This is a genomic window from Chitinophaga eiseniae, from assembly GCF_900167135.1.
GTDB lineage: Bacteria > Bacteroidota > Bacteroidia > Chitinophagales > Chitinophagaceae > Chitinophaga > Chitinophaga eiseniae.
The window spans coordinates 749,730-980,415 of record NZ_FUWZ01000003.1; the positions used below are offsets into that span (position 1 = coordinate 749,730).

At 48.5% G+C, this 230,686-nt stretch carries 203 protein-coding genes, 1 tRNA gene and 3 pseudogenes (2 of these 207 only partly in view); 88 read left to right on the forward strand and 119 right to left on the reverse strand.

Going from position 1 to position 230,686, the window contains the following annotated elements; all coding sequences use genetic code 11:
* Positions 1-722: the 5' portion of a DUF6528 family protein gene (locus B5D63_RS22035; RefSeq protein ID WP_078670994.1), read on the reverse strand. It extends 190 nt beyond the left edge of the window; only the first 722 of its 912 coding nucleotides appear in the window; the start codon lies at positions 720-722; its stop codon lies beyond the left edge, outside the window.
* A gap of 34 nt (positions 723-756) precedes the next feature.
* Between B5D63_RS22035 and B5D63_RS22040 the strand changes: the two genes are divergently transcribed.
* Positions 757-1,218: a hypothetical protein gene (locus B5D63_RS22040; RefSeq protein WP_078670995.1), complete on the forward strand. Its 462-nt coding sequence runs from the start codon at positions 757-759 to the stop codon at positions 1,216-1,218.
* Between the two features lie 54 nt (positions 1,219-1,272).
* Complete coding sequence (locus B5D63_RS22045; protein WP_078670996.1) at positions 1,273-2,247, forward strand: DUF6268 family outer membrane beta-barrel protein; 975 nt, start codon at positions 1,273-1,275, stop codon at positions 2,245-2,247.
* 66 nt (positions 2,248-2,313) lie between these two features.
* Here the strand turns inward: B5D63_RS22045 and B5D63_RS22050 are convergent, their stop codons facing one another.
* From B5D63_RS22050 to B5D63_RS22095, 9 genes are all read right to left on the reverse strand, one after another.
* On the reverse strand, positions 2,314-4,719 hold the full coding sequence (locus B5D63_RS22050) for a TonB-dependent receptor (protein ID WP_235021613.1): 2,406 nt from the start codon (positions 4,717-4,719) through the stop codon (positions 2,314-2,316).
* A 184-nt stretch (positions 4,720-4,903) separates the two neighbouring features.
* Entirely contained in the window at positions 4,904-5,731 is an 828-nt protein-coding gene (locus tag B5D63_RS22055) for an NAD(P)H-binding protein (protein ID WP_078670998.1), read from the reverse strand.
* Between the two features lie 265 nt (positions 5,732-5,996).
* Positions 5,997-7,535, reverse strand: coding sequence for a sulfatase-like hydrolase/transferase (locus tag B5D63_RS22065; RefSeq protein WP_078671000.1), 1,539 nt, complete (start codon positions 7,533-7,535; stop codon positions 5,997-5,999).
* A gap of 12 nt (positions 7,536-7,547) precedes the next feature.
* Complete coding sequence (locus B5D63_RS22070; RefSeq protein ID WP_078671001.1) at positions 7,548-9,080, reverse strand: sulfatase family protein; 1,533 nt, start codon at positions 9,078-9,080, stop codon at positions 7,548-7,550.
* Between the two features lies 1 nt (position 9,081).
* A complete protein-coding gene (locus B5D63_RS22075) occupies positions 9,082-10,716 on the reverse strand; it encodes a RagB/SusD family nutrient uptake outer membrane protein (RefSeq protein ID WP_078671002.1) in 1,635 nt (544 codons plus the stop codon).
* Positions 10,717-10,734: 18 nt separating this feature from the next.
* Positions 10,735-14,058: a TonB-dependent receptor gene (locus B5D63_RS22080; RefSeq protein ID WP_159456113.1), complete on the reverse strand. Its 3,324-nt coding sequence runs from the start codon at positions 14,056-14,058 to the stop codon at positions 10,735-10,737.
* Between the two features lie 248 nt (positions 14,059-14,306).
* Positions 14,307-15,512 carry a FecR family protein gene (locus tag B5D63_RS22085; protein WP_078671004.1) on the reverse strand — a complete coding sequence of 402 codons (1,206 nt, stop codon included), beginning with the start codon at positions 15,510-15,512 and terminating at the stop codon, positions 14,307-14,309.
* Positions 15,513-15,644: 132 nt separating this feature from the next.
* Positions 15,645-16,232: an RNA polymerase sigma factor gene (locus tag B5D63_RS22090; RefSeq protein WP_159456114.1), complete on the reverse strand. Its 588-nt coding sequence runs from the start codon at positions 16,230-16,232 to the stop codon at positions 15,645-15,647.
* A 221-nt stretch (positions 16,233-16,453) separates the two neighbouring features.
* Positions 16,454-17,662, reverse strand: a complete 1,209-nt coding sequence (locus tag B5D63_RS22095; protein ID WP_078671006.1) for an erythromycin esterase family protein — start codon at positions 17,660-17,662, stop codon at positions 16,454-16,456.
* A 175-nt stretch (positions 17,663-17,837) separates the two neighbouring features.
* On the opposite strand from B5D63_RS22095, the gene B5D63_RS22100 reads away from it, so the two are divergent.
* Together B5D63_RS22100 and B5D63_RS22105 are read left to right on the forward strand one after the other, a co-directional pair.
* Positions 17,838-18,929: a sensor histidine kinase gene (locus B5D63_RS22100; RefSeq protein ID WP_078671007.1), complete on the forward strand. Its 1,092-nt coding sequence runs from the start codon at positions 17,838-17,840 to the stop codon at positions 18,927-18,929.
* A complete protein-coding gene (locus tag B5D63_RS22105) occupies positions 18,926-19,603 on the forward strand; it encodes a LytR/AlgR family response regulator transcription factor (RefSeq protein ID WP_078671008.1) in 678 nt (225 codons plus the stop codon). The genes B5D63_RS22100 and B5D63_RS22105 overlap by 4 nt, the downstream gene beginning before the upstream one ends.
* Positions 19,604-19,702: 99 nt before the next feature.
* Here the strand turns inward: B5D63_RS22105 and B5D63_RS22110 are convergent, their stop codons facing one another.
* The 4 genes from B5D63_RS22110 to B5D63_RS22125 all read right to left on the reverse strand — a co-directional run bounded on the left by B5D63_RS22110 (position 19,703) and on the right by B5D63_RS22125 (position 26,050).
* Complete coding sequence (locus tag B5D63_RS22110) at positions 19,703-20,758, reverse strand: SO2930 family diheme c-type cytochrome (protein WP_078671009.1); 1,056 nt, start codon at positions 20,756-20,758, stop codon at positions 19,703-19,705.
* 25 nt (positions 20,759-20,783) lie between these two features.
* Positions 20,784-22,064 carry a parallel beta-helix domain-containing protein gene (locus B5D63_RS22115; protein WP_078671010.1) on the reverse strand — a complete coding sequence of 427 codons (1,281 nt, stop codon included), beginning with the start codon at positions 22,062-22,064 and terminating at the stop codon, positions 20,784-20,786.
* 23 nt (positions 22,065-22,087) lie between these two features.
* Complete coding sequence (locus B5D63_RS22120) at positions 22,088-24,838, reverse strand: TonB-dependent receptor (RefSeq protein WP_078671011.1); 2,751 nt, start codon at positions 24,836-24,838, stop codon at positions 22,088-22,090.
* Positions 24,839-25,144: 306 nt separating this feature from the next.
* Positions 25,145-26,050, reverse strand: a complete 906-nt coding sequence (locus B5D63_RS22125; RefSeq protein WP_159456115.1) for a LytTR family DNA-binding domain-containing protein — start codon at positions 26,048-26,050, stop codon at positions 25,145-25,147.
* 82 nt (positions 26,051-26,132) lie between these two features.
* Here B5D63_RS22125 and B5D63_RS22130 point away from each other — a divergent pair, with 82 nt between their 5' ends.
* Positions 26,133-26,594: a PH domain-containing protein gene (locus B5D63_RS22130; RefSeq protein WP_078671013.1), complete on the forward strand. Its 462-nt coding sequence runs from the start codon at positions 26,133-26,135 to the stop codon at positions 26,592-26,594.
* On the opposite strand, the gene B5D63_RS22135 is transcribed toward B5D63_RS22130, so the two are convergent.
* Positions 26,591-27,088: a hypothetical protein gene (locus B5D63_RS22135; protein ID WP_078671014.1), complete on the reverse strand. Its 498-nt coding sequence runs from the start codon at positions 27,086-27,088 to the stop codon at positions 26,591-26,593. The two genes, B5D63_RS22130 and B5D63_RS22135, sit on opposite strands and share 4 nt — an antisense overlap.
* 16 nt (positions 27,089-27,104) lie before the next feature.
* Positions 27,105-27,485: a peptide deformylase gene (locus B5D63_RS22140; protein WP_078671358.1), complete on the reverse strand. Its 381-nt coding sequence runs from the start codon at positions 27,483-27,485 to the stop codon at positions 27,105-27,107.
* A gap of 100 nt (positions 27,486-27,585) precedes the next feature.
* Between B5D63_RS22140 and B5D63_RS22145 the strand changes: the two genes are divergently transcribed.
* The 3 genes from B5D63_RS22145 to B5D63_RS22155 all read left to right on the forward strand — a co-directional run bounded on the left by B5D63_RS22145 (position 27,586) and on the right by B5D63_RS22155 (position 30,090).
* Entirely contained in the window at positions 27,586-28,422 is an 837-nt protein-coding gene (locus B5D63_RS22145; protein ID WP_078671015.1) for a helix-turn-helix domain-containing protein, read from the forward strand.
* A gap of 68 nt (positions 28,423-28,490) precedes the next feature.
* Positions 28,491-28,564: transfer RNA gene (locus B5D63_RS22150), tRNA-Pro, on the forward strand.
* A 302-nt stretch (positions 28,565-28,866) separates the two neighbouring features.
* Positions 28,867-30,090: a site-specific integrase gene (locus tag B5D63_RS22155; protein ID WP_143313033.1), complete on the forward strand. Its 1,224-nt coding sequence runs from the start codon at positions 28,867-28,869 to the stop codon at positions 30,088-30,090.
* Between the two features lie 480 nt (positions 30,091-30,570).
* On the opposite strand, the gene B5D63_RS22165 is transcribed toward B5D63_RS22155, so the two are convergent.
* On the reverse strand, positions 30,571-31,632 hold the full coding sequence (locus B5D63_RS22165) for a serine hydrolase domain-containing protein (RefSeq protein WP_078671359.1): 1,062 nt from the start codon (positions 31,630-31,632) through the stop codon (positions 30,571-30,573).
* Positions 31,633-32,544: 912 nt separating this feature from the next.
* On the opposite strand from B5D63_RS22165, the gene B5D63_RS22170 reads away from it, so the two are divergent.
* From B5D63_RS22170 to B5D63_RS22190, 5 genes are all read left to right on the forward strand, one after another.
* On the forward strand, positions 32,545-33,672 hold the full coding sequence (locus B5D63_RS22170; protein WP_078671018.1) for a serine hydrolase domain-containing protein: 1,128 nt from the start codon (positions 32,545-32,547) through the stop codon (positions 33,670-33,672).
* Positions 33,673-34,657: 985 nt separating this feature from the next.
* Positions 34,658-36,904, forward strand: coding sequence for a bifunctional alpha,alpha-trehalose-phosphate synthase (UDP-forming)/trehalose-phosphatase (locus B5D63_RS22175; RefSeq protein ID WP_078671019.1), 2,247 nt, complete (start codon positions 34,658-34,660; stop codon positions 36,902-36,904).
* A gap of 93 nt (positions 36,905-36,997) precedes the next feature.
* A complete protein-coding gene (locus tag B5D63_RS22180) occupies positions 36,998-37,231 on the forward strand; it encodes a hypothetical protein (RefSeq protein WP_078671020.1) in 234 nt (77 codons plus the stop codon).
* 8 nt (positions 37,232-37,239) lie between these two features.
* Positions 37,240-38,490, forward strand: a complete 1,251-nt coding sequence (locus B5D63_RS22185) for a cation:proton antiporter (RefSeq protein ID WP_078671021.1) — start codon at positions 37,240-37,242, stop codon at positions 38,488-38,490.
* Between the two features lie 26 nt (positions 38,491-38,516).
* A complete protein-coding gene (locus tag B5D63_RS22190) occupies positions 38,517-40,364 on the forward strand; it encodes a chloride channel protein (RefSeq protein WP_078671022.1) in 1,848 nt (615 codons plus the stop codon).
* Positions 40,365-40,395: 31 nt separating this feature from the next.
* Here the strand turns inward: B5D63_RS22190 and B5D63_RS22195 are convergent, their stop codons facing one another.
* Positions 40,396-41,736: a TIGR00341 family protein gene (locus tag B5D63_RS22195; RefSeq protein ID WP_078671023.1), complete on the reverse strand. Its 1,341-nt coding sequence runs from the start codon at positions 41,734-41,736 to the stop codon at positions 40,396-40,398.
* Positions 41,737-41,759: 23 nt separating this feature from the next.
* On the reverse strand, positions 41,760-43,073 hold the full coding sequence (gene nhaA / locus B5D63_RS22200; protein WP_078671024.1) for a Na+/H+ antiporter NhaA: 1,314 nt from the start codon (positions 43,071-43,073) through the stop codon (positions 41,760-41,762).
* A 108-nt stretch (positions 43,074-43,181) separates the two neighbouring features.
* Between nhaA and B5D63_RS22205 the strand changes: the two genes are divergently transcribed.
* Positions 43,182-44,981, forward strand: a complete 1,800-nt coding sequence (locus tag B5D63_RS22205) for an APC family permease (RefSeq protein WP_200817071.1) — start codon at positions 43,182-43,184, stop codon at positions 44,979-44,981.
* A 12-nt stretch (positions 44,982-44,993) separates the two neighbouring features.
* Here B5D63_RS22205 and B5D63_RS22210 read toward each other — a convergent pair whose 3' ends face one another.
* From B5D63_RS22210 to B5D63_RS22225, 4 genes are read right to left on the reverse strand one after another with little or no spacing between them, the layout of a single operon-like run.
* Positions 44,994-46,472, reverse strand: a complete 1,479-nt coding sequence (locus tag B5D63_RS22210) for a sodium:solute symporter family protein (protein ID WP_078671026.1) — start codon at positions 46,470-46,472, stop codon at positions 44,994-44,996.
* Between the two features lie 48 nt (positions 46,473-46,520).
* Positions 46,521-47,597 (reverse strand): mechanosensitive ion channel family protein, encoded by a 1,077-nt coding sequence (locus B5D63_RS22215; protein WP_078671027.1) that lies wholly within the window; start codon positions 47,595-47,597, stop codon positions 46,521-46,523.
* Between the two features lie 26 nt (positions 47,598-47,623).
* Positions 47,624-48,754 (reverse strand): alanine racemase, encoded by a 1,131-nt coding sequence (locus B5D63_RS22220; protein WP_078671028.1) that lies wholly within the window; start codon positions 48,752-48,754, stop codon positions 47,624-47,626.
* A gap of 7 nt (positions 48,755-48,761) precedes the next feature.
* Positions 48,762-49,205, reverse strand: a complete 444-nt coding sequence (locus B5D63_RS22225) for a GNAT family N-acetyltransferase (RefSeq protein WP_078671029.1) — start codon at positions 49,203-49,205, stop codon at positions 48,762-48,764.
* A 690-nt stretch (positions 49,206-49,895) separates the two neighbouring features.
* Here B5D63_RS22225 and B5D63_RS22230 point away from each other — a divergent pair.
* Positions 49,896-50,252: a S24 family peptidase gene (locus B5D63_RS22230; RefSeq protein WP_078671030.1), complete on the forward strand. Its 357-nt coding sequence runs from the start codon at positions 49,896-49,898 to the stop codon at positions 50,250-50,252.
* A 101-nt stretch (positions 50,253-50,353) separates the two neighbouring features.
* Here the strand turns inward: B5D63_RS22230 and B5D63_RS22235 are convergent, their stop codons facing one another.
* Positions 50,354-51,475: an NUMOD4 domain-containing protein gene (locus tag B5D63_RS22235; protein ID WP_078671031.1), complete on the reverse strand. Its 1,122-nt coding sequence runs from the start codon at positions 51,473-51,475 to the stop codon at positions 50,354-50,356.
* Positions 51,476-52,079: 604 nt separating this feature from the next.
* Between B5D63_RS22235 and B5D63_RS22240 the strand changes: the two genes are divergently transcribed.
* From B5D63_RS22240 to B5D63_RS22255, 3 genes are all read left to right on the forward strand, one after another.
* Positions 52,080-55,427, forward strand: a complete 3,348-nt coding sequence (locus B5D63_RS22240; protein ID WP_143313035.1) for a hypothetical protein — start codon at positions 52,080-52,082, stop codon at positions 55,425-55,427.
* Between the two features lie 40 nt (positions 55,428-55,467).
* Positions 55,468-59,898 (forward strand): RHS repeat protein, encoded by a 4,431-nt coding sequence (locus tag B5D63_RS22245; RefSeq protein ID WP_078671033.1) that lies wholly within the window; start codon positions 55,468-55,470, stop codon positions 59,896-59,898.
* 665 nt (positions 59,899-60,563) lie between these two features.
* Entirely contained in the window at positions 60,564-61,007 is a 444-nt protein-coding gene (locus tag B5D63_RS22255) for a DUF4265 domain-containing protein (protein WP_159456116.1), read from the forward strand.
* 321 nt (positions 61,008-61,328) lie between these two features.
* Here B5D63_RS22255 and B5D63_RS22260 read toward each other — a convergent pair whose 3' ends face one another.
* From B5D63_RS22260 to B5D63_RS22290, 7 genes are all read right to left on the reverse strand, one after another.
* On the reverse strand, positions 61,329-61,883 hold the full coding sequence (locus B5D63_RS22260; protein ID WP_078671036.1) for a hypothetical protein: 555 nt from the start codon (positions 61,881-61,883) through the stop codon (positions 61,329-61,331).
* Between the two features lie 328 nt (positions 61,884-62,211).
* Positions 62,212-63,288, reverse strand: coding sequence for an AAA family ATPase (locus tag B5D63_RS22265; RefSeq protein WP_078671037.1), 1,077 nt, complete (start codon positions 63,286-63,288; stop codon positions 62,212-62,214).
* Between the two features lie 87 nt (positions 63,289-63,375).
* The gene (locus B5D63_RS22270) at positions 63,376-63,714 is read right to left on the reverse strand and encodes a hypothetical protein (protein WP_078671038.1); all 339 of its coding nucleotides are present in this window, start codon (positions 63,712-63,714) and stop codon (positions 63,376-63,378) included.
* An 11-nt stretch (positions 63,715-63,725) separates the two neighbouring features.
* Positions 63,726-64,043 carry a helix-turn-helix domain-containing protein gene (locus B5D63_RS22275; protein ID WP_078671039.1) on the reverse strand — a complete coding sequence of 106 codons (318 nt, stop codon included), beginning with the start codon at positions 64,041-64,043 and terminating at the stop codon, positions 63,726-63,728.
* A 174-nt stretch (positions 64,044-64,217) separates the two neighbouring features.
* Positions 64,218-64,625, reverse strand: a complete 408-nt coding sequence (locus B5D63_RS22280; RefSeq protein WP_078671040.1) for a hypothetical protein — start codon at positions 64,623-64,625, stop codon at positions 64,218-64,220.
* 5 nt (positions 64,626-64,630) lie between these two features.
* A complete protein-coding gene (locus B5D63_RS22285; RefSeq protein ID WP_078671041.1) occupies positions 64,631-65,761 on the reverse strand; it encodes an adenine nucleotide alpha hydrolase family protein in 1,131 nt (376 codons plus the stop codon).
* A gap of 309 nt (positions 65,762-66,070) precedes the next feature.
* Positions 66,071-66,535, reverse strand: coding sequence for a JAB domain-containing protein (locus B5D63_RS22290; protein WP_078671042.1), 465 nt, complete (start codon positions 66,533-66,535; stop codon positions 66,071-66,073).
* A gap of 248 nt (positions 66,536-66,783) precedes the next feature.
* Between B5D63_RS22290 and B5D63_RS22295 the strand changes: the two genes are divergently transcribed.
* Positions 66,784-67,560 carry a hypothetical protein gene (locus tag B5D63_RS22295; protein ID WP_143313036.1) on the forward strand — a complete coding sequence of 259 codons (777 nt, stop codon included), beginning with the start codon at positions 66,784-66,786 and terminating at the stop codon, positions 67,558-67,560.
* A gap of 778 nt (positions 67,561-68,338) precedes the next feature.
* Complete coding sequence (locus tag B5D63_RS22305; protein WP_078671045.1) at positions 68,339-69,787, forward strand: hypothetical protein; 1,449 nt, start codon at positions 68,339-68,341, stop codon at positions 69,785-69,787.
* Between the two features lie 78 nt (positions 69,788-69,865).
* On the opposite strand, the gene B5D63_RS22310 is transcribed toward B5D63_RS22305, so the two are convergent.
* Positions 69,866-72,193 carry a T9SS type B sorting domain-containing protein gene (locus B5D63_RS22310; RefSeq protein ID WP_078671046.1) on the reverse strand — a complete coding sequence of 776 codons (2,328 nt, stop codon included), beginning with the start codon at positions 72,191-72,193 and terminating at the stop codon, positions 69,866-69,868.
* Positions 72,190-75,021: a DUF7948 domain-containing protein gene (locus tag B5D63_RS22315; protein ID WP_159456117.1), complete on the reverse strand. Its 2,832-nt coding sequence runs from the start codon at positions 75,019-75,021 to the stop codon at positions 72,190-72,192. Before B5D63_RS22315 ends, B5D63_RS22310 begins: the two co-directional genes overlap by 4 nt.
* A 171-nt stretch (positions 75,022-75,192) precedes the next feature.
* On the opposite strand from B5D63_RS22315, the gene B5D63_RS22320 reads away from it, so the two are divergent.
* From B5D63_RS22320 to B5D63_RS22330, 3 genes are all read left to right on the forward strand, one after another.
* Positions 75,193-77,151: an ATP-binding protein gene (locus B5D63_RS22320; RefSeq protein WP_143313037.1), complete on the forward strand. Its 1,959-nt coding sequence runs from the start codon at positions 75,193-75,195 to the stop codon at positions 77,149-77,151.
* 18 nt (positions 77,152-77,169) lie between these two features.
* Positions 77,170-77,802 (forward strand): response regulator, encoded by a 633-nt coding sequence (locus tag B5D63_RS22325; protein WP_078671049.1) that lies wholly within the window; start codon positions 77,170-77,172, stop codon positions 77,800-77,802.
* A gap of 163 nt (positions 77,803-77,965) precedes the next feature.
* A complete protein-coding gene (locus B5D63_RS22330; RefSeq protein ID WP_078671050.1) occupies positions 77,966-78,358 on the forward strand; it encodes a hypothetical protein in 393 nt (130 codons plus the stop codon).
* A gap of 8 nt (positions 78,359-78,366) precedes the next feature.
* Here B5D63_RS22330 and B5D63_RS22335 read toward each other — a convergent pair whose 3' ends face one another.
* Positions 78,367-78,639: a hypothetical protein gene (locus B5D63_RS22335; protein WP_078671051.1), complete on the reverse strand. Its 273-nt coding sequence runs from the start codon at positions 78,637-78,639 to the stop codon at positions 78,367-78,369.
* A gap of 340 nt (positions 78,640-78,979) precedes the next feature.
* Between B5D63_RS22335 and B5D63_RS22340 the strand changes: the two genes are divergently transcribed.
* Positions 78,980-80,932 carry a hybrid sensor histidine kinase/response regulator gene (locus B5D63_RS22340; protein WP_078671052.1) on the forward strand — a complete coding sequence of 651 codons (1,953 nt, stop codon included), beginning with the start codon at positions 78,980-78,982 and terminating at the stop codon, positions 80,930-80,932.
* On the opposite strand, the gene B5D63_RS22345 is transcribed toward B5D63_RS22340, so the two are convergent.
* The 6 genes from B5D63_RS22345 to B5D63_RS22370 form a co-directional block, all read right to left on the reverse strand.
* On the reverse strand, positions 80,904-81,866 hold the full coding sequence (locus B5D63_RS22345) for a terpene synthase family protein (protein ID WP_078671053.1): 963 nt from the start codon (positions 81,864-81,866) through the stop codon (positions 80,904-80,906). The two genes, B5D63_RS22340 and B5D63_RS22345, sit on opposite strands and share 29 nt — an antisense overlap.
* Before the next feature lie 11 nt (positions 81,867-81,877).
* Positions 81,878-82,993, reverse strand: a complete 1,116-nt coding sequence (locus tag B5D63_RS22350; protein WP_078671054.1) for a cytochrome P450 — start codon at positions 82,991-82,993, stop codon at positions 81,878-81,880.
* Between the two features lie 337 nt (positions 82,994-83,330).
* The gene (locus tag B5D63_RS35805; protein ID WP_078671055.1) at positions 83,331-83,621 is read right to left on the reverse strand and encodes a helix-turn-helix domain-containing protein; all 291 of its coding nucleotides are present in this window, start codon (positions 83,619-83,621) and stop codon (positions 83,331-83,333) included.
* Positions 83,599-83,943, reverse strand: a complete 345-nt coding sequence (locus B5D63_RS35335) for a hypothetical protein (RefSeq protein WP_078671056.1) — start codon at positions 83,941-83,943, stop codon at positions 83,599-83,601. Before B5D63_RS35335 ends, B5D63_RS35805 begins: the two co-directional genes overlap by 23 nt.
* Before the next feature lie 13 nt (positions 83,944-83,956).
* Positions 83,957-84,445, reverse strand: coding sequence for a hypothetical protein (locus B5D63_RS22365; protein WP_078671057.1), 489 nt, complete (start codon positions 84,443-84,445; stop codon positions 83,957-83,959).
* A gap of 132 nt (positions 84,446-84,577) precedes the next feature.
* Positions 84,578-84,970, reverse strand: coding sequence for a hypothetical protein (locus tag B5D63_RS22370; RefSeq protein ID WP_078671058.1), 393 nt, complete (start codon positions 84,968-84,970; stop codon positions 84,578-84,580).
* A gap of 147 nt (positions 84,971-85,117) precedes the next feature.
* On the opposite strand from B5D63_RS22370, the gene B5D63_RS22375 reads away from it, so the two are divergent.
* From B5D63_RS22375 to B5D63_RS22385, 3 genes are all read left to right on the forward strand, one after another.
* Complete coding sequence (locus tag B5D63_RS22375; protein WP_078671059.1) at positions 85,118-85,999, forward strand: LytTR family DNA-binding domain-containing protein; 882 nt, start codon at positions 85,118-85,120, stop codon at positions 85,997-85,999.
* A 382-nt stretch (positions 86,000-86,381) separates the two neighbouring features.
* A complete protein-coding gene (locus tag B5D63_RS22380) occupies positions 86,382-87,215 on the forward strand; it encodes an RteC domain-containing protein (protein ID WP_078671060.1) in 834 nt (277 codons plus the stop codon).
* Positions 87,216-87,238: 23 nt separating this feature from the next.
* Positions 87,239-88,000, forward strand: coding sequence for an RteC domain-containing protein (locus B5D63_RS22385; RefSeq protein WP_078671061.1), 762 nt, complete (start codon positions 87,239-87,241; stop codon positions 87,998-88,000).
* A gap of 17 nt (positions 88,001-88,017) precedes the next feature.
* On the opposite strand, the gene B5D63_RS22390 is transcribed toward B5D63_RS22385, so the two are convergent.
* A complete protein-coding gene (locus tag B5D63_RS22390) occupies positions 88,018-88,455 on the reverse strand; it encodes a hypothetical protein (protein WP_143313038.1) in 438 nt (145 codons plus the stop codon).
* Positions 88,456-88,655: 200 nt separating this feature from the next.
* On the opposite strand from B5D63_RS22390, the gene B5D63_RS22395 reads away from it, so the two are divergent.
* The 7 genes from B5D63_RS22395 to B5D63_RS22425 all read left to right on the forward strand — a co-directional run bounded on the left by B5D63_RS22395 (position 88,656) and on the right by B5D63_RS22425 (position 100,190).
* On the forward strand, positions 88,656-89,483 hold the full coding sequence (locus B5D63_RS22395) for an RteC domain-containing protein (protein ID WP_078671063.1): 828 nt from the start codon (positions 88,656-88,658) through the stop codon (positions 89,481-89,483).
* Positions 89,484-89,629: 146 nt separating this feature from the next.
* Positions 89,630-89,953, forward strand: a complete 324-nt coding sequence (locus B5D63_RS22400) for a helix-turn-helix domain-containing protein (protein WP_078671064.1) — start codon at positions 89,630-89,632, stop codon at positions 89,951-89,953.
* A gap of 76 nt (positions 89,954-90,029) precedes the next feature.
* Positions 90,030-91,430, forward strand: coding sequence for a DUF3945 domain-containing protein (locus B5D63_RS22405; RefSeq protein ID WP_078671065.1), 1,401 nt, complete (start codon positions 90,030-90,032; stop codon positions 91,428-91,430).
* 21 nt (positions 91,431-91,451) lie between these two features.
* Positions 91,452-93,533, forward strand: a complete 2,082-nt coding sequence (locus B5D63_RS22410; RefSeq protein WP_078671066.1) for a type IA DNA topoisomerase — start codon at positions 91,452-91,454, stop codon at positions 93,531-93,533.
* On the forward strand, positions 93,530-94,330 hold the full coding sequence (locus B5D63_RS22415; protein ID WP_078671067.1) for a DNA adenine methylase: 801 nt from the start codon (positions 93,530-93,532) through the stop codon (positions 94,328-94,330). Before B5D63_RS22410 ends, B5D63_RS22415 begins: the two co-directional genes overlap by 4 nt.
* 9 nt (positions 94,331-94,339) lie before the next feature.
* Positions 94,340-94,777 carry a DUF1896 domain-containing protein gene (locus tag B5D63_RS22420; RefSeq protein WP_078671068.1) on the forward strand — a complete coding sequence of 146 codons (438 nt, stop codon included), beginning with the start codon at positions 94,340-94,342 and terminating at the stop codon, positions 94,775-94,777.
* Positions 94,764-100,190 (forward strand): helicase-related protein, encoded by a 5,427-nt coding sequence (locus B5D63_RS22425; protein ID WP_078671069.1) that lies wholly within the window; start codon positions 94,764-94,766, stop codon positions 100,188-100,190. Before B5D63_RS22420 ends, B5D63_RS22425 begins: the two co-directional genes overlap by 14 nt.
* Before the next feature lie 23 nt (positions 100,191-100,213).
* Here B5D63_RS22425 and B5D63_RS22430 read toward each other — a convergent pair whose 3' ends face one another.
* From B5D63_RS22430 to mobA, 11 genes are all read right to left on the reverse strand, one after another.
* Entirely contained in the window at positions 100,214-100,855 is a 642-nt protein-coding gene (locus tag B5D63_RS22430) for a hypothetical protein (protein WP_143313039.1), read from the reverse strand.
* A complete protein-coding gene (locus tag B5D63_RS22435) occupies positions 100,815-101,999 on the reverse strand; it encodes a hypothetical protein (protein WP_078671071.1) in 1,185 nt (394 codons plus the stop codon). The genes B5D63_RS22430 and B5D63_RS22435 overlap by 41 nt, the downstream gene beginning before the upstream one ends.
* 217 nt (positions 102,000-102,216) lie before the next feature.
* On the reverse strand, positions 102,217-102,696 hold the full coding sequence (locus tag B5D63_RS22440) for a hypothetical protein (protein WP_078671072.1): 480 nt from the start codon (positions 102,694-102,696) through the stop codon (positions 102,217-102,219).
* Positions 102,697-102,969: 273 nt separating this feature from the next.
* Positions 102,970-104,970 (reverse strand): conjugal transfer protein MobC, encoded by a 2,001-nt coding sequence (gene mobC, locus B5D63_RS22445; protein ID WP_078671073.1) that lies wholly within the window; start codon positions 104,968-104,970, stop codon positions 102,970-102,972.
* A gap of 318 nt (positions 104,971-105,288) precedes the next feature.
* Entirely contained in the window at positions 105,289-106,140 is an 852-nt protein-coding gene (locus B5D63_RS22450; protein ID WP_078671074.1) for a hypothetical protein, read from the reverse strand.
* Between the two features lie 388 nt (positions 106,141-106,528).
* A complete protein-coding gene (locus B5D63_RS22460) occupies positions 106,529-107,455 on the reverse strand; it encodes a hypothetical protein (protein WP_078671076.1) in 927 nt (308 codons plus the stop codon).
* Between the two features lie 50 nt (positions 107,456-107,505).
* Positions 107,506-109,194, reverse strand: a complete 1,689-nt coding sequence (locus tag B5D63_RS22465; RefSeq protein WP_078671077.1) for an SEFIR domain-containing protein — start codon at positions 109,192-109,194, stop codon at positions 107,506-107,508.
* Positions 109,195-109,555: 361 nt separating this feature from the next.
* On the reverse strand, positions 109,556-109,828 hold the full coding sequence (locus B5D63_RS22470; protein WP_078671078.1) for a DUF6965 family protein: 273 nt from the start codon (positions 109,826-109,828) through the stop codon (positions 109,556-109,558).
* A gap of 202 nt (positions 109,829-110,030) precedes the next feature.
* Positions 110,031-110,996, reverse strand: coding sequence for a hypothetical protein (locus B5D63_RS22475; RefSeq protein WP_078671079.1), 966 nt, complete (start codon positions 110,994-110,996; stop codon positions 110,031-110,033).
* 1,030 nt (positions 110,997-112,026) lie between these two features.
* Entirely contained in the window at positions 112,027-113,325 is a 1,299-nt protein-coding gene (gene mobB, locus B5D63_RS22490; protein ID WP_078671082.1) for a conjugal transfer protein MobB, read from the reverse strand.
* Entirely contained in the window at positions 113,322-113,762 is a 441-nt protein-coding gene (gene mobA / locus B5D63_RS22495; RefSeq protein ID WP_143313040.1) for a conjugal transfer protein MobA, read from the reverse strand. The genes mobB and mobA overlap by 4 nt, the downstream gene beginning before the upstream one ends.
* Before the next feature lie 711 nt (positions 113,763-114,473).
* Here mobA and B5D63_RS22500 point away from each other — a divergent pair.
* From B5D63_RS22500 to B5D63_RS22515, 4 genes are read left to right on the forward strand one after another with little or no spacing between them, the layout of a single operon-like run.
* A complete protein-coding gene (locus B5D63_RS22500) occupies positions 114,474-115,241 on the forward strand; it encodes a ParA family protein (protein WP_078671084.1) in 768 nt (255 codons plus the stop codon).
* A gap of 5 nt (positions 115,242-115,246) precedes the next feature.
* Positions 115,247-115,654, forward strand: a complete 408-nt coding sequence (locus B5D63_RS22505; protein ID WP_078671085.1) for a DUF3408 domain-containing protein — start codon at positions 115,247-115,249, stop codon at positions 115,652-115,654.
* Between the two features lie 10 nt (positions 115,655-115,664).
* A complete protein-coding gene (locus B5D63_RS22510; protein WP_078671086.1) occupies positions 115,665-116,303 on the forward strand; it encodes a hypothetical protein in 639 nt (212 codons plus the stop codon).
* Positions 116,304-116,342: 39 nt separating this feature from the next.
* Positions 116,343-117,182 carry a hypothetical protein gene (locus B5D63_RS22515; RefSeq protein WP_078671087.1) on the forward strand — a complete coding sequence of 280 codons (840 nt, stop codon included), beginning with the start codon at positions 116,343-116,345 and terminating at the stop codon, positions 117,180-117,182.
* A gap of 83 nt (positions 117,183-117,265) precedes the next feature.
* Here the strand turns inward: B5D63_RS22515 and B5D63_RS22520 are convergent, their stop codons facing one another.
* Positions 117,266-118,480 carry a PIN domain-containing protein gene (locus tag B5D63_RS22520; protein ID WP_078671088.1) on the reverse strand — a complete coding sequence of 405 codons (1,215 nt, stop codon included), beginning with the start codon at positions 118,478-118,480 and terminating at the stop codon, positions 117,266-117,268.
* 199 nt (positions 118,481-118,679) lie between these two features.
* Between B5D63_RS22520 and B5D63_RS22525 the strand changes: the two genes are divergently transcribed.
* The 12 genes and pseudogenes from B5D63_RS22525 (at position 118,680) to B5D63_RS22580 (ending at position 128,462) form a co-directional block, all read left to right on the forward strand.
* A complete protein-coding gene (locus tag B5D63_RS22525; protein WP_078671089.1) occupies positions 118,680-118,985 on the forward strand; it encodes a DUF4134 domain-containing protein in 306 nt (101 codons plus the stop codon).
* Between the two features lie 8 nt (positions 118,986-118,993).
* The gene (locus B5D63_RS22530) at positions 118,994-119,335 is read left to right on the forward strand and encodes a DUF4133 domain-containing protein (RefSeq protein ID WP_078671090.1); all 342 of its coding nucleotides are present in this window, start codon (positions 118,994-118,996) and stop codon (positions 119,333-119,335) included.
* Positions 119,332-119,958 (forward strand): hypothetical protein, encoded by a 627-nt coding sequence (locus tag B5D63_RS22535; protein ID WP_078671091.1) that lies wholly within the window; start codon positions 119,332-119,334, stop codon positions 119,956-119,958. Before B5D63_RS22530 ends, B5D63_RS22535 begins: the two co-directional genes overlap by 4 nt.
* 44 nt (positions 119,959-120,002) lie before the next feature.
* A pseudogene (locus tag B5D63_RS22540) lies at positions 120,003-122,549 on the forward strand (TraG family conjugative transposon ATPase).
* A gap of 44 nt (positions 122,550-122,593) precedes the next feature.
* Positions 122,594-123,220, forward strand: coding sequence for a DUF4141 domain-containing protein (locus tag B5D63_RS22545; RefSeq protein WP_078671092.1), 627 nt, complete (start codon positions 122,594-122,596; stop codon positions 123,218-123,220).
* Positions 123,221-123,222: 2 nt separating this feature from the next.
* On the forward strand, positions 123,223-124,239 hold the full coding sequence (gene traJ / locus B5D63_RS22550) for a conjugative transposon protein TraJ (RefSeq protein WP_078671093.1): 1,017 nt from the start codon (positions 123,223-123,225) through the stop codon (positions 124,237-124,239).
* 14 nt (positions 124,240-124,253) lie between these two features.
* Positions 124,254-124,877 carry a conjugative transposon protein TraK gene (traK, locus tag B5D63_RS22555; RefSeq protein WP_078671094.1) on the forward strand — a complete coding sequence of 208 codons (624 nt, stop codon included), beginning with the start codon at positions 124,254-124,256 and terminating at the stop codon, positions 124,875-124,877.
* 12 nt (positions 124,878-124,889) lie between these two features.
* Positions 124,890-125,165 (forward strand): hypothetical protein, encoded by a 276-nt coding sequence (locus B5D63_RS22560; RefSeq protein ID WP_078671095.1) that lies wholly within the window; start codon positions 124,890-124,892, stop codon positions 125,163-125,165.
* A gap of 3 nt (positions 125,166-125,168) precedes the next feature.
* Complete coding sequence (gene traM / locus B5D63_RS22565; RefSeq protein WP_078671096.1) at positions 125,169-126,479, forward strand: conjugative transposon protein TraM; 1,311 nt, start codon at positions 125,169-125,171, stop codon at positions 126,477-126,479.
* Between the two features lie 39 nt (positions 126,480-126,518).
* Complete coding sequence (gene traN, locus B5D63_RS22570; RefSeq protein WP_078671097.1) at positions 126,519-127,418, forward strand: conjugative transposon protein TraN; 900 nt, start codon at positions 126,519-126,521, stop codon at positions 127,416-127,418.
* Positions 127,419-127,436: 18 nt separating this feature from the next.
* Positions 127,437-127,997 carry a conjugal transfer protein TraO gene (locus B5D63_RS22575; RefSeq protein WP_078671098.1) on the forward strand — a complete coding sequence of 187 codons (561 nt, stop codon included), beginning with the start codon at positions 127,437-127,439 and terminating at the stop codon, positions 127,995-127,997.
* Positions 127,998-128,015: 18 nt separating this feature from the next.
* A complete protein-coding gene (locus tag B5D63_RS22580; RefSeq protein WP_078671099.1) occupies positions 128,016-128,462 on the forward strand; it encodes a DUF3872 domain-containing protein in 447 nt (148 codons plus the stop codon).
* A gap of 125 nt (positions 128,463-128,587) precedes the next feature.
* On the opposite strand, the gene B5D63_RS22585 is transcribed toward B5D63_RS22580, so the two are convergent.
* The 5 genes and pseudogenes from B5D63_RS22585 to B5D63_RS35810 all read right to left on the reverse strand — a co-directional run bounded on the left by B5D63_RS22585 (position 128,588) and on the right by B5D63_RS35810 (position 132,372).
* Positions 128,588-129,340: a class II glutamine amidotransferase gene (locus B5D63_RS22585; RefSeq protein ID WP_078671100.1), complete on the reverse strand. Its 753-nt coding sequence runs from the start codon at positions 129,338-129,340 to the stop codon at positions 128,588-128,590.
* Positions 129,322-130,557, reverse strand: coding sequence for a hypothetical protein (locus B5D63_RS22590; protein ID WP_078671101.1), 1,236 nt, complete (start codon positions 130,555-130,557; stop codon positions 129,322-129,324). Before B5D63_RS22590 ends, B5D63_RS22585 begins: the two co-directional genes overlap by 19 nt.
* A 704-nt stretch (positions 130,558-131,261) precedes the next feature.
* Positions 131,262-131,696: pseudogene (locus B5D63_RS22600) on the reverse strand (N-6 DNA methylase); the annotation flags it as partial.
* Between the two features lie 15 nt (positions 131,697-131,711).
* Positions 131,712-131,975: a hypothetical protein gene (locus B5D63_RS22605; protein ID WP_078671104.1), complete on the reverse strand. Its 264-nt coding sequence runs from the start codon at positions 131,973-131,975 to the stop codon at positions 131,712-131,714.
* 37 nt (positions 131,976-132,012) lie between these two features.
* Positions 132,013-132,372, reverse strand: a complete 360-nt coding sequence (locus B5D63_RS35810; protein WP_078671105.1) for a DUF6876 family protein — start codon at positions 132,370-132,372, stop codon at positions 132,013-132,015.
* A 382-nt stretch (positions 132,373-132,754) separates the two neighbouring features.
* Here B5D63_RS35810 and B5D63_RS22615 point away from each other — a divergent pair, with 382 nt between their 5' ends.
* Positions 132,755-133,072: a molybdenum ABC transporter permease gene (locus tag B5D63_RS22615; RefSeq protein WP_078671106.1), complete on the forward strand. Its 318-nt coding sequence runs from the start codon at positions 132,755-132,757 to the stop codon at positions 133,070-133,072.
* On the opposite strand, the gene B5D63_RS22620 is transcribed toward B5D63_RS22615, so the two are convergent.
* The 9 genes from B5D63_RS22620 to B5D63_RS22660 all read right to left on the reverse strand — a co-directional run bounded on the left by B5D63_RS22620 (position 133,069) and on the right by B5D63_RS22660 (position 138,263).
* Positions 133,069-133,320 (reverse strand): hypothetical protein, encoded by a 252-nt coding sequence (locus B5D63_RS22620; RefSeq protein WP_078671107.1) that lies wholly within the window; start codon positions 133,318-133,320, stop codon positions 133,069-133,071. The two genes, B5D63_RS22615 and B5D63_RS22620, sit on opposite strands and share 4 nt — an antisense overlap.
* Positions 133,321-133,658: 338 nt before the next feature.
* Positions 133,659-134,450: a PRTRC system ThiF family protein gene (locus tag B5D63_RS22625; RefSeq protein WP_078671108.1), complete on the reverse strand. Its 792-nt coding sequence runs from the start codon at positions 134,448-134,450 to the stop codon at positions 133,659-133,661.
* Complete coding sequence (locus tag B5D63_RS22630; RefSeq protein WP_078671109.1) at positions 134,447-135,169, reverse strand: PRTRC system protein B; 723 nt, start codon at positions 135,167-135,169, stop codon at positions 134,447-134,449. The genes B5D63_RS22625 and B5D63_RS22630 overlap by 4 nt, the downstream gene beginning before the upstream one ends.
* Positions 135,170-135,178: 9 nt before the next feature.
* On the reverse strand, positions 135,179-136,336 hold the full coding sequence (locus B5D63_RS22635) for a hypothetical protein (protein ID WP_143313041.1): 1,158 nt from the start codon (positions 136,334-136,336) through the stop codon (positions 135,179-135,181).
* 17 nt (positions 136,337-136,353) lie between these two features.
* Entirely contained in the window at positions 136,354-136,572 is a 219-nt protein-coding gene (locus B5D63_RS22640) for a PRTRC system protein C (RefSeq protein ID WP_078671111.1), read from the reverse strand.
* A 30-nt stretch (positions 136,573-136,602) separates the two neighbouring features.
* Positions 136,603-137,241 carry a PRTRC system protein E gene (locus tag B5D63_RS22645; protein WP_078671112.1) on the reverse strand — a complete coding sequence of 213 codons (639 nt, stop codon included), beginning with the start codon at positions 137,239-137,241 and terminating at the stop codon, positions 136,603-136,605.
* A gap of 30 nt (positions 137,242-137,271) precedes the next feature.
* Positions 137,272-137,484: a hypothetical protein gene (locus tag B5D63_RS22650; protein WP_078671113.1), complete on the reverse strand. Its 213-nt coding sequence runs from the start codon at positions 137,482-137,484 to the stop codon at positions 137,272-137,274.
* 25 nt (positions 137,485-137,509) lie between these two features.
* On the reverse strand, positions 137,510-137,797 hold the full coding sequence (locus tag B5D63_RS22655) for a hypothetical protein (protein ID WP_078671114.1): 288 nt from the start codon (positions 137,795-137,797) through the stop codon (positions 137,510-137,512).
* Positions 137,798-137,882: 85 nt separating this feature from the next.
* On the reverse strand, positions 137,883-138,263 hold the full coding sequence (locus B5D63_RS22660; protein WP_078671115.1) for a single-stranded DNA-binding protein: 381 nt from the start codon (positions 138,261-138,263) through the stop codon (positions 137,883-137,885).
* Between the two features lie 1,764 nt (positions 138,264-140,027).
* Between B5D63_RS22660 and B5D63_RS22670 the strand changes: the two genes are divergently transcribed.
* The gene (locus tag B5D63_RS22670; RefSeq protein ID WP_078671117.1) at positions 140,028-142,730 is read left to right on the forward strand and encodes a leucine-rich repeat domain-containing protein; all 2,703 of its coding nucleotides are present in this window, start codon (positions 140,028-140,030) and stop codon (positions 142,728-142,730) included.
* 408 nt (positions 142,731-143,138) lie between these two features.
* Here the strand turns inward: B5D63_RS22670 and B5D63_RS22675 are convergent, their stop codons facing one another.
* From B5D63_RS22675 to B5D63_RS22690, 4 genes are all read right to left on the reverse strand, one after another.
* Positions 143,139-145,652: an HD domain-containing protein gene (locus tag B5D63_RS22675; protein WP_078671118.1), complete on the reverse strand. Its 2,514-nt coding sequence runs from the start codon at positions 145,650-145,652 to the stop codon at positions 143,139-143,141.
* 195 nt (positions 145,653-145,847) lie between these two features.
* Positions 145,848-147,623: an ATP-dependent nuclease gene (locus B5D63_RS22680; RefSeq protein WP_078671119.1), complete on the reverse strand. Its 1,776-nt coding sequence runs from the start codon at positions 147,621-147,623 to the stop codon at positions 145,848-145,850.
* Positions 147,624-147,871: 248 nt separating this feature from the next.
* Positions 147,872-149,323, reverse strand: coding sequence for a DUF2130 domain-containing protein (locus B5D63_RS22685; RefSeq protein WP_078671120.1), 1,452 nt, complete (start codon positions 149,321-149,323; stop codon positions 147,872-147,874).
* Between the two features lie 152 nt (positions 149,324-149,475).
* Positions 149,476-150,444 carry a DUF4365 domain-containing protein gene (locus tag B5D63_RS22690; protein ID WP_078671121.1) on the reverse strand — a complete coding sequence of 323 codons (969 nt, stop codon included), beginning with the start codon at positions 150,442-150,444 and terminating at the stop codon, positions 149,476-149,478.
* Positions 150,445-151,488: 1,044 nt separating this feature from the next.
* Between B5D63_RS22690 and B5D63_RS35815 the strand changes: the two genes are divergently transcribed.
* Positions 151,489-151,620: a serine hydrolase gene (locus B5D63_RS35815; protein WP_200817087.1), complete on the forward strand. Its 132-nt coding sequence runs from the start codon at positions 151,489-151,491 to the stop codon at positions 151,618-151,620.
* Between the two features lie 65 nt (positions 151,621-151,685).
* On the opposite strand, the gene B5D63_RS22700 is transcribed toward B5D63_RS35815, so the two are convergent.
* Both B5D63_RS22700 and B5D63_RS22710 read right to left on the reverse strand, forming a co-directional pair.
* Positions 151,686-152,087, reverse strand: a complete 402-nt coding sequence (locus B5D63_RS22700) for a hypothetical protein (RefSeq protein WP_078671123.1) — start codon at positions 152,085-152,087, stop codon at positions 151,686-151,688.
* 849 nt (positions 152,088-152,936) lie between these two features.
* On the reverse strand, positions 152,937-153,323 hold the full coding sequence (locus tag B5D63_RS22710) for a DUF302 domain-containing protein (RefSeq protein WP_078671360.1): 387 nt from the start codon (positions 153,321-153,323) through the stop codon (positions 152,937-152,939).
* Between the two features lie 171 nt (positions 153,324-153,494).
* On the opposite strand from B5D63_RS22710, the gene B5D63_RS22715 reads away from it, so the two are divergent.
* Genes B5D63_RS22715 through B5D63_RS22725 form a run of 3 tightly spaced genes read left to right on the forward strand, consistent with a single transcriptional unit; the run spans position 153,495 to position 155,542 of the window.
* A complete protein-coding gene (locus tag B5D63_RS22715) occupies positions 153,495-154,184 on the forward strand; it encodes an MBL fold metallo-hydrolase (RefSeq protein WP_078671124.1) in 690 nt (229 codons plus the stop codon).
* A 60-nt stretch (positions 154,185-154,244) separates the two neighbouring features.
* Positions 154,245-154,892: a dienelactone hydrolase family protein gene (locus tag B5D63_RS22720; protein WP_078671125.1), complete on the forward strand. Its 648-nt coding sequence runs from the start codon at positions 154,245-154,247 to the stop codon at positions 154,890-154,892.
* Positions 154,893-154,921: 29 nt separating this feature from the next.
* Positions 154,922-155,542: a phosphoribosyltransferase gene (locus B5D63_RS22725; protein ID WP_078671126.1), complete on the forward strand. Its 621-nt coding sequence runs from the start codon at positions 154,922-154,924 to the stop codon at positions 155,540-155,542.
* A 12-nt stretch (positions 155,543-155,554) separates the two neighbouring features.
* On the opposite strand, the gene B5D63_RS22730 is transcribed toward B5D63_RS22725, so the two are convergent.
* The 5 genes from B5D63_RS22730 to B5D63_RS22750 form a co-directional block, all read right to left on the reverse strand.
* The gene (locus B5D63_RS22730; protein WP_143313042.1) at positions 155,555-156,889 is read right to left on the reverse strand and encodes an erythromycin esterase family protein; all 1,335 of its coding nucleotides are present in this window, start codon (positions 156,887-156,889) and stop codon (positions 155,555-155,557) included.
* 123 nt (positions 156,890-157,012) lie between these two features.
* A complete protein-coding gene (locus B5D63_RS22735; protein WP_078671127.1) occupies positions 157,013-157,858 on the reverse strand; it encodes a DUF4397 domain-containing protein in 846 nt (281 codons plus the stop codon).
* A 31-nt stretch (positions 157,859-157,889) separates the two neighbouring features.
* Positions 157,890-161,255, reverse strand: a complete 3,366-nt coding sequence (locus tag B5D63_RS22740; RefSeq protein ID WP_078671128.1) for a TonB-dependent receptor — start codon at positions 161,253-161,255, stop codon at positions 157,890-157,892.
* A 134-nt stretch (positions 161,256-161,389) separates the two neighbouring features.
* Positions 161,390-162,553 carry a FecR family protein gene (locus B5D63_RS22745; RefSeq protein ID WP_078671129.1) on the reverse strand — a complete coding sequence of 388 codons (1,164 nt, stop codon included), beginning with the start codon at positions 162,551-162,553 and terminating at the stop codon, positions 161,390-161,392.
* Positions 162,554-162,711: 158 nt separating this feature from the next.
* Positions 162,712-163,278: an RNA polymerase sigma-70 factor gene (locus tag B5D63_RS22750; protein WP_078671130.1), complete on the reverse strand. Its 567-nt coding sequence runs from the start codon at positions 163,276-163,278 to the stop codon at positions 162,712-162,714.
* A gap of 190 nt (positions 163,279-163,468) precedes the next feature.
* Between B5D63_RS22750 and B5D63_RS22755 the strand changes: the two genes are divergently transcribed.
* The 5 genes from B5D63_RS22755 (at position 163,469) to B5D63_RS22775 (ending at position 167,060) form a co-directional block, all read left to right on the forward strand.
* Positions 163,469-164,410 (forward strand): heme-binding domain-containing protein, encoded by a 942-nt coding sequence (locus B5D63_RS22755; protein WP_078671131.1) that lies wholly within the window; start codon positions 163,469-163,471, stop codon positions 164,408-164,410.
* A 1-nt stretch (position 164,411) separates the two neighbouring features.
* Positions 164,412-164,885 (forward strand): hypothetical protein, encoded by a 474-nt coding sequence (locus tag B5D63_RS22760; RefSeq protein WP_078671132.1) that lies wholly within the window; start codon positions 164,412-164,414, stop codon positions 164,883-164,885.
* Between the two features lie 52 nt (positions 164,886-164,937).
* The gene (locus tag B5D63_RS22765; protein ID WP_078671133.1) at positions 164,938-165,966 is read left to right on the forward strand and encodes a sensor histidine kinase; all 1,029 of its coding nucleotides are present in this window, start codon (positions 164,938-164,940) and stop codon (positions 165,964-165,966) included.
* Positions 165,941-166,711, forward strand: coding sequence for a LytR/AlgR family response regulator transcription factor (locus B5D63_RS22770; protein ID WP_078671134.1), 771 nt, complete (start codon positions 165,941-165,943; stop codon positions 166,709-166,711). Before B5D63_RS22765 ends, B5D63_RS22770 begins: the two co-directional genes overlap by 26 nt.
* 115 nt (positions 166,712-166,826) lie before the next feature.
* On the forward strand, positions 166,827-167,060 hold the full coding sequence (locus B5D63_RS22775; RefSeq protein WP_078671135.1) for a thioredoxin family protein: 234 nt from the start codon (positions 166,827-166,829) through the stop codon (positions 167,058-167,060).
* Positions 167,061-167,126: 66 nt separating this feature from the next.
* Here the strand turns inward: B5D63_RS22775 and pdxR are convergent, their stop codons facing one another.
* A complete protein-coding gene (gene pdxR / locus B5D63_RS22780) occupies positions 167,127-168,536 on the reverse strand; it encodes a MocR-like pyridoxine biosynthesis transcription factor PdxR (protein WP_078671136.1) in 1,410 nt (469 codons plus the stop codon).
* A gap of 159 nt (positions 168,537-168,695) precedes the next feature.
* Here pdxR and pxpB point away from each other — a divergent pair, with 159 nt between their 5' ends.
* Genes pxpB through B5D63_RS22800 form a run of 4 tightly spaced genes read left to right on the forward strand, consistent with a single transcriptional unit; the run spans position 168,696 to position 172,294 of the window.
* A complete protein-coding gene (gene pxpB / locus B5D63_RS22785; RefSeq protein ID WP_078671137.1) occupies positions 168,696-169,406 on the forward strand; it encodes a 5-oxoprolinase subunit PxpB in 711 nt (236 codons plus the stop codon).
* A complete protein-coding gene (locus B5D63_RS22790; RefSeq protein ID WP_078671138.1) occupies positions 169,403-170,395 on the forward strand; it encodes a 5-oxoprolinase subunit C family protein in 993 nt (330 codons plus the stop codon). Before pxpB ends, B5D63_RS22790 begins: the two co-directional genes overlap by 4 nt.
* A complete protein-coding gene (pxpA, locus tag B5D63_RS22795) occupies positions 170,382-171,122 on the forward strand; it encodes a 5-oxoprolinase subunit PxpA (RefSeq protein WP_078671139.1) in 741 nt (246 codons plus the stop codon). Before B5D63_RS22790 ends, pxpA begins: the two co-directional genes overlap by 14 nt.
* The gene (locus B5D63_RS22800) at positions 171,119-172,294 is read left to right on the forward strand and encodes an NRAMP family divalent metal transporter (RefSeq protein ID WP_159456119.1); all 1,176 of its coding nucleotides are present in this window, start codon (positions 171,119-171,121) and stop codon (positions 172,292-172,294) included. The genes pxpA and B5D63_RS22800 overlap by 4 nt, the downstream gene beginning before the upstream one ends.
* A gap of 20 nt (positions 172,295-172,314) precedes the next feature.
* Here the strand turns inward: B5D63_RS22800 and B5D63_RS22805 are convergent, their stop codons facing one another.
* The 7 genes from B5D63_RS22805 to B5D63_RS22835 form a co-directional block, all read right to left on the reverse strand.
* Positions 172,315-173,592: an HlyD family secretion protein gene (locus tag B5D63_RS22805; protein ID WP_078671140.1), complete on the reverse strand. Its 1,278-nt coding sequence runs from the start codon at positions 173,590-173,592 to the stop codon at positions 172,315-172,317.
* A gap of 4 nt (positions 173,593-173,596) precedes the next feature.
* Positions 173,597-175,783 (reverse strand): peptidase domain-containing ABC transporter, encoded by a 2,187-nt coding sequence (locus tag B5D63_RS22810; protein WP_078671141.1) that lies wholly within the window; start codon positions 175,781-175,783, stop codon positions 173,597-173,599.
* A gap of 13 nt (positions 175,784-175,796) precedes the next feature.
* Complete coding sequence (locus B5D63_RS22815; protein ID WP_078671142.1) at positions 175,797-176,924, reverse strand: TlpA family protein disulfide reductase; 1,128 nt, start codon at positions 176,922-176,924, stop codon at positions 175,797-175,799.
* Positions 176,925-176,927: 3 nt separating this feature from the next.
* Complete coding sequence (locus B5D63_RS22820) at positions 176,928-177,632, reverse strand: DUF4369 domain-containing protein (RefSeq protein ID WP_078671143.1); 705 nt, start codon at positions 177,630-177,632, stop codon at positions 176,928-176,930.
* Positions 177,633-177,714: 82 nt separating this feature from the next.
* Entirely contained in the window at positions 177,715-178,068 is a 354-nt protein-coding gene (locus B5D63_RS22825; protein ID WP_078671144.1) for a low-density lipoprotein receptor class A repeat-containing protein, read from the reverse strand.
* Positions 178,069-178,149: 81 nt separating this feature from the next.
* Positions 178,150-178,506 carry a bacteriocin-like protein gene (locus tag B5D63_RS22830; RefSeq protein WP_078671145.1) on the reverse strand — a complete coding sequence of 119 codons (357 nt, stop codon included), beginning with the start codon at positions 178,504-178,506 and terminating at the stop codon, positions 178,150-178,152.
* 118 nt (positions 178,507-178,624) lie between these two features.
* Entirely contained in the window at positions 178,625-180,265 is a 1,641-nt protein-coding gene (locus B5D63_RS22835) for a vitamin K epoxide reductase family protein (RefSeq protein ID WP_078671146.1), read from the reverse strand.
* Positions 180,266-180,481: 216 nt separating this feature from the next.
* On the opposite strand from B5D63_RS22835, the gene B5D63_RS22840 reads away from it, so the two are divergent.
* Together B5D63_RS22840 and B5D63_RS22845 are read left to right on the forward strand one after the other, a co-directional pair.
* Positions 180,482-181,798, forward strand: coding sequence for a TolC family protein (locus B5D63_RS22840; RefSeq protein WP_078671147.1), 1,317 nt, complete (start codon positions 180,482-180,484; stop codon positions 181,796-181,798).
* A 114-nt stretch (positions 181,799-181,912) separates the two neighbouring features.
* The gene (locus tag B5D63_RS22845; RefSeq protein ID WP_078671148.1) at positions 181,913-182,872 is read left to right on the forward strand and encodes a glycosyltransferase family 10 domain-containing protein; all 960 of its coding nucleotides are present in this window, start codon (positions 181,913-181,915) and stop codon (positions 182,870-182,872) included.
* A 75-nt stretch (positions 182,873-182,947) separates the two neighbouring features.
* On the opposite strand, the gene B5D63_RS22850 is transcribed toward B5D63_RS22845, so the two are convergent.
* Both B5D63_RS22850 and B5D63_RS35110 read right to left on the reverse strand, forming a co-directional pair.
* Entirely contained in the window at positions 182,948-183,622 is a 675-nt protein-coding gene (locus tag B5D63_RS22850) for a YceI family protein (RefSeq protein WP_078671149.1), read from the reverse strand.
* A gap of 97 nt (positions 183,623-183,719) precedes the next feature.
* Complete coding sequence (locus tag B5D63_RS35110; protein WP_159456120.1) at positions 183,720-183,860, reverse strand: hypothetical protein; 141 nt, start codon at positions 183,858-183,860, stop codon at positions 183,720-183,722.
* 81 nt (positions 183,861-183,941) lie between these two features.
* On the opposite strand from B5D63_RS35110, the gene B5D63_RS22860 reads away from it, so the two are divergent.
* The 4 genes from B5D63_RS22860 (at position 183,942) to B5D63_RS22875 (ending at position 187,102) form a co-directional block, all read left to right on the forward strand.
* Positions 183,942-184,529, forward strand: coding sequence for a Crp/Fnr family transcriptional regulator (locus B5D63_RS22860; RefSeq protein ID WP_078671151.1), 588 nt, complete (start codon positions 183,942-183,944; stop codon positions 184,527-184,529).
* Positions 184,530-184,607: 78 nt separating this feature from the next.
* A complete protein-coding gene (locus B5D63_RS22865) occupies positions 184,608-185,309 on the forward strand; it encodes a DAPG hydrolase family protein (protein WP_078671152.1) in 702 nt (233 codons plus the stop codon).
* 27 nt (positions 185,310-185,336) lie between these two features.
* Complete coding sequence (locus B5D63_RS22870; protein WP_078671153.1) at positions 185,337-186,458, forward strand: MFS transporter; 1,122 nt, start codon at positions 185,337-185,339, stop codon at positions 186,456-186,458.
* An 11-nt stretch (positions 186,459-186,469) separates the two neighbouring features.
* On the forward strand, positions 186,470-187,102 hold the full coding sequence (locus B5D63_RS22875; protein ID WP_078671154.1) for a DAPG hydrolase family protein: 633 nt from the start codon (positions 186,470-186,472) through the stop codon (positions 187,100-187,102).
* A gap of 118 nt (positions 187,103-187,220) precedes the next feature.
* Here B5D63_RS22875 and B5D63_RS22880 read toward each other — a convergent pair whose 3' ends face one another.
* Positions 187,221-187,814, reverse strand: a complete 594-nt coding sequence (locus B5D63_RS22880; RefSeq protein WP_078671155.1) for a hypothetical protein — start codon at positions 187,812-187,814, stop codon at positions 187,221-187,223.
* A 271-nt stretch (positions 187,815-188,085) separates the two neighbouring features.
* Positions 188,086-188,655: a DUF4256 domain-containing protein gene (locus B5D63_RS22885; protein ID WP_078671156.1), complete on the reverse strand. Its 570-nt coding sequence runs from the start codon at positions 188,653-188,655 to the stop codon at positions 188,086-188,088.
* A 243-nt stretch (positions 188,656-188,898) separates the two neighbouring features.
* Here B5D63_RS22885 and B5D63_RS35115 point away from each other — a divergent pair, with 243 nt between their 5' ends.
* Together B5D63_RS35115 and B5D63_RS22895 are read left to right on the forward strand one after the other, a co-directional pair.
* Positions 188,899-189,069: a hypothetical protein gene (locus B5D63_RS35115; RefSeq protein WP_159456121.1), complete on the forward strand. Its 171-nt coding sequence runs from the start codon at positions 188,899-188,901 to the stop codon at positions 189,067-189,069.
* A gap of 135 nt (positions 189,070-189,204) precedes the next feature.
* Positions 189,205-190,155 carry a HEAT repeat domain-containing protein gene (locus B5D63_RS22895; RefSeq protein ID WP_078671158.1) on the forward strand — a complete coding sequence of 317 codons (951 nt, stop codon included), beginning with the start codon at positions 189,205-189,207 and terminating at the stop codon, positions 190,153-190,155.
* Between the two features lie 10 nt (positions 190,156-190,165).
* On the opposite strand, the gene B5D63_RS22900 is transcribed toward B5D63_RS22895, so the two are convergent.
* The 5 genes from B5D63_RS22900 to B5D63_RS22925 all read right to left on the reverse strand — a co-directional run bounded on the left by B5D63_RS22900 (position 190,166) and on the right by B5D63_RS22925 (position 194,358).
* A complete protein-coding gene (locus B5D63_RS22900; protein WP_078671363.1) occupies positions 190,166-190,810 on the reverse strand; it encodes a dihydrofolate reductase family protein in 645 nt (214 codons plus the stop codon).
* Positions 190,811-191,068: 258 nt separating this feature from the next.
* Positions 191,069-192,013: a polysaccharide deacetylase family protein gene (locus B5D63_RS22905; RefSeq protein WP_078671159.1), complete on the reverse strand. Its 945-nt coding sequence runs from the start codon at positions 192,011-192,013 to the stop codon at positions 191,069-191,071.
* Between the two features lie 452 nt (positions 192,014-192,465).
* Positions 192,466-192,927, reverse strand: a complete 462-nt coding sequence (locus tag B5D63_RS22915; RefSeq protein WP_078671161.1) for a carboxymuconolactone decarboxylase family protein — start codon at positions 192,925-192,927, stop codon at positions 192,466-192,468.
* A gap of 64 nt (positions 192,928-192,991) precedes the next feature.
* Positions 192,992-193,567 (reverse strand): Crp/Fnr family transcriptional regulator, encoded by a 576-nt coding sequence (locus B5D63_RS22920; RefSeq protein WP_078671162.1) that lies wholly within the window; start codon positions 193,565-193,567, stop codon positions 192,992-192,994.
* Between the two features lie 38 nt (positions 193,568-193,605).
* Positions 193,606-194,358: an SDR family NAD(P)-dependent oxidoreductase gene (locus tag B5D63_RS22925; RefSeq protein ID WP_078671163.1), complete on the reverse strand. Its 753-nt coding sequence runs from the start codon at positions 194,356-194,358 to the stop codon at positions 193,606-193,608.
* A 95-nt stretch (positions 194,359-194,453) separates the two neighbouring features.
* Here B5D63_RS22925 and B5D63_RS22930 point away from each other — a divergent pair, with 95 nt between their 5' ends.
* Positions 194,454-194,825 (forward strand): winged helix-turn-helix transcriptional regulator, encoded by a 372-nt coding sequence (locus tag B5D63_RS22930; protein ID WP_078671164.1) that lies wholly within the window; start codon positions 194,454-194,456, stop codon positions 194,823-194,825.
* On the opposite strand, the gene B5D63_RS22935 is transcribed toward B5D63_RS22930, so the two are convergent.
* The 3 genes from B5D63_RS22935 to B5D63_RS22945 all read right to left on the reverse strand — a co-directional run bounded on the left by B5D63_RS22935 (position 194,822) and on the right by B5D63_RS22945 (position 196,596).
* Entirely contained in the window at positions 194,822-195,322 is a 501-nt protein-coding gene (locus tag B5D63_RS22935; RefSeq protein ID WP_159456122.1) for a DUF2004 domain-containing protein, read from the reverse strand. The two genes, B5D63_RS22930 and B5D63_RS22935, sit on opposite strands and share 4 nt — an antisense overlap.
* 1 nt (position 195,323) lies before the next feature.
* A complete protein-coding gene (locus B5D63_RS22940; RefSeq protein ID WP_078671166.1) occupies positions 195,324-196,109 on the reverse strand; it encodes a hypothetical protein in 786 nt (261 codons plus the stop codon).
* A gap of 61 nt (positions 196,110-196,170) precedes the next feature.
* Complete coding sequence (locus B5D63_RS22945; protein WP_078671167.1) at positions 196,171-196,596, reverse strand: c-type cytochrome; 426 nt, start codon at positions 196,594-196,596, stop codon at positions 196,171-196,173.
* Between the two features lie 79 nt (positions 196,597-196,675).
* Between B5D63_RS22945 and B5D63_RS22950 the strand changes: the two genes are divergently transcribed.
* Both B5D63_RS22950 and B5D63_RS22955 read left to right on the forward strand, forming a co-directional pair.
* Positions 196,676-197,587 carry a serine hydrolase gene (locus B5D63_RS22950; protein ID WP_078671168.1) on the forward strand — a complete coding sequence of 304 codons (912 nt, stop codon included), beginning with the start codon at positions 196,676-196,678 and terminating at the stop codon, positions 197,585-197,587.
* A gap of 120 nt (positions 197,588-197,707) precedes the next feature.
* Positions 197,708-198,511, forward strand: a complete 804-nt coding sequence (locus B5D63_RS22955) for a class I SAM-dependent methyltransferase (RefSeq protein ID WP_078671169.1) — start codon at positions 197,708-197,710, stop codon at positions 198,509-198,511.
* A gap of 66 nt (positions 198,512-198,577) precedes the next feature.
* Here B5D63_RS22955 and B5D63_RS22960 read toward each other — a convergent pair whose 3' ends face one another.
* Positions 198,578-199,282 carry a LytR/AlgR family response regulator transcription factor gene (locus B5D63_RS22960; protein ID WP_078671170.1) on the reverse strand — a complete coding sequence of 235 codons (705 nt, stop codon included), beginning with the start codon at positions 199,280-199,282 and terminating at the stop codon, positions 198,578-198,580.
* A complete protein-coding gene (locus B5D63_RS22965) occupies positions 199,279-200,310 on the reverse strand; it encodes a sensor histidine kinase (RefSeq protein ID WP_078671171.1) in 1,032 nt (343 codons plus the stop codon). The genes B5D63_RS22960 and B5D63_RS22965 overlap by 4 nt, the downstream gene beginning before the upstream one ends.
* Before the next feature lie 226 nt (positions 200,311-200,536).
* Here B5D63_RS22965 and B5D63_RS22970 point away from each other — a divergent pair, with 226 nt between their 5' ends.
* Positions 200,537-201,430, forward strand: coding sequence for an alpha/beta fold hydrolase (locus B5D63_RS22970; RefSeq protein ID WP_078671172.1), 894 nt, complete (start codon positions 200,537-200,539; stop codon positions 201,428-201,430).
* A 116-nt stretch (positions 201,431-201,546) separates the two neighbouring features.
* On the opposite strand, the gene B5D63_RS22975 is transcribed toward B5D63_RS22970, so the two are convergent.
* The 8 genes from B5D63_RS22975 to nirB all read right to left on the reverse strand — a co-directional run bounded on the left by B5D63_RS22975 (position 201,547) and on the right by nirB (position 213,705).
* Positions 201,547-201,888, reverse strand: coding sequence for a GIY-YIG nuclease family protein (locus B5D63_RS22975; RefSeq protein ID WP_078671173.1), 342 nt, complete (start codon positions 201,886-201,888; stop codon positions 201,547-201,549).
* A complete protein-coding gene (locus tag B5D63_RS22980) occupies positions 201,885-203,060 on the reverse strand; it encodes a DGQHR domain-containing protein (RefSeq protein WP_078671174.1) in 1,176 nt (391 codons plus the stop codon). Before B5D63_RS22980 ends, B5D63_RS22975 begins: the two co-directional genes overlap by 4 nt.
* A gap of 75 nt (positions 203,061-203,135) precedes the next feature.
* Positions 203,136-204,581 carry a rubredoxin gene (locus B5D63_RS22985; protein ID WP_078671175.1) on the reverse strand — a complete coding sequence of 482 codons (1,446 nt, stop codon included), beginning with the start codon at positions 204,579-204,581 and terminating at the stop codon, positions 203,136-203,138.
* A gap of 2 nt (positions 204,582-204,583) precedes the next feature.
* On the reverse strand, positions 204,584-208,081 hold the full coding sequence (locus B5D63_RS22990; RefSeq protein ID WP_078671176.1) for a nitrate reductase: 3,498 nt from the start codon (positions 208,079-208,081) through the stop codon (positions 204,584-204,586).
* Between the two features lie 22 nt (positions 208,082-208,103).
* A complete protein-coding gene (locus tag B5D63_RS22995) occupies positions 208,104-209,393 on the reverse strand; it encodes an MFS transporter (protein WP_200817072.1) in 1,290 nt (429 codons plus the stop codon).
* 19 nt (positions 209,394-209,412) lie between these two features.
* Positions 209,413-210,729 (reverse strand): alginate export family protein, encoded by a 1,317-nt coding sequence (locus B5D63_RS23000; protein ID WP_078671177.1) that lies wholly within the window; start codon positions 210,727-210,729, stop codon positions 209,413-209,415.
* Positions 210,730-210,808: 79 nt separating this feature from the next.
* Positions 210,809-211,183, reverse strand: a complete 375-nt coding sequence (nirD, locus tag B5D63_RS23005) for a nitrite reductase small subunit NirD (RefSeq protein ID WP_078671178.1) — start codon at positions 211,181-211,183, stop codon at positions 210,809-210,811.
* 23 nt (positions 211,184-211,206) lie between these two features.
* Complete coding sequence (nirB, locus tag B5D63_RS23010; RefSeq protein WP_078671179.1) at positions 211,207-213,705, reverse strand: nitrite reductase large subunit NirB; 2,499 nt, start codon at positions 213,703-213,705, stop codon at positions 211,207-211,209.
* A 177-nt stretch (positions 213,706-213,882) separates the two neighbouring features.
* Here nirB and cobA point away from each other — a divergent pair, with 177 nt between their 5' ends.
* On the forward strand, positions 213,883-214,614 hold the full coding sequence (cobA, locus tag B5D63_RS23015; RefSeq protein ID WP_078671180.1) for a uroporphyrinogen-III C-methyltransferase: 732 nt from the start codon (positions 213,883-213,885) through the stop codon (positions 214,612-214,614).
* A gap of 57 nt (positions 214,615-214,671) precedes the next feature.
* On the opposite strand, the gene asnA is transcribed toward cobA, so the two are convergent.
* The 4 genes from asnA to B5D63_RS23035 form a co-directional block, all read right to left on the reverse strand.
* On the reverse strand, positions 214,672-215,655 hold the full coding sequence (gene asnA / locus B5D63_RS23020) for an aspartate--ammonia ligase (RefSeq protein WP_078671181.1): 984 nt from the start codon (positions 215,653-215,655) through the stop codon (positions 214,672-214,674).
* A 428-nt stretch (positions 215,656-216,083) separates the two neighbouring features.
* The gene (locus B5D63_RS23025) at positions 216,084-216,374 is read right to left on the reverse strand and encodes a hypothetical protein (RefSeq protein WP_078671182.1); all 291 of its coding nucleotides are present in this window, start codon (positions 216,372-216,374) and stop codon (positions 216,084-216,086) included.
* Between the two features lie 64 nt (positions 216,375-216,438).
* A complete protein-coding gene (locus tag B5D63_RS23030) occupies positions 216,439-216,669 on the reverse strand; it encodes a putative quinol monooxygenase (RefSeq protein WP_078671183.1) in 231 nt (76 codons plus the stop codon).
* Positions 216,670-216,701: 32 nt separating this feature from the next.
* Positions 216,702-217,637 carry an SRPBCC domain-containing protein gene (locus tag B5D63_RS23035; protein WP_078671184.1) on the reverse strand — a complete coding sequence of 312 codons (936 nt, stop codon included), beginning with the start codon at positions 217,635-217,637 and terminating at the stop codon, positions 216,702-216,704.
* Positions 217,638-217,775: 138 nt separating this feature from the next.
* Here B5D63_RS23035 and B5D63_RS23040 point away from each other — a divergent pair, with 138 nt between their 5' ends.
* Together B5D63_RS23040 and B5D63_RS23045 are read left to right on the forward strand one after the other, a co-directional pair.
* Positions 217,776-218,381, forward strand: coding sequence for a 5'-methylthioadenosine/S-adenosylhomocysteine nucleosidase family protein (locus tag B5D63_RS23040; RefSeq protein ID WP_078671185.1), 606 nt, complete (start codon positions 217,776-217,778; stop codon positions 218,379-218,381).
* An 11-nt stretch (positions 218,382-218,392) separates the two neighbouring features.
* The gene (locus B5D63_RS23045) at positions 218,393-218,968 is read left to right on the forward strand and encodes a thioredoxin family protein (protein WP_078671186.1); all 576 of its coding nucleotides are present in this window, start codon (positions 218,393-218,395) and stop codon (positions 218,966-218,968) included.
* Here the strand turns inward: B5D63_RS23045 and xth are convergent, their stop codons facing one another.
* Positions 218,969-219,745 carry an exodeoxyribonuclease III gene (xth, locus tag B5D63_RS23050; protein WP_078671187.1) on the reverse strand — a complete coding sequence of 259 codons (777 nt, stop codon included), beginning with the start codon at positions 219,743-219,745 and terminating at the stop codon, positions 218,969-218,971.
* Between the two features lie 156 nt (positions 219,746-219,901).
* On the opposite strand from xth, the pseudogene B5D63_RS34735 reads away from it, so the two are divergent.
* Both B5D63_RS34735 and B5D63_RS23055 read left to right on the forward strand, forming a co-directional pair.
* Positions 219,902-220,014 (forward strand): annotated as a pseudogene (locus tag B5D63_RS34735) (SMR family transporter); the annotation flags it as partial.
* A 75-nt stretch (positions 220,015-220,089) separates the two neighbouring features.
* Positions 220,090-220,560 carry a copper resistance protein NlpE N-terminal domain-containing protein gene (locus B5D63_RS23055; RefSeq protein WP_159456123.1) on the forward strand — a complete coding sequence of 157 codons (471 nt, stop codon included), beginning with the start codon at positions 220,090-220,092 and terminating at the stop codon, positions 220,558-220,560.
* A gap of 96 nt (positions 220,561-220,656) precedes the next feature.
* On the opposite strand, the gene B5D63_RS23060 is transcribed toward B5D63_RS23055, so the two are convergent.
* Positions 220,657-221,307 (reverse strand): hypothetical protein, encoded by a 651-nt coding sequence (locus B5D63_RS23060; protein ID WP_078671189.1) that lies wholly within the window; start codon positions 221,305-221,307, stop codon positions 220,657-220,659.
* 5 nt (positions 221,308-221,312) lie between these two features.
* Entirely contained in the window at positions 221,313-221,825 is a 513-nt protein-coding gene (locus B5D63_RS23065) for an RNA polymerase sigma factor (protein ID WP_078671190.1), read from the reverse strand.
* Between the two features lie 255 nt (positions 221,826-222,080).
* On the opposite strand from B5D63_RS23065, the gene B5D63_RS23070 reads away from it, so the two are divergent.
* The 3 genes from B5D63_RS23070 (at position 222,081) to B5D63_RS23080 (ending at position 225,345) form a co-directional block, all read left to right on the forward strand.
* Positions 222,081-223,412: a hypothetical protein gene (locus tag B5D63_RS23070; protein ID WP_078671191.1), complete on the forward strand. Its 1,332-nt coding sequence runs from the start codon at positions 222,081-222,083 to the stop codon at positions 223,410-223,412.
* A 77-nt stretch (positions 223,413-223,489) separates the two neighbouring features.
* On the forward strand, positions 223,490-224,467 hold the full coding sequence (locus B5D63_RS23075) for a 3-keto-disaccharide hydrolase (RefSeq protein ID WP_078671192.1): 978 nt from the start codon (positions 223,490-223,492) through the stop codon (positions 224,465-224,467).
* A gap of 128 nt (positions 224,468-224,595) precedes the next feature.
* Positions 224,596-225,345: a metallophosphoesterase family protein gene (locus B5D63_RS23080; RefSeq protein ID WP_078671193.1), complete on the forward strand. Its 750-nt coding sequence runs from the start codon at positions 224,596-224,598 to the stop codon at positions 225,343-225,345.
* Here the strand turns inward: B5D63_RS23080 and B5D63_RS23085 are convergent.
* A complete protein-coding gene (locus B5D63_RS23085; RefSeq protein ID WP_078671194.1) occupies positions 225,328-226,173 on the reverse strand; it encodes a helix-turn-helix transcriptional regulator in 846 nt (281 codons plus the stop codon). The genes B5D63_RS23080 and B5D63_RS23085 overlap by 18 nt on opposite strands.
* A gap of 65 nt (positions 226,174-226,238) precedes the next feature.
* Between B5D63_RS23085 and B5D63_RS23090 the strand changes: the two genes are divergently transcribed.
* Entirely contained in the window at positions 226,239-227,426 is a 1,188-nt protein-coding gene (locus tag B5D63_RS23090) for an MFS transporter (RefSeq protein ID WP_078671195.1), read from the forward strand.
* A 1-nt stretch (position 227,427) separates the two neighbouring features.
* Here B5D63_RS23090 and B5D63_RS23095 read toward each other — a convergent pair whose 3' ends face one another.
* From B5D63_RS23095 to B5D63_RS23105, 3 genes are read right to left on the reverse strand one after another with little or no spacing between them, the layout of a single operon-like run.
* A complete protein-coding gene (locus B5D63_RS23095) occupies positions 227,428-228,120 on the reverse strand; it encodes a class I SAM-dependent methyltransferase (protein ID WP_078671196.1) in 693 nt (230 codons plus the stop codon).
* A 57-nt stretch (positions 228,121-228,177) separates the two neighbouring features.
* Positions 228,178-228,747, reverse strand: a complete 570-nt coding sequence (locus tag B5D63_RS23100; RefSeq protein ID WP_078671197.1) for a Crp/Fnr family transcriptional regulator — start codon at positions 228,745-228,747, stop codon at positions 228,178-228,180.
* A gap of 21 nt (positions 228,748-228,768) precedes the next feature.
* Positions 228,769-229,173 carry an NUDIX hydrolase gene (locus tag B5D63_RS23105; protein WP_078671198.1) on the reverse strand — a complete coding sequence of 135 codons (405 nt, stop codon included), beginning with the start codon at positions 229,171-229,173 and terminating at the stop codon, positions 228,769-228,771.
* 51 nt (positions 229,174-229,224) lie between these two features.
* Here B5D63_RS23105 and B5D63_RS23110 point away from each other — a divergent pair, with 51 nt between their 5' ends.
* The gene (locus B5D63_RS23110; protein ID WP_078671199.1) at positions 229,225-229,884 is read left to right on the forward strand and encodes a GNAT family N-acetyltransferase; all 660 of its coding nucleotides are present in this window, start codon (positions 229,225-229,227) and stop codon (positions 229,882-229,884) included.
* A 70-nt stretch (positions 229,885-229,954) separates the two neighbouring features.
* A protein-coding gene (locus tag B5D63_RS23115; RefSeq protein WP_078671200.1) for an oleate hydratase crosses the window boundary here: on the forward strand, positions 229,955-230,686 show its 5' end (the start). 852 nt of this gene lie beyond the right edge of the window; only the first 732 of its 1,584 coding nucleotides appear in the window; the start codon lies at positions 229,955-229,957; its stop codon lies beyond the right edge, outside the window.

The following is a 230,686-nucleotide window of genomic DNA, read 5'->3' on the forward strand; positions in this document are numbered from 1 at the left end:
GCGGGCGACAATTGCCGGGTATTGACGTCAAAACGGAACACGTGGGTAGTATTGGTCAGCCATAAGCGATGGGTGCCATATTCCGGGTACAGGTCATGCGCCTCCGTGCCCGGCAATCCCAAAACGGTATCGCGCACCAGGTCAGGGGCGGCCTGGTCGTTATTGTAACGATATACGATCATGCTGTCCATGGCCGCCGTCCAGAGCCGCTTAAGCACAGCATCCCATACCACATTATGCCCGAATGCCACCGGTATCTTTTTCGTATAGCCATTGGCATTATATCCCGTGGTATCTGTCTTAAACAGCATCAGGTAATTGCCCGTGCTGGAAGCGCTGACGATATTGCCATCCGGCAGAATGGCCGCAGAATGGGTATTGCCGCCTGCGTAGCCATAGAACACTGTCTTTTTATCGGCGATACGGACCAGCGCCACACCACCGCCCGAAGCAGTCATCAGGATATATTTTCCTTTATAAACAGCCTTGGCTTCGCTGGGATTATTGAACCATTTCACATGCTCCGGCAACACGCCGCACAGTGCAGGCTTCCACTCCCAGATGATTTTCCCCGAAGTGACATCTGCAATGGCTATACGATGCTCCGCCTGTTCAGCCAGCACAAGGCAACGCTGACAACTGTTAACAGCCTTATCGGACGCGGCGGCACACATCCCCCGTAAAAAAAATAACAGGCATAAAATCCTCAGAAATTTGGTCATTTGGTTATTTTTAATTTTTCAAACGTTAAATTTTATGAAAACACTTCCTCTCTTTTTGTTACTGGCCGCCGTGGTGACCTCCTGCAGCCAATCGGGCAGCCAAGCTAATAAAAATACTGACAGTTTAAAAACAGACGTGACCAGCGGCAGCAGCGACGGCTGTTTTCTGAAGACCAACGGTAAAGACAGCGTGTTACTGCAGCTGCACATCCAGGACACCAGCATCAGCGGCGATCTTAGCTACCGTTATTTTGAAAAAGACAAAAATACCGGTACCATCAGCGGCAGCATCCGCAATAATATTATCCATGCGCAGTATGCTTTTATGAGCGAAGGCATACAAAGCACGCGCCCGGTAGTATTCAAACTGCAGGATGACAAAGCCTATGAAGCCGTGCCTGACAGCATCAACCCGGAAGGCATCCCTGTTTTCACCGATAATGACGCCGCACTCAAATTTGATGTGGAGCCGCTTTCAAAAATTTCCTGCAAGTAATAGGGGTAGAAGATAAGTAAGGTGTCGATATCGAAACTGAATATTTTTTTCGATATGGCACACCTACTTTCCTGCTTACAATCACGGCTTACTAAAAAACCGGCTTATCATAAACCTGCATACTGGCTGCTGCCGGGCCTTCTACTGTTGTCCGGCGCAGTCAAAGCGCAGCTGGGCGCCAGCAGCCTCACCGGCCCCGGCATTGCGATCAATGCCGATTATCAGCCTTCCAGTCATTATATCCGTCCGGAAGATTCTCTTAAAATGCCCGCCACCAGCGCACAACGCCGCTTCTCCATGGGCGCCGGCTTTCTGCTGTCGCAGAAAATTGATACCGTTACCGGCAAAACACGCATCTGGAACCTCGGCGTCATGGGCAGCTACACCCGCTTTTCCAATAAAGATTATGAAGAGGATATTTTCCCCAAAGAGCTGTTTGGCGGGGAAATAGCGCTGCAACATATGCGTTCGCTCAATCCCAAATGGAGCCTCATGGGGATACTGTCTGTAGGACTATACACCGATATGGAGAAAATCACCTACGAAGATGTTTTTATTACCGGCGGCGTGATCTTCGTCCGAAAAATCAACCGCAAACTCAATCTCGGTGTGGGCGCCGCCCTTACCAACAGTTTCGGCGCGCCCATGGTGCTGCCAGCCCTGCTGGTACAGTGGCGCACAGGCAACCGCTTCCGCGTAGATATCAACTTCCCCGAAAAACTCAGCGTGAGCAGCTCCCTCAGCAAATACGACGACCTGGCGCTCGCTTTCCGCTTCAACGGTGGCGCCTATGACGTGGAAAACAGAAAAGACGGTAAACGCCTGATGGGCTACCAGGAAATGAGCCTCGGACTGGAGAACACGCTGCACCTCAGCAAAAAAATCGACTTCAATCTCGCAGGTGGTACGGTATTATTACGTTCCGTGACATTCAGGGATAAAAAGATATCGGACATCTTCTCTACCCGCCCCGAACACCGGCTGGCGACCAACCTCTATATCAGCGCAGGCATCAGATGCCGGTTTTAATCTGCAAGGATAAAAAAAGAGGCTGCCCCCCGGGACAGCCTCTTTGCAAGCTATAAAAAGTATCCATTAGAATTTATAGGAAACAGTGCCCACAAACTGGGTAGGCGGAATCGGATTGATACTGTAGTTCTCGTGAACGTAGTAGCTATAAGTGTTGGTAACGTTAGACACTTTACCCATTACTGCAAAACGTTTGAAGGAATAACCAGCGCTGAGGTCCAGGGTGCTGTAACCCGGTACGGAAATCATACGGTTAAACGTCTGTGTCTGCCCCACAGTATTGTTCCAGCCGGCATAACGCTGACCAATATAGTAGAAACCAGCGCCCACTTTCAGGCCTTTTACGGCTGACTGCTGAAAGGTATAGAATACGCTGGCATTGGCAGTATGATTAGGATTACCAACCAAACGCTGTCCGGGAATCACAGAACCTTTGGTGTTAGGTGTATTTTCCACCGTCATACTGTTGTAGCTGTAGCCACCAATAACATCCAGTCCTGGTAACGGATGACCGGCAATATCCACTTCCACGCCCTGGCTGAGTGTTTCGCCTATCAGGGCTTTGATGCTCGTAACATTATTTTCTTTACCATCTGCCAGGAATGGAGCAGTTTGTGCGTAGTTATTATTGCGGATGCGGTAAGCTGTTACGTTCACAGATAACAACCCTTTAAAGAAATCATTTTTCACACCTACTTCATATTGATTAATGACAGAAGGCTTCAGCGGCTGCCCGTAAATATCCTGGCCGGTATTGGGTGTAAAGGAAGTAGAGTAGCTGGCAAACAAAGCAGTGGTGGCAATGGGTTTATACACAATGCCAAAACGCGGAGATACAGCGTTGTCATATTTACCTTTTGTAGCAGTGAATGTTTTACTTCCATTTGCAAAATTATAGGCCACCGGCATTTCGCTCTGAAGGTAGGACACACGGACACCTGCCAGCACCTTCAGCTTTTCAGAGATACTTACCAGATCCTGGATATAGGCACCCACCCTGTTAATAGGTACATTATTGACAGTCAGCAGGGTGTCGTCTGGACGATCCGTACGCAAAGTATATTTGTTCGGCTCCAGCACATTCAATTTGTCGTAAATATAGTTGCTACCTACTTTAGGTAATGCAAGTCCATAACCATAAGTCCCGGTCAAATAACGGTCAGCGTCTACGCCCGCCAGTACCGTATGTTCCACGGAACCTGTTTTGAATTTTCCGGTCAGGTCAACTTGTGCAGCATAATAATCCTCGTTGGTGGCATTTCTACCTGCCGGTCTATCCCAGTCTCCGGATGATTTAGCCTGGATTCTTTCAATGGAATAGTAATCGCGGTCATACTTTGAATAAGATATCAGACCATTGATGGACCAGTTTTCGTTGAATTTATGTTTGATGTTGGCGGAAGCAGTTGCCTGTTGTGTGTGGGCATACTGCCAGGGCGCGCCATAGAAAGTATTACGAGGTGCTTTGTTGATCAGCGTATCGCCGATGGAACCCAGACCAAAATCCGGTGTAAAGTCGTGCTTCAGGTAATCGCCCTGTACCAGCAACTCGGTACGGTCGCTCAGCTTGAACAACAGGGACGGATTCACATAATATCTTTTGGAATGTACCTGGTCGCGATAGCTGTCTGCCGTTTCGAAGGTACCATTCACACGGTAAGCGATTTTGGAGGAGATGGGGCCATATACGTCGAACGCTGGTTTCAGCAGTCCATAGCTGCCGGCTCTCACGCTTACCTCACCACCAAAATTAAATTTAGGTTGTTTGGTGACCATGTTCATCACGGCGCCGGGAGCTACGTTACCATACAGGATGGCTGCGCTGCCTTTGAGAATTTCCACTCTTTCGAGGGAGCTCATTTCGGGCATAGCGCCGGAATTGACGCGGGTGCCGTTTTTAAACATATTGGTGCTGGAGAAGCCGTAACCGCGGGCGTTGAAAGTTTCCTGTGTACCGGCGCGCTGGGAAGCCATATAAACGCCGTTCACGTTTTTCACCACATCGCTGAGGCGTTGCGCCTGCTGGTCAGCCAACACTTCCTGGCCAATAATGGCCACGCTCTGGGGCAGGTCCATCACCGGTACCGGCAGTTTGCCGATGGATACCGGTTTGCGGTTGATAGTCCGGGTGCGGGTACCATCTACCACTACTTCATTCAGCTGACTGGCGGTATTGGCAAGGTCCAGGTGGATCTCCACAGACTGGTCCGGTGCTACGGTAACTGTTTTTTGGATAGGTTCGCAACCAGTGCAGGATATCACGAGCGTATATACGCCCGGCTTCACGTTTTTAACGGTGAAAGTACCGTCTTCATTAGATATAGTGCCTCTTTTGGTGTCTTTCAGTCCAATGGTCACGAAAGCAGCCGGTTCGCCGTCGGCCGTATTGATTTTACCTTTGATAACCCCGTTTTGTGCCATGGCAGCGAGGCTCATCAAAACAAAACCAACAGAGAAGTATAATTTTTTCAACGCTCAATAAATTTTGCGCAAAGAAACGCCGGGGCCGGTTCATATACCCGGCGAATCGGGAAAAGGATTTACGCAAAGCGGAAAATCTACGGCTGGATAAGTTAATAATATTGATAACCAATCATATATACATAATAAAAACACCAGGAATCCCGACAAATCCCTGGCATTTTTCCGGGTTTGATTATTGCCGGGCCCAAATTCCCGATGCGGCAGTCGCCTGGGCATAGGCTTTAAAATCGCGGGGAGTTCTTTTAAGTGCGCGTTGTACCCCGTCCGCCAGGCTTTCATTACGCCCGTCGAGCACTTCGGAGAAAAGGTAGTTCACCAGCCAGATATGATCATCGGGAAGACCGTACTCTTTCAGCATACCGGCATATTCATCGGCGCTCACTTCCTGATACTGTATCGGTTGCCCGGTGGCATCAGCCACTTCCGCCACCGCTTCTGCGAAAGTCATCAGCCGGGGACCGGTAAGCTCGTACAGCTCTCCGTTGTGTCCCTCTTCTGTCAGTGCTGCTACCGCCACCTCTGCGATGTCGTCGGTATCAATAAAGGGCTCGCGCACGTGACCGGCAGGAAGGGCTACAAATCCCGCCTGTAAAGGTTCCAGCAGATAACCCTCGCTGAAGTTCTGGCTGAACCAGGCGCAGCGCAGGACCGTCCATTCCATACCGGCGTTGCTCACGATCTCTTCACAGGCTTCGGCTTCTTTTTCGCCGCGGCCGGACAACAGTACCAGTCGCTTCACCCCACTGTCCTTTGCCAGCTGTGTGAGCGTGCGGATAGCGTCTGTGGCTCCCGGTACGGCGAGGTCAGGGTAATAGCTGATGTACACTGCGGCAACACCTTCCAGCGCAGCACGCCAGGTGGCGGGATCTTCCCAGTCAAAAGCCGGAGAACCGGAACGGGAGCCTATCCGGAAAGGCCAGTTTTTTTCGGCTAACAATTGGGCAACTCTTTTGCCGGTTTTACCGGTACCTCCTAATATTAAAACGGGTGCTGTTTTCATGGTTTGTTTGTTTTTATATGTCAAAACTAGCACGCCGCCAGTGGGGAAAATAGAACAAAACCGACACGGGGATCTTTTTCACGCAAAGGCGCTAAGCAGCAAAGAGCGCAAAGATCATATAAGCGAGCAGAGAAAGCAAAGGAGCGGAGATCAAAATTTGATCTCCGCTCCTTTGCTTTCTTATAATTCTTATTAATGCTTTGCGCTCTTTGCTGCTTAGCGCCTTTGCGTGAAAATAAATGTTGATCTTCGCTCCTTTGCGATCTTACTTATTTTGTAAAACCTCTGCGCGCTCTGCGTGAAAGAACTCCGTAGCCGGCAGCCGGGAGAAATAAAATATACCGTTCTGTAATTGCCCGTCGCACGCCTTTGTCAGCTCCCGTTTGAGCGAGTCCACCTTTTGGGGATACTGAGCGGACAGATCTTTCATCTCCCTATAATCTGTGGGCAGATGGTATAGCTGAAAAATATTTTTATTATCCAGCAGGTAGGTGCGTAACTTCCAGCCGTCGCGGGTCACCAGCGCCGGCCCCATGAACGAAGAGAACACTACTTTATCACGCGTGGCGGACTTCTTTCCCAACAGCGACGGCAGGTAAGAACGGCCATCCTTCCGGTCGGGCACCTGCACCTGCAGCAGGTCCGCCATGGTGCTCAACAGGTCGTAATTGGCCACGAGGTCACGGTTGACCACACCTGCCGGCACTTTTCCCGGCCAGTAACAAATAAACGGTACCCTTACACCGCCTTCCCAGTTGGTTTCCTTAATGCCAGCCAGTCCGTTGTTACCATTGAAAATATCCACCCCGTCATCGCTATAGAGCCGGGTGGTGATATTGTCATACCGCGCTTGTCTGCCTTCATAGTACAACCAGTGACCGTTATCTGACCCGAAGATGATCAGCGTATTTTTGCTCAGGCCCAGCGAATCCACCAGGCGCACGAAGGTCCCTACGTTGTCATCCACCATTTTCACCATAGTAGCATACATCTTCTGCCGTTCGGTCAGTTGCGGATTACCGGCAAACACCGGATCGATGGCCGGTACGGACACTGGTCCGTGCGGCAGGTTGGTAGGATAATACAGGAAAAAAGGTTTGTCTTTGTTGCTGACGATAAAGCGGCGTGCTTTGTCCATGAACAGGTGCTCTGCATATTGCGGTTTGTCTTTTCCGTTCCGCAAAGCGGCGCTGTCAGGATATGAGTCCGGCCGTGTGTTGCCGGCGATGTGCACCGGTTCGCCGTTTTCAAACATTACCATTGGATAGAAACCGTGGCACATGCGGTGATCGAGATAACCGTAGTAGTAGTCCCACCCGTGGGCTGCCATCTGCCGGCGCGACGTGGCGAAGCCCCATTCCAGTTTACCGATTTCACCGGTCACATAACCGGCTTTCTTAAATACCTGCGGCAGCACCATGCCCGGATGTTCCGACTGCTCAAAGGGTGCGAGGCGTTCATCCACTTCCGGCAGCGTGAGTTTACCCTGCAGGTAATTAATGTAGATCCCTGCGCGGTTGAGTGTGAATTTCCCTTTCCGCACATCACTGTAACCGGTGAGCATACTGGCCCTGGCGGGCGCGCAGTACATGCTGCCGTAGATATTGTCAAAGCGCATGCCCCCACGCGCCAGCCGATCGATGTTGGGTGTTTGTACGATCTGTTGTCCGTAGTCGGACAGCATACCACGTCCCATATCGTCGGTGTAGATGAAGATAACATTGGGCCGGGGTGCTTTCCCCTGCTGTGCTTTTACGGCGGCAGCAATGAGGAAAGCGCTCAGGCATAACAAATACTTTTTCATGGCCGGTATATTTTAGCGGCTGCGGCCACTGGTCTTAATAGTTTCCAGCATGGTGGCCATTTCTTTCACCATTTCAGGATGGGCGGCCGCTACGTTGTTCTTTTCTCCCAGGTCGGCCTTCAGGTTGTATAGCTGCGGGATGGTGTCCAGCCCGGATTCGATGTTCACGTCTTTCAGCAGTTTGGGGCCACGCTGTGGCACGATATACTTCCAGTCGCCTTTCACCAGCGCCAGCGTGCCGGCCTGTTCCACCATGCTGCTGCGGCCCGCTTGTGATTTTCCAAGCAATGTGCCCAGTATGTTCCAGCTGTCGGGCGCTTCATTTTCCTTCAGCGGCTGACGGAGCATGGCGGCAAAAGATGCCAGGAGATCGACCTGGTTTACCAGAGCGCCGGAAACGCCGGGTTTCACGGTACCGGGCCAGCTAAGGATAAAAGGCACGCGGGTACCGCCTTCGAGGATGCTGTATTTACCACCGCGCATGGCGCCGGCGGGCTGGTGGCCGCTCTGTTGGGCCACGGCGCCGTCGATGTAGCCGTCATCCAGCACAGGGCCGTTGTCGCTGCTGAAAATAACGATGGTGCTTTTAGCGATGCCGAGGTAGTTGAGCGTTTTCATGATCTCTCCTACAGACCAGTCCAGCTGCATGATCACATCGCCGCGATAGCCCATTTCACTCTTTCCTTTGAAGCGGGTGCCCGGCATACGGGGCACGTGGATATCGCTGAGCGAGAGATAGAGGAAGAACGGTTTGCGGTGGTGTTCTTCGATAAAGAGCTGCGCCTGGTTGACAAAATCGCCTGCCAGCGACTCGTCTGTCCAGCGGGCGCGTTGTCCGCCGGTCATCCAGCCGATGCGGCCGATGCCGTTGACGATCGTCTGATTGTGGCCTTGCCCCGGCGTGGAGTGCATTTTCAGCAGTTCCGGATTTTCTTTGCCGGTAGGTTCATTTCCTATTTTCTGATGGTAGTTGACCTGTATGGTATCTTTCGGATCGAGGGCCACCACGCGGTGGTTTTCCACATATACGGTAGGCACCCTGTCGGCCGTGGCGGGGAAGAAAAAGGCGTAATCGAAGCCTGTCTCCAGCGGGCCGGGCTTCAGTTCCCCGTTCCAGTCGGGTTCTCCCTGCGCGCCGATGCCGAGGTGCCATTTGCCGATGCAGGCCGTGCTGTAGCCGGCGCGCTGGAACACGTTGCCCAGCGTGGTGCGGTCGGTGGGTACGATCAGCGACGCATTGCCGGGAAGTATGTTCGTCCCTTTTTTACGCCAGGCGTATTCACCGGTGAGGATGGAATAACGGGAAGGTGTACACGTAGCTGCGGTAGCATGACCGTTCGTGAAGCGGATACCTTCCGACGCCAGCCGGTCGATATGCGGCGTTTTCACGCGGGTAGCGCCATTACAGCTGATATCCCCGTAACCCAGATCATCTGCATAGATGATGATCACATTGGGCTGTTGTCCTTTCTGCTGACCTATTACCGCCGCATGGGCCACGCCCGTGAGGACGGCGGTAAACAATAATTTTTTCACGTAATGCATGTTATCTCAGATTAGGGTTTATGTCCTGTTCACTTTGCGGCACGGGCCACTTTTCATCGGTACCGGCGCGGAAAGCCTTGGTCGTTACAAACCAGCGGCTATAGCGGTCCACGGAGGAACCTTTCTTGCGCAAATTTACGGCACCAGGAAATGGCGCGCCATAAAAATCTCCGTTCAGCACCTGTGCGATAGTGCCCCAGCGCAGCAGGTCCCAGTAGCGTATGCCTTCACAGGCCAGCTCGTTTCTGCGTTCGCGGTGCAGGATGGTCCGCAGCGCTACCGGGTCAACGGTGGTCACTTTCGGCATTGCCACGGAGGCGCGGCCTCTTACCTGGTTGATGGTAGCGTCCAGCAATGCCTGATCGACAGGGCCGCCGGCTTCCAGCTTCGCTTCGAGGTAGCTGAGCAGTATTTCCGCATAACGGACCACCGGCATATCGATGCCGGAGTTCTGTAAGTCGCCTGAGAAATTGTCGGGCAGGTACTTACGGATACAGTAGCCCGTACGGGTAGCCTGGCGGGTGAGCGTCAGCTGATCGACAGACTTGGTGGAATCCGGATGAGAAACATATGTACGGCCGTTAAATACCTGCATGTTATAGAGTACGGTGTACATCAGCCGCGGGTCCCTGTTTTCACCGACGTCATTCGGGTTATAACGGGGATCAGTAAACGAAAAAGGTGTTCCATCTTTAAACTCATAGCTCTCCACGAGGCTGCCCAATGGGTTCATCAGGTGCCACCCGCTGTTGATAGCCGGGAAGAAATGCTGCAGCATCCCGTTGGGCACCAGGTTAGGCACATACTGGATGGCGAAGATCAGTTCTTTGCTGGTTTCGTTGGTACCATCGAAAAGGCTTTTGTAGTTAGCGTCGATGATATTGTCATTGTAGTCAATGATGGTTTTGTAGGTGGTAGCGGCGTCACTGTATTTTTTCTCTGCCAGTTGCAGTCGGCCCAAAAAAGCGAGTGCAGCCTGTTTGCTGGCGCGGCCTCTCTCGGACGCAGAAAGGTCTTTATACCTGGGCAGGTCTGCGGCGGCGGCCGTCAGTTCTGTCATCACAAAATCAACCACCTGCTGTTTCGTCGCTTTTTTGATGGTATTGGCTTCATCTACCGTCATGGTTTTGGTGGCGAGGGGCACGCCGCCGAAATACTGGGAGAGATAAAAATAGGTAGCAGCCCTGATAAAGCGGACTTCCGCCGTCATCCTTTTGATTTTATCGGGAGATGCCGGCACCCTGTTTACATTCTCCAGGAAGTAGTTACAACGGGCGATGCGGGTATAGCCGCCGCTCCAGTAGTTGGTGATCTGGGAGTTGGTGGCTGTGAGCCCGCCACTCGTCAGTTTGTTCACGTCGGAGTTATCGCCTCTCCTGTCGTAGAGATTATCTGTAGACATATCGAGGAAGACGATGCCTACATAAGACCACCAGTCGGACAGTGTGAATTCTGTGCCACCGGCGATATTGCCACGGTAAACTGCCGCCAGCGCCAGCATGGCGTCGCCCTCGGATTTCCAGAAGTTCTCGTTGGAGAACTGCGACAGGGGCGCTTTATCCAGCTTTTTGCTGCACCCGCTGCCCAGTAGCAACAAGAGGCAGGCGGCTATTATATATCTGTAAGGTACTCGCATTTTTCAGTCGTTTGAAGATTAGAAACTAACGTTTACGCCCAGGGTGTAGTTACGCAGAATGGGATAGTAGGCGCCACCGGTATTGACTTCCGGGTCCCATCCTTTACGGTAACGGCTGAACGTAAATAAATTTTCTGCCGCCAGGCTTACCCGCAGCCCGTCGATACCAATACGGCGGGTAGCGGCGGGTGGCAGGCTGTAGCCCAACTGGATGTTTTTAATACGGACATAGGAACCGTTCAGCATCCAGTAGGAAGACTGTACCGTATTACCTGTACCGGTGTTAGGCACCAGTTCCATGCGTGGGTATTTGGCGTTGCGGTCAGGGTTTTCCGGCGTCCAGCGTTCGTCGAACTGCCAGCGTTGTACGGTAGCGGTATTGTTCAGCGCAATACCGGCGTAGCCTTCCAGATAACCTTTCACATCTGCCACGCCCTGCATCAACACATTGAGATCAAAATTGCGGTACTTGCCGCCGAGATTAAGCCCGAAAGTATAACGCGGGATACGGCTGCCCAGCACCACACGGTCATAAGCCGGGGTGATCTTACCATCCGGTTTTCCATTGGGGCCGCTGATATCTTTGTAGCGGATATCACCCGGTTTTTTCTGGGAGCCCAGTGCGGACTGGTCGGCCCAGGAAGCGCCTTCATTGGCATCTACAAACAGTCCGTCGGCTACATACCCATAATAGGCATTCACCGGATAACCAATAAACAAGGCACTATTCGCATTCCCCACCAGTCCGTTCGGCTGCAGCACATTTCCTACGCCCACATCCAGTATTTTGTTATTGATAATGCTGAAATTACCGTCTATGTTATAGCTGAACTTGCCCACAGTGTTACGGTGGCCCAGCGTAAACTCCCAACCAGTATTTTTTAGTTTACCTGAATTTTTAAGCCCCACGTTAAAGCCCAGCACCCTGGACACGCTGCCGCCGGGGCTAACGAGAATGTCATATGTATATTTATCGAAGTAGGTAGCGCTGCCGGTGAGCAATCCACGCCACAGTGTGAAGTCTAAGCCCAAATCAGTGGAGCGGGTAGACTCCCAGCGGAGCGTAGGATCTGCGAGGTCTACCAGCGTTACGCCGGTAGCCACCTGGTCACCGAAGCTATAGTTGTATTTTGTGCCGGTGTTCATGATATTCTGCCAGCCGTAGTTAGCGATGTTCTGGTTGCCCAGCGTACCACGGGAGGCTTTTATTTTCAGCTCGTCCACCCACTTTACATTGTCCTTCATAAAGGGTTCTTCGGAGATCCGCCAGCCGAGCGCCATAGCGGGGAAGAACGCGTATTTTTTTGTGGCAGGGAAACGGGAAGAGCCATCATAGCGCAGCACGCCTTCTGCAAAATATTTACTGTTGAAGTTGTATTGCAAGCGGCCAAAGAAAGACGACAATGCCCAGGAAGCGGCGCCGCCGTCGTTGGTCTGCCCCTCGGCTGACCCGAGATTAATAGACGTCAGCGTGTTGCCCGGGAAGTTTCTGCGGAAAGCGCTCACGGAGTCGATCACAAACTCTTCAAAAGAGTAACCACCCAGCACGGTAAAGCTGTGTTTATCGAACCGTTTATTGTATTCCGCCAGCGCCTGCATGGTTTTATAGTTGGAATTGCGGTTGCCCTGCGTTAAGGTAGACGGTCCCAATGTGGTAATATTATTGAGATATTGTGTGGCGAGGAAACGTTTGTTATCGCCGTAGTTGATATACCCGCCGCCAACCGCAGAGAGCTTCAGTCCTTCCACCACGTTCCAGTCCAGCCGCAGGTTACCGTTCAGGTCTATTCCTTTTTCCTTGTAGAAAGATTCACTTTCCAGGTTGGACACGGGGGTGCCTTTGCCGTTGATGCCCACGCCCCAGTCGCCATTGCTCATGCGGATAGGATATATCGGGGAATAGCGTACTACCTGGCCGATCATGTCGAGCATGTTGCTAAAGTCCAGCGTTGCCGGTGGCGCCGGTTCGTTGGTGGTGGACAACGAAGAGGCGATACGGGTGGTGAGCTTCAGCTTACGGGTAATATTGGTGAGCAGGTTCAGGCGCACATTATAGCGGTCGTAGCTATTACGTGCCACGATGCCGTTCTGCCGGATATAGCCGAAAGACAGCTGGTACTGGCTGATCTGGTTGCCATTGGCCAGGGAGATGTTGTGCCCTGTCTGGATACCGTATGGTTTAAAGAAGTCTTTATAGAAATTGGAGTTGGGATAGTTATCCGGATTGCTGCCGTCTTTAAACTGCTGTATCTCTGCTTCTGAGTAGGACCCGGGCACCGCTTCGTTCATGGCCTGTGCAAACTCCCATGAGTTCACCGATTGCGGCAGCGCCGTCGGCTTCTGCGTACCTACGTAACCGTTATAGTTCACTTTCAGTTTACCGGTAGCGCTGCCGGATTTGGTGGTGATGAGTATGACGCCGTTGGCCGCGCGGGCGCCATAGATGGCGGCGGAAGACGCATCTTTCAGCACAGACACCGCCTCCACGTCGTTGGGATTTACATCGTTGAAAGAGTTGACGGGCATACCGTCCACCAGGATGAGGGCGCCGGGCCCTGCGCCGAAGGAGCCTACGCCGCGCACCTGTATTTCGCCGCCGGCGGCGCCGGGCCTGCCGGAGCGTTGTATCACGGTTACGCCGGGCATCTGGCCGGTGAGGGCGTTGGACAGCTGCGGCACGGTCCGGTTGTTGACTTTCTCCGCGTTGATCTGCGATACCGATCCGATGAGTTGTGATTTTTTCTGGGTGCCGTAACCTACCACCACCACTTCGCTGATAGCGCTGGCTTCGGGATGCAGCACCACGTTGAGCGTGTTGTCTGTCCCTACCTGGACAGTATAGGGTTTGTAGCCGAGGATGCTGAATTTCAGCGTTTCACCGGCGGTGGCCCTGAGCACAAAAGCGCCTTTAGCGTCGGTGATGGTGCCGCGGGCGGTGCCCACTACGCCCACGGATACGCCGGGGATGGGATTGCCCTGTTCATCCTTCACCGTACCGTGGATATCGGCGGGCACTACTGCCGTCAGTACAGGAGCGGCCGGAGGTTCCGGTTTCCGGGAGACGACGATCATTTTATCTTCGATCGTGAAGGTAAAGGGCTGGCCTTTCAGGACAGCCGCCAGCACTTCCTGCAGTGTGGCTTTGCGGAAATCGGCGTCAATGGGCGATGATGTTTTCAGCTCCCGGTAATCGTAAAAGAACCGGTAATTGCTTTGGTGTTCGATGGCCCTGAAGACTTTGTCCAGCGGCATCTTCTTTCCCGAGAGGCTGATGGACTGGGAATAGCCGGTGGCATTTACCTGTAAAAAGGCCACCAGCAGTAACAGTGCGGTCAATTTCATAATAAGCAGACTTTTACTGACTAAAAGCCCCTTTGGTGGCGAAGCTTTTGCATAACGAAGGGAATGCATACATTTGTTGTGTTAGGGAATTAAATAATCAATTGATCTTAGCGGAAACATTGGTTGATAATCTCCCGGCAATAATCCACCAGGGGCGGGTCCAAGCGCTCCTGGTTTTTTATTTTTCCGGGCAGTTCATTGTTCACGGACTTTTGTTCATAACTGCCGGTTTGGTTGATGTTTTTTATTTAAGAGACTACAATAATTTTCCTTCCTTCCACTTTAAAGTGCACATGACTTAACTCCAGCAGGCGCAATACTTTCGACAAAGGCTCCTGCCGGCTGATGGTACCTACGAACTCCCGGGCGGTGGGCGTGCCTTCGTAGGCCACCTCCACATCGTACCAGCGGGCTACCTGCCGCATAACGGTTTGTATATCTGCCTTATCAAAAAGAAAATACCCGTTTTTCCAGGCCAGCACTTCTTCTACGTTGGCAGGCACCACTTTAAAGGCGGCCGCGTTGTTGTCCAGGATGCCCTGATCGCCGGGGCGGATCACGGTATTGATGCTACCTTTTACCAGTTTCACCGAACCTTCCGTGAGGGTGGTCCGGATAGCGTGTTCATCGCTATAACCAGCAATATTGAAGTGCGTGCCCAGCACCTCCACGGCCATATCCCCTGTTTTCACACGGAAAGGGCGTTTATGCATGCCCCCGTTTTTTGAGGGTGCAGTGATGCCGGTAATTTCAAAATACGCTTCTCCGCTGAGCTCCACTTCGCGGCTGTCTTCCCGGAAGCTGACCGGGAAGCGCAGGGAGGACGCGGCATTGAGCCACACTTTACTACCGTCGGGCAGTACCACCTGGTACTGGCCGCCGCGGGGCGTGGCGATGGTGTTATATAATACCTTTCCGTCGGCTGCCGTTCCGGCGCCGGCGTAGGCCAACTGACCGTTATTGAGTTTGATGACTTTTACAGCGCCCTGCTGACCGATGGTGCCGTTGGCCGCATCGTCCAGCACCACGGTGCGGCCGTTGGCCAGCGTGAGCACCGCTTTGTTGCCGCCCGGGGCAATATCCTGCCGGGCCAGCTGGTCCGCCTGTTCAACGGCATCCGTCGATTTGTGGCGGTTATTCAGAAAATACCATCCGGTGGAGAACACGCCCACCAGCACGGCAGCTGCCGCGGCGTAGCGCAACCAGCGCACCACCGGCCGGGGTTCCGTTTCCAGTGCGGCTATTTTCTCCCGCACCTGTGCCAGCAACTGCTGGTCCGGCTCCGGGACAGACGGCGCCAGCAGCACCATCTGTTCGTAACGGTCCATCAGCGCGCGGTACTGCTCCTCCCGCAAGGAGGTGATATATGTTGTCCAGGCCTGTTGCTCCTGTTCCGTCAGCGCACTGCCGGCGGCAAATTTCTCCAGTAAGGCTGTTATTTGTTCCTGTTCCATAATGCTATTACTAATAAGACTGCCCGGAATCCGGAAAGGACACCTGTAAAAAAATATATTTTTTTGGGGGGATTTCAGGAGGTAAAAATGAGGGCTAATAGTTGCCTCTATGACTTCCTGTTGCTGAAGGGGCTATTTCAGGGAGGTGAAAATGAGGGCCAGCAGTGCTGCATCGAGGCCGGCATGTTTTTTCAGGTAGGTCTTTACATCCCTTACCGCTTCATACAATTGTTTTTTTACGGCGAATTTGGAGATATGGAGCTCCGTGGCGATGTCATCGAGCGAAAGGCCGCTTTCGTTGCGGAGCAGGAAGATACGGCGCCGCTGCGGCGTAAGCCTGGCGATAGCCTTACGGGCTATTTCGTGGTATTCGTTGAACTGCACTTTTTCCTGTACGTCCGTATGGGCGTCCTCCTGTTGCTGCGCCAGCACGTCCCGGGCTTTCAACTGCCGGGCGGCGGCCATGCGGAGGTCGTACAGCCGGTTTTTGGCCATCATAAAAAGATAGGCCTGCAGCGACTGCACTGTTACCAGTGTTTCTTTTCTTAACCACAGTTTTACAAAAATATCCTGGACCACCTCGTCGGTGTCCTGCCTGGAAAAACCCGTCAGCGGAAAGACAAAAAGGAACAGTTTTGGTTGATAATGTTCGTACAGCCAGGTAAATGCATCCCCGTCTCCCGCCGCCAAGCGCTCACATATGACAGTTTCTGATGGCATGCTGCTCATGTAGCTTCGATCATTGTTCCCCGTAAAACTAAGGAGTTGACAGCAAAGAATCATAAGGAGTCCGCAGAAACAACGATTTTTTTGTTGCCAGGGAAAAAACGCTGTCTCATACTGGTCCCGGGGCGGTGGCCCGCCGGTCGCAAAAAAACGATCCGTCCCGGAGAAAACCTCTCCGGAACGGACCACACATCAAACTAGATTTTTTTTAAATTTCAGGGCAGATAAGCGGGGGCACTGGTATGTTTCAGAAAAATATACCCGTCGAACAAATCCGTCAACCGAACAGGATCGCTGTAAGAGATGGACTCCGGCGGCCCATAGCCAATGAGCCGTAAAGGCCGTAGCGCAGTATCGGCGGGTATCCTGTGCAGATCGATATAAAGCGCCGGGAGCGCCTGCTGATGGAACAGACTGTCCCAGCTGGGGGTGGTAACAGCGGGCAAAGCATAGGCTTTCATCACATTCCGTTTGGTATCGAAGCGGTCCGCTGTTCCGCCGTAGGTGCCGGCAGACATTCCGGAGCCCAGCACATAATAAGCCGGCACTTTCTTTTTGATATATCCTCCGCAGCCGCCTACCGCATGATCGTTGAACGGCGATTGGAGCGCCAGGTGAACGGCGTGCGCCCATACGATCATTTTACCGTCGTGGGCTATATCAACCGCCATATTCGCCATGCCGCTGTCCCGGTTGGCTTCCCCGGTAGTCCAGCAAAAGCCGTTCAGCAGCGCACGCTGAAAGGTTTCCGTGGCCGGTAGCCGGTCTGCTTTTACCAGGCTGTCTATCTGGTGTATTTGCGTACGGCCGCTGGTAATGACCGCCATAAAGTCCTTCTGGCTGACGTCTTTCATTTGGCAGTTCCAGATGGAGTCAAACGTCTGTGCCGTCCTGTAAAGGTTCTCCGTCCATTGTACCAGCAACGGGTGTTGCAGCGGTTTTGCCTCCGCTCGTAGCATGGCTGCCGTGCCGGCGAGGTAGTTAAAATCCATCCCGGCGAACGTTATTTTGTCGGCGTGTTGCTGGTTAAACTTCCGTACCCATTCGAAAAGTGCTTCCAGCTCCCGGGTTTGCCAGAGCGCTATCAGGTATTGTTTCATGCCTTCCCTCACCGGCTTGCCGGTATTCAGCCACTGATTGAAATAATAGCTGTCGCCGAAAGCGTTCTCAAAACAAAGGATGCGGAATCCTTTCTTCTCTACCAGTTCTTTGATGATAGCGATCCTGGTGTCGTTCCATTCTTTGGTGCCGTGGGTGCCCTCTCCCAACCCTACGATGTTGTACTTCGCCATTTCCTGCACCAGGGGGTGCAGCTGCGCTACCGGGAGACGACCGTCTTTTATTTTCAATGGCCGGATATCAGGCTGTGCCCACAGCCGGGCGGAGAGTAGCAGGAAGATAAATAAGCTGATCAATCGGTTCATATTTTTGTATTTAGCGTGGATACAAAACTATTTCCCGCCGCTGCCGTCGGCAACTTTATGCTTTCAATGGCCTGTTTTTTCCGATCAAAAAGGTGGCCTTCCATTTCATCGCAAAAGGAGGGCATTTCATCGCAAAATGTATTACATGCCTCTATTTTGAATAGATTTACAGCATATGAAACCGCAGGAGGCTACCAACAGACGTAAACTTTCACTGATCTACGAGCTGACCATCTGGCTGTTATATGCCGGCGCCTATAAATACGCCTGGTATCTTAACATGCCGGAAACGGGCCAGGCGACCGGCTTATTTCCGCATCCGGCTATTGTGCTGTACGCCATCGCTTCCTCTTTATACTGGTTGTTATACTACCGGCTGGCAGTTCCCTGGCTGCTGCAGCATAAAAAATACTGGCTGCTGTTTCCGGTTATCATCTTTTTTGTTTTTATACTCTCTATCCCCAATAACTACCTCGTCAGCCGGATTTTCATGCAAATAGCCGGCAACGGCGGACTGCAACAATTCTATACAGCAGAGTTCACCGTAAACGCCCGGCGGATGGCCTATTGGAAGGGGTGGTCTTTTGATATCCTGGTCCCCGACCTGGTGGCGTTCAGTTCTATTGCTTTCTGGCGTTATGCCATAGAAAGCGAATACCGGCGCTGGCAGATGGAGCGTCAGAACTACCAATTGAAAATAGACTCGCTGCGGGCGACCATCAACCCGCATTTCCTGTTTAACACCCTCAACAGTGTTTATGGCATGACGTTACTGGGGAAAAAAGAAGCGCCGGACTTCATTCTGCAGATGTCCGACGCTATGCGTTATATCCTATACGAAAGCAATGCAGAGAAGGTGTTGCTCGAAAAAGAAGTAGCCTTTATAGAAAGTTACTTCGCTATAGAAGACCGGCGCCTGGGAAATGTGCAAATACAGTTTTCCGCCGAAGGCGTGGACGATACGACGATGGTAGCCCCCCTCCTGCTGCTGCCTTTCATCGAGAACTCCATCAAACACGGCGCGCATCATTTCCGGGAAAGCGCCCGGATAAATACTACCATCGTTTTAAAGGATAAAAAGCTATATTTTGAAATTGCCAATGACGTACATGTCCACCCCACTCCCCTTCCGCACAGCGGCGGTGTGGGTATCGAAAACGTGAAAGCGAGGCTGGCGCTGTATTATCCCGGCAAACACATTTTAAAGATTGATGTAGGGAATGGTACGCACAAAGTATATTTATCAATTGACCTGACTGCCTCATGATACACTGCCTGATTGTAGATGACGAGCCTATTGCTCACGAAATCCTGGAAGAATATGTAATGCGGTGCGGCCGTATCGCTATTTTAGGTCATTGCCGCAATGCCATGGAAGCTATCGCCATGCTGGAAACGTATTCCGTAGACCTGCTTTTTTTAGATATACAAATGCCTTTGGTGAGTGGCCTTACTTTCCTGAAAAACCTGGAACATCCGCCACAGGTGATCTTCACGACAGCTTACCAGGAGTATGCGCTGGATGGTTTTGAACTGAATGCGGTAGATTACCTGCTGAAGCCTTATTCCTACGAGCGGTTTCTAAAGGCTATCTCCAAAATAAAAACAACAAAGGAAAGTGGTCCTGTCCGCAGTTATTTCTTCATAGACAATAACCGCAGTACGGAAAAAATCTACCATGACGACATCCGGTATATAGAAGCGGTAGGCGATTATATGAAAATCTACCTGGAAGACAGGTATATCCTTCAGCGCTGTACACTCAAGGCGCTGGAAGAGCAGCTACCGGCCGGGGACTTTGTACGGGTACATAAGTCGTATATTGTTCCGGTGAAGAAGATCATTGCTATAAAAAAAGACACGGTGTATCTTTCCAAAACGCAGACGGTGCCGGTCAGCCAGTCTTACAGGGAGCAGCTGCTCCGAAAATTCAAAGTATAAAAAGGTAGCCGTACGTTGTAATGCCCCGAGAAAGTTGGATACTTTGGTGGGGGGAATTACAATGTACAGCTGCCTTTTATTTTATGGCGAATTCTTTTTTTAATCGATCAGCGGCATCTGCGCCACCCATTGCCTGATGAGGGCTACGCCTTCCTTATGGATCACGGTGCGGGCCAGCTCCGGCATGGCGGTACCTGGTTCGGCGCTGTTCATGCGGTGCACCAGGATGGAGTGCAGCGGGTCGCCGGGGATGACGTCGTAGTTGAGTCCTCCTGCGCCGCCGCCGGCGGATACGGGTTGTTTCATGATACCGAGGTGGTCACTGCCGTTCTGTTCGTATTCCAGGAACAGGCCCGTATTAAATGCATCGCCGCCTTTGGTGTGGCAGTGGGCGCAGTTGACATCGAGGTAGGCCCGTGCGCGTTCGTTGACCGTATAATGCACGCTGTCTTTCCAATCCGGCAGTTGCGGAACGTCTGCTGCGGGCAGGCCTTGCAACATGCCGGCGGAGGCCCATTGCTGCAGCTGGCCGGAGGTTTGTCCTGCCAGTGTGAAATTGAGGTTGCGCGCTTTGGGACCGATGGGCGTCAGTACGCTGTTGTTGATATGGCAACGTTTACAATCGTTGGTATTGGGCATCTGGTATACGGTGGAGATTTTTTCTCCGCTGTCGTCCAGCAGGGTGATGGGTATCTTTTTGCCCAGTATCCATTTTACGGCTTCGGTCTGCTGATCGTTCCAGAGGTAGTTCATCACCTTCCAGTTTTTATCTGCCGGATCTTTGAACAACAGGCGGGTTTCTATCATCACCTTTTTGTGTTCCGGGCTGGTGTAGGCGAAGTTTTTAATGATGAACGTGGAGTCCGGGAAGTCCAGCGGCCCCTGGGCCGTGTATTGTGCCGCTTTGCCTTCCGGCAGTACCACAAAGCGGTCTTTCACCGCGTAGTCGGTAAACAGCGGCGTTGACAGGTCATAACGCACTACGCCTTTGCGGGGCGTCAGTGTTTTCAGATCGCCGGCAAAAAATCCGTAGTCAGACAGTTTTTCTCTAAACTGAAAGCCGGCGTTGTCCTGCCGGGCAGGTTGCTGCTGGCAGCTGTTGAACCACGCCAGCAAAAAAACAAACATCAGTAACAGCAAACAAGGCTTCCTCATCTCGCTAAAAATTAAACAAAAAAAATTACTTGCACAAGAACGGTGTCACCACGGTATCGGGGCGCCATTCTTTGGTGCCCATCTGTAAGGCATGCACATTCACAAACAGGTTGGACTGTTTCTGATTGATGCAGAGGGAATCGGGGTTGGCGGCGGTACCTTTTGTCAGCACGTTGCTGGTGATACCGTCGTAGGTAATGAAAGGCAGGCGGGCGTTTTTACGGGCAGGGTCCTGCGCGTTGAGCTGTTGCTCGAGCGCTACCAGTATTTTACCGGTATGATGCTCATAGACAGCTGGTGGAAAGCTGTCACCCACCTGCATTTCATTGTCATGGATGCGAATGTTCTTAGGTATAGGGTCGTAGTGATCATTTATTTTAGCGCCTGCATTGGTGTCAATAAAAAAGCCGGACACCACCGAGATGGCGCTGGAGTTGTTATTGATGATGCGGTTGTTGTACAGTTCAATATCAGAAGCCGCCAGTATCACCACTCCACTGCCGGGAGCAGCGTTACCGACGCCCCAGGTGGAGCCGAAACTGCCTGCTTTGGCAAAGTTACGTTCGTTGTTATCGTGCAGGTGGTTGTTATAGGCTTTCACATGGCCGCCGCGCTGTGACAGGTCGGGCAGGTCAAAAATGAGGAAGCCGGCGGTGTTGCCGTAAAAATCGTTGTCGTATACCTGTGCGTTGGAGGTATTTTCTATTTCGCAGCCGGCCACGTTCTTGTAGGCCTTACAGTTACGGACGATGGCGCTGTCGGTCTGCCCAACGTAGATACCGGCGTCGGAAGCGCCTTCCGCGTAGCAGTGTTCTATCAGCACGTTTTTACACATCACGGGGTAGATAGCGTAGCCGCCGCTGGTGGAATCGGCTTTCGACCATACCGCATTCAGGTGGGTGATGACCACCTTTTCACTTTTATTTATTTTGATGAGATCTCCTTTGGAGTCTTTCAGCGTCATGTTGTGGATAGCGAAGCCTTTCACGTCCGTTACGCGGATACCTTCACCGCCCTGGCTCTGGGAGGAGAAGTCCAGCACTGTTTTATCGGGACCGGCGCCTTCTATGCGGATATGGTTTACCTGTGCGATGCTCAGGTTATCGAATTTATAGGTGCCTTCTTTCAGGAAGATGCTGCTGCTGTCTTTAATGGTGAGGAAGGCTTCGGCTATTTTGGTTTCTTCACCGGGGCCGAAGGTGAGTTTGGTCTTGTATCCGTCCCTGTCTTCCTGCGACGAGTGGCATGCCGCCAGCAGGCCTGCGAGGGCGAGGGCCAGGATAGAATAACTGTTGTGTCGTTTCATATGATTTCCATTTTTAAAAATGATTAAAATACGTTGTAGGCAAAGCTGACATAGTACATAGCGCCTATGGCCGGGCTGCCGAATCCGTTGCGGTAATACACATTGGTGATATTGGTGCCGCCCAGTTTGATCCTGCAATGTGCCTGCAGCAACCGGTAACTGATCTGCGCATCTATCACGGAAGAGGCTGGTACGTTACCACTGCCGAATCCTATCTGATAGAAATAACCCGGGCGGTAGCGGAAAGTTGTGCTGAAAGCAAAACGTTCTTTATTGCCAAAGCCGGTATTGCCGAAGTCTATATTGAATTTGTAGTTAGGCGTATTAAAATTGTTGACCTGGCTGTTGTTCCTGTTTTTGAGGAAGTCGGATGAGAAGTTCACTTTCGCCATGAAGTTGCGTGACATCTCTACCGCCACGCTGGCGGCATAGCCGTAGGTATTTACCTTCTCTGCGCCGTTGTACGCGATATTATAGGCCATATAGGTACTGTGGTCTTTAAAGGCGGTGGGATCGTCGGTACCGGGCGTATTGGCCACGTTGACGTAGCCGATGAAATTTTTCCAGGTGGCGTAGTAGCCCAGCACGTCTATCAGCACCCGTTTGGCTATCAGGGAGGAGTATCCTAACTCGAAGGCGTCTACGGACTGTGGTTTGATATCGCTGAGGGTGAATTGCTGCAGGTCAGCGGGGTTGTTGCTTTGCTGGTATTTGGCGACGCTTTCCAGGGTATAGGCCGGATAGCGGTCGAACTGGTAAACACCGTTGAGCAGCCGGGAAGAGCCTCCGGAGGCGAAGCTGTTATAATCTACGGGGGTGCTTTGCAGCGCCTGGATATTGGAGGGGAAGCTATAGGCGTTCTGGTAGGAGAAGCGGATAAAACTTTCCCTGTTCACCTCTGCTACCGCTGATGCCCTGGTGGTGATGCGGGGTTTTTCGAAGAGGGTATTTTTATCGTAGCGGAAGGCGGCGCTGAGGCTCAGTTTTTCTTTCAGCACTTTTTTGGTAGCGTGGACGTAGGCGCTGTATTCCGCCACATCGATGGGGCCGTCGTTGTCGGGGAACAGCGTGCCTTTGGAATCGAGGCGGTACAGGCGGTAGTTGAGGCCGGCGATCAGCTCCGCAAATTTTACGAGGTGGGTGAAATTGTATTGTCCTTCTACGTTATACAGTTTGCTTTTATCGAGGAAAAGCGTACCTCCTTTGGAGGTAGGCAGGGAAGAGATGCTGTCTTTCAGGTGTTGGAACAGGGGGCTGGAGGCGTCGGGGCGGCCCTGGTCTGCAAAGGCGCGGGCGATGTTACCGGCGTCGGTATAGCTTTTACCGCCTGCCATGGCTTCCAGCAGGGCGCCGGTGTACTGGGGGTACCAGCCGTCGCCGGTGGCGGGGTTGAAGCTGGGCTTCCAGGCTTCGTTGATCAATTGGGCCGTAGGACTGGCGATAATGGTGTTACCGGAGTTTTCGCGGGTGGTGTAGCCTCTCAGGAACCAGTGTTCCGCTTTCAGTTCCGCACGGTACTGTCCCAGCTGGAAATTGGTGAGGGCGTAGCGGGTATCGTTGCTGTATACCGCATTGCCTTTTCCGAAGGTACCGGAAATAATGGCTTCCAGCTGTGGCCGGATCTTATACCGCAGCTCTACGTTGGCCTTCAGTAATTTGGCGTCGTTGCTCAGGTAGCCGTATTCGGGGTAGCCGGTGCGGGCCACATAGTTGCTGCCTTTTTCCAGCAGCGGGTCGATGATGGGCGCCAGCTCCGGTGTTTGGGCCAGGGCTGCCTGCAGGAACGGGTTGATGTCTACGGATGTTTTGCTGCCATACCTATTCACCCCGTTATAGTTGGGGTCGGTGAGCGGGCCGCCGGGACCATTGGTATTGGTGGTGTCGGTGGCCATCCATTCTTTGGCCTGTATATATTGCATGTTGATTTTAAAAGCGAATTTGTCGTTCACTTTTTTGGCCCAGCGGATGGTCCAGTCGTAGTAAGGCGATGGCCCGAAGGGGTCGTTGGATCTGCCTTTACTGACATGGTTCACTCCCTGGGTGATCTGGGCGCTGAGGCCCTGGTATTTGAACGGGTCTTTGCCGGTCATGACGAGGGTGCCGTTAAGGCCGCGGGAGCCGTAGAGGGCGGAGGAGGCGCCGGACAGCACTTCAAGGTTGTCCACATCCAGTTCGGTGAGGCCGATGGCGGTGCCGAGGGGAAAGTTGAGCCCGGGGGCCTGATTGTCCATCCCGTCTACGATCTGGGTGAAGTTGGTGTTACCGCTGGTATTGAAGCCGCGGGTGGTGATGGTGGTAAAGGTGAGGCTGGAGGTGGTCACATCCACCCCCTTGAGGCCCTGTATCATATTAAAATAACTGGGCTGGGGGGAGTTGATGATTTCTTTGGTGCTGATCCGTTCGATGGTGACCGGGGATTCGATTTTTTTCTGGGTGAAGCGGCTGGCGGAGACCACCACCTCGCGGCCGAGCACAGATACCGGGGTGAGTTCTACTTTCAGGGCGCCGGCGCCGGTGACGGTGACTTCTTTGGTTTCAAAGCCAAGGGATGAAAAAATCAGGGTGACGGGGTATTGTTTTTTGGCAGAAAAGCGGAAGTTGCCCTGATCATTGGTATAGTCGCCGTTAGGCGCTTCTTTCATGGTAACGGATACGGCGGGAACCACCTCTTTGGTGTCCGCATTGCGCACATTGCCCGAGACCGTGATCTGGGCATGCGCCAGATGGATAAAACCCATCAGACAAATAATGGTTGATAATAAGACTTTGAACATCAGGGTGGAATTTAGACAGGTTGACAAAGGCGATATTACCAAAAACACCCGTGGCAACGTGCCTGCGGCGGCGGGTTTGGGGTGAAATCAGGTACATACGGGGCGAAATAGGATTGTTATTTTGAAATTTTGGGATTTTGGGATTTGGGGATTTGATGGCTAGTGAGTAGCAGGCTGTTGGTAAAGGTTGGTGGCTATTGAATATCGGTTATTGGCTATTGGCTATTGAGTTCGGCTATTGGGTGTCGGCTATTGGGTATTATCTACGGAATATTTTTGAGGGGGTCATCTTATCGCAGGTGATCATCAGCCGAAGGCTGACTGGAATACCGGCAGGTAAGTTCCGGATACGGGAACGGGGGTGTCTTCCATTCCTTCCACCTGTAAAAAGTACCCTTTTGAATTTTTCTTAAAAAGTACCACTTTCGACAGGTTGACCAGGTAGGAACGATGTGCGCGGGCGAAGCCGTTGGCCGTAAGCTGTGTTTCCATTTTTTTGAGAGATACCCGTACCAGTTCTTTACTGACGGCGGTACCGTTGCGGTAGAACACCTGCACGTAGTTATCTTCCGCTTTGATCATGAGTAGTTTGGCCGGATGTACCGAAAGGGCGGTTTTTCCCTGTTCGTCTTTGATTTGCAGGCAATTGTCCGGTAAAATGACGGGCAGCACCGGTGTGCTGGCTACCGGGGCGGGAGGGACCGGTATTTGTGACACCCTGTTTTCCAGTGATTTCAGCTGCCGGTATTTTTCGCGGGAGAAAAACCAGAGCAGGGAGATCATATACGGGAGGGGCATGATCAGCGCGGTATACCGCAGGGTACTGACAAACTCGCTCCAGGTAAAGAAAAAGGTATCGGTGAGCAGTACGTCCACAAGGGTAACGATGGAGGCCACCAGTACAATTTCGCCCAGCAGCCAAAAGAGGTAGGTAGCGTTGGTGAGTCGGCGGCGTATTTTCCAGCCTGCCAGCAGGAACTGGGAGATAGTGAGGCCCAGTATGCCGCAACCCGTGAAAATGCCGAAGAACGTCACCAGCGGCAGGTGCTGTCCTTCATACCACATATTGATATTAAAGGGCAGGAAAATATACATGAAGCAAAAACTGAAAACACTGCAGAAAACGATCAGTTCAATCCTGTTCCGCACCGGGTCCAGTAGACTGAAGCGGGGCTGGTCTGCGATCAGCGGGAGTGTTGGCAAGCTTTTCATACCATGATGGATTTCGAAAATTAAGATACGTTTTTTCAGGGAAAGCGACAAGGCAGTGGACTGAAAGTAATACATTCGCTGTATGCAGGAAATATTTACCCTTCCAAAGTGGTTCCGGATCTTTTGTTATGCGGGCGCTATCGTGATGTTAGGTACGGGGGCTGAAATGGTTTACCTGGAGTTTACGGAGATCAAGGGGCAGAACATCATTTTCATGGGATTAGCGTTCTTTTTTCTGGCCTGGTCCATGTATGCCTATACGCGGCTGAAGCTGGTCCTCGATCCGAAAACGGTCCGTTTTACCGGTGGGTTGCGGCCGCATCATTTTAGCTGGACCGACATCACCACTATCGACATGGCGCGTGTAGGACGTTACAGTGAAGCGCAGTTAAGCATCCGTTACAGTGACCGTACGTTACGGCTCGGCCGCAGTTTTTTCCGGAAGAAGCCTTTCGCTGACATCCTCGACAGGGTGGAGCGTTATGCGCCGGAAGGTGTTTTCACGGCGGGCTACAGGCAGGTAAAAGCAGAGCTGCCGGCTTAGAAGACGGGTTCCTCTCCTGCTTTCAGCTCCTTCCCTTTTTGTTGGACTGCTTTGCTAAATACCGCTTCCGGCAGTGCTTTAAAGCCTTTGGGTGCTTTATGTGCCGGTCCTTCATAGATGCCGACAAAACGTTTGTTGTAGGTACGGCGGCTCACGGGGTCGGTCATACGAAAATACTGCGGGAACCATCCTTTCACGGCCCGTGTATCCTTTATCGGTTGTTGCCTGCCGGCCAGCAGCTGTTCCAGTGTTATCTTTTCCACAGCTGCCGGCGAAAAGAAATAAATTCTTTTGCCTTTCAGGGTGTTGCCGGCTTTGAATACGCCGGCGTGATGCCATTCAGTAGCGAAAGGAGTGAGCTCTTTCGCCGAAATTTTCTCGTTGAATTTCTTCGTCAGCATACGGGCCACGTCGCCGGCTTTCAGCAACCCTTTCTCTTCTGCATCCTGGTAGTTTTCGGATTTCCCCTGCCGCAAATATTGGCTCATTTTCATGGCGGCAAGGTACGATTTATTTCATGGGATAAGCAGTCCTGTACCAGCCTTTGCGTACTTTTTCGAGTTTACCGGCCAGCAGTTTCCGCTGCAGGGGTGACAGGCGGGAGACAGGCGTTATCTTTGGATTGATGAATACCTCCCGGATACCGGCGCCGGCAGGGAAAAGCCGGGCGCGTTCTTCCGGACCGAGGTGATCGAAGGTGGACTGGCTTTCTACGATAAACAGCCGCAGCGGCTGATGGACCTGCGGCGCTGCCAGTCCCACCCCGCGGGCGGCTGCCAGTGTCTGCCACATGTTCTCCACCAGTTCACGCAGCCCGGGGAAATCCGCCGGCACGTCCGCACAGGGTGTACGCAGTATCGTGTGGCCATAAGCGATAATAGGAAGTATCATGTTTTTAATCCCAAAAATGCCATCGTATCGCGTAACCGTATAGTAAATATTAGACATTAATTTATTTCTCAACCCGACGTCCTGCCTGTACTTTTGCACTATGCCCGTAACGCTGTACCAATACATGCAAAGCCTGGAGATGATCCGCCCTGCCGCCGCCCGCTCGCGGCTGATCACCGGTTTTTATGTGCTGCCCGCTTCGCGGCTGCAGGGAGGATGCACCGCCGTCAGCGACGGTATGCCAGCCATCGCGTTCCTTCCTCATCCGGAAGACAGCATCACCTTCACCACCGGTAACCGCGCCGTTGCCCTCACCGGTGCCTGGATCAGCAGTCAATACCTGGAGAAGACAACGCTGCAGCTGCAGCAGCCGGCAGGAGAACTGCTCATCGTCCGCCTCAACCCGGTGCTTTTTTACCAGCGCTGGCCGCTGCTGCCCGCCCGCCTGCAACAGCGCGTCGCGTGGGGCCTGCCGGAACTGCTGGGGCCCGATGGCGCCACGCTGCTTCAACAGGTAGCCGCAGCTACTGCTACGACAGCTAAGATACACGCCATAGAAGCATGGATGGCCACGCAGCTGCAGGAGCAGCCGGGGCATAACGGCCTGCTGGAAAGCGTCTTTTCGTATATCTGTCAACGTAAGGGCCTTACGACCGTTAAAGAACTAACCGCCATTCTGGGCGTTAACTACAAATGGCTGGAACGGAACTTCCGTTACTATACCGGCCTGCCGCCCAAGCTGTTCCTGCGGCAGTACCGTTTCCTACAAGCCTCCCTGGCACTGATGTATTCCCATCCGGTAGATTTTATGGCTGTCGCGCTGGAGCATGGATATTATGATCAAAACCACCTTATCAAGGAGTTCAGGCAGTTTACCGGCCTGGCACCGGGGTGTTTCCGGGAGCGGCTTCGTGAGCAAGGCGACTGCTTGTTATAGGATTTGGGCAGCAAAAAAAACTTGGATTTTTAAAAAAATCGTGCTTACTTTGTGGCCCCGAACAAAAACGGGATGTAGCGCAGCCCGGTAGCGCGCTTCGTTCGGGACGAAGAGGCCGCTGGTTCGAATCCAGTCATCCCGACTACACACGTTTCAAAGAAGTATAAAAGCCTGTAAATCGTACGGTTTACAGGCTTTTTCTATTAATTGCATATCAAGTCATATCCATCCATTTCAAGGTATTCGTGGCCAATTCATGGTCCTCAAAAATGTCCGCAACTTTGAGGACATTTTTGAGGTTAACACTTTGAATTTCAAACCACAATAACTGAATATGGTTTGAAACAAAAGGATACCAATTAGTCCATTTTGTGTCATTTTAAAGTGCGCTTCTACCTCAAAAATCGACAACCGTGAACGCATTTGTTTACTAAACCGATTTTTATGGAACAGACACAAACAACCTACGGGGTTAGCTTCTTTCCGAAAACAGAAAGAACAAAAATTAAAACCGGTAATGCACTTCTCTATTGCCGCATTACAGTAAAGGGGAAGCCCACAGATTTCTCTCTGCAAAAAACAATTGATAAAACAGTTCTTAAGACTGCGAAGGGGAAGGGAAAAAGTAATGATCCTGATGTACTTAAACTTCGCCACTTTCTTGACCAAGTGAAAGGGAAGGTCACCCATCATTATGACGAATTAAAATTAAGGAATCAACCCATCACAGGAGAGATACTAAAAATAAAACTTCTGGGACTAGAACAGAACACCAATTCGCTTTGCGAATTATTCAGCTATCATAATAAAACTTGCGGACTCAAACGCGGAACAGTTAAGAACTACCTGACAACGTTTGCCTATATACAAAACTATTTGAAAGCCAAAAAGCGCACTGATATACTCTTATCAGAGCTTGATTATGCGTTCATGCTGGAATTCGGCAACTACATAGCCAATAACCCAATTGACCCACTAAACCCTTTGACAAACAACGGTACTATGAAGCACTTGGAACGGACACGTAAGGTTGGCGGGTTAGCTGTAAAGATGGGCTGGCTCAAACATCATCCATTCCGCCAATTTAGACTTAAATTTGACAAAGTACAAAGATCGTATCTCTCCGATACTGAGCTAGCTGCGGTAGAGGTCCTGGCATTTAACGACCCTATGCTGCAACTTGTCCACGATCTTTTCGTTTTCGCCTGCTACACCAGTCCGCACTATAGTGATACAATTAATCTGAAAAGAGAAGAAATAGTAGAAGGCGTAGATCATACCCCTTGGATTAGGCAGCAAAGAGAAAAGAACGCTGAACCGGTATTGATTCCACTACTTCCAATATCAATCTCAATCATAGAAAAATATAGAAATGATCCAAGGGCAATAGCACGTGGAACAGTATTTCCATACGTTTCAAACAAGACCGTAAATGATAAACTAAAAATCATTGGCTATATAGCAGGGCATCCCCGGCCTTTGCGATTCAAAGATGCTCGTCACACATTCGCGACAACTGTAATGCTTACAAACGGCATGCCTATTGAGTCAGTAAGCAAGATGATGGGTCATACGAAAATTTCAACAACCCAAATTTATGGCGAAATCGTTGCTGCTAAACTGAGCGAAGACATGAAAAATTTGAGACAGAAATTGGCTTCCAAATAATTGATTCAATATATGCCATACCCCAAAAAGATTCAATAGATGCAAAAACATAAAATGCAAGTTAAATCATATGTGTATTAATACCGGGCACGTCTTACTGATTTTGCGATAGCGAAATTGCTAGGCATTAGCCTAGAAGAGTATGGAAAACTGAGCCATTTACCGATTGATGTTACTAAGGACATACGCGGAACGATTCGAGAATTTCACATCCGGATAAGCACTAATAATCCCCCTGAGCTCCTCGCCAAGCTTGACTTGGATTCGGAGGGCTATGTAAGGCTGAAGCCGGAAAAAGTATACATAATGTATCAGTAACTATAATAGCTGCCCATACCAGGCAGCTATTATATTGAAAAACTAAGATAAATCTTATATTATACCCACCTTTTTGCTATAATGGCCTTGACTAACATCTCGGGGGTACATGGATGTTTTCAATAAGACTGGATAAAGATTCTGAAGTATCAAATGAAAAGCTTATTTTCCTAAAGAGGATAGTAGGTCCTCGCGAAAATTATAAAGCGGGATTGCATCCCCTTGATTGGTAAGTGTAATGATAGTTAAATCATTATCTAAATCTCTCCAGAACAAAGCCCGGAATCCATCGAGCCCTCCGGTATGTTGGGCTATTGTTGACCCGTTGTGCTTGTCAATAAACCATCCAAAACCATATTTGCTCATTTTGCCACTTAATAGTGTTGGTGGCTCATACATCAACTTTATATTTTCTACAGACAACAAGGAACCGTGTCTCAATGCTTGGTCTAAAACATAAAGATCTTCAACAGTCGCATATATACCACCATCGCCGGTGGTTAATAAAGAATAATCGTCCAATGCTTTCTGCTTGTTGAATCCGATGGCTCTATTTTCCATTAAGCTGTTTGTTTTGTCAAAGATTTTTGTGTGCAGCATACCTAAAGGGGTAAATAGATTCTCCTGTAAAAATTGGCTGTACGACAGTCCGGAGATACTTTCAATAACTAATGATAAAATGATATAGCCGCTATTACTATAAGCAAATTGGCTGCCAGGAATAAATTGCAACTTTCTCTCTTCGTTTAGCCATTTTATGACATCCTGATTTGTGAGTTGTTTTCTGTTGTCTAAAACGCCTTCATAATCTCTTATTCCTGAAGTGTGTGTCAATAATTGTCGTATTGTAATTCCCCCCGCATATCCAGGCAGCCCTTTAACATAGCTAGCTGCGAGGTCGTCATAATGCAAAAGTCCCTTTTGTTGCAGCAGCATGATACCTATTGCCGTAACTGGCTTACTCAATGAAGCTATATAAAAAACTGTATGCAGGTGTAACTTGGTTTTATGATCAAAATCACTATAGCCCAATAAAGTATCATAAATTCTTCGGCCGTCCTTCGCTATCAAAATCGCGCCATTAAACTTGCCTTCTGTATAATAGCTTACTACAACTTCGCGGGCACCTTTTCTTTTCTTACCACAAGAAATCAAAGACAAACAAAGCGAAATTATTAACAGAGATATTACCCTGGACATTTGGATGATGTTGGTTTCTGGCATATAAGGGATCGCCATTTTTTTTTGGAGACTAAGAATAAATAATAGATACGACTTTCAGATACCCGTTCGCCTACTCGTCGCAATAACTATAATAGCAATAAAAGCTAGGCCCCCCAATTATCTGTTGGAAGTACAGGCGATAGGTGCTATTCAATTTTACTGTGTTTTCTAATACATTTACCAATAACTTCCATACAAAACAAGGAGACGTTCTCTACTATACTACCTTCCATGTTTGTAATTGATGCGCCGGGATAAAAAACGTTGGCTTAAACTTCTAAAAATAAGTTGTGATAGATAGTAGGGTATTTCTTTACCATATACGGTAACTATAATCCCATCATTACACTTAGATAGAGATCGAGAAAACTCGATTCACATTGTCTGTAACAAAATATATTTTTCGTCGAAAACATTCTCAAATTTGCCCAGGCATGCTTTGATTTTCTATTGAGGTAATGAAAATAGGTCGAATTTAGTAGAATTAGTGCATGATTGAGAAACTAAGAAATGATTGAACCATGTTTCTTTCAAAAAATTTTGACTTCTTTTTTATATACATCGGCAACTCATAATTCCTGCTACCGACAACGGTAAATGGGAGTTCAAGATTATGCGGCAATAGTACATTAACATAAACACACAAAGTCCTGGTCAATTATAACCGGGTCTTTTTGGCAATAACCCACAGTTGACAGCCGTTAATCCCTATCCAAATCCATCTATGAAAATCCCCGTGTCATCACGAAGCCACCTGTATGCTGGCCCAGCTGGTGGGGAAAGCCCATGTACTGCTTTGTTAGTTGTAAATTGGTATTGGTAATGGCAATAGATCCGGAAAATGCAGAAGAGCGCCATCGCTGACTAGCCCGTTTGTAGACATTTTGTATTTTTAATACTTAATACATTCAAATGATCAGACTATCCGTCGTTTTTTTTGTTAACCTGCTGTTGCTTGCTTCACTCAGTAATGCCCTGCCGGCGGGAAAAGGTACGCCTGGAAATCCTGTTGGCGATAGTGTAGACGCTCTTGTTACACGCGTAATGAATGAACGTCACATCCCAGGTTTGCAACTCGCTGTGGTGAAACACGGAAAGATCCTGGATAACCGTTGTTATGGCATTGCGAACCTGAATGATAGTATCCCTGTTACGAAAAACACCATATTTTCTGTCAACTCTATTGCCAAAATCTTGTCAGGCGTAGCGATATTGCAATTAAAGGAAGCCGGTAAACTGAGTATCGATGCTCCTGTTTCCAACTACCTGGACAGTCTCCCCGATAGCTGGAAGAATGTCACTATCCGCCAACTCCTAGCAAATGTTTCCGGCATTCCGGATATAACAGATCCCATCACCGACCGCTTGATAAGTGATAACGAGGAATATGCTTCCTGGCAGAAGGTTCAGGCGCTCCCGATGGAGTTTCAGAGCGGTGAGCAATTTAGTTACAATACAACCAATTACCTGCTGATCGGTAAAATCATCGATAAACTCGGCGGCATACCTTTTGCCGAATTTTTTCATAAGCATCAGCTGGCAACTGCCGGAATGAAACATACTGTCTTTTCCAATTCCTATAATATCATACCCCATAAGGCACCTACTTATTCGTACTTTCATCAGTGTGCCAATGGCCGGTACCTTAAAACCGATAAACTGGAAGAGGCCTATGAAGAATTCCCCGGCATTTTGTGGACAGATGCAGGAATGTTTACTACTGCTACAGACCTGGCCCTGTGGGTAACGAAGCTGCAAACGAAGAAGTTGCTCCGCGATAAAAAAAACATAGCGGAAATGTGGATGCCTGTGAAATTGAATAATGGTACTTACGGCGGCTTTGGTGGGTTGTTGAACGGTTATGCCCTGGGTTGGCCGGTGATACTTCGGGAAAAACACAATGTGGCGACGGCCATTGGAGGTGGAAGGGCTGCACTCTTCTATTATACCGCTGATGACCTGGCTATAATTGTGTTAACCAATCTCGCAGGGGGAAACCCTGAGTTATTTATAGATGATCTAGCAACCTATTATCGCTGACCCGATGAATTTTAGCTTCTTAGCGGAATTAATAGAAAAAGTGGTGCTATCGCGTATCGGAATATTAAAAGCCACATCAGCAATTCCTTTTTGAAGCGGAGAAAACCACACTTGTTCCTATTATAACTACAATTTGCAAACCGGGAATCTGCCTCTGTTTCATCTGTGTTATCAGATAGCGGTCTGTCTTTTCATTTGGAGTCTGAGCAATGCTGGCTGCGCACAGCAGTGTTTTGGCAATGCAGAGAGCAAATAACTTTTTCATACATCAACAGTAATAAAGCTTCGGATGCGGTATTAATCATGAATCAGAAGGTCCGTTTACACCATCATTAAAATCTGATGAACCACTTTCCATCTTCTTTGTTAAGTGAAATTCAAGCAAAGTGTCCAAGTCTGCTACTTCTATCGGCCCAATTTTTCTATTAAGTTATTTTCTGTCAATTTCACTTTAGGCAAATAAATCCTTAGCTATCTCAGGCATCTTTGAAAACTTCTTTCAGACATAAATACTTTAGATAGAGGTTCTAAACTATAAAATGAAAGGGTTATTCTCCTAAGGAAGATACTAGGTCCTCACGGAAACTATAACGCGGGAATGCATCCCGTTGATTGGCAAGTGTAATAATAGTGTCTCTTTCGATAAGAAACCCTTTGATATTTTTTTACAAAGCCTGCAATAATATTATTGTGGGTTATTCCTAATCGCTCTTTTGATACAAGGCATTTACCACAGTCAGGCCGTATACATGTGTCATTGCAGTATCAATGATTATTCGCTTTACTTGCGAGAGATACACGCGTTATGTTTATGTAGATAGTAGTACGAATTTGTAGTGTAATAGTTCAAAATAATACACTATCTTTATCCATTCTGCTGTTCATCCACAGGTTTATTAATTCCCTGCAGACATTCTTCTGCCTCACATTCCAAAGCTTAATTATATAGCTGCTTAAGCTTAAATCAAAAAACCAAAGTAACGCTATGCCAAATCGCTTAATCATTGTTTCCAATCGTTTGCCCTTAGCCGTAGAAATAAACGGGAATACTGTGTCGAGCCGACAGGCGTCCGGAGGTCTGGTATCAGCAGTAAGCGCATTTCTGGGCAAAGGCGGCAAAGAACGCTTTGGAGAAGTCATTTGGGCAGGCATACCCGGATGCGACGCTTCCATCTGGCAAAAATTACCTGGCCGAACAGAGGAATACGTCTTTTTGCCAATATTCATTGAAGAGCAATTATATGACGAGTATTACAACGGATTCTCTAATTCGCTTATCTGGCCGCTATTCCACTACTTCCCTACTTTTGTCGATTATAACGCTACACACTTCGATGCTTATACCCGGGTCAATGATCACTTTGCTCAAGAGCTTTTGAATAACCTAAACGAACACGATATCGTCTGGATACATGATTACCATCTTTTGCCGCTGGCCGCGATATTGCGACAGAGATTTCCTTCAATTGCTATCGGCTTCTTTCTTCATATCCCCTTCCCATCTTACGAGCTATTCCGCGTTATACCCAAACGGTGGCAGCAAAATATCCTCGAGGGCCTGCTGGGCGCTGATTTAATCGGATTTCATACTATAGACTATCTTCAGCATTTCACTTCCTGCCTGGAAACGATCCTTAAGATAGAAACGAACGGCCAGCATATTTTTTGGAAGAATAGGACAATTAAGATAGATGCATTTCCTGTCAGCATTGATTTTGAGCGCTTTAACAACGCTTCCGACAGCCAGGCGGTCAGGGAGATTGCGGCGGAATACAGTAACATAAAAGGAGAGAGAAAAATGATATTCTCTGTAGACAGACTGGACTATACAAAGGGAATATCCAATCGGTTAAAAGGATATGAACGTTTCCTCGAAAACAACCCCGAATACATCGGAAATGTAATATTCGTACTGACCGTTATTCCATCCAGGGATTCCATTTCGAGATATATAGAAAGAAAGAAAATGATCGACGAGTTTATAGGGAGATTAAACAGCCGGTTTGGCAGTATTGTCTGGCAGCCTGTAATATATCAATACGATCATCTCAATTTTGAAGAGCTGATCGCCCTTTTCTTGACATGCGACGTTGCGTTGATCACCCCCTTAAGAGACGGGATGAACCTGGTAGCTAAGGAATTTATTGCGAGCAGAAAAGATGGAAAAGGCGTGTTGATTCTAAGTGAAATGGCCGGAGCCTCAAAGGAGCTGACCGAGGCACTGCTTATCAACCCCAACGACAGCGACGAAATTTCAGAAATGATTAAGAAGGCACTCGAAATGCCTTTCCAAGAGCAAAAGGAAAGGATATACGCGATGCAAAACCGAATACGCCGCTATGATGTAGTAGCCTGGGCAACTGACTTCCTGGAACAGTTACAGCAGATAAAAAGTGTTCAGTTAGAATTTGAGATCAAATTCTTGGATGCGCCGGCGAAGCTGCAACTTATACATCAATATACGATAGCGCAAAGCAGGTTAATACTGCTGGATTACGATGGCACACTGGCGCCTTTCTCAAAAGTTCCGATGGATGCAGCACCTGGACCCGAGGTAACCAATATTTTAAAAGTGCTTTCGGAGTCCGGAAATAACCAGGTCTACATAGTTAGCGGCCGGGACAGCAAAACGCTCGATTCCTGGTTGGGACACCTGCCGATAGGGCTTATCTCCGAACATGGCGCCAGGATCAGGAATATCGGCGGGCCGTGGCAGTCCCTGGCGGCCGTTCCCCTGAAAACGGATTGGCAAGAGAATGTGTTTACGCTTATGGACGCTTACGTATCCCGTTGTGCCAACAGCTTTATCGAACAAAAGGAGTATTCTATCGCCTGGCATTACAGGAATGCTAACATAGCAGAAAGTGCTGCTAGGTCAAAGGAGCTTCATGCAGACCTGCTTCGACACACGGCAAATATGCCCTTGCAGGTACTTCAGGGCAACAAGGTAATAGAAGTAAGGAACAAGGGAGTAAATAAGGGCGTGGCTACTGACTTGATACTAAAATCAGCAGCTTATGATTTTGTTTTGGCTATAGGTGATGATACGACCGACGAAGATATGTTTTATGAAGTAGGCCAGCTCCCTGACTCCTTTACGATAAAAGTAGGAAATGAGCCTTCGTTTGCGAAGTACAATCTTCACAACCCTGCGACCGTCCTTTCCCTCCTGCAAAACCTGGTGCAGGCTGCACCGGCTGGCAACAGATTACCCAGCAAAGACAGCAGATAGACCTAACCGTCGGTCAACTAAATTTAGTTTGCGGGATAAAGGGAACATTTATACTTTTGTAGACGGCGTTTTTTACATACTGAAATTTCTTCCATGATCTTTGCTATAATTCTACTTGTTATACTGGCACTGACCTTATACTGGCAGCAGGCAAAAAGCAGAAAGATACGGAAGTTTAGGTCGGAATACGATAATGCATTAAAGGGCAACGATAGAACAAAAGCCAGGGCTGCCGGATGTAGATACTATGCTGCGCTTCGCGGGTACAAAGATCTTACCGCCCTGGACGAGCTTCAGATCGACAAGGATGTTGCCAAAATGAAGTAATACTACGGATGGAACTTTTTATACTTTTTTCACTGCTGATTTCGCTGGCGGCCACGTTTTCGTATATTAACGTTCGCTACATCAAACTCCCTTCCGGTATTAGCCTGATGTTAATGAGCACCGTGGCGGCACTGGGTGTTATCTTGGTTGGACATTTCTCTACGGGGTTTGGCGACATGGTCAGGCAGAAACTGGCTCTGATCGATTTCTCTGAATTTTTGCTCGGTATTTTACTGAGCTTTTTGTTGTTCGCCGGATCACTGCATGTACAACTTCCCGACCTTCGAAAGGAAGCAAAAAGTATAACAGTATTTGCAGTTTTCGGTACACTGATCTCTACATTTTTAGTAGGATTTCTGGTCTTTCTCCTCCTGAGAATTTCCCAGCAGGAAATTCCTCTTATTTACTGCCTGCTTTTCGGCGCCCTGATCTCACCTACCGATCCGATAGCTGTAATGGGCATCTTAAAGAAGGCGAACCTCTCGAAGTCTGTCGAAACTAATATTGTCGGGGAATCTCTCTTCAACGACGGCATCGGCGTTGTTGTTTTTGCAACACTACTTCAAATTGCCACTGTTGGAATTGAGCATTTCGGGGCCGCCGATATTGCCCTCTTGTTTGTTGAAGAGGCCATTGGGGGGCTGCTTGTCGGTTTGATCATCGGTTTTCTCGGCTATCGGTTCATGAAGTCCATAGACCACTTCCAGACGGAGATTCTCATTTCTTTGGCAATGGTGATGGGTGGGTATAGCCTATGTCACTTTATCCATGTTTCAGGGCCACTAGCGATGGTTGTGGCAGGGATCATGACCGGTAACAGGGGAAAGGCGCTTGCCATGAGTGATGTAACCAGAGACTACCTGGGCAAATTTTGGGAGGTAACCGATGAGGTTTTGAACGCAATCCTCTTCTTGCTCATCGGTCTTGAGATTATCGTGGTAAAATTTGAGGTCAATTTTCTTTTTGTGGGCTTTGCTACAGCAATGCTGCTGGTTGTAGCACGCTTTATCTCTTTATTTTTGCCCGCATTTTCATTTGGTTTTAAAAAAGAGCTGAGCACAAAAACACTTACTATTATGACCTGGGGCGGGCTGAGGGGTGGAATTTCAATTGCCCTTGCGCTTTCCCTTCCTCCCAGCCCCTTTAAGGATGTGATCGTATCCATTACGTTTATTGTAGTGCTATTCTCGATCCTCGTCCAGGGATTGACTATCGACAAGTTAATTAAACGAATACTTCCTGGCCCCATTCGCGCTTAGAATCAATTGTCTTATCTGTTTATGCCGTGAAAACTAGCTCAAAAAGGAAATATCATAGCTTTTTGAAATTCAAGCGGGACTTTCAAAGATTTAGCATTCAGAAGGTGCGGAGCTATGAATTAATACTATTTTGGTTAAAGAGCCGGCTCAGCCGCAGTCAATTTCTGATACTCTCGGGTATACTTGTTGGTTTCACGGCAGGGCTGGCCGGTGTACTTCTTAAAACACTGGTCCATCAAATCCATTATTTCATAACGCACAAACTGCATTTTGAATACCAGGTGCTCTTCTACCTGATCTTTCCTTTTCTAGGCATCGTCCTTACTACCGCAATTGTGCTTTCTGTTTTCAGGGGCCAGGATCGAAAAGGCATCGGTGCGATCCTATATGAGATCGCGCAGAACTCCAGTATCGTCTCTTCGGTTAAAATGTACTCCCAGATGATACAGAGCGCAATCACAGTCGGCCTGGGAGGATCGGCAGGACTTGAGAGTCCCATAGCGGTAACCGGTGCAGCAATCGGTTCAAATTTTGCCAGGACCTACCGGCTTAACTACAGGGAACGGACTCTTTTGCTTGCTGCCGGCGCTACTGCTGGTATCGCTTCCGCCTTTAATGCGCCCATCGCTGGAATTATGTTTGCCTTCGAGATACTGCTTACCGGCGTCGTTTTTTCAGATTTCATTCCCCTGGTTGTTGCAGCGGTTTGTGGTAGCCTGGTATCGAGGATTATTTTGCAGGAGGACATTCTTTTCCGGTTCCATTCAAGAGAGCCATTTAACTATCACAACATACTCTATTATCTAATATTAGGAGTCCTAACCGGCCTGTTTGCCCGCTATTTTGTCGTTGTATCACAGCATGTGGAGCATTTCTTTCACAAATTGAAACTCTCCAGGATTCAAAAAGCAATGCTAGGGGGATTGATACTTTCTGTTTTATGCGTATTATCCCCACCCTTATTCGGGGAAGGATATGATGTCATCAAGTATTTCACAATGGGCAGAGCGCCAACCATCATCCACAATAGCTTCTTCCGGTATGTTGAACTGGAGCAATGGTCTATCACTGTTTTTCTGGCGCTTATCTGCTTGCTAAAAGCATTTGCTACTTCCATCACAATATATAGTGGCGGGAACGGCGGTAACTTTGCCCCTTCCCTGTTCGCCGGCGGCACCTTGGGATTTTTATTTGCTACGATTTGCCAGCAAGTCGGCCTGACGGAGGTGCCTGTTACCAACCTGATGTTAGTGGGTATGGCAGGTGTCATGAGTGGAGCATTATATGCCCCACTCACAGCCATATTCTTGATTGCAGAGTCGAGCTCCGGCTATGACTTGTTTATACCGCTAATGGTCGTTTCGGTAACAGCGTATCTTATCGGCAAATGGTATTCCCCGATCTCTCCCGACTTAAAGGCGCTTGCGGACCAGGGGAAAATTTTCACCCGGGAACACGACAAAAATTTGCTGTCAACTTTACGTACTGAGGCCTTTATAGACAGGCAACCCCAAGCCGTTACCGAAGACGCCACGATGGGAGAGCTCCTGGATCTCGTAAAACACGGCAAAAAGAATATTTTTGCCGTCCTCAACAATCATGGCGGCCTTGCCGGCGTACTTACCTTAGACGACATACGACCCATATTGTTCACTAAGGATGCAGCAATCAGCGGCAGCATTACCCAATTGGTAACAGCTCCTGCTGCCATTATCCATCCTGAAGATGAAATACCCCAAATTATAAAGGTCTTCGATGAAACAGGGCAATGGCATTTGCCGGTAGTTGGAGAAAGTGATGAATTTATAGGTTTCATCTCGAAATCAGCAATACTTACCCGCTATAGAGCATTGCTGAAAGAATACTCCGAATAAGAGCCGTTAAACTTTAAAGTCCTGACAACTATCATTGAACAACCAGCTTAATCGTGTCGGCCTCTAGCCTCGTTTTGAGCCAATTTTGGAGCTTTAGGCGATCAGATGTACGGATTGCACGAGAAAAGCTCGCAAACACCAGGGTGATGGTATCGGAGGCGGAAGTATCTGCCCTGTGTACTACTACGTTTGAAGCCGCATAGTAGTTCAGGGTGGGATAAAGAGCTTTCAACTCTGATCCGATGTCCGGAAAGGAATACTCCAGCAAAGGCGCTGAACGATTTGCCGGGTTTACCACGGTCGAATCTTTCTTAAAAACGTCCTCCAGTATGCTCGCCTTAATTTGTGAAAGGTCGATTTCCTGTTTGGCGTTCAGCCCTTGTCGAATGCTGAGCTTAGCGTGCTGAAGGTTATAAAGCTTCATTTTCTTTCGGATGGCCTCTATAGAGGTTTCTGGCAGCTCATATCCGATCAGCAACAGATCAATCTCTCCTCCTTTGCCGCTATACTTAAACGCTTTATTGACTACCTGGGTATTCTTGAATTGAAATTGCTCTTTAACGAACTTCTGTGCGTTTCCCTCAAAAATGCTTTTCTGCACGATGCCATAGGCCAGGTATATGCTTGGCGTTACAGTAATAACAATTATGATTAGAATATAGCGGGAAACTTTACGTTCATAGGTTTTGTCTTCAAAGCTCCTTTTGCGGAACTTAAGGAATCGAACGATTAAAAAGGTACTGATACAAATAAATACGCTGTTGATTGAATAAAGGTACAAGGCACCCAGGAAATAATAAATGTGACCACTTGCCAGGCCATAGCCTGCCGTACACAATGGAGGCATTAATGCAGTCGCTATAGCCACACCAGGAATGACGTTGCTCTTTTCCTTCCTGGTACCGGCCACAATGCCAGCCAAACCGCCAAAGAAAGCGATGAACACGTCCCAGACAGAAGGTGTAGTCCTTGCCAGTAGCTCGCTTTGTGCATCATGTAACGGTGTCACCCAAAAATAAAGCGTTGAGGTAGCAATGCTGATCAGCGTTGCGATCAGCAGGTTCCGGACTCCTTTCTTCACCAATTCGAAATCACTGATACCAATACCAAGGCCAACACCCATGATGGGGCCCATTAAGGGTGATATAAGCATTGCGCCAATGATAACGGCAGTAGAGTTGACATTTAGCCCGATCGAGGCTATAAAAATGGCAAAAATCAGTGTCCATAAATTGGCCCCCTTAAAGTCGGAGTTCTTCTTAATGGAGACGATAACGTCATCCTCATCTGCCTTGTCAAGATGGAGATTGAACCTCCGGGCAATAGTCAGCCGTATATATCGAAGGAATTTATGTTTCTTCTTTTTCACCATAGTGATTCGAGATTAATGATAAACTAGTTCCTTACGTATGTTACTCTTTTAAGAACAATTAAGCCCGCTGTGCCTGAAATCAAAGATGCCAGTAAGATACCATATTTGGCATTATCAACCATGGCCCCATCGTCAAACGCAAGCCCTGTAATAAATAGGGACATTGTAAATCCAACGCCTGCGAGGAGTGCCACGCCTACAATATGCTTCCAGGTTGCCAAATGGGGCATGTTAGCCCACTTGAGCTTCACCATTATCCAGGCAAAGAGCAGCACTCCGATAAACTTGCCCAATATCAGGCCCAAAGCCACACCGACGCTTACCGGGTTCGATAATGAATGCAGAAAATCGGCTTCTATATGAATGCCCGCATTCGCTAACGCGAATAGCGGCATAATGACGAACGCCACCCAAGGGTGAAGCGTATTCTCAATTTTCTGCAACGGAGTTTCCGCGTCGAGGCTGAGCTGTTTGATCTTTTCGATCATACGGTGCTGCTCATGGGTGGTCAGAGATCCCCTTTGGGGTATAGCCTTCTCGAACTGTTCGGCATATCCCCTAACGCTCTGGACATACTCCTGCTCGTCAATCTTAGTTCTTGCTGGAATCATAAAGGCTACCAAAACACCTGCAATTGTCGCATGTACACCAGAGAGCAGGAAGCAATACCAGACAATGATGCCCAAGATAAGATAGAAAATCGTGCCCCTGATGCCCATAGTATTCCCGATCCAAAGCACGGCTAGTAGCACTCCCCCCAATGCCAGGGGAAGAAAGGCTACTTCATTGGTATAGAATAGCGCGATGACCAATACGGCGCCAAGGTCATCCGCAACAGCAAGCGCTGAGAGAAAAACCTTTATCGAGGTTGGTATGTTTTTGCCGGCAAGGGATAAGAGCCCAAGAGCAAAAGCAATATCAGTTGCCATAGGGATTCCCCACCCGTGGGAGGAATTAAGATCATGGTTGAATGCGGTATATATTAAAGCCGGCACCAACATCCCGCCTAAGGCAGCGACCATAGGCAAGGAAGCCTTCTTAATGGTGGAAAGTTCCCCTGCGATGAACTCCCGCTTGAGCTCCAGGCCGATAACAAAGAAAAAAAGAGCCATCAGCCCATCGTTGATCCAGACATGCAAAGGCCTGGCGAATCCCTGACCATCAAAGCCTACGGCAAAGCCTGTATCCCAAAGTCGATGATAAGATTCGCTCCACGGAGAATTTGCCCAGAATATTGCTATTATTACGCTAATGAACAAAATAATTCCTCCGGTGAATTCCTGGTGAATAAATTTACTTACAGGTTTTAGTATCTGATCAATTGGAGATTTCGACATGATAAAACAAAGATATTGTTTACTTTTAAATTGCCGCTTGCTTTGTCGTGAACTTGTGAAATGACAGCTTGGCGCTGGTACGGCCAGTATCCTATATAATGTACGTTCATGAATGTTAGGACTTCAGGCCTTATTATTGTTGTCGTCTTAAAATCTGAACTACTTCCAATGTCGCAATCAAAAAAGCTCAACGAATTTTCTGCCACCGCCATTTGCGGAAACGATATAACTTCTTCTTGCCTATATGTCTCTGCGCTTACCATCATTTATGCAGGACAGTACGCGTGGCTTGCCCTGCTTGTCGTTGCAGCTGTTCTTTTCCTTTTTCGGAAAATATACGGCGAGGTTGTGGGTGCGCTCCCGCTAAACGGCGGGGCCTATAATGTATTGCTCAATACCACAAGCAAAAGCAACGCTTCAATAGCTGCCTGCCTGACGATACTTTCCTATATGACCACAGCTGTAATATCTGCAAGTGAAGCAATGCATTACCTGCATGGGATATTTGCTTCAATTCCCGTTATAATTGCCACAGTCGTTCTTCTGACAATTTTTCTGCTCCTGGTCATGTCAGGCATCAGTGAATCTTCGATAGTTGCCGTGGTTATATTTACGCTACATCTTGTAGCAATGTTGCTGCTCATTTTCAGCGGTGCATGGTATGTAATGAAACAGGGTCTTGATACCGCCGTTATGAATTTCAAAGCTCCTTTGAATGGTGGCTTCTTTTCAGCACTCTTCCTGGGTTTCTGTACGGCAATGCTCGGCATTTCAGGATTTGAGAGCTCCGCCAATTTTGTCGAGGAACAAAGGCAGGGCGTCTTTAAAAAGACCCTCCGTAATATGTGGGTAGCAGTGACGGTTATTAATCCCCTGATGGCGCTTACAGCCGTGATGGTGCTGCCACTGGGTGAAGTTGCCCAAAACCAGGAGGCCTTGCTCTCCCATCTTGGGAAAAATACCGGAGGAAAGTGGTTGGCTACCTTTATCTCAATCGACGCTGTCCTTGTCTTGAGCGGCGCTCTTTTAACCTCCTACGTGGGTGTAAATGGCCTCATAAAAAGAATGACGCTAGACCGCATCTTGCCACAGTTCTTGTTAAAAGAAAACAGGCGCGGCAGCTCGCCACGTATTCTTATTCTTTTCTACCTGCTTTGTCTCTCCGTATTGTTCATCACCCGTGGCCAGCTGGGACCATTAGCCGGTGTTTATACCATTAGTTTTCTGCTGGTCATGATCTATTTCGGTTTTGGTAATATTCTTTTAAAAATTAAAAGGAGCAGGCTGCCCCGGCCGGAAAATGCCACTGTTATTTCGGTGGTCATTGCCGTTTTCGCAGTCGCCGCCGCCCTCTATGGCAACATTGTAACTCATGCGGCCTACTTGATCGTCTTTCTTCAGTATTTCCTGCCCACAGTCGCTATCGTCTTTCTTTTGTTAAGCAGAAACGAGATTATGAAATATATGCTTGTCGTGATCAATAGTGCATCCAGTCATCTAAAGGGTTTTGCTGCGGTCAGCAAGCTGCATATCAGCCGCAACCTGAAAAGGCTCACCGAGCAGGAATTCGTCTATTTCACCAAGGGGGATGACATATCTATTCTCAATAAGGTGATGATGTACGTTGAAGAGAATGAGATCACCAAGAAGCTCAAGATCGTTACGGTATTAAAAGATCAAGGAAGTGTTTCCCAATCATTTCTGATCGATCTCGAAGTATTGGACAGGGCATACCCTGACATCAAGATCGAATACGTACAAGTCCACAACGCGACATTCGGCCCCGAGACCATTAAACGCCTGAGCGAAGAATGGAATATCCCCATAAATTTTATGTTCATCAGTTCACCCAGTGACCGGTTTTCCCATAGGGTTTCCGATCTTGGTGGTGTCAGGCTAATTATCTAACCTTCCACAGCTCTAAATTATGTCTTCGGCTACCTTTTTCCTCCTTGTGTTCCGGGATCGTATTTCTGATCTATTTTTTCCCTGTGAGTATTGATGCACTGCAATGTAAGCCAAAAGGGCGCCGGATAACCCAAATATATTTGCATCCAACCCAAAAGGGAGCACCACCTTAAATAGGATAAGGGCAATAGTAGTCCCCCCGCCAATGGTCATAGACGCAATGGCAGCGGCAGAATACAATTTTTTAAGGAATACAGCCGCTAATACCGGCACGAACAAGCCAGAAACCATAAATGCGTAAGCATACAGCATCAGGGAAAGCACATTCTCCATGGTTGATGCAACCAAAATGGCAACAACTCCAACAAAAAGCGTAACAACCTGAGACAACCTGACTACCATCTTATTGCTGCTTTTCCTGTGCCCGGGTATCAGGTCACCCACTACGCTTCCCGAGGCAGCCATGAGACAGCTGTCAGCAGTGGAAAGTACCGCCGAAAAATAGGCCGCGATAACGACACCTGTAAATCCAACCGGCAAAATGTTCTTGATCAGTAAAGGAAGGCCCATTTCATTATCCATCAACGGCCCTGTAGTAGGGATCACTCCTTTTTGTACCGCTACGTTGGCAAGCATTCCTAAAATTACACCGGTAAAGGCCATAAAGGGCCATTCCAGCACTCCTGCAAAATACCAGGCCCTTCGGGCCGCCTTTTCATTTTTACAGGCGAAGATCCTCTGATACAAGGTCATACCTACAAACCATATGGGGATGATGGTAACGCTCCAGTTTAGAATGTCCTGCCAGCTAATATTGGAAAGGGACAACATTTCTTCGGTCAGATAAGGGGCAATACCATCATAGCCGCCGAGTTTGTGCCACGCCAGAGGGATGGCCACTCCCATTAATCCAAGCAGCAGGACGATCCATTGGACTGTGTCTGTATAAATTACCGCCTTCATGCCACCCAGCATCGTGTAGATTACTGCAATAGCACCCATGATCCAAAGCATCGTCCCGGCACCCATTTCCGGGAAAGTGGCAGCCGTCAACTTCGCCCCGGCGAGTAATTGCGAGCTGGTAAAGCCGGTATATCCTATAATGCAGATGACCGCAGCTACAACAGCCACTTTTTTATTGTAGAGAAACCCGAAAACCTGGGGAAGCGTAAGAAAATGCCGGCCATTTGCTTTCTGCCATTTAAATACCCTGGGAATTAAAAGAGCTGCGCTTACCCAGGCCCCTATTAGACCGGTAAACAATAACCAGGAGCCGGAGAGTCCCATTGTAAAACCTATCCCGCCTAATCCTATGGAGAATCCTCCTCCCACATCAGTTGCCACAACAGACAAACCAACGTGGCCACTGCTCATGTTTCCACCACCGGTAAAGTAATCTCTTTCATCCTGGTGTTTGTTTGAAAAATAAAATCCGATACCCAGCATCAAAAAGAAGTATACGGCAAATATGATAATGTCGATTATAGTCATTCAATAGGTATAGTTTTAAATACGTGAGTCAGAAATTTCAGGAGCCCCTTATTTTGTGCCCGCAACTGCGGCAAGGGATGAGGGGTCTATAAAGACAGTCTGCGTGGGATAAGCAAATTCAATACCTGCCGTTGTGAACGCCTTGAAAATGTCAAGATAGATTTCCTGTTGCTTATCCATATAGACATTATAACTAGAATCCAATATGTAGTACACGAATTCAAAATTCAGGCTGCAATCTCCGTAGTTTGAAAAATGTCCCCTGTCAAATTGCACCTGGGTCTTCTGTTCGATCACCTGCCGGACAAGCTCTGGTATCCGCTTTAGCTGGTCGTGACGGGTTTGATAGATAACCCCAAGGGTAAACAATACCCGTCTCCGTTCCAAACGTTTGTAGTTATGAAGTCGGGCATTGGCAAGGTCAGTATTGGAGCAAACGAGCTGCTCTCCACCTAAAGTCCTTATCCTTGTCGTCTTGATCCCGATGTGTTCTATCGTACCTGATTTGTCATCCACAACAACGAAGTCCCCAATTTCAAACGGCCGGTCAAAAAAGATGACAAAATAGCTGAAGAGATCGCCCAATATAGCTTGTGCGGCCAATGCGATCGCAATTCCTCCAATACCCAATCCAGCAACCAGGGTCGTTACATTATAACCCAGGTTGTCGATTAAAAAAAGGATGCCCAAGGTCCATATCACAATATTGGCAACAATGATCAGTCCGCTGGCATGCTGCCCCTTTCCCTCGTGGCCCTCTCTGCTTTGGATATAGGAATGAATAAACTTTCGGAAAGCACTGCTGAAGGTTCGGAGCCCATAGTAGGTAAGTACCATTAAATAGGCCGTATGCAACACTTTGACGATGCCTCCCGGCAATACTAAGGTTGTTGAAGCAATGTAAACACTGCTTATATACAGTGCAGGCACAACGGCACTGCGGACAACTTCTACTAGGAAATTATCCCAGGTAGTTTTAGTGCGAAGCACCCACCCACTTATCCTTTTGAGGACGAAGTGTGCGAACACCCTAATGACGATCAAAGCGGCCACTATGATACTAGCCGCAACTAGCCAGGCAGAAATTGTGTTTCCCAGGTAAGATTGATGCAAATAATTGTTCATAGCAATAAATTCATCTTGTCCACAAATTAATTGACGGAAAGTAGTGTGGAAGCCTCAAATGCCTCTCCAGGATAGAAAAAAGTTCCTTCGTCTATGCGTTTATCAACGTATGCTGAGTTCATAATACGGAGTAATCCCATGTAGTCCATCTCAAATTCTATGAGACTACCGACCTTGAGTCCCGTAATATTTGGGCCAAGGTCAACGACGATCATATCGGAGCTGGCGCCGACAATCTGCATATCCCTGTTAACAGGCCTAATATGCCCATCTTCCACATCAAGCAGGCCTATATCCACAATCGCCCTGCAAGACAAGGTCCCTTGTAACGTATCCTGGAAAGACATAGTTTGCCCTGCCAGGTTTTGGCCCAGCTCCCCCGAAGGAATGGCAGGCTTCTCATTGAGTTCAATAATTTCCGCATACAACTTAAAAACATCATTATGCATGTGCTCAAAGGACCGGCTGTGATAAACATCCGTACCGAGAAAAAGTGTCTCTCCGATACGGAAATGATTGATCCCTGCCGGTAACAGGTCTTTATAAATTAGTGGAACGGTAACCGATGCCCCGCCGGATATATAAGGGATAACCTTATTGAATTTTGCCTCGATAAGCTGCTTATACAAGCAAAGCTGGATCAGTTTGTCGTGGTTAGGCAAAACGCCATACATGCAGGTTAGGTTCGTGCCAATGCCCACCACTTTTATGTTCGGTAGCCTAAAGACTTTTGCATAAAAATCAACGAACTGTTCTCGCATAACGCCCTCCCTCAGTTCCCCTAGCTCCAGCATGATAACAATTTTATGGATCTTATCCTGCTTCACTGCCTCTACAGAAAGCATTTTGATCGTTTCGTATTCCGTATTGAAGCTGATATCGGCAAACTTAACAATGCGGGCGACATTCCTTTTCGCAGGAGGCTTGATGAACACTGTTTCGATGTCGGGTTTTATTGATTTGATCGTCTCCAGGTTATCGATACGACTATCGCAAATTTGCCTGATGCCTAATTGTATCAATTCATTGAGGTATTTTTTATTGCCGCAAAATACTTTGGCAACAATGGACCACTCGATATTATAACTGGAGAAAAGATCGTTAAGATGGTTAAAATTCTCGCGAAGCTTATGTTGATTTAAGGTAATAAAGGCCATGTATAGTTTATTTTTTTAAACGCATTTCAAGATATTTGTTAATAAAGCCAAGGCTCTCATATAGTCGTAGCGCAGGGTTGCTTGGCTCAACATGAAGTGCCATATCGCCCTCTGAAAGCTGAATGGCTTTGATCATTAGTTGCCTCCCAATGCCCTGGCCTCTGTATTCTCTATGTGTTGCGATGTAAACAAGGATATTATCTGGGATATAACCATGCATGCCCGTTCTGTTAGTAACCGCAACTCCATTCAAGACTGAATCATTACTTGAAGTGATAATTAGGCCTCCTGGGGTCCTGCCGTTTAAGCACAGTGCATAGTTTAACGCGTTTTGAATATCGGCCAGAGGATCTCCAAATTCGCCCAGATGTGTAAACAGAAAAGAGGCTACTTCATCCATCTGTTCCTTTGTGGGTGGAGCGAAGTGGGAGTAGGTTCTAATAGAAGACATAATAAAAATTTAGGCTCCTGCAAGGAGCAGTTAAGAATAGGCATAAGATCAATATCAAGCCTTAGAATTCAGTAATGTAAACTGTCAGCGATTAGTGCTGCAATAAATAATGGGTACAGACCCGTGGTTAATGAAACATCATCGGCTGCTTAGGTTGAACTTTTGCGTTCGCAAGCCTCAAGCGATATTTCGGGAACTATTCATTGCAAAGATAAGAAGATCAAGGGGAAAGCCCAAATCAGATGCAGAATACCTCGCCAATTCGATGGTAATGCAGGTTCTTCCGACACCGGAAAGGTAGTCTACAACGGTCTATGCGCGAATGGACTGATTTAACCATTTCTTGAAAAAAAAATTATAACAATTGTTATTCACAAGGGCACTTTCAGATTTTAATTTAGAGATACCAAAAAACTGTGTTATAGAAAAAGAAGTAAATGTGCCAAATTACCGGATAAGGTTACCGGATACAGAGACTGCGAAACTATTGTGTATTACCCTTAAAGAATATTCGCAATTAAGCCACAGACCTATGGATGTCTTTACAGATGCAAGAGGGGTATAACAGAGTTTTACATCCATGTAAGTACCAATAATGATACCCGATTGTCGAGCAAGCTAAAACTGGATAAAAACAACTTTGTCCGGTTCAAGCCTGAAGACATTTATGCCAGGTATGTGTAACAATGTATGTTCCCGATTACAGGGGACTCCATGCTGCCTATACCTTCCGGCAGTGATGTGGTATGTTCCTATGTCCAGAACTGGGCGCAGATCAAACCTAAAACGCTATGCATCGTCATACTGAGAGCAGAGCAGAACATTGTGTTCAAGCAAGTCACCTTGCAGCCAGAAGGATTACTACTGGAATCCCTCAACAGCCAGTTCCTGCCCTATACAGTACCGGTGTCGGAAGTGCATGAGCTCTGGGAGTTTTATAGCTTTCACAGCAGGGATATTCCGGAAGCAGATACAGACCTTCAAAGCATCGCCAGCATCATGCGGCAGATGCAGATCGATATTAATGAGTTGAAGAAGAAAAAATGAGAATGTTGATATCCAAAGCAGAATACCTCTTTCCCGTATTTAAACGACAACGGGGAACCGATGGTGTAGAAAATGAAAGCGGGATGCCATGATAACAGGACTTAATCTTGTTTATTATGGCGGATGGCGATTTCTTTTAAATAGAGATTCCGGTACTCAAGGTTGTGGGCGTCCCCATCCTTATACCTGACCCGGAGGTTAGGATCGGACAAGTCGAATGCTTCTACGAAGAGGCAATATACGTAGCGGGCAACCAGATAGTTTTTTTTCTTGCCTCCTTTACATAGGGTAGTAATCAAGGCTGACGTTCGGTCTTCAGATTTACTTTTCCTTTTTTTGGAAGTGAGCATTTTGATTCGTTCAGGGTACCATTTCTTTAGGTTACCTTCCGAGACCTTGCCCAGTGCTTTCACCCTGCCCATATTTGATATCTGGTACAATCCTTCATACCCTGGGAAGTCCTTCCAACGTTCCCCTTTCCTGGTTGCTGGTGAAAGGTCAGCGGCAGGCGGCGCATGTTTAGGTTCAGTCGTAGCGCCCGAAGCAAAATTTGTGCTAAGACCTAAGTCGATATGCTTACGTAAAACACCTTTACGAAACTTCCCGGCCCTGCCCTGCTGCCAGAGAAAGCCTTTGCACATATTACCGTTATGAACAGCGGAAGAGATGGAAGAAACATCAAAGCCGTTCTTTGCCCCTGCTTCCGACAGGCTCGCATAGGTTGCGATCAAGTTGCCACGGGTATCGAACTGGCTTATCGGCTTGCGTGTTTCGCTAAAAGCCCTTCCTTTCTCATAAGATCGTTTTAATATCTTACTAATATTGGAAGCCTCCAAGTTCCTATAGTTCAGATTGCGGCCATCGCCATCTTTAAAGCAGATGAGTGTGCTTCTGTCCTTCAAGTCCAAAGGGGCTACGAAAGCGTTATACACCAACCGGGCCACGGAATGGCAATAAGCTATGCCTTCCAGGTAAAGCGGTGCAATAACACTATAGGAGTGATCCGCTGCTTGCTTATTATATCTTCTTACCACCCTTGGGCTCAGGATTTGTATCGGTTTGTTCCGGATACCACCATGGGGCAGCATCCATTTCCTGCTCAGGGACTTGATGCGACCATGAGAAGACACTTCGTAAAAATCCTCGAAACCGGCGATGGGTTTCCAAAGTTCCCGCTTGCGGTCCCTAAGGAACAGATCCTGGTAGGCGTATTGCTGCTGCATAGCTTATAGTAGGTTTGTCCATTTTTCAGTTAAGTCCAATGACAACAAGAGATACCTTGCTTATTGTTCGAATAAAAAATAAATATTTGAACAACGTAAGATAATCGTTTAACAACGAAATAATAATACCCAAATTAAGCATCTGGTTTTGATGTATAGCCGGATGCAATACGCAGATTAGCCGATGTTGACTTTGTAGCGCCATAACCGGATGGCAACTTTTTTACTGTTCGGATAACTCGTTTACTTGTGTGCCAGGTCTATCAGTGTATGTACCCAAAAATAGAATTTTTCCACCATGCACATATGCAGGTTTTTACCTGGTTTTAATCATGGTTTTTACCTGTAGGAAATTTCATGACAACTTTTCAATTTTGCCGACACAATTTTTGCATTTGCAGAATTGTCTTGTCCAAAGTAAATAAAAGATTATCGGTAGTACTGATAGTCTTTTTAAGTGTCCAGTAACTAACCAATCCGACCAACCTTCTGTAAATCAAGAGTGAAGCATGTTATTGCACTAACATGTTGCTGGGTTTTGTACGCCGCCTATTGGCGCACAACACTCCTATTTTAGAGTCCATTTTTAACCTATTCTAACCCTATGAGAAATCTCAGATCATTGATCATTTTGTTGATGACCCTGCATTGCTGTGCCCTAAATAGCCACGCCCAGGACAAGCTGGGGGGCGCCGGCGCTGACAGCAAGATGCTTCCCGGCGGCTCTGACGGCGGCGGAGGTGGCGGCCTTTATACCCCAAACCTCTACGACGGCAGCGCCACGGTCAACATTCCCATTTATCAATACAGCGCAGAAGACGGGAGCTTTGGCGTAGGCTTCAGTTTTAATACCCGGGGTATCAAGGTCGACGCCATAGCGTCTTCCGCAGGCCAGGGATGGGAATTTTCTTTGCCCAACATTACTCGCGTGGTCAAAGATCTGCCTGATGAAGTCAATTTCGGCGCTGATACCTTTCTTTACGCTCCTGTTTATGATTACAATCCTGGCGGTGAACAATATAAACTGAATAATTTCTACTGGATGAAAGGCCGGTATGCCGTGTACTCCGAGTCAGGCAGCACGGCCGATCCCAATATCTACCGCGACGGCGAAGCCGACGATTACGTAGTGAACCTGGGCAGCGGCTCCTTTACCTTCAACCTCGGTAAGAACAATTACATCTTCACTAACCCTGCCCGGAGTGTAAAGGTAGAACTGTTGCTCAACGGCGCGGTGATCACTTCCGTTAACGACTTCCAGGTGATTGGCATCGATGAGCAGCAAAAGCTCGAATTCCGCATTACCGACGAAGGCGGCACGCAGTACCGCTTTATCCGCGGCGACTTCGAGATGCGTACCATCGAAGATGAACATGGACAGGGTATGGAGCTGGTCTCGTACTGGCTTACCACCAAATGGGTGATCAAGGAAGTAACCCTTCCCGGTGGCGCTAAGATCACTTATAACTATGATCATATTATCCGGCCCGGCGGCAGTGTGGTCGGCTATCGCAGCTACTCCCTTAAAGAAGGTGGCGGTAGCATTGGCTCCCTAAGTATGAGCGACGAACGCACTTACAACCCCCGTTTCGCTATACCTACGGCTATCCAATACCCCAACGCAGTGGAGCTGCTCTTTAATTACGACAGCCAGAAACGGCCCGATTTCCCATACGGGGCCTTACGATCGCTGAAGACCCATACCACCTACAATTGTATCGAATACAAGCTGCACCAGTCGTTCTGGTACGATAGTACCGGGCAGCCGGTGGCAATACCATATGCCCAGGGCCTCGTAACATACGACGGCAAGGCCAGGCTGCGCCTCGACAGTGTGTCCATTGCCTCCTGCGACGGCACCGTGACAGAATCCTACTTCCGTTTTGAGTACAGCCCGTTGCGATTTCCAAGGCGCCTGAGTGTGAGCCAGGATTACTTTGGCTATTATAATGGCGCTGTATATAGCGGCAGCGACCCCAACACTATTCCCTATCACCAGAGGTGGTGGCCCGGCAACCCCAACCCCGGCTATTATGGTATATACCGTACTTACAATCCTGCCGGTATCGAGGCCGGTATACTGCGCAAGATCACCAATGCTTATGGTGGAACGACTTCCTTTTATTACGGAGGGCATGTATTGAGTACGGTTCTGCCGGGCTTGCCTACAGATGATAATTTTATGGGTGATGGAGAAAATGACGGCATACGGCTGGATTCCGTAGTAGAAAAGGAACAATATCATATAGAGAACAGCAGAGTAACCCGCTTTATCTATTCGGGAGGACAGCGCTTCCTGGACGGCGGCTATTTTTACTCGCCCCTGGCCTGGAAGACCGTAGGTGGCGTGCTGACCATGTTCAGCATGAACTATACCGGCAACTATGTCACTCCTCACCACCTGGTAGGCGGCTCCAATCACGGCTATTCCAACGTGACCGTGGAGAGCCGTATGGGCAATGGTACCCTGCTCTCAAAAAAGGCCTATGTTTTTACCAACCTGTACGATGCCTACTCCGGCATCCAAACCCGGTATACCATTGTGGGTGGCGGCAAACATTTTTATCAATATCCTTTTACGGACAAAAGTTATCTCCGCGACTGGGAAATGGGACTGCCGCTTAGCGTTACCGAGTACGACAACAACAACCGGATCGTGAAGCAGACCCTCAACACCTACGATTTCAGGGTCGACTCCATGAGTGCCGTGGGTAAGGTGGAGAACCGCAAGGCGGGTAAAATGTCGCTTTACGATACCCCGCTTCCCGGCGCACCTACCCAAATGAGCACCCGCGACAGCTTAGATTATTATCGCCCTTACCGGGGCTGGGCTTTGCCCCTGCGTACGGTGACGCGCAAATATTTCAGCGACGCACAATACGTTGCCGATACTACTTTATTTGCTTACGACGCCCGCAACAATCTTTCCGAGATCATCACCACCAACAGTAAGGGGCAAAAGATGCGTACCGTAACCGTCTACAATTACAGCGTCGCTACGCAGAGCGCCTCACAGACCATCTACCAGATGAACCAGGCAGGGCTGGAAAAGAAGCTGGGCATGGAGCGCTGGATAATGGGGACCACAAGAGCTGAAGATCAATTGCTGGATGCCAGCATCTCCACCTTCAGCTACCAGAACGGCATCCTCTTGCCCAAGGCGCTGTACGCCTTCGAATCGGCTACCTTACCGGATTACAATACCTATACCGGCGCAGGCAACGTTCCGGTGCCACCCCTGTACCAGCGCTTCCATACCGCTTTCCTGGGCAATGCCGTTACTTATTTCCAGAAAGTAAGCGAAGTGCAGGCTTCCGACAGCAAAGGCAACCCGCTGGAAACCCTCTTGCCTTTGAGCGGACAGTACAAATCGATGATCTGGGATACCCTTACCGGCCAAAAGCTCGCCGAGGCTTCCTGCCGCCTGGCCGATATGGGCTATACCGGCTTTGATGTGAGCCATAAGGGCAGCTTCAGCTACAATAGCGGTGGCATTACCTGGGTGGCCGACGCACCTGCAGGCCGCAATGCCTACTCCTTTGGCTCGGGAGCGGTTACCCGCAGCGGTTTTACACCCAATAAGCCTTACCGTATCGGGTTCTGGAGCAATGGCACGCCCACCTGTACCATTGGCAGTACGCCGGTAAGCCTGGTAGCAGCGCCTGCGCAGGGCAACTGGACCTATTACGAAGCCGGCTTTACCCCCGCCACCGGCAGCGATGTGCTCAGCATCAGCGGGCCTTCCCTCAAATATATCGACGAGCTGAGGCTGTACCCGGCTAATGCGGCCATACAATGCTACTCCTACGAGCAAATGTTTGGCAAGCGGGCCGATATTGACCATTCGGGCAGGATGACCTATTACGAATACGACAAGCTGGGCCGCAGGACCATCATCCGCAACCAGGAAGGCGCCATCCTCTCCAAAACAGAATTTTATATCGGCCAGTAAGGCTTTACCTATAACCTCATTATCCTCAAAAAAAGAGCTTATGTTCTCCAGATATTTCTTTTCACTCCTGCTGGTGTTGCTGGGTACGGTAGCCGCGCAGGCGCAAAGCAACACGCCGAAGACCACGGAGACCGACCCCGGCGGCGCCATCAATACGATACCCGTGCCACCTGTTTTCAACGTAGGCAGCGGGACCACTCCTTCTTATATCCGCACGTATGTGCCCCGAATACCCATTACCAATGCCGGCGATGTGAACAGCGCCTCCAACCCGGAACAAGTACAAACCGCCACGGCATACAAGGACGGCTTCAACCGCACCATACAGGCCGTGCAGCATTATGCCCTTACCGGCAGCAAGCGGCACCTGGTGCAGCCTTTCGACACCCGCTTCCAGGCCGAAGAGGCATCCTACCTGCCATTCCCGGCCGGTACTATTGCCTACGACGATAACGAGTTTGCCCGGCAGGCTTACTACTATGCCAACGAGGCCTATCCCGGCGAAGGGTATACCGCCATGAGCATTACCAGGAACATGTCCAACAGCGCGCAGCGGGCTACCAAGAGCCTGGCGCCCGGCCGCAGCCAGGTAGGCCAGAACCGGGGCGTGACGGTGAGGAAAGTAACCAACCCTGCAGGCGCTGTGAAGATATGGGAGCCTGATGGTACCAGCAATAAGCCCATCTACAAAGGCACTTACGCGGCAGGCCGGCTCTTTGGCGAGTATGTGTTCGACACCAGCGGCACCGAGACCCTGACCTATACCGATATGGATGGCCGGGTGATCAGCCGCACCGTAAAGCAGAAAGACCAGCCGGCAGGCGGCGGTGGCGTAGTTACTATTACCGGTACTACCGAATACATTTACGACGTTAAGGGCAACCTGGTGTGCGTAATGCCGCCCAAAGCCAGCGCTGCGGCAGGGACCGGCCCCAGTACTGCCGTGCTCAATAGTCTCTGTTTCCGCTATAACTACGACACCAAAGGAAGAAAGATAGAGCAAAAGTTCCCAGGCAAGGACTGGGAGCATTTTGTCTACGATAAAAGGAACCGCGTAGTAATGTACCAGGATGGTAATTTGCGCGCAAAAGACGATTGGACTTTTACCCTTTACGATGCGCTGGACCGCCCGCTTTGCTCGGGCCTCGTAGAACCTTCGGGTACTGAAACAAGGGGGCAATACCAGTACATAATTGACAACAATGTAAGCTACCCATCTACTTACCTGTTCTATTACATCAATAGTTATGATTTGCTGCACACCTATCCCTCTTACATGGAAGCCTGCACGATCCTAAGCTATCAGTATTACGACAATTACAACAATGCTGATCCCGCAGATAACACCTGGAACAATACCCTGGGCGCCCTGGTCTTTAATGGCGAGCTGATGAACACACCCGGCAATGAAACACCGCTACGATCGGTACACAGCCAGGGGAAACTGACCGGCACTAAGGTAAGGATATTGCCTGCCCCGGGAGCGGATGCCTCCAAGACCGGCGACTGGCGCGAGACCGTGAACTATTACGATAAGAAAGGCCGCGTGATCTATACGGCCAGTATCGACAAATACCAGGGCAGCGCCCTCCACGTGCACTACAGCGGTATGCAGTACGACTTTGCCGATCGCTCATTGAAGAGCAAGCACAAGATGTACAACCTGCTGGACCAGGCCCAACCGCATACCGAATGGGGCTTTAACGAATACGACGCTATAACCGGCAACCTGCTCAGGACCTGGCACCGCACCGATCCCGGCGCCTGGAACCTGCAGGCCAGCTACAGCTACAATGACCTGGCAAGGCTCAGCCGCAAGGTACAGGGCGACTGGGGCGAGGTGCAGGATTACGCCTACAACATACGCGGCCAGCTTAAGGGCATCAACGAGTACTACGCCCTTACCGGCGACCGCCAGGGCGAAAGCCGCAGCTTCGGCCAGAGCCTCTGTTATGATTACGGATTTAGCCAGCGCCGTTTCGACGGTAAGCTTGCAGGCATGATCTGGCGCGGTGCCGGCACCTCCGCAGCCAATGCTTACGGCTACGATTACGACTACAGCGGCCGCCTGATCCGGGCCGACTACCGCCGCTTCGAGTTGGGCAACTGGAGCAATGCCCTCACAGACTATTCGGTACTGAAGCTGGGTTACGACCGCGACGGCAATATCGAAGGCATGGATCAGTACGGCGTAACGCCGACTGGAAAAGTATTGATGGACCAGCTGAGCTATACTTACGAGAACGCAGGATTAAGCAACCGCCTGGAAAAAGTACAGGACGGCGCTACCTTCTATAACCTGGGCGACTTCAACAATACCAACGGCAGTGCTACCGATTATGGCTACGACCCCAATGGTAACCTGACCTCCGATGCCAACAAGAACATCGCCTCGGTTACTTATACCTATTTCAACAAGCCGGAGGTGGTCACCTTCGGCGATGGCAAGAAAATGCTGTACAGCTATGATGCGGGCGGCAATAAGGTGCAGGAGCTGATCACCCAGCCGGGCAAGCCCGACAAACGCACCGACTACGTAGGCAACTATGTGTACGAAAACGATGCATTGCGTTACCTGCAGACCGGTGAGGGCCGTACGGTGTACGATACCCTGAACAACCGCTTTAAAGAGGAGTACTTTGTAAAAGACAACCTGGGCAATGTACGCAGCGTGGTAGAAGTGTATGTGCCGCCGGTGGCCGAATACCTGGCCACCCACGAAGTGGCCAGCGCCAACCTGGAAGGCCTCTTCTTCGACCACCTCAACCATGACCCCAAGCCCGGTGGCAACCCCGGCGACCAGTACTCCACGCGCCTCAATGGCTCAGATCCCAGCCGCAGGATCGGCACTTCGATGCTGCTCAAAGTAATGGCCGGCGACAAGGTAGAAATGAATGTGAACAATTACTATGAGCTTTACGATAGCAAGAACGATGCGCCGGTCAGCGCCGGCGATATGCTGAACACCATCGTTACTACGCTGATGGCCGGTGGCGGCGGTATGCCCGGCGAAGCGCACGATATCCATAAAGTGACCGATGCCTTTAATACCACCAATTATTCTGTATTCGACAATATGGTAAACGCCGACTTTACCAGCCCCAACCAGCCCAGGGCTTACCTCAATTATGTGCTGTTCGACGAGAACATGCAGCTGGTATCGACCATGAGCGGCGCCTTCCAGGCCAATGGCTCCGGCACCTGGACGCAGATCGGTACTACGGTACCGTTAGAAATACCGCAGAATGGCTATATGGCCGTATATTTGAGCAATGCTTCCAGGAACCTGTCGGCAGATATGTACGGCAATGTGTACTTCGACCAGTTGGTGATCCGCTTCAGCAGGGGTAAATTGAAGGAAGAGGCGCATTATTACCCGCATGGCTTGCCCATAGCCGGTATGGGCAGCACCGCCAACGGTATGATCGAGAACCGGGACAAGTACCAGGCCAATGGCTATATAAAAGACCTGGGCCTTAACTGGATGGATTTTAACAACCGCCAGTATGACCCGCAGATCGGAAGGTTCTTAAGTGTGGACCCGTTAGCGCCGGAGACAGATGCCTTCTCGCCTTATGCCGCGATGAACAATAACCCTGCGAGTTTGATTGATCCGAATGGATTGCAGGTGGGACAACACAGAGAGTATGCATGGGGTAGTAAACTTAACAGACAAGTCTGGGGGGCTTGGCAAGCTGAGATTGACCAATGGTTGAAGACTAATCACATAGCAGAGTTCATAGCTTCCACCGGCTGGGGAGAAGGTGGAAGCGTAGGTGTCACTACTTACTATGGTGATGATGCCAGAAGTTTTGTCGCGGACTTCCTTGGAATTCCCTATGATCCATCAGGCTATGTTGAATCGGGCACAACTGAGGAAGAGCTAAAGAAAAATGGGTACTTTATTGACAAAAATGATGGAACAAGTATTGCTTATCATTGGTATACCCAAAGTAATCCCGGTGATATAACTAGTCTAAAACGACATGATGATATTACGCTAGTCCGTAAATCTAACATTAATAGCATGCTTTCATTACTAAAAAGCTTATTTCCCACTACCACAGCACTAAGCGGAGTAATAAGAGACCCCGCAAGCTATTATCCATATGACATGTTTTCTAAATGGAACACAAGCATAGCAGACGCAGCTTGGCTCGCATCAATGAGCAAAATTGTAAAATATGCAAGAATAGGGGAATCATTTAGTACAGGTACAGTTGTCACGGGGGTGATTTTGGATGCCAAAGCAGTATATTTAGGGCAAATAAGTTGGACGAAGTTTTGGGTAAATACGGGTTTCGGTGTCGGAGGTGCAGCCTCCCCATACTTAGCGCCAATATCAGTTTTCTATTTCAGCGTCGATGCATTTCATCCAGGAGGATGGGATGATTTAATATTTTCCCCTGCACCTTCCACTCCAACAGGATATGAAAATATCGATTTAGGTTTAGGTGCCGGATTTCATTAATAAATTTAAATATCAACATTAATGTTAGTAAAAGATTCGTATTACTATATTTTTTATAAATTCTATAGATTTCTCCAATTATCTCCTCTCACCAAGGGGAATACAAAATTTAAAGCCGTTTTATTTTTAATTATAGTGGAAAGCTGGATGGCTTTTTCACTAATAAACTACTATGATATACTTTTCTCAAAAAAGAGAGGGACAATTTCTAGCAGCTTAACAATCTCACTAATTGCAGCTATTTGGATCATTAAATGGTTTTTTTTTATTCGAAATGATAATTGGCGTAATTATGTTGAAAAGTTCGATAAATGGCCTAAAGCTAAAAACAGAAGAGGCACACTAATTGTTATTTTGATAGTTCTTCTTCTTCTGATTAATTTCATCGTTTCATTCTATTTAAATCCATTAAGCAATGACTGAGGGATCGATGTGCAGCTTGTATTTTTAAAATGCGTTAAAGATTAAAAGTACTTTAATGATAACTGCGAACAGCCTGGACTCATGAATAACAAAAAGCTGATATTTCAATACCGTCGTCGAACGGTGGTTTTGAAATATCAGCTTTATACGCCGTTACCTACTACCGATAACACGACAGTAACGCCACGAATAAACCAGGTAGAAATCCCTGAGACAGATTTTCCCCGATGTTAATGCAATCAATGGAAAACTACGTAAAAATTCAATTTCCCTTTTATCACGAAGGCGAAAAAAAGGAATGGAAAGAGCGGATGTGGGCCAGACCGATGGGACAGCACTATGAACTATCGAACACTCCGATTTATGTAAAGGAGTATTCGTTTGGTGATGTAATAAGTGTAAAAAATATAGATGGAGAACTCTTTGTAGATGAGCTTATCCAGGAATCTGGACACAGTACAATTCGTATTGTATTTCATGACATGAACATGCGCGATTTTACCGTTACTAAAATTGGAGATCTAGGCTGCGATATAGTTGTTACTGACAAACCGCAATTGATTGCAGTAGATATACCTCCTGCTGTCGACTATCGAAATTCGGTGCTACCCTTACTGGAGGATGGTTTAAGAGCTGATCAATTGGGATACGAAGAGGCTTGCATTTCTACTAAACATAGTGGGTAGTGTTCATTAGTTGAACATTCGACCATCTAACTCAAAAAAAGCATTTTTCATAGATGTTTAGACAATATGCTAACCAATATCGGGCATTGATGTTCGGTATTGGTTTCATCTTCCAACATAGCGCTTTTTGTCTCTTATTTACCACGCTATTCCGCTTCAATTGTATAAAGGCGTTCTATACTGCACGAAAGTGTCAACCACCTATAACTTCCATAAAAGTCTCTGAGCTTGGTTCGCTGTTGAATCTTGCAACGCCTGCGCTTATAAGCAGCTAATGATAAAAAACTTCCGAGGAAAAGCATCAACAAAAAATGGAGGTGGCTATTCCCCCGTATAATCCCTTATACTAACGGGCTTCAGCTGTTTACCTTTTTTAATAACGGTTTTTGTTGCATCTGCATCGAGCGCGTTTTCTGTTGTGATGACCACTTTGTTCAGCAGCCAGTCTTGTTTAGACGGAACATAACAGAAGGTCGTTTCGGTGCGAGTTCTTTCCCTACTGCCATAATATTGTTGAATGGTAAAGGAACAATTGTCGATGGTGGTACTTACGTAGGGATCACCTTGCGTGCCGCCAATGTCGGCAGGCAGGATTAGGTCCCTGTTGGTGACCGCCAATGACAGCTGATAGTGATTGTTGCGCAGCAGGATCATAAAGGGGCGCGACCCCGGTGTGTCCAATGAAGCTCCTGCTGCTTTAGATTGGAGTACTAGGACTACGTCCGGAATATGGTCCCCATTGAGGTCGCCGCTCACGGTATCCCTTACCTCATACCCGGTTGGGACGAACTTCTTAAACGCATCATGACCAATAGGCGGCTGTGCCCGTAATGCAATTGCGGAGAGAAGTGCCAGAGAAAGGAAAAATGTTTTCATACTGCTATTTTTAAGGTTTAGGCGTGAGTTTGCAGGGCGGTATCTGTCCGGGCCGAAACCGCAAGCAGTACCTTCAACCTTTGTTGTCTTAAATGCCATTCGCTCCAAATTCGTTCAGTATATCAACAAAAACAAGTTTTGTTCCGTTTGTTCCATTCCGTGTTTCAGTTTTTAAGTGTACTTCATTAATAAACAATCAATTACGACAGTGTTTTGTTCCATTTCTTGTTCCAGATGTTTTGCAAGTCACACAAATAAGTTGATAATCAATTGTTTATTGCGTTTAATTATCCCATTTCTGGCAAAATGGAACGAAACGGAACGAAATTCAATCCGGGTCGGCGCCATCAGGTTTTAACCAGCGATGGATCGTTGCCTTTCCCTTACCGAGGATAACGGCGATCTGGTCCAAAGTCTTTCCCTGGCTGCGCAGCGCCACGGCCATGTCCTTTTGCTCGCTCTTTTCCGTAAGAGACCGGATTCCCACATGTTCTGCCTCGTTCACGGCATCGGAAACCAGCTCGAACCAAAAAGTTTCTGGATTGAACCGAAGCAGCTTTGCTGTATCCCCCTCCTCAAAATGACGGGACTTCCCACGCTTCAGTATACGGTAGTGTTTATCCTGTGCACTTTTACGTAAAAAGAAATCTGCGTCCGCAAGGTCGGACTTGATTCCTGATCCAGCCTGAAGGTCACTATCGCTCAGCTGACCGGAAGTATGCTTCCTGAAATGGTCGGTGATGATGACTGTGGCCTTGGAGCTTTCACAAATGGCCAGCAAGATGAACATGAGCTTTGTGATTTCCTTATTGTTGTTGGTATCTGCCCCGGCAAAGGCCAGCCGCAAGTTGTCGATAACGATCAATACTGGCTTTAATTTTTCGATCATGGTAGCGATTTTGGGCAGATCGTCGATTAAATTGGTGCGGGAAGCATAGACCATCGGCTTATAGCTGGCCGATATGGGTAGCGGCGGCTGTACAAATAGCTTTTTCAATCTCCTTTGGATGACCTCTTTGCCCAGCTCTGTACTGATGTAAAGTGTATTACCGTGCAGCGTGATCGGCTCGCCCAGGAATGCGGGCCAGGCGGAGGCGATAGCCAGGCAAAGCTGCATACAGAACCAGCTTTTACCAACATCCCTGGGTGATGGAAAATGGACCAGGCAGTTTTCGGGAACGTATGGCCCGAAAAGCATACGCAGGTCTTCCAACTCCCCGGCTTCTTCGACAAGCCGGTGCATGGATTTGAAAGTTGACTTTGAAAAGAACGAAACGCTATCCGATAATTTGTGAGTACTGCCAACCATATGATCGATTAAGGCCTGCAGGTGGTCGCTGAAAAGCAGCTGCAGGCGCGGATTTAAAAATAGTGGTAGCAGGAAATTTCTATGCGCCTGACGCATTGCGCGCGTAAAGCAGGCCTGCGGCGCCGCAAGGAAAATGAGCTATGCTGTCGAATCAGAGAGCGCAAATCCTTATTCGGCCCATAGTTACTTGCTAGGCGCCTTTTTCCTGTTGGGTAAATGTTTCCCTGCCGTAGTAAATGGTGCAATCCGGATATCATTTGATGCAGGAACCTGGAGCCTAAGTTTCATTTCTATGGTCAAGGGCTTATGCTGCTGGTGCATCCATATCCAATTCGTAGCGGTGACCTTCCAGTTAAGGATAGGACAACCCTTATCCGTTTTCCACTTCCGGTCTTTGTAGTACTTATAAAAGCCCTCAGCGGCTTTAGCTGGCAGCCCTTTTTGATCGAAATAAATCTTTACATGTGCCAACAAGGGAGGCATATTTCCGCCACAGCCGTCTATTTTACTGTTTCTTGTCATAGCAGGTACCGTTAATATTTTTGAATAGGATGTAGCATTTTACTGATCTCGTCGGCATCATAGTAAACGATACCTCCGATCTTTTTAAAAGGAAGGGTGCCATTATTGCGCAGCCGTTGCAGCGTGCCAGGCGATGCGCCCAGTATCTTACGGACCTCATTGGTCTTTAGCCACTTTTTGGATATCTGGCCGGTGTTTTCCTTCAGAATCTTTTTAAATTCGGCGAGCAGCTCTTCGCGGAAGTCCCGCAGATCGGCTACGGTGACGATCTGGTTGGATAAAATTGGATGCCGCTCGGTGGAAATTGGCTGTTGATGTATTGCTTTCATATTCACCTGAGTTTTCTACAGGTGCAATTTGGCCCAATTGGAAAGCCATGATGAATAGGTGATCCTGAGTCGGGTTGAATAATTAAATATTGACATTAGAAAACCGGCCAATCTAATGTTGGCCGGTATCGATAACGCGCCTGATCCTATAGGACCGCGATCGGTCCAGGTAGCCTATTGCGCAGCGACGTTGTAGCGCTGCTTTAGCAGCTCAATACATTCTTTCAGCTTGTCCTCCTGCTCCAGGAGCAGGGTGTCGGCAAATAATGGGTATTTCACAAAGATATCCCCGACTGCTTGCCGATGCTTGTTTTCTGCCTTGCGGACGGCGGCGCGGTACTTTTGGAGCGCAGTTCTCGGCCGGTAAGGCTTTGTATGATACGGAGCCCAATGGTAACTGTAATCACTGATGCCAAATCGCTTTGTGAGCCTGGCTAGTAAGCGGCCGATCTTATCTTTAAAAACCTCATCGTTAGCATGGTCTCCGAGGAAAGAACCCAGGAAGTAATGCTCCCGCCCTCTTTCCTTTCTCGTCTGGTCTGCTACAGACAATGCATAAAACTGATGATATCCAAATGCCATAAAAACTATTCTTGGTAAGGTAATTGGGTGAAAGAAAAATTGGAAGTGCAGCCACAGTCGCCATCCATCAGATCTACGGTAAAGAACTCAATCAATTCCTGCCAGCTGACCGTTTCTGAGAATCGCTGCAGCTCAATGACAGCGGGCCGGTCAAGCATATTGGCAGCTTCCCGTAGTTTCTCAATTTCAGCGCCGGTAAGCAACCCGTTATTTTGGATAAAGTCCGTCATCATTGCCGGCCTGCTTTTTGTCGCGGTCCGCCACAGGCCCCGGCAGCCACTACCTAAAGCCTGCAGCCTCGGTTCCTGCTTCAGCAGCTTTTCCCGGCTGGCACCTCTGGCCGTTTCCAGCTTTTGCTCCCAGGCACTGTGCCTGGACTGATAATCGGCCACAAGCTGTTGTTCGTTCATATGACCTCTCAACCTCGGTACGGCCCTAGCCTCCATCAGGACAATACCGCGCAAATAGCTTTTGCGGAATTCCATAAGCTCCTCCGGTTTTGTGGCCGGACAGAACTTGCATGCTGATTTGGGAGGAACCGGCAGACCGGCCTTTTGTATGGCCGCTTTACACATCTCCCTGTCCATTCCCCATTCTACCAAAGGGTACCAATAATCGTACTTCGCATCCTTAATGCCCTTTGAATGGGCATAGCGTTTCATGTCTTTGGCGCCGGCATCATATCCGATGATCTTTTTAATTTTACCCCCAGCTTTCCAATAATCAAGGGCAGGCTGCCAGCGGTTCGTCCACTTGTTTTGGGGGGCAACCTTCCACTTGAGGGAACAGGACTTGCGTCCATAGGCAAGAGACGGGAGTATCCTGTTGGCAATGACTTCCTGCCCCAGGCTTTTGTAGGCAAATCCTTTCTTTAGATTCTTCGGCTTGTTCCGTACAACGGTTACCTGCGGAAACCCAACCAGGCTTAGCCAGCTACTGATGATCGGGAGGTAATCGTAGGTTTCCTGCTTTTCCTCTCCCGTATCGGCAAACAGTATAGCATCCGGGATAATCCCTCTTCTCTCCAGCTCCACCAGCACCGCGGTGCTGTCCACGCCCAAACCGTAAGCTACGATCAGTGGCTGTTTTAGCACTTCTTCTACAGGTCTGAATAAATTGATTTGAATTGCTTTCATACAGCTAATTTTTAATGATGAAAAAATTGAATGATGAAGCAATCAGCGGGCATGAGCGAGCAAGACCAAAAAGCAACGGAATAAATGTGGGCCGGCCGCGCCCGCGTTGTGTTTATGCCGGAATTTTTTGGTCGCCCCGAAGCTCACGCCCGAACTTTGATTCAGCACGAGGCTTTTTATATCCCACCTAAAGCATCTTCACAATGGAGGGGCAGGCCTGAAAGGGCGGGCAGCTTTGGCACAGGATGCGGCAGAACGGATATGTTATAAAACAGCAGCCGCAACGCCATAATAAAAGAAAAGAACGGGCTACATCAGCCCGTTTTCGCAAAATGAATAATGCCCATCCCAGGCAAGGATCAAATGGTCGATAACTTCGATTTCAAGCAGCCGTCCGCCATGAACCAGTTTTTCAGTAAGGCGCTTATCATCGGCACTGGGCAAAAGCGATCCGCTGGGGTGGTTATGGGCCAGTATGATCTTTTTGGCGCCGGCCTTTAGTGCCGCAGCAAAGATCAGCCGAGGGTCTGCTACCGTGCATGTAGTGCCACCTGATGAAATTTGAACGATACCTATTACCCTGCTTCCTGCATCGAGCAGTAAGATCTTGAATTGCTCCTGTAGGTTTATCGTATCCTCGTTCCAATTAGCTCTGAAGATATCGTTAGCTTCTTTAGATCCGTTAATCGCAACACGATCAGCGGCTTTGATTTTTGGACGATAGCGTAACTGGATCTGAGGCACCTTGGCGGTCAGCTTTACTTGTGTTTCCATATACCATTATTTTAAATGAATTATGGAGAAAGCACAGACCTGGGGCGACCAAAGCCCAGAGGAAACGGAATAAGTGTCGGAGACTAACATAGCAGAGCCGGCAGCGCTGCCATGTTATTATGCCGTAGTCTATGGGGTGCCCCGAGCCACCGGACTATCTTTCGGAAGGATTCGTTGATCTTTCTCCATGTTGGAATAGTACCTTATTGACGGCTCTGCGTTATAGGGAAGGAACATATATCTATATTGTGGTGACGAAAAATAAAAAAGGAACAAGGCCCGAGGTGAAAGCAGGGAGCCGAATTTGGGTAAAGCTGGATCTCGATACCGTAAGCGAAATAAGGAAGCTGCTATCGGCCGAACCCAGATTGCGTTACGCTAAAATTGCTACTAAATATGGTGTCTCGATGAGTACGATCAGCAACATCCGGCACAATAAGATTTATCCCGCTATGGAAAACGATCCGAATGATTTTAGAACAGAAGGAAAGAAGCTCAGTTATAAGCAGGTTAAAGAAATCCTTGATTTTTTAGAGAACCCGAACGGACCCTTGTCCGACCTGGCCGAGAAATATGGTGTAAGCATCTGTACCATCTCTAATATCAAGTATGGACGAACATATTCGGCTTTGGTATCTGAAAGAAATATCGACCGTGCCTACCGGCATAAGAGGGAATTCCCCAAAAGCCTTTCAGAAGGCACTTTACAAGAGATTGTCCATGTTCTTTCCAACGGTGAATTTACAATAGAGGAGGTTGCCGCAAAATTTGGTACCTATGCCGGTTTAGTCAGTAGGATCAAACGGAAATTCTGCCCGGAGGTTTCCGAACGCTTTAAATGCAAGCTCCTTACCGGTCCACAGGTGAAAGAAATGATCGCTCTTCTTAAACAGGGACACCTCCGGTCAAAAGAATTACAAGACCTGTTCAATTGCAGCTGGCAAGTGGTCAACCGTGTAAAAAAGCGTTTCTGTCCGGAGGCTGCCGGGCCGAAGCGGCTTCGTCCCACGTTGCAAAAGAAATGAAATTTCAATAATGCTTTGTCAAAAGCATCAGGGCTCATTAGGGTGTGGCCCCGCCCGTAAGAAATGACCCGGCGTGGTTAATTCCGCTTGCCTCATTTAGTAAAATCTCAGCTTACCAGCGACATTTGAAACCATAGCCAGCTTTCCCGCCGCTCTACCAGCGCAGTAGAACCCTCCATACACGCCCCCAACTTTCCAGATCCGGGGCGGAATAGTCTATTTCAGTGTCACCATTGGCGTGCTCAACATGACGGACTGCGATACAGGGGTCTCCGGCCCCATGTGCCATGGAAAGGTTTCTGTTATCCTGGCCTTGCCGTCCTCCCAAACCGCCCATAAATGAGATATGACAACTAAAGGCCTGTCAGCAGCGCTGCTCCTGAAATGTTCCATGCTAAAATTGTCTTGATTTAAAAGATTTATTGCTGTTTCCATTAATAGTAACGGCAGCACCCCCAAAAAGTACTACCGAATGTTTTACAGTGCGCCTTATAGGATTGTGCCATTAAACTTATCGAGCACGAGATAGACATCACTCCAAATCGTCAGATAGCCGTTTCATTTTAGAGGAATAACCCAGTGAGCTGCGCGCTCTTTTTACCGGTAGTCGTGGTTGAGTATTTGGGGGCCAAAGTTGAGTACTTCAGCATATTAAGCCGGCTAATGCTTTGCCGGGTATACCTTTGCTGGTAATTTCATTTCCGGAACTGAGCCTTCAGATCGACCAAAATTGATAGCATGGATATGCCCGATCCAATTTCACCTAAAACCTCGAACCATGAAAAAACTATTGTTTTCCACCGGACTAATCGTAACAGGCTGCCTGCTTTTTTATGCCTGCAAGAAAAACCTTCATGACCCTGCCGAGCAGCAGCGGTCATCTGGTGCTTCTTCGAAAGCCCTGGCCGCTGCCTGTACCTACGAGACGCTTTCAGGCAATATTTCCGCCAACAAGGTGTTGTCCGCCGCTATCGTCTATCGGCTGGACGGCTGCGTTACCGTAAAGCCGGGCGTGACGCTCAGTATCCCTGCCGGCACCTTGCTGCTCGGGATGAAGACGCCTACCGCCGGCGGCAAGAGCTTCCTTATTGTCGAGCGCGGCGGGGTGCTCAATATCAGCGGTACGGCTGCAAGCCCCGTCGTCTTTACTTCCGACCAGCCGGCAGCCTCCCGCAACCCCGGGGATTGGGGCGGGGTCCGACTATTCGGCAAAGCCAATAACAATAACAGTAATTCACTTAGCACCGACTTGGGCTGTGCGGTATATACCGGCGGCGGTACTATCAATACCGATAATTCGGGGACCATGCGTTACTTCCAGGTACACTTCGCCGGTGCTGCGGCCAACGGCAATGACAATTCCAAAGCAGCCATTATGCTCAATTCCGTCGGTAGCGGCACCACCTTCGATCATGTCCAAATCACTAGTCCCCAATTCGACGGCTTAAATGTGGCAGGCGGTACAGTAAAGATCGACAACGTAACCAGCTATAATACTGACAGGACCGACTTTGCTATTTCTTATGGCAATACCAGCAATATGCAGTTCCTTACTGCAATGCGGTTATCTGCGCCTCTGGTACCTACGTCTGGTGCATATGGCTTCGACATCAGTAACCAGCCGGTGACCATTTCTACAAGTACTCCTTTGACAAAACCGCTCATCAGCAACGCTACCGTGCTTGGCCCCAACTACTGCAGCGGCAGCCCTGTCAACGGTAATTACCTATATGCGGTCCGTTTTTTTAATAATGGTGCCGGGAAAATATACAATAGCCTGTTTTCGTCCTGGAATGGAAAAGGGTTGAGAATTGATGGTGGTAGTTCTCCTTCTTCAATCACACAGACCTTAAGCGGCAATTTGGAATTCTCCTACAATAGTTTCCACAACAGTGGGGCCATCCCCTATTCCAGTACCAGTTGGGCAGGAGGCTGCGACCTGTCCATGCAAAAATGGATCGACGGTACCGGGACTTCGGCCTGTGTAGAGGATGGTAACCAATTCTCCGTGACCACCCTGGGTTATAACGCCAGCTTCTGCAGCAATTTTTGTGGAGGGTTTACCCAGAATTTCGTACTTGGGTCTACCAGTATGGACAGCCCGGATTATAGTTGGGACGCCGGCGGAGCGTTCAGTCATGTCAACTACCGGGGCTCCATCGGGGCTGCGGATTGGATGCAGGGCTGGACCGCCTGGTGCGCCAAAGACCAGCAGTATTGTAACTGAATTTAACTGCAAGGATACATAGGGTTATTATAATGGATCGGGGCTTTCCTTTTGGAAAGCCCCTTGTTTTGAGCAACGCTACCGGAGCAAAGTAATGTCCCCCTTTACCTTCTTTATCCTGCCATCGGGATACAGGATGCCAACCTGGTAATAGTAGACCCCGACAGGGCACGGCCTACCGTCTTGGGTCCCATCCCATCCCCTTGCTGCATCCGAGGTACGGAACACCTCTTGTCCGTAGCGGTTGTATACCGCAAAGCTTTCCAGGCGCTGATAGGTAAAGCCCATCGGCTTAAATACGTCATTGAGCCCATCCCCATTGGGGCTAAAGGCGCTGGCCAGCAGATCGGGCATTTTGTAATCGATGGCAATTTTCACATAACCGGTATCGCGGCAACCGTATTGGTTCCAGCCGACAACGGAAAAGATAGTCGGTTTCAGCGGCCGCGTTACCGGATCGGCTTTGGTAGGAGTATCCAAAGGCCCGGAGGGCCACCAGGAATACAACAGGGCGCCTTCTGCATGCAACGTCAGGTTATCGCCATAGGGCAAGGTAGCCTCAGTCGGACGGACAGTGAGTTCCGTTGCAGGAAGCGCTGCTACTATCGCCATCATGGCTGTATCGCAGGACGCGCCGGTAATCCTTAACCGGTAACTACCTGGTTCCACAGCATATAGGGTATCCGAGCCACGGCGCTCGCGGTACTGGAGGACACTGCCATCTAAGCTGCTCCAGGTATAAGATAGCATACCCGTATCTGCAGCGGAACGGACCGCGATCAACATACCGTCCCGCTGGCCGGGACAGCTGCCCTTGCTGATCAGTCGCGGCACCCGGGAAAACTGGACCCTGAAAGTGTCGGTAACATAGCTGCAGTCCTTTCGATAATAACTTACCCAATAAGTACCTGAACCATAAACAAGCCGGTCTCGCTGGGATGACGCATCGTCCCAACGCTTGCATTTACCATTACTATCTGCTGCTATTACAACACTGTCCTTGAAGCATGACATTATCTGAAAAGTTTGGCCAGGCAAGGTATCTGGCGGCGAAGAGGCGCAAACCACTTCCTGCTGCAAATAGGAAAAGCCGCCCATGCCTCCCATTGAGAAAGATGTTCCAAGCGTACCGGTGTAGGCCGGAACAACAAGCGTGTTAAGCTCCGGCAAACAAGCCGGGCCTGCCAGGTCCGGCTGATGCAGCACATGAAAGCCCGGCCCCGGATTGTATCCTGCCGGGACGAGTGCCAGCGGCAAGCAAGTCTGGCTACCATTGTCGATGTAAACCTTTCGGTCGGGACCGGCCTTTATTTCCCCCAACGGGTTCTGGACGGTGAGGATGCAAAGCCCGCTGATATCCTGGAGCAACGATGGCTGGTTGGTAATGATGAGGTTCTTAGAAGCAATGATAGCGGGAAGGCCGGATTGATCGACATCGTACTGGAACAAACGCCCTGGCATCAGCAACCCGTTTATCCAATAGTTCTGGCTGGCATACAGCTTTGAGTTGTCAGGGGAAAAGCAAATGTCCTGGAACCGGGTATGGTTAAGGGCCGTGGCGGGAGCCAGCGGGTCTCCATTGCCGGTCGTTTCAAGTACTAATGTGTTGGTAATTTTCCCACTGCAGGGCTCAAAAGGAAACAGCTCTATGCCCTGCCAGCCGCAACAGGCTAGCATACTGCCATCCGGCGCCGCTTTCAGGAAACCGAAGTCATCATAGTTGTAATGAAAGGGCGCAGAAAAGGTGCCCGCTTCCGAGATCACCGGTTCAGGGTGCAGACCGGCGCCATCAATACCGAAGCTGTAGAACTGGTTGGCGGTCCGGGAACGCACCACCAGCCAGATGCCCCGGCAACCTTTAACGGCCGTCATTTTTTTGGCGACGATGGTACCATAGGCAGAGAGCACAACATCTTTTTGGCCGGCAACGATGCCGCCTGCGCCGCCATTAAGGCCCATGTCCAGCAGGCTGTATAGCAAGCCCTTGCCATAGGAATAGAAAATATAATACTGGTCGGCGTTACCTGGATGCGGTACCACTACCGGCTTGCAGCTTTCAGTCAGCGCCCCGGTGCGTAGCTCTGTGCCCACAATAGGCGTTCCATTGACCCTGAAAATACAAGGCTCCGGATATCCGGGTACATTAACCCGAAGCTGGACAATAAAGCGCAGCTGACCATTAGGCTTGCAGACTGCCGCCGACCACCAGGTACCATTGCCAGGCAAGGGATAGCTGGTGATCGTTGGCGAAGTACCGGAAAAATCGATGGCGGTGTTGGCAACTGTTTCTATCGTTGAAAAGAAGCAGATATTATTTTCGCCCTGTGCGAACAAGCCCGCAGGCTGCAAGATATAGAACATACAGAGACAGGCGATCAAAAAATCATACAGGCGTTTAGAGATCATAGGTTGCGGTTTAAAGAGATACGTGTAGAGCCGAGACGGCTGCCTTTATTATCCGTTAGGGTGAGCAGATAAATGCCACTGCTCAGACCATCGAGGCCCAGCACATTCAGCCCCTGCTGCAAAGTGCGCCGTAAAAGCCGTTTGCCGACGACGCTACAGATGTCAATGACTACCTTGGTAGGCGTTTGGATATAGAGCTTATCCGTGACAGGATTGGGGAAGATGCTGATCCCATAAGAGGCGAACAACGCTGCAATACCAGTACCATTGATGTTTATAGGTGCCGAAACTGTAGCACAACCTTCGGCGTTGCCGACGGAAACCGAGTAGACCCCATCGGTGCTGACCAGGTAGTCGGAGCTTGTAGCGCCGGCTATGGCCTGATCGTTACGCAGCCATTGGTAGCTGCCGTAAACGGAAGGAACCGAAAGCATGTTTCCGCTGCGGGTGATAACCGGCGTGTCCGGTGCCGGATTAACCGTGATCGCTAAAGCAATGGTATCACCTGTAGCGCAGCTGTTGACAGGTACCGCACGGAGCGTTCCGCTGCCGCTGCCGAAAGCAACCGAAACGGTATCTCCGCTGCCGGTTACGACCCATCCTGGGGCCGGTATCCAGATAACGGAGTCGCTTCCGCCAGGCGCTACGGAAAAAGAACTGTCGGAGCCTTTACATATGACAGCGGGCCCTATGATGGCGGCAAGGCTGCCTGGAGGCCGGCAATCCTTGACGCAGACCAGGAAACCATCCGCATCCCCTCCGGCAAAAGCAGGTTGAAGACTGCCGGGTGTGGCCACCTGCGTTGCGCTGGATGTGCTGCCTGCGATAAATATTTTTGAATCCCGGTCCCCGGTAATGGCTAGCGCAACATCGCCATCCACTCCCCCAAGATAGCTCCCCCATACCCTGGTTCCGTTATCGGCATCGAACTTAGCTACAAAGGCGTCTATGCTGCCACCGGATAAGGATTGCCAGCCGTCCTGTGTCGCGATGCTATCGGTACTCTGCGTAGGGCCGGTGATCAGCAAGGCGCTGTCACCGGGACAGTAGATGCCCCATATGCTCTCGGTGTTAACTCCTCCATAGTAGGTGGCCCATAACAGTTGACCTGAAGGATTAAAAGCAGCGATGATGCCATCTTCGCTACCGCCCCCGAAAACGGATTGATGCGCTCCGGTCGTGGCAACCGCAGCAGAAGAGTTTGTCGTTCCACCAAGGAAGACATTGCCGTTTTGGCCGACCTTGACGCAGTAGACCCTGTCCATCCCGCTTCCTCCATAGTAGGTGGCCCAGCTCAGCTGCCCGGCCGGGTTGAACTTAGCTAAAAAACCGTCCTGGCCGCCGCCTATTGCCGGTTGATGGGCGCCGGCCGTTGCAATTCCACCAGCGCTTTGCGTCCTGCCCGCCACCAGAAGGCTGCCGGCCGCATCGGTAGCCAGATCGTAAATGTAATCTGCCGTGCTGCCGCCATAATAGGTTGCCCAGTCCAGCAGACCGCCGCTGCTAAACCTCGCGATAAACCCATCCTGCCCCCCGGCAGATGCTGGCTGGTGGCATCCGGGTGTGGCCGCAATGTCGGTGCTTTGGGTATTACCGCCCAGGTACACATGGCCGTTGCCATCTGCTGCCAGTCCGATGGAAGTATTGCCCTCATGATTGCTGCCGCCAAAGTAGGTGGCCCATAACCGGAAGCCGGAAGTGTCGAATTTGACCAGGAAAGCATCCTTTTTTTCCGCCAGGCTGTCCCCGCCTTTGGCAGGCTGGTAGCTGCCTGAAGTCGCGATCCCATTAAGGCTGGCCGTAACCCCGGCTATGTAAACGCCAGAACTGTCCAGCGCTACCTTTTTACCTTGGTCCATATCCGGGCCACCGTAATAGGTAGACCAAACGAGCGACCCGTCCGGCCTCATCTTCGAGATGAAGGCATCGGAGCCGGAAAGATCGAAGCCACCTGCAAGCGTATCCTGGTAGCTACCGGAGGTGGCTATGTTACTCAGGCTGTTGGTTGCCCCCGTGAGATAAAGGCAGGAATCGAATTTGCTGTAAACGAGGTCGCTGACCTGGTCATACTCGACGCCGCCAAAATAGGTGCCCCACAGCACCATCGGGTCGACAACCAGGGTTCCCTTGTAGGGGGCCATTTGGAAGCTAAGTCCGGTGCCGCTACCGGACAGAACAAAAGAACAGCCAACCTGCCGCTGCCCTTCCTGCAGGTAAGCGTAAGGCGCCTGCTCGATGATGGAATCCACTGGTGTTGCGGCCAGCAGGCTTCCATCGGCTCCAATGCTTAGCCTTGTGGCGCCTTCATACTCCAGGCGTATATCGGCAGGGTTCCCCCCGGGCCTTACCACAAAATCATATTTAAGGTGGCCGTCTTCGGTCATGCGCAGCACCCAATCGATATGAGGATAGACATCCTTATAGGTCACCTCGCTGTAGGCTTGGGCCACCATACCTGAGGCGACACCGGGCAGGTAATACTCTTCCCTGTAGGGCCGCTGCTCGGTAGCTGCAGGCAGAACGCCTGGCCGGGCCCCGGCAAGCTTGACTTCCATGCGGTACATTAAGGCAGAGGGGCCCTGCACGCGGCCCCAGGCTGTCCATTGATAGAGTATCTTACCGCTGCCGATAAAGATCGTGAGCTCTTTGGAAGCGCGTAGCTTAAAATCGATATCTGTCCGGCCCTGGCGCCACTGGTCGGTGACTTGCCCTTTGTTCTCTATGAAGTAGGCAGGCCTGCGGAACTGACCGGGTAAAGGATGACTGCTGCGGCTATGGGCCTGCAGCGCCGACAGTAGCAACAGTATAGGTAAACAGATGCGGAGCATAACAAACAAATTAAGAGGTGAAACATAAAGGTTAGCAAAGCTAGGCTGCAGTATTTGTAGCGGGCAGGTGGGATTTGCCGTTTTTAATTTGCAGGAATCCACAATTTTTACCTGCGGGATTCCGCATTTTTTTTGTTGTTGCCCGGAAAGACCGGCCATGCCCGTATATTTGTGGACACTGCAAATCGTTACCTCTGCTGCAGCTGCAACCAACCGCCGGACCAGGCCAAAGACCACCTGAAACCCTTAACCTACTATTGCCTACTACAAATGAAAACCGTCATCTCGTTGCTTTTCCTGCTATTACTGATACAGCAGCCGCTGGCATGGTCGCAGCCTGACATAGCGCTACAGGTTGCCCGGATCGATTCGATGAGCGATAATGACAAAGCAATTCTTTCCTATCAGCTAATGTTGCGGGAAAGGTCTGATTTGGATGCCAAAACCCGCATAAAGATCCTTAACCACATGGGGCAGCGGTATTTTGGTAAAGGAGATAATGGCGCCTTAATACGTTACCTGGACCAAGCGTGTAAGCTGGCAATAAAGGCCGGCTTGAACCGGGAAGTGTCCGCCTTATACAACAACCTGGGTATCGGCTACCAGAGTGCCGGACTTTATGATAGTTCATTGTGGTATTATCAACGGTCCGTAGCGGCTGCGACCAAATATGGCACCACGATTTCTGCTGCAAAGCCCTGGCTCAATATGGGCCTGCTATACAACAGGCTTAAACGTTATGCTCCTGCCATCGGGGCCTACAACAAGGCCCACATGATAGCTGTAGCGCAAAAGGATACTGCTATGCTTGCGGCCTGCTACCTGAACCTGGGAGCGCTCTATGCCGGCAGGTACACGCCGGACAGTCTTGGCAAAGCAAAGCTGTTGCTTGAAGAAGCCCTTCAGCTTACCCGCAGGCAAGGATATGATGATATTAAGCATAAGGCCAATTACTCGCTGGGCCTGATGATGGAAAACAACGGGCGCCCTTCCGAAGCGGTGCCGTATTATGAAGCGGCAAGGAATATCCCGATCAGCGAGTATGACGATTGTATTCCGCTGCTCAGCCTCGGCCATGCTTACCTGAAAATGGGCCAGCTCCGAAAGGCACAGCGGGCGCTGGACAGCGGTCTTGCCAAAGCAAGACGGATGGTGCCGGCGCCGGATTACCTCTGCGACTTTTACCTATACTATGCCCAGCTGCTCCGGGCGCAAAAGAAGCCGGAGCAGGCAGCAGCCTTCTATGAGCAATATATCGATCTTTCCGACAGTCTGCGGGGAGCGCAAACACAAGCCAGGATCGATCGGCTGCAACGGGAGTATGAAAGCGAAAAACGGGATAACGAGCTGGTAAAAAAGGAACTGGTGATCTCTCGCCAGCAGGCCGCTTTGCAACGAAAGAACATGATCGTCTGTGCGATCATTATCTTAGGTGCTACAGCTATAGCGCTGATGGCATGGTATGGGCGGGGGCGCCGCCGAAAACAGCGCCTGCAACAGGAAAAAGCAGTATGGGTCGCCACCTTCGAGGGCGAAGAAAGAGAGCGGCAAAGGATCTCCCGCGAACTGCACGACGGCATAGGCGGTGCCTTGTCCAATGCCCGCCGTTGGTTCGCCACAATTGGCAGCGAACATCCACACCTACTGCGGGAAAGTGATTACGGCCAGGCGCTGGACCTGCTGGACGGCACGCTGGCGGACGTGCGGCAAACGGCGCACCGGCTCATGCCCCAGTGGCTGCTCAAGCATGGCCTGGTCAAAGCAGTAGAGTTATACTGCCTGCAGGCGCGCCGGGCTACCTCTAAGAATATATCCTTTGAATACCTGGGCTATGTTGGGGAGATGGGCCACAGGCTTCACCTGATGCTTTATCGCTGTATACAGGAGCTGTTGGAAAATGCGGTCCGGCACTCCGGCGCTAGCATAATTCTTGTGCAGCTCAGCGGCCACGACGATCTATTGCAGGTCACTGTCGAGGATAATGGTAACGGCTTTGACGCTTCGGCAGCTGAGGCCGGTATCGGTATGGCCCATATCACAAGGGGCATAGAGCACATAGGCGGGAAGGTGGATATCCGTACTGCCCCTGGTAAAGGCACCAGCATCACCTTTGAACTTAAATACGCATAACCTTTCATAATCATTACCATGACCCCAATTAATATTATCATTGTCGACGATCATCCCATAGTGCTGAGCGGCTTGCTGAAAATGCTGGAAGGCCATAGCAGGGTCAGGTTGCTGGCTACCTACCGGGACGCTGCTTCACTGCTTGCAGGAATGGGAAGCCATCAGCCGGATGTGCTGCTTGTAGATGTGCAGATGCCGGTTATGGACGGTGAAGCCCTAGTGAAGATCCTCACGAAGCAGTACCCGGATGTGAAACTACTGGTCTTTTCCAATTTCGACCAATCTTATACCGTTCACCGAATGTTCGCTGCCGGGGCTAAGGGATATTTGCTCAAAGGGGCAGACAAGATGACCATTATCGAGGCCGTTGAAACTGTCCATGCCGGAAAGAACTACCTCGATGCGACCATGAGAGAAGAGTCCCTTGGTGAACTGCTGGGAGCCAGCAGGCAAGCTATTACCTTAACTTTGCGCGAACAAGAGGTGCTTGATCTGCTGGCAAAAGACTTTACCACCAAAGAGATAGCCCGTACCCTGTTCCTGAGCGAACGCACGATCGACAATCATCGCAGTAATTTGCTGCTGAAGCTGGGGGCCAGGAGCGTAGCCGGTTTGGTAAGGAAAAGCATGCAAATGGGACTTATTAACTAATCATGTTCGTTAAGCATTTTGCCTTTAGATGAAATTGACATATTAATTCAGGCGACGGCTTTACCTTTAAGGAAGATGGCCAGAGATCGAGTTTACTTAGCAGATCGTCAGCTGAGAAAGATCGAACATTTGTATTACTAAACCCTTACCAAAATCGCCCGCCATGTTTGCTCAGTCACCCAGCGGCTATTACAGCCGGCTAGAAAAGAAAATGGGAGTGTTTATCGGTCACAGAAAAAGGTTGCAAATGCGCCTTGACTTCATTTTGCGATGCTGGCTGGAAGCCGGTTCCGCTTACCTGGACGAGTATATGGAGATTTTACGTCAGGTCGAGGTAATTGAACGCTGCATCGGTGTATGGATAAAGCCGGCCACAGAATTGCGCGATCACCTCAACCTGATTGTCAGGACCGGCATGTATCCACAGGACGTCAGCCCTATACTGGACGATTTTGAGCATATTGATATTGATTGGTGCGCCATTGTTGGACGGGCCTACGAGATAAGCTTGCCGCCAGGAAGCGTTTTTTACAGAAAGGGCTATGTCCCTGCATGACCCAACAACTATTTACGCCTTTTTCGCTTTTTAAGGTACGCCCCTTTCGAAAGGCCGATGAGTGGCTCCGGATCTGTCTCAATGAGATCGGCGATGCTGTACAGATCTGAAATCGTGAAGGTCTCCGGCGCGAGGAATTTCTTTTTTAATGTCGAGTAATTTGCACCCAGGTCCAGCCCGATACGGGAAAGCGGCACCACTTCCAGCAGGTGGTCAAAGCCGGTAATATTGCCGCCCTCCAGCAATGTTTTTAAAGTTTTGTATCTTTTATCCTTCGCCATTCGGCCTTAAAAATAAGGCGTCAGGATAATTTTGTATTAAAAAACGACAGATGTGTTTTTATTTACTACAAATCTGTTGTAAAAAAAATCAAAATTGTATTTTTTTGTTTCTCGGGATTGTTCTACATTAGTGTAAAGCGTGCGCCACTGCTGTGTATCGCTTGAGAAGGTAAGTTCCCCACCAGGATTAATTAAGACCACTCCGCGCGTTTCAACACCATCAGCCCCGGTCAGTTTTGTATTCCAAAGAGATCTGCCACTGGCTTCCTGTATCTATGCATTGCTGGATTAAATGTTAATACGCCTGGATTTGGAAGCCATTCACAACTGCCAGTGACCTATGGATTATATTGATCGAAAAACTAAAAACGACCCACCGCGTAACTATAAACCTCAAAATATCATGCACCAATTGAATACTTTGTTAATAGCCGGTACGCAAGGAATGCTTGCCGAAGATAAAGGCCGGGTAATTGTTGTTAACGCACTTTGTTTGCTCACTGTATTGTTGGCTTCGGTGATGGGGACGGCAATATTTATCGCATCCAGGGATATCGGCGTGCTGATTGCGGCCTGGACGGAAGCCGCAGTTTTCTCCGGGATCATCTGGCTCAATAGCCGGCGCAGACACCTTTTGGCGGCCATGCTCTTCATTCTCCTTCACAATGTAGCCGTTATTTACTTCGGCATCTGGCGGCAAATGACAAAGGAAGAAGAATTGTTGACGGTTTTCCTGTGTATTACCTCAGCGCTTATATTTAAGCCCATATGGCATTCCTCTTTGGCATGGTTGTTTTGCCTGTTCGTAATTGTGATTGCCTACGGCGTTACCCGCCGTGGGATCATTGCCGGTGAACCCTTGCCTGTCCGTGACCTGTACGCAAATCTTGGACTAATGGCCATTCTGCTGATGACTTTTTTTGCCATCCTTTTATCTAAATATTACGACATGAGGCTTAACGAACTACTCATGCAACGAAGTTTCAGGATACGTAAGTACGTCCATCAATTGGAAGATTATAACAAACAGCTTGAAGGCTATAGCAAGCAATTAGAAAGCGAGGTAGCGCGACGAACCGATGAGGTGACGCGTTATGCGGAGACGGTAATACACGAGATGCGTAACCATGCAGTGTCGCAGCAATTCGCCTCAGAGACCGTGTTAGGCTATCTGAAATATAGTGAGGACGGCAGCAAATTTGAGACCATTGACGACCCCTCCAGGCTAAAAGCAGTCATCCGATACCTGTCCAGAAAATTTGGGATGGTCCACCGGATCAGCAGAAGCATTAAGGAAACGATCGATAATACGCTGGATACGCACAAGATCGGCGATAACAGGTTTTTTGATTTCAATATGACGGATGTGGATCTCCGCTCCTGGAGTTCGCACCTTACAGAGGTAATGCAATTAGTGGCAGCCAAAGACTCAGTAGACATATCTTTGGAATTCGATAACGGCCTGCCCGAGGTTATCCGGACCGACGGCCATTTGCTTAACTGTGCCGTCAGGAACCTTTTAAACAACGCTATCGATTTTAGTCCCGAACATGGAAATATCCGACTAGCCATATTACAGGCCCCTTCAATGCGAGAGCTATACATCGAGGTCGAGGACCAGGGACCGGGGATTCTACGAGAGCATATCAATGAAATTTTTAAGCCATATTATACGAGAAGAAAAGGAGGTACCGGCCTGGGGCTGGCGCTGGTCAGCTCTGCCATTGATCATCTTGGAGGAAAGATTGAAGTGACCTCCACAATCGGTAAAGGAAGTATCTTCCGTATCGTTATCCCGCTGATCGTTGGAGAAAAACAAGTTGAAACAGCTGAAAAGACCTTTACACTTAATGTTGAAAGGGCCTTGCGCATTCTGATTACCGACGATAATCGCGTCAATAGAATGTTTTTTAGCGGTATGGCCAAAAAGCTTGGGTGTGCAGCCATTACGGCAAACGACGCCAACAGCTGCATTGAGAAGGTTATCCTGGAAAGGCCGGATCTTTTGTTGCTGGATATTCACATGGAAGGGATCAGCGGCATTGAAGCTTTGCGAACGATAAGGACAATGACCGATCCGGAGTTGAGCAGGATGCCTGTCATTATAGCTACTGCAAACACGTCGGAGGAGCTACCGGAGGAATTGGCTGCTCTTCAACCAGACGCATTCCTCTATAAACCTTTTGAAGCGGAAGATATTGTAAGTAGTATCAACATGGCTATGGACAAGGCTAAAGCCCGGATGCAGGAATATAAGGCTCAGTCTAGGCAGGACTGCGGAACTGATCGGTAGGCGCGCCTCCTGGTAAATATCTTTTGGTATCGGTGATGTACCAACGCCAGTGCCCAGCGATCATGTAGTTATTGTAGTTGATAAATTGCTGCACCGCATCGTTATAGGAACCGAATTCCGGCAGGTGTTGGCAACGATACAGATAAGTGTTCACATCCTCATCGTGGTAACGGACTGCAGCTGCAATAGCTTCTGGTCTACTAAGCCCCTGTTGATGCTGCAGTACCAGGACAAGGTTCATTACATCCCTGCTCTGCTCCTTCCCTACGGAGAAGAAATCGTTGGCCCAGGCAATGATCCTGCAGGTCAGCCGGGCAATTTCTTCCATTTGGGGATGATGCCTGACCTGATCGGGTAAAGGCATTTCGGTAGCAACTTCAAGGCCATCTACCATCTGCAGCACATCGACGCTTCGCCAACGGATGTTTACGTACTGCTCCAGTGTCGGTATTTTCAAGACAGCTTTAAATGGCGCTTCGGCTGCCATACCCTCAAAATAGATCTTCATGCTCCGGGCGAAACGTTCCATCCAGAATTGCGGCATGAATTTCCGAAAGCCTTCTGCCATGACATGCATTTGATGGAAAAACTCGTTTTCGGTTTGCAGCGGCAGGGATTCCCCCTGGATAATACTGGTCAATCTCGTGCTCAATGCTGCGTAGGTATCGGGGGTGCAATATTCATAAACATCGTCAAAGGCAAGGCCCCAAAGAGAGCTTTGGGCAAGCGGCACCAGCCGCTCCGCTGAGGCGAAGGGGAAAAACCGAGCCGTTAAATAACCCGTGGCCGTTTGCCGGTATTTTTCCTTGATTTCGGGAGGCAGGCTTGGATATAATTCATCTAGCCAGGTGCGGGTCTGCTGTTCCAGCCAGGGTGCATGTTCACTGATAGTATCCGCAAAGGGATACTTTAGAACCGGGGATTCGTTTGCCATGTAGGGAAAGTTTATAAAGTGATCGGCAATGTTTGAAATCCAGGGGTAATCAGGCTCGGTGTTCTCACCGGCTCTCCGTCACCTGGCATGACCCTCGTGCTTTCACGGAGTAATACTTCCAGTGCTATCCGGGCCTGTGTCCTGGCAAGCGCGGCGCCAATGCAGTGATGGATACCATAGCCAAAGCTTAGTGCCTGGCTGCTGTTGTGGCGGTCGAGGTCAAGCTTGTCCGGCTCCGCAAAGAGCTCCGGGTCCCGGTTGGCGGTACTGATCCAGCCATTAATAATGTCTCCGGCCTTGATCAGCTGTCCTTCGAGCACCACATCTTTTCTTGCGATACGGTACATGCTGACAATGCTGGGGTAAAGCCGCAGCACCTCCTGTAAAAAGTTCGGAATGATTGCCGGTGACTGCCGTATGGTGGCTTGGAGCTGGTGGTCTACTGATAGCTGGTGAACTGCGCTCGTGATCAGGTTGGCGGTGGTTTCATAGCCTGCAAGCAGAATGGTCATACAGGTCCCGATCTTCGCAGCCGGCGCCAGCGCATCTGCTCCGACTTCGGCTAAAGCCAGAGCCGAAAGCAGGTCTGCTCTAGGCTCCGCCGCCCTGGACTGGAGCAGTTGCATAAATAGTCCAGCCATTTCCTGTTGGGCAACGGCAGCTTGCGCGAGGCCCCCCTCCACATAGCCAGCAGTGACGATTGCCTTGGCCCAGTTGTTAACTTTCATTATCTCCGTCCCCGACGAGATCCCCAGTACCTCACAAATGACCGTTGCCGTAAGCGGAAAAGCAAAGTCACGCGCGACATCTACCGTTTTATCCTGGCAACCGGCCAGCAGTGATCGGCAGGCGTTTTCAATGTCCTGCTCCAGGCCGGCAATCGCACCACGGCTGAAGAATCGCGAGATCAGTGCACGCAGCTGTCCATGCAAGGGAGGATCGATTTGATTGAGGTTGCTGCCCAGCATACCGTTATCGGGCATATAACCGTTCCCGTAGGTAGCATAATCAAATAGGAGCTCCCTTACCTGCTGGTAACGGTATACCTGCCAGGCGCCGGCCCCACCGGACATTAAAGGAAAGTCGGCATCATAATACACGTTCTGAACAATAGGAGGTGTAGGCATGACAGTTAGTTATTATAGACAAGATAATCGGGGTAACGGCAATCAGGCCGCAGTGGAAATTTGTAAGGAGGTTAATTGAGCGAAAAAGAAGGTTTTGGGATCTCGAATTTTGGTTTAAACTTAAAAGCGTCCGGCAGCTCTAGCTGCCGGAGCGCTATTAGCCCGTCCATATGGCTGTTTCCGTCCATTGTGGCCCAATGCCTCAGTTGAAAACGCTATTTAAGCTGCTTGACGCATGGACATCGTCTATGGTTTCATCCATAACCATAAACGAAATGCAGGCGAGAAAGTACTATTACTTTAGCATAGTTTTTTGATTACCTACTGTCTTATTTATTTAGGGGCAAGCGATAAACCATAGGATATCTTGGACAAGCCGATAATTATACTGGATCGCTTCGCGTTCTTTACGCGTGAGACATTTAACTTCAAGAGCCAGTATGTACAACGTGCTCACCGAGATATTAAACATTTTTGCGAGTCTGGCCATCGTTTCGACAGTAGGCGCGGTCTTACCGGACTCCAGCAGTGAGATGCTGGTTTGGCTGATACCGATCAATGACGCGAAGTCCCGCTGGCTCAGACGCAGATACTGTCGAAACCGTCTAAAAACCTTGCCATAGTCCATTGGGTAATATTTTTTTTGGAGGGGACACTTTGATCAGAAGCCTATCCTCAGCATTTCCATACTGCGGCAGATCAAGCAATAAAGCGATGCTGTAGGCTAGATCCAGCCGGCTCGCGAGGTAGCTTCGCTGCAGCTGCTGCCGATCATCGCTGTTGCCGTTACGGACACACATCAGATCGCAGGTACAAAAATGATGCTCTTTGGTGCCGTTGTTGGGGATACTACTAAACTTATCGAGACTGGAAAGGGAATCAAAACATGCTAAGAAGAATATAGGAAGCGATTCGTTTATAGAAAAAATAAGCTGGTGGTTAATTATCATGGATTGATTTTTTTTAGGTAGTAGATTTTGGAGTCAATACGATCATAGGCTTATTTCCCTTACCGGTCATCAGGGAAGGCAAATCGATGTGGCATGATAATAGTTCTGAATCACTCGCAAATAAGCCGTGCTCACTATTGAACTGCGCATCATTCGTGTGGGGAGGTTGAGTGTACCTTTTATACACATCACCGAGTCCTATGTTCCAGCCATCAGCCAGGAACCTCAGGTATGCTTCCCATTTGTTTGTGGCCTTATCCACCAACATACGTGCAGGAGTAGCCATAATAGCATATTGACGGAAAATTATCGGTACAGGGAGCGGATCACCATCGGCAAGATTTGGCTCTGTATTGTCGTCCTGGTAAATGTCGCTGCATCTTGCTCCCTTGACACTTGCTGAAAGTTTGCGATGTGCAGATAGCAAGCTTGCTGCTTTTACCGTAACGGTCCTACCGGTGGATAGTTTGATGGAATATTTGCGACTAACTAGTTTTTTCATGCGGGCATGTCATTTCTTTTATAACGGGTTACGGTCAAAAAAGTACTATTCATTCGAATCTAATCGGATCAATACAGTTTCCTGTTACAAGGAAGGCGGAGGGTCGTCCCCCTTCCGCCTTGTCCCTTTCTGTCAGACGACAAGGGTAAATTCTACCGTAGCTTTAAGCGTACCTTGAATTTTTGGCACACCTGAAACAGGAGGTGTAAACGTCGTTTCGCCAGTTATTTTTATTCTGGTTTCTTTGGTCCTGTAGGCAGGGCCATAGTCTTTGGGTGGAGTTGGTATAACGATCGGGCCGCGTGTACAAACCACGGCCCCGATCTGAGCTCCCCAAATAGCCCGGTCTGGGGCTGATACGATGTAGGCCTTTTGCAACGGACTCAGGTAAAAATTCTGCTCCATCCAGGCGGCAAAATCGTTTTGTATGGCTTTAACTTCGATTATTAGATCAGCATCGCTAAGGGCATAGAGTTGCTGTTGCTTGAAGTTTACGCCGTCGGAAGTGAAGGGTACCTTAGACATCAGTAAGAGATTTATAGATTAATGGTATAAAAAAGTTGAGGTGACGGTCCGGAATAATCCTTATACTATCTACAGTGTATAATTTAAATAAATATTTTTATATTTATAAGTACTTGTGTTCTTAAAATAGCCTAAAAATATTTTGCTATGCCGGAAAAACCCGGACAGACAGGATACCATGATGGCGTTATCCGGTTTGTCCTCGCTTTTATCGCTGCCCATATTGTTACCGAGTATGGAGGGCAGCAGCCCTGGCTTACCAGGGTCTTTTCTATCGACTACTATATCGAATACGGAAGTACACTGGCCATCACCATCCTTGACATTCATATCGTGTATTGGGTAACGTTACAGCTGGACCGGAAATTCTCCTGGCTGGACCATCCGGTTTTTCGCGGCCTGCTTCAGGTGGCATTCGGACTGCTGTTGCCGACACTGATCACTTTTCTTTTGGCGGCTGGATATTTCCGGCTCTATGGGATGGATATCCTGGATACCAACTACCACTTGTATGCCTTACCTTTTATCAGCAGCCTGATTGCTCTATTCAATGTTTACTACCTGGTCCGCTATCTTCTCCGCGAGCGGGAACACTATTGGCAGATGGTGCTCCAAAGCGACAGGGATAACTCTATGGTAGCGCCAGCTACCATGCCTGCGCCGGAACCGGGGATGCCGCTCCTGGAAAAGTCGGTATTCATTGTCCATACACCCACCCGTAGTTTTCCCGTTGCAACGGGCGACATTGCCTATTTCTACCGTGAGGAAGGACAGGTGTACCTCCGGGCGTTTGCTGGGAACAAGCATATCCTTTCCCAAAGCCTGGAGCAGATCGAAGAGCAACTAAATAAAGATGATTTTTTCCGGGTGGCGAGGCATATGATCGCGAGCCGGGCTGCCGTGCGCGGATACGAAAAAGATACCTACGGTAAGCTATCGCTGAAGCTCGAACCGACGCCGGAATATAAAAGGTCTATAACGATCAGCCAAAACAAGGCCGGCAAGTTCAGGGAGTGGCTCGACCGTTGAGAAAGTAAAGCAGGCTTCCGACTATGGATTGACAATCATATTTTAGTAGTTCACGAATTATTTCAAGCGCCCGCTTCTCTACTTTTCCCTGCCAGTAGCTGATTTTCGTTTTTTTATACAACTCGGTTTGCGATATGCCTCTTTAAACGAAGCCTGTCCCGGCAATTATATATGCGTATGGCACGATCAACGAAAAAATTAGTTTAAGTTTGTTTGAGCCCAATAGTTTCAGAACCATCATTTAGTAAAGTAATTCAGTAATTCACCGGCGACATTTGCGATATCAGCAAATTTGGCCGGCTGAAGCGCGCTTGTTGCGCCTTTACCGAATTATTTTGCTACCGTAAACGACGACCTATCGAAACCTGAAACCAATTAATAGATGATATCTTTTGCGCAAGAGCTGGAAAGAAGGATGCTGGACCAATTGGAAGAAATAACACGGCAGGCTGAAACAGACCTGCAACAAGCCGAGCGTTCCTATCTACTTATTAGAGGTTGCCTGAGGGAACTGACCGACTTTGGCCGGGACTACGTTTTCAAGGATCGGAAAGAAGAGCTGACGTTCTACAAAGAGGTCAAGCCGAAGTTTGTACGGGAATGGTTTTTTTATTGCAGACTCTTCTCCTTGGAGGCTAGTATGCCTGTGGGCAGCTCGGAGCAACAGGCTTGCTGGATGAAGCGGCAGCTGGAAGAGCTTAACCAATACCTGACTGACAACCAATTTTTGTACCTATATAGCCGAAGCGGCCAGACCTATATGGACGAGCAGCTTTTTGTGGCCGAGCCTGCAGACGCGCTTGTTTTGATGTACGCGAGGGACAGCGAGCCGGACGGCGGAAATACATTCTCCTACCTTTTGGGCAAGATCCAGGCTGCCGAAGACCTCGCGGCCTACCTGCTGCGGCGCATAGCGTTAACCAGCCAGGGGGAGCCTGCTGCGGAATTGGACAAACAGGAAGTACACTGGGATGGCAGCCTGGCGCAACTCTATGAGATCGGATACGGCCTTTTTACTGCCGGGCTGGTAAGGGGTACCGTAAAAAGTGTGATCGAACGCCTGGGCTATGCATTTGCCGTAAAGCCAGGCAATTATTACCGGTATATGCTCAATATGAGGATCAGAAAAAAATCTCCGACCCAATGCCTGGACCTGATGACGAGTTCGCTGCTGGAATACATGCGCCAAGCCGACCTCGATCCTAAATACAAATAAACTCTTTATTCCCCTACATTGCTATGTTAGCAGAGATGAATGCATTACACTACCAGCTCAAAAGTGACCTTCAGCATATGGAAGCCACGGCCATTTCGCCATTGGCACAAGCGGACGCCTGCTTTAGGCTAACCTCACTCTACTTTGCGCAGCTCAAACACATGGTGGACGCTCATGTATTCTCACCACAGGAGCAGATCACCTTATACAAATATATAACGCCAGGATTCCTGGAGGAAGTCATCTTTTATTTGTCGTTGATCGACCTGGAGTCCAGAGATGGAGATGTCGGCCAACTGCAGCGCTATTACCACGATGAGCTGGAAAGTGTCAAGAGCTTTTTGGAACGGCAGGATTTTTTGCGCCAGTATATGGCCTTGGGAAAAGAGTACCTGGACGATATTTTATTCAGTCATAGGCCACCGGATGCCGAGGTTTTCCCTGAAAGCCTCGGTTTTGCGGGAACAGAATATTTCAACCCCCATAGCTACCTGGTCGCAAGAATTGCAGCATCCCTGCGCCTGCATCGCTTCCTGGAGCAAAAACTTGCAGGCGGAACACCTGCAGCAGATTTAATGCAAAGTCCCGAGCTGCCACTGCCGGGGGGACTTCCAGACGTTCCGCCACCACAGTTGCAAATGGTCATGGACGACATCCGGCAAAAATTCAGCTGGCTTAAAACCAAGGTGGTGCCGGGCAGCGGCAATCAAAGCAGGCTTTTACTGCAGGCACGAATAAAATACAATCTCCGGTTGTTTAACGAGCACCCGAAAACGAATTCTTAAAAGGCCCCGTTCTTTGTTTAGCTAAAGGTTAGGTAAGATTCCAACTTTTTAATAACAACCCTTGCCCTCAGGTCTTCCAGGGCATCCTCCATGACCGTTTCCTGGTTGGGCGTCACTACACTCGCCTCACACAAATCCCAAACGGCTGCCGCTTGTTGCTTCCAGTCCTGAACCCTGGAGATGGTCCGGTCGATATCGATAAAAGGGCCGGCCTTTTGGCGTAGGTCATCAAAATCCGTGTAGGGAAACAACTCTAATTTAAACGCAAACAAAAAGGCGGCTGCCAGCTCCCTTTGCGCCTCATGGAGTGTTTCGACGGTAAGCAGCTCGCCGCCCGTACGGTGCGCAAACATTTCCACGGCCACGAGTATGAACTCCAAGAATTTTTCGGGGACAAGCCCCCATGCCGGCAAGGCCTTCAACAAATCCGTAAGTAGTTCTTTATCGTAGCGCATAGGCATGTCCCTTCCTTTTCCCGGCAGGGGGAGCAGGTAAAAGTAAGATTTTATAGCCGTCTGTTTTCTCAGCTGTGGATTATGCTTCCAAAAATAATTTTTTGACACCTTGGCACCATAGTGTCAAAAACCTTATAGCCGGCGTCACATTTTTGTATCGTTAAACAACGGTACTATCCTTACTAAATCAGCACCAAACGATGAAGCCGCTCAGTAGCTACCAACAGATCATGGCCTCCCGCCTTCATGCATCCGAAAAAGCAGGACAAACTGTATTGCAACGTTGTGGTTCGGCCATTGCAATCGTGGAACAGGTCCTGCAAGAACTCAACCCGGTCCTATCCGATACTCAGTTCTTAAATGCCGGCGAAGAAATCAATTTTTTCAAACTGCAACTTCCTGCCATCCACGCGCAGCTGATCTACCACCAATCTGTATCCTGGCTGGAGAGCCGTAAGCCGGTGGGTGATTACGCAATTCACCGCCATTACTATAGCAGTGAGCTGGACCGGATCAGGCGCTATTCAGAAGACCACCGGGATTTTTACCAGTACCATCGTACAGGCGCAACGTACTGGGACGAACATTTGTTCCAGCGCGGCCATGAGCTGCTGCCGCAGTTACGGCATGAGTACTCCTTTGCTATGGATCGCCGGATCAATACCCAAGGCACCATGTTGGTGGCTACCATGCAGGCATACGACCTGCTCAGGGAATTTATAGAACAGCAGACCGCTCAAGTTGACTGCCGCCCGGCTGCCGTAGGCAGTACGGACCATAAGCTGCTGAAATGGACCGATAGCAAGACCGCACTGGCCGAGATGATCTACGCTTTCTGGTTCAAGGGTTCCTTCAATAACGGGGCCGCCGAGCTTAAAGAGATTCAGGCTTACGTTGAGCAGATCTTCGACATCCGCATCGGCAATATCTACCAGATCAAACAAGAGATGTACGCCCGCGAAAATATTTCCGCCTACCAGGACCTGCTGCATAAACGCTTCAAAGAAGGCATGGAGCAGTCGCTATAACACCCCTGTAGCCATTGCAATTGCTTATCAGGTCGCTTCCTATACCTGTCGTTTGAAACTTCCGACTAGGGATTGCCTATGAATCCCGCAGCGTAAACGCTATCATATTTGCTTTTGTCCTCTTCCCCTCATTTAAAATTTCTGCTATGAACATTGACCGGATGGAATTTATGGCGTGGATGGAGCGGATCATGAACCGACTTGACATCCTGGGCGAGCAGATCAGCGACGCACGAAAACAAAATGGCAGTATAGACGGAGAGGAACTGCTGGACAATCAGGATATTTTGCAGATGCTGAAGATCAGCAACCGTTCGCTCCAGCGATACCGCTCTACAGGCCGGTTGCCATACTATACCATCAGCGGAAAACTATACTATAAGCTCAGCGATGTGCACCAGTTCGTTCGGGAAAGTGTCAATGACCGGATCATGAAGTCTACACTTGTCGCAGACAAGTACCGCCGATGACAGCCAATGACTGCCAAACCCAACTTGGGTGCCTGCCGCCAGTTACATTTGGATCGTACCCATAAAATCAAAAATTATGAGCGAACAAAATCCGGAAATGCCACAGGCCTCCGACCAGCTTTCTGATATCCTGCTGGTATTCGACAAAGAAAAAATGAAGATCCAGGCGGTCAAGGATATCGATAAGAATGGTGAGCTAAGGACAGTACCGCCAACGAAAAAAAACCAAAACCAGTTTATGCGGGTAGACCGGCATGGCGATATTTTTTCCAACTTCTTCGCCAACTTCATGAGCCAGCTGAAAAACCCTACACGGTTTTCCTTCTTCAAAGTACCTGTCCATGAAGCGATAAAAACGGCTAAAGAGTTGCAGGAGCACGTCAACAAACCAAGTGAACAGGGTCAAGAACTCAGCAAAAAACTAGAAGTAAAAAACGAACCCAAACCAGCAAATAATCCTGACATGGAAGTAACACAAACAACAACTCCGCCTAGTGCCGAGCCGCAAAAGGTCCCAGAGCAAAGGACAGCCCGATATCAATCCGAGCAAGTAGATTGGGATTCGCTCGCAAAATTCGGACTGAGTAAAGAAAGCCTTGAAAAGGCAGGCGTAGTAGACGATCTGCTCAAAGGTTATAAGACCAACAAGCTCCTTCCGGTGACGATCAATACGGATAAGGCGGTTTTTAGGGGAGAAGCCAGGTTGTCTTTACGTACGAATGACGAGGGTACTGTTATGGCTCAACTTAATGGTGTTCGTCAAGAACCGGAGCTGGATCTGCCCTTCTTCGGTCATAAGTTTACCGACGAAGACAAAACCAACCTCCGCAGTACGGGCAATATGGGCCGTGTCGTTGACCTCACCAACATGAAAACAGGAGAAAAGATACCTTCCTATATTAGTATAGATCGCCTGACCAACGAGGTTGTCGCCTACCGTACCAGCACCATCAAGATCCCTGATGAGATCAAGGGGGTCAAGCTGGATGACCACCAGAAGCAATCCCTTGCTGAAGGGAAGCCTACATACATCGAGGGCATGGTCTCGGCAAAGAACACGCCCTTCAATGCTACTTTGCAGGTAAACGCCGATAAGGGCTATATTGAATTCATATTCAATCGCTCAATGAATGCCCAACAGACACTTGATACGCAGCAGCGACAGGACGCCCCACGTCTGTTCCGAGGTTATGAGCTTAACGATCAGCAGTATAAAAGATATAACGCAGGTAAGTCGGTGGCTGTAAATGGGCTTGTCAGCAAGGAGGGTAAACCATATGAAGGTTTTATCAAGTTCGATTTTGACACCAGGAAAGCCATCTTTTCATATACCGATCCGGACAGGATTTATAAGCAGGCAACCCAAACTGCAGAAACTCCAAAGCAGGACACCGGCAAGGACCAAATAAATACGAATCAAAAGCAGGATCAAAAAAAGCCCAAAAGTCCCAAAAAGTCCGCCAGCCCAAAAATGTAAATCAACTAACCGGTTCGTAAAATGAAAGCAATACTAGCAGAGAAACCCAGCGTCGCCCGCGAGATCGCCGCGCTGCTGGGCGCCGATCATAAAGAGGACGGATTTTTATCCGGCAATAATTACCTGGTTACCTGGGCCATCGGCCATTTGGTAACATTGGCCATGCCCGAAGATTATAACATTACGGGGTTTAAAAAAGAATCCCTTCCTATACTGCCAGCTCCCTATCTGCTAACCGTCCGGAAAATAAAAAAGGATAAATCGTTTGCCGCCGATCCAGCAGCGGTCAAACAACTCAAGGTCATCCGGGAGGTTTTTGGCCGCTGCGACAGCATCATTGTGGCGACGGATGCCGGTAGAGAGGGTGAGCTGATATTCCGATATATCTATGAGCACCTGGGATGTCGCAAACCTTTTGAGCGGCTGTGGATCAGTTCTTTAACGGAAACGGCCATACGCCAGGGAATGGCTAATTTAAAGCCCGGTCATCTATTTGATGGCCTGTACCTGGCCGGGCGATGCCGGAGCCGTGCCGACTGGCTGGTCGGCATTAACGGCTCGCAAGCCCTGAGCATCGCTGCCGGTAATGGCGTGTATTCCTTGGGCCGGGTACAGACACCGACGCTGGCCCTTATTTGCCGGCGCTACCTGGACCATCGGCAGTTCTCCATTAAAAAGTATTGGCAACTGGCATTGGAACACCGTAAAGAGTTCATCGATTTCAAAAGCCTGTCGGAAAAGAGATGGGAGGACCGAAAGGCCGCCGAAGATGCCTTGCAGTCCATTCAGCGGGCCGGTAAAGTTTCTGTCACATCCGTAGATGTCAAGCCTGTTACCGAGCATGCCCCGCTTTTATACGACCTTACGGCCTTGCAAAAAGAAGCCAACAAAAAGCTGAACTTTTCCGCCGAGCAGACGCTCAGCATTGCCCAATCCCTTTATGAACAAAAATTCATCACCTATCCAAGGACTGGCAGTCGGTATATCCCCGAAGACATGTGGGCAGCGATACCCGACCTGGTCCGGGCGCTGGACGCTACTGCCGCCTATAAGCCCGCCGTTGCGAAATTACGCTGGGGCCGTTTTAATAAGCGTATCGTAAACGATCTGAAAGTTACGGACCATCATGGCCTGCTGATCACTGGAAAAATACCTTCCGCATTGGCGGCCAAGGAAAAAGCGGTTTATGAGCTGATCGCCTACCGCTTGCTGGAGGCGCTTTCAGAGCCGTGCCATAAAGAAATCACTCATGTCGCGCTGCAGACCCTTCATCATGGGTTCCAGCTCAAAGGATGCAAGATCCTAGAGCCGGGATGGCGCGCGATTAAAGGCTCCTTTTCAGAGGAAGACAGTGAGCCAGTCCAGGACTTGCCGAAATTGAAACTGGGCGATGAACTGAAGATCATCGCCGGCAGCGTGCTGGAAAGGGAGACTAAGCCACCGGCGCTTTACACCGAAGCGACGCTATTATCCGCTATGGAATCGGCCGGCAAGGATAACGAAGACCCTCAGATGCGCAAGGCGCTTCAAGGCCTGGGTATCGGGACGCCAGCTACCCGTGCGGCCATTATCGAGACACTCTTTGAACGCGATTATGTTATAAGGGAGAAAAAGTCGCTTATACCGACCTCCAAAGGGCTACAGGTTTATGAGCTGGTGAAGGATAAGCGGGTCGCCGATGTGGCTATGACGGCGCATTGGGAAACCGCTTTGCAGAAGATCGAGCATGGAGAAGGCTCCCATGAAGATTTCGAAAAAGAAATGGAAAGCTATGCCTCCCAGGTGACCCAAGAGCTGTTGTCCTGTACTGTGGCAACGCCGGCCCCTGCAGATCTAGTCTGCCCCCGCTGTAAGGCCCGTCAGCTGATCATCAGGGAAAAGCTCATTAAATGCCCCGAGGAGGCCTGCAACTGGGTAGTTTTTCGCACCGTATGCGGCGTACAGCTCCGGGTAGCTGAAATAGAAAGCCTTGTGCGTACCGGCAGGACGCCACTGATCAAAGGAATGAAAAGCAAACTGGGAAAGAAGTTCGATGCCTTTATCGTTATGGATGATAAGTATTGTACCAGCTTTGAGTTTCCGGATTCAAAACGCCGCAAATGAAGACACCACTCTGCTATTATGGCGGCAAGCAAAAGCTACTTTCTTACATCCTCCCGCTGATTCCCGAGCATGATACTTATACGGAGGTTTTTATTGGCGGCGGGGCAGTATTTTGGGCTAAGCCACCCGCTAAAGTAGAGGTGATCAATGACACCAACCGGGAATTGATCAACTTTTATGAGGTCGTACAAAATGAATATGTGGAGTTAGAGAAGATGATCCGCATTAGCCTTCACAGTAGATCTTTATACAACGACGCGACTGTGATCTACAATAATCCACACATGTTCAGCAGGATCAAAAGGGCTTGGGCTGTGTGGGTTTTGGCGTCCCAATCTTTTGCCGGCAAACTTAATGGCGGCTGGGGTTATGAACGGACGAAAAAGGCGATCAGCCAGAAACTCAGAAACAAAAGGGATAGTTTTGATATAGACTTATCCATACGCCTTCAGAATGTCCAGATAGAATGTACGGATGCGCTGCGGGTGATCAGGAGCCGGGACCATAAAGGGGCCTTTCACTATTGCGACCCGCCTTATCCCGGCACCGAATGTGGTCATTATGACGGGTATAGCAGCGCTGACTATGAGATACTTTTAAGTACCTTAGAAACGGTAGAAGGAAAATTTCTGTTGAGCAGCTATCCAAGCATTACGCTTAATGCCTACACGCAAAAGAATAATTGGTATTCTAAAAGACTGGATCAGCGTATACAGGTGCCTGCCGGCCTTGGCGCTACCGGGAAAAGGAAATTGGAGGTACTTACCTCCAATTACAATTTTGACTTACAAAAATGAATTTTTACTATGACCACTCAGAAAAACGAATACTCCTACTATAAGGTAAAGTTACGGGAGCTGCTGCGTTCCAGCTTCCCGGAACTGGCGTCTAACACTAAATTTATTGAAGACCGTTCCAATTGGGCTGCGAAAGCTTATGAAGGCGCCTTTATGGCCGGCAACCCGGTAGAAGAATGCGACCGGATTGCGGACGCGATCCTGTTTGAGAATCTGCATTTTTCCAAATACGATACGGTGTTTCGGGTAGTCTGTGAAGAGTTTGATACGCTCATGGCCGATGACGACCTGCGGCCCTTTGCCCTGAAGATGCTGCCGATATGTAAACCTGTATTTGCCCGCTACGAACTAACGGAAAACTTCCAGGATAGCCCGGAATATGACCGGCTCTACTCGGAGCTAACGGGTACGATACAAATATTTATAGAACAAAATGGGCTTCAGTAAGCGGGAGCACCTGAAGCATAATATCGAAGCGCTCCGTATCGCGTTTCTATTGGACAAAGAGCAGCGCCGGGCTACGGAAGTAGAACGGCGCCTGCTTTTACAGTACAGTGGTTTCGGTGGGCTGAAGTTCGTCCTCAACCCGGTTGAAGGCCCCGAGGCAGATGCCCTGCAGCAATGGGTAAAATCCGAGCAAGACCTTTTCCCCCTTACCCAGGAACTTCACCGGCTGCTGCAGCAGCAATCCGGTAGCGACAAGCTGTATCGACGCTACGTCGATAGTATGCGAAGCTCCGTGTTGACGGCGTTCTATACCCCTCCCGAAGTCATTGCCTCCATATTTGCGAGCTTTCGGGAAGCAGGCATAAAGGTGAGCAACTTCCTGGAACCTTCCGCCGGCATTGGCGCCTTCCTGGAAGCATCGCGCCCCGCTTGGGGCGACGGGCCACAGACAACCGCTTACGAAAAAGACCTGCTTACGGGAAAAGTGCTCGGGCACCTATATCCGGACGCCAATATCCATGTGCAAGGGTTTGAAGAAATTCCAGACAAGGAGCGGGAAAGCTACGACCTGGTGGCCAGCAATATCCCCTTTGGCGATACTTCCATATTCGACCTTTCCTTTTCCCGCAGCAAAGACCCGGCGCGGGCTGCCGCCTCACGCAGTATCCAGAATTACTTTTTCCTGAAGGGAGGCGACCAGCTCAGGGATGGCGGCATCCTGGCCTTGATCGCCTCGCAAGGCTTTTTAAACAGCCCGAAGAACGCGCCCGTACGCCGGGCATTAATGCAGCAGCACAACCTGGTGTCCGCGATCCGGCTGCCTAACAACCTGTTTTCCGAGCATGCGGGAACGGATGTCGGCAGCGACCTTATCGTGCTGCAGAAGCACGTTCTAAAAGAGCGGCTTAGCGGAAGGGAGGAGCGCTTCTGTCAGAGCGAACAGCGGCCTGGAAAGGTTGCTGGTAATGCTTTGTTTGACAACCTGGACCGGGTCGTGCATACCTCCCTATATATGGGAACGGATATGTATGGCAAGCAAGCTTGGGTATATGAACATAAAGGGGGTAGCGAAGGTATTGCCGGTGATCTGGCGATCATGCTGAGGGCTGACCTGGGAGCCCACCTGGATATTGCGTTATACCGTGGGCATATTAATGATTCGGTTATGCTCCGGCCCCAGGCTCCCGTCCAAAGCCCAAAGGCAACTGCCTTCACTGCTATTCCTTCAGTCAATAAGCCTAAGCGCGAGGCGGTATCGGATCAGCTCAGCCTTTTTGATGCATTGGATAATCCAGCTTCCGGTTCGAAGCCTACCACCCATCCACAGCCGATAGTCAGCCAAAAGAAGAAGGCTCCGGTAAGATCACAGAAGCCCAAACAGCCCAGCCTTTTTGATAATGCCGGCGGGCGGCCCGTACCTTCACTTCCAAAAGCAGTGCCGGAGCCGCCGCCAGCACCGCTACAAAGGAAGGCGGAGAAAATAGTTAATGGCGATCTTTTTGCAGACACGCCCCCGATAAGCAATACTCCCTCCGAAAAAATACCCGCGGCCGCTACGCTACGCAGTAACGGCGACGGACCCGTATCAGTGCTTTATTCCGGTGAGCTGCATTCCTTTCACAGAGATGGTTGCCTGGCTATCCAGCAGGATACCGTTGGGTTACTAACGGGTGTAGACCTATATGAGGGAAAGGCAACTTTTACGCCCTTACCGCCGCCGGAAGCCCAGTTGACAAGGGCGCGCGCTTATATCACGCTGCGCGATGCTTATCACCAGCTCTATATAAAGGAAGCAGAGCATCAGCTGGAACATAAGATGGAAAGGCAGGCACTCAACAGTCTTTATGATGCCTTTGTCGCCAGGTATGGCATACTGAACAGCGCAGACAATATAAAGCTGATCAAGGGAGACAGTGCAGGCAAAGAGGTACCCTACCTGGAGCGGGTGGTGGGTGGCGTTGTCCATAAGGCAGATATCTTCACTCGGCCGGTGAGCTTTTCCACCGGCATACAATCCGTCGCCGGTCCTGACGAGGCGTTGGCAGCCTCCCTGAACAGGTTTGGCAAGGTCAGGTTGGATTTTATGTCTGAGATTAGCGGAATTTCCGAAGACGGGCTCAAAGACGCTCTCGATAAGCGTATTTACTACAACCCGTTAGAAAACACCTATGAGATCGCGGAAAAATGGGTGTCGGGCAACGTAGTAGAGAAATCCGGACAGGTTGAAGCCTACCTAAGCAGTAACCCTAACGATGTGCTGGCGCTGGTAAGCCTAAAAGCCCTTACCGACGCACGGCCGGAGAAAATCCCGTTTGAGGACCTGCAATTCAATCTAGGGCTGCGATGGATACCTACAGGAGTTTACAGCCGGTTTGCTTCACAGCTCTTCGATACAAAGGTACAGATCCGCTACCTCGAAACCACCGATGACTTCTCCATTTCTTGCAGCAGCAAGAACGTCCTGATCAGGGAGAAGTACGCTATCGAGTCTGAAAGTCGTAAATACGACGGCATTGCGCTGCTCAGGCATGCCCTGCTCAATACAGTACCTGATTTAACCAAAACAGTTAGGGACGGTGAAACAGAGCGCAAGGTACGGGATATGGAGGCTATCCAGATGGCCAGTGGGAAAATCGATGAGATGCGCAGCGCATTTATCGACTGGCTACACGAGCAGGATGACGAGTTTAAGCGCAGGGTCGCCGATCAATACAACGACACGTTCAACTGTTTTGTCCGTCCGGATTACGATGGCAGCCACCAGGAGTTCCCTGGTCTGGACCGCAAGGCCGTAGGCATCCAAGACCTGTACCCCAGCCAAAAGGATGCTGTCTGGATGATCAAGCTTAACGATGGCGCTATCTGCGATCATGAGGTAGGCGCGGGCAAGACCCTGATCATGTGTGTTGGCGCCCAGGAGCTAAAGCGCCTGGGATTGGCCCATAAACCCATGATTTTAGCGCTGAAAGCTAACGTCCATGAAATTGCCGATACCTACCGTTTGGCCTATCCCCATGCAAAGGTCCTTTATCCGGGAAAAGAGGATTTTACCCCGAAAGAGCGGCAGCGCATCTTCGGGGAGATGAAAAACAACGACTGGGACTGTATCATCCTGACCCACGAGCAATTCGGTATGATACCCCAGTCACCGGAAATGCAGCAGCAAATACTGCAATATAAATTGGACTGTATAGACGAAGATCTGAAGGTGGCCAAACAAGGCAGCGGCGAGGGAAATTCCAGGGCGGAACTCAAAGGGCTTATCGTCCGCAAACAGAACCTCGAAGTAAAGCTCAAAACACTACAGCACGATATAGCGTATCGAAAGGATGATGTGGTGGATTTTAAAATGATGGGTATCGACCATCTATTTGTCGATGAAAGCCACCGTTTCAAAAACCTGATGTTTACCACCCGTCATAGCCGGGTCGCCGGATTGGGGAACATCGACGGCAGCCAACGTGCCATGAACCTGCTCTTCGCCATCCGTACCATGCAGGCCCGTAAAGGTAAGGACATGTGCGCCACCTTCCTGTCCGGGACGACGATCAGCAATTCACTCACGGAGCTATACCTGATCTTTGAATACCTCCGTCCCTATGCTTTGAAAAAGCAGGGCATTCTTTGTTTCGACGCCTGGGCTGCCAACTTCGCCCGTAAGACAACCGATTACGAGTTTTCCGTCGCCAACACCATTACTCAAAAAGAGCGGTTCCGGTTTTTTATTAACGTTCCGGAATTGGCCCAGTTTTACGCAGAGATCACCGATTACCGCACGGCAAAGGATATCGGCATCGACCGGCCGGAGAAAAACGAGGTGCTCTACCCAATACCGCCAACACCGGAGCAGGAAGCATTTATCCTGCAGCTCATGGAATTTGCCAGGACCGGTGATGGGACGCTCTTGGGCAGGGAACCGCTATCACCAACGGAAGAGAAAGCAAAGATGCTTATCGCCACCGACTATGCGCGGAAAATGTCCATGGACATGCGTCTAGTCGGACCGGGATATACAGATCATCCCGGCAATAAGGCATCGCATTGCGCAGCAAACGTTGCGAAATACTACCTGCGTTTCCACGCCCAAAAAGGCACACAATTCATTTTTTCTGACCTGTCCACCTATAAGCCGGGCCAGTGGAGCGTTTATACGGAGATAAAGCGCAAGCTCGTGGAGGATCATGGCATACCGGCCCATGAGATCCGCTTTATCCAGGAAGCCAAAAGTGAAAAGCAAAGAAAGAAGCTGATCCAGGATACGAACGAAGGGAAGATCCGCATCCTCTTTGGTTCCACTGACATGCTCGGCACTGGCGTAAATGCCCAGAAGCGGGCAGTAGCCGTTCACCACCTCGATATCCCCTGGAGGCCGAGTGACCTGGAGCAGAGGGACGGCAGGGCTATCCGTAAGGGTAACGAAATCGCAAAATTCTTTGCGAACAATATTGTTGACATATTTATCTATGCGGTAGAAAAGTCATTGGATAGCTATAAATTCAGCACGCTTTCCGTTAAGAAGCGCTTTATAGACCAGCTCAAGGAAAACAGCCTGAAGAGCCGCGTTATCGACGAAGGCGCGATGGATGAGAAAACGGGGATCAGCTACCAGGAATGCGTGGCCATACTATCCGGCAATACAGACCTGCTGGACAAAACCAGGCTCGAAAATCAGATCGCCGGCCTGGAAAGTGAACGACGTGCCTTTATCCGCGCGAAGTCTTCTGCGGGTCGTAAATTAACAGGCCTGCAAGGTGAGGCAAATATGCTTCAGTCCCGCGTCAACGCTATGCGCCTTGATTATAGTAACCTGCAAACGCGCATTCAAAGGGCTAGTGACGGTTCTATCCTTAACCCACTTTCGATACACGGCCTTCCGCCCGACGCCACCACTAAGGACATCGGCTTAAAGTTAAATGAGCTATCGCATTTTGCCAGCACAAACGGTAAACATCAAAAGATCGGGACACTTTACGGTTTTGATTTGCTGGTAAAAACAGACCTGGTAACCGAAACGAACCTCATAGGATCAAATCGATTTTTTGTCGAAGGGGAAGGGATGCTTAAATACAGTTACAATAATGGAAATATAGCCAGTGACCCGAAACTGGCTTGTTTAAATTTTTTAAACGCCCTGGAAAAGATCCCCGGGCATATCAGCACAGCGGAAAATGAAATTTCAAAACTATCCAAGGATATCCCGGTACTACAGCAGATGGTAGCCTCAACATGGAAAAAAGAAAATGTGCTGATCGATTTAAAAAATGAACATGCAGCCCTGGACAGGAAGATCCATCTGTCGATCACGCCCGTTTCGCAACAGGACCCTGTGGAGCCGGAAGACGAACCCGACGGCGCAAAGCTGCCAGCCCACGCCGACAGTAAAAGCTCTCTGTCCCGGAAAGTAACGCTCTAGCAGTCCGAAGTGCAGGCCCTGTTCTACTGTTCGAACAGCTTTTCGGAGCAGACGATATCTTTCATTTTCATATTTGTGAGGCACAGGATAAAGCTACTTTTCCCTGGCTGGCCACCACTGCTCATCCTGTCCTTTATAATTATTGCATCCATGTCATGGAGGTGCCAGGACAAAAAATCGAAGTCTCCATTTTGATAATCGTCCTGTGTCACATTGTTCGCATAGCCGATGTTTTGGGCGATGATGCCGAGGTCATGCTGGTCCAATTCAATTAAAAGGTAAATGCAGAAATTTTCTGCGTCCTTTTGAAACGCGAATACACTGTTGACGGGTAAGCCAAAAATGGCGTTTCCCGTCCTGTTTTGCACTTTGATCTTATTGAACTGGTAAAGCAATAGCGAATGGTTCAATTTGATCTTATCGCTTAAGGGTAGATCATAGCTTATCATTTCCGAATCTATGAATTTCAGCGCTTCTGTTTTATTACCTACAATTTTATCAAGGCTCATGCTATTGTTCGTTATATTTTGAGCAAATAATCCGGGACTATTCAAGAATACCGCCAAAAAAGCTAAGCGAATTGCTTTTTGAATTGTCCCGAATGGTATCAGGTTAAATATAAATTTACTTACAGTCATAGGGGAACCATCCAGTTCTTTTCTCATCATTAAAAATAATCGATGGACTTTTCGATCCAGCTACTCCTGCTGTTCCTCCTTTGGCCACCATTAGCTCATTGAGCTTTTTTCTGAAATAATTCGTGATCGTTGCATCATCTGGACGATAAGGAGCATATTCAAATTCTTGGTATGTAAATACCTTTGCCAGATCTATCATTTGTGCGGTTAAAGATGCAGCAACGCCAGGTGATATTGCCGTGCCATTTGCATATTTCAAAGGTAAACCAGCTACAACCTGGGGGACATATATCGTTAATGGCAATTGGTTACCCGACCCTGGATCGCCCACCCAAACCATCTGCAGCCGTATATTCCTGATACCGGCTTCCTGCCAGTTGGGCGTCCCGGTTTGACGATAAGATATAGCGCTGCAATCGACGCTATATGTTGATTCCGGCGCTACAGGACTGTAATCCGGTCCGCCGCCACCACCGGTATCACCGCTACCGGTACCACCACTGCCCAATCCACCACCTGCCCCTTCATCCTCGCAGGCATATTTGCTGTACAGGTACTCTGTATTCATCTTTACCCCGCCGACATATACGTCCTGGTAATAGTCAATAACAATACAGCTGCTCAATTCGGTTTTTACGCCGGGGCTGGAAGTCTTGATCGAAATGGTAGCCTTGCGGGGGGCACCATTATTATACCTGAAGCTTCTTTTTATTGTTCCTGACCAGTCGGTCACCAGGATATTTCCATCGAAGCTACCCTTAGCTGAGCTGTTGCTTGGAGATTTATAAACAATTTCCGCTACGATCTTTCCTACGCTGTTTTTGTAAAATGCTAAAAAAGGTTCAGCAAGGTAATTCTTTTGCGTCTTGTCCTCATTCCAGGAAAACGGTTGCCGCTCCCTAAAGACAAGCGGGACGATCACGACTTCATAATCTTTGATCCTTTGCTCTTCGGCCTTTGCCCAATCCGCGTAAAAGGTGAAGGCCAACCGGTTATTTTCTCCGAGGGTCTTACCCACTTGCTGGCCGGCCAGTTCTCCATCGAAGTAATTTTTTGACTCTTCCTTTAGGCTGAGTGAGTTTGTGTGCTGACTGTCATTTTTCTGACAGGCAACAAGAAACAGGGCAACAAGGAAGGCAGTCAAAAGCGACAATTTAGATTTACAGTACATACTCGAAGATTTTAAAAAGGGTTAAATACAATTATGTGCGATTTGAAAGTGGTTAGAAATCAAACAAAAATAAAACTATGAAAATTTATTATATTCGCAAAAAATTAATTTGTTATCACTGGGGTGTTAGCAAATGCTCATGAAACGATCTCAAAACTGTCTACCCGGAAGTTGACTAAAAAAATATGGTTAACCTATACACCATAAGGTCTTGGCGCTAATACCACTGCTGGCAACGGTCACATATACCGTAACCGGCGTCCTGATCGAACTTTAGCTGTTTTTGCACATTATCCTTGAACCAGTTTCCACAGCAGCCACAGGTAAACGACGCTTGCTCATCGCCTTTGGGCTTGTCAATAATCAATTGCGCATTTGACTTCATGATTATCGTTGACGATTCAGCGTCCTGGAGATGTCGTGCCAGGATATCAGTGTCGTCGATCCAGCCGTTCGTAATGGATTCTACCTGCTGGTAAGGCGCGTCATCCTGATTTTTGCCCTGCCGCAAGATCGCCAGCTCCGCCAGCATTTCATCCAAATGCCCATCTGGCACGGCATACATGTAATAATTTCCGTCTTTACTTGTCCATTTCATTACCTGATAGGTATACATGCTTTCGCTCCTGATTTTTTCTGCTGCTGCTAATGCACTGGCTACTTCAATGATCTCGTGAATTCTTGCTTCGTAGTACATAATTTTACGTTTTAATGGTGAACATTTATTTTTATGCCCACCATACCGGGCTTTCCGGTGACCGGCCGTGGCACTGGTATGCGCGTAAAGCCAAAAGGAACACGGAATAAATGGGGGTTCCTTTAGGGGGGAACCGTTTATGCCGGAATCTTTTGGCTGCAGTCGACGGAGAAGCCCGAAATTTGCTGTAAAATGATGGAAACAATTTTCTACCCCAATACCACCGGTGTAGCTAGGCAGTTACTTATGCGCGATACGTAATTCCGCCAGTGCTTACCCCTGCTGGACCAGGTGCTGAAGGTTCGGGTCATTTTTGATGCGGAGCATTTCGCTTTCGATGATCAGCACAGCGTCCTGCTTTATCCCCCTGTAGTTGGTATCGATATCTTGCTTCATAGTGTCTTGTCCATCCGCACCTGTGAAGGATAGTATCTGTGGTATCTTTTTGTAGGCTTTAGTTTCAGAGGCCACCTTATCGTTATCCACTACAATCTCCGAATGAAAGATCTTCTGCTCGATCCGTTCATCAAAGTTATCGGCGACGGCGCCGACAAATAGACCCTGTGTCAGCGTGGAGATCTTTGATGCCGGTATCAGGCTGTCCAGCTGCGTGGATATGGAGGTAGAGGTATCATTGCGGTTGATAGATATGCTTTGCCTTTTCTGCAACACCTTGCCGAAGCGTTCTGACAGGCTCTTCGCCGTTTCCCCGACTACCTGCCCACTAAAAATGTTGCCCACAGTATTCTGGATAACCTTACTTTCCTTATCGCCGTAATCGCGGGTCAGCTGCGAATAGTCCTGGAAGCCTAAGCACACGGAGACTTTATTCGACCTGGCGGTGGCGATTAAGTTGTCCAAGCCACGGAAATAGATGGTCGGCAGCTCATCTATGATGACACTGCTCTTCAGCTGGCCTTTTTTGTTGATCAGCTTAACGATACGAGAGTTATATAAACCCAATGCTGCAGAGTAGATATTCTGCCGATCGGGGTTATTGCCAACACATAATATCTTTGGTTCCTCAGGTTTGTTGATGTCCAAAGAAAAATCATCGCCCGTCATTACCCAATACAGTTGCGGGCTGATCATCCGTGAGAGTGGGATCTTCGCGGAGGCGATCTGGCCCTGCAGCTGGTCCTGGGCGCCGCCCTGCCAGGCGTCCATGAATGGCGATAAATAATTTTCCAACTCTGGATAGCTGGCAAGGACGGTGAATACATCTGCGTACTTTTTGTTGAGCAGCTCGATGGCGTGCGGGAAAGTACAATATTTGCCGTTTTCGTAAATCTTCAAAAACCAGATGATGGCTGCCAGCAGGATAATTGGCGACTCCACGAAGAAATCGCCCTGTTTCAAAATCCAGCTACGGTTAAGGTTCAGCATGATCGTATAGGCGGACTCGTAGGCATCAGAAATATCGGTCATAAAAGCGGGGTTGATAGGGTTGCAGCGGTGGCTCCGCCTGGGATCGTCGAAGTTGATAACGTAGAACTTAGGCGGGACCTTGTACTTGTCCGTATGCTTCAGCAGATGGTTGTAAGCAATGGTGGAAAGATCATCGAACTTGAAGTCATAGATGTACATACTAAACCCCTTCTCGATGTGCTGCTTGATATAATTATTAACAACAGCGTACGATTTGCCGGAACCAGGCGTGCCCAGCACGATTGTTGCCCGGAAAGGGTTGACAACGTTGATCCACCCTGCATTCCATTTCCCTTTGTAGTAAAATTTTGTCGGCAGGTTGATCGAGTATTCGTTTTGCAGCAGCCTGGTTTCCTGCTGGAAGCTCTCGTTCTCATTATTGAACACATCGCCCATAAGATTATGGCGAAGCAACCTGCTGATCCAGACCCCGGCTACCATTAAGCATAGGTAACCGGCGCCGAGGGTACCAGCGTAAAAAAACGCTCCTTCGCTCGTCGAAAGTTTCAGCAGCGGGGTGTTCAGGAAATACAGTACGAGGCCAAAAGCCAGTGCCGTGTATATTTTCGGCTTGGTGATTTTTTCGTTCTTCACCCCTTTTGTGCCGAGGCAGCTCAGGGCAAGGAGCAACACCGCAAATGCTTTCGTATAAAGCGTGTGAGAGAATAGCCCTGCCGTTTTTTGAAAGTTGACCAGAATCTTATTGACCACTTCCAAGGTGATGTGCTGCTCGCGGACGAATTTGTGGCAGAACCAGTACAGGTGCATCAGTACCAACAGGATGCTAACGGCGCGAAGAAAGGCCATTATCTTAGCCAACGCCTGGGTATTATCTTCTCCTTGCATAGCGGAACGATTTGATGGTGAGCCATCAATTTCCAGGCTATGCAGGAGGTCAAGGAGGAGGTGGTAGTCTGTGGCAGTATATTGCTGCTGCTGGCTTAATCACTAGTTTAAGTTAACCACATGATGATTAAAAACATAGAACAACTACAAGAACACAGATTATGCCGGCGATAATACCAATACATCGAAAACACTATATTCCTATTCTATTGGTCACGTTGCTTTTTATCAAGGCAATTCTCGGGGACCCAAAAAAAGGGCTGTCCAATAACACAGCCCAACACTCTACAATATAATCGAATCGTTTGTTAGATTCTGCTACATGGTAATCCCGGCTTCCGCCAGGGCGCTCATAACAGTGGCCAGTATCTCTCCTGCTTTGTAACGAACAAAGAGCCGGGTAAAGAAGTTAAGTTGAACATTATAAGCCGCGGCAATATTATCTAACTGCGCGTCTGTTAGCTTTGTGAACCCCATCCACCATCCCCAAGCATCCCAATAGGATGAGGATACCGCCGACATTAGGGAAATAGTCCCACCGGGCGTGGTATGCCAAGGATTATTACTATTGTTAACTACATTTTTCCAGTAAGCAATACTTGCCTTTGCAACTGCTATCGTACCTGTTATGGGTAGCTTTTCATTTTGCGTTAAGGTATTTGTACTTAGAATACTGGACTCAAAGGAAACTAGATTTACTAAAATATTATCGATATTGTTTCCCTTGAGAATATTATTTAACTGTAAAAGGCTTTGGCGCTGATTGCTGTTGATACGACCGTTGTTGTATGCTTGATCTATGTAAACTTCTGCATTCAGTTGAGCGACGCTAGGAATATTTGTGAGTACCTCGTTGTATACTTGCCCGTCAAATGCGTAGTTGGGACCGAGGCCTTTTGAAGAGATGTAGGTTTGTACCACCGGCCTAGCCTGAGCCATTGGAACAGCTGGGAATGAAGGAAGAGATTTTAGGGTATCCAGCCCCCCATTGTGAATGTTGCCTAGATCATCCCGATGCCAGTTTATCGTATCTGTAACGGGTCCATTTATAATACTGGAAGTTTGTGGTGTGTCGGAGCCCTCAGACGGTACTACCTGCGTTTTTTGTCGACATCCTGCTGTGGCCAATAAGCCAGCAATGACGAGAATAAATAGCTGCTGTTTTTTCATTTGGTCTAATTTTACTTGTTAGAAAATTCCTTAAAATTAACGATACAGCAATTTATTGTCGATGGCCAATACACTAGCGTGTTGATTTCAGTAACAACTATGTTATTTGAGTTCACAGTAAGTATTCCAATAAAGGTATTGTCTATTCCTGCGGCTGGAGTCTCTAAGGTGGTTAATACAGCGCTTAAATTGCTATATATCTGAACTTGACACAGAAAGAGGAGTATTTGATTTCTAACCCAGGTGGCTAATTGGAAGGCGAAAATCCGTGGCAGCATATTGCTGCTACAGGCTTACTACTAAGTTGAATTTTTCTTACTGGGGCGATGTTGAAAAGGCGAAAACCCTAGGTATGCCTCGCGCTCATGGCAAAAATAATGATATTCACTTAGGCAGCTTCCTCCGCAATGGGGCCGTGGGTTCGTACTCTATGGCTAACGCATTCGTTATATCGGTAGAGCCAGTTGGAGATAACCCTGTTGAATATACTTAAATTCAATTCTGTATCTGCCGGTATCACTTCAACAGCTTTGCCAATGACAAAGAATACACCATTAACTTCTTCTTCATTGCAGGCTAACGGAATAGGGGTACAAAAAATAGAGATTGTGCCATTCTGGGTAGAATAATTCCTTTTTACAAATTTGATATCGTTAAGGCTCTCCCTTATTGCTGTCTGGATGCTTAATTCTTCGCCTCGTGCATCAATTTTATCAAGTAAATTTTTTGCCAGTAACGTGCTCTTTCCAAGTTGATCGGTTATAGTTATGATGCCGCTTTCGATATTCCCATTTAAGGCGCAGTAATCCTGCAGATAAACACCAGTTGTAAATCCAGTATTTGTGGTATCAAGAATGTAATTAATATTATCAATTGCAGGCTTTACCAACTCGTATATCCCATCCTTAATACCTGTGTCACATAAATGCGTTTCATCACCATAATTTAATGCGCACGTTTGCCCATTGAGCGCACCCATAACGGTAACAAGAAAGTCGCTTATCGTTTTTTGTCTGTCTGCGTCTTTTTTTAATGCAGTTAGTTCTCGCTCTGACTTAAGCTCGTTGACTATAGACCCAGGAAATGTTTTGTTATAGATTGTTTTCAAAACAAGCAAGAAGAGATAGGCTACTGCCAGGAAAATGAGACTCCAAAGTGAAAAGGTTCTAATAGTCTGGTTCTCAGAACTTATGCCATTCGAGACAACGCCAATAAGAATTACAAGGATGGCTTCGCCAACAGCTACAAGAATTACAGCTCCCTTAATAAATGATATAAACTTATCTAAACTTCGAATAATTTCTACAAATCTCATAGGAACATTTTATGAAAAAAGGAAAACGGTATTTCAATAAATCACGCCAGTTAATGAAAGAGGCCCCTTGTTAACGGTACCGCAGTAAGATGCGGTTGGTTAACTGGCTGAACTTTAAATAGGTCGTCGATCGGGAATTCAGAAAGTATGGTTCCATCATCAGAAAATATGGTAATGGTGACAACCGTTCCCAGGATATTTTGGAGCACTTGATGCCCGATTTCAATTTGAATTTCTTCGCCTTTGATCGTTTGTCCGGGAAAGACTCTTTTTGTGTACTCTCCCCGTATAATAAGGTTTCCTTCCTCATCTGGGCGCTCGTTCAGCTCTGGCACCAATTCTCGCCGGAGTTTTATTTCATAGCTAAATCCCTCGACACTTTTATCGGATACATTTTTGAATTGTGGGCAAAGCACATACGAAATGGATTTGTACAGCCCCTGAAAGGCACTCGAATGCTTCCATTTTACGTATGGCGCCACAATGCTTAGCGCGGGTGCTGTTGGTCCCAGTGCCGCTCTGAAGCTACCGAATTGCTTCGGCTCAATTGTCGGCTTCTTCGGAGATACCGGAGCGAAGACAAATTCGGGTTCATCCATCAATTTCCTGAATAATTTCATATCGCTGTCTTCCTGAGAGAGATCAATAATTTCCCTCCCTTGCAGGCCGAAAGGAATAATTTCATCGGGTCGGCCATCAAAACTCACTAAAATATATTTTCTTGGGTTTTGATTGATATCGTTAATCAATAGTTGAAACTCTTCTCCGACTCCGCCTCTAAATGAATCTGCCTTCAGCTTGTAGCCTGCAGAAAGCACAACGATTACCTTCGAATGACCGAACATAGCTTTATACATCATCTTCATGAAGTTGGTCGCAGTTTCCTGCTGGCTGATCATTTTATCGATTTGTGCATTGAATCCATTTTTGCGGAGATGATTGGTGAAGGCGCCGACTTTTTGTTCGTGCGCTTCGTTGTCCCAGCTATAAGATATAAATACGTCTCCCTGTTCTTGCGGGTTTGGTTTACTTATCATACTAATGCCCTTGGTTTGAGTTAAAGAGTTTGCAATCGTATTGCTGCCGCGCGAAAAACCGCCGTACTGCAAAAAAGTATCCGTTTCAACAGAGTGCGCAATATAACGGTGTCCGATGACCCGTACTTTCCCACTTACGAGTAGCTTCTGATGCAGCTCCTGCGCTTCTTGGAACGTAATATTCTTCCCGAAAACTTCCTCATGAATTGTATGAGGGTTAATGTTAACCCTGACAGGATTTTCAGCTAGAAACTCCAGTATTTTATCTAGCTTCTCATTTGCCGTCAGATAGGCTTTTGCAGGATTGTAATTTTGTTTATCATCAAGCCATTCTTCCACTACCTGTACATAAACAGTGTGCTTTCCCTTTTGCAAAATGGGAAGGACAACAAATTTAATATGTTTGAAAAAAGTCTTTTCCGCTCCCGGGAACCGCTTCAGATAGCATTGAAAATGATGATCCAAAAAATGTTCAACTGCATAAGGGGGCTTGGTTCTTGATATTCGACTAGCGAAAAGATTGTCGTAGTCTTCCGCCGTGGTCTTTGTATAATAATGCTGGCTTGTATGTTCACGCTCACCCCAGCCATCCCTTGAAGACTTCCCAAGAGTCATAAAGATCCGCTGCTCGCCGAGGTTCTCCAGCTGTAGAGAGACGTCTGGAATTTCCTGACTATCACTTATGTCATAAAAATCGTTCATGCGACGATATTGGTTATTCGATGTAACATGTTTGATCGTGGAATATCAAAAATACTAAATTTCAGCTTCCCTCCATTGAATTATAGAATATTATGCATTATTTTCGTTGATATTAATTTCTCTTAAAGAAAGGCACCTCATACCACACGGTTCATATCTCTTCATGCCACAGGACTAAGACACGAGGAAAAGTAGAGGTTTTTCACCGGCCGGTTAATGGGTTTTACTCAGGAATGCCGTGGTGTCGGACGCAGCACTTGAAAGGCTAAGCGATACGTATGCTTTTCGATACATTGGCATCGACCGCTGCTGCGCCTTATGGGAAGTGTCCGCGTTGCAATACCTGTCGCTCGGTATATTATTATTGATCTGAACCCTGCACGGGAAGGGAGATAATTTGATTTCTAACAGCAATCTCAAACTGAAGAAGACGCTTAAGGGGTGGGTTGAAGGGATGCTTGGGATTAAAATGTGCAGCAGCATGCAATTCGAGTTTAAGAAATTCGGGAATATCTTTAACGATCATCGCGCCCTCTTTCCATTCTTTCAACAAGATCGGCGTTGTTTCGAAAAATTCCTTAAGCCGCGCAATCTCCGCAAGAACCTCCCGGTGCTGTGCTGTCTCTTTTTGCATCCAGCAAAGATAGCAGAATATGGCGATACTGACGAGTTAAGTGGCGTCTCTGTTACTTGATACCCGGCATATTTATTTTACTTTCATTTACTCCAATTTCTTATTGCCGCAACTGATTCCGGCGAGAAAACCTTTATTTGATTCAGTCTTGCAAGCGGCACGAGCGCGCCATAAATCCTGCGCGCCTGCCCCATCAGAAACTTCAGTCATCTAAAAACCTTAATGTAGGTTTATCGACTCCGAATTTCTCTATCACAATTGCCTTGAGACACCCAATAAACTCGTCAATATTGGCAAACTGCCTTACCATTTTTTTGAACTCTATCTTTTTATCCTGGTACAAGAAAAGCAATGCGGCTTTTGCGGTAACAATAGCCAGGTCGTCGACTGCCAGCAATTCACCCCAGCGCTTTTCTTTTCTTGGCCTTGCGCCCAGCTGAACGATGTGTTCCATCCCGCTTTGAAAGGCTTCGGCCGGCGCACTGCCCCTTAAAGATTTCCTGGTAAAAAGTCTAGTATCAATAGCATCAGTACCAGCTATCAAATAAGCGATAAAGCGGGCATTTACATCTTCCTTGGGCATTGATTGATCAGCGCAAACATGATCCTTCATGTTACAATACGTTCTATGATGGTCAATAAAGCTCACATCTTGGGAAATATCCAGTGGTAAATCCCTGGAAAACATAAATTCAAGGCAGTATTTACCGTTCCAATAATGGCTATTACTTTCCGTATCATAAAACCAGGGACCGTCGCCTTGAGTAGGGTCATATGGTGTAAGGATGCTGTCAAAATCCTCGGAGGTAATTAGTATCCTACTGGCGTGCGGCGTATATTCTTTCATTACTTCTACCCAATAGTACTTCTTCCCGGCAACGAGTTCTGTAAAATCAAATTCAAAAGAGATATTCCCATAACGCGATCCGTTATACCACCTATTAGGCGAAAGCCAGACTACTAAAACCCTACTTGTATTTAGCTTGCTTTTATCGTAGATCAGTCCCTGTTTGATCTTTCCATCTTCTACTATTCTAACGGCGTTCCTAAGGTGAGCAACATGATAAACCTTCTCCAGGCTTTGGCAGTCTTCGTTTTGCCATCTTCCGTTCGGCACGGCGCCAATTTTGTATTTGTTCCATGGGGCGAGCGCTTTTCTTTCCATCATAATTATCGAGATAGTTTAGCGTCAATACGGTTTGAGACCAGAACCGAACGTGAGTGGGCTAATAGCAACTAAAGGATTACAACAAGCTCTTTCATAATGTAACATGTTAGGGATGGTTATTTTGGTAAGATAATAATGATACGCAAAGTAGAAATATTTTCCGCATAGCAAACAAACCCACAACATAATATAATTATTTTATTCGTTGGGTTAATGGCCAGTTTCGGCATATTGCCACTGTTAGCATTGTTAACGAATACCAGTAATCAATAGCAGGCAAAGAAAACGATACTCCAGTCATTATCTCTAGTATCGGGCTGAAATAGCATTCAGCCCGCTCTTGAATTCAGTATTTTAAATTATCCCTAGAGGAAGGAAGCCTCCCAGGTGTCTACCGATACCCCTAACTGACTCCATCAGGACTCCCTCCGCAACGCATGTAGGCTTCATCAAAGCGGCGTAGGGCTTTCGCAACGTTAATTTGATCCCGTGGAGTCCCTAGTCCGGGGAACTGCTCACTTCCAGTCGGATAGGCAGTTTTTGTTATCTTCAAACCGTTCAATTCATACGTTATCCGCATCCGAATTGATAAGTCAACATGGCTATGATCCAACATGGTCAATGTAACCAGTATACCGTCATCGGTGAATTCCCGAATTTTATTGCCCATAGTATCTGTTTTTCATTTCTTGAGCTCGTTGTCTTACTTCCTCCGGGAACTCAACGTCGTTTATTATTACATCTAAATCAGCTTGCGTTGCGGCACAGCTCGTGTCATTGATATCTCGGTTTAGGAGATCTCCAAAAACACCTTTCAGGAGTCGTAAACGGTAGTCTTCTTCGGATTCTCCTTCCAACCTTTCAAGTGACCTCGGTTTATACATAAAATGAGGATTTAGTTCGTGATCAATAGAATTATGTAAGAAATTAATATCGCTGATCTTCTATAAACAATGAACTCAATACAAAGTGGTATCTGTCTGAAAAAAAATGTCCCGGCGAATTAGTAAGGTAGATAATTTGATTTAGGCTACATCTCCGGCTTTTGTCTTCTGCGTTTCTTTTTCTTCATATTTCGGGAAAACTGAAGTTCCTCCATGCTTTCTGCCCCTGCTTCAGGAAGCCAGCCGCCCAGCCCTTCAATCAACTGCTCGAAGTCAATAATACCGGCGGGTACCTCCTCCTGGAAAAATCCGAACGGGTCAGGGCTTTCTATGGGTCTAACAGGTTCGGGTGGCTGCCCGCCTGGAAGCAGTTCGTCTTTCCCGGAAGGTTGCTGCAGGGATGTATCTAGCCATAGCGTGTTAAACGTGTTGGCTGATAGTTCCTTACCGAGCTGGGAGCCGTTCCATACCATCCCATGTGTGTGATCAACGAAGGTGATACCATAGATGCGCCCTTCGGCACTGCGGCGGATCACAGTATCGATTCCCTGGTCCTTCAGCTGCTGTTTGAACGTGGCCTCCGCTTTCGTGCTATGGAGGGCCACTTCAATGGTCCGCTTTGTTTCACTGCGCACATCGCTTTCTTTCATGTCCGCTTTTGAGCGGGTATAATGTACCTCCATATTAGCGTGGCCGGCTTTTTTACCAAATAACGACGCCTTAAAGGGATTGCTTACCTTATTTCCCTCCCCATCGAGGGCGATATAAACTAGTCCGCTTTTGACCTTGCCGGCCAATTCTCCTTTTACCTCTTCTGCGGTAATATTATACAGTGATAGCAATGCGTTGTAAGCTCCCAATCCTTGGAAGTGGTACCGCTCAGGGAGATAGCGGACCACAGCCGCGATCTGGCTTTTTATATCACCCTTCTGGTGATCCACGGACCGAAAGAGGCGGTCGTCGGTTTGCTGATGCTGCCCGGTAGCCGGCTGCAGTCCATACTGCTGTTCCAGCGAGCGGCAAATCTCCATAGACCGCCGCCGCTCGAAGGTGTCGGGAATCTTCTTCCCATGCTCGTCTACACAGACAGTAACAATGTGGCAGTGGGCGCGGTTGATATCGGTGTGCTTGAATACAACGAACGGCTGCTCGCCGTATCCCATATGCTGCATGTATTTTTGCGCCATTTCTATAAATGCCTCGTCGCTGACCTTATCACGCGGGTCCGGATTCAGGGAGATATGAATAACTGGCTTTTCCGTTTTACGGTTAGCCAACAGGTACGGAGCAAAAGACCGTCTCAGCTGCGCAACAGAAAAACTGCCATCCAGGCTTTCCACCATTTTGCTTGTAAACAAAACAGTCCCGTTTTCCTGCTCGACCTTCCGCTGATTGTATTCCAAGGCACCGGTAATATTCTCACCGTGTGCAATTTTCGCGATCATGGCTGGCCGGTTTGATTGAGGTATTTCGCTTCAAATTCGCCCGTCAATTCGATGATCTGTCGGCATAAGGCGGCCATTTCCGCCGTTAGCTTTTCCAGTTTGAATAGAAACGCAGCGGCTTTTTTCTGCGAAAAATTGCGGTAGAGGATCTTTACGACTTGGTTGTAATTCACGCCAACGGAGCGGAACTGGCTGTATAGATTGGTAAGCCGCATGTAATAGTCCATTACCGCCTTATCTATTTTCACCGTCTTAACCGTCTTCTGGAAAACGCAGGCAGTGATAAAATGTGCCTTCACACGCATACCGGACTCGGCAAATAGATGGAGGAAACGGATGTTTTCTTCCGCCGTCAGGCTGATGGAATACCGGATCACTGCCGGGTTTGTTTTTGGCGGGCGCCCCCCGTTGTTGGTTCGCTTCTTCTGCTCTTCCATGATGATTTGATTTTATGTTGAGAAAACCCCGACTTCGGAGGGTGTTTTCCGCTCCCGGCAGGGCAAGTGGTTTTGAGCAGCGGAGAGGGTTCGCAGCTGCTCAAAACACAACTTGCTCCTTTCGGGTGAAAGGAAAATCCGTCCTGCGGACGGATTCGGTCTAGCGGTAGTAACGGCCCGAAGGCCGTTCTCAGTGTTGTGTGTCCGACCAGACACGCAACATTGCCTGGTCGGGGCTTCCATGCAAAATAAAGCCCTTCATACAGAAGGCAGGCCACCCTTACCAATGCCATAAACTGCCGTCGGCTGCCAAGTTCAACCACATTCATTTTCCACGACATTTTGTAAACAACTTTGCCCTTGTAAGCACGCCTGATTGCGTGATTGCCGGCCGGCTGGAAATCCAACATTTAGGAATGCGATACAACTTGACCGTTGGACGCCCTGCCTGCTGGCAGGCAAGCATGAAGCCAGTACGGCAGGATTGCCGGAATACGGGCGATCAAGACATAGCGCTGTCTGGACAGCCCGAAGGCATAAAGGCTATCCGGATAAAAAGATACCCTGCCTGATATCCAGCAAAACAAGCAGCGAGCCGGCAGGCTATACGTACGGCTATCCTGATGATCATTCATCAAGACTGCGCGCCGCAAGCCGGTAACGCCCGACGGATTGCAGGAAGCATACGAGACACCTTTTAAATCACAAATAATGAACGCATCCCAAAAAACAAAACTTATCGCCATTTCGACGCAAAAGGGCGGCCCTGGCAAAACGACGCTTACGGCGATGGCCTGCAGCGAAATGCATTATCGTTTAGGCTACAACGTAGCTGCTTTCGATTGCGACTATCCGCAGCTCAGCCTTTCCAGAATGCGGGAAAGGGACCTGAAGGCAGTAATGCATAATGAAGTTTATAAGAAGCTGGCCCATCATCAATTCACCAGCCTGAACAAAAAAGCTTACCCGATTATCCCGTGCCGGGCAACTGATGTGCTACAGGAGGCAGAGAAGCTGATCGCGACTTCCGCCGTACCGCCCGATGCGATCTTCTTCGACCTGCCGGGTACAGTTAATACGCCAGGAGTGCTGACGACGCTGGCCGGCGTCCATCACATCTTTGCACCGATCACCGCGGACCGTGTGGTTGTCGAAAGTACCCTGGGCTTCATCGATGTATTAGTAAACGTGCTGATGAAAAAAGGGAACACCAATATTGAAACGATCCACCTGTTCTGGAACCAGGTCGATGGCCGTGAAAAATCATCACTTTACCAGGCGTACGAAAGCGTTATTTCGGAACTGGGCTTGTCACTGATGGAATCTTTTATTACGGATAGTAAACGTTTCCGTAAGGAGGTCGAAGATTCTGCCAGGACCGTTTTTCGTTCCACTTTACTGCCGGCCAATACGCGGCTGATGAAAGGATGTAAGTTGGATTTGTTTATAACAGAACTTTTAAAGGTCGCAAAATTCTAATAGTAATGGATACTAGAAATAGTAAGAAAACCAACATTGACGAGGCGCACCTCATGTCCCTTATGGCAGGAGAGGCAAAGCCGGTCGATGCTCCGGAGGCAAAAGCGCCTGAGCCTGTAGCTGAATTGCGGGCGACCATGCCAAAACCTGCCGAACGGGGAAAGGGGAAAAGAATGTTGGAGGGGAACTATGGCGACCGCTTCCTGCAGCACCATACGATGACAAAGCGTGGAGAAAAAAGCATCTATATCCGGCAGGAGTACCATGAACGCTTATGCCGGATAGTCCAGGTAATCGGCGGAGACCGGATTCCGCTTTATGCCTTCCTGGATAATATACTTCAGCACCACTTCGAGATCTTTGAGAAGGCTATTCTACAAGACTTCGACAACCATACTAAACCTCTATTTTAAATTTATGCTTATGATCCTGGAAATCTTGATCCTCCTTTGCCTGCTGGTCGTGATATTCTTACTCCTGCAGGATAGAGTAACAACGTTAAAGACTGGGAGGCAAAGTGAACCGGCCGCGTATCAGCAACCGCCGCTGCCTGATATCATGGGCACAGCCAAGGTAGCGAACCGACAGGAGCCGCCTAATGAAGCCATTCAAAGACAATCTGAAATTCCCTCGCGTGACACGGCTACATTCGATACAGATCCAAATGAGGATTATTTCGTGGATGTAGTTCCGCAGGAAGAGTTGGACGAAATTTTCGGACCGGAAGTAGACCTTGATGAGGAAGAAGCTGAGTGGAGATTGGATGTTCAGCCGGAAGGCCAGGACGGCCTAGCCACGGGGGTTACCTTTGAAGAGTTAAGCCTGTTGGGATCGGTGCTCCGGCAGCAGTCATCCAGTTCAGCCAGGGAAGAACAAGTCGCTGGGATTGCTTACCGGATACAGGGGACCGATCTGTTAGCCCTGATGGTGGAATCCATCGACAATGCTTCTGAAAGGATAGCCGAGATGCTGGATAAGCACCTGGCGCAGGAAACAGATTCCAGTTCTTCCATTATGCGGAGTTACGATAGTAACGCCTTCGATATCAATAATTTTATTTAACAATTTATCTGGTTTAGATCAGACAAATACGAGCGAACAATGGATATGAATTTGCCGGTAAGGCAGTTTGGCGGAACCGAGTTTGTGCTCAATACAGACAAGATGCTGTTTTTTGAAAAGCAGGCACCTGAAAATAAAATATTTATTGCAGATATAGAGGATACCGGGAACGGCTATAGCTTCGACTACTGTAAAGTGGAAAAATATATAGCTAACCCTTTCATGGACTCGGGGCATGTAGTACGTGTCGAGCTGCCGCCATTGGTAATTATGGACGCTGCAGGGATGGCAAGAAAATACGGCCTTACAATTCAGGAAATCAAAGGGAAAAGTGATTTTGAGGTCATGGTCGATCAGGAAGCGTTCCGGAAAAGGCTTGCGGGTCAACTCCCAACCATTGATATTTGTGGCAACACATTTCGGATTCATGCCGACGAAGGCCGTTTGTCGTTGAAAGGAGCCTCTGACAAACATGATATCTGCTTTAGAGGTATCAATTTCGCGCAATACTTCAGTCAGCGTGCCGATTGTTGGATCATTCCTTTCAATCCTGTCACGCGTACCTTTCAAGGTTTGGATTTTCGAAATATGATTGCCTACCCAAAAGATCTGAAGGCTGCTATGATTCCAAGCCTGGAAAAGCTTGATCCGTTCGGATACTGGGTAGATCGGCGCTTAGGGCCTATGACTTTCTTAAAAGTGCATAACGTTAAAATGCACTCTACTGCTAATGAAATCAGCTGGAAGCAAACCAGTCTTGAAGGGCTGATCAAACGCAATATTGCCAGGATAAAAAAGGAGCATCGCCAAAACGTTCATGGCAAAGAGAAAACACCACTTCACTCAAAGCCTAAGGTCAGGCATGGACGCAGTTTGTAGCCCGTGGGGGATATAGCAAGTCCGACATTGGTTGTAGCCGTCGGAGGCATTCCGGACATCGAATTCTTCAGCTTTTTATAATCCTATTTTTCACCGTAGGCGTACTCCTGTTCACAATTAGCACAAAGATTTTCTACCATGTCTTCGGGGGCGAAATTGTCTCCGCATCTTGCGCAAGAAATCTTAACCTCGGGAATCGTGTATTCCAAGCTTACTATTTGACCTTTTTCACATTCACGATGTATAACGTACAAGAGACCGCACCCTTCGCATTCTTTCGACTTTTCATACTCTTCATCCCTTACAATATTGACAGTACCACAGTCCACGCACTTAAAGTGTAAAGTGCTGCACCAATCACATTCTCCAGCCGCGATCTTATTTTCTTTACCACGTTCGTCTGTAAGATCTTTGGGCGCCCCGTAGTATACTTCACTCAATCTTTCAAGATCCTCACAGCAGAGTTGGCAAAACTCTATGTCGTCATCTGACTCCGGCTGCTCTTGCCAATACCTGATCAATTTTAGTTCCTCTTTGGATACGATATCGTTCTTTATGGTCTTTAGTGCTTCACCCACGGTTTTGTAATACTGGCAGACCGCATCGTTAAACTCGCTTATTAAATCCTGATGAAGTGTTTTCTCGCCGTTGCTTTTCTCGCAAAAGTCCTCTGTGTTATAGGAAATAAAGAAAGCATTCTTTATAGCATTTTCTTTTACATAATCCAGGAGGGTAAAGATGATTAATGCGTCGGCATAGCTATTCTTATTTTTGAACGGCGCTTTCTTCGCTAAAGCAAATTGACCACACTTCACATGTATTTTGTCCTTAGCGGAGATTACTGTCGACTTTTGTTTCAGCAAATTCTCAATTAGCTGTATATTACTATTGACCGCATTGTCGATATCATTTTTCTTCTTTTGAAAGCTATCAATAACATCATCAAAGAAGGGTCGATCATTGTTTTCCTCCAGTAAGAAACTGAGGGAATCGCTTTCCTGCTTGGCACCAAATAGCTTTTTTATTTTCTCCAAGGAGTCATGCACTTCCTGAACATGTTTTCTAGCGCCTTTCCTAACGGTCTTATCCTTATGGTCATCCCACTCTGCTAATATAGTTTCCGGTACAAGAATGATAATATTCCCTTTGTCTACTTCTTCATTTATATAGTGAAGTAGCCTGGCCGGTTCAGTCCCGTTGGCAAGATATATCCAGGTATTGGTGTCTAAGGTAATGTAGTGCATCGTAGGCATTTCTTCTTCTAATATAGCACTTATAAATTGAAACGGTGCTTTCAATCAACCTTAAATATAGTAATCAAAGTCGTCCTGTTTTCATTTAAGGTAGTCCGTCACAGGTGGGCATCCGCTTTTACACGACCTCTCGCTGCCAAACAATTCCTCTGAGCGACACTTCCCTGTAGAGCCTCCCTTTCCACTGCACATTTGCTGCGAAACCCCGCACTGTCGGGCATTACGCAACAAACAATCGCTAAACATGGAAAGAAAGAAAAAGAAAATCTTACTCACCGGCGCGCTGCTGGCGTGGACAGCAGGAGCATACGCGCAAGGTAACGGCGCCGCCGGTATTAATGAAGCTACTCAAATGGTCACCTCCTACTTTGATCCTGCCACCAAGCTCATTTATGCCGTGGGCGCGGTTGTCGGATTAATTGGTGGTGTAAAGGTGTACAACAAATTCAGCAGCGGCGACCCCGATACCGGAAAAACGGCCGCCTCCTGGTTCGGCGCCTGTATCTTCCTGATCGTTGCCGCTACCATCCTCCGTTCATTCTTCCTCTAAGCGCAGCTATGGCAACTTTCAACATCAATAAGGGCATTGGCCGTACTGTAGAATTTAAAGGCCTGAAAGCGCAGTACCTGTTCGTCTTCGGCGGTGGCCTACTGGCCATCCTTGTCCTGGTGATGATCCTCTACATGGCCGGAGCCAATACCTATCTCTGCCTGGTGATCGGAGCCGCCGGCGCGTCGCTGATCGTCTGGAAGACATTCTCCCTTAACCGCAAATATGGCGAGCATGGGCTGATGAAGCTAGCGGCGAAAAAGAAACACCCCCGGTACATCATCTGCCGTAAGCCTGTCCGGCGCTACCTTAAAACTTCCCCTAACGCAAAAAAACTTCCGATAGTATGAAACAACCCAGCCGCGAGCTGCCCACCATCGAACTGTCCGGCGCAAAATTCTTTGTCGACGCTTATGGACAGCAGCTAATTGATACCCAAAAAAAGGACAACGTTATTTCCATCTGGAATATGCTTTTTGTAGAGGATCACTTTGAGCTACTCTATGATAAGGCAATACGAAACGTTAAAGCGTCCAATTGGACTGAAGCCAAAGGCGAGCGTTATGAATATATATGGCTTCGGCCGCTGGGCTTTTACGACAACCAAGGCGCTATAATGGGACTACAGGAGGCAGGCCGCAGCTTACCGACCGATAGCTTGCCCAGGGTGGAGCTGGCAGGCATACCCTTCCACTGGCATGAGCAGAACGGGGAACTCTGGCAGGTCGATAATCCCTGGAACAGGATCGGGAAAGGGGATTACACCGTCCATGAAAAGGACTGGGGGATATACTTTGACACAGACCGCAAAGTTGTCCCTTATCCCCATGAACTACCCGTGATCAAACCATGCGAACCCCTCCCGCCGCATTTGCATTTTTTTACCTGGGTGGAGGTGAGTAACAAGATCCAACAGGCAAAAACAATATCCGTCCCCGATCCGTCAAGGAAGTCCGGGCCAAAATTGAAGTAACACATATCCCCGCCATTTCACCATCCCAAAAACTGTTTTCAAAAATGAGAAATGTAGCTAAGGCTGCTACGCTGGAAAGTAAGTTTCCACTGCTGGCAGTAGAAAATAATTGCATCATATCTAAAGATGCGGATATCACCGTATGCTTTTCCGTCCGCTTACCGGAGCTTTTCACCGTCGCCTCACCCGAATATGAGGCTATGCACTCTACCTGGCACAAAGCCATCAAAACGCTTCCGGATTATACCATTGTTCATAAGCAGGATTGGTTCCTGAAAGAAACCTATGGTGCCGATCTTTCGGCCGACGACCTGAGTTTTCTTTCCCTGTCGTACCAACGACACTTTTTTGAGCGCCCCTTCCTGAGTCATGCCTGCTACCTGTTCCTTACCAAGACGACAAAGGAGCGGATGCGGATGCAGTCCAACTTCTCCAGCCTTTGCAAAGGCACCTTGATTCCGAAGGATATCCGCGATAAGGAGGCGGTACGCAGATTCATGGAGGCTGTAGCCCAGTTCGAACGGATCATCAACGATTCCGGTATTGTTCACCTAAGCAAGATACCTGAAGATGATATCATCGGCACTGCAGATAAACAAGGCCTGCTTGATCAGTACCTGACCTTATCGAGAGATAAGGGCACCCAGCTGCAGGACCTTTCTCTTGGCGCAGAGGAAGTCCGCATCGGTAACAAGCGGCTTTCCCTGCATACCTTATCGGATACCGACGACCTGCCCGGCACTGTATCAGCGGACGGACGATTTGAGAAGCTGTCTACAGACCGGACGGACTGCAGGTTATCCTTTGCTTCCCCGGTGGGCCTGCTACTAAGCTGTAATCATATCTACAACCAGTACCTGTTCCTGGACAACTCCGAACAAAACCTCAGCAAGTTTGAAAAGTCGGCCAAGAATATGCACTCCCTGTCCCGCTATAGCCGGAGCAACCAGATCAACAAGGAATGGATCGAACAGTACCTTAACGAAGCGCATTCCTATGGCCTGTCTTCTATCCGGGCGCACTTCAATGTGATCAGCTGGGCTGAAGACCCCCAGGAGCTGCGGCAGGTAAAGAACGATACCGGCAGCGCCCTGGCGCTGATGGAATGCAAGCCACGGCACAATACCACGGACACGGCTACACTCTATTGGGCGGCGATGCCGGGCAACGCCGGCGACTTCCCGGCAGAAGAAAGTTTCTATACGTTCATCGAACCAGCGCTGTGCTTCTTTACCGGCGAAACCAATTACCAGGACTCCTTATCACCATTTGGTATCAAGATGGCGGACCGACTGACAGGCCATCCCGTCCATTTAGACTTGTCGGACCTGCCCATGAAACGTGGCATCATCACCAACCGGAATAAATTCGTGTTAGGCCCATCCGGGGCTTGCCGGGTCATTCTTAATTGAGTGACCCGGCAAGCCCTGGCAATTGGATCAGGAAAATCTTTTTTCACAAACCATATGGTTCGTCAGTATTATGAGCAGGGCGCGCACGTCCTTCTCGTGGATACCGGCAATAGCTACCAAGGACTTTGTGAACTCATCAAATCAAAGACAAAGGGTGCGGACGGCGTGTACTTCACCTATACGGAGGATAATCCCATTTCGTTCAATCCCTTTTTTACGAGCGATGGGGTTTTCGATATCGAAAAACGCGAAAGCATCAAGACGCTTATCCTCACGCTCTGGAAGCGGGATGATGAGCCGCCGACCCGTTCGGAGGAGGTGGCGCTTTCCAATGCGGTAACGGGATACATCGAGTTGATAAAGGGCGGTAACATACATCCCAATTTTGACGGCTTCTATGAGTATGTAAGTACCAGCTACCGGCAGCTGCTGGAGGATAAGCGTGTCCGGGAAAAGGATTTTGATATCGCCAATTTCCTCAATGTCTTAGAACCGTTTTACCGTGGCGGCGAGTACGATTACCTGCTCAACTCCGATAAGCAGCTGGACCTGCTGGGCAAGCGTTTCGTGGTCTTCGAAATCGATGCGATCAAGGATAACAAGGTACTGTTCCCCATCACGACGATCATCATCATGGAATCCTTCATCAACAAGATGCGCCGGCTAAAGGGCGTCCGCAAGATGATCCTGATCGAGGAAGCCTGGAAGGCCATTGCCAAAGAAGGAATGGCCGATTACATCAAGTACCTGTTTAAGACCGTCCGGAAATTCTTCGGTGAAGCCATTGTGGTCACGCAAGAAGTAGACGATATCATTCAGTCTCCGATCGTCAAAGAAAGTATCATCAACAACAGCGATTGTAAGATCCTGCTGGACCAGCGTAAATACCTCAATAAGTTCGATGCCATACAAGCCATGCTGGGCCTGACCGACAAGGAAAAAGGGCAGATACTTTCCATTAATCTCAACAACGATCCCTCCCGGCGCTATAAGGAGGTCTGGATCGGATTGGGCGGTACCCAATCCGCGGTATACGCCACTGAAGTCAGCATGGAAGAATATCTGGCCTACACTACAGAAGAATCGGAAAAGCACGAAGTCATGCAGCTGGCCGCCGAACTGAGCGGCAATATCGAGCTGGCAATTAAACAGATCGCAGCACAGCGGCGTGCGGTATAGCGACACTGAACAACATCTTTATTTAACCTTTAAAAACAAAAAAAATGAAAAGGATCATTTTCATCTGGTTCGCTTGTCTAGTAGCGATCCTTCCAGCACGCGCTCAATTCGTTGTTACCGACCCGGGAAACCTGATCAGTGGCATTATCAACAGCGCCAACGAGATTATCCAGACCTCTTCCACCGTCTCTAATGTGCTGAAAAATTTCAAAGAAGTGGAAAAAGTGTTCAACCAGGGCAAGGAGTATTACGATAAGCTAAAGGCCGTCAATAACCTGATTAAGGACGCCCGGAAGGTGCAGCAGACAGTGCTTCTGGTCCATGACATCGGCGAGGTGTATGTGACCAATTTTAACAAGATGATGCAAGACCCCAATTTCACTACCAAGGAATTGACGGCCATCGCGTTTGGATATTCCAAGCTGCTGCAGGAAAGCTCCCACCTCTTAAATGACCTAAAGGGTATCGTTAACTCCTCCAGCCTATCGCTCAATGACAAGGAGCGCATGGACGTCATCGACCGTGTATATGGTGAGGTAAAAGACTATTACAACCTGGTCAGCTACTATACCCGCAAGAATATCTCCGTCAGCTACCTGCGGGGAAAACGGAAGAACGACGCGCAGAAGGTGCTCGACCTGTATGGAACCGCTCAGCAAAAATACTGGTAAGGATGAAAACGACACTACTTACAGTCCAGTACGAAAACCTGCACGAGATCCTGCGGGCCTTGTATGACGAGATGCTGCCCATGTCTTCGGATATGGCCTCCATCGCCAAAGGCATCGCCGGCCTGGGGGCTCTTTTTTATGTGTCCCTAAAGGTATGGCAGGCGCTCAGCCGCGCCGAACCCATCGACGTCTTCCCTTTGCTGAGGCCCTTTGCTATTGGCATATGTATCATGTTCTTTCCCACCATTGTTCTCGGTACCGTTAACGCGGTATTATCCCCGGTGGTCAAGGGGACACATGTCATGCTGGAAGGACAGGTTCTGGACCTCAATGCACTGCAGCAGAAAAAGGACCAGTTGGAATATGAGGCTATGCTCCACAACCCGGAAACCTCCTATTTGGTTAGCGACGAGGAATTTGACAAAAAGCTCAGTGAGCTGGGCTGGTCACCCTCTGACATGGCGACCATGGGCGGCATGTATATCGAGCGAGGTATGTACAAACTGGAGAAGGGCGTCAAAGATGCCTTCCGGCAGCTGCTGGAGGTGCTGTTCAAAGCTGCCGCCCTGGTCATCGATACCATCAGGACATTTTTTTTGATCGTCCTTTCTATCCTTGGGCCGATAGCCTTTGCCATCGCTGTCTGGGACGGCTTTCAATCGACCCTTACCCAATGGTTCAATCGCTACATCAGCGTTTACCTATGGTTACCTGTGGCCGATCTGTTCAGCACTATGCTAGCGAAGATACAGACCCTTATTTTGGAAAAAGATATTGAGAATCTTTCTGACCCGACGTTCATACCGGATGCCACAAGTACAGTATACATCATTTTCATGATCATCGGCATTGTCGGATATTTCACTATACCCACGGTCACTTCCTGGGTGATCCAGGCTGGTGGCATGGGCAACTATAACCGTAACGTAGGGCAGATGGCGCAGAAGGTCGGCAACGTCGCCGGCGCCGGTGCCGGCGCCGTGATAGGCAATATTACCGGGCAACTTTTGAAAAAATAATCAATCCCTTAAACATGGAATTTAAAACGCTCCGAAATATCGAAAATAGCTTTCGCCAGCTTCGGCTCTACGCCATTGTGTATTCAGTGCTGGTTTCGGGTACCGCCGGTTATGCTGTATGGAAGTCCTATCAATTTGCCGATGCGCAGCGGCAAAAGATATATGTCCTGGACGAAGGTAAGTCCCTTATGCTTGCATTATCGCAGGATGCATCGATCAACAGGCCGGTAGAGGCCCGCGAACATGTCCGACGCTTTCACGAGCTGTTCTTCACGCTGGCCCCGGATAAGAACGCCATAGAGAGCAACATGAAGCGGGCTTTTGATATGGCAGACCAAAGCGCATTCGACTACTACAAGGACCTGGCAGAAAAAGGGTATTACAACCGCATCATCAGCGGTAACGTTCAGCAACGTATAGAGGTCGATAGTGTCGTCTGCCATTTCGATCGCTATCCCTATTCTGCCCGGACCTATGCCCGCCAGATCATTATCCGCAGCAGCAACGTGACCATGCGCAGCCTGGTGACCTCCTGCTTCCTTGTCAACTCGGTAAGGTCAGACGCTAATCCGCAGGGCTTCAACATAGAGCGGTTCACGGTGCAGGAAAACAAGGATATCCAAATTGTAGACCGTTAAACTCACTTGTATATGAATCTTTCGCTAATTAAGGAACGCGTCGGGCTGCTTAAAGGATGGATCGATTGCCGCTGGTCGGCTTTGCCGGTAAAAAAGCAGCGCACGCTGGTGCTCTATCTTTTTGCAGGATACGTGGTGATCACTATGGTGGTGATCACCGGAATCCTATATCGCGGCGAGCCAAGGCAAAATGGGGAAATACAGCATATCGATAACCCTATTCCGCTAAAGAAGCAAAGCCGGTTCCCACCTGCAGTCAATTTATTAGATACCTCAAACCACAATTAAATCATGGAAAATCAAAATAGGAGAACGAACATCTTCGTCTCGGAAACTTCAGGCGCTGCACCGGAGGCCAGCAGCTCCTCGGAACATAGCCGTAAGCTTGATCGGCTCAAAAAGCCGCTCGTCTTTGCATTAATGGGCATCGTGTTTGTTGGCTGCATGTACCTGATCTTCGGTAGGCCTTCCTCCGGCAAAGAAAAGCAAAAGGAAGCCGGGCTGAATGAAGCCGTGCCCCAGGCTACAGATGGGGCGCTTCGCGATAAGCGCCGGGCTTATGAAGAGGCTATGCAGGCCCAGAAGGAACAGGAAAAGCGTGCCTCCCTGATGTCGCTGGCAGACTACTGGCAATCCGATTCTACAAAAGAGGTAGATGCGGCGCCCGGCCAGGATAAAGACATAGAATCCAACGGGGACAGCTATATGCGGCGACAGAAAGTGTCGGTATCCCCATTGAACACCTATAAAGATATTCAAGCCACTGTCGGTTCCTTTTATTCCGGCAGTAACGGTGAGACGGAGGCTATGCGCAGGGAGATCCAGGAACTAAAGGACAAGCTGGCAGAAAAGTCCGCGCACGAAGAAGCCCCCGATCCTTTGGCAATGATGGAAAAATCTTACCAATTAGCTTCTAAGTATTTCCCTAACGCGCATCCAACAGATTCCGGCAAGGTAAAGCCGGCGAACAAGACGGAGGTACCCCGTCACTTTGAATCCTTTGCCCCTGCCCGCAAGAATGTGGTATCCTCCCTTAGCCGCCACATCGAGGACAGTACCCTGGACCTGCTGGCGACGGGAAGGGAGCACGCGTTTTTTACGCCAACCGGCTCATCACAGAAGGCAAGCTCCCGCAACAGTGCAAGGGCCTGTATCCAGGAGACGCAGGATGTAACGCCTGTAAGCGACGTAAGCATCCTGCTGCTGGCAGATGCCCGGCTTGCGGGGCGGACAATCCCTGAAGGCACCGTGCTGACTGCCAGTCCGAAATTTACGGGCGGCAGGCTGCAACTGCAGATCACTTCCGTAGAGATCAACGGGGATGTTATACCTGTGGAGATCAACGTCTACGACCTGAACGGCCAGCTGGGCCTGAGCGCACCTATTTCAACGGAAAATAGCGCCCTTACGGAAATCGTTGCCAATATGGGGACGTCGGCCGGGACCAATCTCTCCCTTAGCGCGAATATGGGCCAGCAGCTGGCCTCCGACATGACTAAAAGCGCGATCCAGGGCGTATCAGGGTATTTTGCAAAGAAAGTCAGGATACCCAAAGTCACGCTGAAGGCCGGCCACCAGCTCTTGCTGGTATCCAAAAAGTAATTTTCACCTATTAATCATTTAAAAAAGACAACCACGATCATGAGTGCGATACTTAGAATTTTCGTCCTTATAGCATTTCCTGCTCTATCCTTCGGAGCAATGCCCCTGCAGGATACCATCGGCAAGAGCCGCATGATGCTGGCAAGCATCCCACCATACAGGGCGGAAGTCACCTACGACAAGACCAGCCACTTTCTTTTCCCGGCGCCCATCAAATACGTTGACATCGGGAGCGAATTTCTTTCCGGAGGCATTGCCGAAGACGCTGGGAACCTGCTTAGGCTCAAAGCTGCGGTGCAAGGCTTCGTAACGGAGACGAATTTTTCCGTCGTCACCGAAGACGGCAGGTTCTACAATTTTAATGTCACCTATAACAGTGCCCCAACAACGACTAGTTATGACCTGGAGCGGTTACAGCGGACCCTTTCCCGGCAGGAATCCAATGATGTCCTTTTCGATGAGCTGGGTGTTATGCCGCCTTCGCTGGCTGACCTGCTTATGGAGACCATTTGGCAGAAGAACAGGAGGGCGATCCGGCATATCGGCGCGCGCAGCTATGGGATACATTTCCGGTTAAAGGGGCTGTGTGTCCAGGACGGCAAGTATTTTTTCCATACGGAAGTCCGTAACCGGAGCAACGTACCCTTCCGGATCGATTTTATCAATTTCAAGATCGCCGACAAAAAGCTGGTAAAAAGAACGGCGGTGCAGCAGCGCCTCCTGAAGCCTTCGCGGATGTACCGAACGATCGATGAAGTTCCGGGCAAAAGTACGGAACGCAATGTCTTCTTGCTGGATCAATTCACCCTGACGGACGATAAGGTACTGCTTATCGAACTCTATGAGCGAAACGGAGGACGGCACCAGGTGTTGCAGGTGGAAAACTCCGACCTGGTAGCCGCCAGGCTCATCAGCAATATGCATCTAAAAATCAGGTAACCTCAAATCATTTGTATTATGAAACAGTATATGATCACTTTGCTGCTGGCATTCCTGGGCATCACCGGCGCCAACGCGCAACGAATGCTGCCGGGTCAAAAGGGCTTGGAGGTACATGCCGGCATGTTATCCAACGACCGCCCGGAAAAAAATTACTACCTGGCCCTGGGCATGAATTCCTTTGCCAAGAGCGGCAATTATGGCTTTGGCCTTATTGAGTACAACCACCAGGAGGCTACCTATAAGGCCATACGGATACCGTTGGAAAGCTATTTCGTCGAGGGCGGTTACAGTTTGCGCCTGCTGGGCGATGCCCGGAGGCAGATCAGCCTCTATGCATCTCTTTCAGGCGTGGTCGGCTATCAGACGATCAACAGGGGCAAGCAATTGCTCTATGATGGTTCCCAGGTCCTGAGTGAAGAGGGTCTCCTGTATGGTGGCGGTGGCCGACTGTCTCTGGAAACGTACCTGTGCGACCGGATGGTTTTGCTGCTGCAGGGACGTGTACGAATGCTGTGGGGAGCCGCTATAGATCAATTCAGGCCATCGGCCGGCCTCGGGCTAAGGTTTAACTTCTAAAAATCTCTTATTAATAAAATGAAAACACTAATTCAGCAAAGCAACCTGCAGCAGCAGACGCTATGGGCATTTGTATTCATAGCCATATTGTCGGTACTATTCACTTCGTGCAGAAAAAAAGACCTGGACATCCAGCAAAACTTTCCATTCGAGGTAAAGGTGATGCCGGTCCCCAAAGAGCTTGCCCTGGGCCAGGTAGCGGAGATCCGCCTTACCCTTGTACCATCCGGCAATTTCGATGAGGCCAGGTATTATATCCGGTACTTCCAGGAAGACGGCGAGGGTAGCTTGCAGTACTATAGCGATCCTCCGTACCTGCCTAATGATCTGTATAGCCTGCCGGAGCATCAGTTCCGGCTATACTATAGCTCCCGGTCCAAAGTATCGCAAACCATAAACGTCTGGATATCGGACAATTTCGGCAACGAGAAAGAGCTGAGCTTCCGGTTCAACAGTAAAGATTGACTAAAGTTAAAAGCAAAAGACCTGCATCCTAAAGCAGGTCTTTTGTGCTACTACCAGACCGGGTATAAAAAAAGCAGGACAAATCCTGCAGCATTTTCCATCTGGGTGATTGGTGAAGTACCACATCAGGGGTATCCCCTATCATAATTTCCAGAATAGTCTGCGAGGCAATCGGGGCAGAGATTAACCTGAAGGAATGTATCGAAATGCAGTTTGGATGTTTCCACCAGATTGTCGCAGCATCCGCAGGCGCTCCAATGCTCCTCATCCAAAGAATCCCGATGCATCCACCGACCTGGGCGCTGCAAGTGATTCGATCTATATTGCGGCGATACCTTCGTTTCTAGGTAAGAGTAGTTGGAATACCAATTGCTATGATCGTCATCCCAATGGCCTAGCCTTTCATTAATGATATGGTACATGCCATACCGGTCCAGGAAAACCAGTTTGGAGCTATCTATAAATCCACCGATCAACTCCCGGATACCTGCGTTATACAAGAAATCTTCGGGTAGATAATTCAGTATTTCCGAAATAAAAATCCGTGTATCGCTAATGGTAGCGGTTGGAGACACATTATCAATGATCCCGTTGTGCGCCATAACCATTCCGTAACCGACCTCGAAGGGGTGGCAGTTATCTGCATCTACCGATCCGCTTGTTGCAATCCGGAAGTGAAGGATCATCGGATGCCGGTTATGTTTTCGCAATGTGCGATAGGATTCATATAGCCGGTCCACGCAGTCCATCTCTTTGGTGATCTTTATGGTACCGCTATCATAATAGGCAATACCCGCCCCATCCGGATTATTTTGCCAGCAGGTACGGAAGGTTGTCCTGCTGAGGGTGTCTTTTGTATTCAGGATGGCAATACACATGCTTTGTTACATTTAAGGTTTTTCAAAAGGGCTTCTATGCTTTTCTCATTCTGCAGCTCGGTATTGAAGTAATCTTTTGCTGTTTTTATGATCCGTTGCAGTAACATCAGCTCCCTGCCGGTATATTCCTCCATCAGGAGCTGGTACAATGGTTCCTTTTTGTCGAAAGCCGCTAGTGTGACGGAAAGGATATTGGTATGTTCCCTTGCTACCATCAGCCGGCATAATCTTAACCGGAAAAGCAATGCTTTCAGATTATAGACCTTGGCCGGGAATCTCAATTCGATCCTATCGGGCCAGATCTTAATCGCCTGGTGTTTGTCTCCGTCCTGTTTCAGGTTATGTTCCTTCTTTCCGATGCAGTAATCTTTTTCCAATCTTTTAGGATAGAGGGCCATAAAAAGCGGCATATAGGGACGGCAATGATCGAACATCTGCTTACCGGATTTTGGAGGAAGGGATAAGTGGATATGTCCACCGGCATTGTTATGATTTTTTGCATTGATGGCCCGTGCAATTTCTGGTAGCCATGAGGATTCAATTTTTTCGGAAAATAAAGGATAGACTGGCGTCTTTAGCTCCCAATCCACAGTTGCATCACTTTCCATAATACACCCGGTGTGGCGGAATAGCTGCTCCTTGTTGTAGTGCCCGCAGAACTCAGGGTCCCCCGCTTTTTCGATCTCGAAACCGATACCTGGTTTACGGTCATCGGCGCGGCAATCATGATACATCGGCCCATCGTGATAATCCCATATCACATCATCGTCATCCGGTTCGTCATTATCATCATCTTCAGGATCGTAGTGGTACTCTTGGTCGGATTCCCAATAATAGGCATGATCGATGTGCGCAATGGTGCCATCAGCCATAATGACAAGGTTGAAGGCGGTTAGGCTTTCATCGGTGTAGTATTCGTTGAGATAGCGAAGGTAGATATGGGCATTGTCCTCGTGTGTATAAATAAATTCATCGTGGGCCATGTTGACCTTAATGCTATCTCCTTTGAGGATAAATCCACCCTCAATGTCCGCTACAAAGTGACTTCCATCCTTGATCTTGTGATAGTAAACCGTACCAATGGCTACGCAACCGTCAATCAGGGATAGGTATCCCGTAAATGTTTCAACAACGTTCTTTTTGTGGCAGTGCCAATCTTTAGGCAGGTATCCTTCGGATATACTGCTCTTTACAAGGGATAACAATTTTGCTTTCATAATAGCAGATTAAAAGGTGAAGTAAAAATGGAGTTACAGCGTTTCGACCTGTGAGTCTCATCAGTGCCGGCCCATACCGGCATACGCCGATTCTTACTCAGGTAGCGAACAGTTAGGACATGTCACTAACCCGCTGTCTCCGATGCCGAGCACTTACTAGGCTATTTGCTGTTCAGGTAGCCAATTCGCTCAATGGATACCACTGGAATGACTCGGCTACTAGGCCATCCGTCTTTGTGGCCGGGGTGAAATACAGGTCAGGCCTGTTTCAAACCGAATCGCGCACGAGCTGCCCAGAATGGATAAGGGAAAGTTTTGGGCAAAAAAATACGATCGGCGCGCCGGCTCTTTTTCCAGGTAGCCGGCAAAAACGCCGATGGAGATTTTTTTGCGCATACCGGCAAACCGACGCTTTGCGGCGGTGCAGACTTTCCTGTTCCAGGCTGGCAGCTATTTTTGATGGCCTGTTTGAAAACAGGCAAGGAATGTATTTATGGCAGTAACATGTGATGGGCAAGAAGACATTTACAGGTATCGATTGAAGACGGATACCGGGGCAAAGGACAGGTAGTATTAGGGAGGAAAGCGTTATGCAGGGATTGTCCTTGTTGGAAATTGAATGAATGGGAATGCCCAACAACAGTGAATGAATAAAAAAAGAGCCGTCCTTCGATAAGGGCAGCCCTTTTGCAATTGCTGTTCATTTAGAACAAATTTCCCTGAACATACTTTTCCTGTTTGCTCTTCGGCTCCGGAAGTACGGCTTCATTATTAGCCGGATCTTCTGCTTTAGGCTGTTCAGCTTCATTATTGGCGTACTTCAAAATACGTAACGTCGGAAAATCCAAGTAGGGTACCCTTCTGATTATATACACATGCGAGAACCGCATCGTCAGTTCGTTGCCGCAGCTAATGTCGGCAAGCAGGTTGTGCAGGATCATATTGGCCGCCGCCATACGGCAGCACATATCGTCGATATCCGTTCCAAAGAAATGGGGGCCTTTGCCATGTAGGGCGGCCGCGGCCAGGAACATCCTGCCGGAACCACATGCCGGGTCAGAGATCCTTTCCTCCGTCTTGCCTTCGTGCCCGCCTTTCGCTATTTGTGCCATAAAGGTGCAAATAGGCATTGGCGTAAAATACTGGCCGTTCCTTCAATGCGAAATGAATTCCATAAATAGGTTACCGAAGGGGTCTTCACCAGCTTCAGCCACCTCGCCAATACAAATCAGCAGTTGTTTGAGTAAGTCAATTTCAGTTTCATTAAGGTTGTATCTGGCTACAGGATGGATTATCTTATAGTCATCATGGGCCTGAATACATACTGGGAATAGTATCGAATCCAGGACCAGGTTCATTACATCGACATAAGTGAGGCGATGAGCCAGTTTCGTGAAAAGCTTTGTAAGTTGTTGCATAAAAAAAGCCGGGTTTTCACCCGGCCATTTCCATGCGTCAGTATTCACTTGGCAACATCATTATATTATCAGCGACCCATATATCAACGTGGTCGCTCTCACAATCTGAGTACCCGATAATTTCCTTGTAGAGTAAATTGTCGTTACCATCTGTACAAAGGAGGTTGAAACAGCCTGTCTTTCCAACCCTGCTTAATTTCCAGCACTGAAAGGGATGCCTCTTTAAATTGATGGCCTGGGGTGCAATTTTATCTACCAGCCAGTTCAGCCCATGTACATCTTTCGCGTACACTATTCCATCGGTTAGATGGATACGGCTGAAGGAATGGCGGGTATAATTTTCGGTACCGCAAAATTGTTTCAGTTGATCGTTTAAGCACTTTCTTGTTGTGAACATCGTAAAATGTTTTTAGAAGTTAATAATGCGCGATAACCAGCCTGGAGGCCTGAATAAGGGCAAGGTGGAAACAAAGCGCAGCGTTAAATTTTGCAGCGGGTGGGTCATAAATAGCGAAGCGGTTTATGGGGAGCGTGTAAAATTTGTTGTTCGACCTTGTGTGCCCAGGCTTTAGGGTGGCATCCCGTTTCAGGCCGCCGGGCTAACTTTGTGCAGTATTGATTGAAAAAAATTACCAGAAAAATAAACGTCACTTACTATCACGATCACTTAAAGAAATGAAGATTGTCAACGGTCAAATAATTTGATCAATACAGCAGCTGTATAAAAATGTATCCAGTTAATTTCGTATCTTCATCATGCACCATTAAACCTTTCAGACATGATTTCTTCCTTGGTACTCGGTCTTGTCTTTCTCCTTCCTGGCCTCGCTTTGCGCTATTGGATCAATCGTCGGAAATTTTATAGAAGAGGCCCTATGGGCGCTGAGGGATTTTCCTCTTACGAAAGTTCCTGGATCATCACTTTGGTCGAGCGGGTCGGTAAGTGGGTCGCCTATGCGCTAATCATTCTCGGCGTGGGGATGCTGTGGGTTTACTGGAGAGAGCGGAAGGAAAAAGAAAAGATCACGCAGAAGGAAGTTGTCGAACAACAAAGAACAAAGCAGCAGGTGTTGGATAAAAACAATATCCATTTTTAAAACCATTTGCCACGCTTTATTCTCCTGGCGTCCGGTTCGGGTGCCGGTTTCAGTTCCTGCTTATTGATATCGCGAATGTTATTGGCGTCGAGCCAGGCGCGGAAACGCTGAGGGTTATCAGGCATAAACCTTTTGATTTCCTGGTTCTTCAGGGAAAGAACAAAAACATCCATTACCGTGCTGCTGGCATAAGCCGATAATTCGGATGCCTTGTATTCCAAACCGGGGTAAGTGCTGTCATTTTTCATGGGTCGGTGCTATTTGCAGGGAAGTTACCGACGGGCGGAAGTGATTTTGGCTCGTCGGCATCCGGTGGCAGACTATGGCAGCGCATGGCAGGACAGACACTACGATCATAAAGGCGGCCATCATTTAGTTTTTTTCTTTGGCCGCACCCCTCAAGAAAAGAAGACCTTCCCATTATAATAACGGCTACAAAAGTAGCCTGTAGATATGCCGCGAACCGGCGGGTAAAATCTAGTGGGGAATTGGTGACCAGCATTTTGCCCGAAGGTTCGTACCGATTCCGCGCCCGAAGGTCGTCCGTCCAGCAGGACGGACGACCTTCGGGCCGCCATAGGAGCCCTTAAGCAACCTTTAGAGCATTGCACTGAAAGGTTTGCAGGTTAAGAAAGAAGCCACGGTTTTCGGTCATCCCATTGCGAAACATGCCCCACAAAAGTGAGCTGCCCAACTGGGCCAATGCCCCGTTGATATAAAGGTCTTGCTGTTCAAGCGCTTCGGCAAGCGAACAGCTGGGGGTATTATCGGCGGATTCTGACTGACGCAGCAGCTCCCCATATTCCTCTGTAACGGGCGGAAGGCTGGCTACTGCTTCGTAAATTTCTGATTGTGGCTGCCGGATGCTGCCGATGGTGGATAAAACAACTTGCCCGCTGTAACGGCTGTTACCGAAGTCTATCCAGTATTTCGGCTGGTAGAAATTGGTGCGGCCTTTTGCATGGCCAATGATCTCTGCAATCTCAAATCTGGCGGGTGCGGTATCCACACAGGATAGGTACAGATCGGCTTCCCAATGCTCGGGAAGGTTCCCTGAAATATTCCGCTCAAACTTCCGCGTCTCGGCTTTCCAATTCGTGCCTGCCCATCGGTTCGCCCTGTTGGTCAGGGCCACCGCCTTCGGCAGCCCGATCTCGGATGCAGCAAACCGCTGCCTGCCAGGATTAGCGTGGGTGATCGTTTCATCATCCCACAACCGCACCTGCAGGCCTGGGTGGTTAAGCTCGACAAGGCTGTAATTCATTTCTACAAGTGCAGTCAGCACCTTTGAGCCGGTACCGCCAGTACCGATAAGGTTGACTGTAATGGGATTGGTGGGATTTATCAGGCTGTTATCTGTAAAGTGTACTTTAGTCATTGCAGGAGCGCTTTAAGTGTTTTTGTCGTTTTGATAAGCACGTTCTTAGGGAAAGGTTCCGGGTGTTGGAGCAGTCGCCTCCAAAGCTGGACACAATTGCCTTTTATGGGATTGTGATTGCTTATAAGGTGACTGAAGTAGGAATTGAAAAAGTAGCTTTCCCAAGCGTTGGTAAATGCTTCAAGTGAGGCAGAAGATTTAATATTGATATCGACCGTCCCCATACAGACATTGCCGTCCCGATAGATATTGAAAAAGGGAGCAAAGTAAAGGGCAGTACCAACATTAGGGCGTTTGCTTGTTGCCAAAGCATAAAGCGCCAGGCTGGTTTTGCTGGCTTTCCAGACCAGCGCAGGTACCTGCGCCTTTCCGTTAGGGATGCCCAACCGGTCGGAAAAGTACATCGACCTTTCTCCGGGAGGCGTAAACCATATCACGCCCCCCTTTTCCGAGGGGTCTATGTGCAGTACAGTCTGGGGTATTATGCCGGCGGATTTCAGGAATGCTTTGCTGGCTTGGCATGATGTGTCCAAAGCCTTTGCTAAAGCACTTGCCTCCCGGACGGTCAGGGGATGGGCGTTGACCGGGTTACCGTCTTTGTCCATATCATAATGCTCTACGTAGGTTTCGCCGTTGTTGCGTCCTTCAAAGACTACCAATGCCGATACCGGGCAGAATAAGGTGCCGTACTGATTAGCTATATCCATTGTCGTTTCCATAATGCTGATCTAAAAATTTTCTAAAATGTAACATAGGTCACCTATAAGCGCGAACAAGCGCATTTCAAAGCTCAGGTCGCCGGTTACCGGCTCACCGTCGAAATGTTTTTGGATACAAGGCTCCTCCTTGGCAATGCATTCGTCAAAATTCATGTTGACCGTACTGCATAAGTTTTCGGAAAGCAACCCTTTGGTATCGGCATAAAATGAAATATATTTATCCATGCTCAGCACATCCCCGTAATACTCATCATAGTCCTCCTGCTCTTCCTCCCGGCTGCCGTTCCTGAAAATGCACTCGTTGGGGAATTGGGTATATAGCGCAAATGCGCTGGCCGCTACGTCAAAACATTCCTTCTCAAAATCATTACCGGCCCCAAAAACCGCCAGCCTTTCGGCAAATGCGTTAAGCTGCTTCATTCCCGCAATCTCTTTATAGATGTAATCACCGATCTGCCGTGCATCTTCTATTTCCTTTAGTTGTTCCTCTTTTCCTTCGCAGTCTTCTTCTTCCGCAACCCACTGCTCCATCATCTCGTATTGCCAGTAAAGGAAACTTCCTTCGTTCCTGTAATAAGGGATGCCAGCAACTTGGTAAAGGTAGCTGCATAGGGAAAGCAGCAATTGCCCTGCCTTTTCATGCTGACAGTCATGAAGCATTTTATATAAGGGTATAACCGGGATATAATAAAGATAAGGGCCGGTATCTATGCGTTCTATGCTGGTGATAAATATCCATTCTTCTCTACGAGTAAGTCGGACGGTCTGCCAGTTTTCAACCTTGTCTTTTAGCTTGCGCTCTGTGTCCCATAGGGCAAGTGTTACATTGTACGGGTAACCATATTGCCTCGAAGGGATCGGGGTAATGTTATAATGTGTACAAAGCTCTGACAGGGAATCATAAAACTGCTGTTCCACTAGGGCAGTGTCCCCGCAATCCTGTGAAGATTGCGGGGCGAAAAGCTTTGGAAGAAATTGGCATTTTAGAAAAGCATTGGCAGCATCGGCGGGGGAACCGGCCTGCGTTTGTCCTTTCTTACCTCGCCGGCGTCCTTTGGCCGCTGCATCCAACGAGAGAAATCCCTTAATTGCCGGTGTAGTATCTGCTGTCGTGTATTTGGCAGCTGTGCTACCCGTCCCGATATGATATGTCGTTGCATGATCCATTGCGTTTTGATTTAGCATTAACCTTTTGTCCCCATTACGCTCTCAAAGACATACTGTACAGTATCATCTTTGATGACAGGGCCGGAGACTTTCGCCGTAGTCAGTATGGGATAGGTATTGGCGTAAAAGTTCAACACCGCGTCCACGCTCCATTTTGGTTCCGGGTCGGCAAGCGTTATGGCCGGCCCGTTACTGGTAAGCAGGAATACCCGCTCCATTTGTGTTGTCACTAACATGATCCTTGTTTTTATGTTAATAATTGATACTTACCAGCTTTCGTTATGTTCCTGCTCAAGGCTGTTGCTGTCATCCTCCCAATCTTCGCTATCCTCCGGTTCCGGCTCTGGCTCCGGCTTATCGCCAAAGAGGTTGGCCCGTGGCTCAGCCGATGCGTCAAACAGGTTGGGGGAAAATTTGGCAGATAATTCCGACTTGCGCTTACGCAGCTCGTCTGTATGCTCCGGAAAGGCTCCCGGCTCGGGTACTTTTACCCACGCCTCCCGGTACTTACCCGCTTTTTCCAGTTCCTCCACTTTCTTCATCGCCTCACGGTATTTCCTTTCCTTCTCGTCCGCGACCTTCTTTTCTTTGTCTGTTTTCTCTTTCTCCATTGCGGAATGCTTCTTAGCCTCGTCCAATTGTTTCATGAAGGCTTCCATATTTACCATCAGCCCGGAGGCGGCTTGCAGGGGGCTACTGATCTTATCGAAGAAGGCGCCGTCCATTTCCTCGGCTGTCCCCTTCAGGATAAGCGGGGGGATCATCGTCTTGGCTTTGTCTCCACAGGCTTCGTTTTGCAGGAGTACAGATACGGTGATCCTGCCTTCCGCGACCTGCGATACCGTTAGCTGTAGATTGCCTGTTGTATTCAGTCCGGCGATCTGCCGGAAAAAATTTGCTTCCATATATTGTTTTTTTTCTGTGTTAGAAATAGATTACGGCTCCCGGCGATGCCCTTTAGCATCCTGTTTCGCTTTAAGGGCTAATAGCTTCCGATGCAAATCCTGCCAGTAGCCAGAAATACGCTGCACGAATGGTTTATGGCTTTCCTCGTCCGTTCCATAGCCGCGAAATTTGTCTGCTTGCTTTAGGGCTGCATCAAGGTCTGTGACCTCGATGCAGCGTCCATCTATATCGTAAATCTTCATCTGCTATCGGTTATTGGTGAAACTTTCAACTACTAACTAGTTGGTGCGCTCCTTCCATCCACTGCCAGTCTATAGCGTCCAGCAACTTATCAATGTCGGCATACCAATCCGTATCGTAGGAATTGCCTATGATCCGTACAGCACCATCGCGGAAAACCTGCAGGCTATGGACAATGATCTGGTTGCGGCTCTCGCCGGATGTTCCCCAAGGGTATATTGGATTTTTGAAGGTGATGATATTGCCTTTCCTTTTCAGGGATTTCAATTGCTTTTCTTTGCTGTCGTACAGCCTCTTGTTTTCGCTATTATTCATTGTTTGATTTTTGGGCAGCGACCGCACGGAAACGGTTGCCGCAGGTGAAAAAAATCTCGTCGTGAAATGGTTGGATTGATCGTGATTAAAACGGCAGGTCATCCTCCATGGGTTGCGGTTTTTCAATCGCCGCTTGTGTAGCAGCGGTGGTGTGTTTGGCCCCGCCTCCGTGGAATTTGATCTGGTCGGTTTTGAAGTTCAGGGAAGCGCGGGCTTCACCGTCCTTTCCGATCCATGCCTTTGCGCTTGGGCTTCCCGTCAGCTCTACAAGGGTTCCCTTTGTGAGTGCGCAAGCAACGTTAACGGTTCGCCAGTAAGAGCAATCGAAGTAGGTGGTTTTTTTCACCTGTTCGCCGTTCTTTCTGCGGTAGCTTTCGTTGATGGCGACCGAAAAATTTACTACCTGCTGTTGGTCGCGGATGGTGCGCACTTCTGCGTCTTTGGTCAATCGTCCGATGATGTTCATGATCGTTCTTTTTAAGGTTTGAAATCTGTTTTACGCGCCTTTTCTGGCTGTTGTCTTCTTCGCCTCGGTTCTTTTTAGTCATTTTCCCAAAACCAAAAACCGGAAAAAAGAAAGCATTAAAAGAGGGCAGCTTTGGGTCGGGTAAAGGCAAGAAATTTTTGATTTAATGGGGGGACCCTTTGGGGGGAGACCGTTCATTCAAAAATTTATTGATGTACCCGACGGCTGCCCATCTTTGCTTCCTTTTTGCCGTTTTTGTCTTGGGAAATGATCTTTCTTTCCATCATAACTATGAAACCATGTTGTAATTATGCCTTGGAGGCATAAGAATAAAGGGCGGCCGTTACGGCCATGCATGACTTGACCATCAATTTGCATAACTGAAAATCTGAAGAAATATAAAAGAGAAAAGGCAGCACGTTGGCTGCCTATGTAAGTGGTATTAAAAGCGTTTGAGAACTGTTCTAAGCAGCCATTGCAGCTTGCCATTTTGAGAACGGTCATACACATCGTTCCATAAATGAGGAATTGCATTCAGGTACTGCAGCTGCCCGGGTGAAAGATGCCCCAGGTGCCGGTAAAAGCTATCAAACTTTCTATCCGCCGGTATTCGCTCCAACTTACTGCTATCTATATAGTAATCCCCGACTTGCAAACAGATATGGCCATATGTAAATATTGCATGCTGCAAATTCATTTTAATGTTGTACAGGTTTTTCCGATGATCGTTCCGAGTACGCTCCTTGTAAGCATTCATGCATACAACGGTGCAGAAATAACCCTTGCTGCGTAATATCTTTAGGAGGCAGGATGTAAAATGCCACAGCCTCCCTCGTTAAGGGTTTCTATCTGTTCATGGACCTTGAGCAAGAGACGATGTAATTGGATTGCCTTTTTTCCAGTGAGCTTTTTCATAACAAACTTTTTTCGATCCCATCGGGGCGTTTCGACCTACCTGGTCTCGTCAGTACCGGAATATACCGGCAGACGCCGTGTTTTACTCAGGTAGCGGACAGTCAGGACAAGTCACCGACACGCTGTCTCCGATGGCGAGCGCTTACTAGGCTATTTGCTGTTCAGGTAGCCAATTCGCTCAATGGATGCACTGGAATGACTCGGCTACTAGGCCATCCGTCTTTGTGCATGGAATGAAAAGGCACCACGCCTGTTTTTCAAACCGGATCGAGCACAAGCAGCCTGGATGGATAAAGGAAACTTTTGGGCAAAAAAATACTATCGGCGCGCCGGCATAATTATCAAAAGGCCGGACAAGGCGCCGATGGAGAATTTTTTGCCCAAACCGGAGGCGCACTGCCGCATAGCGAGGTGCAGAGTTTCCTGTTCCAGGCAGGCTGCAACTTTTGATTTAGTGTTTGAAAATGGCGGGGTATTTTTATTGCAGAAAGATGGAAGGGACTAACAGAAAATTGCAGTATCCGGTTGCGAAGGGTACCGAATAATAGCCTAGAAGGGTTCGATGAGTACGCAGGTGAATGTGTACTGCTTCGCTATCTGTAAAATATCAGCAATAGCCATAAACGGAACGTTGGGTTACGCGGGAGGCGGTGGAGATAGACATCGTTGAGGTAATTTTAAGTGAAAAGGAACGGATTGAACAAGACCCAAATTTGCAACACCTGTTAAATAAAAAGTAATCATTTCACAATATTGGAGGGTATTTCTCAGTGCGATCCGAAGGATGAGCATATTAAAATTTGAATTATCTTTAGCACAAATTGTTTGTTCTGCCCTACATCCTAACCAATGAAGACTTTTGCTCAATCGTCGAAAGTAGACACCATTTCGAATCGGCCAGCGACAGTAAAACCTCCTACCAAAGCCAGCACCGTTAAGGATGTTAAAGACAGGTCATTTCTCGGGAAGCTCTCAGAGAAAGTCCCGGACATGGCTTCTGAGCTAATTGTGGCTCTGATCCTGGCGATTGTTGGAATTGCATGGGCCAGATTAAGAACAAAGGCGAGGAAACGGCATTTCGTCACTGACTTCCCGACGGTCAAAGAACTGAGGAGTATATATGAGCCGCATTTTACCCCGAATAACTGCATCATCCGCAATCTCAATGGCACTCAACTATACAATGCGAGCCATAACGGCACACCATCTATCAAAGAATTCGTGGACATCGTCCTACAGCTGAAGGAACACAATACCTATTTTTTGGTTGCACCAACGGGAATCGGCAAAACGACGTATCTCGTCAATACATTTCTTTACCTCCATTCAAGGCGCTCCATTTTTAGAAAACGCACGGTTCTGTTAGGGAAAATTCACCATGAGAATACAAAGAAAAAACTGCGTGAACTCTCCAAGGACAAGAATGCAGCAAATACAATTTTGTTATTAGACGCACTGGATGAATACAACGGTATAAAAGGCGGAGATATTAGCCAGTTCTGGGATAGTGTAAATAGTGAATGGGAAAGTCTGCGACAGATTCTAAGTTCGTTCCGTAAGGTGATCATTACCGTGCGCGAGCAATTTATTATCCAGGGTGAAGAATATACCTATGGATTACGAAACCTTATTGTTGACAACCGGGAAATACCTATAATAAAACTGCAACACTTTTCTAAGGACCAAGCTAATATCTATGTTAACAGCCGATATGACAATCATCCCGACAAGGAAAAGATTGTCTTTGTAAAAAATCGAATCGAAAATTATGAGCCTGAACTCGTCACTGTCCCACTTATTCTAAATTACCTGGAGTTTCTAAAACCAGAAGATCTAAGAATGTCGGCAACGGGCAGTGAACATACGGTGAGATTCCTGATTTATCATGGAGTTGTAAATAACTGGCTGAAACGGGAAGTAGATGACCTCAGCAAACCATTGAAACTCTCAGACGTAAAAACGGTCACCGACTTTTGCCAAAAAATAGCTTACAGAATAGCTACAACAAACGGTAACGACGAATACACAATGACCCAGGAAGACTTCCTGGAAACAGAACGGACTGGGGTAAATCGTTTCCTGGGTGGGCTGAGCGAGCGCACCTTGTTGCAAAAAGTTACGTTACCAGGGGGTCTTTCTAATCCGGAGCAAATATTTCTGAGTTTCGCCCACCGTTCATTTCTGGAATATTTTCTAATTGAATTTGGGAAACATATTTTGTCGAAAGACAGGTCAGAAGTAATCGATGAATATAGAAACTTACCCATTGGCCGCTATCAATATGTTCAGCAAGAGCTTCTTAGCTGGCAGTGGAAGAAAATCCGAAAAGACGAACTTGACCTGTCACCATTTATTACTGAAGTGGACGAATTCGAACAACACCTTAGCTACGAAGGTTATCAACATCTGTTCCAATACTTGTCGCCGCTCTTCTTCTTCCGGGATATAGAAAAAGGATTAGAAAACAACCTGGAGGAACTGATGACCTCGGTCGATTGGAAATGGTATGAATTTATACCTGTGCAACTCACAAGTTTGGTAATTGATACAACCATATTTTGGAGCGAAAACAGCCCCCAGCCCTTAGTCACAAAGTTAATCCCGTTTCTAAAACATGTAATAACAGTAGTGCACCTCGAAGGCTTAATTCTCGAAGACAGTCACTTTAAGTGCTTCTCAGGTATAGCAAATCTTATGAAATTGTGGATTATAGATTGCATGCCGGAAAACGAGTACTTTGAAAAAAATACCCGTGTTACCAAAGCTGGGCTAAGTAATTTCTCCAATTCGCGGCAATCATTGGCCATTTTATGGTTCTCCAACTGTGGCTTTCATTCTGAACACTTGTCAGTATTTGCCGGATGCGACCAACTGACAGTCTTGGGACTTGGTTTCGACAATATCGACGATCAATGTCTTTCTCACTTTAAATATTCGTTTGATGGAATTGTTCAAATTTCTCTATCGGCAACTTCCATTACTGACGAGGCGCTATTTTACCTCCGTGATTCAACCAAGATTACCCATTTGGGTTTGAATGCAACCTCCGTTAAAGGCCATGGTTTCACATATCTAAGGAGAGTAGCAGCAACGGTCGAGTACCTTCACCTGGAGGATATTCCACTTTCCGAAGAGTCATACATGAAAGTTTTCGAGATCTCACCTTTAAAATGGCTTTCTTTATCCGACAACACCTGCACACCTGGTATATTAAATACCTATAAAAATGCACAAAAGGACATTGAATGGCTCGACTTAAAAGCCGGCGGTTTTGACGATTCGTTATTAACAAACTGGGTAAAATATAGCCCTATTATCGAGCGACTGAATATCTCGGATAACAGAATTTCGGGAGAGGGTTTGGAGGAGCTCGTGGAACAACGAACTACATTGAAAGAACTGGTGTTAAGTGGGAATCCGCTACAACAAGATCACACCAAAAATCTTTTACCTTTTGAGAGGCTTGAAAAGCTGTATCTCACTGATTGTAACATCAACAACGATGAAAACCTGGAGCAGCTGCAGAGGCGAGGTGTTGAGATTGTGTGGTAGCTGGCCTACTGCTGAGGATACATATTATTACCTACCCTCAGTTACCAATATAAAGGCGATGAGATTCCAAAGTGACGAATTAGTCTCCACCAACAAAGTGGCCCTCTTGTCTAGCTGATAGCGCATTAATATTCCCCTGGTCTAATATTTTTTCCTCCATTATAATTTTCTATTTAAGGACGTGCACATCACGCTCGAATATAAGTAAGTTTCATTTTCTATTGCTAAAAGTAATTGTGGTATTTCGCCGCGCCAAAAGTGTAAGTATTATTTTCTTAGCAACTTTACATACATTGTTTAGGATATTGCCGAAGGCAGAGATTTCAGTACTACCCATTCAAGAGAATTATAAATATTCACTTACTTTTTTTAATTAGCCAGCTTTTTGCAATACCGTTACCTCCCGTTTTATTTTTCATAGTCGGTCTTTTGTTCATAGAATGTCGTAATAAAATTTTCAAGTGTAACTTTTTCATCAGCCTCTAATGTCAGTACTCTGGAGGCACCAATATGAATAGCTTTGCCAATTATATAATTTATCAAATCTTTCTCCTTAGAGTCAACATTATTTCTTGAAATATCAGGAATGAACTTTCGTGAATTTATGTTAGCGACAATTGTGTTTATTTCAAAAATGGAAGCCAAAATCGGAATATTGAAACGAAAGTCTTTTATGAGTACGCTTCGCATAAAAAGTTCTTTCCTTTTTTCGGGAGTTTTCCACCAATACAATCCACCATCACGTTCCGTTTTATCAAATGGTAAATACAAATAGTTCTTCCTTCCTTCAAATAAAGTAATGGTTTCAACGCTTGTTTTTGTTTTGCAGGAACTGGAATGTCCAAGTGCTTCAAGCTCCTCAAATGTAAGTTTGTCAAAAATGTAATCTCTGCTGTCTAACTCCTCACTGGATAATGAAACTTGATAATCCTTTGGGACAATCACTGAAATCCATGTTAATTCTCTGTCAAGTTTTTCTAAAACTTCCCGGACATCATCCCCGGTAAATTTCATTCCATTTAAAAAATCATCTTCCAAATGAGATTCCACTAAAGGAATCGTTAGATACTTGATTTCGTTTCCGTTTACGTAGTTATCAATTTCCAAGCAAGTGAAATCTTTAACAGGGAGTAATCCATCTTCGTCATCATACTTGTAAAGCTCACCTACGAAAACTAAATCGTCAAACTTTTTGATGAAATTGCTTTTATTTTTTATCAAAGCATAACCTTCAATGTCTTTGAGATAATCTTGAAGTTCAATTTTGACAAGCCCTTTGTCAAGAGGAGTAGATAGAATAATTGGGTTATTAATCTTCCCAATTTGTTTAGCCGATTTGTCTATTAATTCAAAGTCAATTCCGTCTGTAAGAAAGTAAGTATTCAAAAAATCCTTAACGCTTTGTGGCTTGTTGTCAAAGACCGAAATAAAGTTGGCATAATTTAAAATCACTTCTGTACCGTCAAAGACTACATCTTCAGATTCTGTCAATGATGTCCATTCGTTTCCCTTTTCAAGTTCAATCAGGTATTTATGCTTTGACTTATAATGTCTGGTTAAAACTTTCACTTCATCGGAGAGCATGAAACAAGAAAGAAAACCTATCCCAAAATTTCCGATTGGCTTGTAGTCAAAATCTTTGAGCAAGAAGTCTGTGGAGTTGTAGTAAGAAACACCGATGTTTAAGAAATGCTTTTTGATTATGTCCATCGACATACCTGTACCGTTGTCCTTGATAATGGCTAAATCCCTATCTTGGTCTAAAATAACTTTGATTTTTGGTTGATAAGCATCTTGCCCAAACTCTTTTTTTTGTTCTTCGGTTTCTTGTCGTATTCTACAAGAGTCAAGAGAATTTTGAATAAGTTCTCTAAGTCCCAATGACTTACTTCCATAAATCTTTTCGCCCATCAGCAAAGAACTGATTGCTCTAAATTCCAAGGTCATTTTGTAATCTGAAAAAGTGTAACCTTCTGTCTGGATATTGACTTCGGGATTAGTGTCGTAAACCAAACTATATTGAGCTGGCATGCCATTAACTAATGCGGTCGAATTAGTTAATTCATTTTTTACCCAGCCAATATAGACAAGGATTTTTCGGTGTATACTGGCGCTAGTTGCCTTGCCGTGGAACACAATTTTTTTCTGCTGAGTCTTTTCGTTAATGACTATTTTTTCATTGTTAGAAATCACAAAGTGCTGTTTCCATTCTTCATCGCTTATCCCTTTAGGCGAAATTAATTTGTATAAATTATATGGTGTTCGGTTTCCGTCAATGTCCAGGATGTCTGCTAAACGAAGTATAGCAGCAATAAACTGTCCATTAAACGAATAGTCTCCTCTAACTTCATTAGTCCTCAAGTTGGCTTGTATCCAATCATAATCTTCTGTGTGAGCTTCACAGATTAAAGCGAGTTCTTTCGTAAAATCAAGTGTGGTTAGTTTGGGGATAACTAATTTGTCCTTCAGATTCTCGCGGATGTATTTGCCTGATAAAGAAGCATGGATTCTTCTCACGTATTCCTGTAATGCTAATACTTCATTTCCTCCCATGATTTTTTTCATTGAAGAAAACTTTACTTCGCAGAATGGAAACGAATCAGCCTTAATAGAATTTATATCATCTTCACTTACCGCCATCCCAATGTCGTGAAGAAGAGCAGAATAAACCATAAGTACAATTTCAAGTTCGTTTAACTTGGAGAGGTCGCTAACCAGCTTACTCATATACTCCATTATTCTGAAAGAGTGTCCAGTATTGTGAAGTGTATAATGTGGGAAAACATGCTGCACTCTACTATTTAAAATGTCTTTGACTTTTTCATAGACTTCTTGAATTTTGGGAAGAAAGGGGCTGTCGACACTTTTTAAGTATTTGATAAGTGTCAAATCATCCATTTTGAAGTCTGTATCAATGTTCATGTTATGTCAGTTAGTTTGAATTAGTACGGTTGCTCAAAAATGGCAGATAAAGGTTTGAGTATTGCCGAAGGCGGGAACTTTCTGCACTACCACTCAATAGAATTGCTAATGTTTAACTACTTTCCGCAGTCTAATAATATTAGGTCAGCCCCCGCTACATTGCCAATGCAATATTACATGCATCCCATTGTTTCCTTACTGTGTCAACCATGTTATTAATGCTGAAACTCCTACATGGTCAGTTATTACTTGGGTTAAAGGCTGTGTCTTAAGTTGATTTGCATAATTTGCCCAGGCAGCTTCTGTTTTTGCAGCCAAACCAAAATGCACTTCAATTGCTCCATTTTTCCAAACCCAAATATTATGCAACAATAACTTTTGAAATAAATTGTCAATATGCGTCTGAGCTGGCGCATGTTGAGCAAGAATTTCATAAGCTCTTGATGCGGAAACTTGAGGATTCTTTTGTGGTAAATTATTGGCGTTTAATGTAATGTTATTTGCTGCTGCTATCTGCTGAAAAAAAACTTTGCACGCTGTAATATCTGGGTCATTTTGTTGCAAGAACCCATCATCGGTCGCCAATGTAAATGCATAATCCAAGTCCACAATTGCTTTAGTAGGTAATCCTAATGCACCTAATACAGAAAAGCACTTTCTTGTGTTACTAACACTACGTTGATTTATTAGGGCATACTTGTGGTAACCCAAGCTTCGTCCATTCAATGCTTCAAATACTTTAGGGAATAGTCGATCTTCTGTAGTGCCCTCAACAAGAATTATTTTATCTGCAAAAAGTATCTGTGCAGAGTTTGTTAAGGTGAACATTAGATTAATCTGACTTGGATTATCTTGAATTACTTGAGTTATTGCTTGGCTTAGAGTTTGCCTTTTCTGTGTACCAGCTGGATGAACCTTTGTAATTATAAGTGTATTCAGGATATCATCAGTTGTTACCATTAATGGCGAATGAGTTGTAAATAGCACCTGATAACCGTGCTGGGATAATGTTTTTAGCGATTCTCTTACAATCTCAATTGCTTGTGGATGTAGATATAGTTCTGGTTCGTCAATTAATAACAATGTTCTTGCTCCTTGATTTGCTGCTGCTCGTTTATTATCAGCCAAATGGCGAATGAGAGCCATTTGTATTGCCCTTTGAGCTCCGTGTCCTAATGAACCCACTTCTCTACCCGTCGCAAAATTTGGTTCATAGACTTTTATTGTTCCTTGCTTAAAGACTTCTTTTATTTCGGGAGTTGGAACATGAATCTTTACAGATACATTTGGAAAAAAGTTGTCAATTTTAGGATTTACTGCTTGGTCAAAGTTTATTAATTCGGGCGCTCTTGTGTGTCCGTCTGCATCCAATAAATCTTTAAGCCCTTGTAAGGCTTGATTTACTGTTGCACCATGCTGTTGTTCTATCGGTTCAATTATTTCAGCTAAAAGTTTTCCTATTGTAGTTCCTGCTTTTTGTTTACTAACATCCTCTTCAGAGTTTTCCATTGCTCCAATAAAAATCGGTTCAGGAAAAATTGATGATATGGCGTTATCTATTCCGGCAGGATTATTTGCCCATTCGTCAGCAGGATTTTGTGCGGCAGTATTTTTAACGAACAACTTTATATTAGCAACTCCATCTCCAGGTATATTTTGTACTCTTCTTATGTAAAGTGTTTCATTGTCCAAATATTGAGATACACTTGCTCTATGATTTGCTGCCAATGTTTGTAATAGGGCTTGATCAATTCCTTCAATCTTTCCTTCGACTATGACTGGATTGGCGACATCATGAAAGTATTCACTTCCTAAACTTGCTTTTCTAAGAAGCCATTTAGCAGCATGAAGGATATTTGATTTACCTGCGTTATTTGCTCCAACAGTTGCGGTAAAGTCACTTAGCGGAAAGGTCTCTGAAATAATGGACTTAAAGTTTCTGATTGTAATACTTGTTATTTTGTGAGCCAAGGGGAAAGGTCTTTGTTAGTTAGGGATTGTACTTTGGTTGCATGAAACGTTCGACTATTTGCAAAAACAGAGTATTCATTGATTGGCCAGCCTGCCACAAATACCAAATTGAAAATGTGTCTTTGAAATCAAGACCTCAAGTGGAAAATTGACCGCCAAATCCGCCCCAAAGCTCATGCTTATACACAATTGATGTTACATTGCCAGTCCTGCCTTTGCAAATGCGTTTGTTGTGCGTCGATTTTCCTTTATTCAGTTTTTCTATTCAATTGTTCAAATTTAGCTGTCATTGTGGGGTTCCCACGTGTCAATTTTTTGATTGTCAAATCTTCAGCTTTATTGTTTGCAAGCCGAAGGTTGTTTTCAGAAGAGAGAAGTGCATCTTTTGTTTTCTGAAGATGATCTATTGTTTTGTCTATTTCTTCAATTGCTGTTTTAAACTTTTTACTGGCCAGTTCATAATTTCTTGCAAAACCCTCTTTAAAAGCGGTGATGTTTTCTTCGAAATTGGTAATATCAATATTTTGGCCTTTTACTAAAGCTAATTCTGCTTTGACTTTCATTGAGTTCATAGCTGCATTCCGTAACAGCGTAATAATTGGAATGAAAAACTGTGGTCTAACCACATACATTTTCCCATATTTGTGAGAGACGTCTACAATTCCAGCATTATACAATTCGTTGTCTGCTTCTAGAAGAGTTACAAGTACTGCGTATTCGCACTTCTTTTCTATTCTATCTTTATCCAATTCTTTGAAGAAATCCTCATTTCTTTTTCTCTTTTCAGTTTCGTCACCCTCATTTTTCATTTCAAACATTATCGAGATAATTTCATTTCCCAGATCATCTGTTTCTTTATAGATATAATCGCCTTTACTTCCAGATTTTGAGTCGTTATCTTTCTCAAAATACGCTTTTTGGAATGCTGTCGCGCGAAGTTTGTTGAATTCAATTTCACAATGTTGTTCAAGTGTTTCACCTATCATTTTAGTAGAAAGCTTGAGCTTCATATCCTTACGAAGGGCTATTTCTTCGTCTTTCATCTTAATAATATCATCTTTTGTCTTTAGCTCGGCAGAATACTTTTCAGTTAAAGATTTTTCTAATAGTTGCTTTTCAGTTTCTTTAAGTTTGACATCATTGGCTAAGTCATCTCTTTCTTTCTCTATTTTTTGAACCGCTTCTGATACAGTAAGTTTTTTTTCAATTTCAGCATTTTCAATTTTTGCTTTCATTTCTGATAGTAAACTATCCTTCCCTGCCAATTGTTCGGATAAGTTGCGTTCATTGTTGGCTTTCAGTTGAATTATTTCCTTTTCCTTATCGTCCCTTTCTTTTTCTATTTGCTTAATTGCTTCTGATACCGAAAGCTTCCTTTCGTTTTCTGCATTATCGATTTTTGCTTTCATCTCTGTTAGCAAGGTGTCCTTTTCCGCCAACTGTTCAAATAAGTTACGTTCGCTGGTGGCTTTGATCTGAAGTATTTCTTTGTCCTTATTGGCGAGTTCAGCTTGCAATGAATTTTTGAGATTAGCTTCTGCAAGTTTAACTGCGTTTTCCTTTTCTTGTTCTGCAAGGTTTAGTCTATCCTGTAATTCCTCTTCGAATTTATGGTCTCTAACTTGTTTAAGAATGTCTGCAAAGCCTGCTTCATCTACTTTAAAGACCTTTTGGCAATTCGGGCATATAATTTCGTTCATATTTCTGTTATTATATTCTGCTTTTGTTTTGGTGTAACATTCTGGTGCCGAAGGCAGAGATTCCAAGTACTACCACTTAACTAGAGTTACTATATTGAATACTTCCTTCAGCGCAATAATATTGTTTCAACCTGGCTTTTAGCAATACCATGTTAGGCTTTCGTATTTTCGATTATTTTCCTCAATCTTTTTGCTAATTCTAATCTTTGATAATCGTCTTGCGAATAGAACTTCATTTCAATAAATCTTTCTCTTATTAATGTTGTTGGTGGTAATTGTGTACCGTATTTTTCCTCAACTCTTTTGATGAAACTTAACAATTCATAGCCTCTAGCATTTATAGGAGCAATAAATGTTGGTTGAAGCCGCCTTTCCTTCCAATCAATTAAATAGTCCGAATAGTTAATGGCCGCAAGATTTTGGCTCATCACAAATTTCGAATAGTTATGTAAGAACTCATGTTCATCATACCCAATTCCTAATCCAAATTCAGTTTCATTATTGTATTCGGCTATGTTTATTGCTAAGTCCATACTGAAATACACATGTCGACAAATGTTAGTTAATCCTTGTGTAAACAAATCTAAATAACTAAGGCTAAAAGTTGGGTTAGCGCAAATCGTACGGACCATAATATCAAATACCTGATCTATTGGATAATACGGAATTCCAAAATTCCCCGCTGTTTCAAAAATATCCTTTGCGGTAGTACTATTTAAGTAAATGTCTTTACTTAAAGTGACGTAAGTACTATCATTACCCGGAATATTTAATTGATACCTAACGTCTGTAAAATAGATACGACCATCATTTGGATAATACACAAAAAGAATTACTGGCAGAGGAAAAATAGACCAGTAGTTCCTATGCTTATCATGAGGATAAAAGGCAAAATGGTCGCCTTTGTCCACTAAATAAGAGTTACCTGATTTTATCTGAACTGCAACAATATTTCCAGTTGTTTCTCCATTCTCATTGACATGTTCTATTTGTCCATCAATCCCGACATCACCATTTGGTGTTTCACGAAAAATATAGCCATACGAATTTAGTTCTAAAGCGACCTTTAAAACTCCCTCTCTTTCTTTGTAATAATTGTCTGTTACGATGGGTGTACTCATAGATCGAAGCCTGTTAGTAAATATAAGGAATAAACCATAGATGTATAAGAAGCAACGAAATTTTATTTCTCCGTCTAAACATTTGATTTAAATGCTTTAATCATAAATATAATGAAATTAAATCAACCGTATACTCTGATTGGTTCAGTGGCATGAGTACACGTGAAAAAAAGTGCATTTTTAAAAAGCTACGCATGATCGATCCCCGAAGTGTCAAAATAGTTTGATACAATTTAACTGACTTCATATCCCTTTTTAGAAGAAAGTTCCTGAATCAAAATAGTACCCACCAATATCGGTGACTAAATCGGTGACTAATTTTTTGGACATTCATAGAATGTATGCTGGGCAATGCCTTCAGAAGCCTGTACAAAGTCCCAGCGGAATCACCCCGTTTCTGTGAAAAAAGACACCGTGCGGCGTTTCTTGTTTTTCCTTTATAGTTAATACTTTTTACGTATACTCCCTCCCCTTATTCAGGTACCAATTATCTTTATCATTTCCAACCTTAGCTGGTTACTCAGACCTTCAATATTTTGCTATTATTTGTACAAAATGAAAACGGATTGCTATAATTCGATGAAGTTTGGTGATAGGTTATAGATCAATACAGCAGGACTGAAATGCTTAAATTTATTTTAGCTATCTTTGAAATGATAAGTTCATTGCTTAGCGTATTTTTTGAGGCATGGCCAATTCATGGCCCGCAATCTCTGGAAAGGATAGAACTAATTGATAAACAATATATTTACAGGCTACTTCTGTCGGGCAGTCATCCCGACTCAGAAGAAGCTTACTCGTTTATGGGTAAGCTTTTTTGTTTCTGGTAAAATTGTTTGTTAGGCCCAATAATGTTTATATCCTTCAAAGCAGTTGTACTAACCGTTGTTCGAATCTTGCTGCCCGGATTGTTATCGATTTTGCCGGTTATGAGCGAGTTTAATTGATTAATCCGGTGTATTTCTGTCTGTTCCCTTAAGCGATTGTAAGGCATGGAAAGATTATTAAAACAAGCAATTACGGACTGGCCAATCTAAGGACTCGATTCCTGTAAGTGACAAAACTGTTTTTGCTATTCATTCAATCACCAAGGCATTCACCGGTGTTGCTATTGTTCAATTAGTGGAAGCCGGAACTGGAAAGGCTTATCGGATCAAGTACATTTACAGCACTTAGTTCAGGCCCTCTTTTCTCTTCTATTGTTACAATCCGTTCACTCGCCGGGTGTGGTTTTTCTCAGACTACTCGCGATAAGTTTGAAGCATTTTTGAACAAACCATCTGAATATTATCCGATTGCAAAGACATCCTGTACAATTTCTTCTTTGGATCATTGAAGAAAATCACCTGATATATACCTGCCACAGCATTTTGTTCTGATGTGATCGTAAGGAACAGTTCCCCCTTTACCTTCTCCAACTTCCATTCTCCTTCCTTCTTACCCGCAAACAGTAGTTTTGGTAATCGACATGAACCATCATTTTCAAATGTGAGCGTGTTGATACTCAAATCCAGCCTACGGTCCTGACCATTCATCGTAATTTCGTCAATAGCCCACCATCCTTCCAGCTTCTCCCGTTCCTTATTGCAGGACAGAGAAAAAAATGACAATCCAATTATAACAATCGCTTTTACATGATTCATAGATCACTCTTTTTTAGTTTTTGGTTCATCGATTCGCTGAATTTCTATCTGGCTGCTCGGGTATGTTATCTAAATTTGATTTGATTGTCCCGACTTGAGGGAATCGCTTCGAAGAAATTTCATTATAAGACTCCATTCCAATTCTATAAATCTCTGGATCATTTGTATTACTTACGTCCTGAAAAATTCTTCAAACGCTCCCGCTTCTCCCGCAACTTGTAATTCCGTTGCGGGCATATCAACGAACAATACTTCGTCGTCGCTCTTTGCGCCATGCCCAAAACTGACACGGAAAGACGTAAAGTGTCAATAATCGTCAATACTGCCTTATGTTAACAACTTCTGCTTATCTCCCCATCACGTTTTGTACTGTTTCACCTCAAAACAATACTAACCCTTTTCAAAACACGAGCAAAATAAAACAGGAACAAAAAAGGGCCATCCAGCGGATTGCTCTACTGGTATAGATTACGTTAGATAAACAAAGAAAAATTAAAGCAATTAAAAACAAGCCCCTACTTCCCGATACAGAATTGGTGATTGATTGAATTTCAGCTTCATACCGGATTTAGTCTTTACTTAACCCGGGCTTGACGGGCGATATCCTACGGAAATGAAAAAATGGTTGAAGTCGTATGAGGTTCGGAAGTTATTGAATTTGTCGCCTGATACATTGCAGTCGCTCAGGTCAAATGGGACGTTGCCTTATACCAAGACCCTAACAATTCCTCCAGACTTATCTCGCCTTACTCCGGAACTTCGCCGAAGGCACTTAATTCCGTCAATGGCTTATCTACAATCATTAACAGGTTTAATTTGAGGTTGTCATCCAGTGACAAAAATATCTCATTACAACTGCTCCAAAACACGCTTCAATTTGTTTCTTATCTCCGCCGCGATCTTGTGTAAGTCTTTGTTTAGCACAGCCTTCATAGATACGATCGGGTTTATGGCTGACACTTCAATCGTACCTGGCTTTTTTTCCTGAACAATTATATTACAGGGTAGCATAGTACCAATTTTGTCTTCTGCCAACAATGCCTGGTAGGCAAACGGCGGGTTACATGCCCCTAATATTTTATAGTTGTAAAAATCTTCACCAAGCTTCTTCTTTAATGTGGCTTTGATATCAATTTCGGTCAATATCCCGAATCCCTCTTTGCTTAACGCATCGATGACGCTTTGAACAACGTCCTCAAAATTCCCGGTTACTTTTTTGTTGAAATAATATTTCATATTAAAGCATTTATTAGAATTTCCGATACTTTCTGACTTCAAATTTCCTTTTAAAATGTCTTGCCATATATGACTTCAATCATCTTTCTGACTGATACCCGTCACAAATGGCTCATCTATTTTTCTCTTTATAGGGATAATAATACCTTTACAGAACAATAGCTCTGCATTATGCGGATCAAAATATTAGGCGCAATAGGCCAGATCGCTGTGAGCCAGCCGGCGTACCAAAAACACTCCGGCATGATGGTTGACGGCCAGGTCCTGTGCGACATGGGAGAGAAAGAATACCTGTCATATGCCCCCGCATTTGTACTTCTGACCCACCTGCATCCTGATCACGCCTATTTTATTAAAGAAAAAACGAGTTCGGATTTTCCGATGCCTGTTTTTGCACCGGAGCCCTGGCGGGGATCCAGGAATATCCGCGTAGTATCTGCTCCTTTTGTTCAAAACGGCTATCGGATAACCCCAATTCCGACCATTCATAGCATCAGGGTTAAATCACAAGGCTATCTGATAGAAAAAGGGAACTGCCGGCTCTTTTATACGGGTGATATGATCAGCATTCCCTTATCATACCACCGCTTTCTGGCAGGATTGGACGCAGTGATAACAGAAGCCAGCTATCTCAGGCGGGGAGGAATAGTAAGAAAAGGCAGCGATGGCTGCCTGTCTGGCCACACAGGCGTCCCCGACCTTATTGATTTCTTCAGAAAATATACCAACCACCTGATCTTCACCCATTTTGGGTCCTGGTTCGTAAAAGATCCCGCTGCAGGAAAAAAGAAGATCGCCGAGCTGGGTGATGATAGTATTATGCTTGATGTGGCCGCTGACGGGAAAGAATTTATGATCTGAAACCATCATTTATCTGACAGCCGTCATTTATAATAATGAGGCGCTTTGATATATTTGAATATGGACCGTTTTAATGAAATAGTGAAAATCCCGGTAGACAATAAACTATTGGAAGGCGAGCTAATCATTCCTGAAAAGGCGGAGTCCGTTATCATTTTTTGTCATGGAAGCGGCAGCAGCAGATTTAGTCCGCGAAACAGAGCTGTGGCTTCCAAATTGCGGGAACATAATTTCGGAACACTGCTGTTCGATTTGCTCACAAAAGAAGAGGACGCAGCAGATTATTACACGCGATTCAACATACAACTGCTTGGCAACAGGCTTATCGATGTTACAAAATGGCTGGATAATTTGCTGCATGCCGATCATTGCAAATTAGGATACTTTGGTGCGAGCACCGGAGCCGCAGCGGCGCTGAGTGCAGCTGCAGCTCTACCACAAATTCACGCGATCGTCAGCCGGGGTGGAAGACCTGATCTTGCCGCTGACGTACTATCAAAAATAACAGCACCTACGCTGCTTATTGTGGGCAGCCTTGATCATGATGTGATAGCCTGTAACCGTTTCGCCTATGAACGATTGCAGGGACCCAAAAAACTACTTATCATAGAAGGCGCCGGGCACTTATTCGAAGAAGGCAATGCTATGGATAAAGTAGCGGAAGATGCCGTTAGATGGTTTAATCTCTACCTTCAGGTACGTACATGAACCTCATCTGTTCAACTAAATGTTAAACTATGTTTAGTAATAGGATTACAGCCGCTCAGCAATTAATTCCTTTGCTAAAAAAATATAAAGAACAACCAGGAGGATTGGTATTGGCGGTACCCCGCGGAGGAGTACCCATTGCCTATGTAATCGCTAAAGAGCTGCATCTTCCTCTTAGTCTCGTGCTTACTAAAAAAATTGGCCATCCTGCCAACGAAGAATATGCTATTGGCGCTGTTAGCCTGACAGACCGCTATCTTGTGCCGCACAAAGAAATTTCCCCTGCCTATATTGAAGAGGCTACGACGCGCATTCGCAAGCGCTTACGGGAAATGTATCATATGTATCTGGGCGACCGCCAGCCAGAGCCTATCAGCGGGAAAACTGTCATCGTTGCAGATGATGGCATTGCCACCGGAAATACACTATTGGCCACAGTCAAAATGTTACGTAAAGCAAACCCGGCCAAAATAGTAGTGGCTGCTCCGGTAGCTTCCCAAAATGCCTATGCCACACTGTCAAAAGTGGTTGATGAATTGATAATACTACATATACCAACGTTTTTCAGGGGAGTCGGGGAATTTTATGATGACTTCGGACAGGTAACAAATGAGGAAGTAATTTATTACCTCACGAAAGAACGCACATAAGGTCGCGTCCAGCTAAACCCCAAATGGAAATGTTTCCGGCATCTGATGACCATCCGGCTGAATATGTAAAGGATACAAAGCTGTCGTCTCATCCAGATAAATAAAAGCATCATACCGCAACGGAAGTATGGTAGGAACATAATTGCCGTATTGTTCATATTGCGGATGATAAACTACGCCAATGGCGCGATGACCAAAATGATTTTCCCAAAAGACATTCTGATGAAGATCATTCATTATCAATAACTTGTTATAACTATTGGCAGTATGCAACAAATGTTCCCAGGATCCCTCGAAAGCAGGCGGAACTTCCATTTTCCGCATGGATGCTCCCCAACTGCCTCCTGCGATGACAGCCCCCTTATACGAACCAAAACCTACTAACACAACCCTCTCATCACCATATTTCAACCTGGTCAACTCCCCGATGTTAAACATCCCTTCCCCACTCATATTCGTTGCCCGGGCATCTCCGACATGGGTATTATGCGCCCATATAATGGCTTTGGCTTTTTCACCATGTAACTTCAGTAGCCGGTCAAGGGTCTGAGCCATATGATCATCACGGATATTCCACGCATGAGCACCGCCATGGAGCATTGCGCGGTAGTATCTTTCCGCATCTACCATCACCAAAGCATTCTGCTCAGCACTAAATACATTTTCATGATCTGTATTATAAGAGGGAAGCTTGACACGGATTTCTTTCAGCAAGCGAACTACCTCATTTTCGCATGATTCCGGCACAAATTGCGTTGCTCGTGCATATGACTGACCTTCCTGATATCGATACGGTTCAAAGCATTTAAATGCATCTTCGGCAAGTTTCAGCGTCCGAGAATCTGTTTTCCCCAGGTATTGCATGATACTTTCCATACTTTCCCACAAGCTATAAACATCCAGCCCGTAGAATCCTACCTTCTTGTTTAAAGGCAAAGCCCGGTTGTATTGTTGCAGCCAGTCTGCCAACGCTACAACTTCCCAATTGGCCCACATCCAGGTCGGCCACCGGTTAAAGGCATGAAGCACTTTAAATGCGCCCTTTCCTTCACCTGCATAGTTCTTTATATACCTGTTCAGGCGGTAGCAATCGGGCCAATCTCCTTCTACTGCGATAAAATTGAACCCTTTTTCTTCGATCAGCCGTCTCGAAATGTAACTACGCCAGTTATAGTAGTCGTGTGTTCCATGAGACGCTTCACCGAGCATCACGATCCGGGCCCCGCCGATCCTTTTAAACAAAGGGTCGAGACTATCCTTATCTGTTAAAGGATAAGCCCGTTGCTGAATGATACCAACTGCCTCCTCAGTATTTGATTTGGAAGGTCTGGTGAAATAATCTGACATTTCTTAACTTTTCCCAAAGAAAGCTCATTTTTTCAATGAAATAAATGAGGGGTATCATGCCGCTGTACGACAGAAATCATATTTTAAACAGCAGAAGGAGACTATTATCCGGCCGGATGTATTCTAATTTGCAAAAAGCACATTCGTCGCCACCTCGTAAAAATCATCTCCCATCTTTATAAACGGCGGTGCTTCTCCCCATGTTTTATTGGAAATCATGTATAATGTAAATACATTTTTAACCGGCAGCGGGTTTATATTTGCAGGGGAAAATGCCATATTGGAATAATTCGTTCCTCCATAGTTAAGCAGTGGCTGCCCGGTGTCGCTGTTAATGAATTCGAATACATAGTTGCAGCCTAATTCGGGCAGCGGGTCCGGCAGGCCGTCCGGGAGTATTTGGTATTCAGCCTTGTCAACAGCATTTTTCACATCTTTGATCACACCCACAGGTGTGACAACCTCATTCCAGTCTGCATCAAAATAGCTTACCGACACCTTGATGTCCATATGTTCGAAAGGTATAAGGTCTTTTGCATAATTGGCCACTTTTACTTTGATATGGCCGGCCGGGGCAGCGCTAACGGTATCCTGTTCCGCGGGATCGACAAAAGCGACAGGAGCATCCAGCGTAGGCTGAAACAGCGTATACGTCTCTTTGGAACCGGCTTTCACATCGATCGTTTTTTCAGCGACCACTTTCCCATTGCGGGTGTCGTAGAACTCAAATTTCCCCTCGCCGGCTACCACCTTAATCTTTTTCGCGTTTACATCCCATGCAATCGGGCGACCGTTATATTTAACGGCAATAAAAACCCCAGTCCCGTTACTTCGCAGCGCGGTTTTATCTGCATCAAAACAGACATCAACAAACGTTGCGAACGGATTTACATACTCCCCTTTTTTACAGGCGCTCAACCCTGTTAACACCAGCATGACAGCGATTATATTTTTGGTATAATTTTTCATTCAAAAATGATTTAATAAATCCAACAGGTGATTAGAAGTTATAGCTAACGCTCATACTGAATCGCTGGCCATCTTTTCTGCGATAGGTGATAATATCACCATCTTCTTTACGGTATTTGATGGATTTTCCTGCTTTTAAAACATCGAACTTGGTCTCATCCTGTACATAGTCATGGATATTCATATAATAGCGCGTCCAGTCATTCAGCAGGTTTGTCAGGTTCAGCTTCACCTCCATCTTCTTCTTTAAAAACCGGGCATACAGCTGCGCGTCCAATTGTCGTGGCGCCAGCTCATATTCTACCCGCGCCATATTCACGTTTGCTAAATTGGTGCGGGGGCCACGGTGGTTGTAGCTTACGGTGGCGCCAAAATAGTCGCCCCAGTAACCAATCCCCAGGTTCAACAACCAGGGAGACTGCCCGATCAATGGCCTGTCCTGGTTGGGATAGCGCTGCTGCACGCGCTCAGCCTTCTGTGTTTCGGGGTTATTGATCCACTGCCAGTGACTCAATACATTCACCTTAGACTTGAGCAATGTCCCGTTGGCATATATGAACAGATTTTTTGCCCAATCGCTGGCGGACAGAAATGCGAGATTCTTCCGGATTTCGAGTTCCAATCCAAGATTGGTTGCATTCTCCATATTGGCAAAAGTATAGTTGGCAGCTTCCGAATGCACCAACTCGATGGGCTTATCCAGCTTTTTATAGTAACCCGTCAATGAAAGGACCTCACCGGGCGATGGATACCATTCGAACCGCAGGTCCATATTATCGATCAATGTAGATTGGACGTGTTCACCATAGACATAACCATTCAGTTCAAAATCATACATCCCAAACATACCTATCTCCCGGAAATCCGGACGTATAACGGTCTTCGAATAACTTCCGCGGATGTTTAACTCCGGCGTCAGACTATAGGTAGCATTCAGTGAAGGCAGGAAACGCCAGTTATTCTCCCTAACGCCAAACCGATGTTTTTGTACATCATCGGGGTCGGGTTCGTCCCGGTAAGATCGCCGGTATAACTCCTCCTGCTTCGAGGTTAAATCAAAATATTCAGCCCGGACACCATATACCAACCGGAGCTTACTTCCAAACTTCTGATCCGCCATCAGATATAATGCATGTGACGCCATCCGGCCATCATAAAACCGGCCTCCCAGTGCGTCTGCATAATAATAAGCCTGTCCGTCGCCATTACCCATGTTCCCGGGTGACAACAACTGATCATAGCTTATTTCTATCGGAGGCGCCTTTTGATTAGTGGTACCTGCCGCCCAGGCCCTTGTCCACGGCGCCATTTTATTGATATCCAGTGACCGCCTTTTTGTCCAGGCCTGATATCCAAATTTCAACAGTGTAGACACCTGCTTCTTTTCGCCAAATTTGCGTGAAAAAGCTGCACTCCAATTGTAATCCGTTTCATCGATACGTGTCCACATGCGCCAGTCCTGGAAGGCGCTGCCATTGGAGGCTGCACTGTGGGTCATTAAACCCGGGGTCTGAAAATAAGGTACGTCGCCAATGATGGTAGTCAACCGGTAAGAGAGCTTACGCTCATCCAGGATCTGCTGCCTGATTTTATTAACGGTCAACGTTCCTTCGGCTTTAATCCGCCAGGGCAGCTGGTATTCACCTGTCAATTGATGTTGCTGCAGGGACATGGCCTCCGGCAACTGGTAAACAAGTTTACTGGCTATCGGCTGGGAATCGTCGTGGGGTGTCAGCACCGACTCGTTATAGTTATCACTGTAGGTAGTCGCATATATATTCTTCAGGACAACCTTAAAGTGCTTCCTCTGCCATCCCATATTCGCTACCAGCCCGGCGTTACTATTGAACCGATAGGATGCGCCGGCCCCTTTATCACCCATACCGGTACTGTCCAGGTAATTCCCACTGGTGGAAGATCTCAGGTTATTAAACTGTACAATATTCTGTTCATTTCTGACATTCACAGAAGTGACAAATCCAAAGCGGTTCCCGTTCTTAAAATCATAGACACGTCCGAGTGACAAACGCATATTCTGATTGGGCGCAGCTTTATACCTGTATGGCTTCAGCGCATCATTGTTTAATTTTTTGGATTGAGCGATGGCGTCCAGGTCATTGTATTTTACGTTATCGCCAAATTCCATCGAATTGAGTGGCGTACCATTCAGTTCGGGATCGGTTAAATGATAGCCCGGAGGCGCATCCAACTGCGATGCACGGTTGTTCCACTGCCAGGTTTTGATACCCTCCGGCATCTTCGATGATTGATCAAAGAAACCAAAAAACTCACTGGTATGGCGTTTTCCCAGTCGATAGAAGTCTTTGCCGGTAGTCTGTGAGTTTCCACCCAAACCATATTGGATCGTTGTAAAATTCTGTTCCGGGATATCGATGGTATTCACAGAGACCTGGCCGCCGGAAAATTCTGCTGAAACATCGGGTGTTGCTGTTTTATTCACCACCACGGAACTTACCATCTCTGTAGGGATGATATCAAAGGAAAAGTCACGCCGGTTCTGAGAAGTACTTGGTATAACGACACCATCCAGCATCGCCTGGTTGTAGCGATCGGACATACCACGTACAATCACATTCCGGTTGTTGACTGTCGTCAACCCCGTGACACGTTTCAGCACCTGTCCCATGTCGTTATCGGGCGTACGCGCTATCTGCTCGGAAGAAATACCATCCGTAACGGAAGCGGCGTTTTTCTGGCGGGCATACAAACCGGCAACACTTTCTTTCTTATAGCTGCCGGTAACCACCACCTGGCCGAGTGTTTTCGTTGATGGCGCCAGCGTGATGTGGAGGCTGGTCAGCTGTCCTTCTTTCACTTCTACCTGCGTAATACGCCTGGTCTGAAAAGAGATATAGGAAACCTCCACCGTATAACTGCCTGGCGCTACGCTGAAACTGTAGCTGCCGTCTACCCCGCTCTGTACCGCCTGGTTACGCTGCAGAATCCTGACAGTGGCTCCGGGAAGCGGCTGCCCCCTGTCGTCCAGCACCTTGCCACCGATACGGCCGGGCTGCTCACGGACAACCCTGGGTGAAATACTTACCGCCACGTTCTTTTCGGCTTCAGTGATGACCACCATTTTGTTGTCAATAGAATAGCTATAAGGCAACCCCTTAAAAAGGATATTGAGTGCCTCCTCCAGGGTGGCGTCCTGCACTTGCAGGGTGACTGGCTTTGCCTGCTTAAACAGGTCCATATCATAAAAAAAATCATACTTCACCTGTTTCCTGATATCCTCCAGTACGGCGTGAATGGTACTGTTCTGCCTGTTCATACTGATGCGCTGGGCAAACGTATGGGCGCTCACCTGCATCAGAAAACAGGTAAGCAACAACATGGTGATCTTCATAGCACGCATGCATTGATAAAAATTCATACTTTTGTTAGTGTTAAATCGTATTGATGATAATTGTTGTCGCAATGTCCTCGATAAGCTTTTAACAGTCCGGCCAGAGGTGTTCCACCACCTTTGGCTATTTTATTGATAGCTTATCCGTTATTTAACTGGTATCAATCTGTCACGATTAACCTCCTTTTTTTAACGGTTACTGTTGCTTTCCTGGTAGATTGTATCATTTTGACGATAGCGGATAGTGGCTGTGACCGGGACACCATACCGTTGAAACGCAGCTGGCCGATGTGTGGCGGATATTCCACCGTTATATCATACCAACGCTCCACCTGGCGCAGGATGCTTTCAAGCGTTTCGCCACGGAAAACAAAATCACCGTTTACCCACGCCAGCTGCTGTTGAATGTCTGCCTGTTGCACGGTCAGTTGCTGCGCCAGAACGGCCTGCTGACCAGGCTTTAATAAAGCAGACTCACCGCCGGCCGATCTTATTTTGACGCTGCCCTCCACCAGTGTTGTCCTGACGGCCGCTTCATCGCCGTAGGCGTTGATATTAAAATGAGTCCCCAGCACCTGTACTTCCTGCCCGGCCGTTTCCACAAAAAAGGGAACGTTGCCTTTCTCTCCTGGCAGCCGCATTTTTTCAATTTCAAAGTAAACCTCGCCCGTCATCTTTACCCGGCGTTCCTTATCTGAAAAACGTACAGGATAACTCAGGGAAGACGCAGCATTGAGCATAGCGACAGAGCCATCCGGTAAGGTCACCCGGTATTGGCCCCCATTGGGGGTAGTAATGGTATTGACTGCCGACGGTATAACTTCCTGCTTTTTGCCCACGTTATAACGGATATTCCCCTCCGCGTCTTTTTCGATACGTACACCTCCCTCCGTGGCAATAACGCCGTTTTGCGTATCGCTGAGAGTGATGACTGAACCATCTGCCAATGTCAGACGGGCCTTGTTCTCACCGGGCAGGACCTCCTCCTGTTCCGTCAACCGGTGGTTGTTGACTTTAGTGCCTGCGCGGAACCAATACAGACCAGCCGACAGGGTTAATCCTGCCAAAAGAGCCGCTGCTACACGCCTCATGTTACGAACACGGAAATATTTTGTACGACGGACGGCTATGCGCTGGTCTATCCTTTGCCGTATATCCACGCCCCGCTGCTCGTCCGGACCAAGCGATGGATCTTCGTCCGCCGCCGCGAGTTCCTCCTTCAGAAGGCGGTCGTACGCTTCCATAAGCACCGCCTCTTCATCGGGACTGAGTGTTTGTCCGCTGGCACGTTTCTGTAATAGTTTGCTGAATATATCGTTGTCCATCTTGCAATTTTGTACACGGATAATGCACCCCTCTATATATACAATCCAAAAACAGGGGGTATCCCTTGGTGGACAGGGTCACTTTTTTAAAAAAAAATTATAACAGGATAATTTTGGGCCGGGGAGATGATGGATCCGGAAGTCGGACCATGGTCTATCTAATAAAAGAGGAACAGGACGAAGAGCGTTGCCCTGCTGATACCCTGGCGTATGCGCCTGAGTGCTGTAGAAACGTGGTATTCCACGGTTTTGGGAGAGATGCCTAATTCTGTAGCAATACGTTTGATGGAAAATTCTTCCCGTTTGCTCATGGTGTATACCCTCCGGCATTGATCGGGCAGGTTGCCCACACAGGTTTCCACCTGTAGTTGCAGCTGTCTCGTTCTTATGGGTTCATCTGCTTCCCCGGCAAGCGGTTCAGGGAAGGTAGCCTGTTCGATGCTTTCGTTTGCCTGCAGCTGTTTCAGGTTTTTAAGTACCAGGTGGTAGGAGGTGGTGAACAGCCAGCCTTTGATATTGATATGTAAAATGGTGTCCCAGTTTTCCCAGAGACGGACGAAAGTGTCCTGTACGATGTCTTCAGCGGCCTGTTCGTTTTTTAAGATGCGGAAAGCGGTCCGGTACAAGGGTTTCCAGTGGCGGTTATAGACATCGTCGAAGGTTACGGCATCCTCGTGCTGAGATGTTGCTGCTGATCGGGAATGTGCCGTATTGCTCGTTTCCACTGTTTTTACCTTTGGTCAGGGTTCAAAATTACCAGTTAGACGGCGGGCATTCCATAATATGCCATTAAGTTTATATTAATTTACGTTAAAACCACGATCGGAACACTTCAGTCCCCATTTTGCTCATTTCGCACTCCGCTGAACGCCGCCAAAGGAAATACCTCCTTACTTTGTATCAAACAAAGCGTTCATGAAAAATAAAAAAACGAAGGTAATCCTGGCGGCCGTCGCTGTTTTGCTGCTCCTGCAATTCGTCAGGCCCAACATCGGCAACCAGCATCCTGCAACGTCACCGGAAACCTTCCCGAACGAGGTAGCTGCCATCCTGCAAAGGTCCTGCTACGATTGTCACTCCAATACCGTCCATCTCCGCTGGTTCGACCAGATCACGCCCGTCAACTGGCTGGTGGCCGACCACGTAAAACGCGGCAGAAGCGTTTTAAATTTCTCCCTGTGGGATAAAATGGAAAAACCGGAACAGGCGGCCAAACTCTGGGAATCGGTGAACCAGGTGATTGCCGGAGTAATGCCCCTGGAAAGCTATACGTCCCTGCATCCTGATGCAAAAATTACCGCCAGCGATCTGCAGGTACTCAAAAAATACGTTGTCACACTGGCTCCCAAACAACAGCCGGACAGCGCTAAAAACAAAACCCTCGAAACACAATATGCCCAGTGGGCTGCATCCACAAAAAATGTTCCGGCGAAACTACCGGAAGCGCTTAACGGCGTACAATACATTCCCGGATACAAAGACTGGACGCCCATCAGCACCACCCTTCGGGTAGATAACGGCACCATCAGGATCATCTATGGCAATGATATCGCTGTTGAAGCCATCCGGCAACATCAAACCAACCCATGGCCCAACGGCAGCATCCTCGCCAAAGTAGCCTGGGACCAGCTCACGACAGCTGAAGGAAACATCACTGCGGGCGCGTTTAAACAGGTGGAATATATGATAAAGGATAAGGAAAAATATGCTTCGACCGAAGGCTGGGGATGGGCAAGGTTTAAAACGCCCGCATTGAAACCTTATGGCACCAGCGCCCTGTTCACAACAGAATGTATCAACTGCCACCGCCCTGTTAAAAACAATGACTTCGTTTTCACCGCACCCATCCAACATTAATATGAAAAACACCTTCTTCATTTGCCTGCTACTGCTCACCGCCTGCCGGCAACAACCAACAGAAAACCGAAATGGTCCGGCTACCATACCCGCTACCTTTGGGCTGGAAGCCATGCATCTCAAAACGATTACCACCTTTATAAATCCTAAAGACGGGAAAACCAGCACCCTCTTCGGCAATTCCGCCGCATACGAAACCCTGAAAGACAAAACCATCCCGGTTGAAGGCGAAAAGAAACTGGTGCTGGTGACCTGGAAACTGGTCGGCGATCCCGTATGGTTCGGCGCGATGACGCCGGGCGAATTTCTTTCCATAGAAACACTCACCACTGTCAACCTGCTGAACCCCGATCCGTCTGCAGACTATCAAAAGCTCAACGGCCCATCCTTAACCAGGGACAATAGCATCAATGAACAACAAAAGCTGGACAGGGTCCGCTTGATGGTATCGTTGCAGCCAACCATCACGCCATAGTCGGAAAAAGAGACTACCTTTCATCGTTGTAACACAAAACACGGGCACCCACATGAGATGGAAAAATCATATCTTCCAGGTATCGACCGGTATCATCTGGCTAAGTTCTCTCTTTATGGGGATACTGGCCTCTATACCTAAAATCCTGCAGTTGAACATCACCTTCACGGAGCTGGCAGTAGACGCGTCTATCGCGTTTTTATTCTCACTTTTTGTATGGTATGTCAACCTGTTTTCTCTGCCCAGGTTCTCCATTGTTACCATGGCCAAAACAAGGATCATCAGGAAACTGACCTTCAGCCTGTTGCTGGGCATGGTGGTCATGGCTATCCTGGTGCTTTTTCACCAGCTGGCGTTTCCCCGGTATTCCTTTTCTTCTATGTTGATGATGTACCAGTTCAGAGGCGTTCTCATCAACCTGACGATATCCATGGTTGTTTTCTTCCTTTACCAGAATTTTGATGCCCAACAGGTGAAACTTCAAATGGAAAGATTAAAATCAGAAAATATCCATGCACAGTATGCGCTGCTAAAACAACAGATCGATCCGCACTTTCTGTTCAACAGCCTGAACACCTTAAAATCTATGATCGACATCCAGGACAAGGAAGCCGGTGATTTTGTCGTTAAACTTTCAGACTTCTATCGTTTCTCCCTTGAAAGCAGGAAAGAGGACCTGGTATCTTTATCACAGGAAACAGACGTGCTGGAGGCATACCTGTTTTTACTGCATTCCCGCTACGAGGACAGTATCGTGGTCCGCCTCGGAATCAGCGAGCAGCTGATGCACAGCTTTATCCCTCCTTTCACCCTGCAGCTGCTCGTTGAAAACTGTATCAAACACAATGCTTTTACCCGGAAGAAGCCTTTATTTATTGATATTTACACCGAAGATGATCACCTGGTCGTTAAAAACAATTACCAGTTCCGGGAAAATGAACAGTCTGCCGGCGTTGGGCTGGATAACATCAAAGGGAGATATGGCTTTATTAGTCAACAGCCTGTAGCCGTTGTTAAATCAGAAAGCCATTTTATCGTTAAACTACCGCTGATATATGAAAATATTGATCATAGAAGATGAAGTCAAAACAGCCAGCGCGCTATCACGGCACTTACACGCCATGAGGCCTGGCACCATCATCGCCGGCGCGATCCAAAGTGTGGAAGAAGCGGTTTTATGGTTCAACCGGAAAGAACCTGTAGATCTCGTCTTCATGGACATACAGTTAACCGACGGCGCCTGTTTCGACATCTTTAAATCGGTGAAAGTAGAAGCGCCCGTCATTTTCTGTACCGCTTACAGCGAATACACCACACAAGCTTTCAAAAACAACGGCATTGACTATATCCTCAAACCCTTTACCCAGGCGGATATAGAAAACGCCCTGCTCAAAGTAGAACACTTCAGCAGCTTCTTTCAACGCACGGCACAGGCGGATACGCGGTTGCTGGACCTCCTTAAGTCTATCTCAGGAGAAAAGCAGGGCAAAACCAGTTTCCTGGTGTTTCACCAACACAGCTACATCAACCTGTCCACCAGCGAGATAAAATACTTTTATAAATCCCTCACCGGCGTTTTTGCCGTAACGGACGAAAGCCACGAATACCCGATGAAAGAATCGCTGGATGAAATACAGCGTCTGCTGGCGCCACGGGACTTCTACCGGATCAACCGCCAGTATATTATCGCCTTCAAATCCATACAGGAAGTACAACACTATTTTGACCGGAGGCTAACCGTTACCCTGGTTGTAAAAACAGCCGAAAAACTCATCGTCGGCAGGGAGAAAGCCACCTCGTTCTTACACTGGCTGGGCGACCGATGACCTGTAGGCCTTTGACCAGTTTACCCCGGAAAATAAAAAACTGGACCATAAACCCACTGGCCAGGCTCCCTATTTTTACATCGACAATCATTCCTAACACCAAAAGTCAAGAAAAATGGAAAAGTCGATTTTCTACCACGCAGGATGCCCTGTTTGCGTCAGCGCTGAGCAAGATATCATTCATTTAATCGGTCCGCAAAAAGTGGAAGTCGTGCATCTCGGCAACGACAGGGGACGCATCGCCGAAGCCGAAGCAGCAGGCGTAAAATCAGTACCAGCACTGCTGACGCCGGCCGGCCATGTGTTACATATCAACTTTGGCGCATCCATGGCGGACGTAAAAGGCTGATCTGCATTGTTCATCGGTAGCAAGCCTCTCATAGCCAAACCTGCAGCAGAAGGTTTGGCCTTTTTTTCAGAGCAGTGTGGACAACGCCCTGATGCCATCACGCAACTGTTCTTCAGAGAGCGCCGCATAGCCCAGCCGGAGGCCGTTGACCGGTGTTCCGTAACTAAAACTTTCCGGCGTAATAATCTGTATCCCTTTAGCCTTCAGGCTTTCAGACAGTTTAGCCCAGTCTACTTTCTTCTTCGGCACCAGCCAGAACGCCAGTCCCCCTTCCGGTATCGTATAATGTACTTTCTCAGATAAATACTCCTCCAGCAAACCGGCAGCTATATCCCGGATTGTTTTGTAGTAATGCGAAGCCTTTTTTATGTGCCGCCGGACCGTGCCGTCTTTGATCAATTGCAGTACGGCATGCTCCATAATAATATCGCCCTGCACATCGATGATTTTACGAAGGGCGCCCACGCGCTCCATCAACGCGCAGTCCTTGCTCACCATATAGCCTATACGTAATGCCGGCGCCACCACTTTGCTAAGCGTCCCGATGTATACATAGTGCTCCAGTTCAGGGAAACTGCACAACGGCAATACGGGACGCTGGCCGAAATGGAACTCATTATCATAATCATCTTCTATAATATTGAAGCCATACTCGTTGGAAAGCCTGATCAGTTCCAGCCGCCGCTGCCGGCTTAACGTTACCGTGGTAGGGTATTGCCTGTGCGGCGTGGTATACACCGCCTTTATTTTGCGGGTCCGGAGATGTCTTACCACATCCGCAGTTACCAGTCCATCTCCGTCAACCGTCACCGGCAGCAGTTTTGCTCCCGCGCTTTCAAACGCGCTCCAGGCCGGCTTGTATCCCGGGTTCTCTACCAGCACATGATCGCCTTTGCTGAACAGGCAATGCGCAGTCAGGTACATCGCCATTTGGCTGCCCCTGGTGATACAGAGATCGTTTTCCTGAACGCGCATGCCACGCTGATGATTAAGCATTAAAGCGATTTCTTTTCTGAACGATACCTCTCCATAGGGATTTACATATGACATGGCCTGCCACTTCGCCTTCCGTTGAAAAATTTCCCGGTATGCCCTCGCCAACGAGGCCACCGGTGCTATTTTGCTGCTGGGGTGACCATCGTCGAACTGTACATTGAACCTTTGCAGCGGCTGCGCGGCAGCAGATGGCGCTCCTGCTTTCTGTTCACCGTCCCGGGGAAAATCCTCCGCCACAAAAGTGCCCTTCCGTTCCTTCGATACCGTCCATCCTTCTATCAGCAACTCATTCAATGCGTCTACGACCGTGTTCCTGTTCACCTTCAGCAACTGTGCCAGGTCGCGGCTGCCAGGCAGGGCATCTCCCGGCTGCAGTCTCCCCGACCGGATCTCTTTAATAACAGCATCCGCAATCTGGAGATAGAGGGGCCGGCCTTCCTTTTTATCCCATTGGAGCGCTATCTTCCACCGTCTTAACATGTGCATACCATTTGAAAAATATAGACAATGCAACCTAGCGGAAAAAGCTATCCGTGGTAACCGGACCAGCCGTATTTATTAATTCTGGACCATCCTCGTCTCCTTATAAATTTATCGTTGCGACCGTTTTTCCCGCTGTAAAAGTATTATCTTGTTACCATGAAGTCTGGCTATGTCATACACCCCCTCGGAGACAGCGCTGCTATCCTGAAATGGGAGCAGGAAATAAGTATGGCGGTACATCAGGAAGTGATGAAAGCCTATCATTGCCTCCGCATTTCATCCTCCCCCTATATCCTTGATCTGATACCGGCTTATGCCTCTTTAACGATAGTGTATGATGCGGCGCTGATCAGGAATAACGAGCGGGTGCCGGGATTACAGTGGCTGACGGCTTATATCGCAACGAAAATAAAAACCCGGGACGCCATTACCGCGCCTGCTCCCCGCAAGCTGCGTATTCCGGTATGTTATGATCCTTCCCTGGGTCCGGACATCACAGAGATGGCTGTTTCCCGGAAGGTGACCATAGCGGATATCATCGCCTGGCATTGCGAAACAGTATATACGGTATACCTGACAGGTTTCCTGCCGGGATTTCCTTACATGGGGAAAGTCTGTGCCGCGCTGGAGACGCCGCGCAGGCCGCAGCCACGGCTGCAGGTACCTGCCGGCAGCGTAGGCATTGCCGGAGCGCAGACAGGTATCTATCCGCTGGCGTCCCCCGGTGGCTGGAATATAATAGGGCAAACACCGCTGCGGATGTTTGACGCCACCCATGCCGATCCCTGTTATTGCCACCCGGGCGACCAGGTACAGTTTATACCGGTCACCCTCGAAGTTTTCAGACAGATACAACACGAGCAATGAGCATGGTAGTAATACAACAGGGCATTATGGACACCATACAGGACAAAGGCAGATATGGTTTTCAACACCTGGGGATCAATCCCGGCGGTGTAATGGACCGTATAGCCATGGCCGTTGCCAACGGGCTTACCGGCAATCCTGTTACCGAAGCGCTGCTGGAATTACACTTCCCGGCAGGCAAATACCTGTTCGAAACACCTGCGCTGATAGCCTTATCGGGCGGCGACTTCGGAGCGGCTGTCAACGGCTGCCCCGTACCGCTGCATACGCCGTTGTATGTCCCCGCCGGCGCAACGCTTACTTTTGAAAAACTGCGCAGCGGCGCGCGCTGCTACCTTGCCGTCCGCCACGGCTTCTCCCTGGCACCCTGGCTCGGTAGCTGCAGTACACACCTTAAAGTAGCCCAGGGCGGCTTTAAAGGAAGGGCGCTCCGTAAGGGCGACAAGCTACCGCTCAACAGAACACCGCAGCATACCGGCGGGCTGTCAACGGAAGTACTCCCCTGGACAGCCGCCACCGCTCATCTGTATAATAAACAGGACACCATCCGTATTTTGCCCGGCGCCTGCTGGGACATGCTGGATGCGCCTTCGCAGCAACAACTACTGACCGGCAGTTTCCGGGTGGGGCCGCACAGCGACCGTATGGGCTTCCGCCTCAGCGGGACGCCCCTGCGCACCGGCAGGAAAGAAGAGCAGCTGTCTGCCGGCATATGCAGAGGAGCCATACAGCTCCTCCCCGACGGCCAGCTGATCATACTGATGGCAGACCACCAGACGACCGGCGGCTACCCTGTAGCAGCACACGTCATCACCGCCGATATGCCGGCGCTGGCGCAATACCAGGTGGGGCAGTCACTACAGTTCAGCATCGCCGGCCGGGAAACGGCAGAAGAACTGTTGTGGCAACAGGAAAGAGCGCTGCGCTACCTGCAGCACGCAACACAATTACGTTTGGAAAAATGGTTATCACCATATGCATTATATTGACCTTAATTGTGACATGGGCGAAGGGCTGGACAACGACGCGGCCATTATGCCTTTTATCAGCAGCGCCAATATCGCCTGCGGCTATCATGCCGGCAATACCGACACTATGAAAAAAACAGTGTCGCTGGCAGCCGAACATACAGTAGCCATAGGCGCGCACCCCGGCTTTGCGGACCTGGAAAATTTCGGACGCAGCGAGCAACACCTTTCAGACCCGGCGCTGTATGACCTGGTGTCTACGCAGGTATATGCACTACAAATCATCTGCCGCGCGCAAGGCGTGCCACTGCAGCATGTAAAACCACATGGCGCCTTGTACAACATGGCCGCCCGTATGCCCGCGATGGCCGCCGTGATCGCAAAAGCCGTAAAGGATGTAGATAGCAGCCTGCGGCTCTTCGGGCTGAGTAACAGCGCCCTGATCAGCGCTGCAGCTGCGGCAGGACTGAAGACCGTGAGCGAAGTGTTTGCAGACAGGACCTACCAGGATGACGGCTCACTGACACCCCGCTCACAACCCGGGGCTATGATTGAAAATGAAACAATGGCCATCCAACAGGTGCTGCAAATGGTTACCCGGCAGGAAGTGACTGCCCGGTCGGGGAAAACAGTTCCGCTGAAAGCAGAAACCATCTGCATACACGGCGACGGCCCCCATGCACTGGAATATGCCCGTGCCATCCATACCGCCCTGCTTCACCATCACTTAACGATCCAACATCCGTGAGTAAACAAAAATCCTCCGCCATCATAGGCGCCGCTTTCCTGATGGCCACCTCCGCTATCGGTCCGGGTTTCCTGACACAAACCACTGTTTTCACCTGGCAGCTGGGCGCCGCCTTCGGCTTTGTAGTGCTGATCTCCATCTTACTGGATATCGGCGCGCAGCTCAACATATGGCGTGTATTGGCGATCACCGAACGCCGCGCACAGGACCTGGCCAACGACCTGCTGCCGGGATTGGGTTACCTGCTCGCTGCACTGGTGGTGCTCGGCGGGCTGGCCTTCAACATTGGCAATATAGGAGGATGCGGACTAGGCATACAGGTCATCACCGGCATGGACACCATGTATGGCGCGCTGCTCAGCTGCGGTGTTGCCCTGTTTATTTTCTGGATAAAAGAAATGGGATACATGCTCGATCAGTTCACCCGGTGGCTGGGACTACTAATGGTATTACTGACCGTCTACATCGCTGTCAGCTCCGCCCCGCCACTGGGAGAGGCTGTCCGGCAAACTTTCTGGCCTTCGGTGATCGATACCAAAGCGATCGTTACGCTGGTAGGCGGGACCGTTGGCGGCTATATCAGTTTCGCCGGCGCGCACCGGTTGCTGGATGCAGGCATCAGCGGCACCGGTCAACTAAAAATGGTCAATAAAAGCGCCGTCAGCGGCATCATCATCACCGGCATTATGCGTTGCGTGTTATTTCTTGCCACCCTCGGCGTAGTGGCCAAAGGCTTTACGCTGGACAGCAGCAACCCGCCGGCTTCCGTGTTCCGCATGGTGGCCGGTATGGCCGGCTATCGCTTTTTTGGCATGGTGATGTGGTGTGCGGCCATTACCTCTGTAGTAGGCGCCGCCTATACCTCCGTGTCTTTTCTCAAAACATTCCATCCACTGATACAGGTATATGAACGGTGGATCATCTCTTTCTTCATTGTTTTTTCCACCGTCATTTTTATTGTCCTTGGCAACCCGGTACGGCTCTTAATTACAGCCGGCGCACTCAATGGTCTTATACTTCCGGTAGCCCTGGCGGTCATCCTGGTTGCTTCGGTAAAAAAGAGACTGATGGGCAGTTACAAATACCCGGCGTGGATGCAGGCGGCAGGTTGGTGTGTGGTGTTGATTATGGGATGGCTCAGCGCCGTTACATTAAAGGCGTGGCTGCAGTGACCCGGACCAACCGGTAGTTTTTAATACTTCAGTGACCTGGTCAGGTTCAGCCAGATCCGCCAGAAAATAGACTGGTCTTCGGTGATAATCTCCGCATCCGCCAGGATGCCCGGCTTCAGCTTAATGACAGAATCTGCAGCTGTTCTTACCAGCGCTACCCGGGAGAAAAACAGGCTGTCTTTGACAGGGATATCCGATATATAATCCACCTTCCCTTTCAGGTATCCATATTCCTGGTAAGGATAACTGCGTACCCTGATCATCACCTGCTGCTCTTTTTTCACCCTCGACGATGCTGCCTGCGGGATCAGCACCTCACCGTAATAGTCGTTTTTGCCGGCATTGATATAAAACAGGATGTCGCCCGTTTTATGCAGCTGGTTTTCCTGTAAGAAATCTCCGTAAACCAAAAAGCCGGCAGAAGGCGTGGTGATCACATATTGTTTTTTCCAGTTCTCCGCATCGCTGATGAAGGTATTCAGCGACTGGTAGAATTTCTTTTCTTCTTCGATGATCTGATTGTCTAACTCGGAAAGCTCTTTGTCTTTGGCTGACAGTGCGCTCCGGTTACTGATAAGCGTATTTTCCATCTGCGGGATTACCTGCCGCTTTGCCAGCAGCACTGCTTTTTTCCGCTGCAGCTCCAGCGGGCTGATGATCCTCTTTTCCGCCAGCAGCCGGTACTTTTCATACTCCGCTTCCGCGAGGGCCAGTTCATCTTTTTGCAGTTTGTAAATCTCTTCGGTGCGGGCGGTCTGATCGTTTACATACTGCACCTCGTTCTGTATAAAGTGTTTCCGCTTCTGTAAGACACCTTCCCTGTTGACCGCCTTATAGTTGAGGTACGCCGTATAGAAACTCTGGTAACTGCCCTGCAGCTCCCCCAGGTCCAGCTCTGTAGGAGCCACGAGATCTGTCAGGTCCTGCATGGAAGCGCCGCTGTTGCGTATTTCTTTCAGCCGGCTCAGGATATCGATGACCTGCCGATGTTCCGCAATACTTTCCACATAGGCGATGTCCGTGTTTTTCTCCACCCATTGCCCTTCTTTGGCCAATATCTTCACGAGGTTACCATTCACCTTGCTGACGAGCGCTTTGGGCGCATTGCTGGTACTGAACCTCATGGACACCTGCACCATTTCGGGATACCGGATAAACACCGAAAGGCCGATGATGAGCACCACCGTCAGCAACACGAAGGAAATACCTCTTTTCATCAGCCAGGATGGTGGCTTGGTGATGATCTCCTGGAGATCTTCTGAATGGATGTCGTCTTCCGTATAACTTTTCTTTGCCATGATCTTAATTTCCCAGTTCCAGCTGGTTTTTTACCAGCTCAAAATATTTTCCGCGTTTCGCCGTCAGCGCCTGATGTGTCCCCTGCTCTACGATATTCCCTTTTTCCAGTACGATGATGTTATCGGCATTTTTTACGGTGCTGAGGCGGTGCGCCACAACAATCACCGTACGCTGGTCAAAAAACTGGTCCAGCTTTTCTACGATGGCTTTCTCATTGTTGGCATCCAGCGAATTGGTTGCTTCATCGAGGAAGATAAAGGCAGGAGCTTTATAGACGGCGCGGGCTATCATCAACCGCTGCCGCTGGCCCTGACTGATACCTTTTCCGGCGGTACCGATTTTTGTCGCCAGCCCGAAAGGCTCACCGGCAATAAAGTCTTCCATATTGGCTATATGCACGGCGTTTTGCAGCCTGTTCTCATCGGGAAACTCATCGTTGATAGCGATGTTGCGCTCTATCGTATCCGCATATACGTAGTTGTCCTGCAGCACGGAGCCACAGCTATCTCTCCAGAGCCCAAAATCAATCTGGTCCAGCCGTTTGCCGCCTATCAGTATCTCCCCTTCTTCCGGGTTATAATAACGCAGCAGCAGTTTCAGGATCGTTGTCTTGCCGCTGCCGCTGGCTCCCACGATAGCCGTTGTTTTCCCGGCCGGGAAGCTCATATTCAGTTTGGTAAATATCGGTTCATTGCCTGCGCCATAATAGCGGAAAGTGACATTACGCAGCTCTATTGAGGTATCATCAGGCAGTTTAGTGAGGTAGTCTTTCCGGATATCCACTTCTTCTTCTGTATCGTATATTTCATTGAGGCGCTCGAGACTTATTTTTGCATCCTGGTAAGACTGCAGAAAGCTCAGCAACGACTCCACCGGGTTGCTCACCATCCCCACGATATACTGAACGGCCATCATGCCTCCCAGTGTGATTTCTCCGTCGATCACCGCTTTGGCGGATATGTACGTGATCAGTATCCCCTTAGCCTGGTTGATGGCCATCGACCCGACGGACTGGTACTGGGACAACGCCAGGCTCTGCACCCGGAAACGGAAAAGTTTGGCCTGCAGCGTCTCCCACCCCCATCGCCGCCGCTTTTCCGCGTTGTTCAGTTTGATGTCCTGCATGCTCTGTATCATTTCCACCATGTACGTCTGGTTTTCGGAAGATATCTTGAACCGTTTGTTGTCCAGCTCCCGCCGGTAACGCATAAAAGCCAGGATCCACACAGTGTATAGCACCGTGGAGATAATAAACACCAGGAAGATGGTTTTATTGTAGATGATCAGCAGGCTGCCGAAGATCAGCATGTTCACCAGCGAAAAGAGGGTATTCAGCGTACTCCCTGTCAGAAAAGCCTCGATACGCTGCTGATCGGCCATCCGCTGCATAATATCACCATGCGTTTTAAGGTCGAAGAACCCCATCGGTAATTTCATGATCTTGATCAGCAGGTCTGTCAGGATGGAGATATTGACCCGGGTACTGATATGCAGCATGATCCATGACCGGATAAAAGACACCGCGGTACTGCCCACAAAAAGCATCAGCTGGGCAATCAGGATCAGGTTAATAAAGCTGATGTTTTTGGTATTGATCCCGATATCCACTACCGACTGCGCCAGGAAAGGCGCTATCAGCGACAGCAGGGTACCAAGCACCATGCCCAGTATCAGCTGAATGAACAAACGGCGGTATTTATAGAAATAGGTAAATACCTTGCTCCATCCCAAAGCCCGGATAGGCTCATCCTCATCAATCTGGTAAAAATCGGGGCCGGGACTGAGTATCAGCGAGAGCCCGTCATGCTGATCTTTCACGGAAAACCAGTGCGCTTTGAACTCCCGCTCATCGTAAGAAGTCAGCCCACTCGCCGGATCGGATAAATAGTATTTGTCTTTCCTGATTTTATAAAGTACTACGAAGTGCTTCTGGTCCCAGTGGAGGATACAGGGCAGCTCTATCTGATGCAGCTGTTCCAGGTTCAGCCGGGCGCCCAGCGTACGGAATCCCAGTTTTTCAGCGGCTTCAGAGATACCCAGCAGGTTAACGCCATTTTTCGTCGTCTGACAGAGCTTCCGTATTTTATGGATGGACACCAGTTGTCCGTAGTATTTGAATATAATACGCAGACAGGTGGCGCCGCAGTCCATCATGTCCATTTGTTTGTAATGTGGGAAACGTTTCAGCATGTTTTAATTTGTCTCACTGTTGTTGGTCACGGTACATTTGCAATGTTTTTTCGAGGTCATCGAAATCAATATCTTTTTCAACGATTACACTATCGGCAGTGCGTAATAACAAATATCGCGGCACACCGTACAGGCGTAGCTTCTCCGCCAGCTGTCCGCCCTGTTTTTCATCGAGCCAGTATTGCTGATAGGCGAATGGTTTCGCTTTCAGATGCCTGTCCCAGTCTGCTTTTCTGCTGGATATCGTGACCCCTGCAATAGCATAGGATTTGTTACCGGCGTTTTCCGTGGCTAATTTATTCAGGTATGGATGTTGCTGGATACATGGACCACACCAGGTAGCCCAAACATCGATCAACAAGTAGGGATACCGGGAGGCCAGGGTTTGAAAGGAGGTACCGCCAGGCGTTGCTTCAAATTGCAACGAAGGAAACAGCGCGCCGTCCATCCGCTTACGGCTCTCTTCCACATAGTCGGAGAACTTTTTTAACATAGCGGTACGCTCGGCGGGCGAAAACCGGGTAGTGTCCAGCCGCTCTATGGCTGCCCTGATCCGATCTCTGATGCCATACGTGGAAGGCCGGAACAGTGTCTTTAACCTTTGATAGGCGATATAGGAACCGTTATATTGTTGTATCAGTGCCAGCTCCAGGAGGTACTTTTGCATGCTGATGCTATCCATGCCCGGCATCGTCAGGTTTTCCGCAGCCATTTTTCCGGCATACGTCTTCCCGATCCCGTTGAAAAGTTCCTCTACCTTGTTTTCCCGACCACCGCTAACGGTCCATTCACCAGAGGTTATATTGACTTCCAGTGAAATAACATTGGTATCCAGCACGAAGTACTTTACAGTATGATGGCAGCCGTCTTCATTATATTCCAGGGATGCCATTCCCGGGTGTGCACCGCTGGAAACATTTTTTATTGTTTTGGTGAAATAACCGGAGGCGTTTACTGCTAACCGGAAAGTATCGTTGTCTGTTCGCAGGGTTACGCAGAAATTCCCTATAGCCGGGCGGGGCTTTAAATATCCACTGATAGTAACCTGATTTTTCATCCGTCCGGCGCGCTGGCCATAGGATACGATCGTTAAAAGGGTAAAAAGCAGGAAAGTGGCATATTTTAAGGATGCTTTTACCATAAATTATTTTTTTTCAGCCATCAATTTTTTATAAAGTCGCTGACCATAAAAACTGTTTTTGACGGAATCCGGCAGTTCATTGTAAAACCGGATGTATCTGTCATAGGAAAAGTTGGGGTCTCCGGTTAAGATGTAGGTCATTTCATAAGTACCTTTGTGATCCGCTGCAGCCTTTAAAAAGAGGTCTGACAAATTTCTTTCGACCATCGCTAGTTCTTCCAGGTAGGCATTTTTTTCATAACCTGGTCCACTCTTTTCGATCAGTTGCTGTAATTCTCTCCGTTTTCTTTCCAGCGCCCCGCTTTTCTCAAAAACCGAACGCCACAAGTGGTAAAAAGGAGAAGTAGTTTCTACCTCAGCGCTATACCCTACTTTACCCTTTTCGAATTCCTCCTGCGTAAATGTATAGATATACCTGCTGCTGTCTAAAAATACCTTTGCGCCGGTTTTCTTCAGGTTGAGCATTGGTACGGAGGGCGTCGATGCGTCACCTTCAAATCTAAAACGGCCATTTTTCACTACGGTGGTATAGACAGGGCCGGCCTCCGGGAACTCCAGCTTCACACTATCCCCATCTTTAAAGCTGTATGGGTGTGCATCTCCCAACTTGCTATTGTCAAATTTTCCCTCAATAATATAGTGATATTGTGCGAAAGAAAAAAGAGGCAGCAACAGGAGTAAGTTAACAAAACAGGCATATCTCTTCATGATAAGTTTGTTTTCTAACAGGGAATGAGTCCTGGCCAAAGGTAATATATGGCCAGGACTCATTTCGGGTATTATTCAGTAATCAGTTAGACGATGCGAATACTGCAGTCCAGCTTGCACAACCGGACGCATTGGCGCAGGCGGTTTTACAGCCGTCTGAACAAGCCTGGTCCGTATTCCAGCCAAAGGGAGTATTGAAATTATAAGTACTTCCGTTCGTCAGTTTGAAGGTACAGGTACAGGCTTTGCGTTCATCGCTGCTATCGCGGCAATCAGCTACGCCATCGTTCACATATGATAAGGGAATGCACGAACCGTCGCCGCATTGAAATTCGTCGTCGGGACATCCTCTTCCGCCCTGAACGTTTTTCAGGCTTTCTCTGGACAGTTTTTGGATACCTAAGGTATCTAAGTTTTTCAGCGAAATTTTCTTCATAGATATAAAATTAGCAGTTAACACCAGGTCCCTTGCCTTACTCCGGGATATGCCGGAGTAAGGCAAAGGACCGCTAAAGACTTAATTTGATCCAAATGTTGATGACCAGCTGGCGCAACCAGAGGCATTGGAGCAGGCGGTCTGGCAGGCGTCGGAACATTCTTCCCCTGTTGTATAACCGGAAGACATCGGATAATCAAAGTATTCGCCGTTGGTAAGTTTTAACCGGCAGGTGCAACTGTGCTGTCCCATTTCGTCACTGCCGTCGAGGCAATCCTTTATGCCGTCCATTTGTTTCACCTTGGGGATGCAGCTACCATCTCTGCAGGTAAATTCGTCAGGGGCGCACCAGCTTCCACCGTTCACGTTTTTCAGATTTTCTCTGGACAGTTTCTGGATACCTAATGTATCTAAGTTTTTCAGCGAGATTTTTTTCATAGCTGTGAAATTGAAGGTTTAAACACGATACCCGCTTCCTCCGGGGCATCTTCAGAGGACCTTTTACAGGGAGCCTTCTGTTGCCCTGAATCGTTTGCAACCGGCCTGGGCTATTTTTCTAGAAAAAGTTCTTTAATTCTGTTACGCGGTAACTGTCGGGCAATTCCCTTCCATTGACATAGATGGTCGGGGTAGCCCTTATTTTCATTGTTTCGCACCAATCGCGCATCGCCAGTATTTTTCCTGACTGCTCGCTGAGCTCTCCGTTCATGGGATATTTTTGGGCAAAGGTGTCATAGTTTTTCACGGGCGCCAGATACCAGTCATCCAGCGCAGACTGCATTTTTACAGTGTCGCATTCTTGTTGGATCGCCATCAGGTGCGCCACCACGCGAGTCTTGATATCGCCCCCTTCTCCGGATACGGCGAATATAATACGCAGCCTTACATCCGGGTTGGTATGGATAATATGCTCCAGCTCGGGATGCGCTTTGGCACAGGGGCCGCAGAAAGGATTACATACCTTGATGATTTCATGGGTAGCGCGAGGATTTCCCACCACGATACCTAAACCGTCTACCGGCGCAGTAACCCGCTCGCTTTTGTCCAGCAACGCTTCAAATATTTCCGGGTTGTAACGCAGCTTTTTCCATTTCTTTTCATAGTCTCTGCCATCACGGGCACTCTTCAACTCAGGAATAGCAGCGTTCGTCAGCAACAAAAACGATAGCCCTACCAGTATCACCACCGCCACGGGGTACAGCGCGAAACCTTCGCTGAGCGCAGCACTACCGGACAGGCAAAAAGCAGCTATCGTTGTATTGGCAGTCAGCACAACCTGCACGGCGAGGCAAAGCGGGCACCATTGCTTCACTACTTTCCATTGATAGTAGACAGAAAACATTATGTAGGGGGATACCAACAACGATATCACAGACCATAGCAGTAAAAAGCCAATGTTCCCGGGGAACAATATCTGCGTTGTGAAAAAAGCAGCAAAAAAAGAAAAACCCCATACCGCCCAGCTGATCCCCATAAAGGAAGCCCTGGAAGAAGACAACACGGCATCGCAGTTGATCTTTTTACCCTTGCCACCACATACTTCTTTAATGAAAGGATTATGCGCGTCGATCTCATTCCAGATCAGCAGCGAAGAAACAGCGAGTCCAAGGAAAGAAAAGAGGAGAAAGCCAGCTCCCAACCAGGTGTACGTTCCGACAGGTTGAGAAAACAGATGGCCCGCTGCAAAGACTATGGCTGCCAAAGTAAGGCACAACGGCACTCTCTTCACCAGCATACGGTCCCTTTCCCTTTTTTTGTTGGCCGAAAAATGTACTTCATGTTTCGGTGTGGCGGTATCCAGCAGCAGGATAATGTGTTTATCCATCTTTTCGAATTCCTCTACAGACAACTGCTTAAGTTTGTTGGTCAACGGATCAAGATAGTCTATCTGTCCGTTCTCTGCACGGGTCACAACGGTGAAGCCAGCCCGGGGCCAGTCATCCTGCTGAATGGAACAGATAAAGGGCGTTTCAAAAGCTTCGTAACTATGCGGCCCTTTTTCAATAGCGGCAGATTCAATACCGTATTCGAAAAGCGTGTCCTTTATAGAAAGCAGGGAAGGATATTCTACGTGGTTATGCAGTGTGTCCGATAATCCGCTGTTTGTAAAGTTGACTTTCAGGTTTCCTAGCAAATAACGACAGGTATTAAAGAGATCGCTCTCTTTCCTGTGGGCAAACATCGTAAATAGGGTCATAGTAACGGGACAGAATAATTTTTCTCAATATAGAAAACTTTTTATTCTAAATTCGTTTTTACTTAACAATTATATAACATGAAAAATTTCTAAATAATCATTTCGCCAGAACCTACGCCCGTACTAAGTTTGCAGTGAAATATACGCTTAATAAAACATACTGTTACCATCCCTAAAGAAGAAGAATTTAATGCTGAACATCAATAATATGAACAGATGCGAAACACCCTTTTGTTAACCTTACTTTGTTGTGCCATCAACAGCGTTGCTGTCTGTCAGACGAAACTGAACCTGGACCAGTCCTTCTCTTTATTGCTAACACAAAATGAAGACGTACGCCAGGCTAACATCGCTGTATTGCTCGCCCGCGTGGAAGTGAAAGACGCCCGTAACGGCTTTCTCCCCACGCTGTCATTCGGTGCAGGACATACTTATAATCTCGGGCTTGCTTTCGACCAGATTGCCGGGCAACTGGTGACCGGCAATAAATGGACGAATACTGCCAATGCGAATATCAGCACGCGCGCCACTGTGTTCCAGGGATTCAGCCAGGTCAATAAACTCAAACAGTCCTTACTGGGCCTGGAAAGTAAAGAGCTCCAAAAAAGTCAGTTAAATCAATCGCTTAAACTGGAACTGCTGTCCAGGTATTTCGATGCTACCGCCAGCCGGTCGTTATATGAAGTCAACCTGAAACAATTACATTTTGCACAACAACAACTGGAAGAGGAGCGCACGAAATATGAGCTGGAGACCAACACGCTGGTGGATGTAACGCAGGCTGAAAGCCAGGTTGCCAATAACGAGCTGAACAGCATTGTCAGCAATACAGCTTACAACAGCAGCCTTATTGCGCTCAAGCAGGTGCTGGGGATACCGTTGACAGACTCGGTATTCCTGGAAACACCTAACCTGGAAATAGGGGCGCCGGGTGACCAGATGCCCGGTGGTACACCATCACAGGACCCATCCGTCAAATTGGCCGAACTGTCCGTTCGCCAATCTACTTTGAATTTAAAATCTGCGAAAGCGCCCTATTACCCTACCCTGAGTTTCTTCGGTGCATACGGCACCAACTATTCTTCCGTTCGCAGGGATTATGGAAGCGATCATTACATGCCATTCTGGACGCAGGCCGATCAGAACAGGTCCCTCAACTTTGGTCTGTCGCTCAGCTTACCCGTTTTCGATGGTTTTAAAACGCGTAATAACATCAGCAGGTTAAAACTTGACCTTGAAACCAAACAATCCGTACTGAATAAAGTAAAGACGGAACGGGAGAAAGTGTTGTTGCTCGCTATACAGGAATATCAAAAATCAGTGAAGGAATACCAGGTATTGCAGGTGCAGCATCATGCGCTGGAAAAAAATTTCTATGCCATGAAAGAGCGGTATGACATTGGTGAGACCAGCGCCATGGAATATAATAAAGCGTTGCTGGATTATAATGTGGCGGAAACCAATGTAATCAAAGCGAAATACACACTGATGTACAATCTCGAAGTGATCAGGGTGCTAAAAGGAGAAAGATAATGATCATATCCTATTAATATTTTTCAGATATATCAAACTGTTGTACATTCGCGCCGCTGTATTATAGCAGGGCATTCCTCCTGATACCAGCCATCATAACCTTGCAACTGTCACATGAAATTGAACTTCTGGAATCATTTGTTTAAAACGGATGACCACTATACCTACAACCCATTGGAAAACGGCGTAGAAGTGCTTAATTTCTGGCCTGGCCAGGCTTCCAAAGATTTATGGCTGTATCAGTTCGTCACCGCCAGGTTCGGGGATATTCTGAACAAAAAAAATTCGCTGCTGCTGGCTTCTCTCTTCGGAGAAAAATCTCATATCCGGAAAAGCCCGTCCGGAACCAAAGTGTTTTTCTCCGGTGAAAACCTGACCAGGTTTCCCAAATATGCTGATTACTGTACAGACTTTGTTGATCTCGCTATAGGGTTCGACGATATCCGGCGGCCTGGTTATATCAGGTTTCCGTTGTGGTTACTGTTCCTGTTTGAACCCGGAAGCACCTATGATACGATTAAAGCCCGAATGGAAAACATCTCCCGGGACATAAAGGACATCGTTCCCGGTAAACAACAGTTTTGTTCACTGATTTGCAGCCACGACAAAAACGGGAACAGGAAAAAGTTGTTCAACCTGCTGAGTACTGTTGACAAGGTAGACAGCGCAGGCAGGTTTCTGAATAATACCCGGGCACTGAAGGAAGAATACCACGATAACAAAGTGGATTTTCTCCGGCAGTACAGGTTCAACATATGCCCGGAGAACACTAACAGGAACGGCTATGTGACGGAGAAGGTGTTTGAAGCCATTATGTGTGGCTGCATCCCGGTCTACTGGGGAGCCGGCAACCATCCGGAGCCGGAAATTCTTAACAGGGAAGCGATCCTTTTTTACAACGAAAAAAATCCACAGGCGCTTTCAAAGCGGGTGAAAACGTTGCAGGCCAACCCGCAAGCCTATACGGATTTTGCCATGCAGGACAGGTTTCAGCCCGGTGCGGCGGACCGTATCTATGAAATGTTCGTTGCATTGGAAAAAGGGATCGGGGAAAAATTACTGAAGCGTCGCTAACGAATCATCTGAACATTACACACATAAGAAAGCGGGTCCGTAAAAGATACAGACCCGCTTTGTTTTCTAAAGAACTTACTTTTTGGCCGCTTTCAGGCTAAAACCAATTTCAACATCTTTGCTGATCATCCAGTTTTCAGGGCTGCCTTCTGTTTTGTAGCTGATACCCCAGGCAGATCTGTCGATGACAAATTTTGCGTTGGCTACAACGTCGTTTGCGCCCACGGTAATCTGTGCAGGGAAGGTAATGTTCAGGGTGCTGTCTTTCAGGGTCAGGTTGCCGCTGATAAGATTAGTGGCGCCCGGAAGCAGGCTTTTCTGTTTGGAGCTGTCGTAGGGAGCAACGCCGGTAATAACGAATTTTGCGGACGGGTACTTTGCCACGTCAAAAAAGTCACCGCTTTTCAGATGGCCTTCCAGGTCGGCGGGTTTCTTTTCCGGCTCAGTAATAGAGGCAGGATCTACTGCCAGCGCATTCAGGTCAACATTAAAGCTGCCGCTGCTGACTGCACCATTTTCTACGTTGAGTGTACCATCGGTTACCTTGATAGTTCCAAAACGCGGAGCAAATCCACCTTTGTGGGTGGCGCGCCATTGAACGGCAGTGGTAGCGGTGTCAATTACATAAGCTGCGCCGGTGGCCACAGCCGCTTCTTTCTTTTCTTCGGTCTTCGCCTGGTCGGTAGAAGCGCCGCCACCACAGGCAGCCAGCGTCATCAGCAAGACAATTGCAGGTACTGTTTGTTTCATAAATAAATTAAGTTAAAACTATAAACGCCTCAATTTAATCGATTAGATTCAAATAGCGACCAAATACATCGAAAAATATCAATATCTAACAATTTCATTACATTCTTTTCCTGTAAGCCATCAGGTCAGCCTCCACCATTTTTTGCAGGGCGCCGCTCTGTAGTACGCTTTCATCATGAATTTCACGGTAGCGGGATAGCTTACCGGTACCTAACAGGATACCGGCGGGATCAGGCAACTCATTGCCTTTGTAGAAGCCCGGCTTTAAGTTACCATAAAAAACTTTTATGGCTATATTCGCGCCGAACGCATCATAGCCATGGATGAGATAACAGCTTTCCTGCAAACAAAGGCCGGACCTTCTTTCCAGCCGGATGGTCCTGAATGGGCCGGGCTTATCGACAGCGCTGAGGTGCGCACCTATAAAAAGAACGCCATCATTCTTAAAAGGGGCAAGCGCAGCGAAGAAGTATTACTGATAACAGCCGGCATTGTGGCCTCCGAATTCAGCGCAGAAGACAAAACCGTTATCGGCCGTTTTTTTCCTCCGGGTACCCTGTGCACCAATTTTGATAGCCTGCTGACGCAGGTCCCTTCCCGTTTTCAGATCATCAGCATCACCCCCTGTACCGTCATCAGCATCCCCGCCGTAGAATTTCTGCGGCACTACTACCGAAGCAATGGCCCCGGCGTACTATTCAGAAAAATGATACTGGAAATCATGGCGGAAGATATCTGGCTGACAGACATGAAACTCCTGTACAGCAAAGAAGAGATGGTATATCAGCTACGGGAGCATTACCCCGATATTATCCGGCTGGTACCTTATAAATACATTGCCATGTACCTCGGCATTACCGCGGAAGCCTATAGCCGCATACTGAAAAAAAGCAGGCATAAAACTTAACTCAGATCAAGTTTTCCAACCTCCCGTCAGATCTACATTTGAGCTGTCAAATTCATCGTTCCTTAAAAAGAAGATCATATGAAAAAAAGTACAGCCATAGAGAAAGAACTGTTTACGGATATTGATCAGTTATTATCCACCCGGCCCATGCCGTTGGAGACAGGTATCCGCCGGTTACCCAACGGTATGCTGCAGGTATCTGTGAGGACTGACCTTCACGGTTGCAGCGGCCGGATGGTCAACTGGTGGTTTACTTTTTTTGAAACTACCCAGCATATCAAATGGTGGCATCCGCATGACCACGTATTACACGGCGGCTGGGACCAGTACTGGAAGCGGAATGAAAATTATATAGGCGCTACGATTCACGCCACCGAGTCGCTGGGCAGTATTCCGCCGGTGCCTGCCACCATCAGGTTCCATCATCCGGCCGAGGTATTCAACCCACATCTGCTGGAAGTGGCGTACGCCCGCAATGAAGTATCTGCCGCTGTATATGCCCGCATCGGTTTCGGCAAAGACACGCCACTGGATGCTGATGGTGATCCGCTGGACGGCTACATGTTCCACATTCTGCGCGACACACCATGGGGCTGCGTGCTGCGGAGCCGTTTTTATCTGGGCGCAGCAGCCACAGATCCGCAACATGCTGTTCCTGACGAAACAGGCTTACAGCTGATGGTGCATTGTTATTCAGAGTTCAGTTACCTCTCCCGTTTCCTGCCTTCACTGTATTATGCAGAAAACAAAAACGGCGACAGCGCCCCATTGCCCTGGTAGCTTTCCTTTCATGCTTACTTAACATTTATGCAGCAACTATCTGTAGCTGGCGCTACTACCCTCCTGCTCACCAGCTGCCTTACCATTATGGTAGGCACCGCGATCGCCCCATCGCTACATGTCATAGCACCGCAGCTACATATGGGCACTATGGGCAGCTGGCTGATCACCCTCCCATCGCTGGGCGTGGTGGTGTTCTCTCCTTTCACCGGCGCATTCATAGACCGGCGGGGCGCCTATAGTGTTATGCAGGCGGGCCTTGCCGGCTACGGCCTGCTGGGCGTTGCGGCTATATTTCCACTTCCGCCGCCGGCGATACTTTGTATACGTTTTTTGCTGGGCGGCGCTACCGCAGCGATCATGTCTGCCGGCACCGCGCTGCTGGCCATCCATTTCCGGGGTGCGGCAAGGTTGAAAATCATGGCCGCACAGGGTATGGCCATTGAACTGGGCGGAGCGTTCTTTCTGGTCGCAGGTGGCATACTTGGCGATATCGACTGGCGGTTACCTTTCTCCATCTACCTGCTGGCATGGGTGCTATGGCTTTTACTCGCAGGTTGTGTGCCTAAGGGCGCGCAGCCCGTGGTAGCAGAGAATGCCGGCAGTCAGTCGGTGCCGCCATCGGTATACCCTGTTGTGGCCGGAGCGGCAGCCGCCATGTTACTCTTTTTCACCTGCATCCTTGAACTACCCGGACTACTCCATCGCCGGGTGCAGTTCAGCGCCACGCAGACCGGCTGCTATATGGGCGCCATTTCCCTCCTGGCAGTAGTAGCGGCAGGCTGCCTAACGGTCATGGTAAAACGTACTTCAGCAAGGTCTACGCTCATCACTGGTTTTGCTCTGCTGGCAGCCGGCAACCTGCTGCTGAGCGGCGGCGAGCGCCTCGCGCCACTATTGCTGGCAGCCATATGCCTTGGCAGCGGTTTCGGATTCACCATACCACTGCTAAACCATATGACCGTCAACCTGAGTACGGCCGAAAACCGGGGCGCCAGCCTTGGGTATTATGCCATGGCCGTTTTCGGCGGGCAGTTCCTCGCCGTCTTCGTCGTGATGTTGCCGCATCTGTTCCTGTTTACCGGCATCGGCGGACTTATCATCTCCCTGATGATCATCATATCAACAAAAACAATTAAAACATCCTGAAATATTTTTTTATGAAACCAGAAGAAGCAAATCAACTCCTGCAACCCGGCTATCTGCCTTTTGAAGCCGGCTACCAAAGGCTCGACAACGGCATACTGCTCGTAGCCGCCCGCAGCAGTCTCCTAAACGTAAAAGGTTATATGATCGACTGGTGGTTCAGCTATGTCCATACCACCGAACAGTACAAACAATGGCATCCGCAAGACCATGTGTTCAGCGACTGGATCGGGGAGCGTGGCACCGGCAGGTATATTGGCGGCACCCACATCGCCTATGAGCGACTGGGAGGAGAGACTGTACACAGGCTGAAGATCAATTTCCTCCCGCCTTCTGAACTACTGGATACCGGCCGTTTTGCAGCTGCCGGCGTAAGTACCGCAATACATGCCCGCCTGGGAGAAGCCGGCGCCCCGGGATGGACCGCCAAAATGGTCCACTTCGTCCGCGATACTCCCTACGGATGTGAAATGAGAAGCCGCTTCTGGCTCGGCTGCTTCGCCGAAAACAATTTGCTAAACGACTACGAAACACGGGTACGGATATATCCTGATGAAACAGGGAAAGGCCTGCAGCAACATTGCCATGAAGAAATGAGTATCCTCGGACAGTTTCTGCCGGAGTTGTACAGGGCACATCATCCATGATCGGCAACCTGCTGTACCGGAAAAACAAACATCGATAATGTCCGCTATAAAAGTATAAAACCGGAATAAGACCGCTGGCAGCAGTCCTATTCCGGTCGCTTCGTACTAACGATGCCGGTTAATCTTTTTTCTTACCGATCATCCTGCCCAGCTCTTTGCCGGCTTTGGAATAGGCTACGCCGATGCGTGGCCCGGTGGCAAACTGCCCTTTGCCGGCCCTCACATCATCCATGATGATCTTGCAGATGGATTTTTTCATATTGTCTTTATCGAACACCTCCACATCCAGGTTCACGCCCGCTTTATGGGAAGCGATGCCTACATTGTACCCTGGCTCGATAAATTTGGTGCTTACCACCATTACATATTTTGTGGCAGCGGTACTGTCGTCCGTTAGTTTAATTTCCGCAAATTGTGTGAAGGATTCTTTAAACTGCGGCTCATAGTATTTTTTCCGGTCGCCCAGCCATGCTTCCTCCCAGGCCACACCTGAGCCTGGTTCTTTGGCTTCTTTTTCCGCTTTTTTTCTTTTGATGTAGTTGGCTTCTCTGCCTTCTTCACCGACCACCATTTTGTTGTACATAAAACGGACCTGCATGTCCGTAACGCCTTTCAGGAAATCCAGTTTGCCTTTAACGAGGTCCTGGCCTTTCAGGAGGCCTGGGGCCACTACAGCCGCCATCATCAGCAGCAGGGGAATAACTTTTTTCATACAGTTACAGGGATTATTTCAGCTAAAGATATAAAAAGCCGGGATATTCCTTCCTGCCTGAGACATCATTTACCGTAAAATTATCCTGTAGGCATACTTCTGTTAGCTTGCCCGCCCAATAAGTGGTTGAGTCCCTCTTTTTCAAAGAGCAGCTTACCGAATTTTAACCGGGACCATCCTTTTTTTAAGACATAGAAACTACTACCCACCCTAAAAATAAAAGCCGCCCGGAGTGTTCCCGGCGGCTTTTCGTATAAGGCTAAACGTATGTTCAGACTTCCAGCGCCCCCCGGAATCCTCTCACAGCGTAATAGGACGAAGCGCCATTGTGATAGGTAAAAACATGGTCATAACGGCGGTCGCAAAACAACGCGCCACCAAGCTTTCTGATCGCCGGAGGTGTTTCCACCCAGCTGGATGTTTTAAGGTCAAATTTTCCCAGTTGCTGTAATTCGCGGTATTGTTTTTCGGTCAACAGGGTGATGCCGATCGCTGTTGCCATGTCTACCGCATTATCTGCAGGCTTATGTTCTTTCCTGGATTCCAGCGCTTCCCTGTCATAGCAGACATTACGACGCCCTGACGGGGTTTCGGCAGCACAATCATAAAAAGTGAACGCTCCCGTTTTTTTATCAAAGGCTACTACGTCCGGCTCTCCGCCGGTTTCCTCCATGATATGCAGCGACCACAGTTTGTCGCCGGCAGCCGTCAGTCTGGCTGCTACGTCCGCCCATTTCAATCCTTTATGCCGGGGCATATTTTTTTCGAAACGCGTTTTCAGTGTGTCCAGCAGCGTGGCCTGTTGTTCAGACGATAGTTGTTGTTTTTTGCTTTTGTCCATAATACAATTAGTTTGGATGATACAGAATCACCACGTAGGGGAAGCGTGTGGGTTCCGGTGAATAAAATAGTCCGCTCCAAAGATAACAAGCCTGTTAAAACCGAACATATTTGTTTTAAAACTCTCCGGGTTGGCAGCCTATATGGCAGAGCAACGCACCAAAGAAATTGGTATCCGTAAAGTACCGGGCGCTCCCGTTTCACAGTTATGGCTGCTTCTTTCAAAGAATTTTGTGGTTGGGTGATGTTAAGTCGTATCATCGCTGCCCCGGTAACCACCTACCTCTTGCAGGGATGGCTGCAGCGATATGAGTACCGGGTGAATCTCAGCGCCGGTATATTATTCATCACAGCATGGATGGCCATGGTCATTACCATCGCACCGTTAGTTTTCAGTCGGTCAGGGCCGCCTTAGCAAACCCCGTGAGGAGCCGGAGAGCGGAATGAAGCCCCAGTGGCTTCATCCGGGCAGACAGATATTTGTTCTTCCTATAATTTCAAGCGGACAATTCCTTATATTTAGCCCTTTATTAAAACATTTTCATCCGCCATGGACCAATATCTGATTGAACTGATCGACCGTATGAATGACAGGAGCGACTACCCCCTTCCGGCGGGTGTCAGCAGCAGCACGACGATCTCCTGGGCCGCGCTCAGAGAAGCCGAAAAGCTCGACAACATTACTTATATACCACAGCTGATTACTTTCATCAACGCAGAAAAAAATCTGGACCGGCGTAAGTGGGCCTATTTCATCCTTGGGCATATTGCAGAAAATACACCTAACCGGGAAGCGATGGAGTTTCTTATCTCCCGGATAACAAAAGAGAAAGACAGATACCTGCTGTCCTCTATGCTCGACCAGATCGCTTATCTGGAAAAGCCGGCTGGCACAGACCTTACCGTTCTTATCCAGGCGGTAAAAAGCAACGCGTGGCAGATCAGGCAAAGCGCCATCAAAGCGCTCTCCCGCTCGGCTGAAAAAACAGCAGAAACAACACTGCTGGAAGTCATCAACACCAGCAAAAGCGAATACGACCTGATATACGCCAACACGGCGCTGTCTACCTCCGGCTCTGCTGCCAGCCTGCCGGCGCTGATAAAACTACTCGACCACAAAAAACAGGATGTCACCGGTACCGCGCTGAGCGCCATCCTCAAATTGAGCGACGCTTCTTACCTCGATCTTTTCCGTGCACAGCTGGAAAAGGGGAAAAACAAATTTACCGCCCTGTATGGCGTCATAAAATATGGTGACGAGCAGGTAGTACCCGACCTGATCCGGCGCGTAAAACAATTGGTCGCCAAACAGCGGGCCATCGAAGCGATCAGCACCGGTGGTAAAACAGAAATCATCGTTGCCCTTGAATTCCTGGTACAGCATGTTTCCTCTAATCCGGAAATAAAAAAACTGTATGAACTGCTGAGCGGCAAAAAGAACGGACTGCTCTGGGACAGCGAAAAGAAATGGTTACAGACGTTCCGGCATCATTTTAAATAACTGTTTCCGCTTACGCGGGATGATAGGTATGTGCCACCACTCCTCCGGGGAACGTCTTTACACTGACCAGCTTCAGGTCAAGCGGCTTGGAAAGCCCGTTGAATATCGGCAGCCCGGTCCCTAAAGCAGCCGGATGGGTGACTAAATGGTATTCGTCGATAAGCCCGGTCTCTATCAGGCTCCGCATAAACCCGGCGCCGCCATGTGCCAGGATGGGCTTTCCCTCCTCTGCTTTGAGCGCGCTGATCTCTTCGGCAAGATCGCCGTTAAAGACCCGCGCCCCGGCCCAGGTAGCCGCGGCAGGTGACAGCTCCGTACCAATAGGCAGCCCCTGTTCTGCCTGATATTTTCGGGTACTCTCCACCGCTGCAGTCGTAAGCGTTGGGTCAAAACCGGCGAACCCTTTCCGGGTAAAGAGCGCCTTCGGTATCTCGTTCATCGGCGCAGCCAAAGGCATGGGCGAAGTGGGCCAGTAAGAAGCCATATCATGAAAAGTTCTGCTGCCCATAATATGCAACCCGGCTGACCAGCAGAGATCAACGAGCCACGCCCTTGATGCTTCATCAGAAGATTTAAAGATCCAGTCTACTTTTCCATCAGCAGTACCTACAAACCCGTCTATCGAAAGTGACATCTTCATCATTAATTTTCGCATGATCAAAAGATTTTGTTTCCCAAATGTAAGTCGCTCTCCCTGAACAGACGTGGGGGTAAAGCGACAATACAAGGGGCTATTCCGCCATCCTTTGATCTGATGCTCACGGATGTACTCCTTCATTAAAACATCCGTTTATAAAAATCGTAAGATTCGGGTTGACTGGCATTACCCGCTGCTTCACTTTTACCGGCTAAAAGAAATCATATAATACGCTGTTGGAAGAGATATCAATAGATTGCCCCGGCTGGTGGGGGATTATTCCCTCACCGCCGTTTTATCCTGTAAGATCATGCGGGCAATTTCGTCTTTTCGTTTGAAGCTGACGCCTTTATGGTCCTGCATATACCGGACGATATCATGGGCTGCTTTTACCATCTGCGGTGTACCGCCTATACGGTCATGAAAACTGACAGACATCTGCCGACGGCGTTGCGCGCTCTCTGCATACAGCTGGTCAAATTCCATCTTCACCTGTTCCACAAACTGGCCGGCGGAGAAATTTTTTCCTTCTATCAGCAGGATATCATTGCAACGCAGGGTGTAGGGCACTACGGCGAAGTCGCGTTGGTTCACCTGTATTACAAAGGGTTCGTCTCTGCTGAGGTCATCGATATGATAAATAAAACCCAGCTCCTGCAATATCTTCAGGGTGTTCTCTCCTCTCCGTAACCAGTTGGCGTTATAACCGACCGGCATCACGCCTGTCACCTGCTTCACGGCGTCTGCACCATCTTTGATGAACTTCTTTTCCGCTTCGTAGGAAAGGTTATACTGCGAGCTCCAGTTCATGCCATGAGCGGCTGCTTCATGGCCACGGCGCACAATCTCCTTCGCCAGCTCCGGATGATTTAATACCGCGGTGCCTACCATATGGGAAGTTACTTTGATACCCAGCCGGTCCCAGTTGTCCAGCATCCTGGGGATACCTTCCTTGTAACCGTACTGGTACCAGGTGGCTGCCGGCAGGTCGCGATAGCCTTGCTGCATGTTTTGCGGGAAAGGGCTTTCTGCGTTATCCGGCTGGCCGCCGGCTTCAAACTGCATGGATAGGGACACCACCAGCCGGGAGCCATCTGCCCAGCGGGCAGTATTGTCTCTGGTAGACGTTTGCCGGCTGTCTGCAAAGAGACGGGTAAAAGGTAAAATGCTGAGTGCGCCAGCGGCGCCTGTCTGTTTGATAAATGTTCTACGGGTGCTCATACATTCGGGCTGTTTATAACCACAAATGTCGTCTGCTGATCGTCTATATTTGTTGTACTTCTGACTGAAAAATCAGTAAAAGTAAAAGATAGTCCATAATACCACCTGATAAAGTCTCTTTTGCCCTACCTGCGGGAAATGATGATCCGATACCTTTATCCTAAAAACCATTTCTTGTTACTTAAACCAACAATATGGAGATGCAACATTTCACGAGAACCTTACTGGTTTACCCATGTGTGCCTGGTACCAGCATACGAATGTTTCCAGGTTTGCAACGAAGCATGGACCCTCTTTATACGCAAGAGCCGTTACCCGCTGATCACCATGGGCAAAGGGTATCTACGCCGAAAGATGAGACCGAAGAAAGTTTCGCTGCGGAGCTGATCGACAGGTGGCAGCTGGATAGGTAAAAATCAAAAAAGCGCAGCAATACGGGCCTTGCTGCGCTTTTATGATGAATATTTTTCAACGACCGCAGGTACCTGCATCCGCGCACTCACGCCTATCCTGGTTAAGCCGTTGATGGAGATGATCGCCGTGATCAGGTACGCAATATAAGTCTCATCAAAATGCTGCAAGGCCAGCTGATATGTTTCTTCACTCAGTCCATGCTGATGGATGAGGGTAATTTCTTCCGTCATTGCCAGTATCACTTTTTCTTCCTCGCTGAAGAGGCCGGCTTCACGCCATCCGTTCAGCACAAACAGACGCTGCAGGGATTCGCCGTGCTGCAACGCAGTACGGTTATGCATATCCATACAATAAGCGCAACCGTTGATTTGTGCAGTCCGTATATCGATCAGGTCTTTATGAGATTTTTTCAGGGGACTGGCAGACAGAAAAGCATCCATGCCCAGGATGGCTTTATATCCTTCAGGGATCAGCTTTTTCATGTTGAGACGTTGACTCATGGCTGTTAGTTTTTTATTACGCCACAAAATTACAACGCCCGCTTCCGGCAAAACTTAAACGGGTTTAAGAAATACGCCTGGCCCTCAGCTCGCTGAGGTATTCAGGTGTCAGGCCCAGGTACGACGCCAGCAGGTGTTGAGGCACCCGTTGCACGAACTCCGGAAAACTGCGGCTGAAATGGAGGTAGAGCTCTTCCTTGGAATAATCCCCCTGGTAACGGGTCCGGTACTGTGCCGCAGCATGTGCCTTTTGATGTACCAGCCGGAAATATCGTTCCATCTTCGGATAACGCGCCAGCATCGTTTCACGGTCCGACACGCTGATGGCCAGCACTTCCGATTTCTCCACCGCCTGAATATAGAATTCGGAAGGTATTTGCAGCTGCAACGAAGTATAGTCGGCGATCCACCAGTTTTCTATGGCAAACTGGATCGTCTTTTCTACACCTTTGTTGTTGACAAAAAACAACCGCAGGCATCCCTTCACCACGAAGTAATCGTACTTGCAAACTTTCCCTTCTTCCAGCAGATTTGTTTTTTTTGCAGGGGTAAGGGTTTCAAAAAAAGGGAGGATGGCCGTCAGTTCTTCTTCACTGACATCCACCAGCTTCCGGACGTGTTGTTTAAATACAGCAGACATGGTATTTCAAAAATACCACAAAATCGGCAAAAGGCTTATCAAAACGCACCATAACGCATCCCTCCGTCCACCGTCACCGTAGTACCGGTTATGTACTTCGCTCTTTGCGACGCCAGGAAAGTGACCACATTGGCAATATCCTCCGTTTCACCGAAGTCGCCCAGCGGAATTTCTTTCGATGCAAACTGCTGCCGCGCTTCCCCCTGGAAAAACGGACGGATATTCTCCGTATCAATCAGGCCTGGTTGCAGGTTCACCACCCGGATGCCATATTTCCCCAATTCACCGGCCAATTGCTTGGCCCATACCACTACCGCAGCTTTAGCCACAGAGGAGGCATTGATAGTGCGCAGTTCAAAAGTGCTGGTTACGTTGATGACAACGCCCTGGCGGCGTTCGATCATCGCTGGGAGGAACTGCTGCGTCAACTGCCGCAGACGGTCAAAATGCAACACAAAAGAAGCATCCCAGTCGGCATCTGCCCCGATAACATCCAGCGGCACGCTTCTTCCGGCGTTGTTCACCAGGATGTCCACCGGCCCTAGTCCGGCCAACGCGGCAGCAGCGATTTTTTCAGCGGCATCCGCAGCCATAAAATCCTGTGACAGGACCACCGGCTCCACACCACCAGCTGCCACTACCTCCTCGCGGAGGCTGTTCAACAAGTGGTCATTTCTTCCGATAGCCAGCACTTTTACCCCTTCTGCCGCCAATTCCTTGGTGATGGCCCGGCCCATGCCCTGACTGGCGCCTGTTACCACCGCTGTTTTTCCTTTTAAATTGAGATCCATAACCGTTGCTTTAAATTTCTTTGTAAAAGTAGCAGGTAACGGTTAATTTTAGGGCGTATACAGTTAATTGTGTGGTACATACAAACATGTAAGTAATGGCAGCCAGAAAGCAAAACTCCACCTATAGCCGCAATGAAAAATGCATCATCGACTGCGACCTTACCTTCGCCGTTTATATGCTGGGGGGCAGATGGAAACTCCTGATACTCGATAAGCTCGCGAAACGCAAAATGCGCTTCAGCGAGCTCAAAAAAGAATTTTCGTATATCACTGAACGTATGCTGACGTTGCAACTCCGGACCATGGAACAGGACGGACTGGTAAAACGGACCGTTTACGCGGAGGTACCGCCCCGGGTAGAATATGAGCTGACGGACACAGCACGTGAACTGGCGCCTATATTAAGTCAGCTTAGTGACTGGGGTGGCAAACAACGGAAAATAGCACAGCAGGGAACGGCCGTTTAGCTCTCCATGACGATTTCAATGATCTCGCGCGCTGCATCCCGTTTTACAACCAGCAACTGATCGCCTGACCATCCATCGATATCTGTCGTATAATCGAAAATAGCATAGCTGGTAGTCCCATATTTACCATCCGGGTAAAAACCCACTCGTCTTAATTTCAATTTAGATAGCAGGATAGCCGCTTTTTCCTGGTCACTGTTGGCACCTTCCACTAAGCTCGCCATGCGTTCTTCCTGTAATTCCTCGATATAAAAACGGAAATATTCCCGTGTCTCCCCTTCTCCAATTTCAAAATCCTGCTGAAGAGCTGCCCTGTTTTGCATATCCAGTTGTTCGATGCTGTTCAACCATTCTCCCAGCACCTCCGCATTATCCACCTCGATACGGGCGTACTCAAAATTTAAGTCAAGGTTAATACCAGCAGCGGTCGTAACGCTATAATATTCTTCCAGCTGTTCGCGATTGATTTCACCAAAATGGGGTAATGAATGTTGCATATTATTTCTTTTCAAGTTCTTTAATACGTGCATCCTGCTGCTGCAGTTGTTGCTGAAGCTGTGCTATCTGTTTGTTTTGAGCTATCAGATACAACGTCAGTTCTTCAATTTTTTTCATTTGCTGTTCCTGCATGGTGCCCAGATCGAGCCCGTCTTTCACAATTTCGGCCTCCGATGGAATATCCGGCAGGTGTTTTTTCTGTTGAATGTGTTTTTCAACAGCCTCCAATGATGGTAACACATAACCGGCATCAAATACATAATCTGCCCAACCTGTCGTGGTGACCTTCACCCTCATCGCTGTGATTGTCCCGGCTACCGATAACATTGACTGAGGATTTTTGGTCCCGATACCTACGTAACCATTAGCCGCTATGCGCATCCTTTCCAGAGAGGATGTGCCCAATACAATATTCTGGAACATATCAGGTACTACCGAATACCCCGACAGATCAATGAAAGTTTTGGTATTTACATGCGTACCGCCTCCGGCGCTTAATCTGAGCAGTCCGTCATCCATCTGCGAATGGTCCTTACTACGTCCACGGATTTCCCTTCCACCGGTTCCGGCTGTAACCGCAGGACGAGCTTCCGCGTTGTTCAGCCCTCCATTGATGGTCATTCCTCCATCCACTAACTGCAATTTGGTGACCCCATCATCCACCGTTCCAAGAACGATGCGTTGCGTGGTGGTTTTTCCTCTTGTTGTAACGGTCTCTAAAGTTTCCTGTGCATGTACAGTATAAGAAGTAATACTCAGTACAAAGGCAAACAAACATACTTTCATAGGTCATTTTTTGTGGTACTAAACTAATGATTTCCGCCGGAAAAATAATTTCTACCCTACATTATTTTGACGCCGCTACACGGATATACACTATCAAATTTCGTATATCCGACACCGTCATACTGTCCCTGAAATGATGATCGTAAGGATGCTCCCAATACCGGTGCAAAGCAATAGCATAAGCATCACCGGCCTCCCGGAGAGATTTGCTATCCTGTATATACCGGATAAAATATCGGGAAGAAGGTGACGGCATCCGGTCAAACAGCCGTACAAACATATAATTGTCCGTGACTTTTTTCTCCGGAGGAAGATGACATGCCGCACAATGCCGGAGAAACAAAGCTTCACCCCGCAGAAAGCCGGCGGCCAGTTTAATTTCGGTACTATCCCGTTCTACCGGCACCGGCGCCGGCGCCGTGGGATGGCAGGAGCTACCGGTCATCAGCCCGGTCATGATCAGCAGCAGAAAAAGGCAGGGACGCATACAGTAACAGATGTTACCAAAGGTACTTTTATTCCTCCGCTTTTCTTGCTATCTTTTGCCGTATCATTACAATACTCCTATGCGTAAATTTACTCTCCTCCCGTTACTGCTATGGCCAGTCCTCGCTTTTTCACAGCTGAAGAAAAAGCCGGACGCCCGGCTGCAGCAGGACTTGCAACAGATCGTCGCTAAATTCCAGGGCACCGCCGGCGTGTATGTGCAACAGTTACAGACAGGAGCATGGGCCGCTATCAATGCAGACACCCTCTTCCCTACCGCCAGCATCGTAAAAATCCCGCTACTGGTAGGCTTGTTCGACAAACTGGAGAAAGGAGAACTGGGCTATCACCAGACGCTGATATACCGCAACTCCGCCAAAATCGGCGGCTCCGGCCTGATGCAGTTTTTCAAAGACAGCTCCGAAACGGAAGTGAGCATTCTGGCCGCCCTGATGATGGCTTACAGCGATAATACCACTTCGCTCTGGAACCAGCAGCTGGCAGGCGGTGGCGCCGCCGTAAATGTACTGCTGGAAAAATACGGACTAAAAGATACCCGCGTCAATTCCCGCACACCCGGCCGGGAGGAGAACAGGAAAATATATGGCTGGGGCCAGACCACACCCCGCGAAATGGCTACACTGCTTGCTAAAATATTCCGGGGAGAAGTGATCAGCCGCGCTTCCAGCGAACGGATGTACCGCCTGATGACCAAAGGCTACTACGACGAACAGGCGCTTACCCAGATCCCGCCTTATGTGCAGGCTGCCGCCAAAACAGGCTCTGTCAATGAGTCACGCTCGGAAGTGGTGCTCGTCAACGCCCCCCACGGCGATTACGTTTTCTATATCGGCACCAAAAACATCAAAGACCAACGCTGGGTGGCCGAAAACGAAGCGGTAAACATGATTCGGGAAATTTCCGCCCTCCTCTGGAAACACTTCGAGCCCAAAAGCAAATGGACGCCCGTTTTCCGGACGGATAAATATTAAGAAACATTTAGCAGTCAAGATAATATTAAATATTTTTCCTTTATATAAATTGTACACGCAATCCATAGCCTGTAAACGGCTCGTCAAAAGTGAGTGATTCCATAAAACGCATAACAATACATGAAATTCGGCAAATTAACCCGCCCTGTAAAGAGGGCCTTTTTTGCGATGTCTTACTACAACAGAAGATATCCCCAGATTTTTAAATGGGTATTCAACTCAAAGGAAGACGCCAATTTTACCTATGATCTCACCGAAGGCAATATCCTTTACCTGGCGCAAACGCTGGCTGTTGTTACAGGAGAAGACCACCGCAAAATAGAAAGGTATATTCACGAAGCGCGCAACCATGCCCCTTTAAGGGAACATATCATCCGGGAATCCATGAAGTCCGTTTTCCGGAAAGTAGCGGACCCGCGTGCCGACTATGGCAAGCGCCTTGGCTGGTACGCCATGGCAAGGATCATGAAACCAAAGGTACTGGTGGAAACCGGCGTGGATAAAGGCCACGGCTCTGCCATACTGTGCGCGGCCCTGCTGGAAAATAAAAAAGAAGGCTACGAAGGCCGTTACTACGGCACAGATATTAACCCGGCCGCCGGAGCCCTGCTGGGAGGCGAATTCGCGACTATGGGAGAAATCCTGTACGGCGATTCTATCGAAAGCCTGAAAAAACTAAACCAGCCGATCGACCTGTTCATCAACGACAGTGATCACTCCGCTGAATATGAATACCGCGAATACCTGACGATCAAAGACATGATGGCACCCGGCGGCATCATCCTTGGAGACAATTCACACGTCACAGATAAACTGGCGGTGTTCTCTGCGGAAACCAACCGGAACTTTCTCTTCTTTCGGGAAGAACCACGCGATCACTGGTACCCCGGAGGCGGCATCGGCATCTCTTTTCCGAAGAAATAATGGCAAGCAATATTTAAAACGGAAAGCCCCGGCATCATGTCCGGGGCTTTCTGCTTTTAAACCGCTTTATTTCCTGATCAGGTGTTTATCGATCAGTTGCATCAGCTCTTCTTTGTACACCTTGCTGACGGGTATCTTATGCGCTCCGATCGTGATCTCATTGCCCGACAGCGACTGTATTTTATTCACCGCCACAATAAACGACTTCTGTATCCGCAGAAACCTGCCTGGCGGCAACTGTTCCTCTACCGATTTCATCGTTGCCAGCGTCATAAACTTACCCTGCCGTGTATTGATGGTGACATAGTTCTGCGTCCCCTCTATATAAAGGATATCATCATAATTTATTTTTTCATAGCTGTTATTACACCTGATAAAGAAAAAATCCACCTCCGGCGCCGGCGCATTTTTGGCAGTAAACATATCCCTCGCTCGGTTGACCGCCCGCAGGAAACGCTCCGGTGTAATAGGTTTTACCAGGTAATCCAGTACATTCAGCTCAAAGCCTTCCAACGCAAAATTGGGATACGCCGTGGTGATAATCACCAACGGCGGCGATGCCAGCCCTTTCAGGAAATCAATGCCGCGTATCCGCGGCATTTCAATATCAAGAAACATCAGGTCCACTTTTTCCCGCGACAACACCTGACTGGCCTCCATCGCATTACCACAGCCGGCCATGAGGTCCAGGAAACCGGTCTCCCTGACCAGCAGCTCCAATCCCTCCCGGGCCAGTGGCTCATCATCCACTATGATACAACGCAGATTCATATGATTTTTATGGTCAGTTTCACTTTAAAAACAGTATCACCCGGGGTGATCTGCAAATCATAATTCCCTTTATAGATCAGCTCCAGCCGGCGTTTCACATTCTCCAATCCAATACCGCCGGCACCATTCACCACCGGACGGCTCCCCACCGGCTCCACACTGTTTTCCACCTCCAGCAGAAAATGATCGTCATTGTAGTCCAAATGCAAACGGATATGATTATCCTGCCCGGTATAGGTAGACACATACTTAAAAGCATTCTCCACAAAAGGGATCAGCAACAACGGCGCAACAGGAAAATGCCGCACGTTCTCCCCTACCCGGTAATCCAGTTGTAACGCTTTCCCTTTCCGGAGCTTTTCCAGCTGTACGTAGTTGTTCAGGTAAACCACCTCCCGCTCCACGGGTATGGTTTCGGTGTTGCATTCGTACAACTGATACCGCAGCATGTCCGCAAAAGTAGCCAGGGTGCCGGCGGCCATCTCCTGGTCCTTACGGATCAGCACATAAATACTGTTGATGGCGTTAAACAGAAAATGCGGATTCATCTGTGATTTCAGAAACCGCAATTCATTTTCCGTCCGTTCCTTTTCCGTTTCCCGCTGATGTCTTTCCGCTGCCAGCTTCTCTTTGATGGTCTTGGCCGCGATAAACACAAAACAAACGTAAAAATTTGTCATAGCAGTGAAAACAGCAAGGGACAATACACTGCCCAGCTGCGCCTGCGGATGGTCTGCTTTTACCATCCATCGCATGAGCCAGGCGTTCAACAAAGACATGGCCAGCCACAAGGCCGAGGCAGACAATCCGAACCGCCAGTATTGCCTGCTGTGAAAATACCGCGGCATCAGCCAGTAGATAATGGCGTATACCAGCAAAGCCTGTAAAATCAGCCATATGCCATTGTTGCGCAGCGACTCCCATACAGACACATGGTAGGTATTGCACGTGGAATAGGTCCAGAAAGTAAGACTGAACGCCCAAAACAGGATATGTGCTCCTTTATATTTAGAAAAAAACAGTCGCATAAGTCCGGCAAAGTAGAAAGGTCAGGGTAAGTTAACAACATTTATTGACGAAAACAGGCTGTCCATGGATCAAATGCCCCCAGTAAGCATTTCCGGGCCGCCGGCGGCCAATATCCGCGGAAAGTGCTATTTCATCCCCGATAAAAGGCGTCTTGTCAAACTGATTTTTATGCTCCCTGCAGAATAAGTCATTTTGTGCCGGCATCAACCGATAAAACAACACTATATGATACCATTTTTCAAATACGTACCTGTCCGCATTTTCCTGCTCGTTTGCCTCTACATGGCCATGGTCAGCCCCGAAACCTATGCCCAGCATCCTTCCTTCGGCATCAGAAAAGAAGGGAAAGGCAAAGCCGTCATCCTCATCCCCGGCCTGTATTGCTCTGGCGAAGTGTGGGACAGGACCGTCGCCCAGTACCGCGACCACTACACCTGTTACGCACTGACACTGCCCGGCTTTGCCGGACAGCCTCCTATTAAGGCCGATAGTATGCTAACCACGATTACCCGTGAACTGGCCGGCTTTATCCGGGATAATAAACTGGAAAAACCCATCATCGTCGGCCATAGCCTGGGCGGCTGGGTAGCACTGCAGTTGGGCACCCTGTATCCTGACCTGCCGGGCAAACTGGTGGTTGTCAGCTCCGGACCGTTCCTGCCGGCATTTGCGATGGGTCCGGACGCCACCCCGCAACAAACACGGGAGATAGCCGCCACCATGCAGAAAAGCATGGCTACGCTCACGCCGGAACAGATACGCACCAACCAGCTGATGATACTTCCCAGCCTGATCACAGACAGCATCAACCGCGTACCGGTGACACAGATGGCCATGCGCAGCCACTCCCCCACGCAGGCACAGGTCATGTATGAGCTTTATACCCTCGACCTCCGCCAGCAGCTAAACCTGATCACCTGCCCCATACTGGTGCTGGCAGACTGGATAGGTTATAAAAACTACGGCGTCAGCCGCGACATGGTACTGGGCAACTATCGCACACAATACCAGAAAGCGCCGCAAGCGGTTATCTCCATGTCAGATGAAGCCAGGCACTTTATCATGACCGATCAACCGGAATGGTTCTTCAACCAGGTAGACACTTTTCTTCAACGATAACTGATACCCTGTAACTGTAACAGCCGTAATAAAAGCAGCAGCCGTCTCTTTCCGGACGGCTGCTGCTTTTATTCACAATGTTCACTAACAATATAATTACTTCCAATTATATATCATCAGCTTATAGGAGAATTTATCTTATTTAAGATCGGCAATCGTCCATGACTTGAAAGGTATTGATTCAACCATGTTCTTTCAAGTTTGGCCAAATTCTTAGGATTATAAATTGTAAAATAAAACCACACAGCCTTGCCATCTGGTGTAGGATTAATTTTCTGAGGATTATCTAAGTGTTGTTGAAACCTACTATTCAAATTCTCAGACAGTCCAATGTAAAGAATATCATCATCAAAGGTTGTCATAACATAACAACCTTTTTCTTTAGGTACTGACTTATAAGATGCTAATTTGAAATGTACCTTACTGTTGGGTTTTGGACTAAGTTTATCTATTTTCATAGCTCGATTTCTGTCCGCCTATCTGTTTTATAGAGCGCCTTAACCATCTCATTATGGATTACATTTATCGCACCTACATTAAGGAAACTTGCTTTGCCTCCTTTTACCCAAAACTCTGTATGCCCCACTCCTGCGTAATCACCTTCCATATTATCAAAAGTCTGATTCAACAATGTTTCCATTGTAGAAACCTTAAAATTTTGCATATTTATCATCTTATTGAAAAACGGAATCGAAAATTTACAAAAAAGTTCAACACCATTATACTTAAATAAAACAGTGGGCTCTTCAATACCTATAATGTTCGTTATCGCCCTCCAATAATTGAGAAAAATTTGATATTGCTTATCCTCCGCAGAAATAATTGTGGGATTACTGGCAACCAGCACATACTTTTTGATTGCTTTTACGAAGCTTTTTTGATTGACCGTCGCATCATTATTATCCTGATTTGCCATTTCAATCTTGTTATACCACGGACTATCCCTTTCCGAATTAAGAAAATCCACATATTTAAGTGCCTTTTCATCCTCTCCTTTTTCAACGGTTTTTAAGATCCACTTGGGTAAACTCGGAACATCTAAAACTTCCATAGCTTGCGTTAAACGAGCTTTTATTCTTTGTTCCACTCCCTGTTCAACACTTTTTTGTGTAGTGTTAACAATAAGGAAGTGACACATCTGTGCAATTTGGGAAAGGTTAATAGCAATATTCACAGCTACCTCAAACTCCAAAACTCTAGGATCTTTCTCGGCAGCCATTTTCAAACCTTCAACACGATGCTGACCATCAACTACACTAAAAGGGCCAACTTCATCAATATCGATTTCAACTGTGTTGTTACCTGCATTAAACGGAATATTTTTATGGGTAGCAATAAAAATACTTGTTGGCAGAAAGGCATCGTTAGTCTCTTGCCCGCCTATTATGTAATCTGCCAACTTTTTTGCCCTTGTCTTATTAAGTAACCTTTGGTAGCCCTTGTCTCTTGGGTCCTCTGGATCAAGTGTTTCCACACTATAAAAACCGGGAATAATTAAATCAGATACTTTTAAAGATGTTACATAAAGGGTCAACGCACCTTGTTTTACAAGCGCAGCCGGTCGTGTAATTTTTTTTGTCATTTTAATGGGGCTTAAAATATTATCACTTAAAGTATTAATATTTTGCAAATGAAAAAAAAATTTATATGCTTATCAGATAAAATTTTGAATTAAAGCACAAAACAAATAAAACTAAATCATATATCATATCACATCTGTTACCGCCACTTCGCGGAAGGTTTCCTTCTCCGCCTCACACACCGAACAACAATAACCGACCGGCAACTCCGCAAAAGGCGTCCCCGGCGGCACCTGCTGCCCCTCATCACCCACCGCCTCATCATATACCGTCAGGCAGGCCACACACTGATGTATCTTCCTTCCGCTGTCAACAGCCACCACCGGCAATTCCTGCGCTTTCACAAAATGCTGTAGCATGTCCGTCTCACTTTTCTGTTCATAAAACAACCTGCACAACGACGCCACATAAGGCCCCAGCTGTTCTTTGGACACATCTTCGCGGTAAGGTATCAGCGAAGAGGAATTAGCATTAAACCCCGCGGTATACAGAATATCATAACGCTGCATATATTTCAGTTTACTGCCATGACGGCTGGCCCTCCTCCGGATCACAATATTGCCGAACAGGCTTGTCTGCTCCTGCATCCGGATGCTGAAGCACAACCCGTAAGTACGCACGTCCGCAACATCGAAATGACGGATAATATGACGCTTGAGTATCAGCCCATCTTCACCATTGTCCTCCACCTGCCAGTTCAGTTCATTGGCGGCATGACGCACATTAATACCATACTTGCCCAGCAAATAATCCCAGAGATACCGGTGCCCGGGGTCAATATTTTTGATCACCAGCGATTTCCAGGGAGTACTGTACAGCTGCCCCGTACGGGTTTCCATACATAGGCGGCACACCTCTTTCAAAAAAGAAACGGGGAATGCTTCATCCCTCCGGTAAATACCCAGCCAATAGCTGTTCTCATGTTTGTTAAAACCCTCGTAGTAAGGCAGGTGAAAAGCCGGTAGTTCCGGCTCTCCGTCTTTTTCACGGAAAAGATACGGCAGGTGCGTTTTAATATCAGTAAATACCGCAGCGGGCGACTGCCCCCGCCGCAACAGTGTTTCCACCGCCCGGCTCACGGCCGCAATGCTGTTGGTATAAATCAGCTCCGGCCAGAGAAACAATTCCTGGCTGCCCGGTAAACGCAGGTACAAATGCCAGTAATGCACCGCACTGGAAGATACCCAGTTGATATGCCCCGTAAAAAGAGGAACAAATGTTTGTTTACTGTCGCAGATATTGATTTTTAAAGCAGGCAGATAATCAAACTGGTTAAAGATATCTTTATAGATACCCTCTACCAGCCAGGTATCATGCAAAAAAATACCCGCCGCAGGATAAGCGCTCAGGATATTGGGATGATCTGAAAGCATGATCTGGCGGTCATGACAACCGTCCCTAAAAGCCGCCAGCTGCTTATCCGGCACATCCAGCAGCAATTGCTGCCGCAGCCCAAAACGTACGTGCGTGACCGTTGCAGCGGCTGCAATGTCCAACAGCTCCAGCAACATCCCCGGAGGGATAATGCCACCCCTGAAATTAATTTGTATCGTATGTGTTTGTCTGGCCATAATTACGCCGGTATGGATACCGGAACCGCGAGGCTTTTTTCCAGTATTGCTTTTACTTCAGAACGACAGCTGCCGCAACCCATTCCCGCGCCGGAAGCCTGGCACAACGGTTGTAACTGATGACAGCCTGCCGCTATTTTCTCCTGTATATTCCCCTCTCCTACATTGCCACAGGAGCAGACAAGACGACCAATGACAGGTGCGCCTTTTTTCCCTGAACGTAACAACTCCAGCCGTTTGTCCGACAGCTCCATGCGTTGTTGTATCAGGTCGCGGAACTCCGGAAATTCGGATTTATCGCCGATCAGGATGGCACCTACGAGGCGGTCCTGGTGGATGATACATTTTTTGTAATACCTTTTGGCTTTATCGATAAAGACCACCTCTTCATAAGCCGGATCGTCGGGCGTTTCCACCATCCCCAGCGAACAGAAATCGGCGCCATGCATTTTGAGAATGTTCATCGACAACGACCCCTGGTAATAACTCCCGATATCCCCGTTCAGGAAGCGCGCCACTACTGCGGCCTGCTGTTCAGCCGCCGCTGTTATGCCGTACAGCATCCCTTTGAATGAGGCTATTTCGCCGATGGCGAAGATGTCCGGGTCTGCTGTCTGCAGGTACTCATTGACGATCACGCCACGGTCGCAGGGCAGCTGTATGGCTTGCGCCAGTTCTATATTAGGCGCTGTACCGATGGACATCACCACGGCCTGACAGGGAATATACCGCCCACTCTTCAGGTGGATGCCCTCCAGGTGGCCCTGTCCTGAGAAACGGTCCACTTCATCATTGTAGTAGATCTCGATGCCGCGGTCTGTCAGCTCCTGGTACAGCAGCTGACCACCCAGCGTGTCCAGCTGCCGGTCCATCAGCCGCGAGGTACGTTGCAACAGGCCCACGTCTATCTGCATTTCCTTCAGGGACGCTGCCAGCTCAATTCCCAGCAGCCCGCCTCCGATGATCATTACTTTCCCTTTCTGCGGACGGACATGCGCTTTAAAAGCGTCTGCATCGCGGCGGGTACGCATGGTAAAGATGCCGTCCAGCCCGGGCACATTCCTTAAAGTAGCGGCACGGCTGCCGGTGGCCAGTATCAGCACATCGTACGTATAGGTGTTACCGTTACTGTCCGTAACCGTTTTCCCCGGCCGGTCGATCGCCACAATGCTAACGCCTCTATGCAACGTAATGCGGGTGGCTTTTTCTTCGCTGTGCGTCATTTTCACCAGCTGCTTCCATGACTGGGCGCCGCTGATATAATCCGGCAGCATCACCCTGTTGTAGAATGGCTGATCTTCCTTACCAAAAACCACCAGCTCGTCGCGGGTGTTCATTTCCCGGTAGGATTTGACAAAGCCGCAGGCAGCAGCTCCGGCGCCGATGATCACGATTTTCTGTACCGGCTTGTTGTAACGCGTTACCTGTACCGCCGCGAACTTAAAATCAGGCTGTTTGGAAACGGGGTCCAGCCGTTTGCTGGTAAGGTTATTGGCCCGATGCAGGTCGTTGTTCAGTATTTTGCCCCAGTGCATGGGAAGAAACACCACTCCTTTTTTGATGGTATCACAACAGCGGGCTATCACACGCACCTCTCCCCGTTGATTCGTGACCGTTACCATGTCACCGTCGGCGATATCCCGCCCGGCGGCATCGTCGCGGTGTATCTCCAGGAAAGCGCTGTCAATATGTTGTTTCAGCTTGTTCACCTTACCGGTTTTGCTCATCGTATGCCATTGATCGCGAATACGCCCGGTGGTAAGAACAAGCGGCCATTCCGGCGTGAGCGGCTCCGAACGGTGATCGTCGCCGAAACTGTGTATCACGGCCCTGCCTTCGCCGGTATAAAAACGGTGATCGGTAAAAAGGCGGGGCGTTCCTTTTCCGTTGTGATAAGGCCACTGCACACTACGCTGCGCCCTCAGTATTTCATAATTCAGTCCGCTGATATCGATGTTGGTACCGGCCGTCAGTTGCACATGCTCCTTGTAGATGTCTTCCATAGAAGCATAATCAAAGCCTTTATAGCCCATCTTCTGCGCAAAGCGGCAAATGATTTCCGCATCGGGAAGCGCTTCCCCCGGCGCATCAGTGATCTTTCCGAGATAACTGATACGACGTTCGGCGTTGGTCATGGTACCTTCTTTTTCTGTCCATGCGGCAGCAGGCAGCACCACATCAGCATAACGCAGTGTTTCCGGCCGGGAGGAGATCTCCTGCACAACGACATATTTCGCCTTTTGCAGCGCGGCTTCTGCGAAACGCACGTCCGGCTGACTGACCAGCGGATTGGTACACATGATCCAGATAGCTTTCAACCGGCCGTCCTGCAATGCATCGAACATCTCTGTGGCGGTAAGGCCCGGTTTGGCGGAAATTTCTGTTCCGCCCCAGAACTGTTGCACCTCCCGGCGATGCGCGGGGTCACTCAACAGCCGGTGCGCCGGCAACAGGTTGGACAGTCCTCCTACTTCCCGGCCCCCCATAGCGTTCGGTTGACCCGTCAGCGAAAAAGGACCGCTGCCCGGCTTTCCGATATGTCCCGTAATCAGGTGCAGATTGATCAGGCTAAGGTTTTTATGCGTACCCGCGGCGCTCTGGTTCAGCCCCATCGTCCACAGCGACATAAAACCGTCTGCTTTGCCGATCCAGTCAGCCGCTTCATACAGCGCGCTGACTTCAACACCGCAAATAGCAGCGGCTTCCGTGATGCTGCGCTGCATGACGGAAGTCTCATATTTCAGGTAACCTTCTGTATGCGCTCCTATAAACCGCGCATCCACATCACCGTTTTCGATAAGGACCCTTCCTATTGCGTGATGCAGCACGATGTCCGTTCCCGGATTGATTTGCAGATGAAGATCTGCGATGCTGCAACTCTGCGTTACGCGTGGGTCGCTGACAATGATCTTCAGCTGTGGATTGGCCGCCTTGGCCGCTTCCACGCGCCGCCAGAGGATAGGATGACACCAGGCGGGGTTAGCGCCGGCCACCAAAATGCAGTCCGCTTTTTCAATATCTTCGTAGGTGCCCGGCACCGCGTCTTCTCCCAGCGCCATTTTATACGCCGCCACCGCACTGCTCATACAGAGCCGGGAATTGGTATCGATGTTATTGCTGCCAATAAATCCTTTGATCAGTTTGTTGACAACATAATATTCTTCCGTGAGACACTGTCCGGAGGCGTAGAAAGCCACTGCATCCGGTCCATATTTCTGTATGACGGATGCAAAGACCGCAGCAGTCCTTTCCAGTGCCTGGTCCCAGCTCACCCTTTGCCGTGGCAGGTTTCGATGGTACCGCATTTCCGGATACAGCAACCTGTCAGACGTGTCCATCACAGTATAATGCAGGTTCATACCTTTGGAACAAAGCATGCCCTTATTTACCGGATGGTCCGGATCGCCTTCCACCTGCAGCTTTCCCTGCCGGTCTTTATGTACCAGTATGCCGCATCCTACGCCGCAATAACAACAGGTCGTTTTAAGAGGGGACTGCATAGCTGCCGTTTTAAGTTTATCATCAGGAAATCATCACCGGCGCATCTTCTGTAGTCACAACACTCAGTTTCGCTTTCGGCGCAAACCGGGTAAAAAGTACCAGTCCGCCGACGGCCATGACCATTACGCCGATATAACTGAATGCTTCGATATACGTGAGATGGTCCGACTTAAACAAAAAGCCAAACAACATACCGCCGACGTTACCGCCGGCGCCTACGATACCATTGACCAGCCCGGCGTTGCGGCGGCTGAGAAAAGGCACGATGCCATAGGTGACGCCGTTGGCCATTTTCAGGAACAGGGCAAAACTCAGCATGGCTACGATGGCCATGCCCAGCGAGCCCGCGCGGGCAAACAACAGCAGGCCGGCGCCTTCCAGCAGCAACATGGCCGCCAGCAGCCAGCCCTTGCCTTTGATACCGGCTTTGGCGCCGGCTTTATCTGCCGCGATGCCTCCCAGCGCACGGGCAAAAAGGTTCATAAATCCGAAGATACCGGCCCAGAAACCCGCACTGCTTTGTGACAAATGGAAGGTATCCACGAAATGTAAAGCTGCCACATTATCAAAGGTGATCTCCATGCCAAAACACATTCCATAGGCGAGGGTCAGCATCCAGATACGCCAGTCACGCAGCACGCTCCAGTCAATGCTGTCCGCTTTGCCGGCGCGCGGCATCGTATCAAAGTTGCCTTCCGGCGTATCCTGTGTGTAGCGGTAATACAGCCATGCCACCCCCAGCATCATCAGGCCGGGCAGGATCATAGCGTAACGCCACGCCTCTCCTTTCGTATAGCCGAGACCGACGATAGCGGCAAAAATCAGCGGCATCACCATGTTGGTGACACCCCCGCCGAGGTTACCCCATCCGCCGGCAATGGCGTTGGCTGTACCTTTGATATTGGCGGCAAACATCAGGGAGGTATGAAACTGTGTAATGACAAAAGCGCCGCCTATGATGCTGATGGCTAAACGAAAAAGTAAAAAGGAAGTGTAGTCTTTTGACAACCCTACCAGGAAGACCGGCAACGAGCCCAGTACCAGCAGGCGGACGGCTGTTTTACGGGGGCCCCACAGGTCGCAGAGACGGCCGATCAGCAGCCGGGCGATGATAGTGCCTGATACTGAGGCAATCATGATATTGCCGATCTGCGCTTTGCTGAGGCCCATATCTTCCCGGATGGTGGGCATCAGCGGCGCCAGGCCAAACCATCCGAAAAAACAGACAAAAAACATCAGCCAGGTAATATGGAAGGTCCGCATCTGTACGGAGTCTATACGGAATATATTGAGTTTATCGAGCGCGGGCATGATAGTACTGTTTTAATCGTTATTTAATTCGCCATTCGGGATGGATATTGACGGTCACATATGCCCAGTTATTATTACCGGATGCATTGGCGACCTGCTTTATCTTCGCCAGGGACGGCGTGCTCCGGAAATGACTGTAACCAGCTTCAAAGGCGACCACACTGGTAAGTGTATACGTGGCCGTTATATCGGCTTCAGTGCCTAATCTTTTGTTATAGCCATCAATAGCGGCGGCGCTGAAGAAAGCATGTACGTCTGCGCCGGCCGTAAAACGGCTCCCCGCCTTCCACTTCACCCGGAGGTAATAATCCTGCAGGCCTTTACCGGCAAAGGGACTGGCCACATAGAAGTAGTCCATGTACCCCCAGAACTTATGCGGCGTACCATAGAGCGGATCAAAATCAGGCGTTGTAAAATCGGCCCCCAGCCCGGTGCTCAGCTGCCGGCTCCAGGCCTGTTGCAGGTACCCGGAGAGCAACGCCCCGCTGACCGTTTGCCCGTTACCGTTGGTACCGCCCTGGTAATAACCGGCGGCGGTCCACAGCAGACGGTCATGCTGACTGGTATAATACAACCCTGTCGTTATCCGGTTGTATACTCCTGCCCGCCACTTTTTCTGTGCAGGAGTAACGGTACTGTCTATCTGAAATGCAGGGAACTGGTCGGACAGGACAAGCAGGGACAGGCTTCCCTGTTGCAGCTTACGTGACACATATAAAAATTCCAGGCTTTTGTAAGCGGGACCGCCGTTGGTATTGGCGGCATAGTTACCGGGGGGCAAAGGGTTGTATACCGTTCCGGAGGCATTTTCCTTGTTCTGATTAAAAGCCAGTCCTGCGTGTGCGGTCCAGGCGCCGGTTTCATATTTCAGGAGGGCAGCATCATGCCGGCGGCCCTGCTGGAGCCAGTCGAGATTGCCCAACAACCGGCTGTCGTCGTACATGAGTTCCTGCCGGCCTATCTTCAGCGACAGGCGGCGGTTTTTCGATACGGTATCAGTCAGCAGTATTTCCGCCCAGGCTTCGTGGAGCATAAAGCCGTTATTATCCGGGGTGGTGGTGCGGTTAATGGTGGAGGCGTCCTGCCCCCAAACGCGTATATCCTGTACCGTGAGTCCCAGTTTGAGGCGGTAGCTGTTCAGTCCGGCCATAAGGCGGGTACGCTGGGAAGTAAAAAAGGCGGGGGAAGCGCCCCGGGTCCTGGGAGCGCCCTGCCCGTCACGCAGTTCTGTGCGGGTACGCAGCTGGGCGCCTAACGTAAACTGGCCATAGCCATGCTGCGACAGCAGCAGACCGGGTAGCATCCAGGGGATGCCGCCATAAAACCACTTTTTCATGTACCTTTGGTTGATTTTAATTGAGCCAATCAATATAAGATCAGGAACCCGGTCAGCCTGCCAGCTACCGGGTTTCGCTTTATACTGCTACCATCGCGGTTTCTTCACTGACGCCGATATACACCAGTCCGTCCGTAACGCGTACCGGGTAAACGGTCAGCGCGCATTCCCCCTCATCTGACAGGCAGCGCCCGTCGAGCAGGGAGAATGTTTTCTTATGGAACGGACAGGCCACTTTCGGCTCATCTTTTACCGTGCCGGTCATACCGCGGCTCAGCGCCATCTGTTTACGGTGGGGGCAAAGGTTTTGTGTGGCGTACCACTGGTCCTTGCGGGCGAAATAAAACAACGCGATTTGCTCTTCTCCGTATTTTACGCACACGCCTCCGTTGTGCGGCACATCCGACGCTTTACAAGCCAGGAACCAGTGAATCGTTGTTGATGAGATAGACATAGCAGTGCATTTTAAAGATGATATTATTTCCACTCTGCGGCTTTCTTCTGGTTGCGCAGGGTTTCAAATTTTACAGTAGGGTCTTTCTCTTCCGGGGAGTTGATGAAGTGGGAAAAGCGCCGGCGCAGTTCCGGGTTCTCTACTACTTCCCGCCATTCGCATTTATAGCTGTCCACCAGCGCCTGCATCTCTCCTTCCAGCTGGGCGCCGATACCGAGGCTGTCCTGTACCACTACGTTGCGGAGATAGTCGATGCCGCCATCCAGTTTGTTCAGCCAGGTGGCGGTGCGGGTCAGCGGGTCGGCGGTTTTGATATAGAACATCAGGAAACGGTCGATGTACCGGATACAGGTTTCGCTGTCCAGGTCCGCGGCCAGCAGCACCGCATGTTGCGGTTTGGAGCCGCCGTTGCCGCAGACATACAGGTTCCAGCCTTTTTCCGTGGCGATGATGCCAAAGTCTTTGGATTGTGCTTCAGCACATTCGCGGATACACCCGGAGACGGCCGATTTGATTTTATGCGGCGCACGGAGGCCGCGGTAACGTTCTTCGATGCGGATGGCGTAGCTAACGCTGTCATGCAGTCCGAAGCGGCACCAGGTAGAGCCGACGCAGCTTTTTACGGTGCGCAGCGCTTTGCCGTAGGCGTGACCGCTTTCGAAGCCGGCGTCGATCAGTTCTTTCCAGATCAGCGGCAGGTCGCTGAGATGTGCGCCGAAAAGATCGATACGTTGGCCGCCGGTGATTTTTGTGTAGAGGTTGTATTTCTGTGCGACCTCACCGATGGCGATCAGTTTCTCCGGCGTAATCTCTCCGCCGGGGATACGCGGCACGACCGAATAGGTGCCGCCTTTCTGGATATTGGCCAGGTAGCGGTCGTTGGAGTCCTGTGCGGTATCGTTGCCCTTGGCGAGGATCATGTCGTTCCACAGGCTGGCGAGGATGGAAGCCACCGCGGGTTTACAGATTTCGCAACCGTCGCCCTGACCGTAATGGTCCAGCACTTCATCAAAAGAGCGGAGTGATTTGATGCGGATGAGGTCCAGCATTTCCTGCCGCGAATAGGTAAAATGTTCGCAAATCACGTTGCGGATGTATTTGCCCTGTGATTTGAGGGTGGTGGCGATGATATCTTTCACCATGGGTGCGCAGCCACCGCAGCAGGTGCCGGCTTTGGTGCATTTTTTAATTTCATCAAACGATTCATGTCCCGCCGTTACCGCTTCGCAGATGGCGCCTTTGCTGACGCTTTCACAGCTGCAGATCAAGGCTTCGTCCGGCAGGGCGTCCACGCCGGCGCCGGCAGGGGTACCTTCTTTGGGTGGGCCCATCAGCAGGGTGGCGGGGTCCGGCGGTAAGGCCAGTTTGTTTTTCACCGTCTGCAACAGCATGTTATAGGCGCTGGCTTCCCCGATTAAGATGCCGCCCAGCAGTTGTTGCCCGTCAGGAGTGATGTCGATACGTTTGTAGATGCCTTTCAGCCGGTCTTCAAAGACGATGCTGTGGCAGTTGCCGGCGGGAGAAAAGGGATCGCCAAAACTAGCTACTTCCACACCGACGAGCTTCAGCCGGGTACTCATGTCAAACCCGGTGAAGGCTTTTATTTCACTGCTAAGGTGTGCCGCTACTACTTCTGCCATTTCATAACCCGGTGCTACCAGGCCATAGATCATATTTTGATACAGGGCGCATTCGCCAATGGCGTAGATAGAAGAGTCGGATGTCTGCAGTTGATCGTTCACCACGATGCCGCCACGGGGACCTGTTTCGAGGCCGGCTGCTTTTGCCAGTTCATCCCTGGGTTTGATGCCTGCCGATATCACCAGCATGTCTGTTTTCAGGAAGGTGTCGTCGGTGAACTGCAGGCCGGTGATATGATCTTCCCCGGTTATCTTTTTGGTGTTTTTGCTGGTCAGTACTTTCAGGCCCAGCTGTCCTAACTTCTCTTGAAGTAACAGCGAACCTTTGTCATCTATCTGGCGGGGCATGAGCCGGGGCGCGAATTCCACGACATGAATATTCGTCATGCCCAGGTCCAGCAAAGCTTTGGCTGCTTCGAGGCCCAGCAGGCCGCCGCCGATGACGGTTCCTGTGCGGGCATGGAGGGCGTACGCCGTCATCATTTCCAGGTCTTCTATGGTGCGGTAGAGGAACACCCCTTTTTTCTCCACGCCGGGTATGGGAGGTACAAAGGCGGCCGATCCGGTAGCCAGTACGAGGTAATCATATGTTTCCAGGATGCCGCTGTGGGCCTGCACCGTTTTCTTTTCCCGGTCGATGGCCGTTACCGGATCTGCGAGATGCAGCCGGATGCCTTGTTGCGCATACCATTCAGTGCTGGCCATTAAAAGCTCGTCCCCTGTTTTACCCTCGAACCAGGAGGTGAGATGTACACGATCATAGGCCGGACGGGGTTCTTCGCCAAATACGACCAGTTCGACAGACGTTTTCGCGGATTTGGCGAGCAGCTTCTCACAGAACTTATATCCGACCATGCCGTTTCCGATAACCACGATTTTCATTGGAAGAGATTTTGGATGGAATATTATATTATTATATAATTAATATGGTATTATTATTAACATTTACTACCATTTTCAACATCAATTCTTTCATAACAATGATGAAATTAATCGTTTTGACGTTATTTTTAAATAGTTTTATCAAAATTTATTCATATTAATTTATTTATAATATAAATGATAATTCCTTTTTTATCATTAGTAGGCGCTGGTCCGGGGGACCCGGAGCTGATCACCCTGAAAGCCATTAACGTGATCCGCCGAGCGGACGTGGTGCTATACGACGCGCTGGTACATCCGGCGTTGCTGGACTATGCGCCGCCGCAGGCGGTACGGCAGTTTGTAGGCAAACGTTGCGGCAGCCACAGCATGCCACAGGAAGAAATTAACCGGTTGATGGTAGAGATGGCCCGGCAGTATGGCCATGTAGTGCGCCTCAAAGGAGGGGACCCTTTTATTTTCGGCAGGGCAACAGAGGAAATCCTGGTCGCCCGGCAACATCATATAGGCGTGGCGGTAATTCCCGGCATCAGCAGTGTTACAGCGGTGCCTGCTTCGCAGATGATACCGCTGACGAGCAGGGGGCTGGCAGAAAGTTTCTGGGTCACGACCGGCACCACCCGTTCCGGCCGGTTATCGGACGATATAGCACTGGCAGCCCGCTCCAGCGCCACGGTCGTTATCCTGATGGGTATGCACCACCTTGAAGCTATTCTGCAAATCTTTATCCGGCAGGGCAGACAGCATACGCCGGCAGCCATCATACAGGAAGGTACCACGCCGCAGGCCAGCATGGTCACGGGTACGGTCGCCGATATTCAGGCACGCGCGCAGGCGGCGGCCATTGGTCCCCCGGCGATCATCATTATCGGAGATGTTGTGCCTTCCTTATCTTCGGAGTATCTATAAAAGCAAAGTCCCCGGAAGCATATGGCTTCCGGGGACTTTGCTTTTATAGTACATCGTTTACAGTTGACCTTCCGGCCAGATACCGGACTGCACATCGGAGATATGTTTACGTTGCAGCAGGAACATGCAGAGGCGTGACTGCCCGATACCGCCACCCATGCTCAACGGGTATACTTCATTCAATACATTGCTGTGAAACAACAATTCGCTGCGGTGGCCACACTCTTTCAGCGACAGCTGTTCACGGAGGGAGCCGGCGTCTACCCGGATACCCATGGAAGACAGCTCCAGCGCACTGTTCATAGCCGGGTTCCAGAGAATCAGGTCACCATTCAGACCATAGAAACCTTCTTCGTTGGCAGTGGACCAGTCATCATAATCCGGGGCACGGTCGTCATGCACCGCCTGGTCAGACAGCAGACCGCCGATACCCATGATAAACACAGCGCCATATTCTTTGGCGATACGGTTTTCCCTTTCTTTCGGCGTAAGACCGGGATAACGTTTCAGTAACGTTTCGCTGTCGATAAAGTACACCGATGACGGCAGGTCGAGCGACTTTTCATGCGCTTCTTCCAGCATGGCATTTGTGTCGAGGAGCGCCTGGTAGATCTGCTCTACCGTGTCTTTCAGATAACTGATACGGCGGTGTTCCGGGAGAATACGTTTTTCCCAGTCCCACTGGTCCACGTAAAAGCTGTGAATCGGCGACACCACCTCATCCGGACGGATAGCCCGCATGTCTGTCACAATCCCTTGTTCCGGCTCCAGGCCCAGTTCATACAGGCGCATACGTTTCCATTTGGCCAGCGACTGAACAATTTCCACAGAATAGGGAATGTTTTTCAGGTTAAACTTTACGGGTTTTTCCACGCCGTTGAGGTCATCGTTAAAACCGGTACCGGATTGAACGAACAAAGGGGCAGACACTTTGGTCAATGACAGCCGTTGGCTGAGTCGTGCCGGGAAATAATCTTTAATGAGGGATATTCCCTTCTCCAGCCGGAGGATATCGTTTGTTTTCGCAGTTAATGTGATCATCTTCTTAATTGGTATAAGATTGCTTTGGATATATTTCAATATTTAACACAAAACTATAAATATTCACTAACAAATAATCACATTGAAGAATATTTTTTCAATAAAAACAGGATATAATTAATAAAAAACCATAAAAAGTATGCAGATTTTGCATTTTTACTATACAGATCTTGTTAATATATTTTAATATTATAATTGTTAGATAAATACATATTATAAAAGTATTATTAAAAAAGAAGATCGTGGAGGAATGGTGGTCGACCTAGCGGAGGGATGAGGGATGAGGGATGAGGGATGAGGGATGAAGGTGAGGGATGAAGGTGAGGGATGGTGAGTCTCATAAAGATATAGCGATGGTTTCCGGGAAAACAAGACATGGTCGTAAAACGATAAACGCGGCCTCCGGTAGACGCCGCGTTTAATGCTCCTTAATGAATTGTAGCTTCCACCCACCTCTTCAACGCTTCCCGTTCCTCTGCTGTCAGTTTTACCTCACCGCCGAGCGGCATCCTTCCTTTTACAAACACCTGTTTATAAATGTCTTTGGCGTTTCTTTCCATGTTTCTTTCTTTGAAAATGCGGAAGGGATTATTGCGCACATGGCAAACATTGCATTTCGTTTGAAGCACCAGCAGGGCTTTCTGTTTGTCATCTTCCGGTGTGGCGTGGGCTTCATGAATGGCGCTCAACAGGGTAAAGAGTATGATCAGATATTTCATGGTCTTATTTTTACTCAAAATTACCTGTCGCCCTTACCGGAAAATAGAACAAAACCGTCAGGGTTTATTTTTTCACGGGCGTGATCAGCTTACCCGTATAAGCTTCAATAACACTGGCCAGCCACGCAGGCACCCGCTCCATAAAGCTTTTCAGCTGCGGCTGCTGCATGTGCCTATCCAGGTCCTCCTGTGAACGCCATACTTCATAAATAAAAATGGTACCATCTTTTTCTTCATGAATATTATATATCAGGCTACCGGGTTCCGCGCGGGTGGGCGCTACCAGCGCCAGCAACTCCCGGCGGGCGAAAAACGCAAGGCCTGCCTTTAAATCATCGTCTCACAACGTTGTTTTATCAGCCCCAGCGCTGTGCCCCAATAGTAATTAATATGCCTGTCTGTGGCGTACTTACCGGTATTGGTCTGCGTAAAATCCAGCATGATTCCTGTTTCCGCAGCATTCAGACGGAAGGTAACAATACCATAATGCTCCGGTTCATCCGGCCTCTCGGAGAGAGAGCTCCAATGGGTGTACGCCAGTAACCGCTCCGGTTCGAAGGCCAGTATCACCCCTTTGTTTTCATAAGGGAGGCCGTGCAGATCGCCGGTGAATACCAGCGGGCTGCCTGCTTTCCAGTCGGACTGAATATGCACCGGGGAATCCATCATCCACAAATTAATTTTTTCCGGGCTTGTCAGCATCTCCCATACCGTGGCCGCAGGCGCCTGAATAAACACCGACTTGTTCACTGTATTACCGGCAAATAACTGCGCGTCTATCCGTTTTTTCTGCCGCAGGTGGTGTTGCATATGCAGCGCAGCGAATCGCAGCCACTCCCCTGCCGTGAAATACCCCAGTCCGGGATGTTGTGTTTTCCCGGTGGCAGCATCCATATCAGCGGTACGGCATACTTCCGTAATCGCCTGCCGAATGGACAGTAGCCCCTGCCGCAACTGACCGATGCTTTCCGGTTGCGGTATAAAGGTATCGGTGGCCGGACCGGCAATCTGTACATCCGGAAACCCGTGGACCAGTATCTGCCGGCCTTCTTCCGTCATTGGTTCATCCTGATGCGCTGTACTCACCAGGGCGGTGGCCACCTGCTCTGCAAACCAACCGGTATCATCGATGATATGTACATATACCTGCCCGAGCGACCATGCCGCCGCCTTCGTGGGCCTGCAGATCATTTCCAGTGAATAATCGTCCAGAAAAGCTACCCATTGATCAAGGGTGTCATTAAATTCTTGCAAAGCGTCCATAGTATGTTCAATGTAAGAAAATCACGGCAATAATGCGGTATCCCACAGGTAACCACACCCTCAATATACCTCTCTGCTACCGCATTTTAACGTAACTTTGCGGCAACTTACTATTACCACCACAACCGTAGAATATATATGATCCATGGACCGTCGGCACAGCCGCAACACATCACGAGCCTGTTGAACCAGCGACCGCTTTTTGTTTTTGCCCTCAGCTCGGAAGCAGCCGAAGAATTCAACGACGACAATATCCTGATTGCAGGCATCGGAAAAGTGAATGCCGCTTTTAACCTGACGAAGAAGATACAGGAAGAAAGACCCGGCCTGATCGTTAATCTCGGTTCTGCCGGCAGCTGCACCTTCAAACGTGGCGAGGTGATATGCTGCAACCGGTTTATTCAACGGGATATGGACGTCACCGGCCTTGGTTACCGTAAATATGAAACGCCTTTCTCCGATCTGGGGCCCGTGCTGGAATATGGCTTTCAGCTGGACGGTTTTCCCTCAGGCATCTGTGGTACCGGTGACAATTTCGAGACTGCGCACGTCGCCGCCGATTACAACGTTCTCGACATGGAAGCATATTCCCTCGCGATGGTAGCCATGAAAGAGCATATACCTTTTCTGTGCCTGAAATACATCACGGATGGCGCCGATGGCGGCGCCGCAGAAGAGTGGACCGTACAGGTACACCACGCCGCCGCCGCTTTCCGGAAGATTATCACAGGCCTTCAACAATAAAAAATGAAGTAATGAATTTTACAGATTATTTGCAGCTGTTTGAAAACATCCTGCAAGACGCAGACCCGAAAGCACCTTACAACAATCCGGATTATCTCAACTACACCAAACTTAACTGGTCCAGGCAACAACGCTGGCTGAAAACCGGCGTTATTACCGACGCCATGGCCACCGCCGTTAAGAACATCACCACGCTGCAACAGTGGGTGATCATCACCGAACCATGGTGTGGCGATGCCGCGCACATTGTTCCGTTTCTGTATAAAATCGCTGCGTTAAATCCACTGATCACAATAGACATTCAGCAACGGGATACGGCCCCTTTCCTGATAGAGCAATACCTTACCAACGGTACCAAGTCCATCCCCAAACTGGTCATCCGTGACGGCGACGGTAACGACATGGCCATATGGGGCCCCAGACCGGCCGGCTGCCAGGTATTGTACAACAAACTGAAAGAAGAAAAAGCAGATTTCGAACGAATGAAGATCGAATTGCAGCAGTGGTACAATGAAGACAAAGGCAAAAGCTTACAGGCGGAGTTGCAGGAAGTGCTGACGCAGGTACAGAAAGTCAGCCTCGCCTGATTACGCGCCTTTTAGTTCCACCCATACCGGTGCATGATCGCTGGACTTCTCCCATCCCCGCACGTGACGGTCGACACCCGCCGCTATCAGGCGTTTGTCTACTTCGGGACTGAGCAGAAAATGATCAATCCGCAGGCCGGCGTCCCTTTCATAGGCGTTACGGAAGTAATCCCAGAAAGTGTAGATCTTCTGGTCCGGATACAGCTTGCGGATGGCATCTGTCCATCCCTGTTTTACCAGTGTATGGAAAGCCGATTTTACTTCCGGCCTGAACAGCGCATCGTCTACCCAGCGCTCCGGCTTATACACGTCGAGATCGGTAGGCATCACATTATAATCGCCGGTAAGGATGACCGGTGTTTTTTGCGCAAGCAGTTCCTTTGCGTGGTCTGTCAGCCGTTTGAACCAGCTGAGCTTATAATCGAATTTAGGCCCTGGCGCGGGATTACCGTTGGGAAGATACAGGCACCCGATCAACACGCCGTTGATGGCCGCTTCCATATAACGGCTGTGCACATCTTCCTCATCTCCCGGCAGCGTTCTCCTGATTTCCTGCGGCACCCCTACCTTCGACAGGATAGCAATACCATTCCAGCTTTTCTGGCCATGCCATATCACATCATATCCCGCTTCCCGGATAGCCGATTCGGGAAACTTCTCCTGCGGCGCTTTCAGCTCCTGCAGACAAGCCACGTCGGGCGCAGATTCTTTCAGCCAGCGTAGCAGCACCGGCAAACGGGCATTGATACCATTGACATTATAAGTAGCTATTTTCATGGGAACAGGTCTTGGTTATCTATCCAAGTTAATTAAAAATCCGGTAAGCCAACGCCGGAACTGCCCTCATCAAAAACCGTCCGTCTGACCGTTTCTCCTCCTACAAAAATTTTTTCTTCGGGACGCTTCTGCTATTTTAGCTGCAAACCATTGCTGATGAAATATCTACTGCTGCTGATCGCTATAATTGCCGAGGTAATCGCGACTTCCGCCCTGAAGGCTTCCGAAGGTTTTCCCGCACATGGCCTTCTATCCTTGTGGTTGCCGGATAAAATCTTCCGTTCACTGAGTATCCTCTTCAAACAAACCCGGGCGTACTGCTGTTAATGCTAAAAAACTGCCGTATGCAAAAAACACCTCTCTTCCTGCTGACCTGTATGGTAGCCATCGCTATATCGGTGGGCTGTAACAATAATACCACCACCAACCAAAAGGAGATGCCAGACTCCACCGCCCCCATGCCAGTGCCCCCGCCTGCTACCGCCGCTTTTAACGCCGGCACTTTCAAGGGCACGATTCCCGGTGGCGCGCAGAAAAGGGACGTATCCATCACTTTCAATGCAGATTCCACTTTCAGCATGAAAGAAAGTTATCTTTCCAAAGAAGGCAAGCCCGAACACCAGATGGACAATACCGGTAAATGGAGCTATGACCTCCAAAACAAGATGATCATCCTCGCTTATAAAAACCTGGCTGACCGGGGCACTACGTTCTCTGTCATTGACGACAACACCATCCAGCTGCAGGACCGCTCCATCCAGGCTGGTCAACCGGAACAAACCGGCGGCCCTGAATACAACCTGCGTCGCCAGTAACTGTGATTTCCAGGATTATCACTGATTCGCCTGATGATGACGAAGATCACGTACCAGCCCTGTTTAGTGAGACGATGATCAACGTAGTAGCCCTGTTTATCTTCCTTCCCGGAATGTTTTGATTTCTTCCAGCATTTCCATGGAGCGGATAACGGGTGTCCATTCTTTTCCTTCAAAGAGCCACCGGAACCATCGACGGTCCCTGTTTTCATAACGGATATTCCGGAAAAACCAGATCGCCGCGATGGCAAAACCAGTCGTCACGATCCCCTGTACTGCCAGCAACCAGCTGTTTTCTTTCACAAACATGCCTGCGTGAAGATAAAAGGTCGTCCATACCGGCAGTTGCAGCCACAACAAGCGGGCGCACCACAAGGTGGAGGACTTCAACCGGGACAGTTTTTCCTGTGTGTCCAGCACCGGTCCCGAGATATCTATCTGTTCTATCAGCAGTAATTGATAAAGGTAAATGCCGATAGCCGCTGTAGTGAGGAGGGACTGAATACCCATAGATACCAGGAAAAACGGGCTGGCGGTATAAAACATGCTGACCAGCAACGTGTCAATAAAAGCGACCCATAAAATGCCCGCCAGCAGGGCAAAGTATTTAATAGGTCTCATAGAGGCGAGAAACGAATGGATTTTAATGCCGGTAATTTCTGCTGCGTTTTTTTTGTTTAACAACAGGTTTTCTGCCAAATGCTTTTCGTACGATTTCCAAAGGTGAATGATGTCTTTGTCTTCCATGACGGTTACGTTTTAATACGTGAAAATTGCTGCCTCAGTAAGTCTTTGATCCTGCCAATCTTCGTCGCCACATTAGTCACGGAAATGCCCAGTATTTCCGCAATCTCCTGATGGCTTTTTTCTTCGAGGTATAATAGTATCAGCGCCCGGTCCAGCTCCCTGAGGTCATGAATAAACCGCTGCAGCCACTGCAGCCGCTCATCCGGTTCTTTCGCCTGCCCGGTGTCCACCATCTCCAGTACTGCTGTCTCCAGCCTGTCCGTCGCCACCCTCCGGCGGGTCTCCCGGCGGTAAAAAGAAATGGCCACATTCAGCGAAATCCGGTATACCCAGGTGCTATACTGCGCCTGGCTGCTGTCATAATGCCCAAATGCCTTCCATAACTGTATAATAATCTCCTGGACCAGGTCTTTCCTGTCCTCCTCCTGCCTGCACCAGGCGCCGGCCACCTTATAAATGATGCCCTTGTGCGCCTCCATGACGGACAGGAACTGGTCTGTACTAATAGCTGCATCCATTGGTGAAAATGTTACTGTCTAATTATTCGCCGAAAGAAGAAAAAAATCACAGGACAGGCTGCTTTTTTTTCGGAAGGGGGCCAGCAACCGGGATGTTAATCCGTCGTTAATCGCTGATTTTTAGGGAGATCAGGAGAGATGAAGCCTTGTTTCTGCTGTAGTATTGCAGTAACATGACGGAGACCGCACCATCGTCCCGGCCATGCCACACCGGCCATCCCGGCTTCAACCCAAGTTACAACTAACCTGATTGTTATGAGAAACGCAACTTTACTTCTACTCACTATTTTATGGTACACCCCGTACATCGTCGCACAAAACAGGGACATCAACTCCACAGGGCTATATATACACACTGATAAACACATCTACACACCGGCGGAAAAAATATGGTTCACCGGCTACCTGCTCAACATCCGCGCCACCGACACCATCCCTTACCATACCCTCTTCGTAGCCCTCATCAACCCTATTACCCGCAAACCGGTACTGAACGAACGTTTCGCATTCGACCGCGGCGTCGCCAAAGGCCTGCTGCTACTGCCGGACAGCCTTCCGCCCGGCGACTACGCCCTCGTCGGCTACACCAACAACTACATCGCTGACAACCACGAACAGGAATTCCAGCAATGGATATCAGTCCGTAAACCACATCAGCCTCCCTTTAAAACCAGGAAAACACCGGCGGATACTACGCGTACGGCTACACTGAAAATACCCGACTCCAATATCTGCATCCGGCTGGACACAGATTCAACCACTTATCGCCAGCGAGGCCTGGTCAACTGCCGCGTGGAACTGACCGACACCACCGGCAAACCCATTCAGGGACTGTTCTCCGTAGCCTGCGTCTGTGAAAAACGACTGCGCAAACACGATAAATGGGATATCTGCCATTATTATTTCATTGACCAGTACCGGCTTCCCGCTTCGATAGACCTCTCCACGGCACAGCAGGAGCTCAACCCCGTCAGCGGCTTCGTCACCAAAGGATCTAAAAAAGTAAAGAAACCCATCCCCCTGCTGCTAATGAAAAACAATGAAATGATTACGCTGAAAACCAATAAGGACGGCGTCTTCTGCCTGAACTCCTACCAACTCATCACCACCCCGGGACAACCGGACGCCATTCTCAGCGTAGTGAAAGGCAACCAGTCAGAATTTAAAATCAATTTTCTGAATGATATTGAAAGAGTCAATCATCAACTGGCTAAAATTAACTACCCCTACACACCGGAAGACATGGCCGACAGCACCATCTTCATGCCTGAAGAAATAACTGCCATGGATGTCTCCGCCCAGGCACCCCCGGCGCCCAAAATGCCTGTCCCCCAACAGGAACCCGGCTATGTAAAAAAAGTAAAACCGGTATATACCCCTCCCGAATTTCAACAGGCCAGCGATACCATCGCCACCCCTAACTTCAGCAGCACCCTTTACTGGAACCACCTTATTAATACTGATGAACAGGGCCACGCTAACTTTACCTTCCGGCTCAACGATCTCCCCGGCGTCTTCGTCTGCGTGATCCAGGGCATCTCCACCATGGGCGTCTTCAGCAAATACCTGCGGTTCGTAGTAAGATAGGCATTTGTAAAAAACCGAATTACGCGCTATCTTGTTCTGCTGATAGATTTCACGAATCAGCTAAAAACAAGATACATATGCGCAGAAACATCCTGGTACTCGGCATGAGCGGCTTATTAACACTGGGAGCCATGGCTCCGGCAATGGCCTCCGGCCGTACGCAGCCCGGCACCACCCAGGCACCCGCAGACGCCAAAGCACTGATCGGCCGCTGGGACATCACCATCGACGAAAACGGCAAACCCGCCCCTTCCTGGCTGGAAGTAAAGCTCTCCGGCTTCAAAACCCTCGTAGGATATTTTGTAGGTACCTCCGGCAGCGCCCGCCCTGTCGCCAAAGTAAACTTCGACAACGGTAAGTTCAGCTTCTCCATCCCGCCACAATGGGAAGGCGGCAACCAGGACTTCCTCATCGAAGGCGAACTGACCGACGCCGGTATCCAGGGCACCATCACCACCAGCGAAGGCAAAAAATACAATTGGAAAGGCGTGAAAGCGCCCTACCTGAAAAAAACCGGCGCCGTAGCCTGGGGCAAGCCCATCAACCTGTTCAACGGTAAAGATCTCTCCGGATGGAAAGCTGCCGGCAAAGAAAACCAATGGATAGTGAAAAATGGCATCCTCACCAGCCCTCACTCCGGCGCCAACCTGGTATCGGAACAAAAATTCACCGACTTCAAACTGCACGCTGAATTCAGATACCAGAAAGGCAGCAACAGCGGCATCTACCTGAGAGGCCGGCATGAAGTACAGATAGAAGACAGCCACCCGGACACCCACCCGTCCAGCGTGCTTTTCAGCGGTGTATACGGCTTCCTCACCCCCAGCGAAATCAACGCCCTCGGACCAGACACATGGCAGACCTACGACATCACCCTCATAGGACGTATGGTCACCATCGTGGTAAACGGTAAGACCGTGATCAACAACCAGGAAATCCCCGGCATCACCGGCGGCGCACTGGACAGCAACGAAGGCGAACCCGGACCAATCTACATCCAGGGCGACCACGGGCCGATTGAATTCCGGAAACTCGTGATCACCCCCGCTAAATAGGATTTACGATTTTTTGATTCAGGAATTTTTTGATTTACGATTTTTGGGATTTACGATTTTTGGGATTTGAGGAAACCTTATATCCCCGACATCCCTAAATCGTAAATCAAAAAATCCTCAAATAAAGGATGATGAAAATAGCCGTTATCAGTGATATCCATGGCAACCTGCCCGCCCTTCAGGCGGTACTGGAAGATATTTCCCGCTATGGCGCCGATCAGATCTACTGCCTGGGCGACCTCACCGATGCCGCTCCCTGGCACAATGAAGTCATAGCACAAATCCGCTCCCTGCGCATTCCCACCATCATGGGCAACCATGATGAACGCATCGCCTACGATCTGCCGGTAAAGCCGCTGGCCAAACACGGCCCGGAAGAACGCGCCGCCCGGCTCACCGCCATCGAATTTACCCGCAATACCATCACGGCTGACCATAAACTGTTTCTGCGCACGCTGCCTTCCCTGCTGCACCTCCGCTTTGGCCAACACCAGCTGTTGCTGGCACACGGCAGCCCGGAAAGTAACGAGACCTACCTCTACGCCGACCATCCGGAAGCCGACCTGCTGCACATGATGGAAAAAGCCCACGCAGATGTTCTCATCATCGGCCATACACACCTATCGTATATCCGCACCATCGGCAACGGACAGAAAATGGTGATCAATACCGGTTCTGCCGGACGTAGCAAGGAAGCCGACAGACGGGCATCCTACCTCCGGCTGGAGATATGCGACCCGTACGCCGCCACGCTGCCGGAACTGTTCCGGGCAACCCTGCAAAAAGTGGAATACGATATGGAACTAACGACAATGGGTATACGCAACAGCCCCGTGCCGGATTTTTATGCCGACTTCCTGTCAGGCGTCCTTACCTGACTTTAACTGCGTGCGGTAAGAACGGGGATTGATCCCCTTCATTTTACGGAAGAATTTATTGAGATGACTGAGGTCGCCAAATCCATACTGGCCGGCAATCTCTTTAATACTCATATCACTGTAGCGGAGCTTATTTTCTATCTGCCGGCTTTTGTATTCGTTGATATAATCACGGACAGAGACGCCCAGTTCCTGTTTAAACAATCCCTGCAGCCGCGCCTTTCCCATCTGCAGCGCCGGCGCCATCACTTCCTGCTGTAATTGCTCCGGACTGGCAATATGTGTATGGATATAATGCATTGCCTGTGTGAGCGCCACGGAACGCTGCGGCCCCTGCTCCGCTTCTGTCAGCAGTCCCGCCAGCAACGCCAGCACACCACGTATCAGATGCAACACCCCTTCATTGGAAGGCACCGGTTGTAATTGCCATTCTGCTGCAATCACCTCCATCACATGACCGATGCGGACCAATGCATCTCTCACCACCACCGGTATGCCATGCGACCGCGTCGCGATGATCAGCTGCTGGAAACGCTGCTCCCACAACGCGACGGCTGCCGGCGGCAACTGTTGCCCGAGGTATACATTGGTAAACTTCAGTACCGTATATTTCGACGCTTCTTCAATGTAAAAGATATGCTCGTCTTCCGGCGCCAGCGCGTAACAACAGGGACCTTCATAACGGAAAGTCTCCCCGTTGAGCCGGTGTTCACCTCTTCCGTGATGAATAAATATCAGCTCAAAATGATTGTGGTTGTGCAGTTCAAAGGGCCACTCCCGTGTCTGAAAGTGCCGGATAAACAAGTCGTCGTGCTGGATCAATCGCATTTTGATACAAGTAATATCCTCAAAAGTACAAGTTTTCCGCAGCCCTGCCAATGTAGGTTTGTAAGATGAAAACAACGCCTTATCATCCTTTCACGATCCCGCTGATGGCTATATCCGCCGGGGTGACCGTGGCCAACATCTACTACAACCAGCCTATCCTGAACGATATCAGCGCCGCCACCGGCGCCACTGCCGGCGAAGCCGGGAGAGTATCTACCCTGGCCCAGCTGGGATATGGACTGGGCATGTTTTTTATTTTGCCGCTGGGTGATAAAGTGGACCGGCGAAAACTGATCACCGGGCTGACCAGCCTGTTGTTTGTCTCCCTGCTGCTACTGAGCATGGCCCGGAGCATACAGCTCATCTGCCTGCTCAGTTTTTTTGTAGGCATCGGTTCCACGCCCGCGCAGATACTGTTGCCGATGTCGGCCACCATCAGCACGGGCGACAGGGGCAAGACCGTGGGACGGGTATTTGCCGGCATCCTCATCGGCATTCTGGGCGCCCGTGTGGTAGCGGGCGTTGTATCCGATCTGCTGGGCTGGCGGTATGTATTTGCCATATCCGCCTTGCTGGTACTGACCGTCACCATCCTCCTGTATCGTTACCTGCCGGTGATACCGCCGAAGTTCCGTGGCAGCTACCCGCAGTTATTATCCTCTACCGTAAAACTAATTGGTGAATACAGTGTCTTACGCCAGGCGGCGTTGCTCGGCGCTTTTACATTCGGTACTTTCTGTTCCTTCTGGACCACGCTGACCTTCCACTTAAGCGCCGCGCCCCTGCACTATTCCGCCTCCCGCATTGGCCTCTTTGGCCTGATCGCCATCGGCGGTGCGCTGGCCGCCCCTGCTTTCGGCAAGCTGGCAGACAAAGGGCAGGTATACAAGTCCCTGCTGCTCACCGTATCGATGATCATTGTCAGTATCCTGTTACTGAAAATATTTCCTCATTCCGTCATCATGCTGTCCGTCAGCATCTTCCTGCTGGATGTGGGCGTACAGGCCACACAGATCACCAATTTCACCCGGATATACAGCCTGCATGAACATGCCCACAGCCGGCTGAATACCGTGTACATGACCGCTTACTTTATGGGCGCCGCCATCGGCACCTCCTGCGGTGTAGCCGCGTGGCAGTATGGAGGCTGGGACATGGCCACCTGGCAGCTGCTCATATGGAGCATCATTGCATTAGGCATCGTAGGATGGTCTGCCAATACGCAGCTCCGCATGGCGCCGGCCAAACGGTGATCTATGCTATCTTCTGTCCCCGGATAAATACGGTACTGCCGATCACATGGCTTTGGACCTGCAGGGACGGTTTATTGAACAGGGCCACCGTTTGCGCCACGGAATACACTTCTCCGAATTCATGTATCAGTCGCAGCGATGACATGAATAAATGGCTGATTTTCCGCTGACTGGTCATGGAATAGAAATAATATTTACCGCCCGGCTTCAGCACCCGCAGCGCTTCGTCCACAAACACCTGTTTGTTATCAAAAAGGTGGATGGTTCCGAAACTGCAAACCGTGTCGAAAGTGTTGTCCGGGAAAGGCAGCTGAAAAGCATTGCCTTGCAACAGCTGTATGTTGGCAGGCAGTTGGCGGCGGCCTTCAGAGAGCCGGTCCCTCGCTATCTTCAGCATTTCTATGGAGCGGTCCAGCAGGATGCAGTCGTTGCCGGTAGCCCGGTACAAGTACGCCGTTTGTGCAAGACCACCGCATCCGATATCGAGTACGGTGCCGGATGAACGAAGAATAGCATCGGCAGCAAACTCCTGGTAGTCCTGCCGCGAGGTGTCCCAGAAGAAGCGGTTGAACCAGCGGGTACTGACCAGTCTTTCATAGTAGCCGGCCTTAAAATCATAAGATGCGGGGGCGGGGTTCTCCAGACAGGTGTATATGCCCCGTGTTAGCTGACGGATTGGATCGGTATGGCTCACTTCTCATAGTTTTCAGCAAAGGTAGCGGGTAAAGCTCCCGGGGTGGATGAACCTGGGTTAAGAAATTCGTTTACGGATACGGCTGAGTGCCTGAGGGGTGATACCGATATAGGAGGCCAGGTGTTTAAGGGGTACATAGCGGAACAATTGCGGCGCCAGGCGGAGCAGGTCCAGGTAACGCTCTTCCGCCGTCTTGGTCAGCAGCGACAGCTCCCTGGCGGATTTGAGCAGCAACATCTGTTCCGTCGCCAGCCGGCCTATCCGGTCTACGATCCGCAGCTGGTCGTACATCCGCCGGAGGTCGTCATGATGAATGCGCCACAACCGGGTCTCTGTAATGGTTTCACCGTAATAGCGAGAAGGCTCACGGGTATAAAACGAACTGTACACGCACATAAACCAGCCGTCAAAACCAAAGCCGACAGTGGTTTCATCGCCGTTGGCGTTTTCCACGTAAAAGCGTACCACGCCGCTGTCGACGAAGGTGAGATAGTTCTCCGTTTCCCCTGCCTGCAAATAGAAAGTTTTTGCCGGATAGGTTTTCGGCTCGAAGCAAGCAGAAAAAATGCGCCAGTCCTCTTCGGAGATATTGACCTGCTGACGGAGAAAATCGTACATGCGCTGCATGGTGTCAGTATTAAGGAGCGATTAATCCACCAGGCCGTCCTGTTGCAGTTTTTCAAATGCCAGTAATACACCGTGCACCTGGTGTGGTTCCTTCCGGTAAGTATCGAGGCTGAAAAAGCGTATGGCGCCTATTTCCGCAGAAGGCTGTGGTGTTTGCAGCAACCGGTGCCGGAAACAATCCTGCCGCATCAGCAGGTTTTTTTCGCCGAAGGCAGGCGCCGTGATATGATAATACCACTGCAGACTTTCTTCCGCGAGGTCCATGTTCAGTTCCTCTTTTATCTCCCGCTGCATAGCCTGCAACGCTGTTTCGCCGGCATCCACTTTCCCGCCAGGCAGGTACCAGGCCTCTTTGTTTTTACTGAAAGCCAGCAGTAGTTTCCTGTTTTCAACGACAATCAGGCCAACACAATCTATGTAGTTCATCCTGCAAAAGTAAACAAAAGCGATCGCAAATGATTACCTTTAGGATGCCTTATGACAACAGACGAAACATATGCGCAGGCAGACCCTCAGGTAGTGGAAACCTGGCTGAAAGGGTGGTCACTGGCGCGGGAACTCCCTCTTCCGATAGCTGACCGTGGCGGTCTCCGGGTAGATGTAGGATGGCCCGACCAGCAGGCTCGGTACGTTTTTCCGGCCATCGGTCCCGGTTTATTTCACTTCGCCAATACGATCGTTCAACCTGCCGTTTTCCTGAAAGTATGTGCACCGGCATCGTTGGTAAGGCCTGTACTTCCACCCCGCTGGGTCATACAGACGCCCGGATTCATGATGACCCGCACCCTTCCGGCCCATCCCTTCCGTTTACCGTTGCCCAAAGGATATATACTGACTGTTGATGCCACCAACGCCGGTATTGTTGCCACCATACACGCTCCAGACGGTGAAGTGGCAGCCAGCGGCCGCCTGGCTATCGTTGACGACTATATTATTTACGACCGCATCGTCACCACACCGGCGCATCAGCGCCGTGGACTGGGAAGTGCCGTCATGGCTGCTCTCACCAGTGAAGCCGTCTCGCGCGGCATCAGGAAAGGCATACTCGTGGCCACCCCCGCCGGTAAAGCGCTGTATGAAACGCTTGGCTGGAAAATGTACTCGCTGTACACGACCGCAGTTATCCCGCACATTTAACACAACAAAACAACCCACCGGTTGTTAATTCTTCACACACTCCGTTAAACCGCTTAAAAATTGATTGATTATGCACGATAGCAATAAACACGCCTGGTTTGTAGGCGGAGGCCTCGCTTCACTGGCAGCAGCTGTTTACCTGATTGAAGATGCTGGTTTCAAGGGAGGAAATATTCATATCATTGAAGCGCTGCCGGTCCTCGGCGGCAGCAACGACGGCGGCGGCGCCAAACAGGAAGGCTTCGTATGCCGCGGCGGCAGAATGCTCAACGAAGAAACGTACGAGAACTTCTGGGAGCTCACCAGCCGCATCCCTTCCCTCGAAGTCCCCAATATCTCCGTAAAAGACGAAATACTGGCCTTCGACCACGCCAACCCCACCCATGCACGGGCGCGGCTGATCGACAAATACGGTAAGATCCTCGATGTACACACTATGGGCTTTGACCACGACGACCGTATGAAGATGCTCAAGCTCTTTTTCACCGACGAAAATGAACTGGACCATATGACCATCCGGGAATGGTTCGGCGACCACTTCTTCACCACCAATTTCTGGTACATGTGGCAGACAACGTTCGCATGGCAGGAGTGGTCCAGCCTCTTTGAATTCAGGAGATACATGAACCGCATGATCCTTGAATTTTCCCGGATAGACACACTCGAAGGCGTCACCAGGACTCCTTATAATCAATATGAATCCGTGATCCTGCCTATCAAAAAACATCTCGACAAGTTCGGGGTAGACTATTCCCTGAAAAGAACGGTAACCGATCTCGTTTTCAAAAACGGCGACGGTATC

Excerpts from the sequence above, each read along its gene's own strand:
- B5D63_RS22040 (WP_078670995.1), top strand. The coding sequence starts at position 757 with ATGAAAACACTTCCTCTCTTTTTGTTACTGGCCGCCGTGGTGACCTCC.
- B5D63_RS22045 (WP_078670996.1), top strand. The coding sequence starts at position 1,273 with ATGGCACACCTACTTTCCTGCTTACAATCACGGCTTACTAAAAAACCG.
- B5D63_RS22055 (WP_078670998.1), bottom strand. The coding sequence starts at position 5,731 with ATGAAAACAGCACCCGTTTTAATATTAGGAGGTACCGGTAAAACCGGC.
- B5D63_RS22065 (WP_078671000.1), bottom strand. The coding sequence starts at position 7,535 with ATGAAAAAGTATTTGTTATGCCTGAGCGCTTTCCTCATTGCTGCCGCC.
- B5D63_RS22070 (WP_078671001.1), bottom strand. The coding sequence starts at position 9,080 with ATGCATTACGTGAAAAAATTATTGTTTACCGCCGTCCTCACGGGCGTG.
- B5D63_RS22075 (WP_078671002.1), bottom strand. The coding sequence starts at position 10,716 with ATGCGAGTACCTTACAGATATATAATAGCCGCCTGCCTCTTGTTGCTA.
- B5D63_RS22080 (WP_159456113.1), bottom strand. The coding sequence starts at position 14,058 with ATGAAATTGACCGCACTGTTACTGCTGGTGGCCTTTTTACAGGTAAAT.
- B5D63_RS22085 (WP_078671004.1), bottom strand. The coding sequence starts at position 15,512 with ATGGAACAGGAACAAATAACAGCCTTACTGGAGAAATTTGCCGCCGGC.
- B5D63_RS22090 (WP_159456114.1), bottom strand. The coding sequence starts at position 16,232 with ATGCCATCAGAAACTGTCATATGTGAGCGCTTGGCGGCGGGAGACGGG.
- B5D63_RS22095 (WP_078671006.1), bottom strand. The coding sequence starts at position 17,662 with ATGAACCGATTGATCAGCTTATTTATCTTCCTGCTACTCTCCGCCCGG.
- B5D63_RS22100 (WP_078671007.1), top strand. The coding sequence starts at position 17,838 with ATGAAACCGCAGGAGGCTACCAACAGACGTAAACTTTCACTGATCTAC.
- B5D63_RS22105 (WP_078671008.1), top strand. The coding sequence starts at position 18,926 with ATGATACACTGCCTGATTGTAGATGACGAGCCTATTGCTCACGAAATC.
- B5D63_RS22110 (WP_078671009.1), bottom strand. The coding sequence starts at position 20,758 with ATGAGGAAGCCTTGTTTGCTGTTACTGATGTTTGTTTTTTTGCTGGCG.
- B5D63_RS22115 (WP_078671010.1), bottom strand. The coding sequence starts at position 22,064 with ATGAAACGACACAACAGTTATTCTATCCTGGCCCTCGCCCTCGCAGGC.
- B5D63_RS22120 (WP_078671011.1), bottom strand. The coding sequence starts at position 24,838 with ATGTTCAAAGTCTTATTATCAACCATTATTTGTCTGATGGGTTTTATC.
- B5D63_RS22125 (WP_159456115.1), bottom strand. The coding sequence starts at position 26,050 with ATGAAAAGCTTGCCAACACTCCCGCTGATCGCAGACCAGCCCCGCTTC.
- B5D63_RS22130 (WP_078671013.1), top strand. The coding sequence starts at position 26,133 with ATGCAGGAAATATTTACCCTTCCAAAGTGGTTCCGGATCTTTTGTTAT.
- B5D63_RS22135 (WP_078671014.1), bottom strand. The coding sequence starts at position 27,088 with ATGAAAATGAGCCAATATTTGCGGCAGGGGAAATCCGAAAACTACCAG.
- B5D63_RS22140 (WP_078671358.1), bottom strand. The coding sequence starts at position 27,485 with ATGATACTTCCTATTATCGCTTATGGCCACACGATACTGCGTACACCC.
- B5D63_RS22145 (WP_078671015.1), top strand. The coding sequence starts at position 27,586 with ATGCCCGTAACGCTGTACCAATACATGCAAAGCCTGGAGATGATCCGC.
- B5D63_RS22155 (WP_143313033.1), top strand. The coding sequence starts at position 28,867 with ATGGAACAGACACAAACAACCTACGGGGTTAGCTTCTTTCCGAAAACA.
- B5D63_RS22165 (WP_078671359.1), bottom strand. The coding sequence starts at position 31,632 with ATGCCAGAAACCAACATCATCCAAATGTCCAGGGTAATATCTCTGTTA.
- B5D63_RS22170 (WP_078671018.1), top strand. The coding sequence starts at position 32,545 with ATGATCAGACTATCCGTCGTTTTTTTTGTTAACCTGCTGTTGCTTGCT.
- B5D63_RS22175 (WP_078671019.1), top strand. The coding sequence starts at position 34,658 with ATGCCAAATCGCTTAATCATTGTTTCCAATCGTTTGCCCTTAGCCGTA.
- B5D63_RS22180 (WP_078671020.1), top strand. The coding sequence starts at position 36,998 with ATGATCTTTGCTATAATTCTACTTGTTATACTGGCACTGACCTTATAC.
- B5D63_RS22185 (WP_078671021.1), top strand. The coding sequence starts at position 37,240 with ATGGAACTTTTTATACTTTTTTCACTGCTGATTTCGCTGGCGGCCACG.
- B5D63_RS22195 (WP_078671023.1), bottom strand. The coding sequence starts at position 41,736 with ATGGTGAAAAAGAAGAAACATAAATTCCTTCGATATATACGGCTGACT.
- nhaA (WP_078671024.1), bottom strand. The coding sequence starts at position 43,073 with ATGTCGAAATCTCCAATTGATCAGATACTAAAACCTGTAAGTAAATTT.
- B5D63_RS22205 (WP_200817071.1), top strand. The coding sequence starts at position 43,182 with ATGAATGTTAGGACTTCAGGCCTTATTATTGTTGTCGTCTTAAAATCT.
- B5D63_RS22210 (WP_078671026.1), bottom strand. The coding sequence starts at position 46,472 with ATGACTATAATCGACATTATCATATTTGCCGTATACTTCTTTTTGATG.
- B5D63_RS22215 (WP_078671027.1), bottom strand. The coding sequence starts at position 47,597 with ATGAACAATTATTTGCATCAATCTTACCTGGGAAACACAATTTCTGCC.
- B5D63_RS22220 (WP_078671028.1), bottom strand. The coding sequence starts at position 48,754 with ATGGCCTTTATTACCTTAAATCAACATAAGCTTCGCGAGAATTTTAAC.
- B5D63_RS22225 (WP_078671029.1), bottom strand. The coding sequence starts at position 49,205 with ATGTCTTCTATTAGAACCTACTCCCACTTCGCTCCACCCACAAAGGAA.
- B5D63_RS22230 (WP_078671030.1), top strand. The coding sequence starts at position 49,896 with ATGTTCCCGATTACAGGGGACTCCATGCTGCCTATACCTTCCGGCAGT.
- B5D63_RS22235 (WP_078671031.1), bottom strand. The coding sequence starts at position 51,475 with ATGCAGCAGCAATACGCCTACCAGGATCTGTTCCTTAGGGACCGCAAG.
- B5D63_RS22240 (WP_143313035.1), top strand. The coding sequence starts at position 52,080 with ATGAGAAATCTCAGATCATTGATCATTTTGTTGATGACCCTGCATTGC.
- B5D63_RS22245 (WP_078671033.1), top strand. The coding sequence starts at position 55,468 with ATGTTCTCCAGATATTTCTTTTCACTCCTGCTGGTGTTGCTGGGTACG.
- B5D63_RS22255 (WP_159456116.1), top strand. The coding sequence starts at position 60,564 with ATGGAAAACTACGTAAAAATTCAATTTCCCTTTTATCACGAAGGCGAA.
- B5D63_RS22260 (WP_078671036.1), bottom strand. The coding sequence starts at position 61,883 with ATGAAAACATTTTTCCTTTCTCTGGCACTTCTCTCCGCAATTGCATTA.
- B5D63_RS22265 (WP_078671037.1), bottom strand. The coding sequence starts at position 63,288 with ATGCGTCAGGCGCATAGAAATTTCCTGCTACCACTATTTTTAAATCCG.
- B5D63_RS22270 (WP_078671038.1), bottom strand. The coding sequence starts at position 63,714 with ATGACAAGAAACAGTAAAATAGACGGCTGTGGCGGAAATATGCCTCCC.
- B5D63_RS22275 (WP_078671039.1), bottom strand. The coding sequence starts at position 64,043 with ATGAAAGCAATACATCAACAGCCAATTTCCACCGAGCGGCATCCAATT.
- B5D63_RS22280 (WP_078671040.1), bottom strand. The coding sequence starts at position 64,625 with ATGGCATTTGGATATCATCAGTTTTATGCATTGTCTGTAGCAGACCAG.
- B5D63_RS22285 (WP_078671041.1), bottom strand. The coding sequence starts at position 65,761 with ATGAAAGCAATTCAAATCAATTTATTCAGACCTGTAGAAGAAGTGCTA.
- B5D63_RS22290 (WP_078671042.1), bottom strand. The coding sequence starts at position 66,535 with ATGGAAACACAAGTAAAGCTGACCGCCAAGGTGCCTCAGATCCAGTTA.
- B5D63_RS22305 (WP_078671045.1), top strand. The coding sequence starts at position 68,339 with ATGAAAAAACTATTGTTTTCCACCGGACTAATCGTAACAGGCTGCCTG.
- B5D63_RS22310 (WP_078671046.1), bottom strand. The coding sequence starts at position 72,193 with ATGATCTCTAAACGCCTGTATGATTTTTTGATCGCCTGTCTCTGTATG.
- B5D63_RS22315 (WP_159456117.1), bottom strand. The coding sequence starts at position 75,021 with ATGCTCCGCATCTGTTTACCTATACTGTTGCTACTGTCGGCGCTGCAG.
- B5D63_RS22325 (WP_078671049.1), top strand. The coding sequence starts at position 77,170 with ATGACCCCAATTAATATTATCATTGTCGACGATCATCCCATAGTGCTG.
- B5D63_RS22330 (WP_078671050.1), top strand. The coding sequence starts at position 77,966 with ATGTTTGCTCAGTCACCCAGCGGCTATTACAGCCGGCTAGAAAAGAAA.
- B5D63_RS22335 (WP_078671051.1), bottom strand. The coding sequence starts at position 78,639 with ATGGCGAAGGATAAAAGATACAAAACTTTAAAAACATTGCTGGAGGGC.
- B5D63_RS22340 (WP_078671052.1), top strand. The coding sequence starts at position 78,980 with ATGGATTATATTGATCGAAAAACTAAAAACGACCCACCGCGTAACTAT.
- B5D63_RS22345 (WP_078671053.1), bottom strand. The coding sequence starts at position 81,866 with ATGGCAAACGAATCCCCGGTTCTAAAGTATCCCTTTGCGGATACTATC.
- B5D63_RS22350 (WP_078671054.1), bottom strand. The coding sequence starts at position 82,993 with ATGCCTACACCTCCTATTGTTCAGAACGTGTATTATGATGCCGACTTT.
- B5D63_RS35805 (WP_078671055.1), bottom strand. The coding sequence starts at position 83,621 with ATGGACTATGGCAAGGTTTTTAGACGGTTTCGACAGTATCTGCGTCTG.
- B5D63_RS35335 (WP_078671056.1), bottom strand. The coding sequence starts at position 83,943 with ATGATAATTAACCACCAGCTTATTTTTTCTATAAACGAATCGCTTCCT.
- B5D63_RS22365 (WP_078671057.1), bottom strand. The coding sequence starts at position 84,445 with ATGAAAAAACTAGTTAGTCGCAAATATTCCATCAAACTATCCACCGGT.
- B5D63_RS22370 (WP_078671058.1), bottom strand. The coding sequence starts at position 84,970 with ATGTCTAAGGTACCCTTCACTTCCGACGGCGTAAACTTCAAGCAACAG.
- B5D63_RS22375 (WP_078671059.1), top strand. The coding sequence starts at position 85,118 with ATGCCGGAAAAACCCGGACAGACAGGATACCATGATGGCGTTATCCGG.
- B5D63_RS22380 (WP_078671060.1), top strand. The coding sequence starts at position 86,382 with ATGATATCTTTTGCGCAAGAGCTGGAAAGAAGGATGCTGGACCAATTG.
- B5D63_RS22385 (WP_078671061.1), top strand. The coding sequence starts at position 87,239 with ATGTTAGCAGAGATGAATGCATTACACTACCAGCTCAAAAGTGACCTT.
- B5D63_RS22390 (WP_143313038.1), bottom strand. The coding sequence starts at position 88,455 with ATGCGCTACGATAAAGAACTACTTACGGATTTGTTGAAGGCCTTGCCG.
- B5D63_RS22395 (WP_078671063.1), top strand. The coding sequence starts at position 88,656 with ATGAAGCCGCTCAGTAGCTACCAACAGATCATGGCCTCCCGCCTTCAT.
- B5D63_RS22400 (WP_078671064.1), top strand. The coding sequence starts at position 89,630 with ATGAACATTGACCGGATGGAATTTATGGCGTGGATGGAGCGGATCATG.
- B5D63_RS22405 (WP_078671065.1), top strand. The coding sequence starts at position 90,030 with ATGAGCGAACAAAATCCGGAAATGCCACAGGCCTCCGACCAGCTTTCT.
- B5D63_RS22410 (WP_078671066.1), top strand. The coding sequence starts at position 91,452 with ATGAAAGCAATACTAGCAGAGAAACCCAGCGTCGCCCGCGAGATCGCC.
- B5D63_RS22415 (WP_078671067.1), top strand. The coding sequence starts at position 93,530 with ATGAAGACACCACTCTGCTATTATGGCGGCAAGCAAAAGCTACTTTCT.
- B5D63_RS22420 (WP_078671068.1), top strand. The coding sequence starts at position 94,340 with ATGACCACTCAGAAAAACGAATACTCCTACTATAAGGTAAAGTTACGG.
- B5D63_RS22425 (WP_078671069.1), top strand. The coding sequence starts at position 94,764 with ATGGGCTTCAGTAAGCGGGAGCACCTGAAGCATAATATCGAAGCGCTC.
- B5D63_RS22430 (WP_143313039.1), bottom strand. The coding sequence starts at position 100,855 with ATGAGAAAAGAACTGGATGGTTCCCCTATGACTGTAAGTAAATTTATA.
- B5D63_RS22435 (WP_078671071.1), bottom strand. The coding sequence starts at position 101,999 with ATGTACTGTAAATCTAAATTGTCGCTTTTGACTGCCTTCCTTGTTGCC.
- B5D63_RS22440 (WP_078671072.1), bottom strand. The coding sequence starts at position 102,696 with ATGTACTACGAAGCAAGAATTCACGAGATCATTGAAGTAGCCAGTGCA.
- mobC (WP_078671073.1), bottom strand. The coding sequence starts at position 104,970 with ATGCAAGGAGAAGATAATACCCAGGCGTTGGCTAAGATAATGGCCTTT.
- B5D63_RS22450 (WP_078671074.1), bottom strand. The coding sequence starts at position 106,140 with ATGAAAAAACAGCAGCTATTTATTCTCGTCATTGCTGGCTTATTGGCC.
- B5D63_RS22460 (WP_078671076.1), bottom strand. The coding sequence starts at position 107,455 with ATGAGATTTGTAGAAATTATTCGAAGTTTAGATAAGTTTATATCATTT.
- B5D63_RS22465 (WP_078671077.1), bottom strand. The coding sequence starts at position 109,194 with ATGAACGATTTTTATGACATAAGTGATAGTCAGGAAATTCCAGACGTC.
- B5D63_RS22470 (WP_078671078.1), bottom strand. The coding sequence starts at position 109,828 with ATGCAAAAAGAGACAGCACAGCACCGGGAGGTTCTTGCGGAGATTGCG.
- B5D63_RS22475 (WP_078671079.1), bottom strand. The coding sequence starts at position 110,996 with ATGATGGAAAGAAAAGCGCTCGCCCCATGGAACAAATACAAAATTGGC.
- mobB (WP_078671082.1), bottom strand. The coding sequence starts at position 113,325 with ATGATCGCGAAAATTGCACACGGTGAGAATATTACCGGTGCCTTGGAA.
- mobA (WP_143313040.1), bottom strand. The coding sequence starts at position 113,762 with ATGGAAGAGCAGAAGAAGCGAACCAACAACGGGGGGCGCCCGCCAAAA.
- B5D63_RS22500 (WP_078671084.1), top strand. The coding sequence starts at position 114,474 with ATGAACGCATCCCAAAAAACAAAACTTATCGCCATTTCGACGCAAAAG.
- B5D63_RS22505 (WP_078671085.1), top strand. The coding sequence starts at position 115,247 with ATGGATACTAGAAATAGTAAGAAAACCAACATTGACGAGGCGCACCTC.
- B5D63_RS22510 (WP_078671086.1), top strand. The coding sequence starts at position 115,665 with ATGATCCTGGAAATCTTGATCCTCCTTTGCCTGCTGGTCGTGATATTC.
- B5D63_RS22515 (WP_078671087.1), top strand. The coding sequence starts at position 116,343 with ATGGATATGAATTTGCCGGTAAGGCAGTTTGGCGGAACCGAGTTTGTG.
- B5D63_RS22525 (WP_078671089.1), top strand. The coding sequence starts at position 118,680 with ATGGAAAGAAAGAAAAAGAAAATCTTACTCACCGGCGCGCTGCTGGCG.
- B5D63_RS22530 (WP_078671090.1), top strand. The coding sequence starts at position 118,994 with ATGGCAACTTTCAACATCAATAAGGGCATTGGCCGTACTGTAGAATTT.
- B5D63_RS22535 (WP_078671091.1), top strand. The coding sequence starts at position 119,332 with ATGAAACAACCCAGCCGCGAGCTGCCCACCATCGAACTGTCCGGCGCA.
- B5D63_RS22545 (WP_078671092.1), top strand. The coding sequence starts at position 122,594 with ATGAAAAGGATCATTTTCATCTGGTTCGCTTGTCTAGTAGCGATCCTT.
- traJ (WP_078671093.1), top strand. The coding sequence starts at position 123,223 with ATGAAAACGACACTACTTACAGTCCAGTACGAAAACCTGCACGAGATC.
- traK (WP_078671094.1), top strand. The coding sequence starts at position 124,254 with ATGGAATTTAAAACGCTCCGAAATATCGAAAATAGCTTTCGCCAGCTT.
- B5D63_RS22560 (WP_078671095.1), top strand. The coding sequence starts at position 124,890 with ATGAATCTTTCGCTAATTAAGGAACGCGTCGGGCTGCTTAAAGGATGG.
- traM (WP_078671096.1), top strand. The coding sequence starts at position 125,169 with ATGGAAAATCAAAATAGGAGAACGAACATCTTCGTCTCGGAAACTTCA.
- traN (WP_078671097.1), top strand. The coding sequence starts at position 126,519 with ATGAGTGCGATACTTAGAATTTTCGTCCTTATAGCATTTCCTGCTCTA.
- B5D63_RS22575 (WP_078671098.1), top strand. The coding sequence starts at position 127,437 with ATGAAACAGTATATGATCACTTTGCTGCTGGCATTCCTGGGCATCACC.
- B5D63_RS22580 (WP_078671099.1), top strand. The coding sequence starts at position 128,016 with ATGAAAACACTAATTCAGCAAAGCAACCTGCAGCAGCAGACGCTATGG.
- B5D63_RS22585 (WP_078671100.1), bottom strand. The coding sequence starts at position 129,340 with ATGTGTATTGCCATCCTGAATACAAAAGACACCCTCAGCAGGACAACC.
- B5D63_RS22590 (WP_078671101.1), bottom strand. The coding sequence starts at position 130,557 with ATGAAAGCAAAATTGTTATCCCTTGTAAAGAGCAGTATATCCGAAGGA.
- B5D63_RS22605 (WP_078671104.1), bottom strand. The coding sequence starts at position 131,975 with ATGCAACAACTTACAAAGCTTTTCACGAAACTGGCTCATCGCCTCACT.
- B5D63_RS35810 (WP_078671105.1), bottom strand. The coding sequence starts at position 132,372 with ATGTTCACAACAAGAAAGTGCTTAAACGATCAACTGAAACAATTTTGC.
- B5D63_RS22615 (WP_078671106.1), top strand. The coding sequence starts at position 132,755 with ATGATTTCTTCCTTGGTACTCGGTCTTGTCTTTCTCCTTCCTGGCCTC.
- B5D63_RS22620 (WP_078671107.1), bottom strand. The coding sequence starts at position 133,320 with ATGAAAAATGACAGCACTTACCCCGGTTTGGAATACAAGGCATCCGAA.
- B5D63_RS22625 (WP_078671108.1), bottom strand. The coding sequence starts at position 134,450 with ATGACTAAAGTACACTTTACAGATAACAGCCTGATAAATCCCACCAAT.
- B5D63_RS22630 (WP_078671109.1), bottom strand. The coding sequence starts at position 135,169 with ATGGAAACGACAATGGATATAGCTAATCAGTACGGCACCTTATTCTGC.
- B5D63_RS22635 (WP_143313041.1), bottom strand. The coding sequence starts at position 136,336 with ATGGATCATGCAACGACATATCATATCGGGACGGGTAGCACAGCTGCC.
- B5D63_RS22640 (WP_078671111.1), bottom strand. The coding sequence starts at position 136,572 with ATGTTAGTGACAACACAAATGGAGCGGGTATTCCTGCTTACCAGTAAC.
- B5D63_RS22645 (WP_078671112.1), bottom strand. The coding sequence starts at position 137,241 with ATGGAAGCAAATTTTTTCCGGCAGATCGCCGGACTGAATACAACAGGC.
- B5D63_RS22650 (WP_078671113.1), bottom strand. The coding sequence starts at position 137,484 with ATGAAGATTTACGATATAGATGGACGCTGCATCGAGGTCACAGACCTT.
- B5D63_RS22655 (WP_078671114.1), bottom strand. The coding sequence starts at position 137,797 with ATGAATAATAGCGAAAACAAGAGGCTGTACGACAGCAAAGAAAAGCAA.
- B5D63_RS22660 (WP_078671115.1), bottom strand. The coding sequence starts at position 138,263 with ATGAACATCATCGGACGATTGACCAAAGACGCAGAAGTGCGCACCATC.
- B5D63_RS22670 (WP_078671117.1), top strand. The coding sequence starts at position 140,028 with ATGAAGACTTTTGCTCAATCGTCGAAAGTAGACACCATTTCGAATCGG.
- B5D63_RS22675 (WP_078671118.1), bottom strand. The coding sequence starts at position 145,652 with ATGAACATTGATACAGACTTCAAAATGGATGATTTGACACTTATCAAA.
- B5D63_RS22685 (WP_078671120.1), bottom strand. The coding sequence starts at position 149,323 with ATGAACGAAATTATATGCCCGAATTGCCAAAAGGTCTTTAAAGTAGAT.
- B5D63_RS22690 (WP_078671121.1), bottom strand. The coding sequence starts at position 150,444 with ATGAGTACACCCATCGTAACAGACAATTATTACAAAGAAAGAGAGGGA.
- B5D63_RS22700 (WP_078671123.1), bottom strand. The coding sequence starts at position 152,087 with ATGAATCATGTAAAAGCGATTGTTATAATTGGATTGTCATTTTTTTCT.
- B5D63_RS22710 (WP_078671360.1), bottom strand. The coding sequence starts at position 153,323 with ATGAAATATTATTTCAACAAAAAAGTAACCGGGAATTTTGAGGACGTT.
- B5D63_RS22715 (WP_078671124.1), top strand. The coding sequence starts at position 153,495 with ATGCGGATCAAAATATTAGGCGCAATAGGCCAGATCGCTGTGAGCCAG.
- B5D63_RS22720 (WP_078671125.1), top strand. The coding sequence starts at position 154,245 with ATGGACCGTTTTAATGAAATAGTGAAAATCCCGGTAGACAATAAACTA.
- B5D63_RS22725 (WP_078671126.1), top strand. The coding sequence starts at position 154,922 with ATGTTTAGTAATAGGATTACAGCCGCTCAGCAATTAATTCCTTTGCTA.
- B5D63_RS22730 (WP_143313042.1), bottom strand. The coding sequence starts at position 156,889 with ATGTCAGATTATTTCACCAGACCTTCCAAATCAAATACTGAGGAGGCA.
- B5D63_RS22735 (WP_078671127.1), bottom strand. The coding sequence starts at position 157,858 with ATGAAAAATTATACCAAAAATATAATCGCTGTCATGCTGGTGTTAACA.
- B5D63_RS22740 (WP_078671128.1), bottom strand. The coding sequence starts at position 161,255 with ATGAATTTTTATCAATGCATGCGTGCTATGAAGATCACCATGTTGTTG.
- B5D63_RS22745 (WP_078671129.1), bottom strand. The coding sequence starts at position 162,553 with ATGGACAACGATATATTCAGCAAACTATTACAGAAACGTGCCAGCGGA.
- B5D63_RS22755 (WP_078671131.1), top strand. The coding sequence starts at position 163,469 with ATGAAAAATAAAAAAACGAAGGTAATCCTGGCGGCCGTCGCTGTTTTG.
- B5D63_RS22760 (WP_078671132.1), top strand. The coding sequence starts at position 164,412 with ATGAAAAACACCTTCTTCATTTGCCTGCTACTGCTCACCGCCTGCCGG.
- B5D63_RS22765 (WP_078671133.1), top strand. The coding sequence starts at position 164,938 with ATGAGATGGAAAAATCATATCTTCCAGGTATCGACCGGTATCATCTGG.
- B5D63_RS22770 (WP_078671134.1), top strand. The coding sequence starts at position 165,941 with ATGAAAATATTGATCATAGAAGATGAAGTCAAAACAGCCAGCGCGCTA.
- B5D63_RS22775 (WP_078671135.1), top strand. The coding sequence starts at position 166,827 with ATGGAAAAGTCGATTTTCTACCACGCAGGATGCCCTGTTTGCGTCAGC.
- pdxR (WP_078671136.1), bottom strand. The coding sequence starts at position 168,536 with ATGTTAAGACGGTGGAAGATAGCGCTCCAATGGGATAAAAAGGAAGGC.
- pxpB (WP_078671137.1), top strand. The coding sequence starts at position 168,696 with ATGAAGTCTGGCTATGTCATACACCCCCTCGGAGACAGCGCTGCTATC.
- B5D63_RS22790 (WP_078671138.1), top strand. The coding sequence starts at position 169,403 with ATGAGCATGGTAGTAATACAACAGGGCATTATGGACACCATACAGGAC.
- pxpA (WP_078671139.1), top strand. The coding sequence starts at position 170,382 with ATGCATTATATTGACCTTAATTGTGACATGGGCGAAGGGCTGGACAAC.
- B5D63_RS22805 (WP_078671140.1), bottom strand. The coding sequence starts at position 173,592 with ATGGCAAAGAAAAGTTATACGGAAGACGACATCCATTCAGAAGATCTC.
- B5D63_RS22810 (WP_078671141.1), bottom strand. The coding sequence starts at position 175,783 with ATGCTGAAACGTTTCCCACATTACAAACAAATGGACATGATGGACTGC.
- B5D63_RS22815 (WP_078671142.1), bottom strand. The coding sequence starts at position 176,924 with ATGGTAAAAGCATCCTTAAAATATGCCACTTTCCTGCTTTTTACCCTT.
- B5D63_RS22820 (WP_078671143.1), bottom strand. The coding sequence starts at position 177,632 with ATGAAGAGATATGCCTGTTTTGTTAACTTACTCCTGTTGCTGCCTCTT.
- B5D63_RS22825 (WP_078671144.1), bottom strand. The coding sequence starts at position 178,068 with ATGAAGAAAATTTCGCTGAAAAACTTAGATACCTTAGGTATCCAAAAA.
- B5D63_RS22830 (WP_078671145.1), bottom strand. The coding sequence starts at position 178,506 with ATGAAAAAAATCTCGCTGAAAAACTTAGATACATTAGGTATCCAGAAA.
- B5D63_RS22835 (WP_078671146.1), bottom strand. The coding sequence starts at position 180,265 with ATGACCCTATTTACGATGTTTGCCCACAGGAAAGAGAGCGATCTCTTT.
- B5D63_RS22840 (WP_078671147.1), top strand. The coding sequence starts at position 180,482 with ATGCGAAACACCCTTTTGTTAACCTTACTTTGTTGTGCCATCAACAGC.
- B5D63_RS22845 (WP_078671148.1), top strand. The coding sequence starts at position 181,913 with ATGAAATTGAACTTCTGGAATCATTTGTTTAAAACGGATGACCACTAT.
- B5D63_RS22850 (WP_078671149.1), bottom strand. The coding sequence starts at position 183,622 with ATGAAACAAACAGTACCTGCAATTGTCTTGCTGATGACGCTGGCTGCC.
- B5D63_RS22860 (WP_078671151.1), top strand. The coding sequence starts at position 183,942 with ATGGATGAGATAACAGCTTTCCTGCAAACAAAGGCCGGACCTTCTTTC.
- B5D63_RS22865 (WP_078671152.1), top strand. The coding sequence starts at position 184,608 with ATGAAAAAAAGTACAGCCATAGAGAAAGAACTGTTTACGGATATTGAT.
- B5D63_RS22870 (WP_078671153.1), top strand. The coding sequence starts at position 185,337 with ATGCAGCAACTATCTGTAGCTGGCGCTACTACCCTCCTGCTCACCAGC.
- B5D63_RS22875 (WP_078671154.1), top strand. The coding sequence starts at position 186,470 with ATGAAACCAGAAGAAGCAAATCAACTCCTGCAACCCGGCTATCTGCCT.
- B5D63_RS22880 (WP_078671155.1), bottom strand. The coding sequence starts at position 187,814 with ATGAAAAAAGTTATTCCCCTGCTGCTGATGATGGCGGCTGTAGTGGCC.
- B5D63_RS22885 (WP_078671156.1), bottom strand. The coding sequence starts at position 188,655 with ATGGACAAAAGCAAAAAACAACAACTATCGTCTGAACAACAGGCCACG.
- B5D63_RS35115 (WP_159456121.1), top strand. The coding sequence starts at position 188,899 with ATGTTAAGTCGTATCATCGCTGCCCCGGTAACCACCTACCTCTTGCAG.
- B5D63_RS22895 (WP_078671158.1), top strand. The coding sequence starts at position 189,205 with ATGGACCAATATCTGATTGAACTGATCGACCGTATGAATGACAGGAGC.
- B5D63_RS22900 (WP_078671363.1), bottom strand. The coding sequence starts at position 190,810 with ATGCGAAAATTAATGATGAAGATGTCACTTTCGATAGACGGGTTTGTA.
- B5D63_RS22905 (WP_078671159.1), bottom strand. The coding sequence starts at position 192,013 with ATGAGCACCCGTAGAACATTTATCAAACAGACAGGCGCCGCTGGCGCA.
- B5D63_RS22915 (WP_078671161.1), bottom strand. The coding sequence starts at position 192,927 with ATGAGTCAACGTCTCAACATGAAAAAGCTGATCCCTGAAGGATATAAA.
- B5D63_RS22920 (WP_078671162.1), bottom strand. The coding sequence starts at position 193,567 with ATGTCTGCTGTATTTAAACAACACGTCCGGAAGCTGGTGGATGTCAGT.
- B5D63_RS22925 (WP_078671163.1), bottom strand. The coding sequence starts at position 194,358 with ATGGATCTCAATTTAAAAGGAAAAACAGCGGTGGTAACAGGCGCCAGT.
- B5D63_RS22930 (WP_078671164.1), top strand. The coding sequence starts at position 194,454 with ATGGCAGCCAGAAAGCAAAACTCCACCTATAGCCGCAATGAAAAATGC.
- B5D63_RS22935 (WP_159456122.1), bottom strand. The coding sequence starts at position 195,322 with ATGCAACATTCATTACCCCATTTTGGTGAAATCAATCGCGAACAGCTG.
- B5D63_RS22940 (WP_078671166.1), bottom strand. The coding sequence starts at position 196,109 with ATGAAAGTATGTTTGTTTGCCTTTGTACTGAGTATTACTTCTTATACT.
- B5D63_RS22945 (WP_078671167.1), bottom strand. The coding sequence starts at position 196,596 with ATGCGTCCCTGCCTTTTTCTGCTGCTGATCATGACCGGGCTGATGACC.
- B5D63_RS22950 (WP_078671168.1), top strand. The coding sequence starts at position 196,676 with ATGCGTAAATTTACTCTCCTCCCGTTACTGCTATGGCCAGTCCTCGCT.
- B5D63_RS22955 (WP_078671169.1), top strand. The coding sequence starts at position 197,708 with ATGAAATTCGGCAAATTAACCCGCCCTGTAAAGAGGGCCTTTTTTGCG.
- B5D63_RS22960 (WP_078671170.1), bottom strand. The coding sequence starts at position 199,282 with ATGAATCTGCGTTGTATCATAGTGGATGATGAGCCACTGGCCCGGGAG.
- B5D63_RS22965 (WP_078671171.1), bottom strand. The coding sequence starts at position 200,310 with ATGCGACTGTTTTTTTCTAAATATAAAGGAGCACATATCCTGTTTTGG.
- B5D63_RS22970 (WP_078671172.1), top strand. The coding sequence starts at position 200,537 with ATGATACCATTTTTCAAATACGTACCTGTCCGCATTTTCCTGCTCGTT.
- B5D63_RS22975 (WP_078671173.1), bottom strand. The coding sequence starts at position 201,888 with ATGAAAATAGATAAACTTAGTCCAAAACCCAACAGTAAGGTACATTTC.
- B5D63_RS22985 (WP_078671175.1), bottom strand. The coding sequence starts at position 204,581 with ATGGCCAGACAAACACATACGATACAAATTAATTTCAGGGGTGGCATT.
- B5D63_RS22990 (WP_078671176.1), bottom strand. The coding sequence starts at position 208,081 with ATGCAGTCCCCTCTTAAAACGACCTGTTGTTATTGCGGCGTAGGATGC.
- B5D63_RS22995 (WP_200817072.1), bottom strand. The coding sequence starts at position 209,393 with ATGCCCGCGCTCGATAAACTCAATATATTCCGTATAGACTCCGTACAG.
- B5D63_RS23000 (WP_078671177.1), bottom strand. The coding sequence starts at position 210,729 with ATGAAAAAGTGGTTTTATGGCGGCATCCCCTGGATGCTACCCGGTCTG.
- nirD (WP_078671178.1), bottom strand. The coding sequence starts at position 211,183 with ATGTCTATCTCATCAACAACGATTCACTGGTTCCTGGCTTGTAAAGCG.
- nirB (WP_078671179.1), bottom strand. The coding sequence starts at position 213,705 with ATGAAAATCGTGGTTATCGGAAACGGCATGGTCGGATATAAGTTCTGT.
- cobA (WP_078671180.1), top strand. The coding sequence starts at position 213,883 with ATGATAATTCCTTTTTTATCATTAGTAGGCGCTGGTCCGGGGGACCCG.
- asnA (WP_078671181.1), bottom strand. The coding sequence starts at position 215,655 with ATGATCACATTAACTGCGAAAACAAACGATATCCTCCGGCTGGAGAAG.
- B5D63_RS23025 (WP_078671182.1), bottom strand. The coding sequence starts at position 216,374 with ATGAAATATCTGATCATACTCTTTACCCTGTTGAGCGCCATTCATGAA.
- B5D63_RS23035 (WP_078671184.1), bottom strand. The coding sequence starts at position 217,637 with ATGGACGCTTTGCAAGAATTTAATGACACCCTTGATCAATGGGTAGCT.
- B5D63_RS23040 (WP_078671185.1), top strand. The coding sequence starts at position 217,776 with ATGATCCATGGACCGTCGGCACAGCCGCAACACATCACGAGCCTGTTG.
- B5D63_RS23045 (WP_078671186.1), top strand. The coding sequence starts at position 218,393 with ATGAATTTTACAGATTATTTGCAGCTGTTTGAAAACATCCTGCAAGAC.
- xth (WP_078671187.1), bottom strand. The coding sequence starts at position 219,745 with ATGAAAATAGCTACTTATAATGTCAATGGTATCAATGCCCGTTTGCCG.
- B5D63_RS23055 (WP_159456123.1), top strand. The coding sequence starts at position 220,090 with ATGCAAAAAACACCTCTCTTCCTGCTGACCTGTATGGTAGCCATCGCT.
- B5D63_RS23060 (WP_078671189.1), bottom strand. The coding sequence starts at position 221,307 with ATGGAAGACAAAGACATCATTCACCTTTGGAAATCGTACGAAAAGCAT.
- B5D63_RS23065 (WP_078671190.1), bottom strand. The coding sequence starts at position 221,825 with ATGGATGCAGCTATTAGTACAGACCAGTTCCTGTCCGTCATGGAGGCG.
- B5D63_RS23070 (WP_078671191.1), top strand. The coding sequence starts at position 222,081 with ATGAGAAACGCAACTTTACTTCTACTCACTATTTTATGGTACACCCCG.
- B5D63_RS23075 (WP_078671192.1), top strand. The coding sequence starts at position 223,490 with ATGCGCAGAAACATCCTGGTACTCGGCATGAGCGGCTTATTAACACTG.
- B5D63_RS23080 (WP_078671193.1), top strand. The coding sequence starts at position 224,596 with ATGATGAAAATAGCCGTTATCAGTGATATCCATGGCAACCTGCCCGCC.
- B5D63_RS23085 (WP_078671194.1), bottom strand. The coding sequence starts at position 226,173 with ATGCGATTGATCCAGCACGACGACTTGTTTATCCGGCACTTTCAGACA.
- B5D63_RS23090 (WP_078671195.1), top strand. The coding sequence starts at position 226,239 with ATGAAAACAACGCCTTATCATCCTTTCACGATCCCGCTGATGGCTATA.
- B5D63_RS23100 (WP_078671197.1), bottom strand. The coding sequence starts at position 228,747 with ATGCAGCGCATGTACGATTTTCTCCGTCAGCAGGTCAATATCTCCGAA.
- B5D63_RS23105 (WP_078671198.1), bottom strand. The coding sequence starts at position 229,173 with ATGAACTACATAGATTGTGTTGGCCTGATTGTCGTTGAAAACAGGAAA.
- B5D63_RS23110 (WP_078671199.1), top strand. The coding sequence starts at position 229,225 with ATGACAACAGACGAAACATATGCGCAGGCAGACCCTCAGGTAGTGGAA.